Below are 230,686 nucleotides of genomic sequence, written 5' to 3'. Positions count from 1 at the left end.
TCATACAAAACTTTATCATTTGTAGTAATCATGCCTCCTTCACCACAAGCAATATGTTTGACAGGGTGAAATGAAAATATAGCAAGGTCGGCATACAGTCCATTCCCACAGTACTGTTGTTGTTCCTTACTATCTACAAAATATCCCCCTGGAGCATGGCAGGCATCTTCTATAATCCAAAGTTCATACTCATCAGCAAGTTGACGGAACTTCTCTAGATTGATTGGATACCCAGCAAAATCTACAGGAATGATTCCTTGATAAGTTCCCTTTGGACTTTTTTCTAATAACACCTTTACTTTTTCAATGTCTAACAGGGCAGTTTTTGGGTCAACATCTGCAAAAACAACCTCTCCACCACAATAACCTACACAATTGGCAGAAGCTGAAAAAGTAATAGGAGTAGTAATTACCTTAGAGCCAGCCTCTACCCCCACTGCCAGTGCACAAAGATGTAAAGCTGCCGTACCATTGGCAACAGCCACTGCATATTTTGCCCCTACATATTGCGCAAAAGCTTGTTCAAACGCTAGAATACGAGGTCCTTGTGTCAAAAAATCTGACTTCAAAGCAGCAACTACTGCTTGCACATCATCCTCAGTAATGTGTTGTCTTCCGTAGGGTATTTTAAAGCTCATAAAGAAGGGTTATATAGTAAAACCTGGTGCGATGTAGTTTTTAATCAAAGTGCGTAGCTCCTCTACATTAAGCCATTCACTATTTTTGCCCGAATTATAACTAAAGCCTCTATCTACCTCTTGAGCATGATAGTGTGTGATATATTTGTTCATTGTTTCTTCATGAGTTTTAAAGGGTGGACTAGGTACAATCACATAATATTTTTGTGTTTCGATAGTATTCAATGAGTCAGTAGTAGTAAGCATTTCTTCATGTAGCTTTTCGCCTGGACGTATGCCTACTATTTTTTGTTCACAATTAGGGGCAATAGCTTTGGCAAGCTCTGTGATCTTATAAGAGGGAATCTTGGGTATAAATACTTCTCCCCCAATAGCATTTTCTAATGCATAAAATACCAAGTCCACCCCATCTTCCAACAAAATGTTAAAGCGAGTCATTTCAGGGTCAGTAATTGGCAACACTCCTTCTTTCCTCTTTTGCAAAAAAAACGGAATAACTGAGCCTCGTGATCCCATTACATTGCCATAGCGTACCACCGAAAAGGTAAGGCTACGATCTCCTCTCATGTTATTTGCTGCTACAAATAGTTTGTCAGAACAAAGCTTGGTAGCTCCATATAAGTTTATAGGAGCAGCAGCCTTGTCGGTAGATAAAGCGATTACTTTTTGCACTCCGCAATCGAGGGCAGCATTGATGATGTTTTCAGCACCAAAAATATTGGTTTTGATACATTCCATCGGGTTATATTCTGCCACAGGTACATGCTTAAGTGCTGCCGCATGAATAATGAAGTCAATGCCTTCACAAGCTCTTTTTAGCCTTTCGCCATCTCTTACATCACCTATAAAGTACCTCAATGCCTTATGTTTGCCATAAGGGGTATGGTGGTTCATTTCAAACTGCTTAAGTTCATCACGGGAGTAGATGACAATTTTTTTAATGGATGGAAATTTTTGTAGTAATGTTTCAGTGCATTTCTTTCCAAACGAACCCGTTCCTCCTGTAATAAGGATTGACTTACTGTTTAAATCTAGCATAATATATATACAATATTCTTTTCAAAATAATCCTTCATATATCAAGCTTGGTTACCCTGCTTTTTCAGCGAAATCACTTCAAATTTGATCAACATATTGACCAAGTAACCATTGAATATAAGGTAGCTATTTAAAATTTGACTGAGCGTTTTTTTAAATGCTTTATCTAATACTTCTATCCTGTATTTTTGTCGAGATTCTTTAATCCACTCCTACAACCTCCCTTCTGTGGCTTTTGGATACTACGCTCAATATAAGCATATCATCAGTATTTAGTGGAGCATTATCTGCGACTTCTAAACAATTCTTTACAAAAATTAAAGAAATACAAATACACAACAATTGCCTTTTAATACTGTGGGGACCTTGTTCTACAAGCTCAAAAACCACCTAATGCCCTATGCAGGCAGGTTGAGCCTGGCTAATCCTTTCTGCTTTTTTGATAAACATTTTTTTTTATAAAATAAGACATCCACTTGGGGAGTTTTTTTTCTAAAATAAGATAACTGGCAGCTACATTTCCTAGGTAGCTTGCTAGTTGTATTTGTGAAAAGAAGCTATTGCGTCTCAATATAGTATTAAAAGTATGGCGAATTATTTTTTTTATAAACGGAAATCTTCCTAAAATAACTACTTGCTGTTTTTCTTCAGGCATTAGCTCAACCAAAGCTTTTTTTGAGCTAAGGGCAACTTCATACATTAATTTCCTTAGATATGCGATTTTAGTTCTATGAGCTGGTATTATGTGAACCAACTGTAAATCTGGCGATACTCCAACAGCCCACCCATCTAATACAGCTTGTAACACAACTTGGGTATCTCCAGCAGAAGCTAAACTATCTCCTTTGCGATCAGATAAACTGTATTGACTATTTGAAATGGCTTCTAAGTACTTTCTAATAGAAAGTCTACGAATGCTTAGCCCAGTACCAAAAGGGTGAGCAGGTGTCCAGGTGGTAGTGAGTGCATATTGTATTTTAGATAAGTGTTTTTCTTGAAAAACACCACGCATCCATGCTTCCCGTGCTTTTGGCACTGGCTCTAAAAAATCTACGCTTATATCTCCTGGTCCCCATATACCAACAAATGGGTATTTGGTAAACAAGTTTTGTAATTCTTCTAGATAAGTAGGTAAAGGCTCATTGTCATCATCGAAAAACACAATAATTGGCGCACTAGTATTTTGAACTCCTGCGATTCGTGCCGCCGTGAGCCCTTGTTTTTCTTCAATAATAATCTTCGACTGAAACTTACACCGCTTCAATAACTTGGTGACATAACCTGTTTCTGACAAAGGTTTTTGACTATTATTATCAACAATTACACACTCGATACGTGAAGGAGTGTCATGATGCAATTGATTGATGGCTTTTAATAATCTGGTAAATATTTTTTCATCAGGATTATAAGTACACACAACTATTGCTATGTCAAAAGCACTTACCTGTGGCTCAATATTTTGACTCATAAACTAAGCGTAGGGGGTCTGATAGTGATCTAATAAATACTACTTAGTGAGAAGATAGTTGCTCTAAAAAATCTTTTAATTGCTTCATTTTCAACTGAAAATCAACCTTTGATTCGGCAAAACCTCTCATTTCTGTGGGGTGGTTTTCTAACTGCAGTACCCTCTCCGCAAAACTAACTACATCTTCTATATTTACAGGGCTATCATCTCCAGGTATTTTAAGGTAATAAGGTGCAATACTTTCATTATTTTCTGTATCTACATCTATGTTTGAAATAAAAAATGGAATGCCACGGGACAAATACTCTCGAGTTTTTAAGGTAGATGCTTCTTGTAAACCATTTCTATGCATTGCCATAGAACTGGCTGCAATGTGACACTCATCGAAAATTACTGCTGCTGCTTCACTGTCCAAATTACCCAAAAACTCCACCTTATCTTCTAAATGATATTTCTTAATTAAGGGATGAATTTCATTCAGTACATTTCCGATTATTTTTAACTTCACCTGTACCTCCCCTTTATAAATATGTAGCCCTTCTATAAGCCTGTCTACCCCATGCCATTTACCGGCAAAACCCGCAGATAATAAAATTGTCAATTCCTGTTTATTATATGCAGGAGGAGTTCTAACCCTTACAGACGCTACGTCAAATCCATTAGCTATAGTTCGTGACTCTACTTTATGATTCACCCGATGTGCTTCATAATCAGTTATTTCTCCACAAACACCTACAATACCTTTAGCATGTTTTAGGGCTTTAGGTGCAATTTTGTTCTCATTAAATAACAAGTATTTTTGGCGAAATCCTTCACGATTATACGCCTGCATTTCTACGATTTCTATGGTATTATGTTCAAATACAATTTTTTTATGATATTTCTTCATAAACCTTAAAAAATTGAAATCGGCATACCAAATAGGGTAACGAAACAATATCAAGTCAAAATCTTCTTCTTGCAAGGCTACATCTATAGTTTCATAAAAGATCTTGTTTTCATAATACACATGAAATCTCCAAAAAAAAGGCGCACTGTAGATTTTAGGCACATTGGTAATTTGATACGGGATAACCTTTATATTCAAATCAGGGTAATTTACTTCTTTGTTGGCACTTGAAATAAATAATCCTTTTGTTTCTAAGCCTAGCTGGTTAAGCGCTTTTATTTTATTCACTACTTTTTTTTGAACACCACTTGCTTGCATCCCACCTGAGTATAAGTAGATTAATTTCATTAGAAAAGCTAATATAGTTTGTGAATTGTATTTGTGATGAATGTAACCTGTTCCTCTGCTAACTCAGCATACATAGGCAAAGATAGTATTTCGTTTTGGTATTGAGCAGCCACAGGGAAATGATCTACTGTGTTGTTCTGTGATTGATAACAAGGCAAAAAAGGAAGTGCTGTAGGGTAATGTATACCTGTAGCTATTCCTTTACTTTTTAGATAATCGTTTAGTTGATCACGTTGGGTACTTCTGATTACATACAGATGAAATACATGCTGGGCATTGGTCCTTATCTTAGGAACAATGACTGATGAGTTGTCTAAAAGTTCACTGTAGCGATGGGCGTTATGAATGCGCGCTGCTGTCCATTTGTTCAAGTATTTTAACTTTGTAGAAAGAATGGTGGCCTGTAGTGTATCTAAACGACTATTACGCCCTTCTATTTGGTGGTCATGCTTCAATAACTGCCCATGATTGGCTATTCTGCGGGCTTTTTCGGCTAACGCTGGGGCATTGGTAACCATTGCTCCAGCATCACCATAAGCTCCCAAGTTTTTGCCAGGGTAAAAACTAAAACTTGCACAATCGCCCCAAATGCCCACATTCTTACCTTCAATGCTTGCTCCATGGGCTTGAGCACAATCTTCTAGTACCTTAAGGTCATGTTTTTGGGCTATTTCCATGATGGCAGGCATATTGGCGGGTTGTCCATACAAATGCACAGGTATAATCGCTTTGGTTTTTGAGGTGAGCTTCGCTTCTATTTTTATGGGGTCAATGGTATAAAACTCTGGCTCAATGTCTACAAAAACAGGAGTAGCTCCTACAGTACTTACTGCCTCCGAGGTAGAAATCCACGAAACAGCAGGTACTACAATCTCATCGCCTGCGCCAATGCCCATTGCCTGTAGCAAAATCTCTATCGAGTCGGTACCATTGGCACAGGCAATGCAGTGTTTTGTGCCAATGTAACTCGCAAATGCTTCTTCGAACTGTTTAACTAGTGTACCACCCACAAAAGAGGTATCTTCTAAAACTTGTGCAATGGCCTCATCTATTTCAGTTTTTATGCTTAGGTATTGTGCTTTGAGGTCTACAAAAGGTATATGCATATATCTTAATCTTCTAATAATTTTAGCCCAACTTTTTTTCCACCAATAATAGTATAAGGAGGATCAAAACCAGGCATAGCGGTGGCTCTGAAATATCGCTCAATTGTTTCTTTGTCCCACTCCCAATCAATTTTTTTTATATCGTTAATTTCTTTACGATAATGAGTTTCAGTTTTACGAGTTTCTAACAATGTATATTGAGGTGTTAGCGTATAACTACCTTGAATAATGCTTTGTATATGCTCTTTAAACAGTTCCAATGAATGTTGGTAGGTTAAATCATATAATGTTTTCACATAACAGTTTTCAGGAATAGGAAATCTTTTCTCGAACAATATAGCACCATTATCTATTCCTTCTTCTATTTGGTGGATAGTGGTTCCAAACATATTATCTTGATTGATAATCGCAAATGAAAACTGATTGCACCCCCTGTATTCAGGTAAAGGAGCCATATGGAGGTTTATGGCTATTTGCTTAGCCTTAGCAATATGTTGTTTTTTTAAGATTTGATGGTACTGAATAGAAATGATTATATCTACATTAGGCAAGTTCAATAGTTCATCAAGTGAAGGTAATACTTGAATGTTATGTTGTTGGGCAAGCGCTGGAATATCATAAGCTTCACCAAACCTTTTATTGTTATTCGTTAAAACTCCTATGATTTCGAAATTGTGATTAGTTTGGTTTTCTATAAGACACTTAAGACAAAAAAAACCAATAGGTTTAGAGCCCAAAAAAACAACTTTTTTCATAACACCTACAATTTTATTTTGAAAAACACAAATTACTTAATTGACGCTGTAGACTTTTTATAAATCATTTCTATTGCCTTAATGCTTCTGATGCCTTCTGTGCCCTCTACTACATCACCAGAGTTTTGATTAAAGTTTTGGATGATATGCTCAATCACAAAAGGATGATTTGAGCTAGTTCCTTGGTATTTACCATATAGATTAGGCTTATCAGTATATTCTATAGTTGTATCTAAAGGCCAGGCTTGCACATCCCAATACTCTATTTTATTCAAATACTTACCTCCTATTTTGATGGTGCCATTTTCGCCTACAATGGTAATACTACCTTCATAGTTTTTGCTATATACAGAGGTTGTCCAAGTAATAGCGCCCATTGTTCCACTGTCAAAAACAATCGATGCATTGCCGCAATCTTCAATCTCTATTTCATGGCTTTTGGTACTCAAGTGTGCCTTTGCGTCTATTACATCGCCAAACCACCACACCAATAAATCTATAAAATGACTCACCTGAGTAAAAAGGGCACCTCCCTCAAGCGCTTTCTTACCGCGCCAAGGTGATTCGTCATAATAGCCTTGGTAACGATTCCACAAGACATCACATTTTACCATATATACTTGCCCCAACTTACCTGAGTCAAGCAACTGCTTAAGGAGCCTTACAGGGGTATTGAATCGGTTTTGTTTGACGACATATAGTTTTACACCTGCTTTTTGAGCGGCTTGGTTCATTTCTTCGCAGTCTTTTACCGACAATGCCATGGGTTTTTCGACCAACACATTTTTGCCTTGGCTAATAACTGCCAATGCCATCTCTTTGTGGAGTGCATGAGGAGTGCATATATTGACGAAATCGCAATCAACCTCTTTTAGCAAATCGTGGTAATTTGTATAATAAGGTACATTTTGATATAGCGTTGATTGCTCTATACATACACTTTCATCTATATCGCAAATGGCTGTTAATTGTGCTCCTTCTTCAGCGTCTACTACTGCTATGTGTCTTTTGCCAATATTACCACAACCTATAATCGCAAATTTGACTTTATCCATTGATTTTAAATACCTTAGTGTTTTTTAATTTATATTGTTTTTTACTTTCAGGGCAGCTACCCCGTTGTTATTCAATTCAAGGCGATGCCCATACTCACTCACCCAAATTGTTTGGCAGAGTTGCCCCCATCAATACATACACAGGAACATTTCTTGTTACTACTGATCCTCCTATTCCACCTTTTTTAATTCAAAATTTATGATACATAAGTCTTCAAACCTGGTCAAGTGTTGATAATTAAAATCAATGGTAATGTGGTGAATATCTCCAAATAACCAAAATATAATGGCCATAAAATAGCTAAATTGAAGAAACAATGCTGCTCCACCCAAAGCGATTTTTTCTTTCTACCCACCTTCTTTATCTCTATTCCAGTAACAGGTAATTTGCACCAGACAAGTTGTTTTAAGTTGATTGGTTTCCATCAACTCTTTGAGCCATACCAAAGAAGAACCATAATAGTTTTGCAAAACACAAAACAACGATTTTCGTTTTTGTGGTGACTTGAATGTACTTCTGCCACCAGCTTATATCTATTTTATTTTTTGTCCACGATTGGCAACTTGGTGTATTGTATAGGCAGGTGCATCATCGTTGGTAAATATTGCTTCTCCATCGCCTAAAAAACGAAGTAATACCAATGCCCTATCATGCCTATTTTCTTATGTTTGCCAGTACTCAAAGCATAAGCAGCACCTAGAGCTTGAGTATTATCTTCTTATTACATACAAATTATACTTGAATACCTGAGTAAAACCTTTGACTGCCGCAAGTTGATAAAAACAGGAGAATTGATTACATCAATAGCTGCTTGATTAAGGGCAAATTGTAGTTTTTGGTGTCGGGTAATTGATGGCTACAACTTGTTTTTTTGCATTTATATGACTTTATCTTTAAAATATAAGACCATCTCTCTCGCCTGATGGCACATATTTTTTATACCAATCACAGTCTTTTACGTATTCTGTCCATTGATTGTACATTTTTGAATCTTCATTTGATTCAGGGATAAATTTTTCTCTAAAAAAAGTAGGTGTATAAATGTGCGGTGCACGACCGTCTGTAATGCCTAATGCATCTAAAGTTGATTTGCATATAGATTTAGGACTATGATACTTTTCTACATAAGCACGTCCTATTTTGGCTAAACTTTGTCTTTTTGGATAATCTTGAATGATTGATTTTAACTTGGTATATAATGTATTAGGGGTAATGTCAATAATTGGACAATCATCGGGGGTGTAATCGATATAATCTTTACGGAGGCTTGTCATTGAAACTGCTCCTGCAGCTAATGCTTCACGATCTAACTTGCCACCACTTGGCAAAAAAAGTTCGCCAATTATTATATCTGATGATGAATATGTTTTAAGTGCCTGATGATAAGGCATGTTTTCTATAAGACGTTGTTCAAACTTAACCCCTTCATCTTTAAGTTGATTTAGGGTATCCAAGATAATAGATGTGCCCTTTACTCCACGATTAGAAGGTGCATGAGCAATGATTGGAATTTCTCGTTGTTGAGAGTTTTCAACTATCTCTTGTGTATTCACTGGAACAAAAAAATGCTGATATGCTCTTAAACCTAATTGGCTTTGATTAGGAAGACTTAATATTACATCCGCATATTTTTCAAATACTCGAGTATATTTTAATTTATTTTCATAGTTGGCTCTTTGGATTTCCGAATTGGTCAAAAAGCTGAAATAAGACTGTATATTATATAATTTTGCTTCTTGTTCATAAGCATCTTTCTTCCTTACATCACTGCCTACAAAAAACACTATAATTTTCTTTCCTCGTCTTTTAAGTTCTTTTAAGTCTGATAAATCAGGCATAAATGTAGACCACATAAACACAAATATATCACACTCTCTAACCGCTTTTCTGAAAACCCTATCCCTTGGTTCTAACCATTTCTTTTGTAATTTCTTTTGCAATAGATGAGGTCTAACACCCCCAAACCAATATTTTTTCATTTGAGAAAAATCATAATCAGCATCCGCTTTTACAATATTGGCATGTTTTCCATGAATTGCAGTCAAGGTTTCATAACCATTTGCTTCAAAACCTTTTGCCAAATCTGTTATTTGAGACGCAATATCAGTAAGTCCAATAAATACTTTCTTTTTCATAAATTAACTGGGCATTAGTTAAGTTAAAAACGGACTAGCACTAACTAATCGAGTATTCTATCAAGTCTATGGGCTGCTCAGAGAGCCTATGGTTGGTTAGTAAACGCTAAAATACTGGCTAGAGATTATAAAAGATCCACCTTGGGTGCCAAGATATTTCATCAAGACCTCGATGATTAAGTTCACGCATAAATCTCTGTATCAACAGAAAGAGTTTTTTTTATTGAGATAAAGCAGGTAAAATAAACTTATTGCCTGCCCGGATATCTAAACCAACAAGAGCAAGGTGCAACTTGTAACGGTAAAAGCAGGTTTTACCTAATGTCTTTCGGCAAACAAACGTTCGAATTCTTTTACTTTATATCATTGTGTAACCTATCCACCAAAACACTTGCTTTCAAAGCTTCTCATTCTTCTTGACCTATAGAGCATAAGACTCTAATTAGAAACACTCCATCGAGATTTTGCTGCTACAAAACCATGGTAAAACCTTTGTTTAAAGTGAGCATCTTCTCCTTCTAGAAAGTTAAGAACACTAAATTCACAAACATGCTCTACATAGTCTATTGTATTACCATTCACATAATGTATACCTAAGGTAGTATTATAGTTACCAGGTTGTAGGTTGTTCTCCATTTTGCAAGACACTTTTTTTAACCCCTTGTCAAAACTTAATAACTCTTTCTGTTCATAAGTTGTGCTTGCATCTAAAATTATCATTCCATCTTTAGTGCTGATCTTTATATCCAAAACAACATCTTCAATTGGTTGTAATACATCAAGATCAAGGTTAAAATGTAATGGAGATTTATAATAAAATGCGTTTGTCGTTACCCCTTCAACATTTGTTAAGGAAACTCTTCTAAACTTTGCTTCACCAGTATGATAGGTGCTTGCATTTTCAGGAATTAGCCCATTCTTTATATCTATCCTATCTTGCGATAAATATTCTTCAATGACATTATTGGGCTCTCCTTCATAAACTACCTGTCCCTGTTTCAGCATGATAGCTTGCGTACACAAAGCTTTAACACTTGCCATATTATGGCTTACAAACAGCACCGTCCTACCCTCTCCCTTGCTTACATCCTTCATTTTACCTATAGCCTTCTTCTGAAAGTCCGCATCTCCCACGGCAAGTACTTCATCTACAATCAAAATCTCAGGGTCGAGGTGGGCAGCTACTGCAAAAGCAAGACGTACATACATACCCGAAGAGTAGCGTTTTACGGGTGTATCCACATATTTACTTACTCCCGCAAAATCTGTGATTTCGTCTAGTTTACTACGAATTTCTCGCTTATTCATGCCCAAAATAGCTCCGTTGAGAAAAATATTTTCCCGTCCAGTAAGCTCAGGGTGAAACCCTGTACCTACCTCAAGCAAAGAAGCTACTCTCCCCTTTACTTTGATGTTACCTTTGGTAGGGCCAGTTACTTTTGACAATATTTTTAACAGGGTTGATTTTCCTGCTCCATTTTTACCAATAATGCCTAACACTTCTCCTTGTTTTACATCAAAGTTAATATCTTGAAGTGCCCACACATAGTCACCATCGATAGTATCCAGCTGATTGCTCTCACCTATTTTTAGTAATGGATCTTCTTTACCCCTCACTCTTGCCCACCATCGGGCCAGGTCATCCTTTAAGGTTCCAGAACCTACCAAACCCAAGCGGTATTGTTTATACAAATTTTCTACACTTAATACAATCTCTGACATACCCTGATATTTTTAAACTGTATCCATAAATGTTTTTTCAATCCGGTGAAATAATGCTACTCCTATAAAAAAAACGAATCCTGCTATTAGAAGACTATAGCCAACCGAGTTGATACTTACTATGCCCTGTCCAAAGAAGGCGTATTTAAAACCCTCTAAAATAGATGCCACAGGATTAAACTGCATGTAGTATTGCAACTTTGGGCTCAGTGACGACATTGGGTAAATGACAGGGCTGGCATACATAAAGAGTTGTACCCCAAAACCTATTAACATAGTGAGGTCGCGGTATTTGGTGGTAAGCGACGAAATGATAATACCTAAACCCAAACTAAGTATTGCCATGATTAGTATAAAAAGTGGTATTGCCAATAACCATAAATTAGGCTGGAGTTGAGCACCTCTTAAATAGTAAATCAGATAAAATATTAAAAAAAGGACAAACTGTATAGTAAAGGAGAATAAACCACTGATAACGTTTGAAACAGGGACAGTTAGACGAGGAAAATAGACTTTGCCAAAAACTGCCTGATTTTCTACAAAGGTATTGGAAGTTTTATTTAAATTACTAGCGAAATAGTTCCAGATGGTAACCCCACACATGTAAAACAAAAAAGCAGGTTGCCCATCAGTAGATAGTCCAGCTATTTTGCCAAAAACCAGTACAAATACTAAGGTAGTAAACAGGGGTTGTATGATGTGCCACAGAGGTCCCAGAATGGTTTGTTTATATACTGCCACAAAATCACGCCTTACAAACAAAACAATCAGGTCACGGTATTGCCATAGCTCGTTGAGCCTTAAATCAAACCACGATTTTTTAGGCGTAATTATTTCTGACCATTGATCCTCAGTAGTTTTTTGAGACATGGGTTATATCTTCGTTTTTATATAAAAATTTTGTGTGCCAGCACCATTAATTACCAAAGCCTTTGTGCAAGTTTTTCAGATTATTAAGTTTGCCTAAGCAAGCAAATAACAGAAATTTATTTACTTCACACAAAGTTTAGTAAAAATTATTTCAAAGCCGTTTACCAAAAACCCCAAAGCGGGTAAGTAACACACTTTGAGGTTTTATACTAAAAAAATTACTGAGGCAAACCGTTCTGAAAGGCTTGATAATCACTTACATTGGTGTCTACAGTGGTTTTACAACCCATAGACTGCGCCTTGGCTTTGATGTCTTGTACCCGGTTTTCGGGGCTTGGGTGGGTGCTTAGCCATACTGGAGTGTTTGAACCTCCCTGGGCTTCTATCAACTCAAAAAACCCGGCTGCTCCACTACATTGATAACTGGTTTTAGACAAGTACTCTACCGAAAACGCATCAGCTTCTGACTCGGTGGAACGGCTAAAACTCAAGCCACTCAAACCGCCAGCAACATCTTTGGCAATACCGCTAATCCCAGTAGAGTTTTTGCCAAACACCACATCTAGCATCAAACTTACCCCATACTTTTTGGTAAGGTTGGTAGTAGAGTGGCGTTTGTCGGCATGGGCGATCTCGTGCCCCATTACTCCGGCAAGTTGATCTTCGTTTTGCAGATACTTGATTAGCCCAGTGTATACGTAAATATACCCCCCAGGAGTCACAAAAGCATTGAGGGTTTGATCATCCCGCACAATGAATACTTGCCACTCAAAGGTTGTCCGGTTATCTACTCCACCACCGTTCAATATATTATCTCTTATTTTTTCCAAAAAAGCATAAGAGCTTGCATACTGAGTACGATCCAGTATAGGATATTCGGTAGGTTGACTGGCTATTTCGTCGCGTACCTGCTGTCCAAGTTTTATGTCGTCTTGCAGGCTAAATATATTTACTTTGCCATCCTTGGTACAAGTACAAAAGACTAAAGGAATGAGCATCAAAAACAAAGATTTAAATATGTATTTCTGTATCATTATTTTATAAAAATGGTTGGTTTTTGAATGAAACGATTTAGTTTAATTGATGTTTTAAGGAACGTGTTCAAAATAGGTGTCCAGATTTTGGTTAAAGGCTCAAAGCTGACTGCGGCATTTTTTGAGGGCGTAGCAGCGCTACGGCTGAAAAAAATAACAAAAGGCAGTAATGAGAACCGCAGAACGAAGTTCAAGCTCTGCGAAGCTAATTTATTCTAAACCGGACAGTTATTGCGAACATGTTCCTAAGTGTCTGAAGTACTGGCTGTTTTACAAAAAAACAAAATCACCCTTATAGAAACATTACTTTTGCAGAAATTATTGCATAATTCGCTGTGGATTTCCTACCACTACTGTGTTATCAGACACATCTTTTATCACTACTGCCCCTGCGCCTATGATCACGTTTTTGCCAATACAAATGCCTTGTTTTACTACTGCATTGGCTCCAATAAAGCTCATATCACCTACTTGCACATTGCCACATAGGGTGGCGCCTGGAGCTATATGGCAAAAGTCCCCTATATGGCACTCATGCTCAAGGGTACTTGATGTATTACAAATGCTCCCTACACCTACATAACAACAAGCGTTAATCACTACATTGGGCGCAACCATTACTCCTGTCTGACTTGCAATGTATGCGGCATGGCTCACAATGCTTTGGGGGTGAATGGCGTTCACAGGCTGAGCAGTAGAACCAACAAGTAATTCGTACACTTTTTTGCGGGCATAGTTGTCGCCAATGCTTATAAAATAAGCGAGTTTCTTCAATTGTTTACCAATGCTTGGGGCAGTTTCTTTGCCTTGGTACTTTAAGAGGTAAGGGTTACGGGCTTTTTCTTCCCTATCATAATACCCAGTAACAGTATACCCCATACTAGTGAGTATATCAATGACCACATAAGCGTGTCCGGAATACCCAATCACCACTGCTTGATTCATTGTTTTTAATAAATTAATTAAAAAAGCTACAAACGATGTTTACTATACGTTTGTAGCTTGTCTTTTGTAGCACTTTGCCTATTTGAAACTTATTAGTTGGGACCAACAAAGTATGTATCTTCACATCACCGTTTTAAATTTCGGAAATAAAAAAGTTAAAAAGCCATTTCAGGTATTTCTTCTTCTACAATTAATTTACCTGCGGTAGAGTTTTTTATTTCTTCCAGGCTTACCCCTGGAGCACGCTCCAGTACCTTAAACCCACCTTCTGGCACTACTTCAAACACCCCAAGCTCGGTCACAATTTTCTTTACACAGTTTACCCCCGTTAGCGGTAGGCTGCATTCAGGTAATAGTTTAGACTTACCGTATTTGTCTACATGACGCATTGCCACAATGATGTTTTTTGCCGAAGCTACCAAATCCATCGCGCCTCCCATGCCTTTCACCATTTTACCAGGAATCTTCCAGTTGGCAATGTCTCCATTTTCTGATACTTCCATTGCTCCCAAAATAGTCAGGTCGATGTGCCCCCCTCTAATCATACCAAAACTATCAGCAGAGCTAAACAATACAGAGCCATCTACCATCGAAATAGTTTGCTTACCCGCATTGATCAAGTCAGCATCTACGTTTTCTTCGGTAGGAAAAGGGCCAATACCTAACAGTCCGTTCTCAGACTGTAGCACTACGTCCATGCCTTCAGGAATATAGTTTGCCACCAAAGTGGGAATACCTATGCCCAAGTTTACATAATAACCATCTTTTAACTCTTTGGCAATACGCTGAGCTATGCCGTTTTTATCTAAAGCCATAATTATTTTTTTTTGATTGTCAATGAGAAAAACCGTAGCAATTAAGCCGACACTGTTCTTTGCTCAATGCGCTTTTCGTAGCCAGTGCCCTGGAAAATACGCTGAACAAATACTCCTGGTGTGTGAATAGCATTAGGATCAAGCTCTCCGGCAGGAACTAACTCTTCTACTTCGGCAATGGTTATTTTACCCGCTGCTGCCATCATTGGGTTAAAGTTGCGGGCGGTACCTTTAAAAACAAGGTTACCGGCAGTGTCTCCCTTCCAGGCTTTTACCAAAGCAAAGTCGGCAATTAACCAGTTTTCCATCAAGTACATTTTTCCGTCAAACTCACGGGTTTCTTTGCCTTCTGCTACCTCGGTACCATAGCCTGCTGGAGTAAAAAATGCAGGGATACCAGCTCCACCAGCACGAATACGCTCGGCAAGGGTGCCCTGTGGAGTAAGCTCTACCTCAAGTTCACCCGACAATAGCTGTCGCTCAAACTCTTTGTTTTCGCCTACATAAGAAGAGATCATTTTTTTCACCTGGCGTTGCTGGAGCATCAAGCCAATACCAAAGTCATCTACTCCGGCATTGTTAGAAATACAGGTAAGCCCTTCGGTCTTTTTTGCCACCAGTGCACTAATGCAGTTTTCGGGAATACCACACAGCCCAAAGCCCCCCAACATAAGGGTAGCATTGTTAGGAATGTCGGCTACTGCCACCTCAGCGTTATCTATTACTTTGTTTATCATTTTGTAAAAGTTTGTGTTGGTTACTTCTATTTTTTTATTTAGAAATTGTGTCACATACAGCTTGGTTGTTACTATTTAATCAATAATTACCAAACTCTCAAAACAGGCAAGGCTTTCTACCTTTCTAATTGGATGTATAGTAGTTATTTTTGAACTATTGCTACAGCAACCTGTACATTTTTAACAAACTATCCAAGGTAATGAACTGTTCATGAAACCATTACTTCTGGTTTTTGTTGAAGATTGTTGTACTTTTACCCAATACTTATCAAACAATAATCAAAATTAGAACAATCGCCTGAAAAATGAAACCAAAGCCTAGCCAATAAAAACAAGTGCCTAAAGAAACGGTCTGGGAGGCTTTTATAACGGTAAAAAAATATTTTCATCTGATGCTATGGTCGAACAAATTCGGATTGATATATTTAAGGTTTTAAAACCTTTTATTCTAACAGATATATGCTGCCAATCAAAGCTAAAAATTTTGTGGTTGAACTAAACAATCTCAGTGCAGGAAAAACCGTGGAAACCAGTTACTCTGAAAACTTACAACCTCACCAGGTATTACTTAAAATAGACCAGTTTGCGTTTACCTCCAATAATATTACCTATGCAATAGTGGGAGATAAGATGGGGTACTGGAAGTTTTTCCCTACTCAAGAAAGGCATGGAATTATTCCGGTATGGGGCTTTGCCGATGTAGCCGTGTCTAACCACCCTGACATACTCCCCGGACAACGCTTTTATGGATATTATCCTATGTCGTCGCACTTGTTGGTAACTGCAGGCAAGGTGGCACCGCATAGTTTTATAGATGTGTCGACGCATCGCCAAGGGTTGGCTCCAGTATACAACAGTTACGTCAATATAACCCAGGATTTGTTGTACCACCCACAAAAAGAAGCCCTGCACAGCTTGTATGCTCCTTTGTTTCAAACCTCTTTTTTGATAGAAGATTTGGTGGCTGATCAGGCATTTTTTGGGGCAACCCATATTGTGTTAACCAGTGCATCGAGCAAGACTGCCCAGGCATTGGCATTTTTGCTTGCTTTGCGCAAAAAACAAGAAAATCTCTCCATACACATTGTAGGGCTCACGTCGGCTAAAAACACTGACTTTGTACAACAACTAGGTTGGTATGATCAGGTGCTCACTTATGGTCAAATAACTACACTTAATCCACAGCAAAAGCATGTAGTAGTGGACTTTACGGGCAACCACCAGACACAATACCAGTTGCAGACTCATTTGCAACAACAACTTGCCTACAATTGTTTGGTAGGACTTACCGATTGGCAACACTTGCAAGGAGCACAAACCCTTCCTCAACCTGGCGAGTTCTTTTTTGCGCCCACGCAAATGCAAAAACGGGTGAAAGACTGGGGACTCGACGAGCTAAAAAAACGAGTAGCTAAAGTATGGCATCAGTTTACCACTGAGGTACAGCCTGCTATAGTTGTAGATAAACACCAGGGGAGCCAGGCACTGGAACAATTATATCAACACATGTTGAGTGGTCAGGTTGACCCACAAAAAGGGCATACGGTAAGTTTGGGGGGCTAAAACTATATCCCAGGATTTTAGTAAAACTACCAAATTTGGCACCTCTTATTTTTTCCAGATCACTTATCCAATAGTCCATAGTATTTAGTCGATAGTCAATAGCTGATTCGAGTAAATGTTTACCTTGTTAAATGCTGCAAACCAGTATTTTATATTAAGATTGCTTACTCAATTTATTTTTAAAAGTGTGTCGGTTTTACGCCCAAACACCCAATTAAATAGTTTTTAAATTCGTAAATAACTGAGAACCAGCAAACAACTTTGACTAAAATCACTGCGGAGTATTGTTATCAAAAACAATAAGGGAGCAATTAAAAAATAGGATACCCGTTCTTTGATAGCTATTTTATTCTGAGACGCGGCACTTTTTAAAGTCATAGCAGAGCTATGGCTGCAAAAAAGTAACAAAGTATCGGGGCAAAAGAGCAGCTGCAAAATGGGTAGATTATTTCTTGTTTGCTCCCTAATTTATAGCCGCACAGTTTTTTATCCAGGCAAAGTACAGTGAGTTTGTCAATGAATTGCTGTACTTTGCACTGTACATATCACCAGACAACAGGATGAGCTTGAAAGGAAACAGTAGAAAAAACAACCTAGATCAATTGTTTTCGGTAAAAAATATTTTGTCAGCACGGGGCTTTGACATCAGAAAAGAAGACAAAGAGAATAATCTGTTAATTAAAAATATACGACAGCGAAAATACCCCAACGGAGAGCATTTATTTAGAATATTTAATGACTTCAGAAAACGTAAAGAGTTGCTACATGCCATCACTCATTCAAAAAAAACTTCTTCGGATAAAGAGGTACGCAAGCTGATCAACCACGCCGAGTTTGCCCCTGACCGCAATAAGTTTTCTTATACTTTTGAATGGTACATGGGCGAGCTGGTAGTACGCAGGTTTAGTGCTTTTGCTTACTCTTATGGAGTAGAGGTAGAAGATGTTCAACGCAACGAAACCAACACCTACGCCGGAGACTACGATGTGTTGGTGGTGCTGCGTAACCTCAATCTGATTTATATCGAGTGCAAAACGGGTAAGTTTAACCGTGAGAGTATTCTTAAAAGTGTAGGCAGGTCGCTTGCTTTGCACTGCGATTTTGTCATTATTATGATTGACAACCCGATTCATGCCAATCAACTGCACCATAAACTCAAGGGTGCCGACCACCCCTTGTTGCCTCTTCACCGCCTCAACCAAATTCAGACCAAGGGCAATGACGCCAGCCTTATTTATGACTGGATGAATTGTTATTTACTGACAAGTTCGGGTAATATCGAAGAACAAATAAAAACTGTACTTAGAATAAACCAGGCAAAAAAGATTTTGCCCCAGTATATGTTTGGCTACGAAAACCACGAGTTCGAACAACTAGGGTATACCATAAAAACACTTGTGTAACACTTTACACCAGACTTATATCATTAACTCAAGTTACGCAGTTTTCTGAAGGTCACATGTTTCTATTGTTGAATGGCTGTATTGTTGCGCAATGTGTAGCCCAACCATTGAGCAATAAAGCCATATAACCATCAAAATAAGTAGGTCTGCGTAACTTCAGTCATTAATATACACGCTCACCTATTCATACCTGTGCCGCACAACCTCCAGGTAAGAACTTATTTGGTGCGCCTCGTTCAAACGTTTTTGCTCTAGGTAAATCTGCTGCAGGTGGTAGGCAGTTTGCGCAAGCCCCTCCCAATCGTCGTCTATCTCAAAACGCAAGAAGTAGTGGGCGGCTTCTTGCAAAATTCCGTGAAACTTATATGCGGTTTTGTCACAACTGAGCCACCCTTTTTGCGTAAGCGTTTCCAGTCCATCCAAAAAATTATAGTGCGCTCTGTTCACCGACAAAAACCGGGTAATACGGGTAGGCAAATTTAACGCTCTTTTGAGGTCTTGCCAATCTATTTCAAATGGAGGAAAAACAATAAACTGCTTCATTACCCACTTTTCGTTGTCCGAAAACCCCGCAATATTCAACAAAGTAAGTACATGGGTAAACAGTACTTGTTCGTCTTGGGCGCGGTCTTCGAGCAAACGAGTAGCAATGAGCCAATTGGTGTTTGCCAATGAACTTTGGTGCAGTGCTTTGTGTAGTTCTTTTACGTTCCATTCCTTGTATTGGCGCAGTACCCTTGCCAGCAAGCGCGACATCAGGGGTTGGTAGTCAACCAAACCCAACAACTTGGGCAGAGAGTCATCTTCTTTTGCCGAAAGGTGTTCTTTAAAAAATAATTCCGACGATTGTTCTTCATCAAAGTACGCTATATCTATAGCCTGAAAATCATCGCCACGATAAGGTTGCGTAGTACTAATCAAAATGTCAAAATTGGCTTGCTTGCATAACTCTTTGAACATGTCAAGGTCTTGCGGCTGATAACGGTCTAAACCGTCGGCTATGAGCAGTTTTTTGCCGGGCAACTGTTGCAAAAAAGCAATGATGCGCTGTAGCTTGATGTCTTGTTTGTATTGTTGGGTATAGAGTTGCTGATTCTTTTCGTCAAAAAAGTAAGCCACCAAAGCATCGGTCAGACTGGCTCCTGTACCAATCCAGGCTACATAAGTATACTCTTCTATATAGGTATAAATGTATAGCTTACAAAGGGTCGTTTTGCCCATGCCACTCATTCCCTGCAAAAATACAATGGGCAAACCTTTCTTTTGCAACGCCCTGATGTGCAATAAATCCCGGCGACGGTCTACGGCTTGGTCAGCGTCTAAAGGAGGAATAGGGGTAAGGTAAGGGCTGGTGTGCTCATATTGTGCCAATTGGTCTACAAAGTCCAATATCTGCCAGGCTATTTCGTACGACCCTTTTTCAAGCTCATAGTCGTTGATACGCCCTAGGGTGTGTTCGTAACAATGTGCCTGATACTGAGAACGATAGGCACGAACTACCCCTACATGCATTTCAAAATAATCGTGGCACAACTGCTCTATAGCATTAATGCCTTGCCCTATCTTTGTCTTAGAAAATAAGGCTTTGATTTTGCTTACTCTACGGGGTAGTTCTTTGTTCACTGCTTTGTGGGTTTGGTGCTCTTTAGTCCATAGCACCAACAGGAGCAAGCTTTAAGCAACAAGCTTCAAGTTGCCTCCTGTTCCAGAGACAACTAACAAAATCATAGTATACTTATTTTCAGTGGTTTATGAATTTGTTAGTTAAAAGTCAACAGTCGATGGTGGCTACGCTAAATGCGATGGCGATTACTAAAAACATTGTCGCTAAGCCTTGACAACGACACCAAGCTTGCAACAATGACCGACCAAGATAATTATTTCTTCAATTGTTTCCAATGGCTTAAGTCTTGTTTGAAGTTAGTAGTACCTTTGAACATGTCTTTCATCGCTCTGACCTTCCTTATATTCCATCTGCTTATGGGTTGATTGAAGGAGGTAGCATACTCAAACATAGAGCTCATATTGGTCACTTTGCCCACATTCCACTTATTAAGGGGTTGGTTAAAAGAGGTGGCACCTCTAAACATTGCTTTCATACTGGTTACTTTGCATACATTCCAATTACCTATAGGTTGGTCGAAAGCCTTTGCCCCAGCAAACATCCATCCCATACGTTTTACTTTGCGCACATTCCAATTGCCAAGGGGTTGGTTAAAAGAGGTGGCGCCTCTAAACATTGCTTTCATGCTGGTTACTTTGTGCACATTCCAATTGCCAAGGGGTTGGTTAAAAGAGGTGGCACCTCTAAACATTGCTTTCATGTTGGTTACTTTGCGCACATTCCAACTGCCTATAGGTTGGTTAAAGGAGGTTGCACCTCTAAACATTGCTTTCATATTGGTTACCTTGCTCACATCCCAGTTGCCTATAGGTTGGTTGAAGCGGGTTGCCCCTTTAAACATCTCCTCCATATCATTTACATTGCTCATATCCCAGTTGCCTATAGGCTGATTGAAAGCCTCTGCCCCAGCAAACATCCCTATCATACGCTTTACTTTGCGCACATTCCAACTACCTATAGGTTGATTAAATAATTTTGCCCCAGCAAACATCTTATGCATATTGGTTATTTGGCTTACATTCCACTTGCCTATAGGCTGGTTAAATGACTTTGCCATAAAAAACACCCCACCCATATTGGTTACTTGGCTCACATCCCAATTGCCTATAGGTTGGTTAAATGACCTTGCCCCCGAAAACATAGAAGCCATATTCTCTACCTTGCCCATATCCCAATTGCCTATAGACTGGTTAAACGCCCTTGCCAACGAAAACATAGACACCATACTCTTGACATTGCTCACGTCCCAATTGCCTATAGACTGATTGAAGGCAGTTGCCCCTGCAAACATTTTATACATATTGGTAACTTTACCCACATCCCATTGATCAAGTGATTGATCGAAGGCTTCTGCATCTGCAAACATATACCTCATATTGGTAACATTGCTCACGTTCCACTTATTAAGCGGTTGGTTAAAGACTTTAGCTCTATAAAACATATAAGCCATACTCTTGACATTGCCCACGTTCCAACTGTCTATAGGTTGGTTAAATGACCTTGCCCCCGAAAACATAGAAGCCATATTCTCTACCTTGCCCATATCCCAATTGCCTATAGACTGGTTAAACGCCCTTGCCAACGAAAACATAGACACCATACTCTTGACATTGCTCACGTCCCAATTGCCTATAGACTGATTGAAGGCGGTTGCCCCTGCAAACATTTTATACATATTGGTAACTTTGCCCACATCCCATTGATCAAGTGATTGGTCGAAGGTTTCTGCCCCCGAAAACATATACCTCACATTGGTAACATTGCTCACGTTCCAATTGCCTATAGGTTGGTTAAATGCCTCTGCAGCGGCAAACATTCTGTTCATATCGGTTACCTTGCCAACGTTCCAGTTGCCTATAGGTTGGTTGAATGCCTTAGCTCTGGCAAACATCCCTTTCATGTTGGTTACTTGAGTTACATTCCAGTCACCTATAAATTCATTAAAAGCCTCTGCACTCGCAAACATTTCAATCATACTTTTCACTTTACTGACATTCCACTTGCCTATAGGTTGGTTGAAAGAACGTGCCTCATAAAACACTCCATTCATACTTATAACATTGCTCACGTCCCAACCACCTATAGGTTGGTTAAACCGTTCTGCACCAGCAAACATTCCATCTATCTTTACTACCTTGCCCACATCCCAGCCGCTAATCGGTTGATTGAAAGACCTTGCTTCAAAAAACATCCCGCTCATATCAGTTACCTTACTCACATCCCAACGCCCTATTTTTCCATTAAATTTTGTACAACCCAAAAACATTGCCTTTAACAACTTTACTCGGCTCAAGTTAAGGGCATCACTCGCCACGCAATTCATATTAGCACATCCTGCAAAAGCACCTTCCATGGACGTCCAAGCAATGTCGCCCCACTGCTCAATACTGATGAGCTTGAGCTTATCGCCCTTGCCATCAAAGTGAATGTATTGCAAGCCTCCCGTAATGCTCACTTGGTATTTACCCGCCTTTGGCAAGGTAAGCGTAGTCACATCTTTGCCCGTTGTTTTGCCTTGGTTTTTGGGGTTGCCCACTTCTTGCCACACTATTTGGTAGTTGCCCTTGGCGGGGATGGTAATTTGATTGTCTTTAGAACTCCCTTCGTTACTGGTTTGCCAAATCGTGATAAATTGGGCAAAGCTGGTAGCACTGGCAAACAATAGAAGTAATACTAAAGTGATGATTTTTGCGAAGTTTGCATGGGTATCAATTATGATGCATTGTAAGTGTAAAAAACAATTGACAAAATAAAAAAAGTTAGTCAATTGTGCCTATTCTTAGCTAGAGTTCAGCGAAGTACGATAGAAGTAGAAACCTCAAAACACACCTTGAATTACAAATAAAAGCTCATTGAAGACTATTTTGGCAAATAAGCAAAAACTTTCAAAAACTTCTTATGTACAATCCTTTTTAAAAAACCATTTAATCCTATAACTTTACCCCGATTTTTAGACGCTTTAACTTTAGCCTGATTTTTTACTAAAGTTATACAGTAAAGAGTATGTAAGTTTCAGACAGATATTATTCAAAGTAAGCAGTAAGTTACAATAGTCCGCAGCATTCAGTCAATAGTCGACAGCCATTGCGTGAGCATACAATACCTACTAATTTGGCTAACATTAGACTACGTGATTTAAAAGCCTTGGAATATTGACGTTAGATAACCAATAAACATCTTCTGATTTCTTTAACCTACGGGATGGCTACACTATAATATATTAATTGACGCTGATCCCAGGAGCTCTTTTTTTATGGAGAGTTCTCAACTAAAACACCAAAAAAAATTAACAAAAGCATTTATGATAGAAGCAAACAACCCTGATCTTAAATCTTGGGTAGAGGTACCCGCCAACAGCGATTTTCCAATACAAAACCTGCCTTTTGGTATATTTTCTATTAATAATGCGTCTCCTCGAGCAGGAGTAGCGATTGGTAATTTTGTGCTAGATTTAAGCGTATTGTCAGAGTTAGGTTTTTTTAATCAACTAGAGCTGGCTGATAATACGGTCTTTCATAAACACCAACTGAACGATTTTATGGCGTTGGGCAAGCCAGTATGGACAGCGGTACGTAACCGTATATCGGAGCTATTGCGCGACGACAACCCTGAATTGCGCGACAACAGCGATGCCAAACGTCAGGTATTGTATCCTTTGCAAATGGTACAAATGCACTTGCCAGTGCGGGTGGGTGATTATACCGATTTTTACTCAAGCATAGAGCACGCTACCAACGTAGGCACTATGTTTAGAGGCAAAGAAAACGCCTTGCCTGCCAACTGGTTGCACCTGCCTATTGGCTACCATGGCAGAGCTTCTTCTATTGTGGTGTCGGGCACTCCTATACACCGCCCCAAGGGACAAACCAAGGCTGACGATGCCGACATGCCTACTTACCAACCAAGCCGTTTGCTGGACTTTGAGCTGGAAATGGCCTTTATTGTAGGACAGTCTACTCAACTGGGCGAAAGTATTTCTACCAAAAAAGCAGAAGAGCACATCTTCGGGATGGTTTTATTTAACGACTGGTCGGCCAGGGATATTCAAAAGTGGGAATATGTGCCGTTAGGTCCTTTTTTGGGCAAAAGTTTTGCCTCTACTATCTCGCCTTGGATCGTAACTATGGATGCTTTGGAGCCTTTCAGAGTAGACTCTCCTGTCCAAGACCCTGAGGTATTGCCTTACTTGCAATATGAAGGTAAGAAAAACTTCGACATTCACCTGGATGTAATCATACAGCCCGAAAACGGCCAGGAAAAAGTAGTATGCCAGAGTAACTTCAAATATATGTACTGGAACATGGCGCAACAATTGGCTCACCACACTGTAAACGGTTGTAATATCAATGTGGGTGATATGTGTGCTTCGGGTACCATTAGCGGCAAAGATGAAAACTCTTACGGATCGATGCTAGAGCTCACCTGGCGCGGTAGCAAGCCTATAGCGATGCCTGATGGTTCAGAGCGAAAGTTTATCAACGACAACGACACGGTAGTAGTGAAGGGTTATTGCAAAAAAGAAGGTTTTGCCCGCATAGGGTTTGGCAGTGCCAGTGGAAAAGTTTTTCCGGCAGTGTAACCTTCACCTCACTAAATACTCGAAACAATGCCTTTGAATGAGCCTGTCTGACTACTGTGTCAGACAGGCTTTTGTATTTATTTGATAATACATCATAGGGTCTTCAATAGCCCTTGTTATGGAGAGTTTTTACAAGTTGGCAAGATATTAAATATATAGATTACGCTGTCTATCAGTATTATTCACTTATCTTGCAACCCTATTGATATTAACCCCTAACCAATGCTATTATTAGATATCATAAAAGAAGAATGTAAGAACTATGATTATCAGGTGATATTTGTTTCAGAACAAGTAAATATATTATACCTCCCCTCTAAAGATGTCATAGTGTGCCAGTTAAACGCTGACATTAACATTACTTTATTCAAAGAAGCTATTCTGAAAATGGGCGAGTTTATCAAGCAACACCAGGTAAAAAATCTGGTAATGGATAAACGCAACATGGTCACATTACACCTCCCTTCTATGCAGTGGTTTTACCTCAGCTGGATGGAGCAGATGTATAAAGATGGGCTCACCACGTTTCATAAGATTTTACCCAACAACGAGCTGTTTAAATTTAGCCTGCAAATGGGCAAAGACAAGATAGTGGCAGATAACCCCCAGGTAGACCCCGCAAAAGTAGAGACACACTATTATAAAAACCTACATGAAGTACTACAAAATTTGTAAGATTTTCCGCTTTTGAAAATAAGCTTTAACCGTAGGAGGTTTGCCTCCAGGCTCTACGAGGCTAAACAAACCTGTAGGAATGCACAAAAAAGGCATAAAAACACCTTGCCTGAAAATAGTGTCAGACAAGGTGTATGGTAAGCTCAATTAAGCATACTTATGGTGTATGGCTCACTACTCCTTGATGCCCAATAAATCGAACATAAATGCATATTCAAGCGCCAGCTCCTTGAATCGCTGAAAACGTCCCGTTTTACCGCTGTGTCCGGCACTCATATCAATCTTGAACAACAACTGGTTTTGGTCTGTTTTTAATTCCCGCAATTTTGCCACCCACTTAGCAGGTTCCCAATATTGCACCTGAGAGTCATGAAAACCCGTAGTAACCAACAAGTTAGGATATTCTTTGGCTTCTACCTGGTCGTAGGGCGAATATGACAGCATGTAGTGGTAATACTCTTCTTCGTTGGGGTTGCCCCACTCGTCGTACTCTCCTGTAGTAAGCGGAATACTATCGTCTAACATGGTAGTGACTACATCTACAAAAGGCACGGCGGCAATCAACCCTTTAAATAAGTCAGGGCGCATATTCATCACTCCCCCCATGAGCATGCCCCCGGCGCTGCCCCCCATGGCAAACAAACGCTCTGGAGCAGTATACTGCTGCTGCACCAAATACTCTCCACAGTCGATGAAATCAGTAAAAGTATTCATTTTCTTAAGCAACTTTCCATCTTCGTACCAAGGGCGCCCCATGGTTTCGCTCCCCCTTATGTGGGCAATGGCGTACACAAAACCACGGTCGAGCAAACTTAACCTTGCCGAACTGAAGTCTGGCGTAACATTGATGCCATAAGAACCATACCCATACAGTAAAGCGGGATGGCTACCATCTCTTTTCATTCCTTTTTTATACACCAGCGACATCGGCACTTGTGCTCCGTCGCGTGCCGTAATGTGTACCCGCTCTGAGGTATATTGCATAGGGTCATACCCTCCCAACACCTCTTGTTGTTTGAGCAAGGTCTTCTCCTTGGTTTCCATGTTATAGTCAAAGGTAGAGCGCGGAGTAATCAACGAATTGAATCCATAACGCAATACTTTGGTGTCAAACTCAGGGTTGTAGGCAGTCCAGGCAGAATAAGCAAACTCCCCAAAGTCGAGGTAGTGCTCCTGGCTACCATCCCACGAGCGTACATGCAAACGCTCTAACCCGTCTTTACGTTCTTGCACCACCAAAAAATCTTTGAACAGCTCTATTTGCTCAAGCATTACGTCTTCTCGGTGAGCAATTACCTCTGTCCAGTTTTCTTTGCTGGGTGCAGTGTCTGGCGTTACCATTAAGCGAAAGTTTTTAGCTTGCCAGTTGGTTACTATATAGAATTTGTCATTGTAATGGCTGGCGCTGTACTCGTGTTTATCTTCGCGGGCTTGCAGCATCTTAAACTCTCCCATAGGATCGTTGGCTGCCAGGTAACGCTGCTCAGTAGAAAGGGTGCTGTAAGAAGTAATCACCAAAAATTTGCGTGACTTGGTACGAAATACGTGGGTTCCAAAGGTTTCATCTTCTTCTACAAAAACCTTTACATCTTCGGCTTGTGGGCGGTTCAGTTTATGCCTCCAGATGGTGTCATCACGCAAAGTTTGTTCGTCTTTGGTTACATAAAACAAAGTTTCATTGTCGGCAGCCCAGGCAATGCTTCCATTGGTATTGGTAATGGTGTCTTTGATGATCTCACCCGTGCCCATTTTTTTGAAATGAATGGTATACCTGCGTCGCCCCACGGTGTCTACACTAAACGCCAGCATGTCCAGATCTTCGCTCAGCGATAAGCCCTGTACGGCATAATAGTCGTGCCCCTTGGCACGCTCGTTTACGTTGAGCATGACCTCTTCTTCGGCCTCCAGATTGCCTTTTTTACGGCAATAAATTGGGTACTCTTTGCCCTCTTCGTAACGTACATAAAAATAATAGCCCCGATTAAAGTAAGGTACACTCTGGTCTACTTCTTTGATGCGCCCTTTGATCTCTTCAAACAACTTGTCTTGAAAAACATTGGTGTGCGCCATCACTTTTTTGGTGTACTCGTTTTCGGCGTTTAAGTAGTCGATCACTTCCTGATCTTCACGTTGGTTGAGCCAAAAGTAATCATCCACACGGGTGTGTCCGTGTTTGGTTAGTTCTTTGGGCTTTTTTGCTGCTACTGGTACCGCAGTCTGGGTGGTCTGATTTGTCATATATTTGTTTATATTGTAGTGCTTCTCTGTATGCTTTCATCACATACTCTAAAAAGCAAGTTTGCACCTATGCTTTGATTATGCAAGCAATTTACAGAACAATTAGAGAAAACTTTAACCAAAATATATGGAAGATCTACCCGAAACACTGCAAAAAACAGCTCAACTGATAGATAAGCAATTGGGCAGCCAACTCACCCTCACTTCACCTCCATCGTTACACGACTATGAGGCATTGGTAGCACAACTCACTCCGTTTATACAAGCGTTGCTCAACGACGAGTTTGAACGCTTACTACAAATCATGTACAGAATAGACGTGTCTGAAACTCTTTTTCGTGCGGCACTGGGGCACCCCAACCCTGACGAAATTGCGCCTGCCATTGCCCGCTTGGTAGTGGAACGCCAATTGCAAAAAGTAAAAATAAGAGCGCAATACCAGAAGTAAAGAGAAACCCTCACGCTTTATTTATGTAACATCTGGAGTACTTGGCTAAATAAGACAGGTATTGATTGGGGTAAGTAATGGGCACAAAACAATAATTCTATAAGAATATGTATGAAAAAACAGTAAAGTATGTCCCTTTCAACAAACGGTTTTGGGACAAGGCAATGCTTATAGTGGTGCTGATGGGTATACAAGCCATTATTTTAGGAATAGTGGCTACGGTCACACAAATCTGGTTTTTGCTGGCACCCATTGTCGTAGTTCTCATTGGGGGGGGCGTCAATGCCTACATTTTTTGGAAACGCATGCGTTACTTTTTACAGCACATTAAAATAAGTGATGAGCAAATAGTGTATGTAGATTTGTATTACAAAGATGAACCCCGGCAATTGACCATTCCTTTACACACTTTTACTGTCAAATTTAGGTATTCGGGAGGTAAAGATCGCAAGACAGTTTTATCGTTGTTTGACGGTAACCGCCTGCTGGCTAAACAATATGATTATGGAGAATGGGGGACATCGTCTATGGGGGAAGTATTTAGGACAATCAAACAACTCAAAAACGAAGAGTTGTCGCTCAAAGAAGAACGCATGCTTGAGGGCAAGGGGCTGTTTTTTTAAAAAATGCGTGGGAACTACCCCATATACTTCTCCCCTCTCCTTATTTGTTGCTATTTGCCAATAATGTTTGATAACCTTAAATTATGTTAAGTAAATATTTAATTATCCAAATGATAATCCTGCATACAGTCCAAAAAATTATTTTGAAGAAGGTCAGAATGGGGACTGTGGGTTGGCGCTACTTCTCTGAATCAAAGTTGGGAGGGGCTGTTTGAAGAGTCATTATTTTGATAGGAAAGGCAGTTACCTGCCTTGAGTGTTATCTTGAAGTTTAAGCTAAGGAACATGTTCAAAATAAGTGTCGAGATTGAGGTCATAAACTCAAGGCTGACTGAGGCACTTTTTGCGGGCAAGGCAACATCCGGGGGATGTTGAGCCAGACCGTGGGACGGTACTACGGACAATAAAAGCTCACAGTCCCGGCGGAACTGCCGGGGTAACGAAAGTCAGGAAAGAGGATATGTTCTAAACCGGACAGCTTCAAAGTCCCGATTTCTTATCGGGGTTATTGTTGAGGGCTACGCCCGAAATCCCGTTTACGGGGCGATCACATTCCTAAAAGTACTTACCCAACAAAAAAGCCCCGACAAGTTTCTATCACCTGCCGGGGCTTTTTTGTTGTAATACTTTATCCCATTATCCAGGCGTACGCTTCTTCTACATCGTCAAAAAATTCACGACGTTGCCCTTCATAATCTATATCTTCTACTTTTTTGACAAATCGCTGTACGCCATATTTAGAAAACACGTCGTGATCGGGCTTAATCACCATTGCCCGCTTGTCCATTTGCCAATGTTTTTGTCTAAACTCCAGAGAGAGTTCCGCAGCATAATCTTGCGACTTAGGGGTAATGCCTTTGTGCTCTCTTACATCATGCAGCGTTCTTTTTACTTTATTTGCCACCATCAACTTGTTAATCAAATCAATAAGGTTGCAGTAAGTATCATCATTTGTATAACCACTCCAGGTCATCAATAGGGTGCTGCTTTCCTTTGCATACTTAATGGTTAAGTTATTATCTTTATATAACTGCATTGCGATCATCGGTATTTATAATTTTTAATATCAATTTTTCAAGACATTGCTCAAATGCCGCACAAAGGTACATATTTATTACATAAAAAGTACTACCTATGCAAAAGTGACCCCCAGGAAATATGCCATTCAAACTTTTTATTCCAAAAATATCATGAGTAAAACAGGCATTTTCGCCAAATAATGCGGTATTTCACTACTTTTGAAGCACTTCCTCCTAAACAAAATATTCAAACCACCTCACACATGACAGAAATTGAGCAATTGAAACAATCTATTGCCCAGTAAACAAGGGCAAGGTTGCAGCAAAACAGGAAGATCTTATTGTTCAATGATTTTTATGATACTATCATAAGATCATCATTTTTTACGGTACAAAGGGTACATTGCCCACAACCCAAACAAGGGACCGATAAGTAAAGTAACAAAGATGTACTGGGGAGCCATGAGCTGTGCCAGATAGTTGACAAACTGTATGCTTATAATGGTAATGGCAAACCCTAAGCTGTTGACAATGGTCAGGGCAGAACCTACGTAAGCCTGAGGAGCAGTTTGGGCGGTGAGTGCCGAAAACTGGGGTGAGTCGCCTACTACAGTAATGCCCCAAACTACTAATAAAGCTAAAAACAGTGCTGGAGACAACTGAAACAGTAGTGGCGACAACAAACACATGAGCCCTGATATACCCAATTGAATAACCGCTATTTTGGCGCTGCCTACCTTCCCCGAAGCTATTCCTCCCACAATACAGCCTATACTTCCTACAGCAATGACCACAAAAGCCCACCAAGACAAGTTTGCCTGCCAATGGTTTGCCTGGGCATATTGTTGTAAAACAATGGGTACAAACGCCCAAAAGGTGTAAAGCTCCCACATGTGCCCAAAGTAGCCAAAAGCAGCACAGCGAAAGTCTTTGGTACGAAACATTTGTAACAACACTTTGGGGTTAAACCCTGCTCCTTTGCTAATGTAGGGACCATCGGGCACCAACAAGTACATGGCGGTTCCGCCCACTGCAGCAATAAGGGAGACTGCCTGAAGCACCGTTTTCCACGAAAGTGCTCCTCCTATGCTTTTGAGTAAATGAGGAAACGCGGTACCCAATACCAACGCACCTACCAAAAAACCAATGGCTTTGCCCAATGATTTTTGGTACCAACCAGCAGCTATTTTCATCCCTATAGGATAAATGCCTGCCAGAAAAAAACCTGTCATAAAACGTAGTAGTAACAGGCTAAACAAATTGGTGGCCAACCACAAAATGGTCATATTGGCAACAGCCCCCAACAAGGCACAAACTAAAAAGATGCGACGGGGCGAAAACTTATCGGAAATGGCAAAAAAAGCAAATACCAGGGTGCCCAAAATAAACCCTAACTGTACTGCAGAGGTAATGCTGCCCAATACCTGACTACCGCTCAACTGTAGATACGCCTGGAGGTCTGGCAACACGGCATTGCCCGCAAACCAGAGTGAGGTGCCGGCAAACTGAGAAAATACAATTACAGGAATGATCCAAATGGGTGGTTTTTGTTTTTTTGTCATCGGGTGTTGGCTTTTTTACAAAGAAAACATTTTTGACTACTCCTTATCAAGTTTTGGGTTTTAAGCTTCACCCAATGTACCAAGAAATTGGAGCAAATATACTTTTTAGTCTCGTTGGGCAACGTGAAAGTGAGCATTTCTACTTTTTAATGGTTAAATTGGGGATATTTACAAAAATTTACGGTTTATGGAAGATACAATTGTCTTATATGAAGATACCCATCTCAAAAGCACTTTTTTCACTACTAAAAAGTATATTCTCAACTACTGGACAGGAAGCGGTTTCTTGACTGATGAGCTTTTTAAAGAAGGTATGACGGGAGTAGCCAAGGCTGCCCTTGAACACGATGCCAAGGGTATTTTGGTAAATACTCTTAAGTTTGATTTGCCTATTTCGCCAGAACTACAACAATGGTATAATGAAAATATAGTACCTATGCACCTGGCAGCGGGCATTACTCGAATGGCATTTTTATTAACTGACGATTTTTATGCACAACTATCTATTGAGCAAACCATGGCCGAACAACAAGCTAAAGCCCAGGTTACCCAATATTTTAATGATTATGCCAAGGCTGAACAATGGCTCATGGCACCTGATAGTGGCTTGCTTTAACAAATAAATAAACACTCTTTCCGTGTTGGTCTTAGAGCTTGTAAGGCCAACACTTGCCTCATGAATCATTGGCAAACTTCAGGTAATCATTGTTTTTAAGCACAGGCTGTGTACACATTCTAATTGGTAAATGAATATGTATTCATTGCACCCATTTTCCTATGATTCAATAGGTTTATTATTTTTTGTTGTACCACATTATTTTTTTTCTGTCAAGGCAACCCTTTGTTACTACTACTGGTCTACCCTCCTAATAAATGAAACTTTTACAAACAACGTTTTATACTCAACTAATTGACCATGAGAAAGATTTTAAGTACCAGCATTGCCTTATTAGCTCTACTTACGCTAAATGCTTGCTACCGCAATGATTTTAACTGTATAAAAGGTAATGGGACTACAGTAGAAGTAAAAAAAGTATTTGATGAAGAAATACACACGATATCGAGCAGTCTGCCTGCCAATGTGTACATTACCCAGGGAGATACTCAAGAGGTAATACTAAAGGCGCAAAAGAATATTCTCGACATTGTCGCCTTTTATGTAGATAGAGGCGAATTAGTCATGAAAATTGCGGGGGGCAAATGTATTCGTAAAACTGACATTGAAGTATTTATCACCATACCCACCATCAAAAAAGTAAGTCTGAAGGGCGCCGGACAAATCATAGGTCAAAACCTGTGGGATTCGCCAAACCTGGAAGTGATATTGAGCGGGGCAGGCAAAATAAAAGCCGAAATTAAGAGCAATAGTGTATACACCAAAACATCGGGCGCCGGACAAATAAAGCTTAGGGGGAACACCCAAACCCAGCAAGTAACACTGTCGGGTGTAGGCAACTATGAAGCTTTTGACCTGGTAAGCAATAAGACTACTATAGAGCTAAGAGGAGCGGGCAATTGTGAAGTACACGTGACCCAAGAGCTGGACGCTACCATTAGCGGAAGCGGTAATATCAACTATAAAGGTAACCCTTCGATACGCAAAGACATTAGTGGTGTTGGAAGTGTGACCAAGGCTGGCTAAATTTTCAGGCTTATTGCCCGATGCATTTGGTATGTATCGGGCTTTTTTAGTAGCAAAATAAGTCATTCTTCCCCCTCTTATATCCTCCCAATGATCATGGCATTTTGGCTTATCTCACCTCTTTATTCCAGACTTTTTAATGTTTACCCAAGCAGTTAGACAAGTCTATTTCTTTCAGGTAGTTTTACGCCTGCACACACTCGTAAAAATAATTTCTGATAATCTCACAAAACACAAAATAATTGTTTATTATCGAGAAACTTTACAATCGCTCTGAATACATTGATAAAACCTAAACAAATTTGTATTCAGCCTATCTACAGGGCACCCAAAAACAGCCCGAACAATCAAAAAAACAATAAGTAAACCTAAAACCTATTTTTATGCCTAAAAAAGTAATTGTACTGGGAGGAGGAGTAGCTGGTATGAGTGCTGCTCACGAATTGATTACCCGCGGATTTGAGGTAGAAGTGTATGAGGTAAAAAAAATACCCGGAGGAAAAGCCAGAAGTATTCATGTACCCAACAGCGCCAAAGATGGGCGTAAGCCTTTGCCAGGCGAACATGGGTTTAGATTTTTCCCTCGCTTTTATAAGCACGTTACCGATACAATGAAGCACATACCATACGGCAACAACCCCAATGGGGTGTTGGACAACCTGGTGCAAGCCGACCGAGCAGAAATGGCGCGCTATACTAAAAAGCCAATCAAGTTGCTTACCCGATTTCCAAGGGATTTGGCCGATTTAGAAACTTTATTCAAAGAAGTTTTTGACAGTGATACGGGGTTAGAACCTCACGAAATAGAGTTTTTTGCGGGCAGACTTTGGCAATTGATGACAAGTTGTTATGAAAGGCGCTTGGCTGAATATGAAAAAATATCGTGGTGGGATTTTATAGAAGCCGACGGAAAGTCAGAGGCTTACCAAAACCTTTTGGCTATTGGGCTTACCAGAACCCTAGTAGCAGCCAAAGCCAAACAAGCCAGTGCCCGAACAGGTGGCGATGTACTTTTGCAATTGATGTTTGACATTGCCGAACCAGGTGAAAGCAGTGACCGACTGCTCAATGGTCCTACCAACGATGTATGGGTAGACCCCTGGCTTAGTTTTTTGCAAGAGAAGGGGGTAAACTACCAACTTGAAGCTACTATAAAATCTATCAATTGTAGTGGAGAAAACATAACCAGTGCTACTATCGAAAAAGCAGGAGAAACCTTTGAGGTGCAAGGAGATTATTACATAGCTGCAGTGCCAGTAGAGGTAATGGCGAGGCTGCTCAACGATGATTTGCTTAAAGCAGACGCAGGATTGGCCACCATCAAAGACTTAGCACAGTCTGTATCGTGGATGAACGGCATACAGTTTTACTTGAACACAGATGTAAAGATTGTGCACGGACACACCATATACATCAATAGCGAATGGGCTTTGACTTCTATCTCTCAAGCCCAGTTTTGGGAACATATTAACCTGGCCAACTACGGTGATGGTACAGTCAAAGGGATTTTGTCGGTAGACATATCAGACTGGTACACACCCGGAGAACTACACAAAAAACCAGCGTCGCAGTGTACCAGAGAAGAGATAAAAGAGGAAGTATGGCATCAACTCAAGAAAAGTTTGGATGCTTTGGGAGCTGAAGTACTCAAAGATGAATATTTACACGATTGGTTTCTTGACCCTGACATTGTGTTTCCGGTAGAAAAAAACCAGGGCACTCAAAAAGATACCAACATAGAGCCTTTGCTGGTAAATAAAAAAGATACCTGGAGGTTGCGCCCTGAATCATATACTGCTATTCCCAACTTTTTTCTGGCTTCAGATTATGTGCGCACTTACACCGACCTGGCCACCATGGAAGGAGCCAATGAAGCGGCCCGAAGAGCTGTCAACCATATTATTGATACTGCCAAGTTGGATTTGCCCAAGTGCGAATTATGGAAATTACACGAGCCTGATATACTGGAATTGTGGCGCGCCAAAGATAAAGAACGTTTTGACAAGGGTTTGCCTTGGGATGGAGAGTTTGTAGGTGAAGGGTGCCTCAACGCAATTATGAAGCCTTTCCGCAAAATATTTTCTTAAACCAACTAAACCCTACAACAATGTTATTAACGCTTTTTGGGTCTGACCCCTGGATTAACCTCAAAGACTACACCCCTTTTGTGCTCATTACTTTTGGCATAGGCTGTTTGTTATGGGCAGTAGTATATGTCATTGTCATTAGAGATATTATAAAAACCAAAAAAATAGATATTCCCAATGCCGCTATTTGCTGTAACTTTGCCTGGGAAATTTACTGGGGATTATTTTATCACACCAATATGGGAAGGCTGTTTGAGTGGGCTTACTTTATTTGGTTTTTTCTGGACATGTTCATCGTTTACTCCATGTTTAAGTACGGCGCCAGTCAAGCTATTACGCCTGGTACCAAAAAACTACACGTACCCGCGATGGCCATTATATTGACTATGTGGCTGGTTATTTTTTATTTCGAAATCCCTCAATACGACGACCCCGTTGGGGCACTATCGGGATGGATCGTCAATGTATATATGAGTGTGCTTTTTTGCTATCTAAAAATAAGAACGCCTGAGTTTGGCCTTAACCGTTGGGTGGCAGTGGGTAAATTTTTAGGTACAGGATTTTGTACGTCAGTAGTATTTGTAAACCTCTATGCCAATAAAACACTGGTGGCATTATGCTTTATTTTTGCTGCATTTGACCTCATTTATATTTATCTTGTATTTACAGGGCCCAAGGCTTCGGATGTGCATGCCAGCAATTAACCTTTTGATCACTATACAATGACCAATTTACTTGGTGTGAGGCATTGCTTTATACACCAGTGTTCACACCAAGTAATTGATAATCAACAAACTGCATTTAAACATTGTATACACGTGAATAGTTGCTATAAAAAAACAGTTTGGCACTTTACTTGGGCATTACATTGTCAAGTACTTCAGGCAAATTCGGATAGTTAAAGTTAAATATAAGTTCAGCTAAATTAGCCTTTAAGTTATATGCTTTCAACCCAAGGAACACTCTTACAAGGAACACTTTTATATGAAAGTCCTTCTACTAAAGTATATTGTCAGAAAACTGACAATGGCGAAAACCAAGTAGTAGTAAAAGTACTCAGTGAAGAGTTTCCCTCTTCTGAAAAACTGGTACAGTTTAACAATGAATACCATATAGTAAAAAACCTGAATATACCAGGTATACGAAAGGTGTTCAAAAAAGAAAAAGTAGGGGATTATCATGCCTTGTTTTTAGAGTACATCCAAGGGCAAAAACTAGGAGAACTATGTAACAGCCAACCTGTATCGCTTTCGTCTTTCTTACATATTGCGATCCAACTTGCCCATACTCTAGGCGAACTGCACCAACAGCATGTCATACACAAAGACATTAACCCTAACAATGTAATCGTTGACAAAGACAAACAGGCATACATTATTGACTTTGGTATTGCCGCAAAGATTAACCTTAAGACTACCCATTTGGGTAATCCCAAGAACCTAGAGGGTACGCTCCCTTATATATCGCCTGAGCAAACCGGTAGAATGAACCGAATCATTGACTACCGTACCGATTTGTACTCATTGGGCGCTACTTTTTATGAGCTGCTCACTGGCAAAACTCCTTTTGAAAGTACCGACTCGCTAGAACTTATCCATGCACACATAGCCAAGCCTCCCCTACCACCTAAACACATTTTAAATGACATACCCAAGGTGGTTTCTGACATTGTATTAAAATTACTCGCAAAAAACGCCGAGGACCGCTACCAATCGGCTTATGGACTAAAGCATGACCTACAACGGTGCATTGACTTACTCAATACCAAGGCAAAGGTTCCTTACTTCGCACCTGCCCAAAACGATTACTCAGGCAAGTTTCAAATACCACAAAAGTTGTATGGACGTAGCCACGAACTTGACATACTCATGCAATCTTTTCGGTTGGTGAGTGAGGGCAAAACTCAAATGGTATTGGTGGCGGGTTATTCGGGGGTTGGTAAGTCAGCCCTGATCAACGAAATACACAAGCCTATTACTGAAAAAAGCGGGAATTTTATCAAAGGTAAATATGACCAGTACCAACGCGATGTGCCTTATTTTGCGATTATTCAAGCCATCAAAGAGTTTGTAAACTCGCTACTGACCAATGATCCTGAATATTTAAATGCCTGGAAAAAAAACATTTTGGCTGCCATAGGTACAAATGGCAAAGTACTTACTGAGGTAATTCCAGCGCTTGAGCTCATCATAGGAGTACAACCCGAAGTACCAACATTGGGCTTATCTGAAAGCCAAAGCAGGTTTAATTATACCTTTCGCCGCTTTATAAAGGCTATAGCCCACCAAGACCACCCTTTGGTCATTTTTATAGATGATTTGCAATGGGCTGATGCGGCTTCTTTGATGCTGCTAAGAGATGTGGCAATCGACGAAGAGGTACGATACCTTATGTTAATAGGAGCCTACCGCAACAATGAGGTAGACGAGATACACCCCCTGGCTCAGTTACTTAAAGCTACCCGGCAAGAATTGGCTTCTACTTTTAAGGCACAATACCTACAAGAAATCACCATTGAACCATTGTTGTTAGAAGACATTGCTACACTATTGGTTGATACCTTGAATGCACCTCTAGCTCAGGTGCAGGATTTTGCTCAGTTAATACACAAAAAAACGGCTGGCAATGCCTTTTTTATCAATCAATTCTTACTCTCGCTTTATGAACAAAAATTTCTTCAATATAGCTTTGAGAGTAAAACCTGGCAATGGAACCTTGACAACATTCGTGGGCTCAACATCACCGATAATGTGGTAGAGTTAATGACCCAAAAGATTCAAAAACTCTCCAAAACTACTCAGGAAACCCTTCAGTTTGCGGCCTGTATAGGCAATCTTTTTAATATACACGACCTTGCCATAGTATGTAAAAGCGCTCAAAGCAAAATAGCTACCCACCTGCAACAAGCTATGTTGGAAGGCTTGATCTTTCCGGCCGATAACCAATATAAGCTGGCAGAACTGGTAGAAGAACTACCTACTCAAAATGACTTGAAAATTATTTACCGTTTTGCGCATGACCGCATCCAGCAAGCAGTGTACTCATTAATTCCTGAACAAAAAAAACAAGTCATTCATAAAGATATTGGCGAATTGCTGTTGCAAAGTATACCTGAGTCTACCTGGAGCAAACATATATTTGATATAGTAAACCACTTAAACTATGGCTCCTTGCTCATTGATCAACAAGAGGAAAAGATTAATCTGGCATCGCTCAACCTGAAAGCCGCACAAAAAGCCAAAGCATCAGCCGCTTTTACCCCAGCCCTCCACTACGCCCAAAAAGGCATTGAATTATTGCCTCCCGATGGTTGGCAGTCGCACAATGAAATGATGCAGCAATTGCATGCCGAAGCCGCAGAAGCCAGTTTTCTTGCGAGCCAGTTTGAGCAAACGATCTCTTTTGCTCAGGACGCATTACAGCATTCAGAAGATGTACTTGATAAGATCAGAATTTATGAAGTGCTCATTTATACTTATGACACCCAAAAATTGTTGGAAAAAGCCTTGGAAACGGCACTAAAAGCCTTGAAAGAATTGGGTATCAGCCTGCCGGCAAAACCAGGTGTTCCACAGGTACTTGGGGCAATTGTTAAAACAAAGCGGGCTTTGCCAGGGAAAAAAGTCCTTGCTCAGGCACAAAAGCCCGCTATGATGGATGCTCAGCGATTGGCGGCAATGAAAATACTATCCAGTATGTCGTCTACTGCTTATCGTTCAAACCCTGAGCTTTATGTGCTCATTACACTATTGAATGTACGCCTTAGTGTCAAATATGGCAATGCCCCACAATCACCTTTTGGTTTTGCTACCTATGGAGCCATCCTAAATGGTGCTTTGGGTGACGTAAAAACTGCCACTGCTGCTGGAAAACTCTCCCTTGAGCTATTAACAAAATTTAGTACTGCCGAGCACTTGCCCAAGGTATACATGGCACATTACACTGCCATTGCTCCCTGGATTACCTCTATGCATGATGTGATGGAAAAGTTTGACGATGCCGCCAGAGTGGGACTGGAAGTGGGTGATTTAAATTTTACTCCAGTGGCACTCACCGTTAAGCTGGCTTATCATTACATGATAGGCACTCAGTGTTCTACCGTAGAGTCAGAAGCTAACAAAGCCAAAAGGATTTTACAACGCATCAATTCTGAAGGATATATTTTATGGTATAATATGTACCTTCAGGTAATAGGCAACTTGCAGGAAAACACTGAAAAACCTTATGAACTATCAGGTAAAATTTACCAGGAAAAAGACATTAAATTTCATATAGAAGCAGGCGACAAAACAGTGCTCCACGCATTTTATACTTTCAAACTTTCGCTTGCCTATTTGTTTGAAGCATACGACGAGGGCCTGACATACATCAAAGACATAAAACCTTATATGGAAGGGGGGCTTTCGCAAGCAATGATGGCCATGTATTGTTTTTATGCTTCTCTTAATTACTTATCACTGTGCGACACAGCCACCAACGCCCAAACAAAAAAATACCTGAGAAAATCTAAAAAACTGCAAGGTAAGCTCAGAAAATGGGCAAAAAATGCGGCGATGAACTACGAGCACAGGTATTTGTTGATTGAAGCAGAAAGAATGCGTGTTTTAAGAAATGATGGCAAAGCGGGAGAGTTATACAATAAGGCTATAGCCTTGTCAAGGAGCAACGGGTTTATGAACCATCACGCACTTGCCAATGAACTGGCAGGAAAGTTTTATCATCACAAGGGAGCCCAGTTTAAACACCTGACCACGCTTTATATCAATCAGGCTTACAAAAGCTATAAATATTGGGGGGCGACTGCCAAGGTAAACCTCATTGAGCAAAAATACAAACAATACCTCGTTTCGAGTGCTGTACCAACCGTGATGACAACTTCTGCCTCACTCGGAACCATTTCGGCTACGGGCAACTTGTCTAAAGCACTTGACTTAAACAGCGTGATGAAAGCATCTCAGGCTTTGTCGAGCGAAATTGTACTGGGTCAGTTGCTGGAAAAAGTAATGAAAGTAGTGATTGAAAACGCGGGCGCCCAAAGGGGTGTGCTACTGTTGTCAAAAAACGATCAATTATTGATAGAAGCCGAAAGCAATGTAGACAACACTCAGGTAGAAGTGCTTCAGTCTATTCCTATTGAACAAGTAGATGGTTTGACAGAAAACCCCAAACTATCGAGCAAAATAGTAAACTACGTAGTAAGAACTCAAAAAAGTTTGGTGCTCAATAATGCGTCTAAAGAAGGAGCATTCACTCAATTGCAGTATGTAAAAAAATGTAAACCTAAATCTATTTTATGCCTACCGTTGCTCAATCAAGGGCGACTCATTGGGGTTCTTTACCTCGAAAACCCATTATCGATTGGTGCATTTACCCCTGACCATCTCGAAGTATTAAATCTCTTATCGTCTCAAATGGCCATCTCTATAGAAAATGCCCTGTTTTATGAAAGCCTGGAAGATAAAGTAAAAGAAAGAACCCTAAAGCTAAGCCTTGCTTATGATGAAATAGAAGATAAAAATAAAAATATCACCGCAAGTATCAATTATGCCAGGCGTATTCAACATGCCATGCTGCCTCGCATAGACACGATCAAAGCCTGCCTGCCCGACTCATTTGTTTTGTTTAAACCACGCGATATTGTCTCTGGCGACTTTTACTTTTTTGCCGATGTACAGATTGCTCCTAATCATACCAAAAGCATACTAGCCGCTATAGACTGTACCGGGCACGGGGTGCCAGGTGCATTTATGAGTATGATTGGCAACGAAATACTCAAAGAAATCATTGAATTCAAAAAAATTACCCAAGCCGACCAGATATTGAATAAGCTACATAATGGCATCAATGCTGCTTTGCGCCAAGAAGAAACCTCTAACCGGGATGGAATGGATATGGCGCTATGTGTCATTGACCAAAAGCAGCGAACGGTAGAGTTTTCGGGAGCTAAAAACCCTTTGCTGTATGTACGAGGCAATGTTTTACACGAGATCAAAGGCAGCAAACTTCCCGTGGGGGGATTTCAAAAAGAATGGGACAGAGATTTTGAGGCAAGTGTGGTAACTTTGACTGACGAACCCACCTCTTTTTATATGTTTTCTGATGGGTACGCCGATCAGTTTGGAGGAGAGTTAGGCAAAAAGTTTATGAAAAAGTATTTTAAAAAGTTGTTGGTAGAAGTACACCAAAGACCAATGGAAGAACAACACCATGCACTAGACCATAACCTAAAGGATTGGATGAATAACAAACACGCACAAATTGATGATATACTGGTAGTAGGGTTTAAACTCTGATGCATGGTATTTTGCTTTGTAAGTACTTGCCTCATTTGGGCGCTACAAATAACCACAAACCGTTTTGAGGATACAAAGTAGATTCAAATGCTGGCAAAACTTCTACACTTTCATCTATTTGCCAGGTAAAATTTTGTAAAAGCATAATTAATATCAATTGAATCTCCATCATACCAAAGCGCTCACCTATACAACGACGAGGGCCAAAACCAAATGGTATATAAGACTTAAGCTTGGTAATGTCTACATCGGCAAAGCGTTCGGGTTTAAACTCCTCCGGGTTGTCCCAATACTTAGGGTTGCGGTGCAACATATAAGTAGATATAAAAATATTTCCGTTTTTCTTGATCAAGCACCCTTCTACCTCTTCTTCTTCTACATTGGAGCGGCTAAACAGCCAGGCAGGAGGATACAAACGTAAAGCTTCATAAATTACCTGCATCATATAGGGTAACTTACCCAATGCCGCAATGTCAGGCTTTTGGTTTCCAAGTTGTTGCTCTAGCTCTTCCCTGAGTTTTGCTTCTACTTTAGGGTTTTCACACAATAAATAAAGCAACCAGGTCACGGCATTGGCGCTGGTGTCTGTGCCTGCCACAAAAAACAGCTTTACTTCATCTATTACCTGCTGCAAATTCAGCGATTTACCTGTTTCGTTATCTTTAGAATGGAGCAAGAGATCAATCATAGAATAGGACTCATCCTTGGCTTGTGCACGCTTACTGATCACCTCTCCCACTATTTGGTCATACTCTATAATGGCTTTTTTTAATTTCTTATTGCTAGGCAATGGAATCCAGAAAGGAGGCGAAAAACCATTGCTTACCCTGCGCTTATTTTCGCTCAACATCAGCTCCATATTAGCCAACAAGGTTTGAATAGCCTGCTCGTTTAAACTTCCACCAAAAAGAGTGTCAGTAGCAATTGATACAGTCAAAGTATTGATGTCTTGGTGGGCATTAATGCTTTCTTTTGTCGCCTTTTGACTTTTTTTTCGCCAACGCTCTATCATACACATGGTATGATGCATCATATTGTCAAAATAAGACTCCACAGCTTGTTTACGAAAAACTGGGTTCATTATACGACGTTGGCTTACCCACAATTCGTCGTTGACAAAAACCAACCCATTACCAAAAATGCCACGGGCAATGTCAAAAAATATTCCTCCTTTGAGGTAATTCTTATAATTGGTTTTGAGAATATGAAAGATAGCCTCTTCACTGTTTGGGTAATAACAGTTTAAATGAGCCAGCCGAAACCGGGCAATGGGGCTGTTTAAACTTTCGAGGCGTTTAAAAAATGCGGGAGGGGATTTTCTAAATTCGGTGGCACTGCCTAATAAAAAATGGCCTTTAACAAAAGGAGGTTGGTTGGATTGGGTAATGCTGGACATTTGCTTGGTTAGTTTAGGTGATGCATACAAGTGATGTACTTCAATAATAGTAAGAAAATATATTAAAAGCAATCCCTCAGCTCGACTTTAGACCCTCATTTGTATACATTGCCTGCCGCTACAAATCTTTTGAAAACCAACAGGTTGCATCCAGCTGTTTTGTCAAGGCAGGCGTGTTTGGTTTTTGCTGAAAGTAACCTCACCTCAACAACCCAGTGCGGTACCGTGTATCCAGCACCTCCTGTATTTTTTCTATGGTTTTAAAAATATTCCGAATAGTTTGCCGCTCTAGTTTATTAAACTTATTAGGGTTCAGGTAACGCCCCGAATTGCCGTTTTTAAGCCCTTGTATTGCCCGGTGGCGCATCAATATTTCATACCCCATAGCAGCGGCTTCGCACAAAGGAGCCAACCCCTGGTTGATACTTGCTACTTGAGCAAAGCGCTCAAAAGTACTATTAAACCCAGGCAATTGATATTCGTAAGCCAATACCCTGGCAGCATCAATCAAAGGTACCATTGCCCTTGCTTTGATGTCGAACTCATTTTTATGTTGTCCGGATTTTTCTACAATAAAACTGCGAAAAAAGCTCAGTGGTGGAGGGTTGGTCAATGCCTTTTTGGCAAGGTAAGGTAAAAATAAGTTGGTCTTTTTGATTTCATTAAAAATGAAGCTTCTCAGGTTTTTCGCCAAAGACTCATCGCCTGCCACCGGGCGAAAATCAAAGAAAATGCTTACGTGCATCAACGAGTTATGATCGGGTTCGCTGATCCATTTATGAAAGTATTTTTCCCATTTGGCCACGGGTTGGTTCCATTTAGGGTTGTTTGCCATCATATGGCCAGGGCAGGCGTCAAACCCGCACTTCAGTAATATACGTGTGACTTCTTTGCCCAACTCAAGAAAATACTCCTTGGCTTTTTGCTCTTCTCCTTTGGGTGGGTTTTCATAAACAATGGCGTGGTCTTGATCAGTACGCAACAATTGCTCTTTGCGCCCTTCGCTGCCCATCGATAAAAACGCATATTGCAAATCGGGCACTACCCAACCTTTTTCCTGCAATTTTTGCGTAGCCAAAGAGGTAGCCTTGCGAATGAGCGAATCGTTGATCTCAGTAATAATATTGGAGATAAAAGGCACTGCCACTTCATTTTGCAAATAGCTCCAAATCAGTTTTTCGGCCTTGCCTCTGATAGCTACCAAACGCTCTACACTATTGGTTACGGAGATTTGCTTGGCAAGTACCGCAGGGTTATTGCCTTGTGCAATGAGCAAATCGCGCTGCGAAATAATACCTAAAGCAGGCGAAGCATCTGTACCGTCTTTCGTTACACAAAAGTGAGTGACTTTGTTATTGACCATCAAGAGCATAATTTCAGACACTGACAAATTAGGCTTGATGGTTTTTACCGGCGAACTCATGATCTCAGTGACAGGATTAGTTTTAATGGTTTCTTGTCGTGCCACCACCTTGCGCCTAAAGTCTGAGTCGGTAATAATACCCACCGGGTAGTTTTCATTATTCACTACCAATATAGACCCTACATTGAATATACTCATGATTTTGGCAGCCTCCCACACAGTGTGCGTTGGGCTACAGCTCACCATTTGTTTTGCCGGATTTATTTTTAATGTATCTGTATCATTTAAACTAATGGCTTCGGGTAACTCATCTTTGAGGGCGAGCATACGCTTCACCTTGGTCATGTCCTTCAGGTTATCGGTAATACCCCCTGAAGCAAAACCAGCCGCAAAATACATGGCTACTTTAGAGTTGCTTTCCATTACTTTGGCAAAAGCAGCAATGGGAATGGCATATAACAGGGTTTTTTCGGCAACAATTGCCGTAGATAAATAACGGTCGTTGGCCATCAAAGGGCGTATGCCAAATACTGAACCTTCATCGCACTCGTCTATCAATACTTCTTGCTCTCCTTGTTTGCGACTCAGTTTTATGTTGCCCTGTTTTACTACAAACACTGTAGGCAAGGGAGCATCTCCTTCTCTAAACAATACATCGCCCACCTCAAAATAGTTGAGATTTACCTGGGTAGCCAATTCGTTGAGCTCATCAGGGTTTATTTGATCAAAAGGGGGGTAGGTTTTTAAGAAATCGAGTACACTTTGTACAATTGTTTCTGAAGGCATTAGGGGTAATAATTAGGTGTTTTAAATACAGTTTTTTACTAAAGAATGGACAAAAGTAACCGTTTTAGTTACTCATTGTTCAAGCATTCCTAATAAGCTTTTTTAAAGGTTATCCAAACAGCTGAAAAAACTATTTTGGTTACAAGCCAAGGCTTGTTTCTGTGCCTTGCCAGGCTTAACTCTCCAAGATAAAAACCTTAAGCAAACGCCATCCATAAGTATAACAAAGTGCTTTTGCACAATATTTACTCCAATTTGGCTGTAAAGAAAAGAAATAAAGCTTGATATATGCAGTGCCACATCTTAAAATATTGAAAATTACTCCTATTTCCAGCTTTATTTAAAACGAATGTTAATAAAAGCCTACCTGTTGTAAGTTTTGACAACGTTTGCAGAAAAACAGACAAAACAGTAATTTACAAAGAAAATGGACTTTGTCAAGAAGGGATTGAAACACCAGTTCAAAAACTGGTGTTTCTTTATTTTGGTAGTGAATTAAACTTAAACAAAAATGGTTTTGAGGATGGATTTTGACTAATTGCCTTAATACCAACATTAATCAATCCTGTAAATCCTAAAATCACTTTCATCTTAGTATAAATTATTTGTATTAACCGACGAGTACGGCTTCGCGTTTGGAACTTCTTTTGTTTGTTGGGGATATTCCCAGGCTTTTTTCCAGCGATCTCCTCTCATCAGAGCTAAGTTTAAGGCATTCTTTAGTTTCGTGTTTTTGTGCTAAAAACTCCACAAAATCTGCTACTTGTAATTGGGCGTCTGTTGGTAGTTGATCAAGCTGAGCGATCATTTTTGTCAATATACTCATAGTAATTTTTAAAGGTTAATTGTTAGGAATAGTTTTTAATATCCTTATTAACAAATATAATCATTTAAGCTGAAAAACAAACATAGTTTCTTGATTTTGTCCAATTACCTTATAAAAAGTCAAACTTTATATCCTACAATCTTTTTTCTAAAACAATTCTATGCTCTTCTCTGGTAGGCTGGTGTTCTATCCGAATAATGTCAAACCCATTTTTTAACGCAAAAATAAGCATGCCTTTCAGACGATTCCGGGTTTTGAACCTAATGTGTGTATAGCCTTGCTGTTTTGCCCAGCTTTCCTGTTGGTGAGCCAGCTGTGTTGCCACCTCCTTGTGTCGGTATGCAGGCAGTACAGCCCCCATCCAGCTATAAAAAGTTCCGTCTGATGCTCGTTGATAACCTACCTTAAAACCTACTGGCAAGGTAGCATCACAGGCGACCAAAATAAGGTGAGGAACATTGCTTAAACGTTGCTGATATTCTAAAGCCTGGTGGGGGTTTACAAACTCAGGAATTTGTTTAGAAAGTTGTACAACTTCATCTACAGTTCCTTCACGAATAGTTAAAACATTTTTCATACAATCTTATACCAATATATTTTTGGTAAAACTGCAAAATACTATACTAAAATTCAATCCTTAATCAATGGTCAGGTTAGCTTGTTTAAAATAAGCCGTGGGAGGCATGTCATATTCTTTTTTAAACGCCCGGTTAAAAGTACTTTTAGAGTTAAACCCCGCTTCTAGTGCAATGCCCAACAAAGTTTTATGACGGTATTCGTCCAGGCGAACCATTTCTATAAAGTACTGCAACCGATAAGTATTTGTAAAATCAAAAAAGTTTTTGTTGTAACACTCATTAATTACTCTTGATAAGCTTGCCGGCTTTAAATCAAGCATTTTTGCCAAAGCCCCCAGCGTAAGGTCACTTTGCAAATAAGGTTGTTGGGCAATCATAAATGCTTCTAACCTGGCTTTAGTTTGTTCTACTTCAGAATCGCCCAATGAAGAATTCTGATATTTGGCTTTGGGTAAAACAGGTTCCTGAAAAAGGGAAGGTTTAACTGCCATCAGATAGCCGAGGTAATAAGTAATGGCAGAAGGGATGATCCAGGCAATATTTGACCCGATAAAAGACCAGGTAGTATACAAGCCGAAAAAGTGTAAAACATACCCCTGTAGCCAGCCAACCAGACATATTGTCATGAGCAGGAGCAGGTTTTTTATGTAAGGGCGATACAACTGCAGGAGCAGTGGAGCGACGGGTTGTTTTTTGAACAGTTGATAACTAAAATATAAATAACCAAAATTGATTGCCAATGCCAGCCCTTCACAACTGAACCAAACCGCGTATAACCAGGGAGTTTTGTCCACCATCATCATTTGTATATAAGTATCTTGATCAATGATGATTTGAGGAATCATAGTGACCAGGTGAACCATTGCAGGAATAAAGTGTAATAATTGGCGTCGAAGTGCTATAGGCGGGAGCCCCAGTATAGAACGAATATAGAAATAAAAAATGGGCCCAAACATAAATATGATAATGTCGGCAACAATGACCAGGTGCGGAAATAGACCAAACAATGATGGATCAAATGCCAGCCTCCCTACCAAAGCAGTAATGACCAAACCAATAAGTACAGACAGGTAAGTATTGGCTGGTTTATTTTTGTTGGGCATTTTATTGAGAACAGCAATGAGTATAAGGCCGTGTCCGGCTGCTAATAACAAAAAATATGAGAACCATTTTAGTTTTTCCATCATAGTCGGATTAAAAAGGCTTAGGAATGGTTAAAAGATGAGTGTCATTATATGAAGTGAAGCGCATCATTTTACCAGGTATACTACTTTTGACGCAATAAAAGTAATACATCATTATGTATTTATAGTAAAATGTTGATATAATTATTATGCTGAAAATTATTAGAAATGTTATTTTGTGTGGTGTGGTATTATGCCCTGTAGTCATACAGGCACAAAGTTCTCAAGGGTTTGAAAAAGTCACCGGTTTGAAGGTTTACCGTAAGTATATAACCGCTCGAAAAGATTCTTTTATTATGAAAGTAGCCCATAAAAAAACAGGAAGTTGGCAATGGACTGTACAACCTCAGGGCAAACAGGTCATATTTAATGATGTGTCTATACTGGATGGCAAAGTGAGAGAAGACGCTGAAGTAATACTCCAGGCTGCCTCGCTTGAAATGACGCAAATGAACATGGTGCTTAAGTCTGCCAAAAGTACCCTTAAGGCAAAAGTAAAAGCTAAGGGTATCCACCTTTGGGCAAAGTATGCCCTTACTCAAGGAGATAAAGAACGACAGCAAACTATAGATACCACTCTACACCATCACTGGCTAGCAAGACCAACGCTGTTTGGCTTACTGCCTTTTGCCGATTTTAAACCATCCTATAGTCGTCGCTTTTTTGTATTTGGGCTTACTTCTGGCAAGTTTACTTTAATGAAGCTAGAGGTACTGGGCACCACCAAAGTGACTGTACCTGCGGGAACCTTTGACACTTACAAGGTAGCCCTCAAAGTAGTAAAGGGATCAGGAGTATCTAATATTTTATACTTGAGAAAAAAACTGCCGCACTTTATCATCAAGGTAGACGTAGAAGGCAGCGGAATGACCATTGAAAAGGTAGAGTAAGTTTTTATGGCTGGAAGTTGGTCAAGGCAGGCTAATTTTATTTTTTTGCCAAAGATTATTCCTTAGATTTGGCTCCTTATGCATGAACATTTAAAAAAAGATCCCTTGCTCAAGAAAGTAATAGAGCAAGCTTCCCAAACATTGAGCCTTGCTCTGCCCAAAAAGGACATTTATCTAGCCCTGGTACGTTCTATTGTGGGACAACAACTATCAGTAAAAGCAGCTGCCACAATTTACCAAAGGTTTCGCGAACTTTTCCCCGAAAACTACCCTACACCCAAATTAGTGGTTGCCGCTGAACTGGACACCCTCAAAGCTGCGGGTTTGTCTAAACAAAAAGCTACCTATATTAAAAACGTGGCTGCTTTTGCTATAGAGGGAGGGCTGGATTTTGAAGTATTAAACAACCAAACAGACGAAGAGATTATACAAGTACTCATTACAATCAAAGGGGTAGGCCGTTGGACGGTAGAGATGCTCTTGATGTTTGCTTTTCAACGACCAGATGTGTTTTCAGTAGATGACTTGGGTATTCAACAAGCCGTCAAAAAATTGTACCAACTGGATGAAGAGGGCAAGGCACTCAAAGCAAAAATGAAAACCATTGCTAACGCCTGGAAACCTTACCGCACCCTTGCTTGTCTGTATTTGTGGCAATGGAAAGATAACACCCCGATAGACAATAAAAACGCTAAAAAATAACGAGCAATGTATTGGGCAAACTATCACAGCCACTGCCGTTATTGTGACGGCAGTCACTCACCAACCGCCTATATAGCAGCAGCTATAGAACAAAATGTGAAAGCTTACGGGTTTTCGAGCCATGCTCCCCTACCATTTGCCAGCCAGTGGGCTATGTCGTTTGAAGATGTACTGACGTACTTTAAAGAAATACATCTGCTGAAGGCAAAGCATGCAACTCAACTTCAGGTATATACAAGTTTTGAACTTGACTACATCTCCAGTAACTTTGTCTCCCCCAAACAATGGGCTCAGGCTTTTAAGGTGGACTACCTCATAGGTTCTGTACATTTTATTGATACTTTTGCCAATGGGCAATATTGGGAGATAGACAGCACCACCCAGGTATTTAAACATGGATTAGAGCTTATTTTCAAAGGCAATGTTCGCGAAGCCATTCAAAGGTATTATGCACTTACCAGGGCAATGGTTCAACAACAGGTGCCCGATGTGGTAGGACATTTAGACAAGGTAAAGATACATAACCGAAATGAGTTCTTTTTTGACGAAGGTGAAACCTGGTACCAGCAAGAAGTGCAAAAAACACTGGAAACTATCGCCAAATGTGGGCAAATTATGGAAGTCAACACCAGAGGATTGTATAAAAAACAGGCCAAAGAAACTTACCCAAGTACTTGGGTGCTGGAACGTGCCCACGAGCTTGGCTTGCCTATTATGCTCAACTCTGATGCCCACCACCCCTCAGATATTACTAAAGAATTTGGCAGCACTGCAAAACTTTTGCAAGACATTGGCTTCAAACAATTACAAGTTTTTTGGGATGGTCAATGGCAGGGCCGCAGTTTTGACCACACAGGTATAGATATAGGATAAACATGTATAAAGTTATTCAAGGAATATTTTTTATAACACTAGGAGTTGTTTTTAGTGTAGTAGGTTTTCGCACTTATCAAAAATATGCATACATCAATCAACATTATATAAAAGCACAGGGCAAAGTAGTGAAACTTACCCCTGTACCTGATCGTAAAGAAGCTTTCTCGCCTGAAATCGCTTTTCAAGACAAACAGGGTCAAACGTACACCTTGCCAGCCAAACTGGTATATAAACAAAATCAAATTGCTGTAGGCGATGTTTTACCCTTGTTGTATGCCCCTGCTCAGCCCCAGAAGGCTTTTCTTTATAACTCATTTAACCTCAAGAGACTTCCCTGGCTCCTGATGATCACTGGCTTGGTGTTTTGTGTAGGGGGTACCATAGTACTCACCTACCGCAAAAAAAAGCTCCGCTGACTCTTTTCCCACCTCTTTTAACGGAAATTTTCCATATCATTAAATTGGGCTTAGCCCGAAATTTGACCTATACAATTGTTCGAACAGAATGCATAATAAGTGACATCTACCACATACACTTAGGCATAGCTAAACCGCTCGCAGAATGAATCCGTTATTTATATTTCAACTAGTGCTGATCCTTATAGTAGATTATATGCACAACTAAAATTAATTGATAAGTTAAAGACTTTAAGATGTTCAGGGTTTACATCATTTTTTTATTTTGCTTTTTTGGGGGACATTGTTTGTACCAACGTGTACATGCCCAGTCTATAGCCTATACAGATAGCCTCAAGGCGATATTGCAACAAAACTTGCCTGATACTACCAAAATACTAATAATGAATGAGTTGGGTAAAGTGTATGCCCGCAAAAGACCTGATGCGGCACTTATATACATTAGAAAAGCTTTAAGTCTTGCCAAAAAAAAGAACTATAGCAAAGGGTTAGCGCAAGCATACGCAAATCAAGGAAGGGTATTTACCGCCAAAGGAGATTTAGCCACTGCCTTAAGCTGGTACCAAAAAGCACTGCAAATCTCCCAAACCACACAAAATAAAGAAGGCATTGCACTTGTTATCAACAATATAGGCATTGTGTATAGTATGATGGGAAACTACAAGAAAGCCAATGATTACTTTCACATTGCTTTGAGTAGTTACGAAAAAGCAGGAGGACAAACCGGAGTAGCGCAAACGCTCAACAACATAGGGATTGTGCTAAAGCAACAAAAACAGTATAAACAATCTCTGGAGTACTTCGAGCGGTCTTTAAGCATTAACCAACAACTACAAAACAAAGGTGAAATAGCCAGGTGTTATAACAATATAGGCTTGATATACAAACAACTAAAGCAATATACAACAGCACTTGAATACTATCAAAAGTCATTGAAAATAAGCCAACAACTCAACGACAAACGAGGCATTGCCTATAGGTGGCACAACATGGGAAGTATATACGAAAAACAAGGAAAGTATGCCACTGCCTCTGAATACTTCAATAAGTCACTAAAACTGGGACAAGAACTTCAGAATAGACAAATCATATCTGTAAACTTATTGAGCTTAGGGCAGGCGTCCATGCATACAAAAAAACAAAAAAATGCCCTCGAATTTGCCCATGATGCTTTAGACCTTGCCAACAAATCGGGGGACAAGAAAACCCAAAAACACGCTACAGGGTTATTGGCAAAAATCTATGCATCAATGAAAGACTACCAAAAAGCCTATCGGTTTCATGTCATGTTCAAAGAAAAGAGTGACAGTTTGCTCAATGTGGAAAATATTCGAGCAATAGCCCTTAAAGAATCGCAAGCCAAATTTGCCAAAGAAAAAGAACAACAAGCCAACGAAATGGCACGCCAACGACAACGTCAGTATATATACATAGTTGTTATTTTGGGCATGCTGTTTTTATTAGTCATTATCTTTCGCAGCCTATATACCAATAGAAAAGCCAACGAAAAATTACGACAAAAAAATGAAATGATTAACCTGAAAAGCCACGAAATAAGTGTTCAACGTGATGAAATACTCAAAAAAAATGAGCTTTTAAATAAGCAGCGTAATGCACTGACCACACAAAAAACGATGATGTTGGATAGTATCCATTACGCCGAAGAGATTCAACAAAGTGTGTTGCCTTCGTATGAAATATTATTGAGTGTTTTTGAAGAGTGTTTTGTATTATACAAACCCCGTGACATAGTAAGTGGTGATTTTTACTGGATCAAAAGGCTTAAAGACCGCACTTTTTTTGCCATTGCCGACTGTACTGGTCATGGTATTCCTGGGGCATTGATGAGCATGCTTGCTATATCGTGTTTAAACGAAATAGTAAACCCTGAAACCAACTCTGATACTGCGTATGTGTTAAACGAGCTTAGGAACAAAATAAAGTATGTATTGCATCAGGTCAATAGTGAAGTAGAACATAAAGATGGGTTGGACATTGCATTTTGTATCGTTGAACACCAAACCAACGTATTGCATTTTTCGGGGGCCTACAGCCCCTTATATGTATTGAGAACAAAAGCAAACGCTGCTTTTGAAATAAATAAAGAGGTGGCCATCGAATCGAAAAAATACAGGTACACCTATGGCCAAGATGCCACTTTGCTAGAGATTAAAGGTGATAGGCAGCCTGTGGGGGTTTTTATCAGAGAAAAACCTTTTGTGTCTTATGAGGTAGCTTTACAGCCCGGGGATATGTTTTATAGTTTCACAGATGGCTATATTGACCAATTAGGAGGCGATGAAGGCAAAAAATTTATTGCAAAAAAACTTAAACACCTCATTATTAAACATTGGCAAGAGCCCATGGCTACCCAACAAAATATATTTGATCAGGCACTGATTAACTGGCAGGGGGACAACGCTCAGGTAGACGATATTTTGATGATGGGCATCAAACCTCACCTTAAGCTGCTTTAGCGGTCAATCTTTATTCTTTTGAAAGGTTAAATTATCCATACGCTTACCTTGAGAAATATCACAATGTTTTACTCATAAAGTGTCTGGAGTACTAGATTAACCAAAGATGAAAGGGTAGCGCTTAATATAGATCAAGGATGATGAAATATTCTATTGTATACTGACTTTAAGTAATATAATCAGTTTAATTTATAGTAAAATATTCTCATATATTTGATTTTTACCAAATAATATTACTACATTGAGGCAAATAGTTTTAGTCTATAGATTGTATAATACGTGTGACTTTTAAAATAAATAGTTTAATACTACACTTAGCAAGAGTGGTGGGTGGTAGTATAGTTGTAAGGCATAAAATTAACTTTGAACTGCAGTCAAAAACAAAGTCTTATCCTTTGATTGACAGATAAACAACAGGTATGTTTCCTTTATTCACATATCGGCAAAATCGCGCTCAAGACATAGAGCCCAAAAGTAGTATGCTTTGGGAACAATGCCTGGAACAACAACCTGAAGGTGAATGCACCATTAATCGGGATGTTTTTGAGAATGAACGTTTTTGGAAAGATTACACCAAACTGGTAAAACAAGCACAGCAAAACCAAACAGTAAGGCAAGTAGTGTTTGCCACTTATACTTCTGCCCAAAATGCCCCTCCCCTTTATAGCTTTTCCGAGTTTGGGCGCTTGTATGCCATAGGCAACGGCACCCTTTTTAGCTTTGGATTCTTGTTTATCTTTTCGGCTGTTTTAAGTAAAAACCTATTGCTGGAAAGCTTCCTTTACCTGCTGTTACTTCCCTTAAGTATCACCATAGGTATATTTCTTGCTCGCTCGTTCAAAACCTGCCTGATTACCTCTAATGCATTGATTGTCAGAAACCCCTGGATGTTTGTAAATAAGCGTTTCGACTTGCATCAAATCAAAGACGTTACCATAGATGATAACCCTCATGGGTACTGGTATTTGCAAGTCCGAACCCCAAAACGTGTGTATAAATACAATGTAAACATTAACTATTGTAAGCTAAGAAAACTACTGGACTTACTAAACGATCACCACATCACTACTTACGATAATATCAGCCTTTCGGCATAAAACCTATGCCTTCGCCCTTGCGCCTCTTCTTCAACAACCAAAACACCTGCACACCCGTTGGGGCAAATACGCTCAACCATATAACAATGAAAAAAACGACCTTAGAAAATAAAACAGATCGGCTTTGGGGCAAATACAACGACAACGAAGCAGAAGACTTTTGGTCAAAGTATAACAAACTGGTTTACAAAGCCAAGAAAAAGAAAGCAGCGGTGCACGTTACCGCACAAAAGCAGCAGCCCTCAGTTTTGAAGGAAAATACTGTTAAGAAAAATTTCTATGCCCGGTTTTATTTGCACGGAAAAAAACATCAGGCAGCTATTTTGGCTGAAATTTCAGGTTATGCTTTATACTGGTGGTTGGCCCAACCCGCTTTCCTAGTGCTTATCTTCTTTGCTGTGAACCTGGGCAAATACATACACCAAAAAAAATTTCTCAACTTCAAAATCACCCCACAAGGGTTGCTTATTCATAACAAAGTATCACGCACAAAAACCGGCATCCGCTGGGATGATATGGCATCTGCCGAACTCATTCGTGAAGGAAGAAAATACTACCTCAAAGTGACTTCTTACCAATCTAAAGAGTACAAATACCTTTACGCTTTGGATAAAAAAAATCACGCCCTGTTTTTTTCTCAACTTGCCGAAAAAACCATCGTCACCAAAAAAACAGACTATAACCCCCTCTTAAGTTTACTTTAAAGAATATTGTTTTGTACTTACCACATAACACGATATTTTACCTAAACAAAATAAAACCGACCTCGTTATATCTAATACATAATGTTGTTAATTACAACTTATGATAAAATAAGTAACACGATCAAACCACAAATTTATGAAAGCATTTACCACACCTTGCCCACACCTCCCCTATTTACCCATTTCTGGCAAAAAACGCCTGCTGAAAGCAATGCACCTACAAAATAAAACATGAAGCCATTTGATTTGCCTCCAACCATACTATGTATTTATCTCGCCTTTTTGAACATTTGCAAAAATTATTGCTTTTGTTGAATAACAAGAAGGTTTTGAAGTGAATGGATAAACCATTAATTACAAGCAGAGATGAGCTCTATAGTTATTTTCCTGTACGGAAATATATCTTTGGTAAAAAAACAGTGATCAACTTAACCTTCAAAAAAATGAAACTCAAGAACTATTATACCTTATTACAAGTAGTACCTCAAGCTTCTATTGATGAAATAAAAAAAGCTTACAGAAAACTCGCTAAAATTTGGCACCCTGACAAAAATCATAGCCCAAGCGCCTCAAAGGTATTTCAGGGTATACATGAAGCTTATAAAACACTGACCCACCCAAAAAAACGTAATGCTTACAACCTTAAGTACTGGCAGATTTTTGGCAAACCTACTACACAAAACACCCCAGCCAACAAGCACCATGACGGGTTTGACCCAAACTTCAGTGCTGAGAATGTTTTGCGTAAGAACTGTGATAGAATGATGCGTGGAAATCACCAAAAAAGCAGTCGGATTTATCAAGAGTGGCTCAATCAATTTTGGGCAAACTGGGGTCAAAAAACAAACCCTACAACAAGCAGTTGAGTGTGTATAACGGCTTCATTACGAGCACTTATTTAAGTCCAACCCTGAAGTTTATCTCTACAAAAACTACATAAGCTCGCTTTTTTGACTAAATTGACTCGCAAACAGGAGAAAAACCTAAAAGTGTATTGAGTGAATAAGTTATTTGAAAATGAGGCGTGTACCACGGCTATATTTGAGTCTGATCACGACTATTTATTGTTAAAACTATCAGGCAAGATCAGTTTTGAAGATTATAAGGAAGTAATGTTGCTGTTGATTGAGAAACTGCAGCAGACCAATATCCGGCAAATTATTTTGAATAGTTATGATTTGGAGTACGATACTCCCAAATCACGGATATGGTTTTTAACTACATTTCTTTACAAGGTGCAGTGCACCCTGGGAGAAAACTTATGGGTGGCAATTATACGCCCACGCAATGCCTTTCAAAAGGTGGCCATCAGCACACTGGTGAACCTGGTAAAAAGTCAGAAGTTTTTATTTGAAATACAATTTTGTTCCAGCCAGTCAGACGCGTTGGAATGGTTTAATAAATTTGCCATCAAGGAGAAGTAAACAAAGGGAAGCTCAACACTTCCCTATTTTTTTTGATAACGTTTCAGAGTTTGTGTAAACTCGATTTTTGAGTACTGATTACCAGAAGTTTAGATGAAAAACACACACAAAATGAGACGTTATCTTTTTTTCCTTCTGAACGTTAACGCTAAGCTTCATCTTCTTGCTCTACCAACCAAATGCTATCTTGAGCTGCTCCCTGCTCTTTCCACTCTACTTTTATTCTTTGCGACTGTAAAGTGTTTACCTGTCGCCCCACATAGTTTGCCTCTACGGGCAAATGGCGGGTATACTTACGGTCAATCAAAGTAAGTAACTCTACCTTCTCAGGGCGACCAAAAGCAGTCATCGCATCCATTGCGGCACGTACTGTGCGCCCGGTATACAACACGTCGTCTACTAAAATCACCTCTCGACCTTCTACTACAAAGTCTATCTTGGTAGCATTTGCTTTGATGTCTGAACGACGAAAATCATCCCGGTAAAATGTTACATCTAAATAACCTAAAGCTATTTTTTGACGGGTAATGTCTTGTAATCGCTGGCGCAAACGTTCTGCCAGAAAGATACCCCTAGGTTGTAAGCCTAAGATGGCAGAGTTATCAAAACTTTGATGATTTTCAATCAGTTCGTGACACAAGCGACTAATGGTGATATTTATTAGTTGATTATCAAAAATAAGTCTTTTTTCCATTCCGTAAGTGAGAGGAGGTTTCAAAAATACTCTTGAGGCATTCTCTGAAACTTATAATAAATGCTATACAAAATATAAGAGCGATTGGGCTAAATAGTATACCCAATCGCTCATCACAATTATAATTCTTTTCAGGGAATTATTCAAAAAGCGGTAAAAATTTTTGTTACAACTTTTTCAAGTTTAAATTTGTTTAGAAAGGAAATAACTTTTCTAATATAGCGACACCAAATCACTTCAAAAATGTTTAAACTAAATCAGCAATTTAGCCTGTTTTTATTGTTAGATATTTTAGTAACTCTATTACCAGCGTCTTATTTTTTGTCTTTTATGGTATCTAAACAATATTTTTTATTGCCAGACCCATACCATGCCGTCAACTATGTATTTTCTTATGTAGGATTTCTCATGTTTTTATTCAACATTGTGCTCATCTCTACAGGTGTATTCTTTACCCTCAAACATCATCCTCCTCATAAAGATCAAGTATTCAAACGGGCATTTATAGAAGGTTCTAAAGCATACTTGATTGTTGTATGGATAGTATGCCTGGTATTACTTAACCTATTTTTCACTTTAAAAGCTCAAGTATTTTAATACGGTTGAACAGCTTACAAAATAATATACCTGGCAGTTTTTTTGAAATCTGCCAGGTAGGGTGGGTATTTAAAACAAGTGTTAAAACTGCTTAGGAACGTGATCGCCCCGTAAACGGGATTTCGGGCGTAGCCCTCAACAATAACTGTCCAATTTAGAACAAATCCTCTTTATTGACACTTCTTTTGAACAGGTTCCTTGGTAAAAAAACGCTCCTCAATGGAGCACTTTATTTTTTCCGTTTTTGTTTATTATTGTTGAGTAACAGACACCACTCTAAAATCGGTACGACGGTTTACAATGCGGGCATAATTGGTTTCATTAGGAATAATAGGCACTTTGGCTCCATACCCCTTTTTTACCAAACGCTCTTTTTCAATGCCTTTCGACACCAGCCAGTTGTACACCACATTGGCACGTTGCTGCGACAAAGCCACATTGTTTGAGTTGCTTCCTACATCGTCGGTATGCCCACTTACCTCGATGCTTACTCCTGGGTTGTTTTTCAGAAAAGTAAGCAACGCTTTGGCAGCTGGCAATGATTTTTTATGCATTTCAGCTTTTTTATACATAAAAAATACCCGGTAACTCAATAAAGCTCCTTCCGTAATTTTCTGTCTGGAACCAGGGTTCATAATTACCCGATACAAGTCTTTTCCTCCTACGCCACCTGGACGGTCTGAAGAAAAATACGCCACAGCGTGCCCTTTATCGTTAGACACGAAGTACATATCATTTGACTGACTATTGATGGGGCTTCCCATATTTTCGGCTTGTGAAAAATCTTTGCCATTATTTACTGCCGATTTGAAAATATCAAAACCACCCATAGAGTTGTGTCCTGTGGAGCTAAAATATAAGGTTTTACCATCGGCATGCATAAAAGGGGCTTCCTCATCGTGAGGGGTGTTTACCTTGGAGCCCAGATTCACTGGTTTTCCCCAACGTCCTTTCTTATCTTTTACAGACATATAAATATCTAAGCCTCCCAAACCCCCAGGGCGATCACTGGTAAAAAACAAGGTATTGCCATCAGGACTTAGGCAACCAGAGGTTTCACGGTACTTTGAATTGATATGTTTGCCCAGGCTTTTGGGTTTAGACCACCCATCCTTACTTTTGGCAGAGGCAGACACTGAACCTTTTACATCCTTTAAATTTTTGCTTCTTCTCTTTTTTCGCTTTCTTCTTTTTTTACCTTTGCCCACTCCAGTAATGGTTGAGTTGCCACCAGAAAACTCCGAAGCCGTAGATTTTGTACTATAGTTTAAACTAGACTCGTACAGGTTTCCGTTGCCCCGGTCTTGATACACCAAAATACGGCTACCATCCAACGATAAAAATACGGCTGACTCGTGGCGTTTAGAGTTAAAGTGATGCCAAGGCTCTTTGGCGTTCCAGGTACGATTCTTAGTGTGTGAAATGAGTACGTCCTCGTGTTCGTTTTTGTCGTGGCTCCCAGTAAAAATCAATATAGAGTTGTCTTGAGATATAATGGGGGCATATTCATTGGCTTTTGTGTTAATCTTTGGTCCCAGGTTATGAATACGCGCCATCAAAGGAGTACCCATCAGCTCTTTAGCGTTTTTGGCTTCTTTGATCCGCTTGTTCGACACCTTTACAAAATCTTCTTTCAAAACCCTGTCGTGCAACAATTCAAGGTATTTTTTGCCATCGTCTTTTTTAGTCTTGTCTATAGCGCTCTGATAAGACTGTACTGCTTCCATGTATTTACGGTTGTATACGTAAGCATCGCCCAGGTGAAAATCGAGAATGGGGCTAAAATCAGGGTTGATGAGGTGAGCTTGCTTAAGCGGCTGCAAAGCAAGTGATTGTTCGTCGCCATACAAATAACACAGGCCAAGTCTAAGGTGAGCGCCTAACTCGTCTTTTCTATCAGCAAACACTACTTGCCCACTTGCTACAGTTCCCAGCAGGTCTTTGTACATTTCTATAGCACGACCATACTTTTCGTTATCAAACAGTTTATTGGCTCTTTTCAAAGCTTCTTCTGCTTGTTTTGTTTCGTTTACTTTTTTGTTTTGAGCTTGAGCAACAGCTCCCCCTAAAAGCAATACAATCAATAGGTAAAAAAATCTTTTCATAGCGTATAAACTTGTTTTGTGTTGATTCAACTCTAAATTCAATGTCTATATTTAGAAATGTATATAAGTTAAGTAGGTATTATTACTATTAAAACTAGTATTTTTACTCATCAAACTTACATCTGCTTAATTCTTACTTTTATTACGATTTGCTTTGGGGTTGGGTTATATATATATTAAACGGAAATGCTTAGAGTTTTTTTCCCTTTCAACCTTTTCTGCGCTTGCTAAAGCTTATTTACAATAGCTAAACTGCATATAACCGCCTTGAATGTACTAAAACCCTTATATAAATCATTCCAGTATTTATTGGGAATATTCAATAACAGGCATAAGATATATCACTAACATTCAACTTATCAGCCTATTATCTCCTTTTAGAGGGTAGCTTCGCTTGGCAAAAAACACACTTTTTCAACACTTTTCTTACACTAACTATAAAATACTTATTATATTTGATGTAGACACAATAAATAAGGCATTGACATCTTTGGCAGCAGCAAAACAATGGGTACAGTATACCTACTTAGGTTTACCTAGTAAAATGTACCAATGCAATGCTGAGGCGCTATCTAATAAAAAAGCCGGTACTGGGAACCTCAGCACTGGCTTTTTTATAAAACTTATAACACCTGCCCACTCATCTTTGACTGATGCTTCCTGAACCGTTCACTGACTTACGCACGGTTGGGTTGCCTTTATAGGTAATAGAACCACTGCCATTGACGGTGGCGTTAAGCTCATCATTTACATTTAACTGACAAACCCCTGAACCATTGACCTCTACCTGACAAACATCTGTGTCTAGGCTTTGGCAAAGCACTTGCCCCGAACCCATCAGATTAATCGTATGTAAGTCAGTATTTCCTCGTAGCTTTACATTGCCCGATCCTTTCACCTCAGTCATTACTTTTTTGGCATCTAAACGAATGTTAAAGTTACCCGAACCAGAAACTGCCAGTGAAAGGTCACTTACCTCCCACCTGTTTTTAGACTTTAGGTTGCCCGAAGCACTCAAACGAATCGCTTTGATGCTGGGGGTGGTAATAAATACATACACTTTATTGTCGCCTTGCCGAAAGCCATGAGTACGGTAGCCTATGTATAACAGTCCTCCTTCTTTTACTTCTGTTACAATCTCTCTGAGTACATCAGGCACCGCATGTACTTCTACCGATTGCTTATCGCCTTGTTTCCAGATTACATCGCCGGCAATGCTATGCAAAAGGCTGTTAAACTCAGGCAGATTTCTTACCTTACCATAGTCATTGTTTTTTGACAAAGGTGGAGCTTCTTCGACAAAGGTATCTTCTCCGGTATACACCTTACCATCGTCATCATATCCAGGGTCTTTGCCTCTGGTGGTGGTATTACAGGCGCTGATCACCACCAGTAAACAAAGACTTGTCAATATTGTGCTCAATCTCATAGTTATACAGTTTATTTGATTCATCGAAATTACAAAATACCCGCTGAAAAACCTTGATTGTATGGATATATTGAAAGCTTATAACCAACCCCAGCACAAGCTGGCAAAACTGGCACTGCAAGGCACTTGGTTGGGTGATGCTTTTGGACAACGTTTTTTTGACACCCGCCCTCACATTGAGCAATGGCTACACACCTACACCTTACCACCTGCCCCTTGGTATTTTACTGATGATACCATTATGACGGTTGGGCTTACTCAAAGCTTATTTAAAAATCAAGTCGTTCATCAAAACGAACTTGCTCAAATATGGGCAATCAATTACCAAAAAAACATATCGAGAGGCTACGGTGGCACTGCCCACAAAATACTGCGCGAAATAGGCGAAGGCAAACCTTGGGTAAACGCTTCTAAAGAAGTATTCAGTGGCATGGGCTCTATGGGCAACGGGGCCGCTATGCGGGTGGCTCCTATTGGGGCATTTTATACGCAGGATTTGGCTCAAATAATTGACCAAGCCAAGTTATCGGCACAAATCACCCATAGCCACCCCGAAGCTCAAGCAGGAGCCATTGCGGTAGCCGTAGCTGCTCATCTGGCGGGGCACACGGTGCTTGCGGGCAACGATTTTTTGGCTAAAGTGAGTCATCATACCCCTGACAGCCAAACCAAAGACCGAATCAATAAAGCGTTGAGTCTTCCGGCAAGTTATAGGATAGATACTGTAGTGCATGCCTTAGGCAATGGACATCAAATGCTGGCTCAAGACACGGTACCTTTGGCGCTATGGTGTGCGGCTCATCATGTAGACAATTTCGAGGATGCACTCTGGCTGACAGTATCGGCATTGGGCGACCGTGATACTACCTGCGCTATAGTAGGTGGCATAGTGGCATTGCGGGTGGGCACATCAGGCTTGCCTGCTCGCTGGATAGAGGCGGCTGAACCTATATTGGAGGGGTGGTTGGTTAAATGAAACTCCGGAGGGAGGGCTAGCTTGCTTTAAACTGCTCCCACAATACCCAACAAATTTGCCGAATACTAGAGTATGTATTGGGTAAAAACCACCCCGAAATAGTGCATCACTTGATGGAGGTACTGGAAAACAATGGCTACCAACTGGCGTAGTAAATAGTCCACAGTCTTTAGTCCAGTACTGGCGTAGCTCCGCTGAGCTCACTACGTTCGGTTCCTTAACAAAGCCTTTAGCCTGTCGCAGATGGCTCACGCGTATGTTTTTTTAATGCTCAATCCTTAGTCAACAGCCGTTGTGAGCACCCAAGCCTCTAGCCCATTACACAGCAATTAGCAGAAACATTTGGCTTAAGTTAAGTAAACCCAAAATCATTTTATTTTTTTCTAATCCTGTTGTATGTTTGTCAGAATTACTCACCTGACATAAGTACAAAAATAATGATCGATATAAAAAAATGGCTTTTAGAAAAAATAGCCGAAGAAACGGGATTAAATACTGATGAAATTTCTTGTGACGAAGATTTCAATAACTTTGACATGGACTCGCTGTCTATTGTATCTATAGCAGCCGACCTGGAAAGCGTTACCAATGAAGACATTGACCCTACCGCGTTTGTAGAATACAATACTATCAATAAGTTTGCAACATGGAGAGCTCAACAAAAATAATCTGGAACCCCTACAGCAAAGGTTATTTTCAAGACCCTTATCCTCACCTCAAAGCCTGCCGCGAAAATAACCCCATACACCAAGGGGTGCATAAGGAATGGATATTTTTCAAACACCGTGATGTAAGTCACTTGCTCCGCCACCCCCAACTTGATGTATCAGACCTTAGCCAGTACCTGAAAGAAAAAGAAGATTATATTTTCAAAAATACAGAGGCTTGCCCTTATTTAGCCCAAAGCACCCAATGGTGGCCAATGTACTTGAACGGTAAACTACACAAAAAAATAAGGGTCGTACTGGGCAAGGTGTTTAATTCGCTAGAGTGGGAAAATGTGATCCTGAAGGCAGTACAAAAAGTAAATGCCCGTTACCAAAGGCTTGGTACGTTCAACTTGGTAGACTACTGCGCTGATTATATTTTTATGATCACTTCAGAAATATTTGGCATTGACAAATATGGTACCGCAGACAAGATAAAGGAATACTCTAACCTACTTGCCCGTAGCCAGGATTTGTTTGTACCCAAACAACTCTACCAAAAAATCAACACCTCTTTATTATGGGGCAAACAACTATTTGACCACTCTCCCTACCGCGAAAAAATTGAAACAGCACTCAAGGAGCAACAACTTGACTATACCAGCGACAAGGTGTATTCGCTGATGGCAATTTCGCTCATGGCAGCCTTTGAAACCTCCAAAGACAATCTTAGTATAGCACTATATGAAATATTAAACCACTCAAACTTGTTCGATTTTGCATTAGAAAACAACTCTCAACAATTAAATGCTTTCATTGAAGAATTGTTTAGATTTACGGCTCCCTTGCAATATACTGTAAGGGTAACTCAAGATCAGTTTACCTATGCAGGAGTAGACTTGCCAGCCCAGTCGAAGTTATACCTGTGCCTTGCCAGCGCCAACCGTGATCCCGAAGTTTTTGATCGCCCCGATGAAATTATACCCGACCGTCAGCCAAACCCACATTTATCTTTTGGTGGAGGCATGCACTTCTGCCTGGGGGCTAATGTTGCCCGTTTGGAAGTGAGGCATTGCCTGCAGCCCATGATGCACTTACTAAAAAACTATACTTTTGATGATCATGAGGAAAACAGGGTGCAATGGGCAAAACAAATATTTATGCGCAACGCCCAATCTATTTTGCTAAAAAACAAAACTCTATGATTCACCCATTGGTTGTTGCAGCCTTTGTGTTAACCTCAGTATGTTTGGTGGCTGCTTTTCCAGCCAATCGACGCTGGCAAGCCTTGCTTATCAGTAGCTTGGTATTTTATTATACAATCGTGGGGGCTAAGTTATTGGTGATGCTGGCGTTGGCATTCATTATCTACAGTGTAAGTTTCAAGGTCAAAGATCGTATCCATAAACTTTGGTGGGTGGTATTGCTGCTGTTGGTGCCCCTCTTGATTGCTAAAAGTACTGAAAAAGGGCATCACTTTATACAATACACTCACTACTTGATTATGCCTCAAAAAAACTGGCATTGGTCCTGGTGGTTTCAAGTGATTGGCTTGTCTTACTTTAGCTTCAATGGCATTAGTTACCTCATAGACATCAAGCGCAAATATATAGTTCCAGAGAAGAATTTTTTCTTGCTGCTGTTATATTTGCTTTATTTCCCTACGGTATTCTCTGGCCCTTTGCACCGGGCAAAATACCTCTTTGCTCAATTCAAGCAAGTTAAAATTACCAATGAGTCTATTAGTCATGGGCTTAGATTAATGCTTTGGGGGCTTTTCAAACAAATAGTCATTGCCCAAAGGTTATATGTCTTCTTGCAAAACCTTTTGGCAAGCCCCATCAGTGGAGGCTATTACCTACTATTAGGGTTGGTGTTTTTTCTATACCTCTACTGTAACTTTAGTGCGTTTGTAGATTTTTTTCAAGGAGTCTCCCAACTATTCAATGTCAGGCTCAAAGACAACTTTAATCACCGAATTTACCTTGCCTCATCGCGGCAAACGTTTTGGCAAGGCTGGCACAAAACCCTGAATGAATGGTTTAGAGACTATTTCTTTTTTGTAGTGGTCAAATATGATAAAAAACGACGCTATACCAACGCCATTCTATTGCTCACCTTTTTGCTCATTGCAGTATGGCATGGGTTCAACTATAGCCTACTTTTGTGGGGTACTATGAACGGACTATGGATTATTTTAGAAAAAAAAGTACCTTTTGGCAAATGGGCGTATCCTAAACTAAGAAAGGTAATGGGAGTTGTTTATCATTTGATGTTGTCAAGCATACTTGCCCTTGTATTTATTTCGCCAGATATTCAAGCGCTTATTCAGCAAGCTTTAAACACTGATGCCTACTTTCCCTGGCAAGTCATGGCAGGTCAAAAAGCAAACCTGGTGATAATTATGCTGGCATTTGGTATGATGGATTATCACAATGGACAGGCAAAAAAACAAAGGTTTGACGATTACCTTCAAGGTAAAAGCCTCTGGCAGAGATGGTTTATATATTTTAAACTCACCTTGTGCATATTAGCCTTAGGCAAAGGTTTGATCATAGACAATTATTACATACAATTTTAACCTGCAAAATGAAACTAATCAATACCTGGATAAAGTTGGGCGTATTTGTAAGTGTTTGGGTAGTGGTCATATTGCTGCTTCAGAACACTTGGAAAAAACCCCACCATCTGTTGAAAGAAGCCAAACTAAGCAGTCAATCACTTCAAGATACTTCTTACTTCTTTTTGGGTTCCAGTCGAGTTCAGTGTGGGGTAAACCCTGATATTATCAAAAAAAAACTTGGACAGGACAAGGTATATAACCTGGCCGTGGGAGGAGCTACTTTTCTCAACTCTTGTATTATAGCACAACACCTTATCCAAACCAAAGGTCATAAAACTATTTTTATAGAATTAGCCAGTATCCACAAAAAACTACCTGAACACATATTCTTGATTTGTCAAGAATTTGGAATAAACCTCCCCAAGGCATTGCATCGGCTGGTCAAAGGTTTTGATTTAAAAAGGCAACTCGAAATTCAAACCCACTACCTGGAACAAGCTGCTTTTTTAACAGCCTCGGTTAAAAACACTGTCCAGGTACTTTTAAATTACAAAAACCCACTCCCCCCCATTGGCTTTCAGGCCCATACCCAAAACAACTGCTTAAGCATCCAATCGTTTATTAATGACAACGAAGTATTAAACCCACTAGCCTACCCACCTTATATAAAGGAGCACAAGTTATTGATCGACTATTTAACCCTATTAGCTCAACACCACCACGCACGAATCATTTTTTTACTTCCCATCAACTTTGTTGACTCCACAAGAAAAAAGCAAGCATTGGAAGTATACCATCATGTACCCCCACACCAAAAAGTGGTCTACACGGCTGATTTTATCCAACAAATGCAACAAGCCCGCTTTCTCAAAGATGCCCAACACCTCAATCAATGGGGAGCCCAAAAATACACGGAGTTGCTTTGCCCTCTCATCAAACCTCATTTTTAATCTACACACCATATTTTGATTGGCTATAGTTGCCCTTTCGAGAATATTATTGCAACTTTCTATCACATAAAGAAAAATCTTCAAACACGTATAGATATGAATATGCAAAATGCTCCTTTTAACCTGGCGCAATGTATAGAGCACGCCGGAAAATACTATAGCCACCAAAAAGTGATTACCCGCAAGGTAGAAGACGATAGCATTCACGAAATTACTTACCACGAAATATTGCGAAGGGTGCGCCAGCTTGCCAATGCCCTCAAAAAACTAGGGGTACAACAAGGCGATCGCATAGGCACCATTGCCCTCAATACTTACCGCCACCTCGAAGCCTGGTATGCTATATCGGGGCAAGGGGCAGTGTGTCACACCATCAACCCACGTTTATCGGCGGGGCAAATGGATTACATCATCAACCACGCCGAAGACCGTTTTATTTGTATTGATCCTATCTTTTGGCCACTGATTGAGGCAATGCACCCCAAGTTTGGCAAGGTAGAAGGCTACATCGTATTGACGGATGCCGCCCACATGCCCACCACCAAACACGATGTAGCACTCTATTGCTATGAAGAACTTATCAAAGGTGAGTCTGACCAGTTTGAATGGCCAGTGTTCGACGAAAACGCGGGTTCATCGCTGTGTTATACATCGGGCACTACCGGAAACCCCAAGGGGGTCATGTATACGCACAAGTCTAACTTGTTGCACTCGTATGCTGCCGGGCTCCCCGATGGCTTTGGCATCCGTAGCCTAGATACTCTCCTGGTAGTAGTGCCCTTGTTTCACGCCAACTCCTGGGGCATTTCTTACCTGGGACCTATGGTGGGTGCCAACCTTATTTTTCCGGGCAAACTTATGGACGGTGAAGCCATTTTTGAACTGGTAGATAAATACCAGGCAACTACTGCCGCGGGTGTGCCTACAGTATGGACCAACTTGCTCGACTTTGCCAAACAAAAAGGGCGAAAGCTTGACTCGTTGCGTGATGTAGTAGTAGGCGGGTCGGCAGCACCTCCGTGGATGTTTGATGCCTTTGAACAAAAACACGACGCCCAACTCTTGCACGCCTGGGGAATGACTGAAACCAGCCCACTAGGTACAATCAATCGTGCCATTCCACAACTCAAAGACTTGCCACAAGAAGAACAAGCCAAAATACGTTTGAAACAAGGACGCCCGGTATTTGGCATTGACCTAAAAATTGTAGACGAAGAAGGCAACGAGCTACCTCACAATGGTGAGGCAGTAGGACATTTGTTGGTGCGAGGCAATTGGGTAGTACATACTTACTATGGCAGCGATGCCCCTGCTGTAAACAAAGACGGTTGGTTCGACACGGGTGACATGGCATCTATTGACCGTTTTGGTTATATGGAAATTGTAGACCGTTCGAAGGACTTGATCAAGTCGGGGGGCGAATGGATAAGCTCGGTAGAAATGGAAAATACAGCCATGGGGCATCCTGATGTACTCATGGCAGCCGCCATTGCGCTCAAGCATAAAAAATGGGGTGAAAGGCCTTTGCTGGTGGTAGTGCCCAAAGAAGGTAAAAACCCAGACAAAGAAAGTATTAAGACACACCTGGGAACCGAGTTTGCCAAATGGCAGATTCCTGACGAGGTGGTTTTTGTAGAGGAGATTCCAATGACTGCCACGGGCAAGTTTAGCAAACTAACTTTGCGCAAACAGTTTGAAGGTTTTTACGAAGAAGAAGCCTAATTTGTAACTTGGCTAAAGTAAAAAACGACGACACCAATAATACTGATGTCGTCGTTTTTGTATTTTTTTATGCTGTACACAAAGTTTATAGCTTTGTTTTAGATGCTTTTAGGTAATAACCCAGGCTATCTGCCTGTCCCCCTTGTTGGGTAGCTTTTTGTAAGTCAGCTACTGCTTTTTTATACTCTTTCATTTTGTAATAACACTTGCCCCGCAGATAAAACATAGCCGCATTGGGTTGGTTGGCATAATCAATGGCCTTGGTCATACAATAGGCGGCTTGCGGATAATTTTGGTGTTGCTCTATTTCTATTTGTCCCCAAATAAAATAAGCATCTGGGTTCTTTTTCTTGTAATAAATCGCTCTCCCCACTCCCAACATTGCCTGATAATAACTTTGCTTGGCAAGCTGCGTTTTGGCATACTTTATCTCTTTTCTAGAGGCTTTATTGTAGTAATAGTTATAGACTACGGCAAATGTAACTCCTATCATCGCCAATAGACCTACAGTCCAGACAAAGGCTTTTGTTTTCTTATTCATAAATCACTTATATTTTAATTAGTATACACGACTTTGTAGAATGCATTATTCTACCAAACAGGCAGAAGCAGCTATCCAAAAGTTGAGCTTATCTTTACGTAAAATTGTATTATTAAGATTTTCAGATTCAAGTAAATCCATCAAAAAAAGCCTTACACCCATATTTTCATTGTATTTAGGACGTTCATTTTTGTACTTTACAAATAGCACCAATGTTTCTACAGTATGACTGGTGATAGTTACAGGAGCAGGCAGATCAAGTCTGAAATAAGTAGTTTCATCATCAAACACCAAGCGTGTGCCTATAGTCAATGGTTGGGGAAAGAACTCCTCCACTTCAGGGCTTTGCCGACTGCTCAACTGTATTTTTTTACCTATGAGGTAATTGTAGTTAGGCTTCTTAAAAAAACTGGTTTTATACAAGGGTTGCCAATGGCCACGCACCAAGTCGAAGTTTGCCAGACTGGTAGACAAAAATCCCATAAAAAACAACGCAAAAACTAAAGTGTCGTTGAGCTCGGTATTGGCTACCTCTGCGCCTTTGAGTAGAGCCGTAGATACGTAGTCAAACAACAATATAATAGTGAGTGACACTACCAAAAATCGCTTAAGATGGTCAGAATTAAATACTTTTTGATCATCGAAAACAGGAGATATATTCAAGGCATTGTTCATAAAGCTCATCCACAATGCCATAGACAACACCATAAAACCAAAAGTAAACAAGAAGAAAAAACGGGCAATTGGATTGATCAACCAAAAGTCGAAAAAGCCATGGGCACAGGCAGCAAGCCCCCAATACAGCAAGCCCTGCAACCACATAGGACGTTTGGATAACCGATAACGGGCAAGCACTAGCCCATAGGCAATAACAGAGCTGTCGAACAAATGAGACACTACCGAAAAAAATGCCCGATGGTGAATAATATTTGCGGTATCTTTTGCCAAATAAAGCAGGTTTTCGGTGGCAGCAAACCCTAAAGCTGCCACCGATGCCAGCAAAATATAGTCGATGGGCTCCTTGATGGACTTAGGGAAAAGCCAAAGAATAATGATGACAGGCAAAAACTTGACACTTTCTTCTATCAATCCAATGGCAGCTATGCAATACAAAAAGTCATTGAACACACCACCCGTAGGATAAAACCCTAACTTGAGGTGGTAATAGTCGTACAAGGGGAAAGCCAAAAACGTAGACAAAACCGCTCCCACAAAACACCCCAGCCACAAGGTGTAGGCAGGCTTGGCAAAGCACTTGATACGCATCAGGTAAACAAGCCAAACCATTGTAATCAACCAACTGGCAATAATGGCTATAGTATTGGTTTTGAGCCTTAAACGTACTTGTACATAACTCAACACTTTGCCTTGACTAAAGTACATATAGGCAAGTATATCGGGGTCGGTTTGCGCCAAATACGCTTTGTTTTTGGGCAGATGAAGCAATTGATCCAACTCTTTCCATTTTTGTTGCCTGGAAAGCGCCTTAATCAGGTTTTGATGGGCTTTGTCTACGGCTCCTCTCAGTTTGATTTCTTGTTTAAACAATTTTTCGGCAACCCACACTGCACCTACCTCAAGGTAGTACTCGCCACGAGCGTTACTGATATACCTTCTTGACTTATTTTTTATTTTGTCAAATGCCTCTCCCGATTCCTGCCATTGCTTCTTGTGAAAATAAATAATGCCCAAACCCAAGTGACCAATGTCGCGCAGGTCATCATTTTTATAGTTGGCATACCTCCTGTAATACAGCTCGATGGCTTTGTCGTTGCGGTAAATATTGGCTGTAGGAGTAGCTTGGTAGGCAGGTTTGCCAAAATGATAAGTAAGCAACTGGTAGTGGTACTCTAAGGAGGTAGTATCGTTGGTAGTTTGGCTGGCAATTTTCTTTTCAAACTGAGGGTTAATAATTTTTTTGGGTTTTTGTTGCGCAAAAAAAGGCACAGTCAGCCATTGGTTTACTCCAACAATAAGGGCAATGACTACAACAATATAAATCAGGGCGAATTTCATAAAATGGTGTGGGTTCAATAAGTTTGGTTGCGTCAACTAATGCTTTGGCAGGCAATGACCTTTTCCCTTTTTAATCTTTCCCGCCAAATCTCCCCATACCTTTTTTATATTGCTGAGCGTGGTAATCACATTTACTCCCATTAGGAGGCTTGTTAATGATAAAAAATATAGGTTACATAAATGGCTGTGATCACCCCAATAAGATCTGCCAGCAAACCACAAGTAGCCGCATAGCGGGTTTTTTTGATATTGACTGCCCCAAAGTAAATGGCTAAAATGTAGAGTGTAGTGTCGGTCGTTCCTTGAAAAATGGAGACCAAACGCCCCTGAAACGAATCTACCCCATAGTGGTTCATTGTTTCGAGCATCATACCAGTAGCCCCACTGCCACTGAGTGGCTTCATAAATGCCGTAGGCATGGCGGGGATAAAATCAGGGTTCACCCCAAAGTAAATCACTATTTTTTTGAGAGTAGAGGTAATAATTTCCAACGCACCCGATTCTTTAAAAACCCCAATGGCTATCATAATGCCCACCAGGTAAGGTATAATCTTGATGGCTACATCAAACCCTTCTTTGGCACCTTCGATAAAGGACTCGTAGATATTGACTCGCCTATAGAGGGCAAGTAGTATAAAAAATACAATGATGCTAAACAGGATTAGATTACTGACCACCTTAGATATGTCACTGATTTTTTCTTTGGGCAACCCTGACAAGTAATAAATAGCTATTCCCAATGAACCCAGGATCACGGCAAGGTAGCCCAGCAATACTGGGTCAAACAAGTTGATACGCTGATAGAGCGATACTAGTATCATTCCGGCAATGCCAGTAACTGCCGCCGAAATAAGTATAGGAATAAAAATGTCTGAAGGGTTGGCCGCTTGTAAACGGGCTCGGTAAATCATTACCGTCAGGGGAATAAAGGTAAGCCCGGTGGTATTGAGCACCGCAAACATAATTTGGGCATTAGATGCTTCTTCTTTTTTGGGGTTGAGTTTTTGCATTTCCTGCATTGCCTTGATACCCAAAGGAGTTCCAGCATTGTCGAGTCCCAGTAGGTTGGCCGACAGTTTCATAAAAATAGGGGTGATTGCTGGGTGATTGGTAGGAATTTCGGGGAATAAACGACGAAAGAAAGGGCCAAAAACAAAGGTCAGCATTTTTACAATGCCTGCCTTTTCGCCTATTTTCATGATGCCCAACCACATAGCCATGGCTCCGGTAAGGTGCAGGGCAAGCTCAAAGGCAAGGGATGATTGATCAAAAGTAGACTTGATAAGGCGATCAAATATTTCTATATCCCCTTCAAATATCAGCTTATAAAGCGCAATGATAAACGCAATCAGGAAAAAGGCTACCCAAATGTAATTTAATACCATTGCAAGTATTGATTTTGTTTGGCTTTTTTGTTTTTACCACAAAAAAGGCGATAAATGAATAAATGTCTACTTACTGTTCGTTCAATGTTGTTTGATTGAATGAATATGTCTCATTCATTTTCCTGTGTGCCAGGGTTCAAAGCATAAATATATTAATTATATCTTCTTATCAAAAATACCCACCCGATTTAAGTACTTATTTTTCAGAGAGTAGTACTTTCCCTTAATACCAAATATTATGCTGATGCTATTGATCAACAATGAAATTTTATAACTATTTACCTCTTCAATTCATTTGATTGTTATAAATTTAAAAATATAAACTATTTAATTAAAAATTATACAAATATGCACAAACAATACAAAAACTTTGGACTGGCTTGCCTCTTGGTAATGCTTACCGGCTGGTGGGCACAAGCCCAAATACGCGTACCTGTACCTAGCCCTACAGTTACCCTGTTGCAAGAAATAGGGCTTACCAAAATTGAGTTGCGTTATTCACGCCCTGGAATGAAGGGAAGGAAAATATTTGGTCACCTGGTGCCTTATGGCAAAGTATGGCGCACGGGTGCCAACCAAAACACCCGACTTACATTTTATGAGCCAGTGACTATAGGTGGTAAAAAAATTCCTAAGGGACAATACGCTTTACATACCATTCCGGGTAAAATCGAATGGACAATTATTATTAACAAAAAACAAGGGTACGGCAATAGGTATGATCCCACCCAGGATGTGCATCGGTTTAAGGTAAAACCACAACGCACCAAGTTGGTGTACGAAACTTGTACTATAGATTTTAGCAATTTTGATAAGAACAGCGCCGATTTGCGTATTTTTTGGGAAAACACAATGGTGGCATTCAGAATTGAGACGGAGGTGGACCCAAAGGTAATGAAGCAGATAAAAAAGGTAATGGACAACCCAGCGCGTACACTTGCTCAAGCTTACTATACTTCAGCGCGTTACTACTTCGAAACAGGCAGAGATTTAAACAAAGCACTTGAGTGGGCTACCCAAGCGGCCAAATTGCGCCCCGACGCTTATTGGATGCTGCACTATCAAGCAAAAATTGAAGGAAGGCTTAAAAAATATACACAGGCTATAGCCACGGCAAAGTTGAGCATTGCTGCTGCCAAAGTGCGTAAGAACCCCGATTTTGTTCGTATGAACGAAGCGTTAATCACGAAGTGGAAAAAGCTTAAGTAGGGTGCTGTCATACCCTACTTGAATGTTATTGATTGAACTGTGCCAAATAATTGAATAAACCCAAAGTATAAGTAGCTATTGACGTAAAATGATTGCCACCTTCTATAGGTATCAGTTCTACTTGAGTAGCTCCATTGGCACGCATAGCATCATACGCATTTTGTGAATTAAAAAAAGGCACAAAATCATCGGCGGTACCGTGAAACATTCTAATAGGTGCTTTGGGCGTCCAATTGTATATGTCGTTGTCTTTAGTAGCGTTCAAAAATGCAGCATCAGTCTCATCACGTACCCCATCCAAAAAACTTTGCTTGAATAATAACTGAGGGTTTTGTTCTACCTCTATTTGTATGCCAATGGCAGGGGTGGCATTTGCCAACTGACTGGCGTAAGGTTCATTGATGTATGCATCAAACGAACGGTTGAGCTTATACACATCGTTGTAAGTATCGAGCACCCAAAGGTAAGCATTGATAAAGGATAATTTTTCGTTTTTAGAGACTACATATTTAGCAAAAGCTGTTTTGTTGTAAGCGCCTGCCCCTGGTATGCTTGCCGTCACAGTAAACTCATCGTGGTGGCTTGTTTCCAGTAGCTTATGCAACGCCATAGAAGCATAGCCTCCCTCTGAGTAACCCGCTAAAAAGAGTTGATTGTTCAAAGCAACATTATTGCGGGCGCAAAACTCCCGGCTTGCCCGCAACATATCGCGCGAAGCCGATGCCAGCGAAGCAGCGTGTTCGTAAGGGTGGGCAAGGTTTTTAGAAGCTCCATAGCCAATATAATCGGGCATAGATACTACATAACCCGCTGCCGAAAATAACGTACCTGATGTATAAGACTCGCTATTGGGCTGATAGTTTGACGGGGCTTCTTCATCGGCAGTAATGGTGCCATGCTGATAACTTACCAAAGCATAAGGCTTGCTTTCTACAGGGACAATCAATGCACCAGAGGCAATAATGGCGTTGCCCGAAACATCTACCGTGTTGTAAGTAATGTTGTATACCTTGACTGTGTTGAGCGGCAATAAACCCAAAAATGGCGCAACTTCTGTATTGTTAGCATAACGCGCCTTGATTTGGGCACCTGTAAACTCACCCACCAATTCGCTTTGCACCAAATATTGGGCTTCAGGCAATACATTTTCGTCCTGCTTTTTGTTACAACTTGCCAGCACCAGGCTGAAAAATAGGCTTATATAGAATAGTTTTTTCATGTCCTTACTTATTTTTTTGGTAAACACCACAACGATTAATGATAACTTTCCTTTATTTCCATCCACATTTCTGGGTTTTCGATGGGTACAAAATCGGCGTATTGAGCATACAAAGCGTGGGCATCGTGAGTCGCCAACATCCAACGGCGTAAGCCTTGCAAATCGGGGTGCTGGCGTATGCTTTGCACCAACCACTTGGCAAGCCCATGCCCCCGGTATGCCTCCAGCACAAACACATCGGCCAGGTAAGCAAACGTGGCATAATCGCTCATAATGCGCGCAAACCCCACCTGCTGGTTTTCTTTGTATATCCCAAAACACAATGAATGTTTGATAGATTTTTCTACAGTTGCTTTGGGAATATTGGTTGCCCAATAAGAAGACGCCAGAAAACTGTGGATGCCCCCTACTTGCAACTTTGCTTTATCTGTAGAAAGCAGAAAACCGTTTTTTGTAATGTTCATTTTCTTAATAGTCTGTAGCACCTACAGGGGCAAGCTTTAAGCGACAAGTCGCAAGTCCTTAGATACCAATGAATATCGGTGCTACACCCTGTTTAACTCCGTTGAGCTCATCACAGCAAGCTGCTCCGATAAATCGTATTGGCGTCAACCTAAGGTTGCTTAGGAAACCTTAGAAATACTGCTTACACTGATTTGTTAGGTAACTTTTGAATATTTAAAATACTTTGTTTAAAGCACCTCAAGGGCTTGAACGGCTGGCGCACGCGTCCCCGCCTGTGTTCCTAAAAGATCAAGTACTTCTAAAAGGAAAGGCATTGCTTATCAAGTATTTAAAGCCCTCAACTGAAAAATTAAGTTGACGCCAATGCGATAAATCGGGATTTAGAAATAGATTCGGTTCATAGGCAACTAACAAATTTATAGTATGCTTATTTTCAGCAGGTTATGAATTTGTTAGTTAACAGTCCTGACCAAGCTTGGTGGTTGGTCTTTAGTTGTACTCTGCTCTATAAACTATTACCCATCCGCTTTTTGACAGAACTTTTACTTGTTTAAACAATCAAAAGGGCAGCAATGTTCTGGCAACGAAAAAACAGTGGTTAAAAAGTACCATTTATCTGTTGGGCATATTGGTTAGAACGTGTTACCCACGGGCTTTTCTTTTGGTCAAAAGCATCTACTGCCGACTGCACATCCAAAAAGAATTTATCTTTGCCCATGAGAGCAGTCAAACCACTTTGAGCAAAGTAGTCCCTGACTGGTCCTTTGATGTTACTAAAGTTGAACCCTATCCCTTGGGCTTCCAACTCAGCAAACAATTCCTGAAGCATTTGGGCAGCACTAGAGTCTACGCTGTCTATACTTTCGGCGTTGACTATGACTAACTCAAGCACTCCCAGATTTGGGGTTACCTGTTGGCGCATAGTATCACGGAAGTGGTTGGTATTGGCAAAATAAAGGCTGGCATCATAGCGTAAAATCAATACATCTTTGCGTACTACCAAGTCATCGTAGCGCGCCACATTTCGATATTCGTGTGTTCCCTTAAAAGCTCCCAAAATGGCTACATGTGGGCGGGTAGTACGGTAAACCATTGCCAACAACGACAACACTACACCAGCAAATATCCCTTCACGAATGCCTACAGTAAGCGTAGTAATAAAAGTAACAGTAAACATCAAAAACTCATCTTTTTTGGTGTGCCATAATACCCTAGGGTAACCAAAGTCAATAAGACCAAATACTGCTACCATAATCATAGAGGCAAGTACTGCTTGAGGCAAATAATAAAACAAAGGTGTAAGAAAAAGCAAGGTAAGCGCCACCAACGCTGCACTTACCAAGGCGGCTACTCCAGTTTTAGCTCCTCCCTGGTCGTTTACTGCAGTACGAGAAAAGCCCCCTGTACCAGGATAAGATTTAAAAAAGGCACCTATCAAATTTGCTGCTCCCAAAGCAATCAACTCTTGATTGGGGTCTATTTCATAGTCTTTATGTTTGGCTTGAACTGCCTTGGCTACCGAAATGGCTTCCATAAAAGCAATAAGCGCCAAGGTGAGTGCCATTGGAAAAAGTTGGCTTATAACGTCTAAATCAAACAAGGGCAAGGCAGGCACTGGCAAACCTCCTGGTACATCTTGTATAATTTTTACCCCTACCAGGTCAAGCCTGAATATATACACTACCAAAATACTCAAAACGACGACTACCAAAGCCGCAGGAACGTTTTTTTTATATTTTTTTACCCACCTGATTACCACAATGCCCCCTAAACCAATGGCAAAAGTAGTCCAGTGAATATCTGAGACCTTCAGTACTGCCTGAGACAAAATTTCATGTACTTGATTGCTCCGGGGCAGGGTTACTCCCATCAAGTGCTTAAGCTGGTTGAGCCCAATGATAAAAGCCGCCGCTGAGGTAAACCCACTGATGACTGGGCGCGATAAAAAATTTACCAAAAAACCCAATCGCAACACGCCAAACAATAGCTGTAAGGCTCCCATCATAAAAGCCAACAAAACAGCCAGTGCTATGTATTGGTCAGAACCAGTTGCGGCAATGAGCGAAACGCCCGAAGCCACCAGCAACGAATCCATAGCCACCGGACCTACAGAAAGTTGACGAGAAGTACCCAAAAAGGCGTAAATAATTTGAGGCACCAAAGCTGCATACAAACCATACACAGGGGGCAAACCTGCAATATAGGCATACGCCATTCCTTGCGGAATAAGCATAATGCCTACAGTAAGCCCAGCAGACACATCACCCTTAATATAGGTCTTTTTGTATTGAGGCAACCAATCTAATATAGGTACTAACTGTTTGATATTCATTACTTTATTTTTTTAATTACATCTTTACTTTCGCCTCCCTTATCGGGCTTTTTATCAGCGTACAACTGACTTTTTAAATTTAAATAATTAAAGATAATACAATATATTGATATATATTCATATTTACAAATATTAATATGTTGGAACAAAAAAAGAGCCGAGTCAGATAGTGGTATATCATACTATGCTTTTGAAGACGCAGCAAGGTGGAATACCAAAAAAAACGCCTCTATGTATAAACATAAGAGGCGTTGTATTGATATATGATCTAAGACAAGCTTAGTTTCTTCTTCTTCCTTTAAATGGTCGGTTGCCACCACCGCGTCTGCGATTACCGCCACCACCACCAGATGAACCTCCCTTAGAACGTTCAATTACTACTGATGAACCATCATACTCTACTTCAGAAAAAGCACTCAATAGCTGATCTTCGTAACGCTTGTCAATTTCAAAGAAAGAAAATGACTTTTGAATGTCTATTTTTCCTACTTCTACATTTTTCAACGATGGCTGACTGTCAATGAATGACAATAGGTTTTTAGGGTTCAATTCATCTTTGCTACCCAAGTTGATAAAGAAGCGACTAAAATCAATGCGATTGCCTCCACGTTTTTTATCTTTTCGGTCGCCATTGCGTTCCTTACGGTCACCTCTATCGCGGTCGCGACGAGTCGCAGCGTTCAAATCAGGTGCGTTTTTGTAATACTCAAGGAAACGATTGAATTCATAAGACACAAAGTGTTTGATGAGTTCTTCGCGGCTTAAACTCTCCAGCTTGTCGTATACGTGTGGCAAGTAAGGCGCAATTTCTTCTTCGTTTACATTTACCTCTTTTACTTTGTCCATCAGACTAAGTAAACGGTTTTCACAAATCTCCTGACTTGTAGGAATTTGTTTGCGGTCAAACTTTTTACCGATTTTACGCTCAATGGTCTTGATTTTACCCGCTTCGCGTCCACCAATAATCAACAACGATACCCCGGTTTTGCCGGCACGTCCAGTACGCCCACTTCGGTGAATGTACACCTCAAGGTCATCAGGAAGGTTAAAGTTGATTACGTGTGTAATTTCGTCTACATCTAACCCACGGGCTGCCACATCAGTAGCCACCAATATTTGTAAATGGCGAGAGCGGAAACGTCCCATTACGTGGTCACGCTGTGCCTGCGACAAGTCGCCATGTAAAGCATCTGCGTTGTACCCATCCTGGATAAGCTTGTTGGCTATGTCCTTTGTTTCGCGGCGAGTACGACAAAACACGATCCCATAAATATGAGGGTTAATATCAGCAATACGTTTCAGGGCTTGATAACGATCGCGGGGTTGTACCACATAAAATTCGTGGCTTACGTTTTTGGCTCCGGAATTACGCTGTCCTACACTTATCTTCTTAGGTTGGTGCATGTACTGCTCTGCAATACGAATAAGCTCCTGAGGCATAGTTGCCGAAAACAACAAAGTTTGTTTTTCTTTAGGAGTAGTGGCCAATATAGCATCCAATTCTTGCTTGAATCCCATATTGAGCATTTCGTCTGCTTCGTCTAATACCAACCACTGAATTTGCTCCAGTTTAAGTTTTTTCCTTTTTATCAAATCAAGTGAACGCCCTGGAGTACCTACTACAATGTGGACTCCACGTTTCAATGCATCAATTTGTTTGTCAATGCTGGCTCCGCCATATACCGCAGTTGTGCGGATTTTCATAAACTTGGCAAAACTCTGAATGTCACGGGCAATCTGTAAACAAAGCTCACGGGTAGGGCATAGTATCAACGCCTGAATCTGTTTTGAGTCAGGGTCAATGCTCTCTAACAATGGCAATGAAAACGCAGCGGTTTTACCTGTACCTGTTTGAGCAAATGCCAATAAGTCTGTTTCTTCGGTTAATAAATAAGGAATAGCTTGTTCCTGAATAGGGGTTGGTTTTTCGAAACCTAGTTCCTGGACGGCTTGTAAAATTTCCGAGCGCAATCCAATTTCTTCAAATGTTTGCATATATTACATTAATTCACCTTTCCTCAATTTCTTTTTGAATCAAAAATGGGTTGGGTAAATGTGTTAGTAAAAATTGTCTCAATATGCTCATTCGTTGAAATGAATGCCGTAAATGATTTTGGTGATTGAATAGTCTGATAATATCCAATTTTAAAATCCCAAAAGAGTCTTTTGAGACAATCTTTGAATTATTTTAAAGTGCAAATCTACAAGGAGTTTTGTACAAATACCTAAGAAAGTAAGTCTTTTTATCAAAATTGAGAGAATAAAACGCATTATCTTTATATAGTGCTATAATTTATTTGATTATTATCAGATAAACTTGTTTGTATCCAATGTGCTTTCAGTTGTAAGACTTAATGCTAAATTTGCGGCTGTATGTTTAGGCTTATTTTGCAACTTAAAAAAATACCATGCGAACTCAATTTCATATTTTCCTGACAGCAGTGATGTACTATACCCGTATTCCGGTATACCATTGGGTAGATTATTCTGAGAAATACCTCAACCGTGCTACAGTTTATTTTCCTGTGATAGGATGGTTGGTAGGTGGTTATACTGCATTGATTTATTTTTTGTGTCAATTGGTATTCCCCGCCGAACTCTCACTTTTGCTTAGCATGGTAGCAGGTATTCTTATGACGGGGGCTTTTCACGAAGATGGCTTTGCCGATGTTTGCGATGGCTTTGGGGGCGGCTGGAACCAAGCCAAGATTCTAACGATTATGAAAGACTCCAGGGTAGGTGCTTTTGGTTCCATTGGTATGATAATGATGTTTTTGGTAAAGTTTTTTAGCCTGAAAGCACTGGTGCCTGAAATGCACGTTGTACCTGTGCTCATTATTGGCCATACTTTGAGTCGTTATACAGCCCTTACCTTTTTGTTTACCCACCGCTACGTGCGAGAAAACGAAGACAGTAAAGCCAAGCCTATTGCCAAGAACAAACCCAACCTAAAACAATTAATAGTAGCCACCTTATTTGGGCACCTGCCTATGCTTTTGTTTTACCCACTGTGGTCTGCTTTTTTGGTGTTAATCCCCCTGTTTTTACTAAAACAATACTTGGGCTGGTACTTCAAAAAATGGATTGGAGGTTACACAGGTGACTGCCTTGGGGCCACCCAACAACTGGCAGAGGTGGCGATATATATGTTTTTTATTGCCTGGCTTTAATTCAGTGATTATCCAATGTTGTTTTCTTTGCGAAGCTTTTCGCCTTTAGCTCTAAGTTTCACCTCTTGACAATGGCTTGCCTGAATATTTTTTTAAGGTCGGAGAAAACAACACTGGTTGCCTTACTCCCATATACATGGGCATTCCAGAACATCATATATTCCTCATGAAAATACTAACCACTCAACCCCACTGCTTTTACCATTCTATCTTTACCAAATAAATCTTTGCGTACTTCTACCTCCTGAAAACCTTGTTGTTCTATCATTTTTTTGGTGATGGCTCCAAACTGTTCGTTGATTTCAAAATAAAGTGCCCCTTGGGGTTTAAGCTTTTGTCGGGCAACCTGGGTAATGGCTTCATAAAACAGCAAAGGCTCGTTTTGGGGCACAAACAAAGCAAGGGCAGGTTCGTGTTTTAGTACATTTTCGTGCATTTGGGCTTGCTCAGCAGGGGTGACATAAGGTGGATTACTTACAATAACGTCTAGCGATTGGTCGGCAAAATGAGTAAATGAAGGGGCTAAAATATTGTGTGCTATCCATTGAATATTTACTTTATTTAAGGCTGCATTTTGCTGGGCAATGGTCAGTGCCTCATTTGATACATCGAGTGCATTTACTTGAGCCTGGGGCATGTTTTTAGCAAGTGTTACTGCAATGCAACCGCTTCCAGTACCAATATCCAGCAAAGTAAGGGGCTGGCTTTGGAAGTCTTGTATGATCCAGGCAACCAGTTCTTCGGTTTCAGGACGCGGAATAAGTACTCCAGGCTTTACCCGAAAGGGTAATCCATAAAACTCGGCTTGTTTTGTTATGTATTGAATAGGTTCATATTGCTGGAGACGCCTTAGGGCATTGTCGAGCACCTGTAGCACTTGTGGGATTGTTTGAATGGGCTGATTTATCAAAACCTGCATTTTATCCAACTGAAACAGGTGCTCTAGTAGTAAGAAAGCCATAGATTGGGCTTCGGTAGCAGGGTAATAAGGCAATAGTGCTTGGCGACACTGATCAAATAATTGTTTAGCTTCTCTGTCCATGTAATTTATTGAGGCTTATTTTTGGCAGGCAAAAATAGAAAACCTTTACACAAAATAGGGTAAGTTTGAATAATAGTAAATGACAGAACAGCGTCGGTACTCACGATCAACTCGTTGATTTTTTTATTTGATGAGTGCATTTTTGCGTTGGCTCAAGCAAAAAAAAGCGTAAAGATGATTAAATCTCTACGCTTTTTGTTTTTTCGAAGGTTCAATAATTTTATTGCATTGTCTGGTATCAGAGATACAACCGATTAAAGGATGTGGTTGTAAAGGATAGTGCATATTAAAACTTAAAAGGATGTACTGGTTAAGGGTTTGGGCGATAACTGAGTTATCAGGATTCACTTGTAACAATGCCGATAGCAGTAAAAAATGACAAGCGCCTATATTTTTTTTCAAAAAAAAATAAAATTATTTCTCACAGAGGTAAATAAACTTATCAAAACCTGGGTTACCAATCAAAGTTATATCAATTAAGAGACATAAAATCAATAAGTTATGTTAATGTTAGCATAACTTGCTATTTTTCTAAGCTACAGTTTTTGGTGCCTGATATTTATTTATAACTTTATTAAAAATTATTGATTTAACAATAAAAACTCATCTCGGCTTTTAATAATGAGCTGCAAATCATTCAAAAAATAGAGACGAGCTCCAGGTTTTATGACGCATACTCTGACTATTTTTTTAAAAACACCCGCATCTACTTAAAGGTTATGTCCTTATACAACAGACCAGAACCTCATAAAATTGGTGGTGGGGACGCGAATCAGGGCAAAAAATAGTATAGGTAAGAATAGTTTGATTGTACCATGTAATTAAAAATTTAATTTGTAACTCACTTTATACATGTTTTTACTACACAGAGCCACTCTTAATTTATTGTTTATAGTGCTTGTCGCAATCGTAATAGGGTGGGTGTTTTCTGACATTGTTATTTACCTGCTCATATCACTGATTATATCTTCTATTCTGCGCCCCATTACCGACTATGTAACAAGTGTAGAGGTTTTTCGTCTGAAAATACCCCGAAGCATTGCCATTGTGTTTTCTTTTGCTCTACTTATTACACTATCCAGTTTGTTCTTACTACTTTTTGCGCCTATCATTTCTGATCAGATTAACCTGCTGAGCAACCTTGATTACCAGAGTTTGCTCGACCAGATACAAAAACCCATTGCGTCGGTTGAGTCGTTTTTAATCAAGAACTTTCAGGTAAATAAAAAACCAGGCTTTTTGCTGCAAGACATTACCCAAAACCTGCTCAATTTTGTTGAGGGCATCAATGTAGGAGCCATTCTAAACTATATATTGGGGTTTGCTGGCACTTTGTTTCTTTATATATTAGCAGTAAGTTTTATTACTTTCTTTTTTCTTTATGAAAAAGGTTTGATCCGCCACACCTTATTGGCGGCCATTCCTAACCATTATTTCGAGGTGGTAGTGACTACTATATATAAAATAGAGCGACGACTTACCAGCTATTTGGTGGGGTTGCTTATCCAAATTATTGTCATTTTTACCATTATATCGGTAGGTCTTACTATTGCAGGGGTAGCAGGACGCTATGCTTTATTAATTGCGGCAGCAGCAGCTTTGTTTAACCTCATTCCTTACTTTGGTCCTACCCTAGGCTTTATTTTTGCCTTGTTTGTCATTATTTCTACCACCACGCTTAACTCAGTATTCGAGGTAACTTCTAATGAATACGCCTGGATTACCTTAAAAACATTTACGGTGTTTGCCAGTGCTCAACTCACTGACAACATTTTTCTGCAGCCTTTTATATTTTCTAAGAGTGTAAAAGCACACCCGTTGGAAATATTCATTGCTATTTTTGCTGGAGCAGCATTGTCAGGCGGTTTAGGCATGATCGCTGCTATTCCAGTATATACCATTCTTCGGGTATCGTTTATTGAGTTAAGGTTGGGGTACACCCAATACTATATTTTCAAGGCAGATGCAGCTGGGTACCAGTTAAAACTAGAGCGCAAAAGTGAGCGAATCAAACATCAGTTTGAGCAAAAGGATAACAAGTAAATAAACGATGGTAAAATAACAACTCATAAGGACAAGGCAATATGCAAAAACAATCTCCTATCCATCAATTAATTGACCTTTTTCAGGAAGCTTTCGTGCGCCTGCACCTAGACATTCCTCCTAAAATTTGTGAAAAGTATGCCGTATTTATCTATAGCTGTATGGACAATGGCAAACGTAAATTTCATACCACTGAACATGTACTGAATGTATGCCACGATATGGCACCCTTACAAATACTGGCGGGATTGTTTCACGATGTGGTGTATTATCAGGTAGATAAGTGTTTTTTACCCCAGTTCGAGGATTTGGTGCTACAGGTAGTTACCGTAAACGAGCAAGGAGTGCACCTTAAGAATGACTTATCCGAAGATTACTTAATCGATTTATGCCTGGATTTGTTCAATTTTGCTCCAGGACAGTTGTTAAAGCCAGATGCAGGGTTGAATGAATTTTTGAGCGCTTGGGTAGCGGTTAGTTACCTAAAAGATTTCCTAAAAGCTAAAGACCTCATGACTATAGTGGCTTGTATAGAAGCCACCATTCCCTTCAGGCCTAAAGATGACCAGGGAATGAATTGTTTTGACCACCTGGAATTACGCATTCAGCACTGTTTCCCCAAGTATCAACTTTCACTGGCCTTGTCTGATATAGAACAAATGGTTCGCCTGGCAGCCGGGCTTGCCAATCGTGATGTAGAAAACTTTGCCGATAAAGATATAGGCAGGTTTTTAGACAACACCTGGGCTTTGCTGCCCGAAACCAACGACATGCTATGGAGACCAGGAGTGTACTACAACCAAGACTATAGAGTGGCCTTAAGTAAAATGGAGGGTTTTTTGTCTTGTCTTGACCCTCAAAACATATTTCATCATTACAAAGGGGCTCCTGATGAGCAATATTTAGTACTTTTAAAACAACAGGCACACCATAACTTACAAACTTCGGAAGAGTACCTTCAGGTAAAAATTTTGGCTATTACCATTGTAGAAGCCTTGGCAAAAGTAACTGGAGGCGATGCTCCTGTTTCATTATTTTTGGGCGATGGGATCATCGATGGGGTAGAAAAAGCCGAAGATTACCTCCCCCCTATTGAGTTATCTGACCACCTAGCGTACAACGATACCATCTATCGCTTGTTAGAGTATGGCAGAACCAGCGATACCAGCTTCGACATCAAAAACTCTCCCATTGGGGCTTTTACTTATAAACTACTGGGTGATAAAGAAACTAAAAAGTCAATGGACATTGCCCGGCAAATGTTCTTGGGTAGCATTGCCCCCGAAACCTTTCTGAGGTTGGTAAACCGCGACTTGGTCAGTCACATCGCCCAGGCTTGCGCCATATTAGTTACTACCCGCAAAAAAGAATTGGTGCGTTGGTTATAAGTAGCAGCAAGTAATTAGCTATAAATCCTTAGATACCCATGTATATCGGTGCTACAAGTAAGGGTAACTCGCTCATAGTATAGCTGTTGCACCTACTCATTAGATATATTTAATTCTGCCTCGGTACTTAGCTCAATTTAGTTTAACACTATTTTTAAAACAATTTGCTTAAATTCAATTCATTGTGTAATTTTTTGGTTAAAAACAATATAAGTCTTATTTTTATAGCAAAACACGATAAAACATACATCTATAAAGCTAGTATATACCATACCAAATAGTTATTTTCCCAACAATTGTTCATCTCAACAGAAAAACAAAACAAAAACTATAATGCTGTAAACCAGATCAATAGTTGCAAAAGCCATTGTTTAACACAAAATGTTCAATAGGTTTTAAAACAATTCAATAAGCTTGTAAGTTGTACATGGCAATTAACAACAAGTCATTGAAGTTTTTGGAACAAAATTTGACCATTTATCAACATATTTTTCACCCCATTTTTATGTACCTGTTAGTTATTCACAACAATTTACTAATCCACAAGCATAATGCAGGCAAATAATGAAACCCCTGACAATAACACAAACAGTAAAGTGACTGTCACTAAAGACATTCAGGAACGCCTTTGGCTAGACTCAAATTTAACTAAATTTGATGATGTTTTGAGAGAAAACTACGACAAGTCGATAGAAGACTTCTCTGAAGCCATCATTGGTTACTTGTGTACCCTGACAGAAGCCATGAGAGGCGCATTTTTCGTCAGAAACACCAAAAAAAACTGCTTAGAGTTTAGAGGTGGGTATGCCTGTACCGAAAAATCAATGGGTAAAACTTCGTTTGATATAGGTGAAAGTGTAGTCGGACAAGTAGCAAAGTCATACCGTAGCTCCTTTTTAAAAGATATTCCACTTCAAAATGTGTACGTAAACTCTTCGTCGGGTCAGTTAAGTGCACGTAGTATGGCTGTGATACCCCTGATTTTTAATGAAGAGGTGTACGGAGTATTAGAGTTCGTATATTTGCATAATCTCGACGAAAAATACTTAGATCTGCTCAACCGACTTGGCAGAAGCGCAGCAGCAATGCTCCAAAGCATTCAAAACAATATCAAAACAAAAAAACTACTTCACGAGTCCCTTCTTCAGGCAGAGCGCTTGAGGGCTGCCGAAGAAGAAATGCGCCAAAATAACGAAGAGTTGGTGGCTACTCAAGAAGAAATGCAGCGTAAAAGCAAAGAACTCGAATACTTGCTTCAGGAATCAAAGGCAAAAGGGCAAGAGATGCGTGAAGTAAAAGAGAAGTTAGAAAAAGAACAGAAAAAACTGAGACAGGAACAGGCAAATTTCAACCGAATGACTTCTGCTGTGCCTGGTATGATATTTCAGTATCAAGTTTTTCCTAACGGCACCCACCAACTTCCTTATACCAGTAGTGGTATTGCCGATATTTTTGGCGAAAACCTCCATGATTTTGAAGATATTGAGGTATTCAAAAACCTTATCCACCCTGATGATTTGCCGTCTTTTGAAGAAAGTATGGCTGAAGCAGTAGAAACATTCAGCTTATGGCAATGGGAAGGCAGGATTAACCTGCAAGGTGGGGCAGTAAAATGGGTAGCAGGGTCAGCACGTCCCGAAATGTTAGATGACAAATCGGTTTTGTTCAGTGGTATTTTTACCGACATTACTACTATGAAAGAGAAGGAAACGTTTATACAAACAATTAATGAACGCTTCGAACTAATCAATAAAGGGTCTGCTCAAGGAATATGGGATATGGACATTCCTGAAAACGAAATATTGAATCAAGAAACACCTGTGTGGTGGTCAGGTCAATGCTCTACCTTGTTAGGCTACCAGGAATCAGCCCTTGCCGAAAGACTGGGTAGTTTGTATGATCGGGTACACCCTACTTCGAGAGGATTATTCTTTGAGCATTTTCACCACCATTTGCGTAATTACAAGTCGGTCAAACCCTTTGAGAAAGCATTTCGTTTTCGTACCAATAACAATCGTTATCGTTGGTTTTTGTTAAGAGGAACTATTCAACGCAATTCCACCGGCAAGCCACTACGCATGGCGGGTGCTTTGGTAGATATTACACGTTATAAAACTCTGGAGAAAAAACTAGACAAGTATAAAATAAGAGAAAAGAAAATGCTTGCCAAAATAGGCGAACAAGAAGGACGCAATAAAACAGTAAAGACTCTGGAAACAGTCAATGCAGAGCTGGTACAACAGGGACCTTTCAATGGTGGGCATAACGGAAAAAAATAAAAAGACCTGCCTTAAAGAAATGGAGGTCTTTTTCACCATTTCTATACTTAATTTATATACTAACCCATTAGTTGATCACCCAAAACTATTACCTACCTTGCTTGAAAATAAAGAATTTTATGATTTAGCCGTTGCCAAATTTGTAGATGTAATGCAATGGCACCAAGACATCGCGTTGGATTCATGGGCAGAAAACCTACTCGAAAACCTCATTCCACTCGTTGAGGGCGTAAGAGCTAGTTTGTATGTTGCCAGTCCTGAAGAGAAAGAGCTCACCTTTTTAACTGGCTTTGCATTAGATAGTTCCGACGAGGTAAAAGAAACCTTGTGCTATGGCGAAGACCTGATAGGGCAGGCAGCCAAAAAACGAGAATCCATTACTGTAGCTCCCCAAGTAGACGAAGGAGTAATACTAGATACTACTACCTCACAAATACCCATCCGGCAAATATTGGTTCAACCCATTGTTTCTAACAACCAATTGAGCGGGGTGATGGAGGTGCTGTTTTTTAAAGATCCTGAACCTGAATATCTGGAGTTTTTAAAACAACTCAACCCTCATATTGGCTCTAACCTTAACTTGCATATCCAGGAAGAAAAGCTTAAAAGTCGTAATAATGAGCTAGACGAAAAAAATAAACAAATTACCAGTAGTATTAAGTATGCCAAAAACATTCAGGATGCTATTTTGCCGGTCGTTGGCTATTTTGAAAAAGCTTTTAGGGATCATTTCATTTTATTTTTACCCAAAGATATTGTAAGTGGCGACTTTTACTGGGTGTCGCAGGTAGAAAACAACACTTTTTTGGCAGTAGTTGACTGTACTGGACACGGTGTAGCCGGGGCATTTATGAGTATGATTGGCAACACTTTGCTCAATCAAATTATCAACGAAAAGCATATATTAGAACCTGAGCAAATATTGGATGTCTTGAACCATAACATAAGGCTGGCACTTAAACAAGATACAAGCAACAACAAAGATGGAATGGACTTGGGTATTTGCCGCATTGCATCACCCGACGAAAACGGGAAGATAGCAGTAGTTTATGCTGGTGCCAAGCGCCCTCTTTATACAGTCCATCAGGGTGAGTTAGTAGAACTGCCAGGCGATCGCTACTCTATTGGTGGATGGTTTGGGGTAGATCTTCCTGAGTTTACAAACAAAACTATTACCCTTGAGGTAGGAGATGTTATCTATATTACTACTGACGGATACAGTGATGCTGCCAATGAAAGACGCAAAAAATTTGGTAGAAGAAAACTCAAAAAACTTCTTTTTGCCCACAATGAAAAGTCGATGCAACATCAGAAACGCTTTTTGCACCAGGCGCTGAACGATCATCAACTAAATACTGAACAACGAGACGATATCACCGTAGTGGGCGTCAGACTTTAAAAACTCAACAGGGGCTAGGGCTATATGTTTTGTAGGCTATTATAAAGTACCAAGGCAGCATTCAACACAATGAATAGGTGTAACTACCATAAGCAAGTGCTCCTCTTACTTGTAGCATCGATACACATCGGTATCTAAGGACTTATAGCTAATTATTTGCTGCTAATTACTACTAAAAACTTTAGCCCCATTTTATGTAAAACTATCAAATACTTGTTGAATGTCTTCTTCTACCAACGGTTTGCTTACATAATCGTCCATTCCAGCCCTCACGCGCTTTTCTTTTTCTCCTTTTACCGTTCCTGCCACATAGTAAGCGATAACCTCTCATTGGTTTTCTTGAGGTGTTCTTAGTTTGCTGTCTATGATGTCTTGAAAAGCCCCTAAAAAGCCCATTTGCCCATTTTTTTGAGTAATCACCCTGCCCGATACTTGGGTTCGCCCCTACATATTACATCAAAATCTTCTTGCTTGTCAAACGCTTGTTGGTCGGCCAAAGAGTAACTGTTGGGGTTGGTAAAATGCTTAGGGTACCTCTAGTTATGATATAATTCGTTTTGCCATTCCCACCGATCGTTGCCAGCAGCAGGATGCCAAAGCCCCAGGCTGGCAACTTGCAATGAATTTTGAAGCGTTATTAAATCATCACTGGAGTAATGTTAAATTCCCACGAATTCAAAGAGAAATAAAGCATTCAACGCGGCGATTAGCTATGAGATAATTTATTACTGTCAAAATAACTCCTAACTTGTCTATTTGTTTACACCAACCCATTTCTGGTAAATGTTAAACCCTTCGGAAGCTGATTTACAAAAATTAGAAGCTTTACTGCTAAGTAATGACTTAAGTAATGTAGCACTTGCCTTTACCATAGGGCAAAACTATGACTCTTTTCAACAAACTCTACAGGGGCTTGCCACCATTTGGAAAGCAGTAGATTGGGAGCAAGACCAAGGCATTACGCCTCAGCAAGTGCTGTATATGACCCGCTGGAACCGACTCAACCTTCGTTCTTATAAGTTGTTGCAGCTTCCTCCTGTGATAGGTTTACTACAAAACCTTACCCGGCTCGACTTGTCTGACAATCAACTTGCATTTTTGCCCACTCAAATCAAAAACCTGCAACAACTGCATACGCTCAACCTTAGCAAGAATAAGTTCAGCGATTTGCCTCAAGCGGTAGCCCACCTTGAGGCTATAGAAAATCTTGACTTGAGCCACAACAACTTTGAGCATTTTCCAGTGCTTGTGTCACAACTTGACAATCTTAAGCAAATATACTTTGCGCATAACCAACTCCAAGACGCTCCTGCTCAACTAGAGCAGTTGCACCAATTAAAGGTACTGGATTTATCCAATAACCAATTGACAAGTTTTCCTGGTTTTATTGAGTACTTGCCTTCACTTTGGGAGCTAGACTTATCATTTAATCAACTCAAGCACATTCCGCTCGACTTACCCAGCCTCCAAAAACTCAATATATTACGCATTAAAGGCAATGCCTTACCCCATCGCCACAAACAAGCCATCAAGCAGGCGTTTGCTGATAGCCGTACGAAGGTGGTATTTTAGTTGGGAACTACTACAGCTAGGAATTACGAATTTGAGAATTACGAACCGACCAAAGGGAGCTCTGCAAAGCTAATTACGAATTGGGCGAAGCCGTTAGGAATTACGAGTTTGAGAATTACGAACCGACCAAAGGGAGCTCTGCAAAGCTAATTACGAATTGGGTGAAGCCATTCGTAATTAAAAAGCTTTGCGCCAATTCATAATTAAAAAAATCACTAAATTCGTCCCAATTTTAATTTAAAGTATGTAAGGGCGGCATTGGGTAGGTTTACGACTTGCCTCTCACCACTGAAACTATAACTATCAGATTATGGCAAAAGAAAAATATACCAATTGGTTTAAGGGTTTACAGGATAATATTTGTGCAGCCCTTGAAAAAGCAGATGGCAAGGCAAAGTTTGAGGAAGATTTGTGGGAACGCCCTGGCGGTGGTGGTGGGCGCACCCGCATCATGCGCAACGGTCAGGTGATAGAGAAAGGCGGGGTAAATTTTTCATCGGTATTTGGTCGCACTCCTCAGGCACTGCAAGATAAAATGGGCTTTCCCCCTTCCGATTTCTACGCTACGGGGGTATCTATAGTGTTGCACCCTGCCAACCCTATGGTTCCTATTATACACATGAATGTTCGCTATTTTGAACTATCTACTGGCACTGCTTGGTTTGGTGGAGGCATAGACCTTACCCCGATTTATATAGTACCCCAACAGGCACAGTTTTTTCACGAACAACTCAAGCAGGTATGCGACCAACACCACGCCGATTACTACACTGAGTTTAAACAATGGGCAGACAATTATTTTTATATTCCGCACCGCAATGAGACCAGGGGTATTGGAGGTATTTTCTTTGACCGCCTCCAGGCTACTGACGACATTTCGCTGGAAGATCGCTTTGCTTTTGTTCAGTCGGTAGGCAATGCATTTGCTCCTATTTATACGCACCTTATTGGTGAAAACCGCAATAAATCATTTGATGAAAAACACAAAGAATGGCAACGCGTACGCCGCGGTCGCTACGTAGAGTTTAACCTGGTGTATGACAAAGGTACCAAGTTTGGGCTGGAGACATCGGGGCGTATTGAGTCTATTCTGATGAGTTTGCCTGCCCATGCCTCTTGGGTATACAACTACCAGTCACAACCGGGGAGCGAGGAAGAAAAAACGATGAATTTGCTCAAAAAAGACATTGATTGGGTATAATAACAGTTTGACAATGAGTGATGAAGACAAAATATTACAGTTGCTTGAGAGCGAAGATGTTAAGAATGTAGCAGTGGCTTTCCAGTTATGCGTTGGTCTCAAGGGTGCTTATGGCCCAAGGGTAATAACTATTCTGCAAAACTATTGGTTTATGTGCCTACGCTATGGTATACATGACCAAGAGTTTTTGCAAAAAAAAAGGTTGTATTTAGACGATGATGATGATCTGAGTGAATTACCTCCCGAGATTGGCTTGATGCAATCACTTACAGATTTAGGGATAACTTACACTCGGTTTACCACCTTGCCTGCAGAAATCGGGCAATTGTCAAAATTGCAAAACCTATATTTAGAATACAACCAACTTACAGCTTTGCCTGCCGAAATTGGACAACTCAAGCAATTACAGTGGTTGGGTATGGAAGAAAATCAACTGGTAAGTTTACCCGACGAACTTTGCCAACTGCGACAACTCACCAGACTAGTAGCACACGCCAACGAATTGCGGGCATTGCCCGAATGCATAGGCAACTTACAAAACCTGGAACTGCTGATGCTGGAGGTGAACCGATTAAGGGCACTACCTGCCAGCATTGGGCAACTGTCGGCACTTAAAGGGCTCCATTTGGCAGACAATGAACTGACTGATGTACCCAATGAAATTAGGCAGTTGCAAAACCTGGAAACGCTCGACCTTATCAATAACCCGATACCTGAGGCTAAAATAGCCGAAGTACAAAGCTGGTTGCCCAATTGTGAAGTGGTGTTTTAAATCAGCGGCAAAGTCCCTATTATACATAAACCCACTATAAACCCTACCATGAGCGCCGTAGTAAGGTGATTTATCACAGCCACTCTACCAAATTCGTGGTGGCTGATGGGGCGCTCTTGCTGCCCTATGTAGGGTTTGGGTACCCAAACTCCGTGATACTTGTTAGGCCCGCCAAACCTACAGTTAAGAATGCCTGCCAACGCAGCTTCAGGATAACCTGCATTGGGGCTTTTGTGTTGGCGGCCATACTTGTACACAAAACACAGGGCACGCCCGTTAAAACTGACCAATGCCATTAACAAAGCAGTAAGTCGGGCAGGTACAAAGTTGAGTAAGTCGTCGAGTCGGGCAGCAAATTTACCAAACTGCTCGTAACGGTCGTTGCGGTAACCAATCATCGAGTCAAGCGTATTGACCATTTTATACGCCATGATACCTGGCACCCCAAACAAGGCATAAAAAAACAAAGGGGCAACGACCCCATCGCTCAGATTTTCGGACATAGTTTCGAATACAGCAACTCGCACTTGTTGGGGGCTAAGTTGCCCCGTGTCTCTGCCTACAATCCACGCAAGCCGCTTTCTACCTGCCTCTAGTCCTTGTTGATCTAAGGTATCAAATACGGCTTTGCCTTCTTGAATAAGGCTTTTGTTTGCCAAACCATAAAATACGCCTAGGGTGCCCAATAAAATGCCCGCCAACGGGTGTAGTTGATTCATCCATTTTTCGGCGAAAGCCAAACTTATAAATACCAGCGCAACCAACCCAGTGGTAAGCAATGCCCCTTTGAGAAACCTGGCTCGCCCACGATTGAGCAGCTTTTCGCCCAGAGATATACTGTTGCCAAACCAGCGAATGGGATGAGGTAGCCTGCGAGGATCTCCCAATAAAAGATCGAGCAAATAACCTAACAATAAGGGCAGGCAAGGGAGTATTGACTCCCCGATATAGCTATGCATAAAATAACAAGATTGAGTATAAACCAACGACAAGCAATGGTACCGCTCCAATACTTAGCGTGTATTTACTTCAGGAATAGTGAAAAACGTTAACGGGTAGCGTTCCAGGCTTTCAAAGCTTGAGTGAGCAAATTGTTTTTTTCGGCAGTAAGGGTGGCCACCCTAAAGTATTGATGGTCGAGTCCTCTAAAATTGGTAGCGTTTCGGATCAATAGATGATGCTCGTGACTCAGATAATCTTTGAGTTCTTGAGCTGTACCATTGAGTACCTTACCCAGCCAAAAATGGGTATCACTTTCTATCCACTCAAAATGAGGTATTTGATGAAGCTCAGCAAGCCAACGTTTTTTTTCTGCCAACAGGCTATGTATAGCGGGACTGATTTCGGCATAATGATCAAAAATATACTTGCCAGCAGCTATAGCCAAGGCATTGACCGACCAGGCTACCTTGATACTTTGTATTGCCCTTATCAAAGGTTCAGCGGCTAACAAATACCCCAAACGTAAGCCTGGAATAGCAAAGTTTTTGGTGAGCGATTTTAACACAATAAGGTTAGGGTAGTCGCGGATAAGTGGCACGTGAGAGTCAATAATTTCGGTAAAATCTATAAATGCCTCGTCAATACAAAAAATAGTGGTAGGGTATTGTTCCAACAAGTAGGCAATGTGTTCGACAGGTACTGTAGTGCCTGTGGGATTGTTGGGGTTACAAATAAAAGTAAGTGTAGCCCCTTGTGGTTTCCAGTGAAGCAAGTGTTTGCCTGGCACAAAAGTAATAGAGTGGTGGTGGTGTATCTTACAAGCGTCTTCGTACTCGGCAAAGGTAGGTGTAAATATAGTAGTGGACTTGCCCGCATATAACTGGGCTACCAAGTGAATACCTTCTTCGGCACCATTGAGCACTAACACCTGTTTTTCTGACACTTGATGGTGGTTGGCTATTTTTTGGCGTAGGCTTTCGGCAAGCACTTCGGGGTAAGATGCCACCGTATGCCATTGCTCAAACACATATTGCTTGAGCCCCAAAAGTCCTGGTGTTTCATATACATTGGTACTAAAGTTTGCCTCTATAGTATGAGGCTGCAAATATACGTCGTCCCCGTGTCCGTATAACATGTTATTCTTGTTTAGTTTTTATGTCTTGCTTTGGCTTTTAGTTTTTCCAAAACTTTTGTGCTTCTTCAAGGCGATTCACATCAAGCCCATTCGTAATCAAGCCTTGGCGAGCGCGGCTTTAGCTAATTAAAAAGCGTTTGTTTCCATTGGTAATAGACCTGCATCAACTGCTGGCGGGTCAACTGTGTCATTTGCTGCCCTTCGTTGTTTAACACCCTTATGGTAATGGTTTTCTCGTTATGAATCGACGCTTGCTCCAGTGCATCTAATAAATGTGAATTGTGAGAAAAACTGACCGTTTTGCGGGTGGGTGGTGGTTCGTCAAAACGCGCTTTTGCCAAAATTTCGCCCAAAGTTACCGCCTTTAGTTCTAATTGAAAGCGTTGACTGTCGAAAAACCGACGAACAAACTCAATCGAGCAACAATACAGGAGGGTCAGCCGCCAGTGCACGGGCAATGCCTACCCTTTGCTTTTGTCCCCCACTGAGTTCGGTGGGTAGCCTTTCGGCAAACGATGCCGCAGGTATTTTTAAACGGTCTAGCAACTTCTTGACCTTTTGGTCTATTTTGTCTTTGTGCCACCCCAACAACTGTGGTACTACTGCCACATTTTGAGCCACCGTATAATGCAGAAACAACCCTACATTTTGGATCGCGTAGCCTATGCTCCGCCGTAGCTGTTCGGGAACTTGTTGCAAAACATCCTCACCATTGATGCGTATCACTCCTGATGATGGTTCTACCAAAACATTGAGCATCTTAAGAGTAGTAGTTTTGCCCGACCCACTTGTACCCAACAATACCAGGGTTTCTTGGGGGGCTACCGAAAACGAAACTGCTTGTACTACTCTGGTATCGCCGTATTTTTTGGTAAGTTGTTTTACTTCAATCATCTGAACCAATAAAAAATGTTGTACCTTTGCAGGCTATTTCAATAAAACCGCTAACAATAATTATTACGCAGGTGATTGAAAATTACAGGAACAAGAATGGAAATACAAACTTTTATACAATCAATTCTCAAAAGTATTCACAGCTCTTCTCTTAACATCACCCGACGCAGAGTCAGTACGTTGCTTAAGAAGGTAAACCTTGCAGAAAGCTTTCAAGAGTTTCTTGAAATGTTTTATCAACAACTGGAAGAACATCACCTGGAGGTAAGCCCAGCACTTACGGGCGAGCTTCCGGCAGATACCTGGCTGCATTTTAGTCTTATAAGCGACGAAAAAGATCGCCTTCCGGCAAATGTGCCTCAAACATTGCCCGTAGTCGAAGATTTTTTTAAATATTTATTTGATTTTGGTTCTCCCGAAGAATATGAACGGTTTCAAGCCGCACTGGACTCTTTTTCTCCGGTAAGCTTATTTATCGTTCCACAAGAAGAAAACTTTTATTCAGACGTGATAGAAAAAGTGCTATCGTTTGAACTGCTACGCAAAAGGCAATACCGCAACGATTTTAAAGTAGGCGATATAGGGCAAATGGAGCTTGGCCAACTGGCTACCGACCCATCAGGCAACGACCTGCCTGTAGCTAATATCTGGAGCTTTTACGACCTCTACAATTTCGACCAAAAAAATATGGAACAGGTCATTTTGGGCGAAAACGGAGCATCGTTGTTACAATCTGAAAAATTTACCCAAAAATTTAATCAATTGGCATTGTATGCCAACAAGTATTATTCAGACCAGTTTTTTATTGTGTTTAACTGCCCCTCGCAAAAACAGGTGGCCGCCAAACAACGGCAAGAGGTAATGGATAGTCTGATTGCTCAGGTAAATCAAAAGTTTCCTTATGTGTTTACATTGCGCTGCAAGTTTGCCCGCCAAAGCGAGATACCAGCCGAGGTATTGCACAAAATATACCAACACTTTAGGTTTTTGCTAGAGTTACCCCACTACCCTATCGATGAATCTTTGCCATTGGCAAGTGGGTTTTCGTTGTTGCAAAAAGCCCAAAAAATGGCAGAGACACAGTTGTTGCTCCACATGAAGCCCGAAGTGTTTAACCTCATGCAATGGAACTACGAAAACGATGAGTTTTTACATTTGCAATACTTTGCGCTCAATACCTTGCACAAACGTTATGGTTATGCATTGCCTGATATTAACACCAACGCCAATAGCAGCCGATACCATGTAACCGAGGATTACGAGTTTGCCGCAAACCCCGATGTAATGGTCAAAAATGAGATCATTGTAGAGATAAAAACACTGGGGCAAAAAATTAGAGACAAAAACATTCATATCGACTTGGTATCAAGCATTAAAAGCGAGAGCCGGGGTTGGAAAAAAAACCTGAAAGAGTTTTGGCTGGTAGTACCAGGTTTTGAGATTGCCCGCAACTATTATCAGCTTAAGAAAATTCAGCAAATACTACAAAGTACACTTAAGAAATCGTTTAACAGCCAATTTAAAATTGTGCTGATGGCACCCGACTATGCCAACCACGAGTTGGTACCAGTGCACTTCGACGAGATCGCATTGCCCACCCACCAGGCGGTCATGCAAGCCCCCTCACTACCCAGTACTACGGCACTGCCTACCACCAGGGCTTTGTCGTTTGACCATGTAAAGGGCTTGCACGAAGAGAAAGCCATGCTTAAAGACCTGATTCAGCTTCAGGACGAACACCATAGCCTAGGGCTTGGAGGAATTATTTTTTATGGGCTATCGGGTTGTGGTAAAACCTACTTGTCCAATGCCTTTGCCAGCGAGCTAGGCAGGTATTTCTTTAGCTTTTCGCCCGCCGATATTCAAAGCATGTGGATAGGACAAACCCAAAAGAATATCAAAGACATTTTTTCGCAGGCGCAATCCAAAAGCCCCTCATTATTGTTCATGGATGAGCTCGAAAGTATTGGCTTTAGCCGAAGCAACCAACAAGCACATACCGACCAGAAAGCGACAATTAACCAGTTGTTGATAGAAATGAATAACATAGACGAAAGTAATGTGCTGGTGGTAGGGGCTACTAACAAAATCAGCCAATTAGATTCGGCACTTAAGCGTTCGGGCAGGTTTGACCTCAAAATTCCTATTTTTCCACCCAACGAACAGGAACGTGCCGAGATTTTTCACTACTACCTCGAACTACTCAATAAAGAGCTTGCCCAGAAACAACGTGGCATTATAGAAGTAGAACAGGTATATTTTAATTATTTGGGCGAAGAAAGTGTAGGAATGACTTCATCGGATATAAAAACATTGATGAACCGCCTAAGGATAGATAACTTACTAAAAAAACCCCAGGCTACCAGTGCCGATTTGCTGGTCACCAGGGTCAAAAAGTTTATTCAGGAAGGACAACGTACCCTTAGCAAAGATGATGTGCGCGGTTTTATTGACGAGTGTCAGCGCAACGACCAATACAGTCCTAAGATTGAATTTTTGCTGGACGAATGGAATCTTTAGTAATTAGGGAAGTAACCAACAAATAGTATACGTATTTGACAAAGGATGTTTCGCCCTGATGCGTCTTGACCACAACAACATTTGGGGAATGTTGGGCGAGGTTGTGGGATGCTACTGCGCTCGCAACCATCGCACAGGCTGGCTCAACATTCACTGGATGTTGCCATCTCGCCTCAAACCAAAACCTCTCACTGAAAACACTTACTTTATTTAACGGTTGCTCCCTTAATAGTGTAGGCGTTGTGGGGTTGGCACCCCACAGTATAGTATAAACAACATCCACATGCAGGCCTTTTGTAAATGGATGTTGTTTGAGTTATACAATAATATACGCACCTTTTTACAGGATTAACCCTCTTTTTGTTTCATCAATTCCCAATCTTACCCATAATTACCCAATCTTACCCATCCATATCACATACTTTTGCCCTACAACTATTTCAGGAAATAAGTCAAAACACACTTCGTATTTTTACATTATTTTCTGGTACCTGATTATATTATGCGCCTGTAATTGAGCCACAATTTGCTTGTCGCATGAGTACTTAGGTTCTACTTTTATTAAACCTTAATTAACTTTTTATTTACATGAAAAAATTTACTACTCTGTTTACCCTGATGTTGTTATTCATGGTAGCATTTGCCAACAATGTATCGGCACAATGCAGCGTTAGCGGGTCAAGCTCTATGTTAGCTGGCGAAACACGTGTTTATACTGCTACCAATCAGTCTGGTGCACGTTACTTTTGGTCTACTACTGGTGGTTTAAGCATCGTAGGAAGCAACACTGGTCGTACCGTATCAGTAAGAGGTACTAGCAACGGAACTTTATATTATGCTCGCTATAAGAGTGGTGCTGCTCCTTGTACTGCGGCTCGTTCTGTAAGTGTAAGTGTGCCAGGTTGCCCTACAAGAGTTGCTATTAGCCAACAATCGGCTGAGTGTATTGGAAGAAGAGCCATTATTGACATGAGAGCCATTCTTACCGGTTCTGGTTCTAGTCCGGTAACTTACCAGTGGACAGTGATTAGTGGTGCTGCCAACATATTCAATAACAACAGTGCGTTTGCCACTGCGTTTGCTAACTCAAGAGCTTCCTTTACAGTAAGAGTAACGGTTACTTGTAATGGTCAGTCTATTACTTCTACCAGAACTATCCGTGCACCTTACTGCAACGGTTCTATCGATCCTTTACGTATCTCTCCAAACCCATCTAACGCTGACTTGACTGTAGAGCTTAAGTCTGCCAACAAGATCAAAGTTACTGATGCTAAGTATCAGGTAGAGGTGGTAAACAAAAATGGAAAAGTGGTATTGTCTGAAAAGCTTAAAAGTGCCAAGCAGCAGTTCAACACTAGCAAATTGCCTAAAGGTATGTACTACATCAGAACTAAGCTAAACGGTGAAGAACTAGGTACTGCTCGCTGGATCAAGAGATAAGTAACCTTGAATAAATTTGGTCGATTCATCGCCAAATTCATAAAAACCCTCATCAACTTTTGGTTGGTGAGGGTTTTGTTTTATAAAACTTTGAGCTATGTTTTTAACTTTCTGAATAACTTAACCAACAGGTCTATCAATCAACTCTTCCCCCCTCTGTTACATAAACTTTTCTTTTTTTAGGTTGAGCCACTCAAGGGTAGCATTACAGTAAATGTTTTCTTTGTCTTTGTCCGACAGGTCAGTTTCTTCGATGAAAGCCCCTATTTCCAGGTCACCCAACGGAAAAGGATAGTCAGAACCTAAAGTGACCCGGTTTGACCCCATCATGTCTACAGCATACTTGAGCATAGTAGTGTCATGGGTGATACAATCAATCCAAAACTTACCCAAATACTCTCTTGGGTTTATTGGATTGTCAATTGCCACAAGGTCGGGGCGACAATTAAACCCGTGCTCTATTCTGCCCAGCGTGGCTAAGAAGGAACCTCCAGCATGGGCAAATGCTACACGTAATTTAGGATAACTGGCAAAAACCCCACTAAAGATCATAGACGTAATGGCGCGGGTGGTTTCGGCGGGCATACCCACCAGCCAGGGCAACCAGTAACGGCGCATGTTTTCCATGCCCATCATCTCCCAGGGGTGAATTAAAACCGCCATTTCCAACTCTTCACACGCTTGAAAGAAAGGCCGAAACTCAGGTTCACTCAAGTTTTTTTGGTTAATGTTAGAGCCTATTTGCACCCCGGCAAAACCCAGTTCTTCTTTACAACGATGTAGTTCTTCTACGGCAAGGTCTATGTCTTGCATGGGCAAGGTACCCAAGCCAATGTAGTTTTTAGGGTGTGCCTGCACCAGTTTGGCAAGGTCATCATTCAAAAACCTGGCAACATCTAGTCCATCTTGAGGTTGTGCCCAGTAGCTAAACATGACCGGTATGGTGCACACTACCTGCACCTGGGTATTATATGCTTTGTATTCTTCGATGCGGAGTACCGGATCCCAGCAGTTAGATTTTATTTCGCGGAAAAACTTGCCGTCCATTAACATACGGGCTTTTCCTTTTTTGTGGTGATCAAGGTATATAAAGCCCCCATAACCAAATTTTTCGGCAAAACGGGGGAGCTTTTCCGGTATAATGTGGGTGTGCATGTCTATCTTCATCCTGCGAAAATAAACAGATGCCACTAATTTATAAATAGGAAAGGAAAAATTTTAAATATGATAATGTATAGGTGGAAGTTAGAAGTGCTGATAGGGGCAAGCTTTAAGCGACAAGTCGCAAGTCCTTAGATACTAATGCTAGACCCTGTTTAACTATGTTGAGCTCATCACAGCAGGTTAATGTAGGTTCAGTTCACAAGCACCTACACTTTTTCTATCACACTTATTTTTAGTGATTTATAAGACTTTTAGATAAGATACGGAAGTTGGGAGCTGCCAATGGCGTGGTAAGAAAACAGTATTGCCACCATGTACCGTACACTAATCGTCGTCACTTTTGGGGTTTTGAGAAGGGCTTTTCTTGTCTACTTTGGGGGGTACAGGGTCATAACCACTGCCTCCCATGGGGTGACAGCGCGATATGCGTTTCATTCCCAACCACATGCCTTTAAGGGCTCCGTGAGTTTGGATGGCTTCTACGGTATAATGCGAACAAGTAGGTTGATAGCGACAGGTAGCGGGCAAGTAAGGAGAGATACCTTTTTGGTAAACCCGAATAAAAAATATAAAAATGGCTTTGAGCATTGACTTCTTATTTGGTACTTGTAGGTAAAAATACAAATTTATTCTCAAAAGTTCAGATTGATGGCAGATTCACAAGTAAAAACCCACTATGACACTCATTTACAGAATTTTTATTCCTGGATGATGGGTAGTTTTGATGAGTGCATGACACAACAACAAGCGTTTTTCGAGACATACAATATTTTGCCACAAGGCAACAAAGTAGCCATAGATTTGGGCGCTGGACACGGCATCCAGTCGATAGCATTAGCCAAGCAAGGTTTTGAAGTTACCGCTATAGATTTTAATAAAAAACTATTGGCAGAGCTTCAGCAAAATGCAGGTGATTTAATTATTCATACGCAGGAAGATAATATACGACACATAAAAAAGTACGCCCATCTACAGCCTGAACTTATTGGTTGTTGGGGCGATACCCTTGCCCACCTGGTGTCTGACCGTGCGCTCGAAACTTTTATCCAAGATGTAGCTGCATGCCTCAAAAAGGGTAGCAAGTTTTTATGCTCTTTTCGAAATTATTCAACCCAACCATCGGGTACTCAAGAGTTTATACCTGTAAAAAGTGACAATGAGCGCCTATTGACTTGTGTATTGAACTATGAAGCGCAAAAAGTAAGGGTTACAGATTTGCTTTGGGAAAAAAAAGACGAAGGGTGGCAGCAAAAAGTAAGCAGTTATTATAAAATAAAAATTTCTCCTGGGCTCATAGAGCGCTTACTTCACAACAATGGGTTTAGCGTACAGATAAATGCCCTGGAAAATGGTCTTCATCACATCATTGCTCAAAAAATAAAGTAATTGCAAAGCATAGGCGGTGCCTATGAGTAACAAGGGTGGTGAGACATTGCTTACTTTTTGGGCGCAGACAATCACCCTTGATAAAGGCAGTACAACCCACGTTTGTTTTTATTTTAAGAATAACAACACGAACAGACAGTCTACAAAAAACTATATTTTTGCATGAAGCCTATTCAAAAATATTGACAAATTAGCCTCATATTATTGCCTAAGTACAACTTATTCAGAAGATACTGTATCCATATTTACCAATCCATCGTATTAAATTTTGTAAGCTTTTGTTACTTCAGCAGAAATTACCACTATTTTCACAATTGCATACACTCCTTTTTCTTTCTAAATTGTTTAGATAAATTCACTCTTAAGCAAAAACCCAACACAACAATTAATTAACACAGGGATCATTAATTGTTATATTTTTACAATTTTAAATAACCATTTATCTTAAAATATTTGATGATGATATTGACAGCAAAAATGGTTGATTTTTATATGGCAAAGTCTCTTGTATACAGTAATATTTTTCGGGTAAAGGCTCCACTTATCATGTATAAGGGAGGGATTAATTATAAATTAATTGCCAAAGCAAGGCATTTTATCCGTACTACCTTCACCAAAACCAACCTTCAATACAAAATACAATCTATTTTTATAGAACTGGCTCAAAATATCTTATTGTATTCAGAAGAACATAACCTGTTGAAAGACACAGAGTCGGTAGGAACGATTGTGTTGGATGAACAAGAAGAAGCTTACCTATTGATTACGGGCAATGTAATGAAAAGTGAAACAGTAGAAACACTCAAAAATCATTGTAACCACATCAACTCACTAGACCGTACAGGTTTGTTTCATTTCAAAGCAGAGCTTGCTCAAAAAACTGCCAGCCCCACCAGTAAAGGAGGAGGGTTAGGACTACTTCAGGTAGCTTTGCTATCAGGCAACAAAATACAGGTTGTTACAGAAAAAATCAACGATGAGTATACCTACCTGGGGTTTTGTGCCAAGGTGTACAAAGATCATAATTAAAAGTGCTCTAAGGGCTTCATCACCAAGAAAATTGTTTTCAATATTGAATACTTAAAAAACATCCTTTGTTTCTAGGTATTTAAGGTGTTTTTATAACACTTAATCTATGCTTATACAGTATTCAGCCTCTGAATATTGCATTTCACAATTCATTTTGTCTTATTTAATCGTATATATTACGTTCAATGATTTATTATAAATTGCCGTTATGAAAGATTTGCATATAGAAGAAACCACTGGAACCTTTTTAACTCCTGCTGTAAAATTAAATGCCACCACTGGCAAATGTTCTATGGAAGGGGAATCATTCATAGAAAATCCACAAGCGTTTTATGCGCCCATTCAGGAGTGGATAAACACCTACATCAAAGAAGTAAAAGGCCACATGGAGTGGGACTTTCGTTTTTTATACCTGAACTCCAGCTCATCCAAGATTATGTCGACTGTATTTAGAACGCTCAAAGATTATGAAAACGAAGGTGGCAAGCTAGTCATTAACTGGCATTACCCCGAAGACAATACAGGTTTATTGGAGGAGGGTGAATGTTTTAAACTTGTCAGCAAACTATCTATCAACCTCATTCCCTATGAACTAGCCGACTAATCGGAGCTTCTGTTGACAAGATAAAAAGAGTTTAAAATAGTAATATTCGGTTAATCTACTTACTTATTTTAACCCTAGTTTACTATAATGTGAAGAAATTCCCCACTCGTATTATTGTGCATAAAATGTTATAATTTGCCCTCAAGTTACTATCATTAATAATGAACTTGTTTAAACTTTATCGTTAAAAAGGCTTAGTTAGTCCTTGTTAAACCTTCATTGCTAAATCTTGCCTGTAAAACAATATTGCCTGTTTTACTCTTAAAGAATAAAAGTTCAAACAAGTTCGGCTTAAAAACTAAACCCATGCGCAAAGAAACAGTTGAAGAGTCTTTAGTACTGACCATTATAGAACTGGCCGCTCAAATGACTAAAAAAGGGGATGTATTGACCCAAGAGTTAGGTATTACGACCCAACAATGGTTGATTTTGCTATACATTTATGGCGACCCTAATATTCCTTTTTTAAATTCTCAACGAATGAAAGAGGGGGTATTTGCCAAAGATATAGCCGAGGCACTGGATGTTTCTAAGCCTAACATTGCCAATCTGGTAAATATTCTGAGTCAAAAAGACTTAATTACTCAAATAGAAGACCCCATAGATAGAAGGCGTAAAAGACTAAAAATCACTGAAAAAGGCATTGGAGTGATTAGCCAGATGGAGCAAAAGCGGGTAGACGCCAATCAAGTAATGTTTGGATCGCTTGACCAAAATGAACGTTTGGAAATGTTGCAGCTTCTGCACGCTTGTCTACGCAAACTCAAGCGAAAAGAGTAACCAAATACATTGTACCCCCTATCACAACAAACAACCAGCTTTGAGTACTTAAAGATTAAAAACTTTTGTAATTTTGGGCTTCAAGCAATGCCTTTTATATGACTATTACAGAAGAAGATTTTTTGACAAAAGCCTGCCAACAACCCAATCAATGGGAGTACCACCAAGGGCAGTTGGTTGCCTGTGCACCTGCCAGTGAAGCTCATCACCAAATCGGCCAAAATCTTGCTGATTTATTTTCCAAGAGTGCCCCAACAACTTCCTCACTAGTATTTATACCCTTGGCAGATGCTTATGTATACCCTGACTTTGTGCTATTACCCAGCGCTCCCATTCTTTACGAAGCCCCCCAACAAGCAAGTGCTGTGCTCAACCCTGTATTAGTGGTAGAAATTATGTCGCCTCAGACCAAACAAACAGATACGCAACTAAAATGGGGATTTTACCAGCAAGTCTCCCACCTTGAGCAATACCTGCTCATAGATGAACAACGTCCCTTGCTACAGTTGTTTACTCGTAACGAACAAGGTTGGAAGCTGGAAATAATCAAGCATAGCGACAATACCAAACCGTTTTTATTACACAACCAAGAGGTATTGTTAAAAGATATTTATCAGCAGGTAGTATAAAGCCAAAAATCCCTGGCGTTACACACACCAGGGATTTTGAGAAAAAAAGTATTGCCTAGGTCAAACTATTTCTTCAATAGCTTTCCGGTAAAATATTTATTACCTACCTGAAGGCGATACAGGTAGCTGCCTTTGGGCAAATCTGCCACGTTTACCTCTAGCCGATGCTTGCCTGCTTTTAGATTTGACTGGACATAGTTTTTTCTTTCTTTGCCCAACAAGTCATACAGTTTAAAAGTCACTTTTTCGTTATTGGCTACTTTGACTGATAGCTGCAAAGTATGCTCAAACGGGTTGGGGTATACTACAGAGTTACTCTCTGACTGATCGTTGCCTACTACAGTATGAGTACGGGCTACTGTACCATTGCAAGTGCCATTGGTACACACCATCAAAGATTCTATGATGCCATCATCAGTAAACGAACCACTTAATGCCTGGTAACGTAAGTACAAGCTTTTGGTAAATGAGTTATAGTAATACCCTGATCCGTTCATACTTTTCAAATTGGCCAAAGACAAACGATTAGGTACAAGTTGTAAACCATCATTTGCATAATAACTATATTTACCTCTAGGGGTTACCCTACGTACAATAAATCCGCTGGGTACGTTTGCAACCTCTAAAATCACGTACTCTCCCTGATTCATGCTATGAAAATCGAATCTTGATATGGTAGGAATGACAGGTTTTGAATAAGTATATTTATAGTGGTGTACCCCATCTACCATAATGGGCAATGCTACCCCGTCGAGCGCCGAGTGTTGATGTAACTCAGTAAAACTCACACCATCGCCTCTAGTCAAGGTACTGGTTTGGCGACGCTTACTAGCTGGACCATAATCTTCGTCCGATGAACGTAACTCTACATAGGCAAACCGACGAGTCACTTCACTTGCATTACCTGAGCCAATGGGTAAACTTGTACCATCTACCATGATGGGAGTATTGCGGGTAATGGCATTCATGGGTTGGTTGGTCATCGCCCCATCTATGTCATAAATCATTCCGGCAAACCAAAAAGACTGCAAGTCAGTCCCATTGTGGTCTTGTACTTCTCTGAAGTGTACCTGATAGCTACTTGGCTTATCTACAATGGTATTTTCCATAGTATGTCCCATATACCTAATGGTGGCTCCCCACTGGTCAAACAAACTAAATTTGGAAAGTTTACCCCCTACATACTTCGCATCAAAATCTGCAAAATAAGAATCTTTGATATGCACTGGTCCATCATAGATAATATGACCTACCACATATTTATCTCCCCTTTCTGAAGGAGCTAACCTATCTGGAATATTGGACACATGCTCGTGATTGTCTGATGCTCCTACCCACAACACTCTGTTGTAGTTGGTTTTCCAGGTACTGGTTTCTCCTTCCCAGTTATCTGCCACAATCATATTATTGTATGTGTTGGTAATCGTTTTGTTGGTAGTACGGTTCCTTCCTTTGATCCGTGAATAGTTGCCCAGCTGATTTTTATACACCGTCAGATTGTTAATGGTCACTTCGGTGCTTGGTTCATAGGTAAGGGTTAGCTGTACAGAATCATCTCTATCGGGTCCCATGCCCACCAACCAGCCATGGTAACTAGAATGCGCTGTATTATTGTCAAAAGCGCCATTGGCAAAGTTTAATCCGTTGCCTTCGGCATGAAAAGCAAACCAAAAACCTGATCCATCGGAACCTGCCGCACGGTTGTTTTGTACTGTATTATGAGGGTGGGTAATCCAGAAAGTAGAGGGCCCGCTGGCATTTCTATGTTTCAAAACATCGCTGTGCAATAAAGCAAAGTCCTTGTGAGGACGGCGAGTAACCAACCCCAGGTTACCAATGATTTGATTGCCAGTTTCATTTCCATCTTCTAGAAAGACTGCATGCCCCAAGTTGTCATAGCAAACATTTTGATCTACTACAGTATTATTGGTACCATGCACCGTAATGGCACGGTTATAGGTATGGTGCACACTTGAATTACTAAAGTATTGTCCGCTGGCATCACCCATTAGATGCCAATGAAAAGGATAGCGCCCCAAAATATTACGCTGTCCCATACGATACAACTCTACATTAGAAATACGCGCGGTAGATCCTCGCATCATCATTATATGCCCACCAAACTTAGTGCTGGCACTACTAATATCTCCTTGAATGACTAAATTGCGTGATAACATGCCTACTTCGGCTCGCTCATCCAGTATCCACCTATGGGTTTGTCTATTAATTACTCGTTGATAAGTTTGCTTTTGCCCAAAGTGTTTATGATTAAGGCGAGTCGATAAATACACTCTAGAACCATTTATCTGAGTAATCGTTCGTTCTTCAGCATTGTCCATATCAAAGTCAGTAGATGCTATCACTATACGGTCACCCACTTTCCAACCAGTGGTAGCTTCTACCTCAATATAATTACGCCCGGCATACGCAGTAGTCCTTAGTTGAGTCCAGGATTTTTTGGGTTGCCCGTGTAACTCCACCGTACCACCACTCATAGCACCTATCACTTTATACCCCATGCCACTCCCTGGGTTCGCACCTCCTGCTCCGGTAAGGGTAATGCTACCTTGGGCAATATAAGGAGCTTCTTTCGAGCCTACCAATAACGCTCCTCCATTCATTACATGAATGCCCTGGGTTGCCAACCTAAAGTTGCCATTTAGCGCCGCAGTAAGTGTACCCTTTACATGAATCAATGCAGCGGCATTGCCTACATTATTGTCTAGCACCATTGTACAATTTTGTGGAATCAATACCATGTCGCCAACGTTAGGCTTTGTACCATCTTGCCAACTACTGTTTTGTGACCAGGTAGGTAGTTTTTCTAATTTTACATCATCTACAAACGCAGTTTGATCGCCTACACTGGCAGTGCCTGCTAACCTAAGGGTATGGCTACCCGCAGACAACCACCATATAGCTGTGTTGTAATTGCGATAAGATGTATTGGTAGGGGCAATATCCTGAACAGTAGCGCCATCTAACAATACACGCACGGTTTGTCCTTGCCCAGAGTTAAACCAAGCCCTTTGTGCAGCCTGCAAACGCACCCTATAGGCGCCCTCAGTAGGCACATTGATAGTGACCTGGGCGTATCCTTGGTTTTGCAAAAACAACACTTGGCTACCTATAGGGGCATTCTGTGGGTTGCCGCCGGTAAATCCAGACCTATTGTCAGAAATACCCGCCCCGTTACTAAAAGTCCAACTTGCTCCCGAAGGGCGGTACTGAAAGTTGCCATAAGCAATATTGGGAGACTCAAAGCTACTGTTACTCACCCCTATAATAGAAGAGTTGCAATTAGGTATCTTTTGTGCCCAGGCACTTGCTCCGTAGCAGGCTACCCACAGTATGCCTATCAAAAAGCGTAAAAAAGGTAATTTAATCATTGTAAAGGTTTTTAATGGTTATAAAAATTATTCTCCTCCAGGCGTGGCTTTCGCCAAAGTGGTAAACCAACCCTGGTAAAAACATGAGAATGCTAGATATATAATCCCTTGATACACCCCCAGACGCTTACCCGTTATTACTCATTATTACCCATTCACCCTCTCTCTATATTTACAAAACCCAAAAGAATAATTATAATATGCAGAAAATCAGCATTTTAGCAAAAAATAGCAGAAAATGACAAACGAATTAATAACTTTTTTCAGGGGCAATAATTACTAGTTTTTTTGGATAATATTCGCTTATTTTTTCAAGCAAAAGCAGGAGTTTAATGACAAAAAATCGCCCTAAATGTACCTTTTTACGAGTATTCGCTGATAAACTATGCCCTGAAAATTTGCGTGAATAAAAGCATAAAAATAAAGCATTCTAAAGAAACAAAATGCTTGAGGGATGGCAGGTTAATGCTCTGCTGTAGATAAATTTTCCGGCAGGAAGAACTTTGGTAGGTTTGCTTAGCTATAAGAAAATAAAACTAATTTTAGTTGAATATTTATTCGATTACATATATATTTGTTTCCATAAGATAATGTACTTAAACAAACATAAAGAGTGAAACCCAAAGACGAGGCAAAAGACAAGGCGATCAAACAAGCTACCCTTGACCTGGTGTTTGAAAAGGGGATGGCTGGTGTAAAAATGAGTGAAGTAGCCAAAAAAGCATCAATTGGCACGGGATCTTTGTATACTTATTATAAAGACAAAGAGGCATTGATTGAGACGCTTTATCAAGACATAGAAAAACAGGGCACTGAGATCTTATTTAAAAGTATTTCACCTGATTTGCCATACCCCATCAAGGTCAAAAAAGTATGCTTTAACTATATGACCTACCTCATTAAACACCAAAAAGAGGTAGTATTCAAGGAACAATACCAACGTTCTCCGTTTTGCTACCATACCGAAGAGGCTTTGAGCATGGATGAAAAGGCGGCACGCCTGATTGCTTTGATTAATGAAGGTAAAAATCAACATTACCTCAAACAAATACCTGACCTGGAAATGATGCTGGCGCTTGATGGTATTATCAAAAGTATTATTCATCATTACCAAATGGCAAGACAACCTGTTACTCAAAGTATTAAAGAAAGGATTTTTTCTATTTGCTGGGACAGCCTCAAAGCTTAACTATTGATTAACAATCACTTATGCTACTCCTCTAAATGTTTGCAATGATGGCAGAGGGGGTAGTTGATAGTCTATAGCTTCTACAGCCTAAAGCTATTAGTCTTTAGCTTTAGGCTGGTTTGCAAGCATGCTACCTGCTTCATAATACATTGATTTTTAAGGGTTTATAAAATCGGTAGATGGAAGTTACAATAAAAGACAGGCACATAGAAGTTTTTTTTATTTAAAAACCGAATAAATATTCAATTAAAAAAATAAACATTCACAAAATATGGATAAGTCTAACACAAAAGTTTTAGTTACCGGGATTACCGGATTTATAGGGTCGCATATTGCCATCCAATTACTCAACGAAGGCTACCAGGTAAGAGGTAGCTTAAGAAACGCCCAACGAATTGCATCTATCAAAGAAGTGATTGCTCAATATACTTCTCATATTGATAACCTTAGTTTTGTCGAGGCAGAACTTACTCAAGCACAGTCGTGGGAGGCTGCTACTCAAGGCGTAGACTATGTACAGCATGTAGCTTCTCCCCTATCGGCAAGCTTGCCCAAGCACGAAGACGAGCTGATTGTACCTGCCAAAGAAGGCGCAGAAAATGTACTACGAGCTGCCATAAAAAACGGGGTAAAAAGGGTAGTGATGACTTCTTCGGTAGCAGCCATAGGCTATGGCAATATGAAGGGCAACACTACCAAGGCTTACACTGAAGCACACTGGACTGATATACAAGATCGTAAAGACACTACTCCTTATATAAGAAGCAAAACCATCGCCGAAAAAGCTGCCTGGCAGGTAATGGAAGTAAATGATACCCGCATGGAACTAGTCACTATTCAGCCAGTGGCAGTAATGGGGCCAGTGCTTGAAAAAGACTATGGAACTTCGGCTGAGTTGGTAAAAAAACTATTGGATGGTGATTTTCCGGGGGCTCCCAAGTTTGGTTTTTCGGTGGTGGATGTACGCGATGTGGCAGACTTGCAGATAAAAGCAATGGAACAGCCAGAGGCGGCCGGGCAAAGGCTTATTTGTAACGCAGGGTTTCATTGGGTATCAGAAATTGCCGAGATTATCAGAGAAAAATACCCCCAATACAAAAAACGTATGCCCAAATTTAGTTTGCCCAACTTTGCCGTAAAACTCTTTGGTATTTTTGATCCTGCCACACGTTCTGTAATGAATGAACTGGGCAAAAAACGTGTGTTTGACAACTCTAAGGCCGTAAATACGCTCGATTGGCAACCTCGCAATACGCAAGAAGCACTGCTTGCTACTGCAGATAGTTTGATTAAACAAGGCTTGATTAAATAAGAAAAAACAGGAGGGTACTCTACCTCAATAGGTAAAGTAATCACAAAGAAAAAGCCTCTTGAAAAAGAGGCTTTCATTCATATGTTATAGCTGTTGCTTTCAAACTGCGACGAGTTCTTCTTTACAAGAATGAACATCTGCCAAGGGTACATTGCTTTGTACCAAGCGAAATGTTTTACCTACAATTTTGTCCTTGATATTGGTTTGAAGTAATTTCCACTCAAACTGTAGTTGATCAGGCATGCTATAGTAGTCTACCTCTAGCGATCCGCCAAAAGTTCTTCGTAGGAATTGCTTGGGTGAACCAACCAATGCCAATAATATTTTACTGCTGGTTTTTGCTTTTACCACAAACTGTAATTCTTTGTGAAAAGGCAGGTCATGGGTGTGCGTGGGTTCGTCCAGGTGCAGGTTGCCCAACTCCCAGGCTGGTACATCACTAAGAATGATCTGTTCTTGGTCTGAACTATGTTCCAGGTTCAGTGTAAGTAATACTGGTGGTGTTTTCATGATGTTCTTTATTTGCAGTGTTCATTGTGTTAAAAAAAATACTTGGTTAAAAGTAAAGATGCTGGGCAAGCAAAAGTTGTTTTGGTGTAGAAGGACTATTTTTGCTTGTCTTGGTAGTGTTGGTATGAATGAGTGCTTATGAGATGTTGCTGATCACAAAAAGAACGCCCATCATCCAGCTTACAAGAAACAAAGCCAAACGAATTTGATTTGCCTGTTGCTCTATTTTTTTGGTATGCTCATTTTGTGTTGATACTTGTTTTTTTTGTGTTACTGTTATTGTCTGTTCGTGTTGTGTTGTTTGCATGATGTCTAAATGTTTTAAAAATTAGGGCAACCTGCCCGCCTTATGGTAAAATAATTATTTAATATCTAGTGTTAAAATCAATCCTCAATTTACTATAAAATCTTTGGTTTTTCTGCTCACTTATGCATTGTTCTCCTAAACCTTTAACCCGAAAATATTATCATCAAAAATCATTATCTCCCAAATAAATAATCAAAAAACCTTCTTTTGATAAAATTTTATGTTACAAATGTAACAATCAATTATTTGGCTACCTAAAAAAACCTCTGTGAAAAACACTATAAAAATTACTTGGGTAAGTATAAAAGCTTAATTATTGACTAACTCACCGAATATTATACAAATCAATATTGAAGCCAACATTATAAAAACTTTGAAATTTCCTTTTTTGTTTCAATAATGTTTGGTGAAAACACTTAAAATAAGTATTCCCTATATTAGAGTACGAGAGGTATAGGGCATTTCGTGTCACTACATCTATATATTTTTTCTCTTAACTATTTTAACTAATGAAATTTCTCGTATATTTGCATCGCATAGCTGGTTGAAGGATCTTGGGGGATAGTTGATAACCTTTATCTACTTCCCTCAAGTTTTTTTTGCTTTAGCACACCAATTAGCCATATTTTCCCCACTTTCAGAATTACCTGTTCATTCCATCCCATTTTTTTCTTTTTATGTTTTGCTTAATTGTCAATTTACGCCTTTTTTAAAAAACATATTGTACATTTTTATACATTTTGTCTCTGAATATTGTTTTTACTCTTGGCTTTTTTTCTCTAAAAACCACTTAATTTAAGTTCATAAAAGAGTTTTTCCTTACAAGTACATCCGTTTTCTTTGTAACCTTTAAAAGAATACCACGTAACACAAAATGGCTTTTTCTCTATTGTTATCTTTATCTCTCACTATTTGCTTCCCCTTTACAAGGTTTCAATCCTTGTCCAATAAGCCTTTTTCTGTGTATTATACCATTCTTTTTATAAAGCCTGCATTCTCTATACTATTTGACAAGGCTTATTTTTTACCCCAAACAATTTAGCTTTTATGCATACTATACACCTCCAGGCACTTACTCACTTGCGAGCAACTATTCACCAAAAGGTAATACTATCTGATGAGGTATGGGAAGACTTTGCCCAAGGCTGGACATTGGTAACTCCAGCTAAAAACGAATACCTGACTAAAGTAGGGGAAACAGAACGTTATTTGTATTTTGTAGAAGATGGAGTACAACGTGGTTTTCACTTGGTAAATGGAGAAGAGGTTTGCGTGGCTTTTTCGTTTGACCATAGTTACTCAGGAATCGTAGATTCTTTTCTTACCCAAACTCCAGCTAAATATTACCTTCAAGCCATCAGCAACAGCGTACTGCTACGCCTAAGCTACCACGACTTACAAGGATTGTATGACCGCCACAAAAGTGTAGAGCGCTGGGGTAGGCTCATCTGTGAAGACATTTTGATTGGCAAGGCAAACCGCGAAGTAGCTATTTTATCTTATACTGCCGAAGAGCGCTATCGTCGTCTTATGACACAGAGTCCCCGCTGTATTCAACTCATCCCACAAAAATACCTGGCTTCGTACCTACGCATGACCCCCGAAACATTTAGTCGATTAAGAAAAAAGGTAAAGGATATTTAATTACCAGACAACTTTGCAATGGGGTAAGGCTTGCTTAACAATTGCTTTGGTTTCTGTTGATATAGGGTTGCCCAATAACACCAACTCCTTAAGGTGAGACAGGTTTTGCAGATCAAAAGCGAAGGCAGTTAGTTGATTGCCTGACAAGTTAAGCTTACGCAAACTCTTAAGGTTGCCCATAGTAGCTGGCAGGTAAGACAAAGCATTGTCGCTCAGGTCAAGGTCTTGCAGATTCTCCATTTCACCTATAGTAGAGGGCAAATAACTTAATTGGTTAGAGCTAAGGTTGAGCATCATTAAATCGGTCCACTGTCCTATAGTAAGGGGCAAATAAGATAAGGCATTATAGCTAAGGTTCAACGACAAACATTGTAAACCACCTATACTTAGCGGCAGTGTGGTGAGACGATTACTGCTAAGGTCGAGTTGGCGACAATAAAGGTTGCCGATTTCAGTGGGCAAGTCAGTTATTAGATTATGTTCCAGCCTTATTTCTGCTACATGGCTTAGCTGCCCAATGCTTGGCGGTAAACGAGTTATCTCGTTATTCTCCAACTTCAGCTCTATCAATTTAGTAAGCATACCTATTTGTTCGGGCAATGCAGTCAATCGGTTATCCGCAATATTGAGTCGTTGTAGGTTTTGAAGTTGCCCTATAGTTGTGGGCAGGGCTGTCAGTAGGTTATTCCACAAATTAAGATTTTGTAATTGCTTGAGTTGCCCTATAGTAGTAGGTAGCTGGGCAAGTTGGTTGTACATCAGGTTGAGCTGCTGCAGGTTTTCCAGGCCTTTGAGTTCGGCAGGCAATTGGCTCAACTGGTTGCTGCTTAAATCAAGCTGTTCTAATTGTTGCAATTGCCCTATGCTGGTGGGCAAGCACGCTAACTGGTTACGGCTAATTTCAAGTACTTGTAATTTCTTGAGTTTGCCTATGGCATCAGGCAAGGCTTTCAATTCATTGTTGCCCAGCTCCAATTTTTCTAATTGAGTTAAATTGCCTACTGTTTTGGGCAAAACAGCCAGACGGTTGTGCTCCAGGTTGAGCTGTTGCAAATTGAGTAGTTTGCCAATGCCTTCGGGAAAAACTTCTAAGTGATTATCTACTAAATCCAGCAACTGCAAACTTTTCAAATTGCCCAACTCTGGGGGCAAATCGCGTAAACGGTTGCTCCATAAGTTTAGTTCCTGTAAATGTTTGAGCTGCCCTATGGCGGGCGACAATGAAGTAATTTGATTGTGTACCAGGCTAAGCGCCTGAAGGTATTTTAATTGATTGAGTTCGGGGGGTATGGTGGTAAGCTTGTTATAACCCAGGTTCAATTGCCGCAAATTAGACAATTGGAGCACCTCTGGTGGCAGTGCAGTCAGGTCATCTTTCCAGAGACTCAAATAACGTAAGTTTTGCACAAAGTTGAACTCTACCTGGTGCCTTACACACAAAAATACATGCTTTTGTAACTCTTCGGCCACTTCTTCGCTGTAGGCTCCTTCAAGTCCTGCACACAGGTGGAAAGCAAGTTCAATATTGCCTTCGTCGTAATGCTGTAACAGCTGTAATATCTTGCGGTCATTGTCTTCGTGTTCAGCCATGGATAAGTTTTTTGGGTTTCATTCACTGTCGCTGAGTACACTTTAAATTGAATATTTCCGGGGCAATTCAAAACTCCCGAAACATCCTGGCAGTCAACCATATTAACTCTTCAAAATGGCAATCTGAGAAGCAAAGTGAGCGGCTTTTTCTGGATGACGCTCTTTTAATTGCTCAAATACTTTAATTGCTTCCTCCAGTTTACCTTGGTTAAACAGCATCAGGGCGGTACTTTCATTGACAAAGTCAACATCGTTGCCAGGCATTGTTTCATCCTGTGATGTATGGGTTGTCTCTGCTACCATCTGCTCTTCTTTAACAAAAGGTTCATTTTGCAAAATACTGATTTGTGCAACAAAGTAATCTTTACGATTGGGCTGTCTTTTCATCAACTCCTGGTAAATAGCAATGGCTTCTTCGTTTCTACCTTGATTAAAAAGAAAAATAGCGGTGCTTTCACTCACGTCATCATCAACAGCCTCAGTTGTATCCTCTCCTGTATGAGAGTGGTTTGGCTGTTTTTCATTTTGACTGACAATTTCGTCAGAGGCAACTTTTGAAATTTCGGTAGTGGTTTCTTGATCAATAATATCTATTTGGTCAAAAAAAGAAGGCACATCAGCTTCAGTATTTTTGTCTTCTGTTACTTCTTCTTTTTGGGTTTTGACCGTTTCATCAGTTTTGGGCACTTCTTTCACAGGCTCTTCAAAAGGCTTGGTGTCAGCCAATGAACCAGTAGCATCTATGTCATCGGGCAAAGGGGTTTCGGTACTAAAATCATCACTAACATCTTCAGAAATAATTTCTAACTGTCCCCGATAATAATCAGCCTTCTCTGGATGCTTTTCAATGAGTTGTTGATACATTTCCACTGCTTGTTTGGTATGTCCCTCATTGAACAGGTCCATAGCCAAACCTTCGTTCAGATGTTCATCCTCTTCTATGGGCATTACTGGCGGCTCTTCTTCCTCCTCTACATCCAACAGCGTTGTTTCATCTTCTACAATCGGTTCTTGTGTTTGGGCGGTTGCCAATGCTTCAGTCTCCCAACCACGCACCGCTTCAAAAGCATCAAAACCATCCGCTACTTGCTCATCGTGCACTACCTTGCCCTCAATTTGTTCAATCTCCCAACCACGCACCGCTTCAAAAGCATCAAAACCGTCTTCCACTTGCTCATCGTGCACTACTTTACCCTCGATCTGTTCGGTCTCCCAACCGCGCACCGCTTCAAAAGCATCAAAACCATCTTCTACTTGAGTATCATGCACTACCTTGCCCTCAATTTGTTCAATCTCCCAACCACGCACCGCTTCAAAAGCATCAAAACCATCCGCTACTTGCTCGTCGTGCACTACTTTACCTTCGATCTGTTCGGTCTCCCAACCGCGCACGGATTCAAAAGCGTCAAAACCATCTTCTACTTGAGTATCATGCACTACCTTGCCTTCGATCTGTTCGGTCTCCCAACCACGTACCGATTCAAAAGCATCAAAACCGTCTTCTACTTGCGCATCGTGCACTACCTTGCCCTCGATCTGTTCGGTCTCCCAACCACGTACCGATTCAAAGGCATCAAAACCGTCTTCTACTTGCGTATCGTGCACTACCTTGCCCTCGATCTGTTCGGTCTCCCAACCACGCACCGATTCAAAAGCATCAAAACCGTCTTCTACTTGCGCATCGTGCACTACCTTGCCCTCGATCTGTTCGGTCTCCCAACCACGTACCGATTCAAAGGCATCAAAACCGTCTTCTACTTGCGCATCGTGCACTACCTTGCCCTCGATCTGTTCGGTCTCCCAACCACGTACCGATTCAAAGGCATCAAAACCGTCTTCTACTTGCGCATCGTGCACTACCTTGCCCTCGATCTGTTCGGTCTCCCAACCACGTACCGATTCAAAGGCATCAAAACCGTCTTCCACTTGCGCGTCATGCACTACTTTGCCTTCGAGCTGTTTGGTCTCCCAACCGCGTACCGCTTCAAAAGCGTCAAAACCGTCTGCTACTTGCGCATCGTGCACTACTTTGCCCTCGAGCTGTTCAGTCTCCCAACCGCGTACCGCTTCAAAAGCGTCAAAACCGTCTGCTACTTGCGCATCGTGCACTACTTTGCCCTCGAGCTGTTCAGTCTCCCAACCGCGTACCGCTTCAAAAGCGTCAAAACCGTCTGCTACTTGCGCATCATGCACTACTTTGCCAGCAAGTTGCTCCGCCTCCCAATGTCTTACTAATTCAAATAAATCCAGGTCATAGTCGTCACCTTCAGTATGTGGAGCACCAGCCAAGGCCGCAGATTCCCAATCACGTAAATCATCAAATAAATCAACACCTTCTTCTACAGTAATGTCGTTTTCAGTAGGAATACCTGATACTGCATCCTCTTCATGCAAGGCTTGCTCCTCTTCTTCGTCTTCATCATCTGCTTCTAAAGGAGCAACCAAAGGCAAAGGTTCTTGCACATCCTGGTGTTTTATCTGAGGGGTTATATCAAACTCTAAAGAGTCTCTTACTATGTCAAAAGCATCTATAGTCAGATTTTCGTTCCTCACCCATTCAAAAGGGTCTGATAAAAGCAGGGGGTTGAACAAAATATAGTCATCGGGTAAATTCACTTCTATAGTGTGCTCCGACAATCTACTTATTTCTTTACCGTTGTGGATAGGTTTCGATGCCTCCACCTCCTTGTTTTCTTCGTTTTTTTGGTCATTATGACTACTTTCGTCAGTGGCTATTTCGTCGCTCTCTACTCCTATTCCAAATAATTCGGGGCGTTCGGTCAATAGCTCAAACTGGGTTTGAAAATACTCTTTCCGGGTAGGGTATTTTTGCATCAGTTTTTGATAAACTTCTGCGGCAAGGTCGCGTTCGCCATTGGCAAAATATTCAATGGCTAAATCTTCAGTCAATTCGTCCTCAGACACCTTAAGTTGTGCTTTAACCGCAGGCTCCACATCTCGCAGTAAATCGAAGGTATCCACATATTCGGGGTGCCCTAAGTCGGCCGCATTTGGTACAGGTACATCTTCTGGCAGTATAGCCTTCTCCTGGGTAAACTCATCTGCGGATTCACCCTGACTATCTTCAGTGGTTTCGGCAGGCTTTAAATAAACTTTATCTGCCAGGCTTTCGTCAAACTGGTAGTTACCATCCATCAATATGTTTGCCTGTGCAGTATAATATTCTTGTTTATCAGGATAAATAATAATTAGTTTATCAAAATATACTTTTGCCTCGTCTACCTTACCATTGTTGTACAACTCAAAAGCCACGCTTTCGTCCCACTCTTCTGCCAAATCTATTACTACTCTATCACTCAGGTCTATCTCATTGTTCAACTCCTCTGTTCGCTCTGCCTTCACTGGAGCTTCTTCTTCCACTTTGTCAAACTCTTCAGTAGTTGTTAGTTCATTTTCAGTATTGTCATCTACTTTTTGATCAAGTAAGGCTTCATCAAACTGGTAGTCGCCATCCATCAATATATTTGCTTGGTTTTGGTAATACTCTCTTTTGTCTGGATAACGAACAATGAGTTTATGAAAGTAGTTTTTGGCTTCATCTACCTTTCCTTCTCTGTACAGATCAAAAGCGTTATCTTCGTCAAGTTCTTCCGAAGGATCTATCACCAAGGCATTGTCAGACAGGCGGCTTGTCTGGTGGGTAGGTTCATCCTCATTATTAATAGTATCAAAAAAAGAAGTTGTGTCACTTTCAGAAGTGTCTGTGTCAGGCGTGATTTCGGGTGTGTTGCCATAGTCATGGTTCAATAACTCTCGCAACAGACTACGATTGTAGGCATAGATAGCAGCCCGGCGTATTTTACCGGGGGCAAGCACGGCATCTTTTTCGTGTGCACCTTTTGCCAGCAATACATGTACTGCCTGAAAATAAGGAAAACGTTCTGCTATGTCCTCTAACTCATTGAGGGTGTTTTTGCTTATTTTAGCAGGATTTTCTATTATATCTAATAATGCCGTTTTGTTCATAAATCCGCCTTCTTTTGATGTTATTTTTTTGATTGGGTATACCCTACCGCCGGGTTGGTTCTCAATCTACAAAATTTTATGAGAAAAAAACAAAACCCTGACACTTTATACCTGTCAATAACCTGTAACTGAGTAAGCTATGCTTACCAATTGGCTGCTGTACGGTTGAATATGTCAAGAAGTAATTTTTCAAAAATTTCATTTATTTTCTCAGTTTCTACCTGTGACAAGGTTTGGTTCTGAGGAAAATCGGCAAACTGTGAGAAACTTTGAGTAAAATTCTTGGTTTCATCTTTTTTGCTTTCAAACACTACGTTTATCGCAATGGTTAAACGGTTGCTGGCTGCCGCCGATTGTGCAGTAAGGGCAATAGGTGCTACTGAGTAATTAGTTACGCTGCCCGAAATGCTCCAGTCTCCGTTTCTATCTACAATATCAAGCGAGGAGTTTTGTTGGTAATATTCTTTCAACCTATCGGTAAAATCTTGCCCCAGGTTGGCTGGCCCCAGTGCATCGTTCTGAAAGTTGGCTATAAAAAGAGTTTTCACTTCAGGCGGAATACTAGCTCCGCTAAAACTATACTTAAACGAACAACCACTGAGTAAGCTAGTACTGACCATAATTGCCAAAATGCAAATGCTGAAACAATGCCGGAGGCTTTTCAAAGTCAAAGGGCGTTTACTTCTGTTTCTCAATTTCATACTGTTTAATTTTTCGGTAGAGCGTTCTTTCTGAAATGCCCAGGTCACGGGCAGCATACTTACGCTTGTTCTTGTTTTTTTTCAGGGCTTTGATAATCAACTCCTTCTCTTGCTCCTCAAGCGATAGAGAATCGTTTTCTTCTTCATGTTGAATATCTTGCGTGTCTTCCAGGTCATCAAGATGATCTGCTATCTCTATCACGCTATTATCCTGAAAACTGCTACTGTCTACCACAGAAGTATCTGAGGGTAACAACCGATCTTGCCCAAATATAGCCTCAGCGGGGTTTTCGTCGTTAATCCCGTTAAACAAGTCTTTATGGTCACTAATGACACTTCCGTAATTGCCTGAGTTCAAAAGTTCAAACACTAGCTTTTTCAACTCGGTGACATCTTTACGCATGTCAAATAATATTTTGTAGAGTAAATCTCTTTCTGAGAAATCATCTTGTCCTCCTCTATTGCCCAACAACGCCGGAGGGCCACTGGTACTTTCAGCAGGGATATATTTGGCAAGGGTTTCTACATTAATCTCTTGTTCCATTTCCAGCAACGACATTTGCTGAGTGAGGTTTTTGAGTTGACGTATATTGCCCGGAAAACGGTATTTACCCAAGGCTTGGCTGGCATCTTCCGATAACTTGATAGGTTTTACCCGGTACTCTTCGGCAAAATCGCTGGCAAACTTTCGAAACAACAACAATATGTCGCTGTCTCTTTCGCGCAAAGCGGGTACACTAATGGGTACTGTACTCAAACGAAAATAGAGATCTTCTCTGAATTTTTTTTGTTCCACAGCTTTTAGTAAGTCTACATTGGTGGCGGCTACCACACGTACACTTGTTTTTTGTACTTTGTTGGAGCCTACCCTTATAAACTCTCCGTTTTCGAGCACCCTTAATAAACGCGACTGAGTACCCAGGGGCATTTCACCTATTTCGTCTAAAAAAATGGTTCCGCCATCAGTTACTTCAAAAAAACCTTTGCGAGCTTCTCTGGCATCGGTAAAAGCACCTTTTTCGTGTCCAAACAACTCAGAATCAATAGTTCCTTCTGGAATGGCGCCACAGTTAATGGCGATAAACTGCCCATGTTTGCGGGGGCTAAGGCTATGAATAATTTTTGAAAATGATTCTTTACCTGTACCACTTTCACCCATAATCAGCACATTCATTTCCGTGGGGGCTACTTGTGCTGCCACATGAATAGCATAATTGAGTTTAGCAGAGTTACCAATGATTCCAAACCGTTGCTTTATACTTTGAATTTCGTCTTGTCTCAATCTTTTGTTTTTTTAAGGTGCAATATTAGGTGTTAGCTACCAGGTTTACCAGGTTGTTTAAAAACTCACTGAATCCTTCACACACCTAGTTACTAAGCATTATGGTTGTTTTCTTTAATGTGTGATGACTGCCTTTCTGATAACAAGCAGGTGAAAAGTTAAATAAAAAAATAAATCGGTTGATCAAGGTTCTAACCCTTATGGGTGTTTGAGTAAACATTAGAAATGCTAAAACTAATGCCTGTAGGTTGTATAGACTTAAAAATCAATGACTTATTCATCATACATGGTGGAAGACCAACCAGTATTACCAATCAAAACCAACAACAAGCAACCTGCTATGTTATTGATTGCTTGTTGCTTTTTTATATGCTCGCTATACCGGGTCACCAATAAGGGTTGCCGCTGAGCATTCCTTCACCATTACATTTACATAATCGCCTTTTTTGTAATGTTTCTTAGGAAAGATCACCATCTTATTAGCAGTGTTTCGCCCTTTGAGGTAGTCATCTGAACGCTTAGAAAAACCCTCTACCAATACTTTGTGTACCTTGCCTATGTCTTGTTGATTGCGCTTAAGCGAAAGCTCTTGCTGCAAGGCAATAATTTCTTGCAAACGTTTTTTCTTGACCTCCAATGGCACATCGTCTTCCATTTTTTTGGCTGCGGTTGTGTTAGGGCGCTCTGAGTAGTAGAACATATAAGAGAAATCGTATTTTACCTCTTTCATTAAAGTAAGCGTATCTTGATGTTCTTCATCAGTTTCGGTACAGAAACCTGCAATCATATCGCTTGAGATACCACATTCTTCGCCCAAAATACGACGGATAGAGGCTACAATTTCCAGGTAACGCTCACGAGTATAGCCTCGGTTCATGGCATCAAGTACCCGACTATTCCCACTTTGTACAGGCAGGTGAATGTACTTGCATATATTTTCATACTTAGCCATTGTATGCAGCACATCTTCGGTAATATCTTTGGGATGAGAAGTAGAGAAACGGATACGTAGGTCGGGGCTTACCAATGCTACCTTTTCTAACAGCCCGGCAAAATCTACAATGTCTACTCCAGTAAGGTCTGCCCCTTTTTTTACCGCCTTTTTTTCGCCCAACAATGAAATCACGTCAGGGTTTGAGCTCCACAAATAAGAGTCTACATTTTGCCCCAGCAAAGTTACCTCCCGGTAGCCCTTATCAAACAAATCTTGAGCTTCTTTGACTACAGAATAGGGGTCACGACTGCGCTCACGTCCACGGGTAAACGGTACCACACAAAACGAACACATATTGTCACAACCACGCATAATAGATATGAAGGCAGTTACACCGTTTGAGTTGAGACGTACTGGAGCAATATCGGCATAGGTTTCGTCTCTTGACAAAAACACATTGACTGCCTCTTGCCCCTCGTCTGCCTGCAACACCAACTGGGGCAGGTCACGGTATGAATCGGGGCCAGCCACAATGTCTACCATCTGTTCTTCTTCGAGCAAACGTTTCTTTAGGCGCTCTGCCATACAGCCCAAAACGCCTACTACCATTCCTGGCTTTTTATTTTTTATATGATTTAGGTTTCGCAACCTGTTACGTACTCTCTGTTCGGCGTTGTCTCTGATCGCACACGTATTGAGCAACACCACGTCAGCATTGTCTACTTCCGAAGTGGTATCAAACCCATGTTCAGACATAATAGAGGCTACAATCTCGCTGTCTGAGAAGTTCATCTGACAACCATAACTCTCAATATACAACTTGCGGGTTTTGCCTGTGTTGTTTTCTTCACTAATTTTAACCTGCTCGTTGGCTTCCTTATCATCTGGTTTGAGTATTGCTATGTCTTTTATTATCTTTCGCATTTATTTTCTGTATTTTAGCATACAAAAGTAAAAACTTTGGGGATAAAATGACAAAATGTCAGTAAAAAAAATCAGCGAGGCACTCGCTTTATTTTTAAAAGGACGTTGGGGCGTATGCCTAAACATGCAATTAAATAGTTTTTAAATTTATAATAGACTGATAGCCGAGCCTCTGGCGAGCTCAACAAAGTTAATCAGCCATCAACTTTGACTAAAATCACTGCGGAGTATTTCTCATATAAATAGAGTTTAAATGTTTAACTGGCTGATACTTTCACTTGAAATCACTGCAGAGTATTGTTGGTTATACAACAAAAATAACCTACGTTACCAAACCCCGTTTTAACTAATCAATGGTTTTGGGCTATTGGCAAGCTTTATTTATTACAGGTTGTTTACTTTTTTTGATAATTCCCTAGCGCCATCAATGAATTTTTTTAATCACTTATCTTTACGCCGTAAAGTAGTATCTATTAGCCTGATTGTAACCTTATTTGCCCTGGGGGTGGGTTTTGGGCTATTTCTTTGGCAATCTATCAGTTTGTTTGAGGGCAACCTCAAAGACAAGGTAATTGCCAATGCCTCATTAACGGCCTCTTTTTGTACTACCCCACTTGCTATTGACGACCGCAAAGGTTTGCGTCATATTCTGGCCAAGTTTAAAGATTTTCCAGAAGTCACTCAAGCCTGTATTTACAATCGTAGAGGGAAAATTTACGCTACTTATCGCCAAAAATCTACCGATCCCCACTCTTTTTCAGCTTTTCACAAACAACTCATTCCCAGTGCTCAATTCAAAGATGGCTTTTTGCACGTACACCAGCCTGTATTGTACAACAACCGTGATTATCTGGGGCTGGTATACCTCAAAGTGAGCACCCGGTATTTGCAACGCAAGGTAAACCAAGAGATGTTTATTCTTGGTGGAGTATTAGTATTGCTTTTGGTGGTATGCTACCTATTGGCGAGGTCGCTGCAGGGGGTGGTATCTAATCCGGTAGAAGAACTCATTAATATCATTGATCAAATTTCAGAAAAAGGAGATTATACCTTGCGCGCCCAAAGACAAAAAAGAGGAAACGACGAGATCACTAAATTATATGATCAGTTTAATCACATGCTAGAGCAAATAGAGTGGCGGCAACAGCAAGAACAAAAAAGCCGCAAAAAATACCAGGGATTGTTCCAAAACTCAGTCATTGGCATTGTAAGAGCTGACTTTAACTCAGGTGAAATGCTTGAGGCTAATCCGCGTTTTTGGGAAATAATGCAACTAAGTCCCCGCACAAAGCTAGACAATGAGGTAGTTAATTATGCACAGGAAGATTTATCCCGGATAAAGGAGCTGTTACTACAACAAGGCTTTATTAGGCAAGAAGAGGTACAGGTAACCCTCCAAAACCAACACAGTTTATGGCTTTCTATATCAGGTAGGCTCACTCCACAGCAACAGTTTGAAGGGGTGATTCAGGACATTACCTCACAAAAAGCACGGAGTATGGAACTCAAGCAAGCAAATCACGAGTTAGATAATTTTGTATACCATGCCTCACACGAGTTCAGGGCACCTTTGCGTTCTATTTTAGGTCTTGCCCATTTGATCAAGCAAGAGCAAGACCGGGGGCATATTATGCACTGTGTAGACTTGATTGTGCAAAGTACCCAAAGCCTGGATGAAGTAGTACAAAATGCTTTGGCGCTTACCAAAAACAAACGGGTAGACAGTACTTTTACGGCGATTCACTGGAAGGCTAAGCTACAAACATTTTTGGACAACCTGACTGATTTTAAAAATACAGATCGGATTAAGGTAGACTTAAAAGTTCAACAAAAATCGGCATTCTACGCCGACTTGAGCCGCATCAACATTATTTTGGGAGAATTATTGACAAATTCCCTTCGGTTTACCCGCCACTTAGAACAACCGCTCATTTCGGTAGATGTAACTGTAGATGATTTTAAAGCAGTTCTTGTGATTCAAGACAATGGGGAGGGAATTCCAGCACAAGAATTACCCAAAATATTTGATATGTTTTATCGGGGGTCAGAAAGCTCACAAGGTTCGGGATTGGGGCTATATATTGTAAAAAATGCCGTACAAAAACTCAACGGACACATTTCGGTAGAGTCTACTGTTCAACAAGGCACTATATTTAGGGTAGAAATACCCAACCAGGGCAAGCCCAATACAATCACTGGCACTAAAAAGATCAATGCTCCTCCGAATTAAACCAACACATACAAGTAAAACTTTAATTGCTGCTATCTTACGGGTAATTATCTATTTAATTAGCCAAACTTAGTAAAAGAGCAATTAGGCAGCATTTTTTTAACCCGCTCTAACTCCTGTTCAGAGATTAATCCATGCTGCAAATATAAATATTGAAGTTTTTTTAGCTTGGTTATTTCAACAGGTATTGTAGTCAAATAATTACCCATCAAGTTTAACTCCTGCAAATTACTCAGGGCAAACACCTCAGACGGCAACACTTCAAGCTCATTATACCTCAAGTCTAAATTTTGCAACTTCTGTAGCTTAGCCAACCCAGCAGGCAATGAGGTAAGATTATTTCCGCCCAAATTCAACTCTTCAAGTTTTACCAACTGGTTTATTTCATCAGGCAAGTCAGTCAATCCATTTTCAGCTACATTCAACTTTTGTAAGCCCTCAAGTTGAGTTATTTGCAAAGGAAAAGTACTTAATTTATTGAAGCTGATATCCAAGGTATGCAAATTCTTCAAACTGTCTATTTCGAGAGGCAATGCCACCAAGTCATTTTTCCAGATACGCAACTCTTCTAAACACTTCAACTGCCCAATGGTATTGGGCAAGGTAGTAAGTAGGTTTTCTTCTAAACAAAGAATTCGCAAATCACCAACAAGACCAATCTCAGTAGGCAATTCACTCAACTGATTGCTTTGCAAATGCAATAACTGTAAACTTTGTAGTGTCCCTATTTCAGCAGGCAAAGCTATAAGTTGGTTTTCTTCTATATACAACTCCTGTAGAGTTGTTAGATTACCTATTTCAGAGGGTAAAGTTGCCAACTGATTATCTGAGACATACAAAAACTTTAAATTACTTAATGTACCTATTTCTGTCGGCAAAGTAGTAAATTGATTGTTATCTATGTACAGCTCTTCTAAAGAAGTAAGGCCACTTATTTCGGCAGGCAAGGTAGTCAGTTGGTTAGATCCTACCTCTAGTTTTTTCAATTGGGTTAGCTTGCCTATTTCAGCAGGCAAAGCCACCAATCGGTTCACAGCTAATTCTAGCTTTTGCAATTGGGTTAGATTGCCTATTTCGGCAGACAAAGCTGACAACCTATTATCTGTAATATATAACTCCTGTAACTTGGTCAAGTTGCCTATTTCGGCAGGCAAAATGGTTAATTCATTTCGGTTGAGTCTCAATTTATACAAATTGGTCAGGGCTCCTACCTCGGGGGGTAATATAGTAAGACCAATCGCCATACAATCTAACTTCTGCAAATGTGTCAACCCAGCTATTTCGGCAGGTAGCACACTTATATGTTTATAGGAAAGGTTCAACTTTGCCTGGTTAAACACCATAATATGCTCAACCTCCAAGCTTTCTAAATCTTTGACATCAGTATTTGGCGCCTCAAGTGTTCTCGCCCACGTGTTCCATAAGGTAACATAAGCTTTTAAATATTGCCGCAGGTTTAGCTCAGCGTTGGCTTTTTCTATTTCTAAAGCTACCAGGATATTTTTCTTATCGGGCGAGCGTAAAAGTTGCAAAAACTTTTGTTCAAGGTTCATTTCATTCATATTATAATTCATCAGCATGATGATAAAAATATGCTCTGCGCCACCAACACTCTTGTTTTACTTCCCATCTTACTCGCTGGCGAAAATAGCTCACCAAAATATCATACATTCTATTATCAAGTTCATATTTTGTAACTAAACCTAAATAGTAGTTTGCCCAACTCTCAACAATTTCTTCTACTCTATTCGTCAACTTCTCCTTATCTTTGGTAGTCATATTTCCCTTTTCGGGAAAAGTAACTTCATATGTAGCCAGTGCCTGCTCAAGCTCAATTTTAAAAAAATTAGTATAACAATATTTCACCCCATCTTCTATGACAAAACTCACTACCTGATCTTCGAGCAAACTCCACGTTTTATGCACTTTTATATTTTCCTCAAAAACATTTGCAATTTTGACAAACTGAAAGTCATTGTTGTCAAATTTAAAAAACGAAAGGTTTCTAATTGGCAAAACATTTCCTTTGATCCCTGGAAATATTTGAGCCATTTTATCGCCCAGTCTTACAAATTGTCCTGTGGTAAGCAAAAAGTCATTAAGCAGCTTGATTTTGTCCATTAATTTTAATGTTTAAAATTCCTTAGCATATACCTTATAAATCATCCAAAATATTGGCCGCAATTCCACCCATCATCCCCCAATGCACCTCTTTTACCTCCCACCTTCCCCGCTGTCGCAAATGTTTCACCATAATGTCCGCCAATCTGTTATTGCCCTCCTCTATAGTAGTCAAACCCAAAGCATAATTATCCAACACCTCTTCTATATCTTCTTGTATTGCTTTTAATAGTGGTTGTTTTTCTGTAGTCATACTCCCCTTTTCAGGAAAATTAACTTCGCCTGCCGCCAGCGCCTGCTCAAGCTCAATTTTAAAAAAATTAGTATAGCAATATTTCACCCCACCTTCTATGGTAAAACTCACCACTTGATCTTCAAGCAAGCCCCAGGTTTTATGTGCCTTAAATACATTATCAAAGCCTATAAACATTTCGACAAACTGAAAATCATTGCCATCAAAAGCACAAAATTGATAATTTTTTACAGGCAACACATTGCCCTTGAGCCCTGGAAACACCTGAGCCATTTTATCACCCAGCTTTGCTATTTGCCCTTTGATAAGCAAAGTACCATCTAACAAGTTTATTTCATTCATCCAATCCAGTATTTAAAGCCAACTATTCAACCACTAATTTATCGTTGTGATCGAATTTACAAAAGCTCAAATCAAGCCCCAACAAAAAACCCTTTGATAACTTACTTATTATCAAAGGGTTGATATGGTATTTAAAAAAATAAAGTTTATACCAAAAAAACATTTTCTAAAGCAGGTAACTGGGCATAAGGTGAAAAATTGTGAGGAACTGAGGTGCTTTCAAGTTTTGTTACTTTGTTTTTCAAGCGTTCGTTTTCTTGCTTTAGTATTGCCAGTTCGCCTTCCAGATTTACCATATTTTGCACCATAAACTGACTGAGTTTGTTAAACTCTTTTTTCAGTTCATTCATTTCTTGCTTCAATATATTAGACCGACTTGTTTTTTTTGGTTTAGGCTCTACCTTCCACACCATTTCACGGGGCATATCATTCATGTATATATGTGTTAAAGTTGTTTGTTAAGAATATGTTGAATTGTTTATTGTATGAGCAAATATACAGCTTAACGCCAATATAATAAACAAAAACACACCTTTTTTAAGTCAAATTCAGGCTATTATTCAATACAATAGCAATAATGCTCAAAAACACATCAATTTTAACCCTGCTTATTTACATGATCATGATCATTTGCTTACAATATTGCCTTTTTTAGACAAGTCACGATTCCCCTGTTCATACAAACCTTGCACGGCTATAGCATTGCCTTTTGCATCTTTTTTAAACGTTATTCTGAAGTAATCAATTCCCTCTACCGCAAACAGGGTTTGGGTAAGTGGGGTAAGCTTACGCATTTTCTTTGAAATGGAAGGGCGTTGGTAGTACAAGTTTCCTGCTTTAAAAATAATGCGGCGGTTGGTATAATCGCCTGCATACGCCTTTAGGGTTGCTTTGTCTAGTTTTACCGGATGGGCTTTAGCTTCTAAGCCTTGAATAGCCCAGTCTAAACTGGCGGTTTTAGGTTTTTTGGCTTTCACAGCTTTGATGAGCTCAAGGTGGGCTTTGTCTAAAGCCCGGCTTGCTGGAGTCTTGATATGCGGCACTACGCCTACTCCCTCCCAATTGGTTTTGGTAATAGGGTTAATGGCACGCCCAGTAGGTACAAACATTACAAACGTGTTTTCTACCGAAAAACCTCCTCCTGGATTGGCTCCTCCTCCGGTGGTTTCGCCTACTAAGGTAGCTCGTTGAAGGTTTTGCATATTATAGCTAAACTCTTCAGCTGCCGAAAAGGTGTTGCCACTAGTCAATATATACAAAGGCTTGTCAGGCATGCGTTGCCCTTTGATCTCTTTCAATGTCCAAAACTCTTGAGTACGGTTTACTTTTCGCCAGTAAAGACTATTGAGGTGTACTGGTTTTTCGCCAAAAAAATAGCTACAAATCAACTGAACCATTGCTGGGCTTCCTCCTCCATTTTGGCGCAAATCAATGATTATTCCCTCAGTATTTGCCAAAAAACCCATCGCACTTGCCACGGTAGCTTCAGCTTTATCTTTGCGAAAAAAACCAGTTAAATTAATATAGCCTACATTACCCGGCAATATTTCTACCTTCTTGAAACCATAGTTTTGACTTCGGTCTTTGGCTTCGGCTACTTTGATTGCCTCAGGGCTAGGCTTATGCTTCCCTTTGTTGCTACTCATTTGTTTGGCGCGTTTTGGATTAAACCTCACCCTTATGTGTTTGTCTTTGCTTATTTTCAGCAAATCGCGGGTAAGCAAACGCCCAAAATCACGTGGATCATTGGCTTTGTCATACGCCTTATTTTTTTGTTGTTTTTCCAGATAAGCCGCCATCTGGTCTGCCACTTTCGGAAAAACGTAATAATCCTTCATCAACTGACCAATGCTGGCTACTACTTTTTGTTTTTGCGATTTGCTTAATTTTTGGGTTTGCGCCTGACAAGCAAAGGAGGTAAACACCGCTAGTGCTACCAATGAAAGGTTTAAAATATATTTCTTCATCATTTAAAAGGTTATATGTGCCAATAGCCCAGAGCAACAACAAGGGCAAGCCCTTAGAAGCCAGAGTACTAGCCCCTGACGTTGCTTTGGAACTATTGATGTACTGTTATAATGCTCAAATATACCTTTTGTCTTGCTACCCAAGTTTTACAAAAATTGCTAATTGCCCACACAAAAAACCTTTGGCACAAAGCATAAGGGGCTTGAGTAAGCAGTCGTTTGGAGGCAAGCAGAAGTTTATGCCGACAACGGAGTAGCTTTTTGCTTTCGAAATTTACGTGGTGAAACGCCAAACTGGGTAGTAAACAAGCGGCTAAAAGAACTAAGGTTATCATAACCTACCTTCAGGCTTATTTGGCTTACAGGATAGTTGGTATGTACCAATAAACTTTGGGCATGTTGCAAGCGCACCTTGGTGAGCATTTGGTGGGGGGTAATGTTAAATATTTGCTTGAAGGTTCTTAAAAAATGAAAAGGTGCCAAACACGCCACCGAAGCAAGTTTGTCTATGCTTAGGGGTTCGTCGTAGCAAGACAACAAATAGTCTTTGGCACGGCTTACTCTACGGAAAGTTTCAAGCCGGGTAGAATAACGCACTGCCGACAATTGTTCGATGGTACTTTTTATCATGCGATGTTCTTTGAGCAACTCGTGCAACAACATATACAAGTACTCTTCCAATGCCATGCTGTTGGCATTGCCTTCCTTTAGGCAGTGTCTAATATGTTGAATCAATTGATAAATATGGGGGGTGATGTGATAGAGCTTTTCAAAAAAATTGATAAATAAAGGCGTATCTTTCTGATAACCGTCGTTGAGCAAGGCATCATCTGACCTAAGCCTCGACTTAAGGGTATTGGTGACAAATTCGGGAGAAAAAAAAATCGTGAATGTCTCTACGTTTTCATCCGAATTGATATAACTGGCATATTCCTGCCCTTCGTTAAGCAAAAGGTAGTGTTGAGGGCTTACTGCTACTCTATGGTTGTCAAACTCAAAATGTTCACGCCCTTGAAAAGTACTCTTAAACGAAAAATGACCTGGGTGTGGGGCAAATTCATCCTGGGTAGAATTTACCAAAAACAATACGTTTTCTTTGCCAATGGCATTTGCAAAACGCTGATTGCTTTGGGGTTTATTGAGGTTAACAAAATAATCAAAAACTTCCATCTTCTGGTTCTCCATGCAGTGTTGCACTTTTATCAAATACAGGCTATACGCAACACTTTTTGAAATAAAACGACTACACAAACACAACTTAACTAACTGAAAGTAAACGACAAATAAGGCACATTATGTTTGCGTTTGCTGTAAAACTGTTGAATAATTATAAGGGCTTGTTTAATGTTTTAGTTTTAATAGCAAAATCAAGGATTTCTCACATAAACGAGGCCTAGAAAACAGAATTTGGTCACGTTAAATGAGCATTTTCACAACGAAGTATATGCGCAAAAGAGCTATTTTGAATTATTTGAACAACTTTAAACAAGCTCTCACTCCTAATATACTAAAAAACGTGTTTCGAAGGTAAAATTTTACCCATCAAAAACACGCTTTTTAAGAAGTTTTAAGTTTTTTCAATTCCCTCCACCTTTTTTTACTGGTCCACTGGGGGTAGCATCTTTGGCTTCGAGCACAATGCCCGACATATCTATTACCGCCCTTAACTTGAGTTTATCATGGGTAATTTCTTCTATCTTAAAGATACGTTCTTTGCCACTGGGTGACACCATAATTACTTGCTTGCCCTCTTCGGCAAGTTTCCAGCGACCTTCTTCGCTGATGGTTTCTTTTTTGAGCTGTACATTCATACTCTGGCTACCATCCGCTTTGAATACAATAGATGATTTTTCCATGCGGGCTTTTTGCTGGTCATCCATTGCATTGATTTGTTTGCCTGGCGCAAGCACTGCTTTTACCTTCCATTCGTTTACAATCATTTTGGCTACTTGTGCCATACCAACCACCTCCACCAACGAATTGGCCACTGTTTCTTTTTGGGTGGTATCAGGAGTTTTGACAGGCAATGTATCTTTTTTGACGCTGTCTTTGACAACATTTTGCTGTTCGTTTTTTACAGACTTACCTCCACAGGCAAACATGGACAATACGATTGACAGAGAGACAAAAAACGTGTAATAACTATTCATCAGTTTATTTTATAATTTAGAACTTATTACACTGTAAAATAAATATCTTATGCTTTTTTCGGCTTCTTTTGCCCTCTGACTTCTCTTTACAAAAATCGCGTAGCTTTGGCTATGCTCTATTTGTAAAGATCGCCAGCAAACAAAATAAACTCGAACTAAATAACAACTTACTTAATTTACAGTGTACTTATTAGGGAAACCCCTTGCAAGCAAAGGGAATGTTTAGATATTTTTTGTGGGCTGGTCAAGTTTTCTTTATACGCTAAGGCAGCTGGTGGTAACAATCTATTTTGCAACTTATGCGTTGTATAACTGTTTTTACAAGAAACTATATTTGCTCTTTCGTTCAAATAACAATAAAATATGGCACAAAAAATCTACTACTGTTTATCATTTTTCATTTTCATACACATTACGGCAAATGCGCAAGAATTATATTATGAGGGAGTTTCATCCAAAAAAATGAATTATACTGCCTCTGTCCAAAACAATACTCAATGGTGTTGGGCTGCTTCTATACAGATGGTACTCAAGTATTATGGGGTATATGTCACACAAGAACAAATCGTCCAACGCTCGTTTGGAGTAAAGCGCAATGGTCAATTGCCTAACCTGACTGCCAGCCCAGAACTTATTACTGCTAACCTCAACAAATGGGGGGTAGATAATCGTGGGCAACGCTATAGGGTACAAGCTACCTGGGGACGCAACGCCCCTCACCCCGATATGTTGCTCAAAGAAATGCGGGCAAAGTATCCGGTAATTATTGGCTACGAAGGTGAAAACGGAGGGCACGCCGTAGTAATTACGGCAGTGGGTATATTAGATACTCAACAAGGGCCTGCTATTGAAGAAATTGTGGTGAGAGATCCTTGGCCGTCGCGACGCAACCGCCGACGTAAAGGCAGGGTAGTGTATCCGGGGGAAGACCTCGCCAACCGAATAGGTGACTACTGGTTTATTAGAGTACAGAAGTATTAACACAATAGTCCCGACAAGGTTCTAGGGACTAGGTGTAAGGTTCTAGGTGCACCCTGCTCCATAGGCAACTAACAAATTCATAGTACACTTATTTTCAGTGGCTTATGAATTTGTTAGTTAAAAGCTAGAGTACTAATGCACTGGCTTAAATAAATCGATAATGCATCACATAAGTAAATGCAACAAAAATTCTTTTGCAACATATTTGCATTTACATAAATATTGCGTATAATTGCAATGTGTAATATATACTTAAAGAATACTTCATAATTTTTTAAGATTTTAACAAAGAGGCTTCGGGTATTCCAAAGCCTTTTTTTTATTGGTGGCTTCAAGCCAATGGTTGCTACACTTTTCAGACGATGGCAAAATGACTGATTTTCTCTTTTGCCAACAATTCACTGCTCCCAACACTCCTGTCCTGATTGTCTTTCAAACCAAGTAACACAAAGCGTTCAAGGCAAAGCTCACCCAAAAAACTTTTCTACCACCACCGTCAAAGTTGACTTCTTTATTTTAAGTTGATAAGATTTTTGGGGTATATTTCAGTCGTTATGGTAGGGGATATTGCCATTTTGACGCATTTATTCTTTACTTTCCTTATTTCACGATTTTTGTGTATCTTGCTATAGTAAGCTACCTTGAAAAACAACAACCTGGTGGTTGTCATACCGTTAAAGAGCATACAATGATACTATCTTACAATGTCTATGTGAGTAAGTGACAGCTTTTGTTCGCTAAAGAATCCTTTTTGGCGACATAGGGCGAGTTCAACCATTATATTAACCAAACAAACTTAAGAGAAGAATATGATCACACAAATTTTGCTCGAATTATTTAAAGCCATTGCTGACAAAACTGATATTGCTTTGCAAAAAATGCTGGGAACTTTTGATGTTGATAAAAAACCCAACATTGATTTGGATGAGTTTATGGATGAACTTGAACTAGACGAAGAACAAAGAGTTAAATTCAGGTCGGTTTACCAGGACTATTACGCCAATCCTGACAAAGAGGAGTACGAGCCTTATAAATATAAATATGAACCTAAGTCAAACGATCCTTTCGATAAGTTTGAGGCATATTCTCGAAAATATGACGATTGGTTTAGCAAAGCTGAAAAAAAATACGACAAAGCTTACTCTGAATATCAAAAATACCGACAACAAGGGCAAAATTTTTATAATCAGCAAAAAAACGGGGGTGGCGGAAGTAGTGGAGGAGCCCGTGCCTCGGCATTTAGTGGCATAGATGAATCTAAGTATTACCAAACCCTCGAGCTTAAGCCAGGAGCCTCTTTTGAGGAGATCAAAAAGGCTTATAAAAAGGCGATGAAAAAATACCATCCTGATCGTTTTCAAGATGATAGTAAACGTAAATACGCCGAAGACCTCTCTCGTAAAATTAATGAGGCGTATGCTTATTTTAAGAAAAAACACGGGAAGAGCTAACCTTACTGATAGTGTTAAAATCGCCATAAGGCTAACTTCGCTTGCTGAAGTTGCGTATATTTAACCATTAAACCATAAGAGATAAAACTAAAGATTTCTCAACTTAACTTTAAAAACCTATGTTAGCATCATTGCATCCCATATTTTATATAGCCTTTTTGCTGTCTATAGTATGGTGGTTTTACAGCGTTTATAGAAAAAAAAGCCGCGCTGTACCCAACCTTACTTTCTGGAGTTCATCTATCATGTATGCGGTTAGCATGTACTTCAGCGACTTCTCTCTCTACCAAAAGCTATTAGGAATGATTGCACCCGAAGCTGGTGCAGCTATTTTAGTATTTCTGATTGCCAACAACCTTAAACACACCCGTGCCTTCTTTCTTACGGCAATGGGGATAGGCTTAGGAGGCTACCTCATTTATTCGGGCTTGGTACAAGAAGGAGTACTCTATGTAAAAAATAAATTTACAACAAGCGCCCCTGCTAACAAAAACAAGCACAATACTAAATTAGACAGTAACGCTGAGTTATTGTTTGATATAAAAAATGATGCTTTATTAGACAAAATAAAAAAGGCCTTAAAAGCCTATAACCTTAAGATTGAGAAAGCTTTCCCGAACCTAAAAAATGGCAAAGGTACCGAACTAGACGATTTTTACTCAGTAGATGTGCCCAATGATCAATTGGCAAACCTTGAGACAATTGTCAATAAATTAAATGCTACAGATGCAGTAGATGCCATAGAATATAACGAAGTATACAGCCTAAGTCCTCTGGAACTAAAACAAACAAGCACTGCCTCAAGCAAAGGAGACTACCTGGTAAATGATCCTGACATAGATAAACTGTGGGGTTTTGATAAGATGCAAGTGGCAGACTTATACAAATACATGCAAGAAAACAAAATTAAGCCTAAGAAAAAGGTAAAGATTTTTATTCTGGATACTGGAGTGGATGCTGAACACGAAGACCTTAAAGGCAAATACAAGTCGGTAAGTTCTAAGTATGACTATGACAAACAAAGCCACGGTACACACTGTGCAGGTATTGCTGCTTCGGTGTCTAACAACAAAATAGGCATTGCTTCTTTGACCCCTAACAATGACTTTGTAACTGTAACCAGTGTAAAGGTGTTGACTGACCAAGGTTGGGGAACTGATAAAATGATTGTAAACGGAATTATAGAGGCTGCCGACAATGGCGCTGATGTAATTTCAATGTCTTTGGGTGGTCCCTCGCGTGACAACAAACAAAGGGCTTACAAGCAGGCAGTACAATATGCCAATCGTGCGGGTGCCATTGTAGTAGTGGCAGCTGGTAATGAATCGCAGAATGCTACTAAAGTAACACCAGCAAATGTAGAAGGTGTAATTACTGTATCGGCGATTGCTCAAAATATGGATATGGCAAGCTTCTCTAACTGGGTAAGTGACCTTAAAATGGGAATTGCAGCTCCTGGTGTGGATATTTTATCTACTGTACCCGGTAATAAATACGCTTCTTATAGTGGCACTTCAATGGCTACACCTTATGTGGCTGGTTTACTAGGTTTGATGAGGTCTATTAATCCTAAAATAAAAACCAAGGAGGCATATCAAATCCTAAGAAGCACAGGAATAGATACTAAACAAACTGAAAAAACCGGTAAGTTTATTCAACCCCTGGCAGTGCTCAAAGCCATACAAAAATAGAAAAACTCTAAACCCTTATATAAATAGATAATAAAAGCCATCCTGAACACTCAGGATGGCTTTTTTAGTGATTGCCCAATATTAATTTATATATCGTGGGCATTGGGCGGCTTGTATTTCCACCATTTTTTATTGGCAAAATAAGCCCGTTCTACATTGGTGGCACAATGAATCCCCCCTCCCCGCTTAAAATACAAGTCGGTATCGTCTACAAAGTATACCTGATGTCCAATGGCTTCAAATTCTGTTTTTAACTGATCTTCGAACAAGTAATGAATGTTATTAGGATCAAGGTCAAGGGTAAGCCCACCTGCCGAAGTTTTAACTGGCCCATAAGACTTAGGAACAATGCTAAATGAAGCATTAGCCTCAGTGATTACAAGCTGGTTGACCATATTAGGCAATAAAGGCAACGCTCTACGATCACTCTTTCTTTCTTTAAACAGTACAGGTACGTCAATGATATCGTCTTCGGTTAGCCCTAATTCTTTTTTTAACAACTGTCGATTCCAATCTAAAAAAAGCTGAATGCGATGGTTTATTTCCCAATAGTCGTGCAGCCACTTCTTGAGTATGTCTCGCGAGTTTTGTTTTTCCTGCTCAAAGGGCAAGTAAAACACTCGGTGAGTATCTGAAAAATACACATAAGAAAGTACATCAATGGCTTTTTTAGAAGAGGCAATCAACATTTTAAAGTTTTTGTCTGAAGACGGGTTGTGTGCAGGAACAAAATTGATAATTTCGTCTACGTGTCCTACTGCCAGCCAATCGCTGAAAATCTCAATCGGACTTTGTACCTTTTGGGCATGCAAAAACCCCTTAAGCTGGTGGGCTATTTGTCGGGGCGAGTGTTTGAACCCTTGCTTGGGGCTGGCTCCCATAATAATTCTACCAAAAGGGTACCCCTCAACAGGAGGGCTTACTTCCAGGTTGCCAAACGAATCGAGGGTACTTTTTTTATTCCCCGCAATAGATACTTGCCCAAAGTCAGCTTTTAACAAATGTAGCTGAGGGTATTTGTTCAATCCTCGGTCACGCGGACCATCACACACTACAGGCATCACTTGTTTTACCCCCTGGCAATACCCTATCACAAATTCATCCTGAATCCAGCGGTCACCATCAAAGTTACTGGCATCAGACACCACCAATTTATCGCCCAATATACCTCTCAGTTTTTTTATAAACTGATCGCTATTGGCGGTTTCGCCTGCGGTTTCAGAGTCAATACGTATAATATGTACTTTTTTGACTTCCTGGGTGTTGGGCATCATCAGCCAGGGAGCTACTCGAACAATGAGGTGATCTTCGGCAATCACTTCTATAGGTACTTCTTTTACTTTGCTTCCTTTGAGCTTTAACTTAATGGTAATGATGCCATCAAAAAAACTATTGGGCAAATGATTGGCTCGCAAGTAAAAACATTGTGATTCCAAACCTATCTTTGCCGAAGTTTTATACACTTTATTTTGACTTTGGGCAGCCAACAAGTTAGGGGGTTTTTCTTTGTCTGACCCCAATATCAATTGATAGTCTTTGTTGTGTGGGGCATACAAACCAAAATAATGAGCATCTGAAAAGCTGGTTTCAAGGTAAAGTTGTAAGTCAATACCCGGAGGCAAGGTTGCAAAGGGTAAAACTACCTGCAACTGTACCAGTTCGGTGGTGCCTCCTTGTGGGTTTTCCGAAAAGTCGAAATCATCTTTGTCCTGGTCAAGGTCAGCCAAAATAATGCCTCCCCACTGCTGGTTACTTTGTGTCATTTCAGCGTCTTCACCGTTCGTTTTGCCCCAAATCCAGTGATACTTCCCTATAGAATGGTCTTTGGTATAAGGAGAGTCAAAGCATTGATTGTCGAGTTTTAGCTCAAGCCGGAATTGGTATACTTGAAAAACTATTTGGTATGTAGTGGGGTCATTGTGTAGGTGGTACTCAAACAAAATGGTGGCGTACTTTTTATCCGATTTGGGTACTATCCATAACTCAGGCTCAAGAGAAAACGCTTCTACCTTAAGCACCTCTTGAGCCTTTAAGGGTATCCATTCATCTTGTAACTTACACTCTATTTCAAAATATTTGAGAGAAGTCTTCAGGACGCATTGTTTAATTTTTTTTTGGGGGGGTACCAGTTTTATTCTTTTTCGCTGTTTTTTTTCAATTAACACTACTTGGGTGTGTTTTTTCACAAGTGTTTTATTCATTGAAGGTCATCGTTTACACGAAAGATTCTTTTGCCTGATGAATCTTTCTCAGGTGGATTGAAAATAAAAAGCCGGATGAAAGACCAAATAAATTGATGCCTTGCCTATAGGATGTCCTGTCTGGTTGGGATGTTTGATGTGCGAGGTGTACTCAGAAAAGTTTATGAATGTCGTTGCTCACGACAAATCAAAATTGCCGAAAAAGCCTCTATGCCTTCTTTATCGTCTTCAGAAAAACGCCAATTGGTTTCCAGTAAAGTTTCATTTGAACGAGCCTCTGCCGCAGTTTTTTCGGGCTGAATCGTCAATGTTCTATTTTTAACATCACAGCTTTCTACCAAAATCTCATCTTCGTTTACATCAAAATGTTTATGCAACAGGCACAAACCAAAACGATCGAGTTTTTGGTGTTTTTTTAGTACTTCACGCAGCTCCTCAAAACAAGCTACATCGTTGGGTTCTTGCCCCAAGGGTTTTACTTCATCTATATTTTGTAATGAATTAATTAAACTGTTTGACATAATTTTTATATGATTTTAAAGGTTAAAAAATAACTTTGCACTGTTTTTCAGTAATTTACCAAATAAACCCTTATCTTAAGTGAGTTTGCAAGCTTGCAAAAACATGAGATTAAGAACTTGTTTAAAATTAGCCGAAAAGGCAGAGCTTACCTTCGGCTCGGTTCACCTAATGGGCACTTTATGCGATTTTCACCCTTTTATGTCAAACCGAACTTTAGCTAGACTATTCATTCAAAATTAGTTTAGGTGCTAATTTTCAAAGGTGAAACAGAACTCGCTAAAGCTCGGTTTAACGCATCTGAGCAAAAAACTTATCGAAAATTACTCTAAATGCGAAAATTTAAACAAGCGCTAAATAATTTTAAAAAAGTTTCTACCCCAAAAATCATCAGCAATCGCTTTATAAAATACAGTATCATTTACTTTTTCTCCTGGGTGCTCCTGAGTTGTGTACAGGATAGCTCCCAAGAGCAGCCAATGGAACTTATCACACACCATACCCGGGCAAACGAACTTTATCAATCAAAGCAGTACACCCAAAGTCTGACAGCCTATCAACAAGCCATAAAAATTTATCAGACACAAAACCAATGGCAAAAAGTATGGCAGTGCAATAACCGTATCGTGCAATGTTATACACAAAATGCTGCTTTTACCCAAGCATTGGCATTGGCAAAAAAAAACCTGGAGTTGTGTTGTCAAAAACGCTACAGTTTACCTGACTTCGTCATCTGTAAAGCTGCTACTCAAAGACTGATTGCTCAAATTTTCAGCAAAACTTTTCACTATGACAAAGCCACCAAAGCGTTTGAGCAAGTACTAAAAACTTACCTACAACATACCGACCAATACTTTTCTGAAGCTGCTCAAGTATACAATGCCTTGGGCAACCTGCACTTAAAAAAACTGGCCTATAGTACTGCCTTTGAGTACCACCAAAAAGCATTGACCTTGCTTCAGCAACACTTGAATACGGCTAATAAAGCGACCCTGCAACCTATGATTGCCCAAACCTATAATAGTATAGGCATGACTTATGGCGAACAAGGAGATTTTGATACAGCCATTGGTTATTATCAAAAGTCGCTAAAGTTGAAAATAAGAACCTTTGGTAATAGTGAACATGCAGATTTGGCTGCTCCTTACAATAACATTGGCATCAACTACTACTTAAAGGGAGAGTATGAGACAGCTCAAAAGTATTTGCTCAAGGCAATTGAAATAAGGGAAAGAGTTATGGGAAAGGGGTTTCATACTGTAGCAGGGTTTTATAATAACCTGGCACACATATACTTAGACAAAAAAGAGTATCAGTTGAGTCTAAAATATTTTAATGCAGCACTTCATATCAGGCAAAAAAAACAAGGGCTCAAAAACCCTTTGGTGGCACAATCTTATATTTTTTTGGGCAATGTATACACTGCACTTAAGCAACCTGAACAAGCACTAAAATACTACCATAAATCTCTTTATATCAACAGTAAACAACGCCTAGTGCCTCTTGATCAACTCAAACTCGCACACTTTACCCACCATCGCTTTTTGTTTGAGGCACTAGGCAAATTGTCTACTCTTATGCATGGGCAGGCCTTGACTCAAGCAAAGCAGGTAGAGCTTATCAATACATTGGCTTTTATTAAAAACAATGTGGCATTGCTTGATGCTTATATTCGAACACTGTATAACAAAAAAGATAAAATTATTTTTAACAAGCAGCTGACCCTATTTTGCACACAGGCAATAGATATTTTGTATCAAATGGCAAAACTTGCCCCTGCACGCAGACAATTATACCAAAACGAAGCTTTTTACTTTGCCGAAAGAAACAAAGCCAGTGTGTTATCGGCATCGCTGGCCGAGGTTGACGCCCGTAGGTTTGCCAATATTCCAACCGACTTATTAAGTCAGGAACAAGTACTTAGGCAAAAGGTGCATTTTTATAATCGTAAGCTTTTGAAAAGTACAGGCAAACAACAACAAGCCTATTTAAACACTTCTTTTGAGACCAAGCGTAAGTATGAGCAGTTTGTCCAGCGCCTTGAAAAAGATTATCCCCAGTATTACCATTTAAAGTATAAACGAAGAGTGGCGAGTATCAAAGATGTACAACAAGTCATACAACCCCACGAGGCTTTGCTGCAATACATCACAGGACCTACCCGGTCTTATGTATTTGTAATTACCCAACAAGACGCTCACCTGATAGCAATCGCTCCCACAAAAAAGCTTTTACCTACTATTAAGGCGTACTATAGAAAACTACAGGGTGGTTACCCTATCGGAGAATTCTCTCAGGCAAGCAACCAGGCTTATCAAGTATTGATGGCTCCTTTGCAGCCTTACCTCAGCCAAAAGACCAGGCTGACTGTGATTCCAGACTGGCGCCTTGCTAAGTTGCCCTTGAGCGCCCTGATCACTCAACTGCCGAGGCAAACTGGTTTATTAACTTATTCGCAATTGCAGTACTTGATCAAAGACTATGAAATAAACTGCCACTATTCAGCGTCTATATGGGTCAAGCGACCTAAAACGTGTGCTGTAAAGTCATTGGATTTTGTTGCCTTTGCTCCTTTTAGCGAAGGGACAGGTAAGGTGCTCACCACACGTTTTATGAGCAATGCTTTACCCGCCAGCAAAATTGAAGTAAATACAGTACTAAATATGTTTAAGCAAGAGAAAATGTTTGCCCAAGCATACCTTTCGGAAGAAGCCAGCAAAAACTCTTTTCTGGCAAAGAGCTCTAAGGCACGCATAGTACACATTGCCAGCCACAGTATATACGACAGAACCAATGAAAAGCTTGCCCGCATTTACTTTTCCAAAAACAGGAAAAACGGTAAAGAAGAAGATAATTATTTGTTAACAGGAGACATTTATAACTTACGTCTTTGTGCCGATTTGGTAGTGCTCAGTAGTTGCGAATCGGGCTTGGGTAAGTCATACAAAGGCGAAGGAATGATGTCACTTACTCGAAGTTTTTTATATGCAGGCGCGCGCAATATTGTATTTTCGCTGTGGCGGGTCAATGATCGACACACCAAAAATCTGATGATTAGGTTTTACAAAGCAATTGTTCAACAAAAAATGGGGTTTGCCCAAGCTTTGCAACAAGCCAAGCAGGAAATTATAGCCCAACAAAAGCACTTACACCCCAAAGATTGGAGTGGTTTTGCTATTGTAGGTCACTAACTTCCCCCCTATTTTTAAAGTCTATGAATAATCAAAAGAAGCCAGTTTTTTAGTTTTGATACTGTTGTCAATAATGCAAGGAAAATTAATATACACTTCGGTGCCTATACCTACGCTACTCGATATGGCCACTTGTCCACCCAATTTCTCTACTGCGGTTTTCACTATATACAAACCCAGCCCATTCCCGGTAGACTGTTCATTTCCTCGATAAAACATTTGGAAAACCTTGGGTAAAACAGACATTGGTATACCCACGCCATTATCTTTAAGTACCAGCTCTATATGCGTTGCATTTTTGTCGTAACTCAACTCAATCACCAAGGTACGGGCAGGAGACCTATAATGTATGGCATTGGTTAAGATATGCTCAACCACTGTTTTTAACAAAAACTTATCTGTATAAATGGCCTCCTCTTGCTCAAGGTTCAAGCTCCACTCTAGCTCACCTACCCGATAATCTTTCCAAAGTTTTTTCTTGCACTGCTCAAATATTTCTGCAAGCGACACCGTTTCTGGCTGAGGCACAATCTCTCTGATGGCAAATATTTGCAAAAGCTGAGTAAGCGTGGCATCCATTTTTCTAACATTTCGTGCCAAATGGTCCAAGTAATCAAACTGTTGCAGGTTTGTTTGATCTGAATAAGCTATTTGAACCAAGCCTAACAAAGACGCAATGGGTCCTCTGAGGTCGTGATAACAACGGTAGATAAAAGTCATAAAATCGCTTTCCAGGTTTTTATGCTGTTGCCTGTTTCTAGCTTCTTTTGCTTCTCGCTGTACTACCGGAATAAGCTTTGCCAGATTATCCTTCATCAGGTAATCGGCAGCTCCTTCTTTCATTGCCAAAATAGCCTCTTCTACTTTGATAGTGCCTGATACAATAATAAAAGGTATATCGGCATTTATTTGTTTGGTTATTTTTAAAGCATCTAAAGCATTCAGTTGAGGTAGTGAATTGTCACTGATCACAATATCCCAGGTTTTTGTGTACAGTTCATGTTTTAACTCTTCAATGTTTTCGACACAAATACCATACTTCCACAAACCATGCTTTTTTAGGTTTCTTTGCAACAATACGTAATCATCTTCTACGTCTTCTATCACTAGTATATTTAAAGGATTATGTTTCATTTTTATACGCTTATAAGGTGGTTTATATATCAGGAGCTCCTCCTTCTACAACAGGATATGGTTTGTTTAATGCCAACCAGTAAATGGCCAAATACCTGATCAACTCCATAAACTGAGTTAAATCCATTGGTTTTTGAACATAACTGTGCGCGCCTAACCGATAGCACGAAGCAATGTCTTCTTCATTGTCAGACGTAGTAAGCACTATGATAGGGCAATTTATTGGTTGCTCATACCGCTGCAATGCTTCCAGTACATCGAGCCCCCCCATGATTGGCAAGTTTAAATCAAGCAAAGTAAGCATAGGCGAAAGCTTTTGCTTTCCGTTTTTGCCCAACAGGTAATCTAAGCCTTCTTTTCCGTTGCATGCTACTACCACCTTGCTTTTGATATGGTGCTTTCTTAATGCCCTTTTGGTTAATAAGACATCGTCTTCGTTATCTTCGATAAGTAATATCTCTCCTGTTGCCATGGTTGATAAGTTTATGCTTGTGCTTGTGTATCCAATGTAAAATAAAATGTTGCTCCACTGTTGGGGCTGCTTTCTGCCCATATCTTTCCTCTATGTTTCATGATGATTCTTTTCACGGTGGCCAAACCTATCCCCATTCCTTCAAACTCTTGGGTAGAGTGCAGCCTCTGAAAAGCCCCAAACAACTTATTTACATAGCTCATGTCAAAGCCTACACCTTGGTCTGCCACATAATAAACCTTGTTGTGTGCTATTTCGCCAAACTCTATCACCGGACGGTGTGCCTTCGAGCTATATTTCATAGCATTGTCGAGTAAGTTTTCCAAAACAATTTTAACCAGTCCCAAATCTGCCTTTGCCTTTACACTAGGGGCTATCTTATAACAATAACTTTGTTGGGGGAAGGCTTCCTGAAGATTCAGCGTAATACTCTCCACCAACTCTGACATATTCACTTCTTCACGAACAACCCCTCGCCTACCTATTCGGGATAAGTACAACAAGCTATCAATCAACTCACTCATGCGCTTGCTTGCCTTCATAATACGGCGCAGAAAATCTTTGCCTACATCATCTAGTTCCTCTTCATAGTCTTCTTCCAAAGCTTGGGCAAAGCCTAAAATACTCCGCAAAGGTGTGCGCAAATCGTGCGATACCGAATAGTTAAAAGCTTCCAACTCTTCGTTTACCGAAAGTAACTCTTGAGTACGCTGCACAACTTTTTCGTCTAAAAACTTATTGAGTTCCAGCAGCTCTTGTTCTTTGTGCTTTCTTTGGGTAATATCCTGTACCTGTGCAATAAAAAACGGTTTTAAATCATCCTTTACTAAAGATACTACCACATGTACCCAAATAGTACTACCGTCTTTATGGCAATAACGCTTGTCAAACTCATATTTGCGTCGCCTGCCATGCTTCATTTCCTGAAACTGCTTTAACTCTTTAGCTACATCATCTGAATGAGTAATGGCAGTCAAATCAAGGCTTAACAACTCTTTTCTCGAGTAACCCAGCATTTGGCAAAAACAACGATTTACCCTAAGAAATTTACCCTGCATATTCACCAATGCCATTCCAATAGCTGCTTGATTAAAAGCTGCCCTAAACTTTGCTTCACTTTGCCCAAGTTGAATTTCTATTTGTTTTCTAAAGGTAATATCCTCAGTAAACATGACCACCCCTCCCACTTGCCCACTCTTTGTATACCAGGGGTGTATCTCATAACACAACCACTGGGTTTGACCGCTTTTCCTTAAAAACGAATCTTCATTCACTTTTATCACTTCACCATTCAGGCAACGCTGATGAATTGCCAACCATTCGGGCATTTGCAAAATTTCGGGAAATATTTCATAGTGGCTCTTCCCGATGATTGAGTCATCTGGCAATTGATAATCTTTATACCAACGATCACTTGCCTGAAGATAGCGTAGCTTTTTATCAAACATGGCAGTTGCTACAGGAGCATGCTTGACAAATATTTCTAATTGTGTTTTGACATTGTGTTTTTCTTGTTCAAGCGCCAATTGCCCAGTAATGTCTACGCAAGTACCCATCATATTGACTGGGTTGTCTTCTGTATCATATATAGCAGCGCCTTTGGCTACGATGGTTTTTATATTTCCCTGCTGATCTGCCACTCTATAGCTCATATCATATTTAGTTTTATTTTCTAAAGCTATCTGAAGCACATCTACCACCTTCTCTTGGTCATCGGGGTGTAAACGGTCAGTAAAACCACTCAAACTATTTTGAAAACAATCTTCTGGCCAGTCAAAAATTTGATGCATACGCTGATTCCATTGCAACTCGTTATCACCAAGGCTCCAGTCCCAAATTCCCACTTCGCCAGCATCCAGGGCAAGCTTAAGTTTTCCTTGTGTATACCTGAGTTCTTCTTCAGTGGTTCGTTGTTTGTCAATGTCTTGAAAAAGCCCTTGCAAAGCCGTCACCCTTCCATTTTCTATGACAGGTATTCCAATCGCCCTTACCCATTTTACTACACCTTTGGCAGTAATTAATTGAAGCTCAAGGTCGTAAGGCTCTTTTTCATGAATAGCCAGCTCTACTGATTTTTCAATAATTGGGCGTGATTTAGGATGGTAAAAATTGATGCTATCGTCAAGCAAGATAGGAGTATTCAGAGGTACCTGATGAATACGGTACGTTTCTTCTGACCAAAAAACCTCCCAGGTATTGAGGTTTACCTCCCACACACCAATTTTGGCGATTGTCTGAAGCTTGTCAAACAAGTGTTCCAAACGACGTTGGGTCGATAGGTCGCTAATATTGAAAGATAAAGACTCCATAAGTTTGTGAATATAAATGAGCTAAAAATTAAGTTTGGGGCTGCAAAAATACACAAAATGTACTACCAACCTCTGGGGCTGTTTCTACTTCTATTTTCCCTCCTCTTAGCTCCAGAAACTCTTTGACAAGGTACAGTCCCAACCCGTGGCCTTCCTGACTTGTATCCAGCTGGGTACATTTATCAAGCATAGAGGGGCTATCACTTTTCAAATGCATTCCTTGTCCATTATCTTTTACCTTTAGGCATACATATTTACCTTCAAAACTGCTGGACACATTGATTTGCGGGGGGCGATTTGGGTGGCGGTATTTGATGGCATTATGGATCAGGTTATATAGTATGCTCTGAAGTTCGAGGGGTTGATAAAATATGGAAGGAGCTTTTGCAAAATCAGCTTGTATACTCACCTTATAATAGGAGATAATGCCCTTTAACAACGTCAAGATATCTGCCATGACCTTTTCTAGCTCAATAGCAGTAGTCAGGCTATTGCCTCCACTGCTTTTGTTAACGGCAAGATTATGCCTCACCAGTACTTCCATTTGACTAATGGATCTTTTGAGGTGCTGAACTACCTCATCTGTATTGTCAAGATTGCACATAGAGAGCAATACTTGCTGATTGCGTAAAGGACCTTTTAAATCATGCGCCAACTGGTAATGCTGATTTTGTAAAAAATTATTTTGATCCTTTAGTTTGGTATTTTCTTCCCTAAGTTCTGCATTGAGTAGTTTTACTTTTTCGTACGCTGATACAATGCTTAAAGAGTCGCTTGTTGAAGTAGGTATCATAACTTTACTGATTAAAACTTGAAAAATATTTTAATATCAAATTATTTAAAGTAGCATCAGTTTTTCATCAAAAAAGGCAAATATTTAGTACTTGATTATCGTCAAATACTTGAAAGGCATGAATAGATTTCGATTGAAGTGTTAGAAATACAATGTTTCTATATGTGAGGTAGCAGGCCAGGCAAAGCAGGGTCACTTAACTGTTTAATCCAAAAGAATGTACTCCTCTTGGGTATTCGAATAACACGAATGGTAATTGAATAAACTGATCTTGATAAAACTCTCCACTCTCTTCAAGTTCGTCATCGTCATAATACCATATTACTTGTTTCAGTAATCCTTTATTGGCATGAAGTCGCTCTAAGGTTTGAAGTATTTCAAGGAATGCAAAACGAGTGCGGGTGTTAAAGTAAGTCATACGAAAAATGAATGTAACATCATTTTGTACTTCTTCAACATACTGTTGTAGCCAATCAAGTACTCTTCTGTAAAATTCTTCGTGATGCTCGTGGTATGATTCACCAGATATTTCGAGTGTATGATTTGTTGCATTGAAAGATACAAAAGGAGTATCTTTTTGAGGGTAAATAATCAGATTTTGCATAATTTAAGTAGAGTGTATAAATACACTCAGTCTGGTTGTTCGGAAAAACTTTATTTTTTGTAGATATGTAACATAATCGCGATAACTGTAATATTTAACCGTTTTTCGCACACAATGTTTTTATATTACTTAGTTTAAATACCTTTTTCATATTGCAAAAGTTTCTTTTTATGCTAAGTTTCTTTTGTTTTTCCTCATATTTATTAGACAATCAAGAACTATTACATATGTTATAATTAATTATTTTTTCAACAAAAAAGCTCCTACTCACACACTGCTACTTACCGAAAATGCCTCATTGAGTCACCATTATTTTTTTAGCTTTCTACTGGTTTTTGCCAATGAAAATTTGTAATTTATAAATCAACAACTATTCTCTACACATCTGATCAACACCCATGGTTTCCTCAACAACCTGTGTGTATAATATTAGCTAAATTCAACTTTACATGATGAACGATTTAGACCAACAAACACTTGAACTATGGCAAACATATACAGACAGCACAGAAAGGCAGTTTTGGCAACACTATGACCTGCTCAAACAACAGGCAAGTGTTACCCGACAACACGCCGTTATACAACAAGCCAGGATAATCAAACGTAGCCGTTCTTTTGCCTCTACCCTGGTGATTGCACCTCATCTGAAGCCCCAACTTGACCAAATAATTAAACATAAAGCGCCTAGTATTACCCCTTTGGTTTTAGGTATAAGTGGCATGTTGCTCACCTTGCCTTTTATGTTAGATAAGTCTGCCATACTTTTACTGGTATGCTTATCCTCTGTCGTTTTTATGGGCTCATTGGGGATACTAATACACGGAGCAAAAAACTACCAAAAACACACAAAGTTGCAAAAACTGATGCACACCGTGCTGGAGGTAGATGAAGAGTATATTTCGGGAGTATATGACCAAGGAACAATAGAAGCCGTCAGGTTTTCTGAGATCACTACTATAGGTACCGAGGATTTTGGACTGGTGCTCAAAACCAAAGGCAAAGACAAGCAAGAACGTAATGCATTGATTGTACCTTTTGCCATTGAGCAGTTTGACAAACTCAAAGAACACCTATTTAAACAGGTAAGAAGAAACAATAAATTTGTACCTGAGCACCAAAGCCTCAATGTACTCAGGGCATAAAGGGTTTTCTTATACCATGGTATCTCTCACAACGTAAAGCTGCGTTGTGAGGCAAAAGGTTAAGCGTATAGAAAAATCCTGCTCAATACATCGCTCATTCCTCACTAAAGCAACTGTTCAATTGCCTGGGTAACCTCAGCGTTTACCTGGGCTTGCTCTTCGGAGGTTATCTGAAAATACCTGTCACTGTATTGTTCCCAAAATGCTTCCCATACATCTGCCTCCATATCTGCCCTTACTTGCTCTTTTTGCGCAGCATCTGCCAGGTTCACTATTCCTATTTTAGAACAAACATTTTGTAGGCGGTTTTTATTTACCAATTGGTGTACAGCTTGCATTAGCTCGCCTAATACAGTACTTTCGCCCGCTTTTCCTGCCCATTTTTTGGCTTGTTGGTAGCGAATATCTTCGCCAAATTTTTCTATTTTCTTTTTAATCACTGGGCGTACCCAGCCTTTGGCAGTATCCATCAACAACGAAGTAGCGGGTTTTATTACCACACCTTCAGCAAGGTTGGGCGTAGGCAAAGCAGGCAAACCCAACAGCCCCGCAATGGTGCTCTCAAACTCTATAGCATAATTTTGAACTTCGCTAAAAGTACCCACCAACAGCGCAGGCACATAAGGTAACCCCACTGTATCACAGGTTTCTCTCATGTTATCAAAGTCTACAAAATAAGAAGAAGTATCGGTAATGCGCACCAGGTCGAACACCCAAAAACGTACCTCAGGGCAATAATATATACCTGTTTGAATGGCCTGTACACCTGTTACCGCCGTAACATCTGGATGAGGGTAAGCTCCGCCAAACAGCTCCCCATATACTGCTACCGCTACAGTATCGGCGTGTTGCCTCTTGAGTTCTGCAAAAACTTGTGCCACCTGCGCTGTCAAATGGTTACGGAGAGAGTGGTAACCAAAAAAATTCTCCTCTTCATCGAGCACTGCTTTGCGTTTGGCAAATTGGGTTTCTTCGCCATTGCTCAATACACAAAAGTTGGCGCCGTGTATTTTTTCAGTCACTACCCAGTCTGTTTTTTTAAACAACCGATAGTCGGCTTCGCTCAACTGAAATGCATCAAAACTTTCAGGGATTTTTGGATAACTTTGAAATAGATGTTTCATGATAAGTACCAGTTTAGAATGAAATACAGTAAAAGTAAGGGTATTTCATCAAGGATGTAGCATACCCTTTACTTGATCGTTTAAGCATTACTTTTTGCCTATTTGCAACATATTAGACATGGCTCTGGCAATGAGTTTACCTTCGGCATTATGCAACTCTCCAGTTACATTGATTACCTGCCGCCCTTGCCTTACTACGTCCGATCGGGCAATAATTTTATCTCCCAACTTGGCTTTGCCTATAAAGTCTACTGCCAGGTTGATAGATACTGCCGGACTGGGTTTGTCAAGTGCTGCTACGGTCATTCCAATAATTTCGTCAAGAATGGCCGCTTGTACACCTCCATGTAACAACCCCAAAGGATTGGTCATTTCTTTGCGCACGGTTATTTCCATTTCAAAACTACCTGGTTTTACCGAAAGTAAGGCAGGCTTTAGCCATTGAGTAAACGGTGGAGCGTTTTGGTCAAGTACATTCCCTACCTGGCTCTCAAACATTTTGTATAAAGGATTTTCCATTAAAATATTTTTGGTGAATTGGGGCAAATATATGGTTTATTGTTTGACGATTAAAATGGCTCAAAAAATCTTGGGTTGCCAATATATACTGGCATATCAAACAACCCAACCTCTACCCTCGCTAAACAAGTGTTTAGTGATCTTTCATAAATAATTTGAGCCATTAAAGTGTATCTATTGCCCTCATTCTTCTCAAAAAAAAAGCCCCATAGCTTCGGCTATGTACCGTTTTTTTTGAATCGTCTGAGAACAATGTATTTTCTTGAATTGGCACAGCTTATTTTTTCCAGATCACTTAGCGTCAATACCTAGTCACACCATACATATCAGTTTCTAAAAAATTGCCCATGTTAAAAAGTTGTTATCGGAAAAACCAAGACAAACCTTTTCGTAAATTTGACACCTGTGTGTGCTGCTAACACCACACATTATGTTTGTATAAAATAATTATTTTAATGAAGGAAAATTATAAAAACACCTTAAGGAATGCATTGATGCTTTGCCTGGGGCTGATTTTAATAGTGGCGAATGACGCTACTGCACAACGCAAAAAGAAAAATCGTAAAAATAAAAAAGGACAAACTACTCCTCAAAAGAAAAAACCTCGCGGTGGCATCAAACCTTACGATAAGGTAATCACTAAAGCCGCCAAAACAGATTCAGGCTTGTTTATTTACCACAAGGTAAAAACCAAACACTACTTTGAAATACCCAAACAACTACTTAATAAAGAAATGTTGATTGTAAGCCGTATTTCAGGCATTACTCAAGGCATTTCGTTTGGTGGTGCAGGTATGAAGTCACGCCCGCAACAAGTAGTACGCTGGCAAAAAGTAGACAACACGATCTTGCTACGCTCGGTGTCTTACAATAGTGTAGCCAATGAGAATGACCCGATATATAAGTCGGTAAAAAGTAACAACTTTGAGCCTATCATTATGTCGTTTAGACTGGCTACTATCAGCAAAGACAAACAAAATTATGTGATAGAGATATCTAAGCTTTTTACGGGCGATGTAGCAATGATTGGCCCCTTGAGCTCCGCCCAAAAACGCCGCTTTGGGGTAAGACGCTTAGACAAGAGTCGCTCGATGATTTCAGGCATAAAGAGTTACCCAAAAAATATAGAAGTACGCCATATATTGACCTACACTGCTACCAAACTACCGAGCAACGCCATTACAGGATCTTTGTCTTTGGAAATGAACCAATCGATGATTTTGCTCCCCGAAAAACCAATGAAGCCTCGCTATTTTGACCAACGAGTGGGGTACTTTTCGGTAAGGCAGACTTTGTACAATAAGGATATACACGAAGCAAAGCGCCGTCAGTTTATTACACGCTGGAGGCTTGAACCCAAAGACCCTGAGGCATTTAAAAGAGGAGAATTGGTAGAGCCGATAAAGCCCATTGTTTATTATATAGGCGCAGGTACTCCAGTAAAGTGGCGTAAGTACCTAAAACAAGGAGTAGAAGATTGGCAAAAAGCTTTTGAAAAGGCTGGATTTAAAAATGCCATTATTGGCAAATATGCCCCTACTAAAAAAGAAGACCCAGAGTATAGCCCCGAAGATGTACGTTACTCGGTAATTCGTTACGTAACCAACCCTATTCAAAATGCAATGGGCCCTCATGTGCACGACCCACGCACCGGGGAGATTTTAGAAAGTGATATTATCTGGTACCACAATGTAATGAAACTGCTACGCAACTGGTTTTTTGTGCAAACTGCCGCCATCAACCCTGATGCTCGCAACCCTCAGTTTAGCGATGAGTTGATGGGACAATTGATTCGCTTTGTAGCTGCCCACGAAGTAGGACACACCTTGGGGCTACCCCACAATATGGGCTCAAGCTCGGCTTACCCAGTAGACTCTTTGCGCTCAGCAAGTTTTACAAAAAAAATGGGAACTGCTCCTTCCATCATGGACTATGCCCGATTTAATTATATAGCTCAACCCGGCGATAAAGGGGTTTCGTTGATGCCCAACATTGGTATTTACGATATATATGCTATTCGCTGGGGGTACCGCCCTATCTTGGACAAAACTGCCGAAGAAGAACGCGCAGTACTGAACCAATGGATCAAAGCAAAAGCTGGTGATAAAAACTATCGTTTTGGGCGTCAAATGTTTGGACCACGCGATCCATCAGCCCAAACCGAAGACTTAGGCGACGATGCAGTAAAAGCCAGTGGTTATGGCATTGCCAACCTTAAGCGCATTATGAACAATCTAGTAAAGTGGACTTATAAAGAAGGAGAAAATTACGAAACGCTGCAAGAGCTTTATGGACAAATATTGGGGCAATGGAGCCGTTATATGGGACACGTTGCTACCAATGTAGGGGGAGTATATGAGTATTATAAAACAGCCGACCAGAAAGGTGATGTGTATACCCATGTGCCTAAAGCCCACCAGAAAAAAGCCATGAAATTTTTGATTGATCAGGCTTTTAAAACGCCCAAATGGATGATTCGTAAAGACATATTGGCTAAAGTAGAAGCCGACGGAATTATCAACCGTATTCGTGCGGCACAAGTAAGGGTGCTGAAGCAATTACTTGATTTTAGCCGCTTGGCGCGCCTCATCGAAAACGAAACGTTGAATGGCAACCAGGCTTATAAGATGATAGATATGTGCAAAGATTTACGCGATGGCATTTGGAGTGAAGCCAAAAATGGGGGCAAAACAGGAACTTACCGTCGTAACTTGCAACGTGCCCATATAGAGCAACTAGAGCGCTTACTGACTAAGGAACAAGCTCCAGTAAAGAACCGTGCTTTGTTGAGTTTTATGGGCTACTCAAAGGTAGATGTAAGCCAGTCAGACATTCGTCCTATTGCCCGTGGTGAATTGAATCAAATTAAGAACCTGGCGCGTCGTGCTGCTAATACCAGCAGCGATTCGATGACTAGATACCATTACCAGGATGTAGTAGCACGCATTGAAGCTATTCTGAACCCAAAAAGTAAATAAAGTTTAGGTGGTTAGTCTTTTATAAGGATTTAGCTACACAAAAAGCCCACCGTTGACCATTGTCTGTCAGCGGTGGGCTTTCTTTATAAAATCTAATGGTCAAAGTAGGGCTACTTTCCTTCGTCAAAAGACACATAACGTTGACTACCCGAACGGCTAATGCCTGTGACTAAAATACGATTGCCATTTCTGAGCACAAAACGCTTGCCCGAACGCTGCCCTCCTATGCGCAGGCTGCCCGAACTAGCCCTTAAGTCAAAGTCTAATTTTTTAAGGTCATTTTTGAGCTTCATTCTAATCCCTCCCGATCGACTTTCAAAATCTGAGTTGCCAGTAAGCAATATTTCATCTCCTTTGATACTGCCCGATGACGCACGTACATTCAAAGCACCTTGTACATTTTTAAGGAGTACTCCCCCCGAACTTGCCTTGGCCTTCAGGTTGCCTGCCAGGTTGCTTACCTTGATAGACCCCGAAGAGGTTCTAAGGCTGGTATTTCCTTTGACACCAGTCACTCTTATGCCTCCCGAATTTGCCTGAGTGGTAAACTCCGCAGTGATGTTTGCCCAACGTTGCCCACCCGAACTACTCTGGGCAATGAGCGTTTGTCCACTCACATTCTCAGCCCTGATACTACCTGAAGACGACTTAAATTCTATGTTTTTGCCGCTTATGTTTTCTGTCTTTATGCTACCAGAGCTGGTTTTGATGTATACTTTAGGCGAGTTGATATTGGCGGCTTTTATACTGCCCGAATTGGCGGCAAGGTGGGTAATGGCTCCGTTGAGTCCTACTCCATACACACTGCCCGACGTATTTTGCACCACTACATTGGTACCCTTGGGTATTTTAAACATTAATTTGCTCTTGGAAATGATAGAAAAACCTATTTTAAAAGATTTACCATCCAGCCATACCTTGAGGGTATTGCCTACTTTTTGGTGCATAAACTTGTATGCCCCTTTGCTGTAGTTGCCAGTAATCTCGCCAAAAAAAGACACCTTGTCGGTATTGTCTACCGCGCCTATTTCTACCCGGCAAAAGCGGGCTTTGATCTCTACGTTTTTTATACCCGCATAACTTGTGTCAATCTGAGCTACAACACTGCCTTGTGCCTGGCTTGAAAAACTGTAAAAAGTAAGGACACAAAACACCAGGGTAATGACCCAAAGTAAATATTTAATATTTTTCATGAATTTTAAGGTTATATGATGTAATGGTTTTGGTAAAGTTACAAAATACATAGATAACTACGGTTAGTTTTTACATGGTTTAGACTGTAAACGAACGATTTAAACGAGCGCTTAGTAGTCAGACACTTGCCCCTGGGCTAAAGGTTGCACGAGAAGAAAAAAAAATCAGTTGTTATGCAGCAGCGAGAGCTACGAACCCAGAAGTTGAAGGAAAGTTTAATCTAACTTAGCGAGCAAATTATTAGCAAACACGTTGAGTCTCCCAAAGAACTCTACATCATGATTATCTTTCGCCTCGGTTTGTGTCTTCACAACCGAGTTTACGAGTCCTTAGATACCGATGAATGTCGGTGCTCAGCAAAGCTAAATCGCCTCGTCGTAGCGTCTAGTATTTTTCAGAGTTCCGATCAGCTCGTGGAGACACGAGCTGAGGCGATGACGGTACTTTTGAAAAACCGAAGCTACATTTTGTGCTGAGCTCAACGAAGTTAAAAGCTGGGTAGAGTAACTGCAAGCGAACGATTTAAACGAACGCTTAGTAGTCAGAAACTTGCCACCGGGCTAAAGGTTGCATTGAAAGAAAAAAATCATTTTTTATGAGCTCATCACTCTCAGGGAATGCAAGCACCTCGTAAAAACTTGTTTTATTGAGGTTGGGACAAGGGTCAAGGACTATTTTTATCCACGCAACAAACCGCGCGCAAACACCTTGAGGCGCCCAAAGTATTCTCCACTGACTCCTTGAAGTATATATTGCTGCCTGATTTGATTATATGTTGCAAGAAACCTGGCGGGTACTATAGGGTCTAAAGCGTCAAAATAACCAACTACATCAGCAAAATCAACACACTTTAAGGCTTTTGCCACGCCAAGCTGTAGTTCAGAGGGTTGATGTATGTCTATCACTGGCTTAGCTGGTTCCACTACTAGTGCTTCTGCGAGTTGCTCCTTTACCTCATCGTTGTTAATTGGCAATGAGGAATGGGGCATTGTTTTGATAACCAAAGCTTCGCTACCATCTTTCAACAATGGCCAGCACAGTATCAATAGGTCGTTGATCGAGAGGTATGGTTTTGAAAAACTTAAATTATTTTTTGACAAAAGGTCACTCAGATCACTGGTTTTAAAACACAGGTTGTCATACGCATTGTACTTGTGTGTGCTTCTAGCAGGGCTTTTATGAGGACCAAGGTATCCACAACACAAAGGGTTGAGGTCTATGCCAGACTTGTTGTTAATTGCTTGTTGAATAAGTACCCGGTTGTTCTCTAAATTTCGCTTATCGTCCTCCTTTATGAGGGCTTGCTTCACACTAGAGTAATCGATTTCATTTATCTGGCGTATGTTTTCCTCGTTTAAAAAAGCTTTAAATTGATCGCCCACCACCTTCAAATTCACCTGATAGTTGGCAACTGCTAAGAAATACGCTGTTATATGGCTTTGTCTTTTTGCCTGGAGGTACTCCCCAATTAGTTGAATCAGTTGATTCCTTAGATGGTTTTTTTCTAATGAGATGCCTTTCTTTGATTGCTTGGTTTCTTTTTCTTGAGGGCTCACTTCTACTATAAAGGCATCATCTTTTAACAATGACCAGCACAAAGTTACTAAATCATTGATAGATAAAAATGGCTTGATAGAGGTCAAATTGTTTTGGGCAAGCAAATCTTTCAAATCACTGGTTTTTACAAACAATGCAGCATATGCATTGTACCTATGGGTGCTTCTGGTAGGATTGTTATAAGGACCAAGGTATCCACAACATAGAGGGTTGAGGTCTATATCTGCACTATTTTCAATTGCTTCTTGAATAAGGTTCTGATTATACTCCATGTTGCGCTTATCATCGTCCTTTACAAGGGCTTGCTTCACACTAGAGTAATCGATTTCATTTATCTGGCGTATATTTTCCTCATTTAAAAAAGCTTTGAGTTGACCACCCATTACTTTCAGTTTGACTTTATAGCTGACGTTCGCCAAAAAATAAACTTCTAAATAGTCCTGTCCTTTTGACTGTAGGTAAGAATCAATTTTTTGAATGAGCTTGTTTCTTTTTATTTTTTGGGATTGAGGTGTATTGGACATCTGTATTCTAACAAAAGTTTGATTTAAGCCAGCATATTACGCATTTTATTGTTTTTTTCCATATCCATCTACTGTAATTTACCCTTACAAATAACTCTTTACACCATAAATAGTCAAAAATCAGCTTTCTTCCAGAACATATTTAAAGGTAAAAACTGCTTGATAAAACAGTGCTTTCTGGAAACAAAAAAAGGCTAGACTCGAATAACATAAGAAGAGTTTGCTCCACCAATGCCTCACCAAGTTTAAAGTCTGGTTTTTGGGTAGCAAATCAAATCCATTACCCCAAATAAACCTCTTTATATGACAAAATCATTGTACAATACTTTGTATTTGCCGATCTTATTGGTAGGCTTGTTGGCTTGCGCCAAAAAAGACGATATAGTAGACCCAGTGGCTGGTGGAGGAAATACAACAACGCTTACCGGCAATACCGAAGCAACGGATGCCCAAAGCAACCAATACACAGTGGGCTTTGACCAGGCAAGCAGTAACAACCAAAACCCTTATGTAATAAAAAAAGATGGGCAAGGCAATCAACTGTGGAAGGTAACCTACGAAAATACCGGAGTAGATGGCAGGGCTGTACTGGTTACGGTAGATGCCAATAATGTACCCTGGGTGGTGTTTACGGTAGATGGGGGCAGCAATGATGCGGGCTACATCACCAAAAAACAAATAAATGCCGACGCTTTTAGTGGGGTGTATATGAATAGTTATGGCAGTGGCGGAGGACCCAAGGCTTCGGTCATTGCTCAGTTAGACCCCGCCACAGGCAACATTGTCAAAGGGTCTTTTATGACAGCAAGGCTCACCAGTGGCAAAACCAACACGCTCAATATTACCAAAATAGGGTTTAATAATGGTAACTTTGCCTTTGAGATTTCATCGGCAGCCTGGCCTCCGGGCAAGGGCAGTTCTTACGTTCGTTTTCCTGACATTACCGATGACAACCGGATAGATGGGGCGTTTAAAATATACTATGAAATAAAAACCGACCTGTCTGAGATTGTAGTGGCTACTTTGCTTACCCAATAGGTGCAAAAAAAACGGCGGGTAACCCAAAGCTACCCGCCGTTTTTTCACTTAAGTGTCTTATAATTAAGCAGTTTCTGTTTCTAAAGCTTCGCCTTCTACGGTGTCACTCTCTACCCTTAAGTTGTCCACAATAAACTTTTGTCGATCTGCTGTGTTTTTACCCATATAATACGCAAGCACATCGTCTATAGAAGTTTCAGAGCGCAAACTTACTGGTTCGGCGCGCATATTTGACCCGATAAATTGGCCAAACTCATCGGGAGAAATCTCACCCAAACCTTTAAATCGAGTAATTTCGGGCTTGCTTCCCAAAGATTTTATCGCACGTTGTTTTTCTTTTTCGCTGTAGCAATACACTGTTTTTTTCTTATTGCGCACCCTAAACAAAGGTGTCTCCAATACATACAAATGCCCCTGCTTGACCACATCAGGAAAAAACTGTAAAAAGAAAGTCATCAACAACAAACGAATGTGCATACCGTCTACATCGGCATCAGTAGCAATCACAATTTTATTATAGCGAAGGTTTTCTATGCCATCCTCAATATCAAGGGCGTGCTGTAGCAAATTAAACTCTTCGTTTTCGTATACTACCTTTTTGGTTAATTTATAACAGTTGAGTGGCTTACCCCGCAAACTAAATACTGCCTGGGTTTGCACGTCGCGGGCTTTGGTCAAAGAACCACTCGCCGAATCTCCCTCGGTAATAAACAAGGTGGTTTCATAACGGTTGTCTTTTTTCTGATCAATAAAATGTACCCGGCAGTCACGCAGCTTTTTGTTGTGTAAGTTTGCCTTGCGTGCTTTTTGGTTGGCAAGTTTTTTAATCACCGAAATCTCTTTGCGCTCTTTCTCCGACTGCAAAATACGCGCTTCTATTGCTTTGGCTACTTCAGGGTTACGGTGTAAGTAGTTGTCGAGCTCAGTTTTGATAAAATCATTGACAAATGCCCGAATACTTAAGCCTCCTGGAGCCACTTGTTGAGACCCTAGCTTGGTTTTGGTTTGTGACTCAAACACGGGTTCTTGCACCCTTATGCTCACGGTGGCCACTATAGATGCCCGCACATCGGCAGAGTCGAAATCTTTGCCATAAAAATCGCGCGCTACCTTTACCACGCTTTCTCTAAAAGCCGACAGGTGGGTTCCTCCCTGGGTAGTATTTTGTCCGTTTACAAACGAATAATACTCTTCACCATATTGGTTTGAGTGGGTCAGTGCTACTTCAATGTCATTGCCCTTGAGGTGAATAATAGGGTAACGAATATTGGTTTTATTGGTTTTGAAGCGCAATAAATCAAGCAACCCATTTTCAGAAAAATACTCTTTGCCATTGAACTTAATCTTAAGCCCGGCATTCAAGAAAGCATAGTTCCAGATGAGGTCTTCTAAGAAGTCAGGGTTGTATTTATAATTGACAAAAACATCATTATCGGGCTCAAAAATAGTCAATGTGCCATTGCGTTCCGATGTTTTGGCAATCGGTTCATCGTTGGTAATGACCCCTTGGTTAAACTCTGCCACTTTGGTTTCACCATCACGAAAAGATTGTACCTTGAAATAAGCCGACAAAGCATTTACTGCTTTGGTACCTACTCCGTTCAAACCTACCGATTTTTGGAAAGCATCAGAGTCATATTTTCCTCCAGTATTGATCTTAGACACACAGTCTATTACTTTACCTAAAGGAATCCCCCTTCCATAATCGCGCACTACTACTCTTTTCTCTTCGAGCTTGATTTCTATTTTTTTACCAAACCCCATCATGTGTTCATCTATAGAGTTGTCCAAAATCTCTTTGACCAACACATAAATCCCATCATCCTGCGCCGATCCATTGCCCAACTTCCCGATATACATACCAGGACGTTTACGAATATGCTCACGCCAATCAAGGGTTTTTATATTATCTTCTGTATACTTACTCATTTTTTATTTTCTTTTTGCGTCTTGTCTTTTTAGAGCCTGTTTTTTACCTCTCCTTTACTATTTTTCGTATGGTATTCAGAACTAAATGGATTCACAAAATACTTGAAACCCTGTAAACAGCAGTATTCATCGAAGAAAAACCAACCCGCCAAAAAACTACAGAGATAAGAGATACCTGAAGTTGCCACTAACGGGTGAGACGACGAAAATACGTTTGAAAAAAGCTAGGTAGAGTATGTGTTTTTCATAGTGTATCCAAAAACTTTTGCTGATAAAGCTGTACAAATATACAAACTTTGCCAAAAATATAAACAACAAGCATTAACAATGTTATTTTAATTAGCATACTTACAGTTTTTAGCCTTACACTATCCATCGATTACATCGAATGTTTTGCCTCAAAAGTTTTACAGATGGGGTAAAATTAAATAGAAAATCAACAATTAATAATTCTGCCTTCAATTTTAGGCCAAGGAGTCAACGGGTCAAAAGTAGTTTTCACTGCTAAAACTAAGTGTTTTATAAAAAAATCGCATAAAAAGTACAGGCAACATTTTTTGTCAATATTTGCAAAAATACAGCTTTCATGCCAAAAATATGTCTTCCAATGCTTTGTCTCGCACAATCACCTAACTTTGTAGTTTAAATGATCATACGCTCATGTAGTAAGGTTATTTTGAGGCAAACACAAAGCTTTTAGGGCAGTAAAACAACAATTATCCTGCTGTTTGACAAACAATTTTGTTTACATATTTCGCTAAAAACGGAGCAATTGAGTAATTGAAAGCCCTTTAATATTTATAATAAAATCCTTCTTTATACACATCAAAGTTAGATTTTGCCCGATAAATTATCTATCGGCAAAAGCCTATGCATAACTTTTGCTTTAACTGCCTAAAAATAGCGCCCCTGCTACACCATGAATTTTGTATATTATGGCACATAAACCCCACTGGTGGTTAATTACTACATTTATTATCAGTCAGTCAATTATACTTACCAGTACCGCACAAACCGACTCCAGCCACAAATCAGTATTTTTTACCTCGTCGGCAAACGAGGTGATGAAGCTCTCAAAAAATAATAATAATAGTGTAACTACTACCTCTAAAAAAGCCGAAAGCATTACCGAAGCGGCGGGCATCATCTCAGTAGTCACTCAAAAAGAAATAGAGGCTTTTGGAGCTTTGTCTCTGGTAGATGTACTAGACAGATTGAGCAGTATATACGTCTTGAGCACTTATGCCTACCCCAATAATATGGTATCTATCAGGGGCGACAACACCGCACAGTACAACAACCGGGTGTTGATATTACTGGATGGACGCCCTATGCGGGAAAGTTTGTTTTTAGGTGAAAACCGCGCAATTTATAGCATGATTCCGTTAAAAACCATTGACCGAATAGAACTGCTCAAGGGGCCAGGGTCTACTTTGTATGGCACTTCGGCATTTACGGGAGCCATCAACATTATCACAAAAAAAGGAAAAGAAGCACGTAAATTTGACCAAAGTATCTCTTATGGTGCTTTCCAACGCTTTCAAACCAATTTTTCGGGAGGTATTTCGGCAAAAGATGCTACCTTGAGCTGGGGCTTAAACTATGTAGATGACAAAGGCTGGGACTTTACAGCAACCGACGAAAATGGCACTACACGCACCATTCAAATGCTGCAAAAAGGCCTGGGGGGACAAATGAAGATTGACTATGGTAATTTTACCCTACAGGGGTATTATGGCATAAGCGAACAAGCTGCTATAGGAAACTCGCCCCAATTTGGCTCAAGTATTAACCGCCCTTACGACGACTATCGCTCTTATTCTTCCCGCCTGTTTTTAGATGCAGGTTATGACTTTCGCCTTTCGTCAAAGATCAGTAATCAAACCAATATTACCTACAATCACTATGATTTTCGTTTTTTTTATATCGAGGCCAACGACGTTTCGCGTCAGGCAGGGTCTAATGATGTGCTCGTAGAGAATACAACATTTTTGAATTTGGGTAAAAAAACAGAGGTGATATTGGGAGGAGTGGCCAACTACCGCCAAGGCTATGGCACCCAACCAGTGCTCAACGCTGATGGGTCTGGCTATGACATTTTCAACAACCCTGTACCCAACCCCAACCCTTTTGTGTTTGTGCCCAATAGCCAGGAAGTATTCTGGGGGGTATACGCCCAAGCCAGTTATCGCCCGTTTAGCTACCTAAAAATAGTAGCGGGTGGGCAACTCAACAAAGCACCTGGTACACCTATAGACATTGTGCCGAGGCTGGCCCTCATTAGTAATTTTAGCAAAAACTTTGGCGCCAAACTTATGTTTGGACAAGCCTTTAGGTCGCCTTCTATCAGCGAACGGTTCAGAAAATCGAGATCGGCTTATGGCGATCCTACCCTTGCCCCGGAGACTGTCACCACTATAGAAGCCCAAATATACCGGGAGATTCCAGGCAAATTGCTTGGCACGCTGACTTATTTTAACAGTACTGGTAACAGACTTATCAGGCGGAGCCGCCCCAGCGATAGCCTTTTGGTGATTGACGGGGTGTCGGTAGCCAAGTATATCAACGAGGGCAGTATCAATACCCAAGGCATAGAGCTGGAAGGAAAGCGGCAATTGCCTTACCACTTGTCGCTCAATGTAAATGCATCGTTTTTTTGGGAAGGTGACAACACCACGGCTACTGTAACCGGTATGCCCAACCTGATGGCAAAAGCTGGCATCAGCTACCGTTTGCCAAGGTATGGTTCGCTGGGTATATACCATAGTTTCTTTGGCAAAGGAACCGATATAAACGCCCAACAAACGGTCAACCCGACGCCAGAGGCTTTTCATTTTTTAAGTGCCCACCTACGCCTCAACCTTGCCTCGCTGTTTAAATTCAACGGCTTATATTCGGTTTTTCTGGAGGTGTATGCCCGCAACCTGCTCAATGCTCAGGTACACTACCCTGAGTACATCAGGCGCAACATCAACTCTATCCCCGGAAGGGCAGGCAGGGCTTTTTATGGCACTTTAAGACTTTCGTTCTAATGAGAAACTTTTTTTTACATATCATATTTTCCAGCCCATTGGTTTGGCTCATGTTGCTCAGTGGTACCATACAGGCACAAACAAAGGGTGCTTTACGCCAACAAATTAAAACCACTACTGATCGAACAAAAAAATGCCAGTTGTTGCTGCAGCTTGCCACGCTTGAGCTCAAACAAAACCAAGCAGATAATGCCTTGTTACACGCCCAACGAGGGCTCACCCTGGTGACCAAACAAAACCTGGCTGTTCAGGCAAAAGCCTTGCTATTGGTGGGGCGGGCTTATATGCAAAAACAACAGTACCCCAATGCACTGGAACACCACCTGCAAGCACAAATTATTGCTAAAAATACCCAAAACTCTCATTTGATCAACGAGACGAATCAGGCACTGGGAGATCTTTATTACCATTGGCAAATACACGACAAAGCCCTGAGCTATTACCTCTTGGTAAAATCTAATGGTGCTCCCACACAAACCGCTACTAATGCGCAGCGGGTGAGTTTGATCTATAGCCAAAATAATAAAAAAACGGAGGCGATCCGCTGGGCAACCAAGGCTTTACAAATTTACAAAAGTCTGGACAACACACCTGAAATAATAACTACCCTCAGGAGGTTGTCTGCATTGAGCCAGCGCAATGGTCAAAACGAACAGGCAATTGCTTATAATGAAGCCATCGTTGGTTACAAAGATAAAATAGAACCGATGGCCTTGGTAGAGCCTTACAATAACATTGGTTTTTTGTACAAACAACAAAAAGCGTATAGAAAGGCGCTGGACTATTACAACAAGGCTTTGAAAATAAGTAAACAAACTTTGGGAAGTGATGCAGAGGGAAACAAACGCCATATCAAACTACTGACTAATATCGCGGTGATTTTGATACACCTCGACCAACCCAAGGAAGCCAAAATTAACTATTACAAAGCCATCGATTTGGCAAAAGAACAAAGAGATGCATTGCTTACTGCCGACTTGTACAATCACCTGGCTGCTTACCAGTATATTTACAACAAAAATTTTTCGGCCATTGACTACGCCCAAGAAGCAATAAATATTGCCACGCCACTTGCAAACGATGCCAAACAGGCTACCAACGCTCGCAAGTTATTGGCTACCAGCTATCAGTTATTGGCAAATGCTTATCAGAAGGAGGAGAACTACCCACAAGCCAAGAAGTACCTTCAGCTATATAACCAGGCTGTGACTACCCAGCAACAAGCACAGCAACAAAAAAAACAGCAATTGTTGCAAAACAGAATGAATATAGCACAGAAAGAAAACGAATTGAAGCTGTTGCTCAAAGATAAAGAAAGGCAGGCGCTTGCCTTGAAACAGGCAAAAATAGAAGCCCAAAAGAAAGCCAGTGATCTTAAACTACGCACCAAAGAGCTGGAATTGCTCAAAAAAAACCAACAGCTACAGGAAGAGCGTTTTAAGAGTCAACAAACTGAAAAAGCCCGGATGGAACAATTGCTGCAGTTTACCAAACAACAGGCGCTGGCAGAAAAGCAAAGACAAAAAATCACCCTATTGCAAAAAAATAAGGCTTTACAGGAGTTGGTTCTGAAAAAACAAGCCATAGAAAAGAAAGAAAAGCAAAAAGAGATTGCTTTGCTAGAGAAAGATCGCAAGCTAAAGGAGGTACGCTTAGAAGAAGCACAAACAGTGCGTAAGTATGGTCTTTGGATTATCTCGTTGGGCACCCTTGCTTTTTTGGCAGTAGTAATAGGGCTCGTGATGGCCTACAGAAGCCGAAAAAAGGTATTGTCACAAAATCACCTGATCAATGCCAAACAAGAAGAAATTTTGACACAAAATGAGGAGCTTCATCAACAACAAGAAGAACTTGCCACCCAACGTGATTTTGCCGACCAAAAAAGCAAAGAACTCGACCACCAAAACCAGCAAATGAGAAAAAGTATGGTATATGCCAGCAATATCCAGCAAGCGTTGTTGCCTTCTACCAGCCAACTCAGTCATCACTTTAAAGAGCATTTTATTATTTTTTATCCCAAAGACATCGTTTCGGGCGATTTTTATTGGTTTGCCGAACACAAAGCGCAAAAACTAGTGGCAGTGGTTGACTGTACCGGACACGGGGTACCAGGCGCGTTTATGAGTATGATTGGTAACTCGGTGCTCAACGAAACAGTCAATGAAAAAGGCATATACGACCCTGCCCTGATACTGGAACGCCTGCACCAGGAGGTAAGAAAAGGACTCAAACAAGAAGATGAGTCAAACACCGACGGGATGGATGTATGCTTATGTAGTTTTGTAGCGGGGGCAAATGGTACTACTGAGGTGGTTTTTGCTGGTGCCAAAAGAGACTTACTGTATTTTAAAAACGGGCAACTCCTGAAAATCAAGGGCGATAGGGTGTCTATAGGTGGGTTTCAGCATGAAGCCAAGCGTACTTTTACCAACCAACCCATTACCTTGCACTCCAACGACGTGCTGTACCTGATGAGCGATGGCTTTGTAGATACTGCCAATGTGAAACGAAAGTCGTTTGGTAACAAACGTTTGCAACAGGTGATGATGCGTATTGCCAATGAGCCGCTCGACCAGCAAAAGGAGGCATTAAAACAAGCCATGTTCGACTTTAAGGGAGACGCTGACCAAAGGGATGATATTTTGGTGATTGGTCTCAAAGTATAAGCAAATTTTGCAGCCTGTTTGTACAAAACTTACGTAGTATTATCATATATTGATTATATTGAAACCCTCATTCCTTGCCCTGGCATTATCTGTCGATTAGTTACTTTATACCAGCTATTACTCGAACTATATCTTTACAAAGTCAAGCATTTTTTTTACTAAGGAATGGTGAGAAATTAAATTGCTATTCTTGAGGTAGAGGTTTTGTTTTGAGACGAGGCTATTTTTTTTGCCCATAGCAGCGCTACGGGCAAAAAAAATAACGAAGTATCAAGGCGAAAAATCATCTCTCAGAGTGTAAGTTTATTTTTTTTTTCCGTTCCTAAACACTCCATTACACACTTACGATCTATGATATTGAAAAAAGTATTTTGTTTTTTTGGTTTTTTACTCTATGCCCTGCCATTACAAGCACAAACCGACTCTATTTATTTGTCATCGGTCAATGAAATACTGGGTTTACCACTACGCAACAAGGCAGGGGTGGATATTGTCAGTGCCTCTAAAAAAAGCGAGCGTTTGTTTGAGGCGCCATTGGCTGCTTCGGTGATTACCCGCGAAGAAATTATTGCCTCAGGAGCTACCTCAGTGATAGAGGCGTTACGCCTGGTACCGGGGGTAATGGTGCGCGAAACCAATAACGGAAATTATTCGGTGCACATAAGAGGGCTTGACTATGTGCCTGCTTATGCCGCCCTGATAGACGCCAACGTAACCCAAACCACTAGTTTGGTAATGATTGATTACCGCCCGGTATACAATCACTTGAATGGAGGGATTTTCTGGGATTTACTGCCCATAGATATACAAGACCTTGAACGCATAGAAGTAGTGCGTGGCCCAGCCTCTACCCTGTATGGAGCCAATGCGGTAAGTGGGGTGATTCACTTTATTACCCGCAAAAAAAGCAGTTATAAAGACCTTGATGTAAGTCTAAGTTCACAAACCGGTACAATGAACACCCTGTTGCTCAATACGATGATCGGGTATCGGCTCAACCCTAAACTCAACTTTCAGTTATCGTCAAATTACCAAAACCGTGAACGGGAAAATTTATACTTTGACGACCTCTCCAACGATTATGTGCCGTTGGACTCGATACTGCCCGATGCCCAACTTAGAGAAACCACCAGCCCTAATCCTGGCATTTCACTACAGAAGTATGGGCTCAATGCTTACCTCAACTACCAGCCTTCCAGCGAAGTATCTTTTGATCTAAGTGCTGGCTTTTCCAATAATGTAGCCCATCGGGTGGAGGGCGTATACCTATGGAATATAATCAAAGTAGAAATGCTTATGTTACCTTGAATAGCACAGTTCACCGACTCAAAACTTATGCGTCGTATTGGTGGGGCAGAGACGGTACTTTTTCGTTACTGGCTCCTTACAACTACCGGGTGTTAGATGCTACCACTGAGTATGACTTTCAGCCCATCAAAAACCTGACGCTTACCCCTTCGGTTGCGGTGAGGTTTGTAGACTACAAGGAAGACCTTAGTACCGGAAAAGATCAATTGCTGGAAGACAATGCTACATCGTTTACTTATGCTGGTGGAGTAAAATTAGACTATCAACTGGCTAAAAAATGGCGGATCATAGGAGGCATCAGGGCAGAAAAATTTAAGTTTCCTAACCAGATTTATCTCAATTACCAGGCAATATTGGCTTATAAACCTGGCGAAAAACATTTTTTTAGACTGCTGTATGGACGTGCCAATACGGGTTCTTTTTTATACAATAACAAAGTAAACATTAGTGTAACCCCTCCCATTGCTCCTCCTCCAGGCTTTGATGGTTTTAAAGTTACCAATCAGGGAGTGCCCGATGTAGAGCCTATCACCCAAGACATGATAGAGCTGGGCTATAGGGGTAAACTTAACAATCGTATTTTATGGAATGTAGAAGTTTTTGCTTCGTCTACGACCAACTTTACTACTTCGGTGAGCAATGGCCCTCAGCCCAACCCTCCTTTTATAGAAGAAATACTTAGGCGCACCAATATACCGCTCAGGGTAGAGCAAGTTGGTACCACCTTGAGCATGAACCTGAGCTTTAGCAGACTCAAGATTACCCCATTTATTACGTTGCAACAAACCAATCTTAAAAACTTTTCGCCTTCGAACCGCAGCCCAAGTTATGACAGTACCCAAAGCTATTTAGATACGTATGATTTACCTCATGAGGGTACTCCAGCTTTTTATGGGGGGCTTAATGTGTTTTATTTACCCATATCGGGTTTGCAAATATACCTGAATGCTTTTGTGTTTGGCAGTCACAATTTTTACGGAAGTGTAATGGCTCCTCCGGGTGCACCTCTCAATCTTGCTGATGCTTCCAAAGCAGTGATTCCACAACAGGCACTGATCAATATCAAGGTAAACTATGCACTCAAAGACCAGATACACTTGTTTGTCAATGCCCGTAACCTACTGAGCAACAAACAACCGCAGCACTTTCATACCGATAGAATACGCCCAATGGTGCTGTTTGGGTTTGGGGTAGACTTATAATTTTTGTGTTTGATGATGCTATAGCTCAACTAAATAATGAGCCATGTGATGGACTTGGTAAAACTACAAGAAGAACGAACTATGAGAAATTTTGCCGTATGTTTTTTGATATTATTGCTGGGGTGTATACCTGCCATTACCAGCGCTCAAAATACTAAGATCACCGAGTTGATTACCCAGCTCAACCAAACTAAAGACGAGCTAAATAAAATTGCATTGCTTAAGCAAATAGGGCTCGAATACAAAAAAAATGACGTGTACAAAAAGGCCATTGTTTACTACGAACAGGCTTATCGATTGGAAAAAAAACACGCCACTCAAGCACAACAACTACAGACAATGGAGTACCTGGCGCTTTTTCATACCCAAACGCGTAACTATGCACAGGCAATTGCCTTGTACCAACAACTGTATAAAGCACACAAGGTGGGCAATAACTACCCCAAGGCAATGGAAGCCCTGATTCAGAGCGGCGATTTGCACAAACAAAAAGGAAACTTTGAGAAAGCTATAGATACAAAGCTGGAGGTGATTGCTTTTGCCCAACAAATAAAGGATACACCTGCCGAGATAAATGCCTCTATCAATGTAGGTTTTTTGTATAAACAAACGGGCAACAATGCCAAGTCGATGGAATACTACCAAAAGGCGTTGGCTTTGAGCCAACGCACAAACGTGCAGGATAAAGCCCGTTACCAAACTAAAATACTGATTAACCAAGGGGTGGCTTACTCGCAGGTGGGCAATTTTGAACAAGCAAGTGTGCAGTTCGACAAGGCGTTGGATTTGTCTCTGAAGCAAAAAAACCAGGTACAAACAGCCAATGTGTACAACTATATGGCGGCCAATCATTACATCAATGGTAAAAATAAAAAAGCCTTGGGTGAGGTAAAAAAAGCTGTTCAGCTTGCCCAAACCAGTGGTAATAAACGAACGCTTGCCACTAGCTATGAGATTATGGCGAAGGTGTACGAACAAGAAGAAAAATTTAAAGAGTCGCAAAAGTATTACCAACTACAGCAACAGCTCAAAAATCAGTTTAAAGACAAAGCCAGGGCACAGCAAGAAAATATTTTGCAAAAAGAAATTAACGCCGAAAAGATGGAGAATAACCTGAGACAATTGCTTGCCGACAAAGATAGGCAAGCGGCGGCGCTAAAGCAGGCAAAGTTAGAGAAAGAAAAGAGAGACAAAGAATTGGCTTTGTTGCGAAAAAACCGGGCACTGGAGCAAGCCGAGCTTAAGAATCAACAGTTGGAAAAACAACGGGTAGAACAGTTATTGGCGCTTGCCGAACAAAAAGCCATTGCCGAAAGGCGCAAACAAGAAACCGAAAAACAAAAGTTGCTGACCATTACCGAAAGGGTAAAAAAGGAAAAGGCGGAGGCAGATCGTAAAAAAGCAGAAGCTGATAAAGAAAAAGAGCAAAAAGCCAGACAAGTGGTAGAAGCCCAGAAAGCATTGCAAGACCAGGAGCTAAAGCAAGAGAAACAATTGCGGTACTATGGGCTAGGCATTATAGGGTTGGGTATTGTGGTACTTGTGCTCACTATGATTGGTTTTGTGAACATTAGACGAACTGCCCGACAGTTGCGCAAAAAAAACATACAGATTGAAGAGCAAAAAACCGAAATTGTGACCCAAAACGAGGAGCTACACCAACAACAGGAAGAGTTGGCCGCCCAACGTGATTTTGCCGCACAAAAAAGTATCGAGCTGGACAAACAAAACCAACAAGTAAAGAAGAGTATTGTGTATGCCAGTAATATTCAAAATGCCCTGTTGCCTACCTCGGTTACACTTGCCCAACATTTTCCTGAGCACTTTATTATCTTTCACCCCAAAGACATTGTATCAGGCGATTTTTACTGGTTTTCGGAGATCGACCAACAAAAAGTACTGGCAGTGGTAGATTGTACCGGACACGGGGTACCGGGGGCATTTATGAGTATGATTGGCAATACGGTATTCAATGAAATTGTAAACGAAAAAAGGATCACCGATCCTGCCGAAATGCTGCAAAGGCTTCACTTAAAAGTACGCGAAGGACTCAAGCAACACGACTCGAAAAACACCGATGGGATGGATGTATGCTTGTGTCGTTTTGCCGATGGCAAACAACCAGGGCAAACCATAGTGACCTACACGGGCGCCAAGCGTAACTTGTATTATGTACACCAGGGAGAGCTTGGGATGCTCAAAGGAGACAGGGTATCTATAGGGGGGCACCAACACGAAAAAAAACGGGTTTTTACCAACAAACAAATCACGCTTGACTCTGGAGATACGCTTTACCTAAGCAGTGATGGGTTTGTAGATACCCCTAGCCCCCAACGCAAATCTTTTGGTACGGGCAGGTTTGAAAAAACGCTTTTGGCTTGCGCCCAAAAAAGTATGCAAGACCAACGAGCCTATATGGAAGAAACCAGGAAAGAGTTTCAGAAAAACGCCGAACAAAGAGACGATATTTTGGTGATTGGGGTGAGGGTGTAGTCCAATTAAACAGCAATAAAAACGCTAAAAAAATTACCAAAGTTAAGTCCCACTATACAAAACTCTTAGATTTTACTTATTTTTGAAGCCAATTGGATAGTAAAGTTAAATGAAGAGCAATAGATATGTACACGATCATTGATGTAGAAACTACCGGACTACGCCCTACTGACGACAAAATTACTGAAATTGCCATTTATAAACACGACGGCGAAAGTGTGGTAGATAGTTTCCATTCGCTGGTTAATCCTGAATGCTATATTTCTGACCGCATTACCCAAATCACGGGTATTACCAATGACATGGTAGCCAATGCCCCCAAGTTTTACGAAATAGCCAAAGACATTCTTGCCATTACCGAAGGAACCGTATTTGTAGCACACAATGCCCACTTCGACTATGGTTTTGTACGCGAAGAGTTCAAAGCCCTGGGTTATAAATTTACCCGCAAAACCTTGTGTACAGTAAGGGTAAGCCGCAAGGTGTTTCCAGGGCTACCGTCCTACAGCCTTGCCAAGCTTTGCAAACATTTTAAAATACAATTGACCAACCACCACCGTGCCTCAGCCGATGCTTTGGCCACGGTAGAAGTTTTTGAGAAATTGCTGGAAAAAAACAGCAGCAAACTCACCAAGAATGTGGTGGAGACAGAAATTAAGGCAAAAAATCTTCCACCTAAAATAAACCTCGACGAATACCAGGCACTACCCGAAGCTACCGGGGTGTATTATTTTCATAATGAAGAGGGTGATATTATTTATATAGGCAAAAGCATCAACATCAAAAAACGGGTAGGCAGTCATTTTACCCAAAACCTCAACAACCGTAAATCAATTGATTTTAAAAGTCAGGTAGCGGGCATTAGCTATGAACTCACAGGCAGCGAACTACTGGCTTTGTTGCTGGAATCGGACGAGATAAAACGCCACCACCCCAAATTTAACCGTGCCCAACGCCGTACCCGCTATTTTTGGGGCATTTACACCCGCCATCACCGCAACGGCTATTTGGGCTTGTATGCGGCAAGGCTGGAAACCGAACCTAACAAAACTCCGCTCACCATGTGTGGTTCGGGGCATACCGCACGGGAGATTTTGTACAGCAAAGTACGCGAATACCAGCTCTGTATGAAGCTTTGTGGCTTGTATCAAACCAAAACATCTTGCTTTGACTACCAGATTAAACAATGCAAAGGGGCTTGTATAGGCGAAGAAACTCCTGAAGACTATAATGAAAGAGTAGAAGAAGCCATTGCTACTTTTAACCGTTACTCTTTGCGTACATTTCTGGTATTGGGCAAAGGACGCAACAAAAACGAGCAATCGATAGTGGTGATAGAAAAGGGCTCATACCTTGGCTTTGGTTATGTCGACAAAGACCTGACCATTGCGAGTTTTGAAGAAGCCAAACAATACATCAAACCTTACAAAGACAACCTGGATGTGCAAAAAATTATTTATGGGTATTTGAAGCAACACAAATGGAGTGGGGTGATGGAAGAAAAGCAAGAAGAGTAAAACAAAAAGAATAAAGCAAGCTTCCTCTTCACATCATATACTGTTAAATAATTATGAAATTAAAGAGGAAAGCTTCTGACAATTAAATAAGGTGTTGAGGTAAAAGCTCAATTAACCTACCACACAGGCGTTGGTTACCAAATCGATGATTTGCTTTGGTTCAGTCACAATTTTACTTGCTCCCGCCTCTTGCAACTCTTCTACCGAGCGGAACCCCCACGCTACTCCTACTCCGTACATACCTGCATTGCGTGCCGTATGCATGTCTGCGGGGGTGTCTCCCACCAAGGCAATACTGTCTGGGGCTATTCCTATACTTTGGGCTATATGCAAAGCAGCATTGGGCGCGGGTTTTTGTGGAAACAACCCCTGATAGCCCATGAGATGAAAAAACTTCCAACGATCTAAATAAGCCTGGGCTACTTTAAGCGTCATTTCATGTGGTTTATTGGTCAACAGGCTTAAAGGTACATTGGCAGAGCTCAACTCGTCAAGCAGGTCTACAATGCCTGTATACAAGGTCGTATAATTACAACAGTTAGCTGTATATGTACGCCTGAATTGTTCAAGGCATTTCTCAAATACCCGGCTACCTGGCTCATAGCAAGCAGGCAATATGCTTTGCACAAAGTCTACCAGACCGTTGCCTAAAAAACGCTGATAGTCTTGTAAAGTGTGGGTAGGAAAGTCATAGCTGTTTAAAACATCGTTAGCAGTGTCGGCATAGTCTCGTACAGAGTTTACGAGCGTGCCATCCAGGTCGAAAATAATGGCTTTGATATTCATTTACTTAAATGTTTAGTGGTTGAATGAATACACGCTGTCAGCTTTGCCTTATTCCCTCTTATTTGTAAGAATAACATACGCCTTACAATACAGGCAAAGCCACAGGATGCTTCATTGGGGTTAGAAAAATACATACAAAAAACAGTTTTTCTGGTACTCAGGGAATCACTGGTAAAACCTTGCAATTGTTGATTTGCAGCTTCTCAAAGAAGCCACAAAAAAAAAGCCTAATAGTACAATATTCACTGTATTTTTATCAAGCCTTTATATTAACAGGTTTTATGATTGAAAGACTCATAATAGTAATTTGTACTCTTCTAACGTCAAAGTTATATTGGATAACAAGTAAATATAGCTATAAATTTAGAAAAACTACGCCTACCTAAAGTCTAAAAGTAAAATTATAAAGAAAGAAGCAGGATGTACCAAAAACCAAAGCTCTACAAAATAAAATGTAGAGCTTTGGTTGATAAGTTATAACACACCAACGTTTGAATCGAAAAAATAAGGGAGAGGATACAGACCAGGAACAATGACGTAAGGTAAGGTAAGCTAAGTAACGTGTTCAAAATAAGTTTCTGTTTTTTAGGGCAAATACGTACAACTGACTGAGGCATTTAGCCTTTGGCAGAGCTCGGCAAAGCGAAGCTTTAGCCATCGGTTTTTGCGCTTGTAGCAGCGCTACGGGCAATAAAAATAACGAAAGGCAGTAAAGCGAACCGCAGAACGAAGTTCAAGCTCTGCGAAGCTAATTTATTCTAAATCGGACAGTTATTGTTGAGGGCTACGCCCGAAATCCCGTTTACGGGGCGAACACGTTACTAAGTACTAATCCATTGCATCTACTCTTTCGGCAATTTGTATGCTTACTTTTACAATTTTTTCTATGCGGTCGGCTTTGTCTTCGCCAAAGGTGTTGGTAGGCTCCTTATAGGTGAGCATGCCGTGGTTTAATTCAAATATTCCTTGCACCAATTCTTGTGCATCAACGAGTGTGTCGCACACGTCATCATTCAAAAAATGAGCAAAAAAACCATACTCTTCTGATTCAAGTGCATATTTTTCCATCACAAAATCTTCCTGTTCATACGCATCACTGTGGTCATACGCAGGTCTCAAAATTTCGGTAAACATATCTCGTTTATAAATCTTGAAAGCGTGGTGTAATAAGTTATGACAGGGCACCTCTACATAAATTTGATGCTTTTCTTCTTTGGTAATACTGGTGTCTTCTACGTATACGTGTACTGCACGCTGGTTTATTTCGCCCGATACATCGGGATAACCTATTTTTTGATCTTTTTTGGCAAGAGGTTTTTTGTGAAATTCAAGTGATAAGTTACTTGCCAAATAAAGCATAAACTGCTCTACTTTTCTCAGGGTATCTTTTGCGTGTAAAACAGGGGCAATGAAAATTAACCCAAAAAGGAAAATAAACATCAAAACAATTGCTAAACTTCCCATACATCTACAATTTTAAGTGTCACACTATTTTGCTATTTGTTATTGTGTTCGGTCAAAAATACTGATTTTAGCCCTCAAAAAAGAAAACTTGTCCGGTAAGTTCTTCCAAAACACGCGGATATTATCCAAAAAAACATATTAAAGTACTGCAAATAAATGCTTTAGGAATGGTGTAAAAATAAAGTTCTATAGTAACGCCAAAATATTTTGTTGGCAGGATAGGCAGGGCAATATCCAGTGGATGTTGAGCCAGCCCTGCGGGACGGCGGCATAGCAACGCTACGGCAAGTTTTTTTAACGAATTCTGTCAGCGAAAGATGACGTTAAAAATGTAAATTTATTTTGGTACTATTCCTTATGAAGCAAAAGGAGGAGGCAAAGTAAAAATATACAAGGAGGGTTGTTGACACCACTTCATGTGGTAAGTAAAGGTTACCTGGTGATTGTTTTTCATAACTATTAATGTTTGATCTTGTAACTTGAACGCGTCACCAATTGTTTTTGTTGGGTACAACTTAAGTGAGTACCCACCTTGGTGTATAGTTAGCTTCGAGGAAGTGATCTCCCCAAAAACCACCTCTGGCAAAACCACCAAAACGCCCATTGCCTGACCTTAGCCCGCCAATGAGTTAAAACCTGACCTTGGTATTGGGCAACCATTTTCTGATCTTGGCCTTTTCTTTTTCGGCGTCGTACCCAGTAGCAGACTGCGACTCGGTGGGAGTGGTAAAGTTGCCCCGCAAATCGAGTTCCTTTAGGTTTTTCATTTGTGCAATTTCTTCGGGCAACACTGTCAATTGATTGTTACGCAGTATCAGTTTTTTTAACTTGGCAAGCTGTAATACCGATTTAGGCAACACTGTCAATTGATTGTTGCGCAAGTCAAGCTCTTCAAGGTTTTCTATTTCGCCCAGGCTATCGGGCAGCGCCTGTAATTGATTATTGTGAAGGATGAGCGTTTTTAGGTTCTTGAGCTGTACAATGTCTTGAGGCAAACGAACCAATTTATTTTTGCTCAAATCAAGGGTCTTTAGGCTTTGTAGTTTTCCCAAAAAACGACTTTTGGCAAAGCTGCTGTCCAGGCGGTTATTGCTCACATACAAATGCTCCAGTTTTACCATATTTTTCAATTCGTCGGGCAGTGAATCTATCAGATTATTTCTTAGGTACAAGTACTTGAGGCTACGCAAACCACCTATGGCGTAAGGTATTTGTTTTATTTGGTTGCTGTCGAGGTCAAGCACTTCTAACTGGCTCAGGTTGCCCAACTGACTCGGAATGGTTGAAATGCCGTTTTTTTCTAAGTCGAGCACCCGCAACGATTTCAACGCCCCTATTTCGGATGGTATGCGGGTAAGTTTATTGCCTTCTAGGTCTATTACCTGTAGTTGAGTCAGCTTTTTGATGCTTTTGGGTAGTTTTACCAACTTATTATAGTCCATATAGAGAAACTTCAAATGCACCAAATTGCCTATAGTGTCGGGCAAATAGGCTATTTTATCGCCCCATAAGTCCAATATTTGCAAAAACTTCAAACTACCAATACAAGGAGGCAAGGTATCTATTTGGTTCAAGCCCAAATCGAGCATCTGGAGCTTTTTGAGTTTCCCAATTTCTTTGGGAACTTTTTTCAACCCTTTGTTTTTCAGGCTAAGCAAATACGCGTTGGCAGCATCGTGTACTGCATCGTCTATTACTTTGTACAACTCCTTTTGCTCAAGTTCCTGCAAACTTAGCAAGGTATCCTGCGCTTTTACTGGTTGCCAGCACAGAAGTAGGGTAATTAAAATAAATACTAACCAGTTTTTATATTGCATGAAAATGTGTTTGGTTTTGATATGGCTACCCTGCTGACATAAGTTATACAACCAGCTTGATAGGAGGTTCAAATTATTAATTTTACACTAAATATATAACATAAAGCTATATTAAATTATCGTAAACTCAGGCAACTTTTTATTTTGCGGTACCACCATACACAGAAAAAGCTGGATGAAAAGCCACCCAGCTCTTACCTAAACTCTTCAAAGTAAGGGAGGTTTAGCGTGTTACCAACACCTTACGCTCAAGCAGCACTACGTTTTCTACATGGTGGGTATGCGGAAACATGTCTACTGGCTGTACTGCTGTAATATCGTATTCATCGGCAAGCATAGCCAAATCGCGCGCCTGAGTAGCTGGGTTACAGCTCACATACACAATCTTGTCGGGGCTTGCTTTTTTAAGCATCTCTACCACATCGGCATGCATACCCGAACGCGGCGGGTCAGTAATAATTACGTTGGGATGCCCATGTAGTTCCACAAACTCTTCGTCGAGCAAATGCTGAATATCGCCCGCAAAAAATGATGTATTATCTATGCTGTTGATCTCTGAGTTTACCTTGGCGTTTTCTATAGCCATAGGCACATACTCAAGCCCTATTACTTTTTTTGCTTTATGCGCAATAAAATTAGCAATGGTACCCGTGCCAGTATACAGGTCATACACTACCTCATCGCCTTTAAGGTCAGCCATTTCGCCCGCTACTTTATACAATTCATACGCTTGCGAAGCATTGGTTTGATAAAACGACTTGGCACCTACCCTAAACTTAAGCGTGGGCTTTCCCTCATCAAGCGAAGGCATTGTTTCGGTAATGTGGGGCTCTCCGGCAAACAGTTTTACTGGCAAGTCCTGATAAGCATCGTTTTGCTTAGGGTTAATGATGTACTGCAGCGAGGTAATTTCTGGTACTTCAGAATGTAAATGCTCCAATAGGGGAACAATCAGGTTTTGATCATCATAGAAAAAGATCATGATGACCATCAAATCGCCGGAGTTGGCATTGCGGATGACCACATTGCGCAAAAAACCTTCGTTATTTTTTTGATCAAAAAACGTAAGTTCATTGTCAACTGCATATTTTTTCAGAGTCAACCGTATTTTATTAGAAGGGTCAGGCTGAAGATAGCAATGGTCTATGTCCAAAATTTTATCAAAGCGTTTGGGAATATGAAAACCCAAGGCATTGGGATCTTGAATTTTTTCTTCAGTAGCAATTTCTTCCTTAGTCATCCAACGACGGTTAGAAAAGGTAAACTCCAGTTTGTTGCGGTAATACTGGGTATGGGCTGAGCCCAAAATTGGCTTTACTTCTGGTAAATCCAACTTGCCTATTCTTTCCAGGTTGTCAACGATTTGTTGTTGCTTAAACTGCAGTTGTTGCTCATACGGCAAGTGTTGCCACTTGCAACCTCCACACGTACCAAAATGGCTACAGAAGGGTTCTATCCGCAAAGGAGAATATTCATGAAACTGGACAGGTATTGCCTCAATGTAGTTTTTTCGCTTTCTGGTAACTTTTAAATCAACCACATCTTGTGGAGCTACTAATTTGCCGTCTACAAATATGACCTTATCTTCGTATCGTGTTATACACTTTCCTTCGGCCGCCACCCCTTCTATAGTAAGGTTTGGTATAATAACTTGTTTTTTTCTTCTCATGTTAAGAACAAAGTTCAACAGTTTTTAACTTATTACAAAAAAAAGGATACTTTAGAGCTCGTTTAAAATTCACCTAATAGGCACTTTACGCGAATTTTGCCCTCATATATTGTTAAATTTATCTGCAATAGCGCGGCTATTACTTCAAAATTTAACGCATCTGAAAACAAAATTCATCGAAAATCACGCTAAACGCGAAAGTTTAAACAAGCTCTTAGGTAAAATATATAATCCACATACAATGAAAAAATTTTATTTAACGCTTGCTTTCCTGCTACTAGGGTGTTTTACATTGCGCGCCACCCACATAGTAGGGGGCGAGTTTCAGCTTAAATACCTCGACGGCTTCAATTATACACTTATACTCAATCTTTATTTCGACGATGTTAACGGCAACCCTCAAGCAGAAGACAACGACATAACCGCTTCTATTTATTCTAAAGGCAGTAATACCTTAATTTGTAATTATTTCATTGTTTATAACTATTTGATTTACAAATGTTTGCTATTAATTTTTCTTGCAAAAGGTCTAAAATATCCGGGTCTGAATTAAGGGTTCGCTGTATGGTAATGAACCCTTTTTTGTTAAAACCCTTCATTTGTTTTCTGATCCATTTCACCAGTTTTTGTGCGTGCAAGGCTACATAAGAAAATCGGTATAACTTGAATTCAAAACCTTTTTTGTCTTTTGTTCTGGCTTCCCCAATTTGGAGCACATGTTTGAGTAATTTGAAAAACTGTTCAATATAAGTTCTCTGAAACCAGTGTCTTCGCAAGGTTTTGGCGAAAATATGTTTACTTGTGCTATAAATAACACTTACTTTCTTTGATCCATTGAGCCGAAAAAACAGCAAAGTTACAGCTTGTTTCTTGCTACAATAATAGGCACTTATTCTCCTTTTAAAAGTGGTTTTATCTTCCTCAGGAAGCATTTTTTGACTCGCTTGATGAGCTTGCTCTGCTGGGATAAATTCTTTCTCAATCCAATCAGAGAGCTTTACCTTTTGACCCTCTATTACCACATAATGAGATTTTTTGGTTACACTGATGTAACAAAGTCCATTTTGGGCACAACTTTCTGCCAAAGCCTCATTACTATATCCATTGTCACAACTCAGGTGAAGTGTAGGAAAATCATACCCAGTTCTAGTCAGCTTTTTGCGATATTCTCCCCAGCGCCTCACAAGCTTTTGAGCTACTTTTGCTGGTTTCTGATAAGCGTTGGAGGTTTTCTTCTTGATAAAATCAAAGAAAAGTGGGTAAAATACCCCATCAATGCTCACCCCAAGGGTCAACACCCGAAAACCATACACACTTGTACCAAACTGACCACTAAAAAATTTCCCGTAGCACTCCTCAAAATCTTTCAAATGATTCTGAGAAGATAGCCAACACCGAAACACGCTATCATCCAACACAACAGTGACCGTTGTTTTTGACCAACAACTTGAATCTTTTTCACTCATTTCTTGGAGTACCTGACCCAACTGAGCCGAAAAAACCTCTTCAAATAGCTTCCGAATGGTGCTAATAGATAAATTAGAAGCCAACTTTTGATAGCTGATTTGAGCAGAATTGCTCACAACCCCATGCTTCACTAAGATACTGTTCAAAGTAGGTAAACCTACCAATTGACCCAAATAAAAAACCTGCAGAAGCTTTTCTAGTTTAGTGCATTCCTCTAAACTCAAACACGATTTATCAAATGTTTCCGAAATGGTAGTAAATATGTTGACCTCCTCACAAAAATGACCACGAAAATATTTTTTTACTAAAGAGGATAGTTCTTTACGAAAGTTTTTTTAAAATGTATATTCATTGTAAAAGCTATTATGATGTTTTAGGAGATATAATAATAACCTTTTGCAATGAATTATGGGTATAATTAATTGGAATTCAATTTTTTATACCCTTTTTAATTTCTACAACTTAATGGGGAGGGTACTGCTAGAAAAACTAGAAGATCAAAACGTACCTTATACCAACCCTGAGTGTTCTATTGGGCAATTGGTTACCCGCAAAATAATTTATGGTGCCAACTTAGAGCTCTCTGCCAATGTATTTGACGATGCCAGGGGCTACTATGTAGTATGGGAGCGTTGCTGCCGCAATAATATCATTACCAATATCAACAACCCCGGTGGCACAGGCAATGTGTTTTATATGGAGTTTCCGGCGGTAGTCAGAAACGCCACCCAGTTTATCAACTCTTCGCCTGAGTTTTTTACGCTCAAAGGAGACTATGCCTGCATTAACCAACCTTTTACTTTTGAGTTTGGCGCTGCTGACCCTGATGGCGACCAATTGCGTTATTCCTTTGTGACCCCTTTGGCAGGCAATACCGATGTAAACCAACCTGTATTAGAAAATAGTTCGTTTCCGGCACCCTACAGCAATGTAAGTTGGCAACTTGGCGTAAATGCTACCAATGCCATTGCCCCAGGTATGGCTATAGACGCCAACGGGCGCATTACGGTTACTCCAGACAAGCTCGGTTTATTTGTTTTCTCAGTATTATGCGAAGAAATCCGCAATGGAGTAGTCATAGGGAGGGTTCGCCGGGATTTTCAGATTTTGGTAATCGACTGCCCTACCAACCAATCGCCTGCAGTGTTTGTCAGAGAAAAGGGGGAAGTAAACTATTATTCAAGCAGTGATACCATTTACATTGATTTGGAAAAAGAAAGGTGTTTGGATGTATTTGTACGCGACCCTGACTTTGGGCAACAAATCTCTGTGTCAGTCAACCCCATCAATTTTCAACTCAGAGACGCCATATTTAACAATGCATTGCAAACCAACAGCAACCCCAACGACTCGCTCAGCTTTGACCTCTGTTGGCCTGAATGCCTCGCTACCGATGCTACCAATACGCCGTTTATATTTGACGTAATTGCCTCTGACGATGGCTGTGTGCTCCCCAAACGTGATACCATCAGGCTTACGCTCATAGCCCGGCGTCCCGCCAATAACCCACCCAACCTCAGCAGCAACCTGACAGGCAACAGCACCACGGTAACAGTAGAAGATGTGATTGGTTTTAGCTTGTTGGGGGTAGACATAGACAACGACAGCCTGTGTATAGAAGCAGTAGGGCGAGGATTTGACCTTGCTGCTCTTGGCATCAATTTTAATCCCATATTGGGCAAAGGCAATATTTCGGGCGATTTTTCGTGGACTACCAGTTGCGTTGCTGTTCCTGACTCGGTCAACGAGTATATGATTGATTTTATCATTACCGAAAAGCTTAAATGTAACAGCAACCAAGATACTCTCACGGTAAAACTTATCATAAAAGACAAGGTAGTAGTGCTCGATCAGTTTTTGCCTGCCAATGTATTTACCCCTAACAACGATGGCAAAAATGATGTGTTTAAAATGCCCAACTTGCCCAATGAAAATTGTAAGTATCAGTTTCGGCAAATAGACATTTTCAATCGTTGGGGCAGGCGGGTATTTCGCAGCAAAGACCGCAATTTTGAATGGAGCGGTGGCAACGCCATCCCCGGCATATATTACTACCATATCGATTTTAAATCGGTCAAATACAAGGGTACAGTTACTTTAAGAAAGTAGTAGTAAGACAAGGTTCTTTGCATTGCTCTTTGGCAGTGCAAAGGGCATTTAACCATTCTAGAGCACTTCCTAAAAAGGGCATATGGACAAATAAGTCATCACTATTCTATGAAAAAAGCTACCAATGAGCTTGCGTCTCTTTACCGCCTACTCGTATTTAGTTCAATATACGTCTTGGCATTTGCAGCTCTTTTTCTCGACAGGCAACGTCCCTTGTTTTTCACAATTACTGGAACATTGTTAGGCTTGGGGGTTTTGGTTGGGTGGTTGTATATACGCCGCAAAAAAGGGCTCAGCAGAGGGTTTGCCGCCATGGGGCTTATATTGGTCTATATGATTGCCTGGAGCGTGTTCATTATCCTACTGCTAGGCTTTGAGCTTCAGGTAGTTTTTAAAACCCTGCGTGAATGGCGCTTGTATTTTTTTGACCAAACCTGGACTGTAAAACTCTTGTTTTTTTTCAAGCTCACTCCTCTGCTTTTATTGATTATCAATCTGGCACAACTCAGCATCGCCTTTGGCAAAGGTAAGCGCTAAACCTTTTAGACATTATATTTAGCTTTAGAGTAAGCAGCTTTCAATTTTGTGTATTATTGAAGAAAAATAAAACCTGATCACTGATGACAACTACCAACCTTAGTTATCCCATTGGGCAATGCATTGTACCCGACCCCATGTCTCAAGCGCACTTCGCCCAGTGTATTGCCGAAATAGCTGATTTGCCTAAGCAAATGCGGGCTGCTACCCAAGACCTGCAAGCAACTCAGCTAGACACTCCTTACCGCCCCGAAGGTTGGACAGTACGCCAGTTGGTACACCATGTAGCCGATAGCCACATGAATAGTTATGTACGTTTTCACTGGACACTGACCGAACCCACCCCTACTATCAAGGCTTATGACGAAAAAGCCTGGGCAGCCCTCGACTACCACCAAACAATGCCCATTGAGGTGTCGCTACAGTTGCTCGATGCCTTGCACCAGCGTTGGGTAGTATTGCTTCGTGCCCTCACCCCCAACGACCTCCACAAAGCCTTTGTGCACCCTGCCACCCAACAACAGGTAAGCCTACACGAGGCGGTGGCTACTTATGCCTGGCACGGCAAACACCACGTGGCGCACATTACTTCGTTGCGGGCACGCATGGGGTGGTAAACTCACCGTTTGCCCCACTGCTAGAACAGCTCCAGGTCTAACTGGTTGTCGTTGTTTGGGTTCAGGTACTTAAAACCATATTCAGGGGGTTTGAGTCCTCCATATTCAATAATTTTGGTTTTAAAACCGGCAAATATTTCGTCGAGCTTTTGGTCTACCTGATTGGGCGTAAGGTAATACATAGACCAGCCCAGGTTTTCGAGGGTGTTTTTGGCTTGGCGGTATTGTGCTATCTCTTCGTTGGTAAACTGGGTGGCATTGGCAGGCATGACACACTCTACCCCTATGTTTTTTCGCTTGCAAAATATAGCAAAATCGAGGTGGTACGATTGGCTACCCTGGGGGTTGATATCTACCCTAAATTGGCGCTCTACATAGATTTGCCGCTTCAAGAATGCCTTCCAGACCTTTTCTTCCAACAAACTATTGTCAAATATATCGTTGAACTCCAGGGCGTTGAAGAGCTTGTAAGAGGTAGTAGGCACAAACAACAAACGTCGGGGGCGGGCGCTTACTATAGGTCTATAGAGTACATTGGGGGCCGAAAACGATATTTTGTAGTATTGTTTTTTGGTTTTGCTGTTGGGCGTTTCGTCCGGAAAAAGTTCGGTGCGTTTTGCCAGACCAATGTCGTTTACTTCGGCAAACCACTTGATGGTGTATTTGTCGTTGCCAAAGGCTTTGGTAAAATAAAAGGCAATGAACTTGAGCTGCCCTTCTTTGACAATGGAGGGGGTGTGGCGTACTGGAATGCGGTACCAGCCCTGGGTTTTGGCTATGTCAAAATCTGCCTGGTTGTTCATCAACACCACGAGGGTATCTTTATAGTTGTCCATAACGAATGTTCAGTATTTTGTATTTGGATGAAGTATTTTTATCAATTCAATATACCAAAGATTGATACATGCCACGGAAGTTTTTCGGATTTTTTTATTCGCTCACGCAAGCCTCCCCCCTCCCTCTGGCAAGTTCAGTTACCAGGCTCAAAGCATTGGTTTAAACTGAAACACCGCCTTACTATCATATTTGCAAATATGTACTTCAGGCAACAGTCCACTATAGCTACGCTGGTGCTGGGCTAATTACTTGCGACTTGTAACGTTGGCACCTAAGGCTGTAAATCTCCCAACCTTCCCTCATAAAAAAAGCCTTGAAAAACCCTGAAATGTCTAAAAAAACTGCTAACTTAAAGCCAGTATCAAACCCAATCCAATCTTACGCTCTATGAGACCATCTACTACCAAAGAGCCTACTCCCAAAAAAACGAGTACCAGCTCAAACCTTACGCCTTTTGACAAATCGAAAGCTCGCTCGATAAAGCCACCTAAGTATGGCATTCAAGCGGCAGACAACCCTCAACCCTTGCAAGCCAAGTTTGGGAATAATTTTGCTAGGGCGGGTAGTTTGCGGAGGAAGGGAAAAAGCTATAGGGGAGTATTTAAGGATAGAGGAGGAGAAACATATACTGTAGATGGAAAAGAATACAACAATTATGGAAATTATAATCCTTACGATGGCCAACATACGATAGTAGCAGGCAATACTTATACTGGCTTGAGTAAACGATACTATGGAAATAGCTCTATGGCATCAAGCTTTATGAAACTACATCAAAAGTTAGAAAAAAAGTTTGTTCCTGGCGAAACTATAGTAGTGAACTTTGAACGAGAAGGAAGACATGTGAAACTTGCTAGATTAAATGTTCAAGCTATAGACTTTTATAAAACTATTGAACAAGAGGGCTTAGGGGGAATAGCGAGTCGTTATAATATTACGACTGATTTACTCATTAATATGAATGCTAACTTGCAACTCCAGCTTTTTAAGGCTGGTGATGAAATTAGAATACCACAGCCGTTTGGAACAATCACCTTAAAACTTACTAAGGATACTACTGCAGAGGCTCTAGCACAAAAATATAAAATAAGCCTAGCTACAATCGTTGACCTAAATTTAAAAGCAGGAGCTGTACTTGCTGTTCCTGGTAGTACATATTCACAAAAAACAAGAGAGAAAATAAAGCCTGGAAACAAAACAACTCAAGTAGTTAAACATACACGAAGCAAGTTTGGAACACATACATTGAGTCCCGAAAACGTAGACATTCTCTTAAATAAATATTCTAAATATACAGCTTATGTAGCAAATAAAGGAGATAATCTTTGGAAAATCATGCACAAATATTGGGGGAATTGTGCTTCAATGTATACTGAGCAAAGTTATTATAATTTGGTACATGGGTTAGTTCTTGCAATGTTAGAAGTAAATAACTTAAAACTCAATTCCCAAGGAAAAATTGATGGATTTTTACCAAATTCTCCTATTTATATCATTGTGCCTGACTTTCATTCTAATGATCACAACTCAAATAAAAAGCGTAAAACTAATAAAAAGAAAAATGATCCATCTAAAATATTAACTGACGAACAAAGTGCCAAAATTGGTAAAGTGTTAAATTACACAGGTGGAGCCCTCGCTTTAATAGATATTACCCGAAAAAAAATGGGTGAGAATAACAAGGTAAATGATTTTTTAAAATCAAAATTGGGTCAAGGAAACTACAGTAAATTAATTAAAATTTTAGATAAAGGGCTTAAAGCATTTAATAAAGCTGCTACTATTGCCGCATTCACTAAACTCTTTGTAGATATAAAAGACGGGCGGTATGTAGGCAAACCTGAAAACCTTTTCTTTGATGTAGTATCAACCGTTGCTGGACTACACCCTTATGGTGCTATCATGAATGCCTTTTTAACCTATATAGGAGTTGACGGAGATACCTTTAGAGCTTTTTGTAAGCAAGAAGGAAACATAGAAATTCCTTTAATCTCATCAGTTAGAACTATTGGTACAGGGGAAAGCAAAGTAACCGTACACACCTTTACACCATTTACTAGTGTCCTCAGTAATCCCCAGAATGTTCCTCCACCGCATCCAGACATGATTGCTAAAAAGGCACTAAACAAAGTGCTAGATAAAAAAGCTCTTTTAAATGCAATAAAAAACAAAAAGGTAATGAATTCAAAGCCAAGGCCTTGCAAAATGAATAAATAATTACCCCACCACCACCTGGCGCAAGCGTCCCTCGCTTGTGCCTTTTTTTAGAGAAAGCATCTTGCCCCGAAGAAAAATCGGGATTTTGAAACTTCCATGTTTTTGCAAAAAACAAAATCATTGAGCTTGAATTGGCTACGTGGGACACAAGTCTGGAGACTTGCGCCAGCTAATGTAATGAAAATACCCCCCCCCCCTCGCTTGTGCCTTTTTTCGAGGAAGCATCTTGCCCCGAAGAAAAATCGGGATTTTGAAACTGGTGCCCTGGCTTATGCGCGTGGCAACCAAATAGAGCTTGGTCCAGGGCAAGAACGCCACCTGCCCCACGAAGCCTGGCATGTGGTGCAGCAAAAACAAGGACGGGTAGCCCCTACTGACACTTTAAGCAAAGGCTTGCCTGTGAATAATGATGCGGCGCTAGAGAAAGAGGCGGATGTGATGGGGGCGAGGGCTTTGGTAGACTCACCTTATAAACAACCTCCAACTATTTATATTTGGACTGACAAAACAAAAGAATACCCGATCGCTTCATATCAAATGAGAATCATTGCAAAGTATATGCAAGAAATCTTTGATAAAAATGATAAAAAATATGAAGCAGTAGCAAAACTAGGCATTAAGGTGAAGGTAATAAGCGCAAGTAATAGAAAAAAAAGAAAGTTTCGTAAAATTGATGCAATAGTAGAAATTAAAATAACTGATGCAACAATAGATAATGAAGCTAAATTCCTGAAATGGAGAGACCCCAATAGTAAGGAAAAAGTAGAAGGATATAATAATTCAATAAAATTCGTCTCATCAAACGCCAATAGATCTAAAGGAGGTTTAGAATATAATGATAAGCGAAATTATTTATATGATTTGGCTTGGCTTGCTTCGCATGAAGCAGGACACCAATTCTTAACTTATGCTACATTTATATTAGCTGGTTATAAAGGTTATGCAGCTTATACAAACGGGAAATTTGATTTTGAAGGATTCGCAATAAGTAATATGCCTGGAGGACATTATGATGTACACAAAGATTATAAAGCATTAGATGACAATTACCTTATGAGTTCTCATGGTGCCTATGAAAGGTATCCTAAAAGAGAACTACCATCACCTAAATTACAAAAACACGAACGCTTGACTATAGGGCAGGTTGTGTTATTATACCGTTACTTTAGAGAACATGGCAAGTAAGCAGTTTTTTTCACGTATTACAAGTTGTGTTTCTATCTTGTCTATCATTTTTAGTTGCAATACAAGGCAAAATCAACCTAGAAACACCCTGGTAGAGCTGAAATGGCAAAAGAACGTTTTACTTCTTCGTGAGTTTATCAAAAAGATCGGCATTTCAACAGAAAATCAAGAAAAGATTAATTTGGCAGGATACAATCGTTATGGAAAGTTAAGCATCATTAATAATTCTAATTGTAGAGTTTTGATTCGCCCCTTCAAACATAATTACTTGAATCTGTTACAAACCTATTATTTTTCTGATGGGACAGGCATTACTAATTTGGAAGAGCCCACAAGTTTCTTTTTTGCTCCAAATAGCCTACAAGTAATTCACCCAAGCGACAGTTTACAATCTTTTATAATGTTTAAAACCCATGCCAGGAAAAATGAATCAGCAAACACCTTAACATTGGTTGATTCTGTCAGTAATACTTTTAGATATTTCATAAAATATACTGATATAGGTTCCAGAAAAGACTCTATGTTTATAGTAAAATTGATGCTAAAAAGACGAGGCACAGCGTATCAAATGTCTAGCAAAATATATTCTAGAACGGTTTACCCCCGCTAAGCCTTTGGATGGAAGAATGTTTGTTACTTTCATTGAGGAGCAACACCATCTGACGCAATGGAAGCGACACGCTTCCTCAATAGTAAAAGGACACCAGTCATTGATTCGGAGCTACGCTAAAAAACGGGGAGACGGCTACTTACGCCGTGGCTTGTGTCTTCACCATAGCCGTCAGGCTAAGAGGAGCATAGTAAAAAAATCACTTAAAAATACCATCACCGCCTCAGCGAGTGTCCCCACACGCTGATCGAATCGCCAAAATTAGGATACTGAAAGATGTTTCAGGGGGTAAAAAAATAGTAGCCTGACGGCTATGGTGTCTTCACAAGCAACCAAAAGACAGTGCGTCATTAATAATCGAAGAACAACCTTCTACGCTCGTTTTTCGGAATACTGAAAAATACCCTCAGGTGCTGGAATCGGGGTCGGTTGTTAAAAACCTTCCGTAGAAGGCTTGGATGAATGGAAGCCTCCAAACTTACTTGACAAAATACTATGGGGCGCCAAGCAATGAAATTTACTACGCTAGGGCAACCATAAAGGATTGCCCACACCTGGCGCAAGCGTCCCTCGCTTGTGCCTTTTTTTAGAGGAAGCATCTTGCCCCGAAGAAAAATCGGGATTTTGAAACTTCCATGTTTTTACAAAAAACAAAATCATTGGGCTTGAATTGGCTACGTGGGACACAAGTCTGGAGACTTGCGCCAGCTAATGTAATGAAAATAACCCACCTGGCGAAAGCGTCCCTCGCTTGTGCCTTTTTTTAGAGGAAGCATCTTGCCCCGAAGAAAAATCGGGATTTTGAAACTTCCATGTTTTTACAAAAAACAAAATCATTGGGCTTGAATTGGCTACATGGGACACAAGTCTGGAGACTTGCGCCAGCTAATGGAGGCAAACAAGTTTAGTCTTGGGAATAGGTCTTCTAAAAAAACCCAAGAAAAATCGGGATTTTGAAACCCACTCTGGCTTAAGTTTTTTCAACTTAAGCTTTTGGATAGAAGAAAGTTTGTAACTTTCGTTAAGAAGCAAGCATTACCATTTGCCTCGCCGCGCTCCTATTCTCATTTTTGCAAAAACGATATTTCCCTCCTCAAGTGTGTGCTTTTCTCTAGTGACAGTATCCATTTTACACTAAAAAATATTCAGATATTCAAAAAAAAAATACTGCCTTCAAACCAGCTTCAAACTTACATCAATCTTACGCTCTATGAGATCTTTATCTACCAAAAAGTCTACTCCAAAAAAAACGAGTACCAACTCAAACCTTGCGCCTTTTGACAAATCGAGAGCTCGCTCGATAAAGCCCCCCAAGTATGGCATTCCAGAAATAAACATTTGCATATTGAAAGCATATCAACCTAAACTTGAAATCTTATAAATATGGGACGAACTTTGACCAAAGAATCAACGCCACAAATCACAAATACCAGCAAAGTTGCTTCTGGCAACCCTTCTAAAATACCTTCACACCTTGCCACAGATTTGGGAACTAATGACACAGTAAAGAAAATGATGGCTTATGGTAACACAGAACAAGCCTCTTTTCCAGCAAAAGTTGCAGCTCCTCAGATTCCTCAAGGTTCTCCTCAAACCCTGCATAAAAAGATAAAACAGCCAAAAGCTGTAATTCCTGTCCCACCCAAGACACCGCCCAAAACCAAACCCTATACCGTAGACAAACAGGGGCGGGTTATTTTTGATGAAGGCATTACCCCCTTCTGGCGCAAGGTGTGCCGAGAAACGGCGTAACGCAAAGTTACAAAGTATGCTGTAACTAAGATGGTGGTTCTTCTGTTCTTTTAAGTCTTCCGAAGGAGACTTGAAAGCCTAAATACAGGGAAGTCTCCAGACTTCCTTGCGTAGCAAAACTCACCAAGCACTTACACCAAGCAAGGGCTGCATTCGCAGAGAAGTCGGGAGACTTCTTTCATTCATCGTGTCAAGTCGCCCTGTGAGAAGACTTGACACAGCAGGGATAATGAAAATAAAGATTATCCAAAAGGCATTAGATTAGACTTAGAAAATAATGCTGGTGCTAACTTTATAAACTAGATTTATGGAGATTGAAGAGCTTATCAATATGTTGTCAGGAACAGACTTTGCTTCCAAAATAGACGCTTTAACTTATATTATAGAGCACAAAAACAATTTTAACCAAACCTCTTTTCTGCCTTTACTTCCACATATTCATCCATTGCTTAACGATCAAAATATAGGCATAAGAAGTATTGCAGCTTTTGCCTTAAGTAAAGTGGGGAATCATACTTCAATTCCCTTTTTGAATAAATCATGGTTCAATGCGCATATAAAAGAAGATGAAAAAAAAGAAAAAGAAAAAAGAGACCATCTCTTGAATAGACAAATATTAATTGCAATTGCCGATATTGACAAAATTGAACTTGCCCTACCTATTTTGAGAAACTTTAAGGAATGGAGTCATCAAGATAAGGCTTTAGCAGCAGAATGTTTTGGTATTAATTTAATTGATCTCTTGAATTATGAAAAAGATTTAGAAACTAGAGAATCAGTAATAAAGTACTTGATGAAAGCAGGATATGAGCCTGGCACAAGGATTAAATAAAAGTAAGATATTTCAAAATCGAACTCTTTAGCCTAGTCTCTGCTCAAAAACTCCTCAACTGGCGCAAACACTTTTGCTTGTGTCCCCCAGCTGGCTTAAGTTTTTTCAATTGAAGCCTTTGGATAAAAGAAAGTTTGTAACTTTCTTTGAGAAGCAAGCATTCCCCATTTGCCGCAACTGCACTCCCATTCTCATTTTTGCAAAAAAGAGACTCGCCGTCCAAGGCGATTTATCAACCATCGGCTATGGCTACAAACTCTTCCCTTCCTTCCAATACTCCCGCTGGATACCTTCCATTAATATTTGTTGAGTAATACAGCTTTTGCCCGCAATGGCGGCAAGCGAAGCGTGGCGCGCTACATTGGTGATAGAGCCACCCGATAGCTTGTATTTTTCGGCAATTTGGTTCAGATCAATGTCTTGAGCTATTTTTTTCTTATCGCCTACCGGCAACACCTTTTGCCAAAGCCTGAGGCGCTGGCTGGGTTCGGGCAAAGGAAAATAAATGATAGACTCAAAACGGCGGGTAAAGGCTTCGTCGATGTTTTCGCGCAGGTTGGTGGCAAGCAAAGTAATGCCCTCAAAGGTTTCGAAACGCTGGAGCAAATAAGCCACCTCCTGGTTGGCGTAGCGGTCGTGCGAGCTTTGGGTTTGGGTACGTTTGCCAAAGAGGGCGTCCGCTTCGTCAAAAAACAAAATCCAGTCTTTGTGGGTGGCAGCATTGAACACCCGCGCCAGATTTTTTTCGGTTTCGCCTATGTATTTCGACACCATCATCGAGAGGTCAACCCGGTATACTATCTTGCCCGTTTCTTTGCCCAACATACTTGCGGTGAGGGTTTTGCCCGTACCCGGAGGGCCATAAAACAAGGCACGAAAGCCGGGACGCAGGTTTTTACCCACCGTCCAATCCTGCAACAAACGGTCTTTGTTTTCTATCCATATTTTTATCTCGTCCAGTTGCCTTTTGGTGCTTCGGGGCAACACCAGGTCTTCTTTCCAGTCGAGGCGGGGTGCACTCATGCGGCTTGCCGGAAACTGCACGCTAAACTCAGGCTGGTAACTCTGCCCATACAACCAACGCGCCTCGTATTCGGGCGTGAGGCGCAACACCCCACTTTGGCGGGTAGCAAAGGGCTGGTCAGAACGAGGCACTAGTTCTATCATGCCTTGGCTAAACAATATTTGTTGCTGATGCAACAATGCCATTGCCTCTAGCCTTTTAGACAAATCGTTGCCCGCCATCAAAAAGACAAAAGTTTCGCCCGTAGGCAAAAAACCACTTTGTTCATGGGGCACCACTCCTCCAAACTCAGTGAAACTGCGTTGAAAAGTTTGGTTTCGGATAAAGAACACATCAAATAATTGAGGTTGTAGGCGAGCCGCTATACACAAAGCAAGCGCCAGGCGTTCGCCAAACTCCAAGTCAAAGTGCTGTACTACTTCAGCATAATCCGAAGCTTCAAGAGGTGGTGGGAGCAACTCATCAACCGATTCATATCCACCCTTTTCTCCTGTCTCAAAATATAGAGAAAAACGCAAATCAATTACTTTCTGTAGCCAATTCAACTCATTGTCAAGTACACTTGCATTTACCATTCTACAAAAATTGCCTGAGGCATCCAGGGCAGCTTTACCACTTGGTAGCTCCACTCTAGCCGGGTTAATAAAATATCAAAAGTTTCTTTTTCTACCTGTAGTAGGTAACTATTGTTTGGCTGGGTAAGTACCCCTTCGCGCTGCAAAAAAGATTGCTGGAGCCCTTCTACCGAAATACTGCCCAAGCCTTTGGCATACTCCAGCACTGCCTCCATCAACAAGTCCGCGTCTGCCTGCTCTTCCTGGGTCAGGGGCAATTGGGGTTCTATGGCTTGGTCTATAGGTATGCCACACAACAGTTTGTTCAGGGGCAATACATACTCGGGCGGTTCGGTAGCTCCATCTACCAGGTATTGCAGCACCCAGGCGGCGCGGTGCTGTAAAGCGGGGGTTTTAAATTTCTTGTCTTCTACCCAGTCTAAGTTTTTAAAAAAATTGCCCAAAAACACCCACAATATTACCAAGCCTGCATTGTCTACATAGACTTCGTCAGAAGCAGCAAACTGTTTTTGTAACAATGGTTCAGCAACCGCTTCTTTATCCACTGCTTGTACTTGTGTTTGTGCTTGTTCCTTCGTTTCAGTCAGTGACTCAATGTCTACCTCCGTTTCAGTCAATGGCTCAACGTCTGCCTCTGCCCACACCTTGCCCCAGTCAATGCTAGGTACACCAGAAACCATTGGGGGGGCTTTCGCCAAAAGAGTAACCACCTCATTTACCTTTTGGGGAGGAGTCGCACCCTGAGCAATGGTCAATAAAAAGTTTTGCAAAAATCGGGGGCGCTTGGGCGAATGGGCTGCCTGCCCCGACAAAGTAAGCAAGGCAAGCTCCCAAAACAAGTACCGCAAACGGGCAAAATTATAGTCCAACGCAGTTGCCATGGCAGGCAAGCTTGAGGGCAAGGCACGCACCAAGGGCAACAAGTCTTGAGGGTCGGCATAGTGAGCACTTAGCTTTAGCAACACTTCATCGTTAAAAGTAGCAATGATTCGTTGCCGCCCCTGGGCAGTTTGGTAATACTTATTGAGCTGATCAAGCAACCATTCGGGGTGTTGCTCTAGAGTCGCAAGCAAAGCATTTTCCAGCAAACTGGGGCTCGCTTGTGCCCACCAGGGCAGGCGCCCCGTGTCCAGAAAAAACACCAAAATCTCAGGGTCAGCCCCTCCCCTTTTGCTTGGTTTCTTAGTCAGGCTTTGCGGCGTTTGGTCTACCCAAGTATCCACATCGCCTAATAGTTCGTCTAAGCCTTGGGCGGTGCCTGTAGCGGGTAGGTTTGCCCATTTTGCCTTGAGCAAATTTACCAAAGCTGCTTTGAGCTTATCTACAACAGCCGCATACTCGTTGCCCAATCCCAAGTCGAGCGCCTTGAGGCGGGCAAGCAAGGTATCTAGCGAAGCATCGCCGGGTAGCCGATCGTTGAGCAACGCCCTAAAGCCTCGTTTGAGCAGGGGCATTATTTCTTGCGCCTGTAGTTGCTCTAGGTCTTCAGCGGGGTGGGTTGCCTCTGCTTGGGCAATGCCCTTTTGCAACACCTTTTCCAGCACCCGTTTCACCTGCTGGGCAATGTCTTCTTCCAGGTGGTTTGCCCGTATTTGCCCCAGGTCTATCTCTAGCTTGTCAATGCGGTGCAACACATTGGGCGGGCTGAGCCGGTTCAGCGTTTCGTTGATGAGGGGCAATATTCGTTTTTGAAAAATTGCCCCCAAGTTATTTTGCATTGCTTGTGCCTTTTCTTCTCCGGCTACCGCTACCTCAAACACTTGTTTTTTTATCACATGTCGGTGGTTGGTTGGGGTCATGAGCTTACCGTAAAGTCAATACTGGCAATAATGACCGACACACCCGTTTGGGGCTTTTCTGCCACCAGTCGCAGCGTTTTGTCGTCGGTAATCGGGTTGTTGGTTTCTACAAAGAAGGTGGTAGGCGTTGCCTCACCTGGGGCCATGTCAACCCCCACCTTCGAGAAGCCTACCCCGTCGCGGCGTGGACTGGCAGTTTGGGCATCATGGTATAACTTAGGCGCTTGTTTGGCACCATTGGTATACTCCAGGTAGTATAACATACCCGCTTGCATATTTGCTACCTCCAAACGTGCTTTGGTATTGTTTACCACAGGGTTGGGGTTTATCACGTGCGTAGCGGTGGTCATTGGTCGGGTAAACAACGCGCCAATGGTGGTGCGGTCGTTGCTGCTCAATATCGTAGGTTGGGTGTGCCCTGCTTTAGAAGCGACCACCATAAACATAGTATCCTGGGTAGTATTGAGCGCGCTCAAATCAAACACCAGGTCATCACCATCAGCTGCAGGGCTCAAGGTAGCCAGCAATTGATAGTCGATAGCACTTATGGGGGCAGCTTCATATCTTTCCGGAGCGTTGTTGGTAGTGGCAGGCACTGCCGGACGCAATATTTTTACAGTAGTGCCTTCGCCATTGTCTACCTCTAGTACATCGGTGGCGGGAGGTTGGCTGAGCTTGTGGTGCACAAACTCCGGGTCACTTATTTCGCGGTAATACAAGTGATAGTCTACGCTTGCCTGGGTAGCAAAGGTACCATCGCTTATTACTGCATTCACTCCTGTAGTTACCCCATGGTCTACCACCTGTTGGCTCAGGGCAATGCTGAGCCCAGGATAAGCCCTTACCCTCAACTGCACGCTGCCTACTTCGGCAGTCGCCCCGTCCCGTGTGCCTTTTACTATAATCAATACATCTTCTTTGAGCCCGTCAGTTACCTGAGTGGTAATGCTCAAGGTACCGTTTTCCTGGCCATTATAGGTACCACCATCGTCTATGCGGGTGTTGTCTATATACAAAGCATAGTCTACATTTGCCTGAATCCCACTTAGATCAATAGTAGCCTGGGTACCATAGTCTATCTCAGCGGCAGCGGCCTGGGCATTGACCAAGCCCACTCCTACCCTTGCCCTCACGGGTTGGGTCAAAAACACCGATTTAAGTGTCTTGCTCTTGGGCTCCCCTTCCGCGTTGGTCATGGTTAGTTTTTTCTCTGCCCTTATCCAGTAAATCTGGTCTTGGGTAATGGCAGGCGAAGACATGAGTACATAAGGCCTTTGTTCATAGTCTTCCTGGCGAATGGTGTCAGCCTCTATCGTAATGGGGGTAAGCCCTGCCACCGGGCGACGGTTGCGGTCGCAAATACGATAGGTCACGTTGGTTTGCGGATAATACAAGCGAATGGTAACTTTCCATCTATCTGTCTCACTGTTATACGTAGGGGCAAGGGTCTCCAGTGGCAAATCGCGCACGGGCACTGCTACCCCCCAATTGGTGGGGTTGGGGTACTGAGGATGGTACATATACAATACATCGAGGAGGTAATCGCGGTTCACCCGCAAGGCATGCGCTTGTACATTGCTTTGGGTTTTTAAAGCCGCCAATTCGGTCAGAAATTTTTGGTAAGCCGATTCAAACACCGCCATTTTGGACGTGGTCAACCAGTAGGTTTTGATACGGATATGGGCAGGGGTTTCCAGCCTGAGCAAACGCTCGGTAAACCTTCGGGTGTTTTTCTGGTCACTGGCAAAGCGCCCTACTTCGTGAAAAACATAGGTAACCTGCAATGAGTAGGGGTCTTCGTTTGGCAGAAAAGCCAACAAAGGCCCGTTTTGAAAGACATCGCCGCTGCGAGGGCGCAACAAAATGTGTTCTACGATATAAAAACCCTCCAGCCCCATGGCAAGGTTTTGCTGTTCGGGTGTGCTCAAGCCCAGCAGTTGGGCAATGCGTTTTTGGGTGCCCGACACGTTCCATTCGGTGCTGCTGTAGTCAAACGCAGTGCCCCGTGCCGCACTCAGTTGGGGGCTGTTTTTTACAAAGGCACGCTTGGCTTCTATGGCATTGCCAAAGGCACCACTATTGCCCGATTGCGTCAGAATATTGTCAGAAAAACTTTCAGAAAAGCGCGCCAAAAAATGGTCTAAAAAGCGACTGCTACGGCTTTTGTCGGTGGCGTTGCCCAATACTTCGATGGCGTTGCTTTGTGTGTTGGGCGCCTCGCCTTGGCTATAAATACCCTCCAAAGCTGGCACATTGTCGGCGTTGAGGGTTTGGGCAAAATAACTTTGAAAATCGCCTTGGTCGCGCGCTGCCGACAACAAGGTGGGTACACTGCCCAATTGGGCAAAATGATCGGCAAGTATTTGTTCAAAAAACAACAAATAAGCACTCAGTTGGCGGGCCTGGGCCCGGCGGGCGTTGGGGGCGTTTTCGGGCAATCCATAGGGCGTCACCCCGTATACTTCGGGCATGTGATGGCGCACCGAGGTATAATAGGCTACTTCCTGGTTGGTGCCCCTGGCGGGCAAATAGTCTAAATCTTTGGCTTCGGGGGGCGTGCTTTGCGCCTGTTGCCATAGCTCCTGGTATTTCTCTTCTACCTCATCACTGTCATACGTCACGGGCAAGTCGTCTCTAAAAAAGCTAATTTCATAGTCTTCTTTATCAAACACCACCGCTTTGTTGGCATCCAGGGGCACCAACCAGTCCAAACGATGGCTTGAAAACTCCTCCCCTTCTTTGGCAATGTCCAGGGTTAAAATGGTCTTGATCTCCGGGGCGAGATTCATCAATACCTGCACCAGGTCAGAGCGCCTTAACTCGGCGCGTTTCTCAAATTTGCGCAATTGCTCTTTAGATAAAAACCCGTTGGCCATTGCCGGCCCGTCAAACACCTCTTCAATCAAGCGTTCCTGGCGAAAGGCGTTCAGGGGTTGAAAACTAAAAGAAGGATTGACGTATTGGTACAGCAGGTGTAATACCCGTGCCGTGAGTGCTTCTACGTCTTGCGCCGTACCCAGCTCTAGTGCCACCCTTATTTTCACCTTTTCTTCGGGCAATACAGTCATATTTTCCAGGTCGGTGGCAAGCCCCCGGCTCGCCAATACTTGTTGGTAGGCAAGGGGTTCCACGTCGGTTTCATTTGCTTCGGGGGTTTTCTGAATGTTTACGTCTACCAAACCCTTGAGCTGTACCGGACGGTATACCTCATTGGGCAGCAGCTCGCTGCGGTAATCGGCAAGCACCAGCTCTTCGGAAAAAGGAGCATAGTACAACACCGGAGAAGAAGCAGTATTTGTGCTTACGTGGGCGTTTTGTATGCCCTCGACATCAATCAACATACGGCGGTAGTCTTCGGGCACCACGGGCTGGCTGCTCAGGGCTTTACGGGGCGAAAACAACAGCTCGTAGGCGGCGTCGCTGCCTCCAGCGAGTAGGTCTTCAATGCTAAAGTCTACCCTATAGCCCAGGTCGAGCAGGGCATAACAAATTTGGTCGAGCAGGGTGATCCCCGGGTCGGCGTTGTTGTGGTCGGTCCAGGTAGTGGGGGCAAGCTTTTGTATCAGTTCCAGCCCACTTTGGCGCAAGGTATCGAAGTCAGGTGTTTTTACGGTCATGTTGCTTTTATAATGGTTTGATGGTTGTGCAAGGCATTGCTTTTAGTGCAAACTACAAAACTAGTTTTTAGCCGCTGCCAACATATTTTCAAGTGCTACCATACGCACCACCAAACTGTCTATTTGGGCTTGTTGCGCTTCTATGTTTTGTTGCTGTTGTTTGTGGGCTTCGGTCAATACCGGGATGAGCCCAGTATAGTTGATAGACAAATAGCCGTCAGAGTCTGCACTCACCAATTCAGGAAAAACTTCTTGCATCTCTTGGGCAATAAAACCAAGCTGTGTGCCTTCAACAAAATTTCTTTCTGTAAACTCGTCGTTTCGCCATTGATAAGTATTACCTTGCAACTGATCCAACTTAGCAATTAAACCAGTAGTTATTGGAGTAATGTCTTTCTTAAAGCGGGCATCTGAGTATAATTGACTTCCATTGGCAGACACCATTCCTTTAAAGGTAGCGTTGCCCCCCCTTTGCAATGTCAAAATACTACCATCCCAGTTTACAGGAGTATCTTTGCCTGATGAATGACCTGAAATTAAAAAGTACATATTACCACCGTTAGCGTCAAAAACCACCGCACCTGCGCCTGACTGATAATCACCAACACTATTTGCATGGTTTAAATTATTACTATTAGATAAACTACCACCATTTGTATTCTTATAACAGTTAAACAACAATCCGTGACTTCCCCCCCAATAATCATAAGTTAGCTCTATATAGTTCAAACTATTATCTGGGTTAATTGCAATTCCGTCACTTGTACCATTAACGTTTCTAGGTTTAGCAATATCCAAAGAGTTCATAAATGCACTACCAGCAACATGCAACGTATTTGAGGGGCTGGTAGTACCAATACCTACGTTGCCATTATTAGCAATCCACATTTTTGTGGTATGGCTTCCCGTAGCACCAGTTTTAAACTGGATACCATCTGCCATACTATGGGTGCCTATGGTTAGGTAATCTTGGTAGTTGATATACCCTACTGTGACATTAACAGCAGACGGTCCATTTCTATAAAAACCTAGTGTTCCATCTATCGTCAGTGTACTATCTGGAGTGATAGTACCAATGCCTACGTTGCCACCTGAATGTACAAAAACCCGAGTTTGATTCCCCCCCGTTCGCAAGTGCATAGCGTTGTCTTTGTCGTATATAATGCCTCCATTTACATAATCGGCTCCTTTGCCAAACAATACACCTGTTTCGTAGGTAGTGGCAGGTATCATAAGCTGCAAATACCTGGTTTGATTGCTCTCAAAAACTGCCAAAGCGTTTTCAGGAATGGTACCCATTGCACCATCCTGCACATGTAGTTTGGTAACAGGGTTGGTAGTACCAATGCCTACGTTGCCATCATGTCGAATATGCATTTTAGTAGTAAGAAAACCAGGCCCATTTCTGGTTTGAAAATGCAAATCTCCTTGATATTCACTCACTCTATTGGCGCCAATGGCAGCCAATGCACTGCTATAGGAGTTGAACATCATCCGAGAAAAAGTATTGTCTACTTCTTGTACATTCAACAACTGCAGGTCATACAACCAGCTATTTTCAATGCCTTCTACCTGATCATTCCATACTTCAACACTTCCGCTCAACCTGGTGTCACCTTGCACAAACAATTTTTTCCCTGCAGGGTCATTCGTACCCACCCCCACGTTGCCATCATTGGTCACCATCCACTGGGTATTGCCCGCACTGTCTTTCAACTCAAAACCATTGGCAATGCCTAGTTGCCAGGCGGGGTCAGAGGTGGCCTCGGTGTATAACAGCAGGGCGGTTTTGTCGGTGTCGATGCCTGCCTGAATCGCCAGACCGCTGTTGACATCTTTATACACGGTGTCGTCTTGTAGAAACAAACCTTCGATCATGTCATAAAAATGTTGTTGGGTGGGAACCTCCCCCACACTAAAGGCGAGCTTCAAAGTGTCCCGTTTGGTGGTAGTATTATTAAGTAGTGTCTGAAAATTCATATTCATTTAGGGTTACAGTGAAACCAGTTTGAGTTAAGTACTAAAATTGCTTAATGGTTTAAATAGTTCGCAAAGCGCCACCTTCTTGTCATCCCGAATAATTGAAGGATCTGCTTGTCTTATGAGCTCATTGGTTCTTTTGCCTTTCGGCTAAAAGCTAACCGCCTGCACAAGCTCCCGATTATTCTCTTAAGCCTCCATATTTGCCTTCAACACCAATTTTTCCAGGTGCATGACCCGCGCCTCCAGTGCCTCGTTTTTATTATTTAAGTCTTTGGCAGCTTCTTCGCTTTTATTGTTTAAGTCTTTGAGTGCTTCGGTCAACACCGGGATGAGCCCAGTATAGTTGATAGACAAATCACCCTGATGATCTTCATTGACCAGCTCAGGGTATACTTCTTGCATCTCTTGGGCAATAAAACCAAGTTGCGTTCCTTCCGCAAAGTCTCTGTTTTTAAACTCTTCAGTGCGCCATTGATAAGTATTACCTTGCAGTTGACCTAGTTTGGCTATCACCTCATGGGTAATAGGCATAATATCTTTTTTGAATCGAATATCTGAGGTTAATTGGGTGCTGTTGGAGTATATAGCATTGCCTCTAATACTAGCATAATAACCAGCACCTCCAAACCAGTTATTGGTTGACTGCGTAAACTGAAACTCATTAAGCCCGGGTACCCACCATACAGCACCATACCTGGTTCCTGCCCCACCAAACGACACCTTTGTAGCGGGGGCATTACCACTTGCGTACAAGCCATCTAAGCGTAAAATTTCATTGGTATTAGAATCAATGTCTAGCCTATGCTGAGGACTGGTAGTACCAATGCCTACGTTACCATTTGCCATCATCACCATCTTTTTTGCATTATAACTTCCCCAAGCAAACAGAGGGCGGGTAGAGGACTCAGGCACAGTATAAGGAGCACCTTCAGTTCTTGCCTCAAAGTACATAATAGCATTGGTGCCATTATTGGAACTGGGGCTAATAGAGCCAATCACAAACAAGGCTTCTCGATTGTCTGTATCATGGTGCGCCATAATACTAGGCATAAACTGCCCAGCAGCAGCAGTAATATTACCAAACTTGAGGTAATCGCTAGGGGCATCAGTCACTTTCATTTTTAATATATCTTCATTCCCTCCCACTGCAGGCGCCAAAATATCCAGAGATGCCGCAGGGTTGGTAGTACCAATGCCTACATTGCCATCGCTTTTATTAATAAACAGGCGATATGATGAAACAGCAGGATCAAAAAAGCCAATGCCATTGTATGATTCAGTACTATTAGAAATGGAGTTATAGAGAACCCATTCATTTACAATGTCATTCTCATCTTTAGCTTTCAAAGATATACCTGTATAACCTGATACGCCAGCGTATGTAGTAGTCTCTACATTCAAGGCTATCCCTGGGGCTTCTTGTGTTATGTCCAGTCTTGTGGTTGGGCTGGTAGTACCAATGCCTACCTTACCCTCTTGATTTATCCTGAAAACTTCTGAGGCACCATTGTCATGGGTAATGGCAAAAACGCCACTGGTATCGTTGGTATTATTGTCAAAATCGATGACCAAGTCGCCCAATGCTTTAATGATAGCAGCCTCCGTAAAAGTCCCTATGTCTGCATAGGGAGCAAAATTGAGTTGATTTGCTCCAAGAGATAGTACATCACCAGGGCTGGTAGTACCGATGCCTACCTTACCATCATTCGTCACCATCCACTGGGTATTGCCCGCACTGTCTTTCAACTCAAAACCATTGGCAACACCTAGTTGCCAGGCGGGTTCAGAGGTGGCATCGGTGTATAGCAGCAGGGCGGTTTTGTCGGTATCAGTGCCTGCCTGAATCGCCAAACCACTGTTTTCGGCTTTGTACATGGTATTGCCGTGCAAAAATAAGCCTTCAATCAGGTCATAAAAATGTTGTTGGGTCGGTATTTCGCCCACATTAAAGGCGGGCTTAAGATTGTCCCGATTGGTGGTGGTATTATTAAATAATGTCTGAAAGTTCATGTTCATTTAGGGTTACAGTGAAACCAGTTTGAGGTAAGTACTAAAATTGCTTAATGGTTTAAATGGTTCGCAAAGCGCCACCTTCTTGTCATCTCGAATAATTGAGGGATCTGCTTGTCCTATGAGTTCATTGGTGCTTTTGCCTTTCGGCTAAAAACTAACCGCCTGTAGAAGCTACCGCCTATCCTAAGCCTCTATATTTGCGCTCAGCACCAATTTTTCCAGATGGAGCACCCGCGCCTCCAAAGCTTCATTTTTATTATTTAGGTCTTTGACTGCTTCGGTGAGTATGGGTATTAAGCCAGAATAGTTTATTGAGTAATACCCATCCCCTCCTTCATTAACCAACTCAGGATATACATTCAGCATTTCCTGCGCAATAAATCCTATTTTAGTACCTTCAGAAAAGTTTTTTTCTTTGAACTCTTCGGTACGCCATTGAAAGGTTTTCCCTTGCAGTTGTCCTAGTTTTGTAATCGCCTCTGAGGTAATAGGTGTAATGTCTTTTTTGAAACGGAGGTCAGAGGAATGTACTAATCCATCTGACGAAGCAATTTTGCCATGGGCATCTATCACATAGTATGCACTGGTATTTGATCTCAAATTAATAGTAAGCCTATCATAACCTGCCCAAGTATATTTAAAAGAGCCTTCATGTACATTAAACCATACATCTTTATCGCTTGACTTACCAAATCCTGTATTATAGTTATAATAAGAACCGTCTCGGTAAAACACCAAACAGTAGCCTGTAATACCACTGGGTGAACTTGGTGTATTATCAAACCTCATAAAACCATTGTCAAGTCTGATATTACCATTGTATACATTTAATTTTTCGCCAGGACTAGCCGTACCAATGCCTATATTGCCGTTTTTCCTAATCACCATTGCCTGAATGTGCCCTTTCTCATAGTTAGGGTGGCTTCCTCCAGTAATGCCTTGAGTCCAGAATTGAAAACCTGCTCCACCGGCTCCTGCCCCATCTTGGTAAGCATTAGGTCTTAAAATAACCGCCCGCTCGTGCTGATCGGGATAACTATTGCTATATAAGGTTTCATTTACGTCAGCGTTTTGGTAATAAATGTCTACGTTCTCGGTATTGGTCGCTTGATCAGACACCCTCAGTTTTCCTTTGATGTCTAGCTTTTGTCCAGGGCCATCGGTACCAATGCCTACATTGCCAACACCACCATCTTGTATCACCACCTTTCCTTCAGGAGCTGCCGAGCGAATGTACCAATCACCGGTTGCGCCCCAATGAATATGGCTAGAAGATTCTCCAATATTTGGTGCATAAAACTGGGCAGTATTGTCTTGCAATGAAGCAGCATCAGACACCACATGCAGGCAAGCTGAAGGTGTAATGTTTCCAATGCCCACCTTACCATCGCTCAATACCGAAAATCGCGCGTTGCCGTCTTTGTCTTTGATGTGCAACCCGTCTTTGATCTCCAGCGACCAGGTCAGGTCTTGCGACTCGTGGTCAAAAAACAGCAATGCCTGGTCGTCCGCCCCCGTTCTGACCGCCAAGCCGTTGTTGGCGTCTTTGTATACACTGTCGTCCTGTAGCAAAAACAAACCATCAATCAAATCATGGAAGTTTTGCTGCGTAGGTGTTTCGCCCGTGTTAAATGAGGGCTTCAAACCGCTCCGGGCGGTGGTAGTGTTGATTAAAAAATCCTGAAAATTCATGGTGATTTGTTTATGTCAATTGAGATAAATTAGTCGATAGTTGGGAGTCGGGAGTTTTTCTCATAATTGAGAAATCGCTTCGCGCTACTACTCTATCATTTTACCATTTTTTTAAAAAACCTTAAGCCACCGTAAAGTCATTGGAAACCATCATATACCCCACACCAGTACCCTTAGCGCCCACGTTGCCAATGGCCGACAAGCGGTGTTCGCGCGCCGACACCCACACCACGTCTGCTTGTTGGGCTATCAGTCCGGTTTGCATTTCTTCGGGGGTTACCGGCAATATATGTTCGCCGTCGTTATAGGTCATGCTAAAATTGTTGATGTAGTCGACATACTCCAGCCGTTCTACAAAATCTACGATCAAGTTGGGGTATAGCTTGCCTCCCAGGGCAATGTCGGCACCCGTGTCGAACGCCCAGGGCGCCAAGTATTCTTGCAACACCTGGTGCAGTATCTCCAGGTAATACTTATTATCTGCCTGATACTCTTCATAGAATACCACCTGCATAAATATTTTTAGCTCGTGGTATACTGGGTTGCGTACCGTCACGTTTGCCGGGGCGGACATTCTTTGTTTGAGGTAGCCTTCAATCGCCTGCAACACATCGCCCGATAGCTTGGGCTTGAAGGGGTCGTAAGGGCGAATGCCTCCAATATTGGGTACTACAATGAGCCTTACTTCTCCTGGTGTGCCATCGTTGAGCAACTCACCGGGCAAGCATTTCGCTTTATATACCTCCGAAAAAGCTTCTAATACGAGCCTTTCATAGTCCCAGATATTCACTGCCCGGTTTTTGTGGCGCAAGCGCTCGCTTATGCGGGTGTTCAAACGCCCCAGAGACTCTATGGTTTGCCCACCAAACGAGCCATAAGGCTGACTTACGCCCTTAATTTCAGCTTGGGGCAGGTAGGTACGCTGGATACTGTGGGCAGGCAAGGGGGTTTGGAGGTGTTGCGGGTCGTTTTGGCGGTTCTCAAACACTGCCTCTACTGCCTGGGCATGAATGCCAATGGCATCGCTGAGCCCTTTGCTATGGTTGCGCACGCTTGCCCGGAGCCAGTAGTAGCCCGTGGGCATTAGCTGGTGTACATCGTTGGCTTCTGCCGGAATCCTGAGTTTGATAATCCCGCTATTGAGCAAGCCATTGCTGTCATCGGTAATAATGCGCCCTTGTTGGGTCAGTATTTTCCACTCATCATTTACCAGGTAGCGCCAGTCTATGTTAGGCGGGGCAAGGTCAGGGTTGGCGCTGCCTTCTGCCATTCTAAACAACAAGCTGAGGTCATAGGGAGGGTCCAGGTCTTTGATGCCCAGGTAAAGGTAGCCTTCTTGGGTATAGGAGGGTAAAAATGTAATTTCTTTAACCTGCTCCTGCCCTACAGTTGCGTGTCCAAAAGGATGCAAATGCAACATGGTCGCTGGGTTAGTTGAGGCAGCCGCTTCCTCTTCGCCTATGCTTACGCTGGCGGTATAATGAATGCTAAAGTTTTGTAGTTCGGGAGTATAAGGGGCATTTACCTGGTAATCTGTTGCCACGACAGTGCCAGAGCCTTGCAGGTCTATAGCCAGCTGGGTCGATTTGGAAGCCGCAAGCACCGGGTATTCGCTGTGTCCAAAGTCTACGTTGCCCAGTTGCAGCACAAAGTAACGTGGGTGGGCAAACAAATCGTTGGTTGCTGGAGTGGCAGCCAATGGTGTATACCCAAAAGGCCTGGTACTCTCAATGGAAGCATCCAGCGATAAATCAACGCCAGTACTATTCAAGAGTTCAAAGTCTTCGGTGGCATCATTGATCGAAAAACGCCGTTTCACTCCCTGGTCGTACAAGTCTAAGGTGGCTTTTATATTAGCTGCGTCCCGGTTACTATAATGGTTATAGTAAGCGTTCCAGTTCCCGGGCATCCCCAACCAATTCAACTGCAACGCTACGGTGTCCAACTGCTTGAACATCAACTCGGGGTGGGTAAAATAGAAGTTAGATTTTGCCACAGGAGTGGTACCAAAGGGGGCAAAGGCTTCTTTTGCCTGCAAGGTGGCTACATCGTTGCGTATGTGCGAGGGTACCAGGTTTTGTACCATTACTTTGAGGTCTATTTTTTTGAGCAATACCCGACTAAACAAGTCGTGGGCGGTGAGTTCGCCCAGTTCCAGCCCTGGTTGCCCTACCAATAAGCGTAAAGCAGGTTCGGGGGCGAGGTAGCCTTCAGCATCGGGGCTCAGTGCTTGTACCGGGTCAAAGTCGCTGGTAAGGGTACACACGATTTTGAGTATTTTGGTATAAATCGGGTTGCCCGTGTCAGGATCTGCTGCCGAGGAAGTAGTAAAAGTAATAGAGGCAAAACCAGTGACGGTCTGCCAACCCTTCCCGGTGGTTAGTTCTGCCCCAAAAGGGTTATCCTCCAAGTCAATCGCTTGTATTGCCTGCTCTTGAGCCGGGGTCAGGTTGGGGTTGAGCTCCAGACTAAGCTCAATGGAGCGTTCCCCTCCCGAAAGTGCCAACACGGGCGAATGGATGGCGATGCCCAATTGGGTAAGTTTGTCAGCTTCTACTCTGCCAAAAGTACGCCACCGATCAAATGTTTCGTCCTGGTCTCCTGTAGTAGCTACGGTGGCATCTTCAAAGGCATACAAGCCGTTTAGTTGAGTAATCACCGGGCCAGTGGCAAGGACTCCTCCCCTGATTTTGGCTTCGGCTTCTGCCAATAAACGATGAGCTTTGTTCCATTGCCAGGCAGGTGCCACAAAGCCCCCACTGTGTTGTGTACAAAGGGCAATGATAAATTTAAAATCTTTGGTAGTCAGCTTAAGTACATTGGTTACATACCTTTGGGCGGTTTCGTCGGGTGGGTCAGCCTCCAGCAGTGGCAATAAATCTTCGAGCGTGCTGCTACCGGCAGGCAACATGGGATAATCGTCGCCAGGGTTGGGTTGCCCAAATGCTGCTTTAAACAGCGTGTCAGAGGTTTTATCAAGTGCTGCCAGTTCTTTTTGTCTAATGACCGTTCTTTTTTGTTGGTGTGCCTTGTAGAGTAAATCTGTCACCGTTTGTTGGTCTCGTTTTACCAGGGCACTCTCCAGCAACTGCTGAATTTCTTCCATAAATAAGGCAAAATACTGCTCAAGGCTGGTCAACGTATCAAAGTAGTTGTCCAGGGTAGTAATACTGGCATCTACCATAGCAAAGTTAGGCATACTGCCATACTTGCTTTCCAACAATTGGTCAAAATTGGGTAACTCGATGTCCTCAAAATCGGCTTCATTGCTTAGGTCAGCAATGTTATTGAGCCTTTCTTGTATCTCAAGCCATTCGTCGTATACTTCAATCCGCACCTGCATCATCTGATGAAAATTATTGAAGTTTTGGTTGGCTACATTATCATCACTGCTCCCGCTATAAAAATTATCATTGATAAAGGTGCGCAGGTTTCTCACCCGGTTAATGTCGGCATACCCCTGGTTTTCCAAGGGTTCTTGCAAAGTTTTAAACAAGTCATATTGCCCGGTAGTGGCCAGGTTGAGTTCCTGGTAAAGGTCATACACACTGTTTACACTTTGTACTACCTGGTACACCGTATCGTCTAAGGGCGAATGCCCGGTAGCAGCGGTAAAGTTTGCCACGAAGTCTTTGGAGGTGTAGGCACCTCCATTTTTCATATTTGCGAGCTCCTGATTGATTTGTGCCCATTGGTGGCTGTCATTGTCACGGTTTTGCTTGAGGTGCATCAACAAACGCAGGTCAGCAAACGACAGGTGCAGTTCATCATTGGCAAAAGCCAGGGCGGTTTTTACTTTGGCAAAAAAGGCTGCAGCGGTCTGGTCGGTAGGCGCACTGGCAAACCCCAATATTCCGGGCACGGGCAAGTCGGCTCCAGGTTTCAGCGTTACATCGTTGCCAGTGGTTACCTGCCCCAGGGCAAGCTTTAGCATTTGATAAAAGCCTCCTGGTAGTTGGTAACTATCGGGCTGTTTTACCTCCCGATTGATAAATGTGCTCTTTATTTGCGCCACCTTGGCACGGTTGATCATCAGCCTTTGCCCAGTCTTATAAATCAAGTCTTTGCCAGTGCTATCCTTACCCGCCAGTAGTTCAGTGTTTTCTGCCAACAAAAAGCGGTCATTGGCATAGTTCTTTGCCAGTTCAAACATCAGGTATACCCGGTCGGGTTGGGCGGGTTTTTGAACAAACTGTAGTACCTCGTGGTAGTAGTAGTCCAGGTGGCGCGGCAGTATGTGATTGAGGGCGGGCTTAAGGTGTTGGTCTAACAGTTGCAAAAAGGTAAGCAACAACACAAAATGCGGGCGCGACATCCACTCTTGCTTACTGGGTTGGTCGGCAAGGCTCGCAGGGTCTTTCAGGTAAGCCATCATTTCTTCTTTGCTGACATTGCCGCTCAAAAAACCACTCCAGTTGCCCTGTATTTCATTGTTGGCAGCATAGAAATTAAGCCCTTCGGCGTACTTCTCAGCAAATTTGAGCCAGTCTTCTATAGTCCGTTCTTCTATGCGCACATAGTCTTTGTCCAACGCTGCCTGCGTTCGTTGCAACTGACTGGTACCGTCACGATAATATAATTCTTGGTTCTCAGACATTTAGGTTCCTGTAAATTTTGTGTTAGTCGTTTTAAACTCTCCCATCCCTCCTGTATACATCACATTGGGATCTGGCACCCCATTTGGGTCTTTAGCCGGGCTGCTTACTTCAAGTTTCGCTTTGAACTTTTTTCCCTTCAAAATCACTTTTTTTCCTCCGCTGTTGGTATGCCCTGCTACTTGGTCACTCTCTAGTTTTTCAATCTTGACAGTGCCCTGTCCTCCCACAAAAGGGGGGGAATTATAAGGGACATTTTCCACCTTTAGCTCTTTTTCGTCCCCTAGTACACATAGCGTGTTGCTATCAAAAGTAGCTTCACCTGAGCCTTTCATATTGCCTATCGGCACCATGGTAGTCAGGGCGTTGCCAAAGGTTATTTCAAAAACAGCTTGGTCACCATCTATAATAATGGCTCTGGAATCAGACATTTTGTTGCTACGTCAAAGGTTCGGTTACATAAAAAGGATACACCAGGTTAAACCTTGAGTTGGAGCTTCTGATGGTATACTGAAGCTGCACCAGCAAGCGTCCTTCCAGTTGGGTATCTTGTTCTACCTCTACATTGTCGAGGCGCACCCTGGGCTCGTTTATTTCTATAGTACTCGCCACGTGGTCTTTGATGTCTTCCAATAAGCGCGTACTTACTTGCTCAAACTGGAAATTGACAAGGCTTCCGCCAAAATCTTCCAGCATTACCCTTTCGCCTACATTCGTTTGCAAAAGAATAAGCACGCTCTTATGTACATTTTCTACGCTTTGGGTGGTAGTCAAGTATTTACCACCTGCGACAAACTGGGGCGGAAACCCCCAGCCTGTTCCCAAAAAAGGTGATTTGCTGTTACTCATGAACTGCCATGTGGTTTTGTGGTTTCACCTCTTCTTTGCCGTTGACCTGGGGAGTTTGTGGGTTGATCTGTGAAGAGGCTTGTTGTTGAATTTTACCCACCAACCCAAATACTTTTTTGAAAGGCATTTCACCCAACGCTTCTAATAAAACATTGGCTTCTTCTATACTCACATTCAATTGAATTTCTTGATTACTCACGTTGTTATTCATTTTTTTAAGGTTTTGTTTTAGTTGACAAGTTCAAATAAAGTCGTTTTATACGCTCATGTTTGCTCTTCGCGTGGGCAACCACAAGGGATTGCCCCTACATTTAGCACCTTGATTTAGATGTAAATCCTTGTATATCAAAGATTTTTAAAACTTCGTACAGCCGTAATTAGGAGTGTATAAAGTCTTGTAATTTACTGATAATAAATATTTTACAGAATCAAAACGAATTCAAGTAAGGTCGTTTATTCCTTTAAAAGACGTTTTATGTAATCATGTTTGCTCTTCGCGTGGGCAACCACAAGGGATTGCCCCTACATTTAGCACCTTGATTTAGATATAAATCCTTATTATCAAAGATTTTTAAAACTCCGTACAGCCCTAATTAAAAAGTCTCGCTTCGCACCCATTCGTAATTCGTAATTGATCCATTCGTAATTAGCTAAAGCAGAGCTCCCTCTGGTCGGTTCGTAATTGATCCATTCGTAATTTTCAAATCCGTAATTAACCACCTCTACTTCACATCCACTTTCGCTCCTTCTATAGTTACATCGCCACTGGCACTGATGGTTATATCACCGTCACTTTTCAACACAATGCCCTTGTCATTCATGGTGATAGAGTTACCGTGGGTATCTTTCATCTCCATGACTGTCCCGTCTTCTATTTTCAGGTATTGATCTTCGGAGGTTAACAGTTCTAAGGTTTTGTTTTCATCGTCCATTTTTAATTGCAAACCCGCCTTGCTAAAAATGCCCTTGATGGCGTTGGTTTCGTCGGGGTCATGTGGGGGGGGCAACTTCGCCCCAAACACGCTCCCCAAAATAATGGCTTGACGAGGATCGTTGTTCATAAAGCCTACGACCACTTCGTCGCCTTCGTCTGGTCTGAAAAACATGCCTCGGTTGTCTTTGCCTGCATCGGGGCTGGTCAGGCGTGCCCACACAATATCGCCCAAGGCAGGTATTTTTACTCTTACCCTAAACTGCCCTTGTTTGTCTTCTTCGAAGGCATCGACAACGCCCACTTGCAAGCCTTGGATGCCAGGCAACAAACCTGCGGCATTTTGAGCTTCTATGGCATTTTGTTTCGTGTAATTATCTGGACTGATCCCAAACTGAATATCAGTATACCAGCCATCATTGCCCAGCCTGTGGCGCACCCCCGAAATGATGGTGTTGCCATCAAACTGGGCGTTAAAACCAGTTACCGATACCAGGTCCAGTGGTTGTATCTCTGCGTTTCCATCCAGGGTAAAGCTTCCTCTCAGCATTGCCAGGCGGCTTTTTAGCATTTTGCCATCTGCCCAACCTTTTTGTTCTTCTACACTTAGGGGCACAATGCTTTGCAGGGTTTCTTCTTCGTTCCCTATAGCCTCCGCCAGGGCAGTTGGGTCGGCGGGTTCACCCTCTACGTCACTTTGAGCGTTGGCTGCAGGCTTTTGAGCTACAAAATCTTCGGCTTGAGTCTTTTCAGTCAAGTCATTATTTTCTGCATCCCAGGCAAGGGTGTTGATGGTAGCTGCCTGGTGTTCAGCGTTTATTTCCAGGTGTAAATTGAAAATACCTGCATCACCGTACACCACTTCATATTTTGCTTCATTGGCATCTATTACATCTTTAGGGTTCACCACCGATACTTTTCCATCGGTTGCCACCACCCAGTAGCCATAAAGATCGGCTCTTGTCAAAAGAAAGTCCCAGTCGGAGCTGTAATACTGTACAAGCTCTTCGTGACTGCTCCAGGTTTGGGCACTCAGGTCTGCCTCCAGCCCGTTTGCCTCTATTACCTGAGCCAATACATCTTCTTCTTTTTGGGTTTCCTGGTTGCCTTGGGTATGTACCACGCTTTTGCGGGTGTTAGTCATTTTTACACAATCGCCTTTTAGCTCCAGCGAAAGTAGCGAGGCATAACCACTTGCCTCTAGAGCATGCTTTACAATGATTCCTTTAAAAATGGTTGTTTGGTCACTCTCGCCAGTACCTATTTTTATTTCAAGCGTTTTACCAGGCGCAAAATCAGACTGGCTACTCAGTATAAATCCTGGCTTACCCGGATCACCATCTGGAAAAGACAAACAAGCATAAGGCACTTTGTTGACCTCATGCTGGATGTCTACATCAGGGTGCTCAGGATAATACACCTCCTGACCTTCGCTCCATATAGTAATCGTAGGTATGTTCATTTAACTATGTTTTCTAATTGGTATGTTTTTAGTTTTTAGCCTTTGTTTGGCTGTTTGTGGCTCCCGGCTTACCCTATATAAAAAAGTTCTTTAATTCGTCTAATGTGGGTAGGTCTAGCGTAGTGCCAGGCTTTACTTCCCGCAAGTGTTTTACACCATTGTAGCGCGCCAGGGGCAACAAAAACGCCAAGCTTCCATAAGCAGCCACTGCGATCATAGGCAACGAATCGCCTTTTTTTACCGAGTGTTGTTTATTTACTTGAGCTTTGCCTGCTCTTTCAGAGGGTTCCCCCTCCACATTTTCCACCAAAAAAGTAGCCGTGATCTTCGCCCGCAAAGGGGTGCCACTCCGGTCGAAAAGGCTGTATGTGATGGCAGACGTTTGAAGCACACAATCAAAGGTGCTTTCTCCCCAGGTAATCTTAAGGTAATAAGGAGTCACTTTGTCGCTTTTATAGCATGTCTCCAAAAACTCATTTACTTGGGCTACCACACTCACACTTTGTTTGTAGCCCATGTCAGAACGAAACACCACCGTATTATCCAATACAATGTCAAACTTTAAGTGAGGCTTTTCCGAGCCAACTACTTGATTCTTGGCTGCGCTTAAAGTCTTTTTGTCACCCTTTGTAGTTGATGTATCAGGTGTTTTTTTCTTATTCAGCCCCAGGCCTTTTTTCTGACGATACCTCGTGCCATAAAACTGTGAGAAATCTTTGACACTTACGGGACGGTCAAAAACATTTTGATTAGCCAGTTTTTTTGTTCGGGCGGCATCTTCGTAAGACTCAATTTTGAGGTGGTCTAACTTGAGTATATTTGGTTTATCAGCCATTGTTTAACGGGATGATTTGCGTTCCAATACTTTTAATACTTCTCTTACACACGCCTGCACCAATTGGGCGTTGGCTTCTGCCATTTGATCTTCGGCAGGAGCTGCAGCACCGCCCACTTGCCCGGGCTCTTCTACCGCTACTGCTCTTATAATCAATTCTTTGATTTCTACTGCCATAATACTACAAAGAAATAGGTTGGAAACGAGTATAAGATAGTTCTATGGTTTCGATAAAAACCCCGCTCTGGCTGGCATTGAGTTCACCCATTGCCCAACGGGTAGGCACTGCATTGTAAAATAACCAAGACACCATCGGAGAACCTTTAGTATCAAACAGGACAACCAATACATTGCGCGGCTGAAACTCTAAGTCGGCAAATTTTGCTTCTATTTCGAGTCGCAATGGGCTGCCCACCACATAGCCTCGCTCCAGGGTGAGGTTTTCGTGGGTAGGAAACTCAGGCAAACGTACTTGCCTGCCACCAATGCGTTCGCTATTCATAGTGCCGTTGAGCCCAATGCCTGACACCCGCTGAAAACGAATGTCTAGTGGATTGGGCGCCGTGATGGAACCCACCCCTAGAAAAGACACCAAAAAATTGAAGGCTTGCAACGGGGCACCATTCATAGTAAGCTTTGGAGTACCAGTTTTGTCGTTGATCATAAGGTTTAAAATAAATCTGAAAAAATATTTCCTTTGGCTCCACCGGTTTGCCCCGATTGGTGGTAAGTGACCCGCATGTTGTCAGACACCAACGATAAGGTTTCTATTGCCACCTCTTGGGTATTTACATCAAAGTCGCCTGCTTCATAAGCCGTAGGCAGGGCGTTTTGCACCCACCAGCTCACTTGGGGCTTACCATCCTCGTCGCATAAGTTCACCGTAATGTCTTGTTGTATAGGCGTACTTATCCAGGCGAGCAACAAACTGCCTTGCCTCACTACGCCCCGCTGCAAACTTAGGTTTACAGGTTGCAAAATGCCCAGCAAGTGATGGGTGCCTTCGGCAAAGCTAAAGCCATGTCGGTAACTTACCGTGTCATACTTTAGGCTCAAGCCCGATACTTTGGCAAAACCATAACTTTCTGCACCAATTTGCACCCTGTAATTATAAGCAGGTAATGGGTAGTTGGCTGCTATGTCTTTTTTACTAATTGCCATGCTTTACAGCTCTTCCATAGTTACCCGGTCAGCCAGGAGTGTAAGGCTTTCGATAGAGGCATCGTTAGAGTTAGCATCAAAAGTGGGTGCATCTAAGCCTGTAGGAAAAGCATTGATCACTTTCCAGACAAATACTGCGGCACCGTTTTCGTCGCACAACTCAATGTTCACGTCTTTTTTGTCTACCAAATTGGTTTGAATAGAATTGATCCAGTTGTACAACGCAATACTTTTACCTCTTACAATGCCTTTTTGCAAAGTAATCGTGATTTCTGAGCTTTGGGCGGGCATCCGCATTACCACTGGTCCGGGCGCGTCGCCTCCCACTGCACTCTCTTTGTAGGTGGTGGTTTCATACGCTACCTTCAGGCCCGATACCTGAGAAAAGGCAACGGTGGTACCATCAATTGATACCCGGTAATTGTATGAGGGCAAAGGATAGTTATTTTTAATTTGTTCTTTTGTTAATGCCATGTCTTTTGAGCTAAAAAATATTTAAGGAATGATTTTGTACAATATTAGCAGCAAGCTGTTAGCTTCAAGCCACAAGCCATCACCAATGAATTGAGTTAACTTTACTTGTAGCTTGTCGCTAATGACTTGTTACTTTGGTTACGACTCCTGCAGTTTATGCATAAAGCGTAAAACCACAAACTCAGCAGGACGGCTTGCCGCAGCGCCTACTTCTACAATGAGCTTGCCTTCTAAAATATCCTGACTATTCATTGTTTTGCCCAAACCTACATTGACAAAATAAGCCGATTCAGGCGTAGAACCTGCCAGCGCCCCTTGTTGCCAAAGCCCATACAAGAAGCTTTCTACCAAACCTTTTACCTTGAGCCAGGTAGTAGCGGTGTTGGGTTCAAACACTACAAAAGAGGTAGACTTTTGAATAGACTCTTGCATGTAAGTAAACAAACGCCTTACATTTACATATCTCCACTCGTTGTCGTTGCCCGCCAAGGTGCGCGCGCCCCATACCAATGAACCACGTCCCGAAAAACTACGAATTACGTTGATAGACTTACCCGAGGTAGCATCTACATTGAGACGTCCTTGTTGAGTGTTGGTAATGGTGCGGGTGGGTTCAATCAAAGACGCAATGCTTACGTTGGCGGGCGCCTTCCATACCCCACGGTCGCGGTCAACCGATGCATAAATACCCGCTACGGCAGTACTTGGGGGCAGTACTACTCTCTGCTCTCTCAGGCTGTTTTTTACCTGGTTGTACAAAGCAGTATAGGAGTCTTTGATCTCTGCCAAAGAGCGGGTGGGATTGGTCATATTAGCCGAAGCTTTAGAAGCAACGTTTTTAGTTCCGTCTCCTACCAATGCAATGCTATAGCCTCCAGTGCTCCCACTAAACGCTGCCCAATCACTTACTACATTACTGGCTTGGGCATCCGAAGCAGCTGCAATGGTTAAACTAATGGTAGCGCCATCTTCAACTACCGTAAAATCAGTAGTAGCACCCGCATCTGCAGTATTGGTTACGGCAATTTTAGGAGTAATTCCTCCCGCGTTTGATGCTATGTATGATACCACAAAACCATTGGCACCACTGTTATATTCAAAAAAAGCTTTTCCTACATCTACATCAGCATCGTCGTACTGATAACTCAATGATGTTTGGAGGTAAGGGGTATAAGCAGCTCCATACTTGAGGTGGTTGCTGCCAATGTTTTGTCTGAACCCGCTGGCGTCAGTATCAGCGCTCAATACATCAAAAATACCAAAACGGTCTTTCAAGTCATTGCACTGGTTAAGTACTTTTACACAACTGGCATAATAATCTGCCTCGGCAAGGTTTACCGCATCGGGCAATACCACCAAAGTAGGCTCGTCAAACTCTTCGAGTTTGTCAATACCGCTTTGTATATCATCTGCCGAAATAGCATCAGCTGTAGTAGCAGCCGCAGCATACCTGCCTACCGATGCAATGTAGCAACTGCCGCCACCATTGTCGAAAAACATGCGCAACGCATAATACATCAGGTGTGAATGCAATTCACCTGCATCACTGCTACCAGTAGCTGCCTTTCTTTTGAGTACCCCGTCTTCCAGAGCAAACCTGGCGTGCTTTGGTTGGCTGCCAAAAAACTGCTCATATTCCAACAAAGTATCTATTCTTTTTACTACCACTTCATCGGCTGGAAGTGCTACCCCGTTTTTATCCAGGGCTTTTTCGGTGTAGCCTACAAAGGCTGGTATAGCGGTGGCAACCCCTGCTACTGAAGGAGGTAAGGTAGAAACTTCTTCTACATACACACCAGGTACGTTGTAATCCATAACGATTTATGCTTTTATGAGTAAATATTGAGTATTCCTACTCCTTCGTTTTGGGGAGCAGGGTTGGGTAAATTATTGACAATGGTTTCGCTGTCTTGCTGGAGCTTGATCCCCTTCTTTGCTTTACTCTGATAAGGCAGTGCAGCGGTGGAAGCAATATTGAAAATTTTTGCTTCCGGATACAGTCCCTTCAAACGATCGTATAACTCTCCGGTAAGTATTTCGGTGGTGCTGCCAAAAGCCCAACTACTTTCTGAGTCGGCATCGGCAGTAATTGTCAGGTTTGCAGGCAACAACGTATTGGGTGCTACAATGTAGTAGTTCCATTGTTGCTCTTTGCGACTAAAGGTAATGGTGTAAGCCTTGTCGAAGGTAAGGCTGCTGCCATCAAGCGTAATAGACGCCAAGCCAAACACATTGGGTGGCCACTGAGGTGCTATGGGGTAACTTAATTGAAACGCTTGCCCGGTTTCATAAGTAACTGGGCTGGTATCAAAAGTAATTTTATTGAGGTCGGCATCATACGCTGGTGTGGGTACCGGGTCAAGCCCAATGACACCAAAGGTTGGTGATGCGGTGGGTTTATTTTGTAAAAAGAATGAAGTATCTGAACCTCTTTGCTCAGGAATATTGAATAAGTCAACCGCAGTGGCTTCATCATTTTCCAGAGACAGTTCGGGGTTAGCCCCATCAACCACAAAACGAGGGGCAGTACCCTGTAAACTTTGCGTGTCGGTAAAATAAAAGAAGGCAGGGTGTTGCACTTTTATATAAAAGTCAAAAGTCACATTTGCCGGGGGCAAAAATGTTTTTTGTGCTTCGTCTCGCACTGGACTGCTCAGGTAAAGTTTGCCTGGTGCACTGTGTAGCTTAAGCCGATACTGTTTGATCAACTGGGCACACTCAGGCGTGGGGCTCAGTGTCAGGTATTGATTAATGGCTGGCACTGCCTCTGATGAACCTGAAAAGTAATTGTGCAAAACAGCTATTGAGAATAAATGCTGGTAATTCATCGCAACAAGGTATTTTGATTGCTGGTTTGAGTAACTAAAGTATCCGAACTTGTGCTATCTTCTTGATAAACAAGCATTCTCAGCTTATATACTACAGAGGGCAGGTAAGCTACCTTCAAAGAACTCCATATTTCGTTCTTTTGGGCATTGTTCAACGACTGAAACTCTACAGTGAGTTTGTCTATGCCATCCGGCATTCCAGGAAAGTCTTCGGGGGTAAACAGGTGGTTTGACTGAAAGAACTGCATAGTATATGACAAATGCTTGAGGGCTGCCTGATAATCGGTAAATTTGGCAGAAAACAGCAAAGTCAATATCACACTCAAGGGAGGGCTTACAGAGCCGTGGGTTCCATCAGAACTCACCTGGGCATAAGGGTCGGCAGGTCTGAGCACTCTCTCCTCTTCCAGGTTAATCAACATTAGGTTGACCGTTCTTAAATTAAACACTGGCGGATCAGTGTCAATTTTAGGGTAGTCAACCCTGGGGGCAGTCACTGTACTATCTGGAATTTTTTGTAACAGATAGTTGTTTAGTGCGGTTTTTAAAAATTCGATCGCTTCGTGTACCATTTGATTATTGGTAGTTTAGTCACTAGTAGTTTGAACAAGTTTGAGTAATCTCTTGATGTATGTTACACAAGGTATGAATCCGGTTATAAACATCCAAAAAAACAACTTAAAAAAAGCCTATTTTTTTTACGAAAAACACCAAAACACAACCTAAGAACCTGAAAATAAGAAAATTACCTATCACAAACACCTGACAAATCCAGCCATAAAAACCTGTTACCGATGTAATATTTACCAAAAAAAGACATATTTTCAAGCTAAATAACTCATTTACAGCCCCTTTGTTATGTAAGTTTTAAAACAAAAAAGCAACACGTTTATATTTTCTGATTTATGCCACTTATAACCTAATCAATTTGTTTTTGAAGAGAAAAGTAAGGCCAATCATCACAGGGAAAATACACCAACGAGCGCCTTCAGTTTGCCTGTGTTGATGGTACTTATTAGTGCGTGCTCAAAACAAAGAAGTTTGCGTCTGGGTGGGTGCAGGTTGTTCACAAATTTTACGAAAACGACACCCCCGGCAGTTTTCTTCTGAACGATTGACCGGAAAGTTTGCTATCTCTAGTTGCTGGTACTTAAGATATGCCTGAGCAGCGGTCATTTCGGCAATACTTTGGGCAATGTTTTGTTCTATTTCGTGCACATCTTCGAGGCTGATGTCGTAGGTGCGCACCTCATTGGTAAACAACTGATATTCAGTGAGCTGAATATCTGTAATGGGCAGGTTATCCAACACTTCGGGGAAGTCGCGCGGGCGTGCTCCTTTTTTTATGATCCAGGCATACAGTCTAAGCTGTTCTTCGTAGGTACGTTGTGCTTTCGAGTGCACCTTCCAGTCGATGATGTGTACCCGAAAGGGGTGTTCTTCAAACACCAGCAAGTCAGGAATTGCCTTGAGGGTAAAGTGTTCGTTGTACTTTACCTGCAGGTCTTGTCGCTGGGTAATCAGGCGGCTTGCCGAACGCAAATATTCCAGAAAACGCTGGTTATGAAACAAGTTTTTTAAGGCTTGTACCGCTTCCAGATAGGCTTGATTGAGGGCTTCGCGGGTAATTTTTTCGGGGGCATATTCCAGGTCATACAAGGCCAGAAAGCTTTCGCCTGCTTTGGTTTTGGTCAAACCCTCTTCGCGGTATTTTTGCGCTTTGGCAAAGGCGTATTGCTCTTGAAACAGTGCCTTCATTGCCGTAATAACGTCTTGGTACTGTGGCCATATCCCTTGCTGTAAACAGGGGATGACTTCTTTGCCTATGATGTAGTCAACCATAGAGCCTCGCCAGGCATTGAGCGACTGTAGGTTGCGCAAAATTGCTGCTTCCTTACGTTCAGGATCTTTGGTAGCGTTGGCGTTTGCCATTTTATTTTGATAAAACCACTGACGCCTACAGCCCTTAAACTGGCGATATGATGAAAATGACCAACGCATAGATATATTCTTGTAAATTTTATAAAAAAAATTTCAACTTGTTAACCTTTTATACCTGATTTATACTAACTTATAAGCAAATCTATTTAATAAATTTTATATACCATAACTTTCAAAAATTATGTTGAAGAACACATTAATGGCTTGTTTCGCACTGGCATTGGTTGTAGGGATGACGTCTTGTGGGGGAAAAAAAGTATCGGCTAAAACCAAAAAGCTGATGAACAAACGCTGGGTATACGATGCAGAAGCCACCCGTGCCGAAGCTGGCAAAGCCATCAATAAATCTACTGGTATTAAAAATGCCTCAGATGTGACCAACCTTAAAGGAGATGTAAAAAAGATTGGTAATTTTTTGATGAACCATACACTACAAATTTACAAATCTAAAAAAGGCAAACTTGCCTGGCAACGCACCAAGGGCAAAGGAGTATTGAGCTCTAAAGTACGCGGTTTTTTTAAGTGGAAAGACAAAGAAGAAAATGAAATGGTGTTGTTGGGGTATAACGGCAAAGGCAAAGATGCGACTTTTAAAATAGAAACGCTTACCGATGGAAAACTCGTGCTTCTCAATGAAATAGGCGCAAAGAAAATATACAATAGAAAATAATTAATTCAAGCTGAATAAGAGTATGTTTAAAAATCATAATCTGGGTTAAAAAAGTGATTTTTACGCGCTGACTTTGTTGATTTTTGCGTCAATAGCTATGGCTATTAGCTTAAAAATACGCCTCGCCAGCACAAAAAACTCATCATTTTTAACTCCGAAGACAAAATTTAAACATACTCTAAATTATTTTATGATTCATAAAACAGGGGGCTTAACGGCTTGCCTGTTTTTTTATGCCTCAATATTTTCAAGCATTCATTTGACCATAAACTTGACAAATGTGTTATATTGCTATTTTGTAGCAATCATTCTAAAAATCTATAAACTTATGCCAAATAACACACTTTATACCATCGGATCAATCGTTTTTATTGTGGGCATTGTGCTGGCAAATGGCTGGGTAAAACTGGGCACATTCAACCTATACTCTGTATGGATTATGACCATTGGTTTTGCGCTTTGTTTTATTGCCCGTACAGGCTCATTAAGACTGGTAGCCGGGCTTGTATTTGCCTTTGGGTTGGCACTAAGCCAGGGTTGGCTCAATGAGTTTCAACAGGTACACTCTATGATAAAGTACGCTGGCTGGATTATGGCAGGGGGCTTTATGGTATTATCGTTTAGTCGCTAACAACTTTGAGCCAAAAGGTTGAACCATCACACCAGCCTTTTGGCTTATCAATTCATTTTAGAGCTTGTTTCGCGTTTCCATACCCAAAACGCTTCCACTACTCTTCCTCGTTTTTTACTGCTTCGTGGCTAGGCAACGAAATGGTAATGGTGGTGCCCTTGTCCAGCTCAGAGTGAAGCATCACGTCTCCCCTTAGCTTTTCCACGGTTTCTTTTACTATATACAAGCCCAACCCCGACCCGTTGGAGTCTTCGCTGGCGCGGTAAAACATATCAAAGATTCGGTCTATGTTTTCGGCAGGTATGCCTTTGCCATTGTCTTCAATTTCTATGTCTACTCCTTCTTCGTTGATAAGTGCCCGTACTTTTACAAAGGGCCTTTCGGCAAAGGGGTTGTGGTATTTGATCGCATTTGAGATCGTGTTATTAAATATAATTGTAAGGCGGGTAGGGTCAGAATAAAATCCTGCAACAGCATCGTTTGTTTTAAGCACTTCCACTGTTTTATCAATACTCTCAGAGCCTTTCATGAATTGCAGGTTATCGAACGACTGCTGTACCAGTTGTTGAATATCAATGGCTTTAGTCGCTATTTTCAAACGGCTGTTTTTAGAGTAGTTGATAATGTCTTGTACAAATATATCCAGCTTATGAATGCTTTGTTTGATCATTTCCAGGTAAGTGGCAAGGTTGGGTGGGGGATTTTCGGTATTGGCAATATGCACCAACCCCAAAATGGAGGTAAGTGGGGCGCGTAGATCGTGCGAAGCACTGTACACAAAGCGATCGAGCTCACTGTTTATTTTTTGTAATGCCACGTTTTTCGACATGAGCAATTCCTCCGACTCTTTTTTGGTAGAGATGTCAATGATGGTTCCATCATAAAAAGTTTTCCCGGTTTTACTTCGGGTAACATGGCTATTGAGCAACCCCCAAAACGTACTGCCATCTTTGCGCTTAAACAACACTTCCTGGTTTTTAAAATACCCCTCTTTTTCTAAGATAGAGAGTAGTTTTTCCCGTTGTCGCTCGTCGTAATACAAATCATTGGGGTGTACTGTGTATGCTTCGGTAATGCGGGTAAAACCAAACAAAAGGGCAAAGGCTGGATTAATGTATATCAGCCCTTCATCGAGGGTGCTGCGATAAATACCCTCGCTGAGGTTTTCGTTGATAGAGTTGAGCAAGGCTTCGTGCTCTATGTTTTTCTCTTCGGCAAGTTTACGTGCTGTAATGTCTTCAATCATTCCTACGCCAAACAGCAAGCGCCCGTGTTTGTCGCGAATGGTAGAGTTGGTCAAGCGCCCCCAAAGTATGTCTCCGTTTTTTTTGCGGTATTGTTTTTCGAGGCTTCTTACTTTAAAAAAGTCTTGAATGTTTTCAACCGGTACCTGAATATCGTCGGGATAGGCAATGTCCATAATGTGCAAGTCCACCATTTCTTCGCGAGTATAGCCCAACATATCCGCCAATGCCTGATTGCATTCAACAAAATTGCCTCTGGCATCTGTCAAGGCAATGCCCATGTGGGTTTCTTCAAAAATACTTTTAAAACGCGCCTCCCCTTCCAATATTCTTATTTCAGAGTCAAGCTCGTTGCTAATATCACGGGCAATGGCGGTCAAGTATTTATGTCCTCTAAAGCTGCGATAGTTTACCGATACCTGGGCTGGATAGTGACTTTTATCTTTACGCTGTAAAATTACCTGGAAATGAATTGCTTTGCGCGGGTTGCGTATCAACGCGTCAAAACGCTGCCTGAGCGCTACCCGGTCTTCTTTGATTACATCATTTACTGATAATTGTTTAAGCTCAGCCTGTGAATACCCCAAACTACGGCAAGCAGTATGATTAAAGTCAATGATAGCCCCACTTTGAGCATCGGCTATTATGATAGATTCGCCTGCTTGGTTGAGAATACTACGAAACCTTTCACGTTCAAATTCGGCTTCTTTGCGTGCCTGAGTGTTAATGGCTTGTACATAAAAACACTCTGTTTGTAAGGCATCATCGTATAAAAGAGAGGTGTGGGCTGAAGTAAAAACCTCTACACCTGTTTTATGCAAAAACCGTTTTTCAAGCTCAAAATGCCCCAGCTGCTTGTTCGCCACTTTTGTTTGATACAATACGAAAGAGGGCAAGTCGTCAGGATTGATAATATCAGGCAAACTTTTTTGGCAAACCTCCTCTGGGTGGTAGCCAAGCATTAAACAAAACGCACGATTGGCTTTTAATACTTTATTGTCCAGGCTGAGCAAAAACTTGGGGATGGGTGAATTCTCAAAAACCTGTTGTCTTACCTTCGTTTGTCGGGCAAGTTGTGCTTCCAGTTGCTTTTCTCGATCAATGTCCAAAAAAGTGAGCATTACCTGGGCATTGGGCGACACAGAAGTAATGTTACAGTCAAGGCGCAGGTGTTTGGGTGAGCCATCCGCCATCTGCCACACTGTTTCGTGGTAGTATTTACTTTCTGATTGGGTGGTGGCTTCAGTGACATACCTGTCCAGGGTTTGTTGAGTGTCCCACTGTGAGAGTGCTATGAGTTTTTTACCCACAACAGCCGAGCGATTGACTGATAACAATCGGCTAAAACCGTCGTTGACTGCCAAAATTTGCCGACTGGTTACATCCAGTAAAAGGGCAGGCAATGGTATAAACTCTAAAGTATCAGCCTTTATCACAGGGCAATGGTGTGTATATATTGAAAAAATGTTTTTAGAATATGCTTATACTTAAACAAAAATGGTTTTGAGGATGGATTTTGACTAATTGCCTGAATACCAACATTAATCAACCGAAGCTACAGCTTTGCTGTGCTGAGCTCAGCTTCAGCTAATCCTGTAAATCCTAAAATCACTTTCATCTTAGTATAAAAGTCATCATTCTTAACATACTCTTAAAGAGCATTGGCATGGGTGGTCTACATAATGTTACACTTTACGAACATTCGCTCCTACTCCAGGTACCAAGTAAATCTAATTAATTTATCTGAAGATACCAAAACTAAAAAAGGCTTGCTCTACTTATAGAAATGCTCACATTGTAATACATTTTTTTCGTTTTAAGTATGTCTATTATGAACAAGTGAATGCTATTTTGGGTTTGTTTTACGTGGCTTTGTTTTCTTTGTCCAATAGTTCCCTTAACTCTTTTACCGATACCTGGCGACTGTTATAGTATAGCTTTTCCAGCTGTTGTTCAGAAAACTGACCAAGTAACTCCACCTCAAATGCATCTTCTGGTTCAATGTTTAACCAAAGATTATGGAGCAATGTCTGGTGCTTTTGCCGGCTGGAGTGGGTGATAAAAGAAAGTAATGTTTGTGGCGTGCTTGCCCCTACGATTACATTAAACTTGTCTGTTTCGGCTACTTGATCCGTTTGCACATACAGTTCAGGCGTAATGAATAACTCCCCAGGAATTACCTCTGGCAAACCAGCCGTAAAATTGGCTACTTGGGTGACGTTGGCATAATGGGCTTTTTTGAGGTGATGAGGAGCAGTGAGATTGGCAAAGGTTACATTTTGCAAACCTTCCAACAAAGGGTGACGATCGTAGACACTGTCTACCACCCAAAACTCCGCGATGGGTTCAGCCTTGCCCAACTCCTCTACCCTAACACACTCCCACACTGAGTCATAACCTCCCCCCTCGCTAAACAACGTCAGATAGCCGTCTTCATCTGCTGGATACAAACTCGATAAGCTCCTGATATTGTATTCGTAACATCCCCGGTTTTTATACACAGGGTGGTTGCCCAATTGGAGGTAAAAATCAACTAAAACTTCAGGAAACTTTACTTGCAAAGCTTCCTCTGCCTTTCTGATTTCCTCGGCGGGCAAGCCACTGTTGGCTACTTCGTGCCCAAATGCTTGTATTACTTTGATTATTTCTTGGACGTGGGGGTTGTTCATGGGTTACGGTTTTTAGTATGAAATTTATAATGTATTTAAGCCCTCTGCAAGGTTGTTTTTATAAATATCCTTGCATACTTCCTTGGTAATCTACCTTTACAAATGGTTAGACAAACAGTGTAGAACCACCATAATAGACAATCAAATAAGGTCATTATTTACTACAAATTAACCCAACATGAGATTATTTAAAAACCCTTTTGGTAAAAAAAGTACAGAAGAAGAAGGAAGAAGTAAAACATACGAAGGCAAATTAACATTCGGCAAACATACACTGTCATACGAAGGACATGTATTGCTCTTCTTGGACGTGGGGTTAGTCATGGGTTGTTGGGTTTGATAAATTATTTACTGGAGTTACGCAAATCTAGCGTGCTTTAGTCTCATTTCACTAAGACCAAAGCAGGGAAATTTTCATAATTCGTAATTAAATAACCGCTTCCAGCGAAGGTCTTACCGCAGGGTGACCTGAGCAATGCTCAACCGAAACTTCATAAACGACTTGGATACGATGTTTCGAGTGTTGGTGTACTTTGGTTTTAAGCTACGCCTTGCGTCCATTCCCACCTGGGTTAAGTTTACAAACTTAATTCGTTAAATAATGGAAAGTTTGCAACTTTCCTTGCGCAGCAAAATATTGGCTACCTCCTGCTCAACCAAAACTTAGCGTACTTTGGTTTTAAGCATCACTTCGCGCCCATTCGTAATTAGCTTCGCAGAGCTCCCTGCGGTCGGTTCGTAATTTAGTCCAGAGTCGGTAGACCGTAGTTTTAAGCATCGCTTCGCGCCCATTCGTAATTAGCTTCGCAGAGCTCCTTCCAGTCGGTTCGTAATTGATCCATTCGTAATTAAAAAACCCCAGCCCACCTCTCGGCAAACTGGGGTTTTGTTTTTAATTCATTTTTTAAAAGAAACGCTATTTTTTCCTACTCGCCAAAAACGCCTCCAGATCACTGATGTCGTCATCGGTCAAACCTTTCTCGATGATAAACTGAGCCAGTTTGTCCGAAATGGCTTTTTTGGCGGCAGCATCTTCATCTTTGGCAGCCGCCTGGGCTCCATTGCCAGCTGACACTGACACTACAGAACCGCTCTGCGCTTTAGCTTCCAGAAAGCTTACATATTCGCCGGAAGGCAAAAACTCTTTCACCAATTCATCTACCGATTGCGCACCCTTTTTGCTGATAAACAAACGGTGTTGGTCATCAATCACTGAGCCTTCTTCGCGCTCTTCGGTGTACAAAGCTTCGTCCTGGAAAAACAAACTATAGGGCAAAGTATTGGCATAGAAAAACACCCGATGATCTACCTCAGTAGTTTCACGCCATTTTTTATAATAATCAGCCTCCCATTCGTTGGCACGTTGCATCAATTGGTCTACGTCTAATTTAGGACTTGACAAATGAATGCGTTCGGCGCTCTTCTTACCCCATTTTTTAGGATACACCTCCATCGGCATCAACGGCTTGCCTTGTGCCTTGAGCACCTTAAACACTTGTTGTAGCGTAATGTCTTGCCCTTCTAAATGATTGAGGGTGTTTTCGTTGAAATAAAAATCGTTTTCAGCCTTAGGCTGTAGTATATATTCGGTGTATTCATTCTTAAAATTGTATACATACACCATCGGCACTTTGCCCAAGTAAGTGTCATAGTCTAGCTGATGGTATATATCGTGCAACACCTGCAAACGGGCTTCATCGGCAAACACGGTGGCTTGTTTTTGCATAAAATCAAGGGCTCCCGCCAACAAAGTTTCGTTGAGGTCATTGACAGGTTTTTCTTCCAAATCCCATGCTCCACCTTGCGTCAAGAAATTGCGCAGTTGTACCGCTATCGAGTCTCCCGTATTTACTCCCAAGTCTTTCAAAAACAGTTCTTTATTTTCCCGGATGTCCTCTTCAGCCTCCAGCCATTGTTGCAAATACGCAGGTATATCTTCGGTGCCCGACACTACCCCCTCTTGCAACACCAATTGGGCAGGTACAAAGCCCAACACCTGAGCCACGGGCAAATCGTTGATTGTAGTCCACTCGGTTTCGGCAATGGCGGTGCGCGCTTCTTCGTTTTTGTGCCACTGGTCAAACAAAAAAGCGACAAAATCGCGGCGCTCATCTTGCCCTAACTCCTCCTTAAGCGAAGGGCAAACCAACTCGCCGTCTTCAAAGTAGGGCGAACAACCAATCACAAAAGTAGGATTGACCCTATAGGCAGGGCGGGCCGCATCTATAGCCAGGTATTGGGTCACAGGTTGGTAGTGCGCCTTTAGGGTAGCATCGGCTCGCACAAAACTCAGCGGGTGGGTATAATAAAAATACTCTGCCGCATACACTTGCTCGTCCATTGCCACAATAGTAAAATCGTGGAAAACAAAATCGCCCCCCTCTTGTTTGTACAAAATCAAAAAGGCAAGCTGTGCGCCACTCTTAATTCGGGCATCCTCCTGCGCCTTGATTGCTTCAAATACCTCCACTTTGTTGGCGGCTTCCGGGCGGAAAATAACCTCATTAATAAAATCAATTGCCGGAAACTCCATCAACTGGGTCGTAAGCTGGGCAGCAATTTCTTGCATTTTTGCCCTTTCGGGTAATATTGCTGCCAGAGGCAAACCCTCGTATACCTCTTCGTGTACCGCTACCTCTTGCAGGCGGTACTGCCCATCAATGCGTACTTTATCGCGGAAAGCCTCTATATCAAATTCGGCATTATAAAGCTCGTGCGCCATGAGCAAACAACGAAACTCCAGCGAGTCTTCACTATATTGCTCGCCTGGTTGTTGTGCCAATTCCAAGGTTTCCATTTGTTCAAGAAACACTGTTTTTATCTCTAGATCGCCTTCAAACACGTAAGGCATTAAGGCCACATCGAAACCACTCAGGCGCAATATTTCCTTGTACATCTGCAAGCCATCTTGCATGAGTCCACAGTCTGCCAGTTCGGGGCGATAAAATGGCGCAGGTAGTTTTTTGAACGATGCCTTGAAAGCAATCAAATCGTCGATCACCTCATCTTCGGTATAAAACTGATACAAAGCATTGTCGTGGGGAGTAATGGTAAAGCTATCAAAACGGGGCTCCAGGTAGGCTTGTTCGAAGAAAGGATACCCGGCAAGCACCATGAGTTCCAACCAGCTTTTGAGCTCTTCTTCGGTATAAGTATCGTTGCTTTCGACCAAGTATTCGGCAAAGTCGTTTGCCTCTGCCACCTCAAACGCACTCACTGGCTGCAAGGCTTCCATTACCTCTGCTTCAGGCACATGCAAACCTGTCATTTTGCCCAATAGCACGCGAAGGTTTTCAAAGTCTTGCACCTTGCCCAGTGTAGGATGAAAAAACACCTCATCACGGGTTTTAAAACCATCGGCAGTATATATGTAAGGTAATTGTTGCGCCTCAAGGGTGGCTATAGCATTGCCCAGCTTTTCTTTTGCTGCGGCAAAATACCCCTGCAATTGTTCACAAAAACGTTGCACCGGAAACTCGTCTGACAACACATGCGCGGTGATACTGTCCCAATGTGGTACAATCAGGCTTTGGTAGATTTCAGATGTATCCTGCAATAAATATTCATCTAAGACCTCGTCATAGTCTTCGCGCTGAATCTTGAACGGCTGCAGCCAAGTGGCTACCTCTATAGAAGGCGCCAGCAAACTGCTCAAGGGCTGAATGTGGCCGTGTTGGTTGCTAAACAGCTCCAAGTGATCGAGCGCTATAGTTTCCAGACTTTTCACCAGGTCAAACAACTTGTGTTTTTGGCTGGCTTTTAGGTCATCGGTTTCCAGCTTTGCCTGAATAAACCGATCAAACAGCATTTGTTCGTTTTCGAGGTAAGGCAAATAGCTCTGGAGGCTTTCCTGCAAATGAGCATATTCGCTCAGGTTGATTTCAGATAGTATAAAATCAAAGTCGCGCAATGCCTGGCGGTGCTTTTGCAGCTTGTCAAACACAAACAAGGCATTTTCGGTTTCGATGACTTCATCCAACGAATACATTTCGTCGTTGCTGAATACAAATAACTTTTGCTCAACAAATTTTGAAAAATCTTCCTGGCTTTCGTTGAGGTATTTCAACAGGTTTTGTGCCTCGTCGCGCTCAAGGTAAGTCGTTTGAATCTGCCCTGGCAATGCCTGGTTGGGCACATCAAACGGCGCATTGCCCAAATAAGGCAATACCTGATAGTCGGGCATTAATAGATTAGTCAGTTTGCTTACTGCCATTTGCAGGCTTGAGTATTCCATCTCACCAATTTCGCGCAAAGCGGTATTAAAAAACACATAGTCGGCCGATTGGAAACCTTGCATGGTATACAAGCACTTTTTAGCCGCCAGGGTGTCGGCTTCGGTACTGTCTGCCTCGTAGTAACGTTGTACACTGGCATAAAAACCCGCCCCATCCTGGATCACCTCAGGGTGTTGTACAATGTCTTCCCAATCGGGGTAAATACGGGTAGCATATACTTCAGACACCGACGTAAGAAACTCCTCCAGATCGGGGGTATATTCTTCCCCATTTATTTTGTGGGTAACCAGCCATTCTTCCTTGATTTCTTTGCTTGCTGACAACAACTCGCCCAAAGGCACAATGCGCCCTTCGGTATTACAAAACAACTGAAACTGTTTCCACTGGTCTACTTCTATGCCCTCGATATTGAGCAAAGTAGCAAACAAACGTTGCTTCTCTTTGGGTGCCAATTGGTTGTTTTGGGTTTTGGCATTGACCATGTCAAAAAACAAGGTTGGATCGGCAAGGTAAGAAATACGTTCCTGAATGGTGTCTTCTACCACCGAACTTTCGGGAGCAAAGGTGTGTTCAGACACCATAAAGCCCAGTTTGATCAATATTCCGCGGATGGGTTCCAACAATTGAGGCAACAAAATAAAGTTGCCGCTATTGGCTACCGCATTTATCGAGTAATAGCGATCGTTTGAGAATTTATAGTATTGAATATTCAAAAATTTATTCAATAAAAACTCCCCATTTGCTGTCCAGGTGTCTTCATCTATCGCCTTTATTTCATCGTGAATCAAGGCGTACTCTTCGAGTTGAGTGTTTCCAATCAATTGGTTGAGGGCAGGCAAGCTTCCCTGTTGAAACAAGTCAACAAAGTTCCAGGCGGTCAAGCCTAATTTTTCAATTGCCACTTCTACTACCTGTGGGTCTTCGACTTCGTCCCAAAAAAACCACTCTTTGTCTACCCCAAACTGGCGCGGGTGAAAGGGCAACTCAGTGTTTTTGAGCAATACTTTATGGCGGTTTACGGCGTGTTGTTCTTTGGTAGGAATGTGCTCTTTGATGTATTGAAAAAGCGGTTGGTACAAAATAGCATTCAACCAGGCAGTTCGCTCGGTGGTAGGCTCATCGCTGAGCAATATATTGGGAAAAATATCTTTGTAAGTGGCAAAATCGGTGGGAATGAGCGTGTCGAAATGCTGGGTAAGTCGTTCGCTGAAAGTTTCAAACAAACGAATGTTGGCATCGTTGTAATTCTCCATTCGCTGGCGGTCGGTGGCCGTGTCGAAGTAATTGGAATGCAGAATAAAGTTAAAGTTGTTTACTTCCGTTTTCATCGGAAAGTATTTGTAAAAACTGGGGGCTTTTTTCAGAATGTCTTCTGATTGGCGGTAAGGCAAATAACCAAAAAACACCTTCAGATCACACCAATCGTATTCGTCGGCTTCGGCAAGTTTTTGCTTGTCCAGGTCAAATATTTTGTGGTAAGCCTTGTCGGTTTTAGGAATGGTGATTTCTACATTGGATGTAGACAGGTCTACTGGTTGGGTAATTTCTATGTGATCGCCAATTTTTACTTCGCGTAGTTTTTTCAAAAAGTTGAGCGATATTTCTACTCCTTTTTTAAACCCAGCCTCGTTTTGCAACAATTTATCGTATTTGCCATTGCCTAGTTTGATAAAAAACAAGGAGCCTTGCCCCAACTCTTTCAAATTGAGTTTGTGCTCATATTTTTTCAAAAATGTTACATACTCCAGCAGTTCTTCTTTTGGGAAAAGTACCTGTTGTTTGTTTTGCAAGTCTACCGTGCCTGCATCTTCGGGGTGTACCGGAAAACAAGTCAATAAAATCTTAAACAACCAGGGAGCATCTTCGGCGTTCCAGTCTCCTTTGTCAAAGCCTTGCTTGAGCTGGTCGGCATCTAGTTTCAACAACGACTCTATGTGTTCGGTTTTCGACCAGCTAAACACCACAGGGCCTTTGTTGTCGCGCATCATTTCTTCGGCGCCGGTGGTTTTGCCCAATAAACGGTAGGCAAGCTTAAAACCGATGCCAAAACGACCGATTTTTTCGCAGCTCTTTTTGGTAGAAGCCGCTATATTCAATAACGAGGTCAGGTCATCGCGGGAAAAGGGTTTTCCGTTGTTGATGGCCACAAAATAAGATTCATCGTAAAATATATTGAACAAAGACGACTGGGCATCGGCCGCATTCTGGATAAATTCATAGATTGCCTGATCGTCTTGAGCAATTTTGAGCGGAGTACTCAAAAAATTGGCAATGTCGGGCACTGCCCCATGTACCAAATCTATAAAGCCCAAGGTGTTATCGTGGCGATAGCCAATAAAATCGGGGTTGATTGCCTGATCATTTTTTCGTAGTTTATATTCGTTCTTATACCAATCTCTAAAGAGGTTAACATCTTTAATCTTCATGTATACAGTTAGTTTTACGTGGATTCAATCTCTAAATAGCTGCCATTGACAATAAATAAGCCGAAATTAGGTGGTTTGTTTGGCAACAGGCAAGCCTATATATTGGGATGTAATATCAGTATGCAAATGTAATACTTTTAGCCAATGTTTGCTCAAAAAAAACAAGTAAATCGCTAATAAATTAAACAAGAATTGTTAATATAATGAGCACGCAAAATAATGATGGCTAAAACAAGACATAGTACTGATAGGTAGGCTGTTCAAAATTTAAAAAAGTGCCCCAAAGTTTTAAGCCATCCTTAATTATTATGGCGAATTTATTTACTCAATATGGGGCTATTTTATTCAGAGCCCAACCAATTTTCAAAAAACGTCATTCTCCTTAGTCGAGTGACACACCGACCAACACGAATCTACGCTTAAACGCTGTTTTTCGGGGTATCGATCGGTTGGTGAAAACACACAACCGAGGTGGAGAGGGTGTTTTTCGGGTGAATTTACTTTGGTATTTAGATACACATTTTCCCTGTTTTCTCCTTAAAATATAGTGTAAGTGACCTTAAAAACAACTTTTTTCAACTAAAATACGGACAAATACCTGTCAAGAACTGTGTTAAAAATCAAATTTTTCTCCAAATAAAATTTGTTATTACCCTTTGTTGAGTTGATAATCATCTTGATAAAGGGTTTCATTTTTTATCACGGCAAAAAACTGTCTTACTAACTTATGCATTATTGCAACCATAGCGATTTTGTGTGGTTTCCCCTTGGCTCTTAGTTTTTCGTATAAAGCTTTGCAAGCACTATTATATCTTTTGGCAGACTTCGCACAATTATAAAGCAGGCTTCGCAGTTGGGGATGTCCTTTTTTACAAATACGTCCTCTTTTCTGATGCCTTCCTGATTGGTAAATATTAGGGGCAATCCCAATAAATTTAGCCAACGCCTTGGGAGAAGAAAAGTCCTTGAGTAAAAAGTAATAAAAAAGTGGCAGTTTTTTTACCAATACCTTTGACACTTACTCCATACACGAGTTGCTTTTGATAATTTTGAGGCAATTCCTGTGTTACTTTTTCCTCCAGTTGTTTTTGCTGACGTTGCAACAATTCAAGTTGGTCTTCTATCATCATTACACTTAAATCATCAGGCTGGGGATGGAAGCTTAGTTCACTGATACGGTTTTTTAACTTCTGTATATCATTTTGTAAATGCTGTAGGTTCAGTAAACGATGACGGTGGGTTTGCCAATCCTTGTCAGGAAGCATCATACCCTTTAACTGGCGCTCTTCACCAAGTCTTTGAAGCATCACTGCATCAGAGGCATCAGTCTTACTAATAGAAAGTAATGATTGAGAATACCCTTTCCGCTGGATTAACTACTGTTAAAATAAAGCCTTGCGCCTGTAAAGCATAAGCCAAAGGGAAATGATACAAACCAGTAGCTTCCATTACTCCATGACTGTCGGAAGGAAGTTGTGCTATAAACGCTTCTATTTTATCTAATTGGTTCTTCAACTCCCCTTGAACAAGTTCTCCATTCTTATAATAAGCATAGTGAATTGTCAATTTCCCAATACCAAAACCTATGTAATGTGCCATAATTTGTTAATTTTACATCTTGCTATTTAATGAAATTCCGTATGGATATTATCTTCATTACACAGGCTTGATGCCTAAAGAACTGTCCAACATATACGGAAATATAGGAAGTAGCCATATCTTGACAGACAGGGTGAAGCCCTAAGGTTTTATCAGTGTGCTACTTCCTTTTTATAAAAAAACAAATTTTATTTGCCTTCACAAAACATTGTCAAATGTATGAGGTTTTTAAGACGACGCCAAGAAAACCTGACAGGTATGGAATCAGCTGAATGTAGTGGTTTTTATAGATTTTGAATACTTTTTTGGGGAAGAAATTCACTAATTTTGAACAGCCTAACTGATAGGTATCGGCATCTAAAGGGCTTTACACCTGACACTGCTTTGTACTATACAGTGTATGCTTTACCTCGCCTAAAAACATCAGAGGTTTGGCGTTTGTAAACCCCTTAGGAATGATGAGAAATTAAATTGCTATTCTTGAGGTAGAGGTTTTGTTTTGAGACGAGGCTATTTTTTGCGCCCATAGCAGCGCTACGGGCAATAACTGATGGCTACAGCTACGCTGTGCCGAGCTCTGCCAACGGCTAAAAATAACGAAGTATCAAGGCGAAAAATCACCTCTCAGAGTGTAAATTTATTTTTGAACAATTCCTTAGTAAAACTACAATATGTATCTGAAAATTTATCAACCTTCGCCCCCACTCAACACTTTTGTAAAATCACTGATTTATTACAAGGGTTATACTGCCCCTGGTGCCCTCGAAAAACTTTTACCCGATGGCAACTCACAACTAGTGATAGCACTGGACGACACCCCAGAATACTACAAACCATACGACATCACAACATCACTTACAAAG

Annotated in this window: 175 protein-coding genes (1 of these 175 cut by a window edge); 74 read left to right on the top strand and 101 right to left on the bottom strand. The window is 41.2% G+C overall.

What is annotated here, in order from left to right:
* From pseC to M23134_RS00820, 12 genes are all read right to left on the bottom strand, one after another.
* On the bottom strand, positions 1-638 hold the 5' portion of the coding sequence (pseC, locus tag M23134_RS00870) for a UDP-4-amino-4,6-dideoxy-N-acetyl-beta-L-altrosamine transaminase (RefSeq protein WP_002692875.1). It extends 520 nt beyond the left edge of the window; 638 of the gene's 1,158 nt are visible here — the first part of the coding sequence; the start codon lies at positions 636-638; its stop codon lies off the left edge, out of view.
* A gap of 9 nt (positions 639-647) precedes the next feature.
* Positions 648-1,676 (bottom strand): UDP-N-acetylglucosamine 4,6-dehydratase (inverting), encoded by a 1,029-nt coding sequence (pseB, locus tag M23134_RS00865; RefSeq protein WP_002692874.1) that lies wholly within the window; start codon positions 1,674-1,676, stop codon positions 648-650.
* 421 nt (positions 1,677-2,097) lie between these two features.
* Positions 2,098-3,144, bottom strand: coding sequence for a glycosyltransferase (locus tag M23134_RS00860; protein WP_002692872.1), 1,047 nt, complete (start codon positions 3,142-3,144; stop codon positions 2,098-2,100).
* A gap of 43 nt (positions 3,145-3,187) precedes the next feature.
* Positions 3,188-4,381: a glycosyltransferase gene (locus M23134_RS00855; RefSeq protein ID WP_045112749.1), complete on the bottom strand. Its 1,194-nt coding sequence runs from the start codon at positions 4,379-4,381 to the stop codon at positions 3,188-3,190.
* A gap of 8 nt (positions 4,382-4,389) precedes the next feature.
* Entirely contained in the window at positions 4,390-5,487 is a 1,098-nt protein-coding gene (locus M23134_RS00850) for a DegT/DnrJ/EryC1/StrS family aminotransferase (protein ID WP_002692867.1), read from the bottom strand.
* Between the two features lie 5 nt (positions 5,488-5,492).
* Complete coding sequence (locus tag M23134_RS00845) at positions 5,493-6,242, bottom strand: formyltransferase family protein (RefSeq protein ID WP_002692866.1); 750 nt, start codon at positions 6,240-6,242, stop codon at positions 5,493-5,495.
* 32 nt (positions 6,243-6,274) lie between these two features.
* A complete protein-coding gene (locus tag M23134_RS00840; protein WP_002692864.1) occupies positions 6,275-7,297 on the bottom strand; it encodes a Gfo/Idh/MocA family protein in 1,023 nt (340 codons plus the stop codon).
* A 348-nt stretch (positions 7,298-7,645) separates the two neighbouring features.
* Positions 7,646-7,768 carry a hypothetical protein gene (locus M23134_RS42405; RefSeq protein ID WP_262492886.1) on the bottom strand — a complete coding sequence of 41 codons (123 nt, stop codon included), beginning with the start codon at positions 7,766-7,768 and terminating at the stop codon, positions 7,646-7,648.
* Positions 7,769-8,191: 423 nt separating this feature from the next.
* A complete protein-coding gene (locus tag M23134_RS00835) occupies positions 8,192-9,433 on the bottom strand; it encodes a glycosyltransferase (protein WP_002692860.1) in 1,242 nt (413 codons plus the stop codon).
* Positions 9,434-9,871: 438 nt separating this feature from the next.
* On the bottom strand, positions 9,872-11,155 hold the full coding sequence (locus tag M23134_RS00830; RefSeq protein WP_002692859.1) for an ABC transporter ATP-binding protein: 1,284 nt from the start codon (positions 11,153-11,155) through the stop codon (positions 9,872-9,874).
* Positions 11,156-11,167: 12 nt separating this feature from the next.
* Entirely contained in the window at positions 11,168-12,025 is an 858-nt protein-coding gene (locus M23134_RS00825; RefSeq protein WP_002692858.1) for an ABC transporter permease, read from the bottom strand.
* Positions 12,026-12,243: 218 nt separating this feature from the next.
* Positions 12,244-13,059: a M48 family metalloprotease gene (locus tag M23134_RS00820; protein ID WP_002692857.1), complete on the bottom strand. Its 816-nt coding sequence runs from the start codon at positions 13,057-13,059 to the stop codon at positions 12,244-12,246.
* A 27-nt stretch (positions 13,060-13,086) separates the two neighbouring features.
* On the opposite strand from M23134_RS00820, the gene M23134_RS00815 reads away from it, so the two are divergent.
* Positions 13,087-13,278 (top strand): hypothetical protein, encoded by a 192-nt coding sequence (locus M23134_RS00815; RefSeq protein WP_045112748.1) that lies wholly within the window; start codon positions 13,087-13,089, stop codon positions 13,276-13,278.
* Positions 13,279-13,377: 99 nt separating this feature from the next.
* On the opposite strand, the gene M23134_RS00810 is transcribed toward M23134_RS00815, so the two are convergent.
* The 3 genes from M23134_RS00810 to M23134_RS00800 form a co-directional block, all read right to left on the bottom strand.
* Positions 13,378-14,004, bottom strand: a complete 627-nt coding sequence (locus M23134_RS00810; RefSeq protein ID WP_002692856.1) for an acetyltransferase — start codon at positions 14,002-14,004, stop codon at positions 13,378-13,380.
* 155 nt (positions 14,005-14,159) lie between these two features.
* Positions 14,160-14,819 carry a 3-oxoacid CoA-transferase subunit B gene (locus M23134_RS00805; protein ID WP_002692854.1) on the bottom strand — a complete coding sequence of 220 codons (660 nt, stop codon included), beginning with the start codon at positions 14,817-14,819 and terminating at the stop codon, positions 14,160-14,162.
* A gap of 41 nt (positions 14,820-14,860) precedes the next feature.
* Complete coding sequence (locus M23134_RS00800) at positions 14,861-15,556, bottom strand: CoA transferase subunit A (RefSeq protein ID WP_045112747.1); 696 nt, start codon at positions 15,554-15,556, stop codon at positions 14,861-14,863.
* A 459-nt stretch (positions 15,557-16,015) separates the two neighbouring features.
* Here M23134_RS00800 and M23134_RS00795 point away from each other — a divergent pair, with 459 nt between their 5' ends.
* A complete protein-coding gene (locus M23134_RS00795; protein ID WP_002692850.1) occupies positions 16,016-17,119 on the top strand; it encodes a DUF2855 family protein in 1,104 nt (367 codons plus the stop codon).
* A 560-nt stretch (positions 17,120-17,679) separates the two neighbouring features.
* On the top strand, positions 17,680-18,522 hold the full coding sequence (locus M23134_RS00790; RefSeq protein ID WP_002692847.1) for a hypothetical protein: 843 nt from the start codon (positions 17,680-17,682) through the stop codon (positions 18,520-18,522).
* 180 nt (positions 18,523-18,702) lie between these two features.
* Here the strand turns inward: M23134_RS00790 and M23134_RS00785 are convergent, their stop codons facing one another.
* Together M23134_RS00785 and M23134_RS37290 are read right to left on the bottom strand one after the other, a co-directional pair.
* Complete coding sequence (locus tag M23134_RS00785; protein WP_157558279.1) at positions 18,703-20,145, bottom strand: AAA family ATPase; 1,443 nt, start codon at positions 20,143-20,145, stop codon at positions 18,703-18,705.
* A gap of 254 nt (positions 20,146-20,399) precedes the next feature.
* Positions 20,400-22,808, bottom strand: coding sequence for a BspA family leucine-rich repeat surface protein (locus tag M23134_RS37290; protein WP_002692844.1), 2,409 nt, complete (start codon positions 22,806-22,808; stop codon positions 20,400-20,402).
* A gap of 639 nt (positions 22,809-23,447) precedes the next feature.
* Here M23134_RS37290 and fahA point away from each other — a divergent pair.
* Positions 23,448-24,725, top strand: a complete 1,278-nt coding sequence (gene fahA / locus M23134_RS00775; RefSeq protein WP_045112746.1) for a fumarylacetoacetase — start codon at positions 23,448-23,450, stop codon at positions 24,723-24,725.
* Between the two features lie 222 nt (positions 24,726-24,947).
* Positions 24,948-25,400 carry a hypothetical protein gene (locus tag M23134_RS00770; protein ID WP_002692841.1) on the top strand — a complete coding sequence of 151 codons (453 nt, stop codon included), beginning with the start codon at positions 24,948-24,950 and terminating at the stop codon, positions 25,398-25,400.
* Between the two features lie 174 nt (positions 25,401-25,574).
* Here M23134_RS00770 and M23134_RS00765 read toward each other — a convergent pair whose 3' ends face one another.
* A complete protein-coding gene (locus M23134_RS00765; RefSeq protein ID WP_002692839.1) occupies positions 25,575-27,638 on the bottom strand; it encodes a S9 family peptidase in 2,064 nt (687 codons plus the stop codon).
* A gap of 127 nt (positions 27,639-27,765) precedes the next feature.
* Between M23134_RS00765 and M23134_RS00760 the strand changes: the two genes are divergently transcribed.
* Positions 27,766-28,086 (top strand): hypothetical protein, encoded by a 321-nt coding sequence (locus M23134_RS00760; protein ID WP_002692838.1) that lies wholly within the window; start codon positions 27,766-27,768, stop codon positions 28,084-28,086.
* A 107-nt stretch (positions 28,087-28,193) separates the two neighbouring features.
* Complete coding sequence (locus tag M23134_RS00755; RefSeq protein ID WP_002692837.1) at positions 28,194-28,709, top strand: hypothetical protein; 516 nt, start codon at positions 28,194-28,196, stop codon at positions 28,707-28,709.
* 628 nt (positions 28,710-29,337) lie between these two features.
* Here M23134_RS00755 and M23134_RS00750 read toward each other — a convergent pair.
* Complete coding sequence (locus M23134_RS00750) at positions 29,338-29,745, bottom strand: hypothetical protein (protein WP_002692835.1); 408 nt, start codon at positions 29,743-29,745, stop codon at positions 29,338-29,340.
* Between the two features lie 360 nt (positions 29,746-30,105).
* Positions 30,106-31,290 (bottom strand): MFS transporter, encoded by a 1,185-nt coding sequence (locus M23134_RS00745; protein WP_002692831.1) that lies wholly within the window; start codon positions 31,288-31,290, stop codon positions 30,106-30,108.
* Positions 31,291-31,477: 187 nt separating this feature from the next.
* Here M23134_RS00745 and M23134_RS00740 point away from each other — a divergent pair, with 187 nt between their 5' ends.
* From M23134_RS00740 to M23134_RS00720, 5 genes are all read left to right on the top strand, one after another.
* On the top strand, positions 31,478-31,906 hold the full coding sequence (locus M23134_RS00740) for a hypothetical protein (RefSeq protein WP_002692829.1): 429 nt from the start codon (positions 31,478-31,480) through the stop codon (positions 31,904-31,906).
* A gap of 300 nt (positions 31,907-32,206) precedes the next feature.
* Complete coding sequence (locus M23134_RS00735) at positions 32,207-32,932, top strand: head GIN domain-containing protein (protein ID WP_002692826.1); 726 nt, start codon at positions 32,207-32,209, stop codon at positions 32,930-32,932.
* 383 nt (positions 32,933-33,315) lie between these two features.
* Entirely contained in the window at positions 33,316-35,019 is a 1,704-nt protein-coding gene (locus M23134_RS00730) for a hydroxysqualene dehydroxylase (protein WP_002692825.1), read from the top strand.
* Between the two features lie 20 nt (positions 35,020-35,039).
* The gene (locus M23134_RS00725) at positions 35,040-35,723 is read left to right on the top strand and encodes a transmembrane-type terpene cyclase (RefSeq protein WP_002692822.1); all 684 of its coding nucleotides are present in this window, start codon (positions 35,040-35,042) and stop codon (positions 35,721-35,723) included.
* Positions 35,724-35,960: 237 nt separating this feature from the next.
* The gene (locus tag M23134_RS00720; protein WP_002692820.1) at positions 35,961-41,312 is read left to right on the top strand and encodes an AAA family ATPase; all 5,352 of its coding nucleotides are present in this window, start codon (positions 35,961-35,963) and stop codon (positions 41,310-41,312) included.
* A gap of 31 nt (positions 41,313-41,343) precedes the next feature.
* Here M23134_RS00720 and M23134_RS00715 read toward each other — a convergent pair whose 3' ends face one another.
* The 5 genes from M23134_RS00715 to M23134_RS00695 form a co-directional block, all read right to left on the bottom strand.
* Positions 41,344-42,708, bottom strand: coding sequence for a cytochrome P450 (locus M23134_RS00715; RefSeq protein ID WP_045112745.1), 1,365 nt, complete (start codon positions 42,706-42,708; stop codon positions 41,344-41,346).
* 199 nt (positions 42,709-42,907) lie between these two features.
* Positions 42,908-44,857 (bottom strand): DUF294 nucleotidyltransferase-like domain-containing protein, encoded by a 1,950-nt coding sequence (locus tag M23134_RS00710; protein WP_002692817.1) that lies wholly within the window; start codon positions 44,855-44,857, stop codon positions 42,908-42,910.
* Positions 44,858-45,467: 610 nt separating this feature from the next.
* Positions 45,468-45,683, bottom strand: coding sequence for a hypothetical protein (locus M23134_RS00705; protein ID WP_045112744.1), 216 nt, complete (start codon positions 45,681-45,683; stop codon positions 45,468-45,470).
* Between the two features lie 133 nt (positions 45,684-45,816).
* The gene (locus M23134_RS00700; protein WP_002692813.1) at positions 45,817-46,260 is read right to left on the bottom strand and encodes a GNAT family N-acetyltransferase; all 444 of its coding nucleotides are present in this window, start codon (positions 46,258-46,260) and stop codon (positions 45,817-45,819) included.
* Positions 46,261-46,320: 60 nt separating this feature from the next.
* Entirely contained in the window at positions 46,321-47,448 is a 1,128-nt protein-coding gene (locus M23134_RS00695) for a helix-turn-helix domain-containing protein (RefSeq protein ID WP_002692811.1), read from the bottom strand.
* A gap of 146 nt (positions 47,449-47,594) precedes the next feature.
* On the opposite strand from M23134_RS00695, the gene M23134_RS00690 reads away from it, so the two are divergent.
* From M23134_RS00690 to M23134_RS00650, 10 genes are all read left to right on the top strand, one after another.
* Positions 47,595-48,335: a DUF3108 domain-containing protein gene (locus M23134_RS00690; RefSeq protein WP_002692809.1), complete on the top strand. Its 741-nt coding sequence runs from the start codon at positions 47,595-47,597 to the stop codon at positions 48,333-48,335.
* 78 nt (positions 48,336-48,413) lie between these two features.
* Positions 48,414-49,037 carry a DNA-3-methyladenine glycosylase family protein gene (locus tag M23134_RS00685; RefSeq protein WP_002692807.1) on the top strand — a complete coding sequence of 208 codons (624 nt, stop codon included), beginning with the start codon at positions 48,414-48,416 and terminating at the stop codon, positions 49,035-49,037.
* 6 nt (positions 49,038-49,043) lie between these two features.
* Positions 49,044-49,910, top strand: a complete 867-nt coding sequence (locus M23134_RS00680) for a histidinol-phosphatase HisJ (protein ID WP_002692804.1) — start codon at positions 49,044-49,046, stop codon at positions 49,908-49,910.
* A gap of 2 nt (positions 49,911-49,912) precedes the next feature.
* Entirely contained in the window at positions 49,913-50,329 is a 417-nt protein-coding gene (locus tag M23134_RS00675; protein WP_002692803.1) for a DUF3592 domain-containing protein, read from the top strand.
* A gap of 236 nt (positions 50,330-50,565) precedes the next feature.
* The gene (locus M23134_RS00670; RefSeq protein WP_002692801.1) at positions 50,566-52,806 is read left to right on the top strand and encodes a tetratricopeptide repeat protein; all 2,241 of its coding nucleotides are present in this window, start codon (positions 50,566-50,568) and stop codon (positions 52,804-52,806) included.
* Positions 52,807-53,225: 419 nt separating this feature from the next.
* The gene (locus M23134_RS00665; RefSeq protein WP_002692799.1) at positions 53,226-53,903 is read left to right on the top strand and encodes a hypothetical protein; all 678 of its coding nucleotides are present in this window, start codon (positions 53,226-53,228) and stop codon (positions 53,901-53,903) included.
* An 86-nt stretch (positions 53,904-53,989) separates the two neighbouring features.
* Positions 53,990-54,607 carry a hypothetical protein gene (locus tag M23134_RS00660; RefSeq protein ID WP_157558278.1) on the top strand — a complete coding sequence of 206 codons (618 nt, stop codon included), beginning with the start codon at positions 53,990-53,992 and terminating at the stop codon, positions 54,605-54,607.
* An 81-nt stretch (positions 54,608-54,688) separates the two neighbouring features.
* Complete coding sequence (locus M23134_RS40830; RefSeq protein ID WP_002692796.1) at positions 54,689-54,835, top strand: hypothetical protein; 147 nt, start codon at positions 54,689-54,691, stop codon at positions 54,833-54,835.
* Positions 54,836-55,050: 215 nt separating this feature from the next.
* Complete coding sequence (locus M23134_RS37285) at positions 55,051-55,473, top strand: J domain-containing protein (protein WP_157558277.1); 423 nt, start codon at positions 55,051-55,053, stop codon at positions 55,471-55,473.
* 132 nt (positions 55,474-55,605) lie between these two features.
* Entirely contained in the window at positions 55,606-56,031 is a 426-nt protein-coding gene (locus M23134_RS00650) for a hypothetical protein (protein ID WP_002692792.1), read from the top strand.
* A gap of 148 nt (positions 56,032-56,179) precedes the next feature.
* Here M23134_RS00650 and pyrR read toward each other — a convergent pair whose 3' ends face one another.
* On the bottom strand, positions 56,180-56,725 hold the full coding sequence (gene pyrR / locus M23134_RS00645) for a bifunctional pyr operon transcriptional regulator/uracil phosphoribosyltransferase PyrR (protein WP_002692790.1): 546 nt from the start codon (positions 56,723-56,725) through the stop codon (positions 56,180-56,182).
* A 243-nt stretch (positions 56,726-56,968) separates the two neighbouring features.
* Here pyrR and M23134_RS00640 point away from each other — a divergent pair, with 243 nt between their 5' ends.
* Positions 56,969-57,322, top strand: coding sequence for a hypothetical protein (locus tag M23134_RS00640; protein WP_002692788.1), 354 nt, complete (start codon positions 56,969-56,971; stop codon positions 57,320-57,322).
* Positions 57,323-57,573: 251 nt separating this feature from the next.
* Here the strand turns inward: M23134_RS00640 and M23134_RS00635 are convergent, their stop codons facing one another.
* Together M23134_RS00635 and M23134_RS00625 are read right to left on the bottom strand one after the other, a co-directional pair.
* The gene (locus M23134_RS00635; RefSeq protein WP_002692787.1) at positions 57,574-59,427 is read right to left on the bottom strand and encodes an OmpA family protein; all 1,854 of its coding nucleotides are present in this window, start codon (positions 59,425-59,427) and stop codon (positions 57,574-57,576) included.
* A 640-nt stretch (positions 59,428-60,067) separates the two neighbouring features.
* Positions 60,068-60,856, bottom strand: coding sequence for a head GIN domain-containing protein (locus M23134_RS00625; RefSeq protein WP_045112742.1), 789 nt, complete (start codon positions 60,854-60,856; stop codon positions 60,068-60,070).
* A gap of 61 nt (positions 60,857-60,917) precedes the next feature.
* Here M23134_RS00625 and M23134_RS00620 point away from each other — a divergent pair, with 61 nt between their 5' ends.
* The 6 genes from M23134_RS00620 (at position 60,918) to M23134_RS00595 (ending at position 67,714) form a co-directional block, all read left to right on the top strand.
* Positions 60,918-61,832: an ADP-ribosylglycohydrolase family protein gene (locus tag M23134_RS00620; RefSeq protein ID WP_002692780.1), complete on the top strand. Its 915-nt coding sequence runs from the start codon at positions 60,918-60,920 to the stop codon at positions 61,830-61,832.
* A 437-nt stretch (positions 61,833-62,269) separates the two neighbouring features.
* Entirely contained in the window at positions 62,270-62,500 is a 231-nt protein-coding gene (locus M23134_RS00615; RefSeq protein ID WP_002692776.1) for an acyl carrier protein, read from the top strand.
* On the top strand, positions 62,479-63,684 hold the full coding sequence (locus M23134_RS00610; protein WP_002692775.1) for a cytochrome P450: 1,206 nt from the start codon (positions 62,479-62,481) through the stop codon (positions 63,682-63,684). Before M23134_RS00615 ends, M23134_RS00610 begins: the two co-directional genes overlap by 22 nt.
* On the top strand, positions 63,621-65,060 hold the full coding sequence (locus M23134_RS00605; protein WP_045112741.1) for an MBOAT family O-acyltransferase: 1,440 nt from the start codon (positions 63,621-63,623) through the stop codon (positions 65,058-65,060). The genes M23134_RS00610 and M23134_RS00605 overlap by 64 nt, the downstream gene beginning before the upstream one ends.
* Before the next feature lie 8 nt (positions 65,061-65,068).
* Complete coding sequence (locus M23134_RS00600) at positions 65,069-65,992, top strand: hypothetical protein (RefSeq protein WP_002692771.1); 924 nt, start codon at positions 65,069-65,071, stop codon at positions 65,990-65,992.
* Between the two features lie 96 nt (positions 65,993-66,088).
* Entirely contained in the window at positions 66,089-67,714 is a 1,626-nt protein-coding gene (locus tag M23134_RS00595) for a long-chain fatty acid--CoA ligase (protein WP_232296758.1), read from the top strand.
* An 85-nt stretch (positions 67,715-67,799) separates the two neighbouring features.
* Here the strand turns inward: M23134_RS00595 and M23134_RS00590 are convergent, their stop codons facing one another.
* From M23134_RS00590 to M23134_RS00580, 3 genes are all read right to left on the bottom strand, one after another.
* Positions 67,800-68,255, bottom strand: a complete 456-nt coding sequence (locus M23134_RS00590; protein WP_002692767.1) for a tetratricopeptide repeat protein — start codon at positions 68,253-68,255, stop codon at positions 67,800-67,802.
* 45 nt (positions 68,256-68,300) lie between these two features.
* Positions 68,301-70,271 (bottom strand): PrsW family glutamic-type intramembrane protease, encoded by a 1,971-nt coding sequence (locus M23134_RS00585; RefSeq protein WP_002692765.1) that lies wholly within the window; start codon positions 70,269-70,271, stop codon positions 68,301-68,303.
* Between the two features lie 152 nt (positions 70,272-70,423).
* The gene (locus M23134_RS00580; protein ID WP_002692763.1) at positions 70,424-71,656 is read right to left on the bottom strand and encodes a nucleoside recognition domain-containing protein; all 1,233 of its coding nucleotides are present in this window, start codon (positions 71,654-71,656) and stop codon (positions 70,424-70,426) included.
* 348 nt (positions 71,657-72,004) lie between these two features.
* Between M23134_RS00580 and M23134_RS00575 the strand changes: the two genes are divergently transcribed.
* A complete protein-coding gene (locus M23134_RS00575) occupies positions 72,005-72,865 on the top strand; it encodes a DUF2911 domain-containing protein (RefSeq protein WP_002692761.1) in 861 nt (286 codons plus the stop codon).
* A gap of 25 nt (positions 72,866-72,890) precedes the next feature.
* Here the strand turns inward: M23134_RS00575 and M23134_RS00570 are convergent, their stop codons facing one another.
* From M23134_RS00570 to M23134_RS00555, 4 genes are all read right to left on the bottom strand, one after another.
* A complete protein-coding gene (locus tag M23134_RS00570) occupies positions 72,891-74,084 on the bottom strand; it encodes an alpha/beta hydrolase family protein (protein ID WP_045112738.1) in 1,194 nt (397 codons plus the stop codon).
* A 35-nt stretch (positions 74,085-74,119) separates the two neighbouring features.
* On the bottom strand, positions 74,120-74,548 hold the full coding sequence (locus M23134_RS00565) for a GNAT family N-acetyltransferase (protein WP_002692758.1): 429 nt from the start codon (positions 74,546-74,548) through the stop codon (positions 74,120-74,122).
* Between the two features lie 599 nt (positions 74,549-75,147).
* Positions 75,148-76,881, bottom strand: coding sequence for a SulP family inorganic anion transporter (locus M23134_RS00560; protein WP_002692756.1), 1,734 nt, complete (start codon positions 76,879-76,881; stop codon positions 75,148-75,150).
* A 279-nt stretch (positions 76,882-77,160) separates the two neighbouring features.
* Positions 77,161-78,876 carry a DEAD/DEAH box helicase gene (locus M23134_RS00555; RefSeq protein WP_002692754.1) on the bottom strand — a complete coding sequence of 572 codons (1,716 nt, stop codon included), beginning with the start codon at positions 78,874-78,876 and terminating at the stop codon, positions 77,161-77,163.
* 413 nt (positions 78,877-79,289) lie between these two features.
* On the opposite strand from M23134_RS00555, the gene M23134_RS00550 reads away from it, so the two are divergent.
* Complete coding sequence (locus tag M23134_RS00550; RefSeq protein ID WP_002692752.1) at positions 79,290-80,051, top strand: adenosylcobinamide-GDP ribazoletransferase; 762 nt, start codon at positions 79,290-79,292, stop codon at positions 80,049-80,051.
* Between the two features lie 175 nt (positions 80,052-80,226).
* On the opposite strand, the gene prmC is transcribed toward M23134_RS00550, so the two are convergent.
* Positions 80,227-81,093 (bottom strand): peptide chain release factor N(5)-glutamine methyltransferase, encoded by an 867-nt coding sequence (gene prmC / locus M23134_RS00545; protein WP_002692750.1) that lies wholly within the window; start codon positions 81,091-81,093, stop codon positions 80,227-80,229.
* Positions 81,094-81,945: 852 nt separating this feature from the next.
* Here prmC and M23134_RS00540 point away from each other — a divergent pair.
* The 7 genes from M23134_RS00540 (at position 81,946) to M23134_RS00510 (ending at position 91,747) form a co-directional block, all read left to right on the top strand.
* Entirely contained in the window at positions 81,946-83,136 is a 1,191-nt protein-coding gene (locus M23134_RS00540; protein WP_002692745.1) for an AI-2E family transporter, read from the top strand.
* 41 nt (positions 83,137-83,177) lie between these two features.
* The gene (locus tag M23134_RS00535) at positions 83,178-84,524 is read left to right on the top strand and encodes a hypothetical protein (protein ID WP_002692743.1); all 1,347 of its coding nucleotides are present in this window, start codon (positions 83,178-83,180) and stop codon (positions 84,522-84,524) included.
* Between the two features lie 551 nt (positions 84,525-85,075).
* Positions 85,076-86,803: a PAS domain-containing protein gene (locus M23134_RS00530; RefSeq protein ID WP_002692738.1), complete on the top strand. Its 1,728-nt coding sequence runs from the start codon at positions 85,076-85,078 to the stop codon at positions 86,801-86,803.
* Positions 86,804-86,822: 19 nt separating this feature from the next.
* A complete protein-coding gene (locus M23134_RS00525; RefSeq protein WP_002692736.1) occupies positions 86,823-88,202 on the top strand; it encodes a GAF domain-containing SpoIIE family protein phosphatase in 1,380 nt (459 codons plus the stop codon).
* A gap of 783 nt (positions 88,203-88,985) precedes the next feature.
* Positions 88,986-89,774, top strand: coding sequence for a leucine-rich repeat domain-containing protein (locus M23134_RS00520; RefSeq protein WP_002692730.1), 789 nt, complete (start codon positions 88,986-88,988; stop codon positions 89,772-89,774).
* A 310-nt stretch (positions 89,775-90,084) separates the two neighbouring features.
* Positions 90,085-90,975: an oxygen-dependent coproporphyrinogen oxidase gene (gene hemF / locus M23134_RS00515; protein ID WP_002692728.1), complete on the top strand. Its 891-nt coding sequence runs from the start codon at positions 90,085-90,087 to the stop codon at positions 90,973-90,975.
* 13 nt (positions 90,976-90,988) lie between these two features.
* Positions 90,989-91,747, top strand: a complete 759-nt coding sequence (locus M23134_RS00510) for a leucine-rich repeat domain-containing protein (protein ID WP_002692726.1) — start codon at positions 90,989-90,991, stop codon at positions 91,745-91,747.
* On the opposite strand, the gene cbiB is transcribed toward M23134_RS00510, so the two are convergent.
* The 4 genes from cbiB to M23134_RS00490 form a co-directional block, all read right to left on the bottom strand.
* Positions 91,744-92,706: an adenosylcobinamide-phosphate synthase CbiB gene (cbiB, locus tag M23134_RS00505; protein WP_002692724.1), complete on the bottom strand. Its 963-nt coding sequence runs from the start codon at positions 92,704-92,706 to the stop codon at positions 91,744-91,746. The two genes, M23134_RS00510 and cbiB, sit on opposite strands and share 4 nt — an antisense overlap.
* 89 nt (positions 92,707-92,795) lie before the next feature.
* Positions 92,796-93,824 carry a pyridoxal phosphate-dependent aminotransferase gene (locus M23134_RS00500; protein ID WP_002692722.1) on the bottom strand — a complete coding sequence of 343 codons (1,029 nt, stop codon included), beginning with the start codon at positions 93,822-93,824 and terminating at the stop codon, positions 92,796-92,798.
* Between the two features lie 122 nt (positions 93,825-93,946).
* A complete protein-coding gene (locus M23134_RS00495; protein WP_002692720.1) occupies positions 93,947-94,177 on the bottom strand; it encodes a hypothetical protein in 231 nt (76 codons plus the stop codon).
* A gap of 58 nt (positions 94,178-94,235) precedes the next feature.
* Complete coding sequence (locus tag M23134_RS00490) at positions 94,236-94,718, bottom strand: ATP-binding cassette domain-containing protein (RefSeq protein WP_002692718.1); 483 nt, start codon at positions 94,716-94,718, stop codon at positions 94,236-94,238.
* 96 nt (positions 94,719-94,814) lie between these two features.
* On the opposite strand from M23134_RS00490, the gene M23134_RS00485 reads away from it, so the two are divergent.
* Both M23134_RS00485 and M23134_RS00475 read left to right on the top strand, forming a co-directional pair.
* Positions 94,815-97,238 carry an ATP-binding protein gene (locus M23134_RS00485; RefSeq protein ID WP_045112736.1) on the top strand — a complete coding sequence of 808 codons (2,424 nt, stop codon included), beginning with the start codon at positions 94,815-94,817 and terminating at the stop codon, positions 97,236-97,238.
* A 588-nt stretch (positions 97,239-97,826) separates the two neighbouring features.
* Positions 97,827-98,678 (top strand): T9SS type A sorting domain-containing protein, encoded by an 852-nt coding sequence (locus tag M23134_RS00475; protein WP_002692710.1) that lies wholly within the window; start codon positions 97,827-97,829, stop codon positions 98,676-98,678.
* A gap of 159 nt (positions 98,679-98,837) precedes the next feature.
* Here M23134_RS00475 and M23134_RS00470 read toward each other — a convergent pair whose 3' ends face one another.
* The gene (locus tag M23134_RS00470) at positions 98,838-99,869 is read right to left on the bottom strand and encodes an amidohydrolase family protein (RefSeq protein ID WP_232296757.1); all 1,032 of its coding nucleotides are present in this window, start codon (positions 99,867-99,869) and stop codon (positions 98,838-98,840) included.
* A 297-nt stretch (positions 99,870-100,166) separates the two neighbouring features.
* Positions 100,167-100,430 (bottom strand): membrane protein insertion efficiency factor YidD, encoded by a 264-nt coding sequence (gene yidD / locus M23134_RS00465; protein ID WP_002692705.1) that lies wholly within the window; start codon positions 100,428-100,430, stop codon positions 100,167-100,169.
* 60 nt (positions 100,431-100,490) lie between these two features.
* On the opposite strand from yidD, the gene M23134_RS00460 reads away from it, so the two are divergent.
* From M23134_RS00460 to M23134_RS00440, 5 genes are all read left to right on the top strand, one after another.
* Complete coding sequence (locus M23134_RS00460; RefSeq protein WP_002692704.1) at positions 100,491-101,228, top strand: class I SAM-dependent methyltransferase; 738 nt, start codon at positions 100,491-100,493, stop codon at positions 101,226-101,228.
* 492 nt (positions 101,229-101,720) lie between these two features.
* Positions 101,721-102,257 carry a SiaB family protein kinase gene (locus M23134_RS00455; RefSeq protein WP_232296756.1) on the top strand — a complete coding sequence of 179 codons (537 nt, stop codon included), beginning with the start codon at positions 101,721-101,723 and terminating at the stop codon, positions 102,255-102,257.
* A gap of 208 nt (positions 102,258-102,465) precedes the next feature.
* Positions 102,466-102,861 carry a DUF1987 domain-containing protein gene (locus M23134_RS00450; RefSeq protein ID WP_002692699.1) on the top strand — a complete coding sequence of 132 codons (396 nt, stop codon included), beginning with the start codon at positions 102,466-102,468 and terminating at the stop codon, positions 102,859-102,861.
* A 306-nt stretch (positions 102,862-103,167) separates the two neighbouring features.
* Complete coding sequence (locus M23134_RS00445) at positions 103,168-103,641, top strand: MarR family winged helix-turn-helix transcriptional regulator (RefSeq protein ID WP_002692697.1); 474 nt, start codon at positions 103,168-103,170, stop codon at positions 103,639-103,641.
* 98 nt (positions 103,642-103,739) lie between these two features.
* Positions 103,740-104,270: a Uma2 family endonuclease gene (locus tag M23134_RS00440; protein WP_002692695.1), complete on the top strand. Its 531-nt coding sequence runs from the start codon at positions 103,740-103,742 to the stop codon at positions 104,268-104,270.
* A gap of 65 nt (positions 104,271-104,335) precedes the next feature.
* Here M23134_RS00440 and M23134_RS00435 read toward each other — a convergent pair whose 3' ends face one another.
* Complete coding sequence (locus M23134_RS00435) at positions 104,336-107,659, bottom strand: G8 domain-containing protein (RefSeq protein WP_002692690.1); 3,324 nt, start codon at positions 107,657-107,659, stop codon at positions 104,336-104,338.
* 613 nt (positions 107,660-108,272) lie between these two features.
* On the opposite strand from M23134_RS00435, the gene M23134_RS00430 reads away from it, so the two are divergent.
* Positions 108,273-108,848, top strand: a complete 576-nt coding sequence (locus tag M23134_RS00430; RefSeq protein ID WP_002692689.1) for a TetR/AcrR family transcriptional regulator — start codon at positions 108,273-108,275, stop codon at positions 108,846-108,848.
* A 271-nt stretch (positions 108,849-109,119) separates the two neighbouring features.
* Positions 109,120-110,160, top strand: a complete 1,041-nt coding sequence (locus M23134_RS00425) for an SDR family oxidoreductase (protein ID WP_002692687.1) — start codon at positions 109,120-109,122, stop codon at positions 110,158-110,160.
* 99 nt (positions 110,161-110,259) lie between these two features.
* Here M23134_RS00425 and M23134_RS00420 read toward each other — a convergent pair whose 3' ends face one another.
* Together M23134_RS00420 and M23134_RS40825 are read right to left on the bottom strand one after the other, a co-directional pair.
* A complete protein-coding gene (locus M23134_RS00420) occupies positions 110,260-110,670 on the bottom strand; it encodes a hypothetical protein (protein WP_002692685.1) in 411 nt (136 codons plus the stop codon).
* Between the two features lie 136 nt (positions 110,671-110,806).
* Complete coding sequence (locus tag M23134_RS40825) at positions 110,807-110,977, bottom strand: hypothetical protein (protein ID WP_002692682.1); 171 nt, start codon at positions 110,975-110,977, stop codon at positions 110,807-110,809.
* A gap of 1,047 nt (positions 110,978-112,024) precedes the next feature.
* On the opposite strand from M23134_RS40825, the gene M23134_RS00415 reads away from it, so the two are divergent.
* Positions 112,025-112,621, top strand: coding sequence for a Crp/Fnr family transcriptional regulator (locus tag M23134_RS00415; RefSeq protein ID WP_002692680.1), 597 nt, complete (start codon positions 112,025-112,027; stop codon positions 112,619-112,621).
* On the opposite strand, the gene M23134_RS00410 is transcribed toward M23134_RS00415, so the two are convergent.
* From M23134_RS00410 to miaB, 5 genes are all read right to left on the bottom strand, one after another.
* Complete coding sequence (locus tag M23134_RS00410) at positions 112,622-114,211, bottom strand: leucine-rich repeat domain-containing protein (RefSeq protein WP_002692673.1); 1,590 nt, start codon at positions 114,209-114,211, stop codon at positions 112,622-112,624. It abuts the gene before it with no gap.
* 102 nt (positions 114,212-114,313) lie between these two features.
* Positions 114,314-118,198 (bottom strand): tetratricopeptide repeat protein, encoded by a 3,885-nt coding sequence (locus tag M23134_RS00405; RefSeq protein ID WP_002692671.1) that lies wholly within the window; start codon positions 118,196-118,198, stop codon positions 114,314-114,316.
* 143 nt (positions 118,199-118,341) lie between these two features.
* Positions 118,342-118,899 carry an LPS assembly lipoprotein LptE gene (lptE, locus tag M23134_RS00400; RefSeq protein ID WP_045112734.1) on the bottom strand — a complete coding sequence of 186 codons (558 nt, stop codon included), beginning with the start codon at positions 118,897-118,899 and terminating at the stop codon, positions 118,342-118,344.
* Complete coding sequence (locus tag M23134_RS00395) at positions 118,877-120,181, bottom strand: sigma-54 interaction domain-containing protein (RefSeq protein WP_002692667.1); 1,305 nt, start codon at positions 120,179-120,181, stop codon at positions 118,877-118,879. Before M23134_RS00395 ends, lptE begins: the two co-directional genes overlap by 23 nt.
* Before the next feature lie 376 nt (positions 120,182-120,557).
* Complete coding sequence (gene miaB / locus M23134_RS00390) at positions 120,558-122,039, bottom strand: tRNA (N6-isopentenyl adenosine(37)-C2)-methylthiotransferase MiaB (RefSeq protein ID WP_002692663.1); 1,482 nt, start codon at positions 122,037-122,039, stop codon at positions 120,558-120,560.
* Between the two features lie 427 nt (positions 122,040-122,466).
* On the opposite strand from miaB, the gene M23134_RS00385 reads away from it, so the two are divergent.
* Positions 122,467-124,269 (top strand): ATP-binding protein, encoded by a 1,803-nt coding sequence (locus tag M23134_RS00385; protein WP_002692659.1) that lies wholly within the window; start codon positions 122,467-122,469, stop codon positions 124,267-124,269.
* Positions 124,270-124,328: 59 nt separating this feature from the next.
* Here M23134_RS00385 and M23134_RS00380 read toward each other — a convergent pair whose 3' ends face one another.
* The 7 genes from M23134_RS00380 to M23134_RS00345 all read right to left on the bottom strand — a co-directional run bounded on the left by M23134_RS00380 (position 124,329) and on the right by M23134_RS00345 (position 131,102).
* Positions 124,329-125,843 carry a leucine-rich repeat domain-containing protein gene (locus tag M23134_RS00380; RefSeq protein WP_045112778.1) on the bottom strand — a complete coding sequence of 505 codons (1,515 nt, stop codon included), beginning with the start codon at positions 125,841-125,843 and terminating at the stop codon, positions 124,329-124,331.
* On the bottom strand, positions 125,833-126,321 hold the full coding sequence (locus tag M23134_RS00375; protein ID WP_232296755.1) for a hypothetical protein: 489 nt from the start codon (positions 126,319-126,321) through the stop codon (positions 125,833-125,835). Before M23134_RS00375 ends, M23134_RS00380 begins: the two co-directional genes overlap by 11 nt.
* A gap of 103 nt (positions 126,322-126,424) precedes the next feature.
* Positions 126,425-126,985, bottom strand: coding sequence for a hypothetical protein (locus M23134_RS00370; protein WP_002692654.1), 561 nt, complete (start codon positions 126,983-126,985; stop codon positions 126,425-126,427).
* A 146-nt stretch (positions 126,986-127,131) separates the two neighbouring features.
* Positions 127,132-127,419: a hypothetical protein gene (locus M23134_RS00365; RefSeq protein WP_045112732.1), complete on the bottom strand. Its 288-nt coding sequence runs from the start codon at positions 127,417-127,419 to the stop codon at positions 127,132-127,134.
* Positions 127,420-127,611: 192 nt separating this feature from the next.
* Complete coding sequence (locus M23134_RS00360; RefSeq protein ID WP_082226491.1) at positions 127,612-128,955, bottom strand: S41 family peptidase; 1,344 nt, start codon at positions 128,953-128,955, stop codon at positions 127,612-127,614.
* A 234-nt stretch (positions 128,956-129,189) separates the two neighbouring features.
* On the bottom strand, positions 129,190-130,137 hold the full coding sequence (locus M23134_RS00350; RefSeq protein WP_082226490.1) for a helix-turn-helix domain-containing protein: 948 nt from the start codon (positions 130,135-130,137) through the stop codon (positions 129,190-129,192).
* 392 nt (positions 130,138-130,529) lie between these two features.
* On the bottom strand, positions 130,530-131,102 hold the full coding sequence (locus tag M23134_RS00345; RefSeq protein WP_157558276.1) for a hypothetical protein: 573 nt from the start codon (positions 131,100-131,102) through the stop codon (positions 130,530-130,532).
* Between the two features lie 462 nt (positions 131,103-131,564).
* On the opposite strand from M23134_RS00345, the gene M23134_RS00340 reads away from it, so the two are divergent.
* From M23134_RS00340 to M23134_RS42400, 3 genes are all read left to right on the top strand, one after another.
* Complete coding sequence (locus M23134_RS00340) at positions 131,565-132,083, top strand: papain-like cysteine protease family protein (protein ID WP_045112731.1); 519 nt, start codon at positions 131,565-131,567, stop codon at positions 132,081-132,083.
* Between the two features lie 809 nt (positions 132,084-132,892).
* A complete protein-coding gene (locus M23134_RS37280) occupies positions 132,893-133,534 on the top strand; it encodes a DnaJ domain-containing protein (protein WP_002692635.1) in 642 nt (213 codons plus the stop codon).
* A gap of 119 nt (positions 133,535-133,653) precedes the next feature.
* Positions 133,654-135,225, top strand: coding sequence for a S8 family peptidase (locus M23134_RS42400; RefSeq protein ID WP_002692633.1), 1,572 nt, complete (start codon positions 133,654-133,656; stop codon positions 135,223-135,225).
* 86 nt (positions 135,226-135,311) lie between these two features.
* On the opposite strand, the gene M23134_RS00325 is transcribed toward M23134_RS42400, so the two are convergent.
* Positions 135,312-137,426, bottom strand: a complete 2,115-nt coding sequence (locus M23134_RS00325; RefSeq protein WP_002692630.1) for a protein-arginine deiminase type IV — start codon at positions 137,424-137,426, stop codon at positions 135,312-135,314.
* Positions 137,427-137,587: 161 nt separating this feature from the next.
* Positions 137,588-137,947 (bottom strand): hypothetical protein, encoded by a 360-nt coding sequence (locus M23134_RS00320; protein WP_002692628.1) that lies wholly within the window; start codon positions 137,945-137,947, stop codon positions 137,588-137,590.
* Between the two features lie 477 nt (positions 137,948-138,424).
* Between M23134_RS00320 and M23134_RS00315 the strand changes: the two genes are divergently transcribed.
* Positions 138,425-141,136, top strand: a complete 2,712-nt coding sequence (locus tag M23134_RS00315) for a CHAT domain-containing protein (RefSeq protein ID WP_002692621.1) — start codon at positions 138,425-138,427, stop codon at positions 141,134-141,136.
* A 21-nt stretch (positions 141,137-141,157) separates the two neighbouring features.
* Here M23134_RS00315 and M23134_RS00310 read toward each other — a convergent pair whose 3' ends face one another.
* From M23134_RS00310 to M23134_RS00290, 5 genes are all read right to left on the bottom strand, one after another.
* On the bottom strand, positions 141,158-142,270 hold the full coding sequence (locus M23134_RS00310; protein ID WP_002692618.1) for a hybrid sensor histidine kinase/response regulator: 1,113 nt from the start codon (positions 142,268-142,270) through the stop codon (positions 141,158-141,160).
* A gap of 22 nt (positions 142,271-142,292) precedes the next feature.
* On the bottom strand, positions 142,293-142,742 hold the full coding sequence (locus tag M23134_RS00305; protein WP_002692616.1) for a response regulator: 450 nt from the start codon (positions 142,740-142,742) through the stop codon (positions 142,293-142,295).
* A gap of 11 nt (positions 142,743-142,753) precedes the next feature.
* Positions 142,754-145,051, bottom strand: coding sequence for a PAS domain S-box protein (locus tag M23134_RS37275; protein ID WP_053337213.1), 2,298 nt, complete (start codon positions 145,049-145,051; stop codon positions 142,754-142,756).
* 28 nt (positions 145,052-145,079) lie between these two features.
* Positions 145,080-145,844 carry a sensor histidine kinase gene (locus M23134_RS00295; protein WP_002692612.1) on the bottom strand — a complete coding sequence of 255 codons (765 nt, stop codon included), beginning with the start codon at positions 145,842-145,844 and terminating at the stop codon, positions 145,080-145,082.
* Positions 145,845-146,040: 196 nt separating this feature from the next.
* Positions 146,041-146,448: a DUF1987 domain-containing protein gene (locus M23134_RS00290; protein ID WP_002692610.1), complete on the bottom strand. Its 408-nt coding sequence runs from the start codon at positions 146,446-146,448 to the stop codon at positions 146,041-146,043.
* A 449-nt stretch (positions 146,449-146,897) separates the two neighbouring features.
* Here M23134_RS00290 and M23134_RS00285 point away from each other — a divergent pair, with 449 nt between their 5' ends.
* Positions 146,898-147,590: a hypothetical protein gene (locus tag M23134_RS00285; protein WP_002692608.1), complete on the top strand. Its 693-nt coding sequence runs from the start codon at positions 146,898-146,900 to the stop codon at positions 147,588-147,590.
* A 104-nt stretch (positions 147,591-147,694) separates the two neighbouring features.
* Here M23134_RS00285 and M23134_RS00280 read toward each other — a convergent pair whose 3' ends face one another.
* Both M23134_RS00280 and M23134_RS00275 read right to left on the bottom strand, forming a co-directional pair.
* Positions 147,695-148,714: an RNA ligase family protein gene (locus M23134_RS00280; RefSeq protein WP_002692607.1), complete on the bottom strand. Its 1,020-nt coding sequence runs from the start codon at positions 148,712-148,714 to the stop codon at positions 147,695-147,697.
* A gap of 87 nt (positions 148,715-148,801) precedes the next feature.
* Positions 148,802-149,233: a PaaI family thioesterase gene (locus M23134_RS00275; RefSeq protein WP_002692605.1), complete on the bottom strand. Its 432-nt coding sequence runs from the start codon at positions 149,231-149,233 to the stop codon at positions 148,802-148,804.
* 455 nt (positions 149,234-149,688) lie between these two features.
* On the opposite strand from M23134_RS00275, the gene M23134_RS00270 reads away from it, so the two are divergent.
* Complete coding sequence (locus tag M23134_RS00270; RefSeq protein ID WP_002692601.1) at positions 149,689-152,211, top strand: zinc-dependent metalloprotease; 2,523 nt, start codon at positions 149,689-149,691, stop codon at positions 152,209-152,211.
* A gap of 110 nt (positions 152,212-152,321) precedes the next feature.
* Here M23134_RS00270 and M23134_RS00265 read toward each other — a convergent pair whose 3' ends face one another.
* Both M23134_RS00265 and M23134_RS00260 read right to left on the bottom strand, forming a co-directional pair.
* On the bottom strand, positions 152,322-153,404 hold the full coding sequence (locus M23134_RS00265; RefSeq protein WP_002692600.1) for a DUF4097 family beta strand repeat-containing protein: 1,083 nt from the start codon (positions 153,402-153,404) through the stop codon (positions 152,322-152,324).
* A 678-nt stretch (positions 153,405-154,082) separates the two neighbouring features.
* Positions 154,083-155,486 (bottom strand): hypothetical protein, encoded by a 1,404-nt coding sequence (locus M23134_RS00260; protein ID WP_002692599.1) that lies wholly within the window; start codon positions 155,484-155,486, stop codon positions 154,083-154,085.
* A 303-nt stretch (positions 155,487-155,789) separates the two neighbouring features.
* Between M23134_RS00260 and M23134_RS00255 the strand changes: the two genes are divergently transcribed.
* A complete protein-coding gene (locus M23134_RS00255; protein WP_002692597.1) occupies positions 155,790-156,524 on the top strand; it encodes a hypothetical protein in 735 nt (244 codons plus the stop codon).
* 63 nt (positions 156,525-156,587) lie between these two features.
* On the opposite strand, the gene M23134_RS00250 is transcribed toward M23134_RS00255, so the two are convergent.
* Positions 156,588-158,453 carry a DNA topoisomerase IV subunit B gene (locus M23134_RS00250; RefSeq protein ID WP_002692595.1) on the bottom strand — a complete coding sequence of 622 codons (1,866 nt, stop codon included), beginning with the start codon at positions 158,451-158,453 and terminating at the stop codon, positions 156,588-156,590.
* A gap of 935 nt (positions 158,454-159,388) precedes the next feature.
* Between M23134_RS00250 and M23134_RS00245 the strand changes: the two genes are divergently transcribed.
* The 6 genes from M23134_RS00245 to M23134_RS00220 all read left to right on the top strand — a co-directional run bounded on the left by M23134_RS00245 (position 159,389) and on the right by M23134_RS00220 (position 170,671).
* Positions 159,389-161,485 (top strand): TonB-dependent receptor plug domain-containing protein, encoded by a 2,097-nt coding sequence (locus M23134_RS00245; protein ID WP_002692591.1) that lies wholly within the window; start codon positions 159,389-159,391, stop codon positions 161,483-161,485.
* A complete protein-coding gene (locus M23134_RS00240) occupies positions 161,485-164,151 on the top strand; it encodes a SpoIIE family protein phosphatase (protein ID WP_002692589.1) in 2,667 nt (888 codons plus the stop codon). The genes M23134_RS00245 and M23134_RS00240 overlap by 1 nt, the downstream gene beginning before the upstream one ends.
* A gap of 351 nt (positions 164,152-164,502) precedes the next feature.
* Positions 164,503-165,459: a TonB-dependent receptor plug domain-containing protein gene (locus tag M23134_RS00235; RefSeq protein ID WP_002692587.1), complete on the top strand. Its 957-nt coding sequence runs from the start codon at positions 164,503-164,505 to the stop codon at positions 165,457-165,459.
* Positions 165,420-166,661 carry a TonB-dependent receptor domain-containing protein gene (locus M23134_RS00230; RefSeq protein WP_002692586.1) on the top strand — a complete coding sequence of 414 codons (1,242 nt, stop codon included), beginning with the start codon at positions 165,420-165,422 and terminating at the stop codon, positions 166,659-166,661. The genes M23134_RS00235 and M23134_RS00230 overlap by 40 nt, the downstream gene beginning before the upstream one ends.
* Positions 166,662-166,697: 36 nt before the next feature.
* A complete protein-coding gene (locus tag M23134_RS00225; RefSeq protein WP_002692585.1) occupies positions 166,698-169,154 on the top strand; it encodes a tetratricopeptide repeat protein in 2,457 nt (818 codons plus the stop codon).
* Between the two features lie 125 nt (positions 169,155-169,279).
* Positions 169,280-170,671 carry an exonuclease domain-containing protein gene (locus tag M23134_RS00220; protein ID WP_002692584.1) on the top strand — a complete coding sequence of 464 codons (1,392 nt, stop codon included), beginning with the start codon at positions 169,280-169,282 and terminating at the stop codon, positions 170,669-170,671.
* Positions 170,672-170,782: 111 nt separating this feature from the next.
* On the opposite strand, the gene M23134_RS00215 is transcribed toward M23134_RS00220, so the two are convergent.
* The 5 genes from M23134_RS00215 to M23134_RS00195 form a co-directional block, all read right to left on the bottom strand.
* Complete coding sequence (locus M23134_RS00215) at positions 170,783-171,457, bottom strand: HAD family hydrolase (RefSeq protein WP_002692582.1); 675 nt, start codon at positions 171,455-171,457, stop codon at positions 170,783-170,785.
* An 828-nt stretch (positions 171,458-172,285) separates the two neighbouring features.
* Complete coding sequence (locus M23134_RS00210) at positions 172,286-172,921, bottom strand: hypothetical protein (RefSeq protein WP_002692578.1); 636 nt, start codon at positions 172,919-172,921, stop codon at positions 172,286-172,288.
* Between the two features lie 629 nt (positions 172,922-173,550).
* Entirely contained in the window at positions 173,551-174,738 is a 1,188-nt protein-coding gene (locus M23134_RS00205; protein WP_002692572.1) for a leucine-rich repeat domain-containing protein, read from the bottom strand.
* 223 nt (positions 174,739-174,961) lie between these two features.
* Complete coding sequence (rlmD, locus tag M23134_RS00200; RefSeq protein WP_002692569.1) at positions 174,962-176,407, bottom strand: 23S rRNA (uracil(1939)-C(5))-methyltransferase RlmD; 1,446 nt, start codon at positions 176,405-176,407, stop codon at positions 174,962-174,964.
* Positions 176,408-176,877: 470 nt separating this feature from the next.
* Positions 176,878-178,020 (bottom strand): hypothetical protein, encoded by a 1,143-nt coding sequence (locus M23134_RS00195; RefSeq protein ID WP_157558275.1) that lies wholly within the window; start codon positions 178,018-178,020, stop codon positions 176,878-176,880.
* Between the two features lie 319 nt (positions 178,021-178,339).
* Between M23134_RS00195 and M23134_RS00190 the strand changes: the two genes are divergently transcribed.
* The 3 genes from M23134_RS00190 to M23134_RS00180 all read left to right on the top strand — a co-directional run bounded on the left by M23134_RS00190 (position 178,340) and on the right by M23134_RS00180 (position 181,137).
* Positions 178,340-179,983 (top strand): T9SS C-terminal target domain-containing protein, encoded by a 1,644-nt coding sequence (locus tag M23134_RS00190; protein ID WP_002692561.1) that lies wholly within the window; start codon positions 178,340-178,342, stop codon positions 179,981-179,983.
* A gap of 108 nt (positions 179,984-180,091) precedes the next feature.
* On the top strand, positions 180,092-180,520 hold the full coding sequence (locus M23134_RS00185; RefSeq protein WP_045112726.1) for a hypothetical protein: 429 nt from the start codon (positions 180,092-180,094) through the stop codon (positions 180,518-180,520).
* A gap of 83 nt (positions 180,521-180,603) precedes the next feature.
* Positions 180,604-181,137 (top strand): YfiT family bacillithiol transferase, encoded by a 534-nt coding sequence (locus M23134_RS00180; RefSeq protein ID WP_002692557.1) that lies wholly within the window; start codon positions 180,604-180,606, stop codon positions 181,135-181,137.
* Positions 181,138-181,157: 20 nt separating this feature from the next.
* Here M23134_RS00180 and M23134_RS00175 read toward each other — a convergent pair whose 3' ends face one another.
* On the bottom strand, positions 181,158-181,973 hold the full coding sequence (locus M23134_RS00175) for a hypothetical protein (RefSeq protein ID WP_002692556.1): 816 nt from the start codon (positions 181,971-181,973) through the stop codon (positions 181,158-181,160).
* 388 nt (positions 181,974-182,361) lie between these two features.
* Here M23134_RS00175 and M23134_RS40820 point away from each other — a divergent pair, with 388 nt between their 5' ends.
* The 6 genes from M23134_RS40820 to M23134_RS00150 all read left to right on the top strand — a co-directional run bounded on the left by M23134_RS40820 (position 182,362) and on the right by M23134_RS00150 (position 188,570).
* Complete coding sequence (locus M23134_RS40820; RefSeq protein ID WP_045112725.1) at positions 182,362-184,191, top strand: LysM peptidoglycan-binding domain-containing protein; 1,830 nt, start codon at positions 182,362-182,364, stop codon at positions 184,189-184,191.
* Positions 184,192-184,293: 102 nt separating this feature from the next.
* A complete protein-coding gene (locus M23134_RS41690) occupies positions 184,294-185,376 on the top strand; it encodes a hypothetical protein (RefSeq protein WP_198144954.1) in 1,083 nt (360 codons plus the stop codon).
* Entirely contained in the window at positions 185,366-185,986 is a 621-nt protein-coding gene (locus M23134_RS00160) for a hypothetical protein (protein ID WP_002692551.1), read from the top strand. Before M23134_RS41690 ends, M23134_RS00160 begins: the two co-directional genes overlap by 11 nt.
* Before the next feature lie 16 nt (positions 185,987-186,002).
* Complete coding sequence (locus M23134_RS41685; RefSeq protein ID WP_198144953.1) at positions 186,003-186,233, top strand: hypothetical protein; 231 nt, start codon at positions 186,003-186,005, stop codon at positions 186,231-186,233.
* Between the two features lie 1,136 nt (positions 186,234-187,369).
* Positions 187,370-187,738, top strand: a complete 369-nt coding sequence (locus M23134_RS00155; RefSeq protein ID WP_002692543.1) for a hypothetical protein — start codon at positions 187,370-187,372, stop codon at positions 187,736-187,738.
* A gap of 307 nt (positions 187,739-188,045) precedes the next feature.
* Positions 188,046-188,570 carry a hypothetical protein gene (locus M23134_RS00150; protein ID WP_002692542.1) on the top strand — a complete coding sequence of 175 codons (525 nt, stop codon included), beginning with the start codon at positions 188,046-188,048 and terminating at the stop codon, positions 188,568-188,570.
* Between the two features lie 249 nt (positions 188,571-188,819).
* Here the strand turns inward: M23134_RS00150 and M23134_RS00140 are convergent, their stop codons facing one another.
* From M23134_RS00140 to M23134_RS00050, 20 genes are all read right to left on the bottom strand, one after another.
* Complete coding sequence (locus tag M23134_RS00140; protein WP_198144952.1) at positions 188,820-190,223, bottom strand: ATP-binding protein; 1,404 nt, start codon at positions 190,221-190,223, stop codon at positions 188,820-188,822.
* Entirely contained in the window at positions 190,163-191,968 is a 1,806-nt protein-coding gene (locus tag M23134_RS00135; protein WP_002692524.1) for a contractile injection system tape measure protein, read from the bottom strand. Before M23134_RS00135 ends, M23134_RS00140 begins: the two co-directional genes overlap by 61 nt.
* Positions 191,965-195,585, bottom strand: coding sequence for a hypothetical protein (locus tag M23134_RS00130; protein WP_002692522.1), 3,621 nt, complete (start codon positions 195,583-195,585; stop codon positions 191,965-191,967). The genes M23134_RS00135 and M23134_RS00130 overlap by 4 nt, the downstream gene beginning before the upstream one ends.
* Before the next feature lie 60 nt (positions 195,586-195,645).
* A complete protein-coding gene (locus M23134_RS00125) occupies positions 195,646-197,565 on the bottom strand; it encodes a tail fiber domain-containing protein (protein WP_045112723.1) in 1,920 nt (639 codons plus the stop codon).
* A 189-nt stretch (positions 197,566-197,754) separates the two neighbouring features.
* Positions 197,755-199,578: a tail fiber domain-containing protein gene (locus M23134_RS00120; protein WP_157558274.1), complete on the bottom strand. Its 1,824-nt coding sequence runs from the start codon at positions 199,576-199,578 to the stop codon at positions 197,755-197,757.
* A gap of 186 nt (positions 199,579-199,764) precedes the next feature.
* On the bottom strand, positions 199,765-201,273 hold the full coding sequence (locus M23134_RS37265; RefSeq protein ID WP_002692516.1) for a tail fiber domain-containing protein: 1,509 nt from the start codon (positions 201,271-201,273) through the stop codon (positions 199,765-199,767).
* A gap of 121 nt (positions 201,274-201,394) precedes the next feature.
* Positions 201,395-205,870: a baseplate J/gp47 family protein gene (locus M23134_RS00110; protein ID WP_002692514.1), complete on the bottom strand. Its 4,476-nt coding sequence runs from the start codon at positions 205,868-205,870 to the stop codon at positions 201,395-201,397.
* On the bottom strand, positions 205,871-206,299 hold the full coding sequence (locus tag M23134_RS00105) for a hypothetical protein (RefSeq protein ID WP_002692512.1): 429 nt from the start codon (positions 206,297-206,299) through the stop codon (positions 205,871-205,873).
* A 7-nt stretch (positions 206,300-206,306) separates the two neighbouring features.
* The gene (locus M23134_RS00100) at positions 206,307-206,717 is read right to left on the bottom strand and encodes a GPW/gp25 family protein (RefSeq protein ID WP_002692510.1); all 411 of its coding nucleotides are present in this window, start codon (positions 206,715-206,717) and stop codon (positions 206,307-206,309) included.
* Complete coding sequence (locus tag M23134_RS00095; RefSeq protein ID WP_002692508.1) at positions 206,710-206,928, bottom strand: hypothetical protein; 219 nt, start codon at positions 206,926-206,928, stop codon at positions 206,710-206,712. Before M23134_RS00095 ends, M23134_RS00100 begins: the two co-directional genes overlap by 8 nt.
* Before the next feature lie 511 nt (positions 206,929-207,439).
* A complete protein-coding gene (vgrG, locus tag M23134_RS00090) occupies positions 207,440-209,110 on the bottom strand; it encodes a type VI secretion system tip protein VgrG (protein ID WP_002692506.1) in 1,671 nt (556 codons plus the stop codon).
* Between the two features lie 73 nt (positions 209,111-209,183).
* Positions 209,184-209,945, bottom strand: a complete 762-nt coding sequence (locus M23134_RS00085; RefSeq protein ID WP_002692502.1) for a CIS tube protein — start codon at positions 209,943-209,945, stop codon at positions 209,184-209,186.
* A gap of 3 nt (positions 209,946-209,948) precedes the next feature.
* Positions 209,949-210,122 carry a DUF5908 family protein gene (locus M23134_RS40815; protein WP_002692501.1) on the bottom strand — a complete coding sequence of 58 codons (174 nt, stop codon included), beginning with the start codon at positions 210,120-210,122 and terminating at the stop codon, positions 209,949-209,951.
* Between the two features lie 4 nt (positions 210,123-210,126).
* Positions 210,127-210,609: a phage tail protein gene (locus tag M23134_RS00080; protein WP_002692499.1), complete on the bottom strand. Its 483-nt coding sequence runs from the start codon at positions 210,607-210,609 to the stop codon at positions 210,127-210,129.
* A 5-nt stretch (positions 210,610-210,614) separates the two neighbouring features.
* Entirely contained in the window at positions 210,615-211,106 is a 492-nt protein-coding gene (locus tag M23134_RS00075; protein WP_002692497.1) for a phage tail protein, read from the bottom strand.
* A 3-nt stretch (positions 211,107-211,109) separates the two neighbouring features.
* Positions 211,110-211,580, bottom strand: coding sequence for a phage tail protein (locus M23134_RS00070; RefSeq protein ID WP_002692495.1), 471 nt, complete (start codon positions 211,578-211,580; stop codon positions 211,110-211,112).
* Between the two features lie 138 nt (positions 211,581-211,718).
* Positions 211,719-213,395 carry a phage tail sheath family protein gene (locus tag M23134_RS00065; RefSeq protein ID WP_002692493.1) on the bottom strand — a complete coding sequence of 559 codons (1,677 nt, stop codon included), beginning with the start codon at positions 213,393-213,395 and terminating at the stop codon, positions 211,719-211,721.
* A 14-nt stretch (positions 213,396-213,409) separates the two neighbouring features.
* Complete coding sequence (locus tag M23134_RS00060; protein ID WP_002692492.1) at positions 213,410-214,408, bottom strand: hypothetical protein; 999 nt, start codon at positions 214,406-214,408, stop codon at positions 213,410-213,412.
* Positions 214,405-214,980 (bottom strand): DUF4255 domain-containing protein, encoded by a 576-nt coding sequence (locus M23134_RS00055; protein ID WP_002692490.1) that lies wholly within the window; start codon positions 214,978-214,980, stop codon positions 214,405-214,407. The genes M23134_RS00060 and M23134_RS00055 overlap by 4 nt, the downstream gene beginning before the upstream one ends.
* A gap of 454 nt (positions 214,981-215,434) precedes the next feature.
* Positions 215,435-216,409 carry a PD-(D/E)XK nuclease family protein gene (locus M23134_RS00050; protein WP_002692486.1) on the bottom strand — a complete coding sequence of 325 codons (975 nt, stop codon included), beginning with the start codon at positions 216,407-216,409 and terminating at the stop codon, positions 215,435-215,437.
* 121 nt (positions 216,410-216,530) lie between these two features.
* Between M23134_RS00050 and M23134_RS00045 the strand changes: the two genes are divergently transcribed.
* Together M23134_RS00045 and M23134_RS00040 are read left to right on the top strand one after the other, a co-directional pair.
* Positions 216,531-217,019, top strand: a complete 489-nt coding sequence (locus tag M23134_RS00045) for a hypothetical protein (protein WP_157558273.1) — start codon at positions 216,531-216,533, stop codon at positions 217,017-217,019.
* Between the two features lie 328 nt (positions 217,020-217,347).
* Positions 217,348-217,650, top strand: coding sequence for a hypothetical protein (locus M23134_RS00040; protein ID WP_002692482.1), 303 nt, complete (start codon positions 217,348-217,350; stop codon positions 217,648-217,650).
* 97 nt (positions 217,651-217,747) lie between these two features.
* On the opposite strand, the gene M23134_RS37260 is transcribed toward M23134_RS00040, so the two are convergent.
* The 6 genes from M23134_RS37260 to M23134_RS00010 all read right to left on the bottom strand — a co-directional run bounded on the left by M23134_RS37260 (position 217,748) and on the right by M23134_RS00010 (position 229,823).
* Positions 217,748-220,330 (bottom strand): PAS domain-containing sensor histidine kinase, encoded by a 2,583-nt coding sequence (locus M23134_RS37260; RefSeq protein ID WP_002692480.1) that lies wholly within the window; start codon positions 220,328-220,330, stop codon positions 217,748-217,750.
* A 426-nt stretch (positions 220,331-220,756) separates the two neighbouring features.
* Positions 220,757-221,563 (bottom strand): SMI1/KNR4 family protein, encoded by an 807-nt coding sequence (locus M23134_RS00030; protein WP_002692476.1) that lies wholly within the window; start codon positions 221,561-221,563, stop codon positions 220,757-220,759.
* Between the two features lie 916 nt (positions 221,564-222,479).
* Positions 222,480-228,224: a sacsin N-terminal ATP-binding-like domain-containing protein gene (locus M23134_RS00025; protein WP_002692471.1), complete on the bottom strand. Its 5,745-nt coding sequence runs from the start codon at positions 228,222-228,224 to the stop codon at positions 222,480-222,482.
* A gap of 649 nt (positions 228,225-228,873) precedes the next feature.
* Positions 228,874-229,167, bottom strand: coding sequence for an IS110 family transposase (locus tag M23134_RS00020; protein ID WP_002692468.1), 294 nt, complete (start codon positions 229,165-229,167; stop codon positions 228,874-228,876).
* The gene (locus M23134_RS40810; protein WP_002692466.1) at positions 229,160-229,531 is read right to left on the bottom strand and encodes a hypothetical protein; all 372 of its coding nucleotides are present in this window, start codon (positions 229,529-229,531) and stop codon (positions 229,160-229,162) included. Before M23134_RS40810 ends, M23134_RS00020 begins: the two co-directional genes overlap by 8 nt.
* 25 nt (positions 229,532-229,556) lie before the next feature.
* The gene (locus M23134_RS00010) at positions 229,557-229,823 is read right to left on the bottom strand and encodes a hypothetical protein (protein WP_002692465.1); all 267 of its coding nucleotides are present in this window, start codon (positions 229,821-229,823) and stop codon (positions 229,557-229,559) included.
* Between the two features lie 671 nt (positions 229,824-230,494).
* On the opposite strand from M23134_RS00010, the gene M23134_RS00005 reads away from it, so the two are divergent.
* The coding region (locus M23134_RS00005) for a hypothetical protein (RefSeq protein ID WP_045112720.1) at positions 230,495-230,686 on the top strand (192 nt) is incomplete at its 3' end.

Source organism: Microscilla marina ATCC 23134 (assembly GCF_000169175.1).
Lineage (GTDB): Bacteria > Bacteroidota > Bacteroidia > Cytophagales > Microscillaceae > Microscilla > Microscilla marina.
This window is presented reverse-complemented; position numbering and strand designations above follow the sequence as displayed.

Bases quoted from the DNA above. Each gene is read 5' to 3' on its own strand.
- M23134_RS00835 (WP_002692860.1), bottom strand. From the start codon at position 9,433: ATGAAAAAGAAAGTATTTATTGGACTTACTGATATTGCGTCTCAAATA.
- M23134_RS00665 (WP_002692799.1), top strand. From the start codon at position 53,226: ATGTTTCCTTTATTCACATATCGGCAAAATCGCGCTCAAGACATAGAG.
- yidD (WP_002692705.1), bottom strand. From the start codon at position 100,430: ATGCTCAAAGCCATTTTTATATTTTTTATTCGGGTTTACCAAAAAGGT.
- M23134_RS00050 (WP_002692486.1), bottom strand. From the start codon at position 216,409: ATGCGTTGGTCATTTTCATCATATCGCCAGTTTAAGGGCTGTAGGCGT.
- M23134_RS00385 (WP_002692659.1), top strand. From the start codon at position 122,467: ATGAATTTTTTTAATCACTTATCTTTACGCCGTAAAGTAGTATCTATT.
- M23134_RS00570 (WP_045112738.1), bottom strand. From the start codon at position 74,084: ATGAAAAAACTATTCTATATAAGCCTATTTTTCAGCCTGGTGCTGGCA.
- M23134_RS00670 (WP_002692801.1), top strand. From the start codon at position 50,566: ATGTTCAGGGTTTACATCATTTTTTTATTTTGCTTTTTTGGGGGACAT.
- M23134_RS00590 (WP_002692767.1), bottom strand. From the start codon at position 68,255: ATGAATAAGAAAACAAAAGCCTTTGTCTGGACTGTAGGTCTATTGGCG.
- M23134_RS00325 (WP_002692630.1), bottom strand. From the start codon at position 137,426: ATGAATAAAACACTTGTGAAAAAACACACCCAAGTAGTGTTAATTGAA.
- M23134_RS00735 (WP_002692826.1), top strand. From the start codon at position 32,207: ATGAGAAAGATTTTAAGTACCAGCATTGCCTTATTAGCTCTACTTACG.
- M23134_RS00060 (WP_002692492.1), bottom strand. From the start codon at position 214,408: ATGAATTACCAGCATTTATTCTCAATAGCTGTTTTGCACAATTACTTT.
- M23134_RS00175 (WP_002692556.1), bottom strand. From the start codon at position 181,973: ATGGACAACTATAAAGATACCCTCGTGGTGTTGATGAACAACCAGGCA.
- M23134_RS00025 (WP_002692471.1), bottom strand. From the start codon at position 228,224: ATGAAGATTAAAGATGTTAACCTCTTTAGAGATTGGTATAAGAACGAA.
- M23134_RS40830 (WP_002692796.1), top strand. From the start codon at position 54,689: ATGTTGTTAATTACAACTTATGATAAAATAAGTAACACGATCAAACCA.
- M23134_RS00755 (WP_002692837.1), top strand. From the start codon at position 28,194: ATGTATGAAAAAACAGTAAAGTATGTCCCTTTCAACAAACGGTTTTGG.
- M23134_RS00830 (WP_002692859.1), bottom strand. From the start codon at position 11,155: ATGTCAGAGATTGTATTAAGTGTAGAAAATTTGTATAAACAATACCGC.
- M23134_RS00805 (WP_002692854.1), bottom strand. From the start codon at position 14,819: ATGGCTTTAGATAAAAACGGCATAGCTCAGCGTATTGCCAAAGAGTTA.
- M23134_RS00840 (WP_002692864.1), bottom strand. From the start codon at position 7,297: ATGGATAAAGTCAAATTTGCGATTATAGGTTGTGGTAATATTGGCAAA.
- M23134_RS00150 (WP_002692542.1), top strand. From the start codon at position 188,046: ATGGAGATTGAAGAGCTTATCAATATGTTGTCAGGAACAGACTTTGCT.
- M23134_RS00850 (WP_002692867.1), bottom strand. From the start codon at position 5,487: ATGCATATACCTTTTGTAGACCTCAAAGCACAATACCTAAGCATAAAA.
- M23134_RS00080 (WP_002692499.1), bottom strand. From the start codon at position 210,609: ATGATCAACGACAAAACTGGTACTCCAAAGCTTACTATGAATGGTGCC.
- M23134_RS00485 (WP_045112736.1), top strand. From the start codon at position 94,815: ATGGAAATACAAACTTTTATACAATCAATTCTCAAAAGTATTCACAGC.
- M23134_RS00205 (WP_002692572.1), bottom strand. From the start codon at position 174,738: ATGCAATATAAAAACTGGTTAGTATTTATTTTAATTACCCTACTTCTG.
- M23134_RS00635 (WP_002692787.1), bottom strand. From the start codon at position 59,427: ATGAAAAGATTTTTTTACCTATTGATTGTATTGCTTTTAGGGGGAGCT.
- miaB (WP_002692663.1), bottom strand. From the start codon at position 122,039: ATGCGAAAGATAATAAAAGACATAGCAATACTCAAACCAGATGATAAG.
- M23134_RS00010 (WP_002692465.1), bottom strand. From the start codon at position 229,823: ATGGCACATTACATAGGTTTTGGTATTGGGAAATTGACAATTCACTAT.
- M23134_RS00210 (WP_002692578.1), bottom strand. From the start codon at position 172,921: ATGGGAAGTTTAGCAATTGTTTTGATGTTTATTTTCCTTTTTGGGTTA.
- M23134_RS00680 (WP_002692804.1), top strand. From the start codon at position 49,044: ATGTATTGGGCAAACTATCACAGCCACTGCCGTTATTGTGACGGCAGT.
- M23134_RS00580 (WP_002692763.1), bottom strand. From the start codon at position 71,656: ATGGTATTAAATTACATTTGGGTAGCCTTTTTCCTGATTGCGTTTATC.
- M23134_RS00270 (WP_002692601.1), top strand. From the start codon at position 149,689: ATGAAGGAAAATTATAAAAACACCTTAAGGAATGCATTGATGCTTTGC.
- M23134_RS00285 (WP_002692608.1), top strand. From the start codon at position 146,898: ATGATGAACGATTTAGACCAACAAACACTTGAACTATGGCAAACATAT.
- M23134_RS00100 (WP_002692510.1), bottom strand. From the start codon at position 206,717: ATGAGTAACAGCAAATCACCTTTTTTGGGAACAGGCTGGGGGTTTCCG.
- M23134_RS00575 (WP_002692761.1), top strand. From the start codon at position 72,005: ATGCACAAACAATACAAAAACTTTGGACTGGCTTGCCTCTTGGTAATG.
- M23134_RS00440 (WP_002692695.1), top strand. From the start codon at position 103,740: ATGACTATTACAGAAGAAGATTTTTTGACAAAAGCCTGCCAACAACCC.
- M23134_RS00765 (WP_002692839.1), bottom strand. From the start codon at position 27,638: ATGACAAATCAGACCACCCAGACTGCGGTACCAGTAGCAGCAAAAAAG.
- M23134_RS00380 (WP_045112778.1), bottom strand. From the start codon at position 125,843: ATGAATTATAATATGAATGAAATGAACCTTGAACAAAAGTTTTTGCAA.
- M23134_RS00370 (WP_002692654.1), bottom strand. From the start codon at position 126,985: ATGAATGAAATAAACTTGTTAGATGGTACTTTGCTTATCAAAGGGCAA.
- M23134_RS00095 (WP_002692508.1), bottom strand. From the start codon at position 206,928: ATGAATAACAACGTGAGTAATCAAGAAATTCAATTGAATGTGAGTATA.
- M23134_RS00420 (WP_002692685.1), bottom strand. From the start codon at position 110,670: ATGAAAACACCACCAGTATTACTTACACTGAACCTGGAACATAGTTCA.
- M23134_RS00110 (WP_002692514.1), bottom strand. From the start codon at position 205,870: ATGTCTGAGAACCAAGAATTATATTATCGTGACGGTACCAGTCAGTTG.
- lptE (WP_045112734.1), bottom strand. From the start codon at position 118,899: ATGAAATTGAGAAACAGAAGTAAACGCCCTTTGACTTTGAAAAGCCTC.
- M23134_RS00530 (WP_002692738.1), top strand. From the start codon at position 85,076: ATGCAGGCAAATAATGAAACCCCTGACAATAACACAAACAGTAAAGTG.
- M23134_RS00265 (WP_002692600.1), bottom strand. From the start codon at position 153,404: ATGAAAAATATTAAATATTTACTTTGGGTCATTACCCTGGTGTTTTGT.
- M23134_RS37285 (WP_157558277.1), top strand. From the start codon at position 55,051: ATGAAACTCAAGAACTATTATACCTTATTACAAGTAGTACCTCAAGCT.
- M23134_RS00615 (WP_002692776.1), top strand. From the start codon at position 62,270: ATGATCGATATAAAAAAATGGCTTTTAGAAAAAATAGCCGAAGAAACG.
- M23134_RS00510 (WP_002692726.1), top strand. From the start codon at position 90,989: ATGAGTGATGAAGACAAAATATTACAGTTGCTTGAGAGCGAAGATGTT.
- M23134_RS00125 (WP_045112723.1), bottom strand. From the start codon at position 197,565: ATGAATTTTCAGACACTACTTAATAATACTACCACCAAACGGGACACT.
- M23134_RS00365 (WP_045112732.1), bottom strand. From the start codon at position 127,419: ATGAATGATATGCCCCGTGAAATGGTGTGGAAGGTAGAGCCTAAACCA.
- rlmD (WP_002692569.1), bottom strand. From the start codon at position 176,407: ATGAGAAGAAAAAAACAAGTTATTATACCAAACCTTACTATAGAAGGG.
- M23134_RS00260 (WP_002692599.1), bottom strand. From the start codon at position 155,486: ATGTCCAATACACCTCAATCCCAAAAAATAAAAAGAAACAAGCTCATT.
- cbiB (WP_002692724.1), bottom strand. From the start codon at position 92,706: ATGCATAGCTATATCGGGGAGTCAATACTCCCTTGCCTGCCCTTATTG.
- M23134_RS40815 (WP_002692501.1), bottom strand. From the start codon at position 210,122: ATGGCAGTAGAAATCAAAGAATTGATTATAAGAGCAGTAGCGGTAGAA.
- M23134_RS00605 (WP_045112741.1), top strand. From the start codon at position 63,621: ATGGGCAAAACAAATATTTATGCGCAACGCCCAATCTATTTTGCTAAA.
- M23134_RS00595 (WP_232296758.1), top strand. From the start codon at position 66,089: ATGAATATGCAAAATGCTCCTTTTAACCTGGCGCAATGTATAGAGCAC.
- M23134_RS00135 (WP_002692524.1), bottom strand. From the start codon at position 191,968: ATGACCCCAACCAACCACCGACATGTGATAAAAAAACAAGTGTTTGAG.
- M23134_RS00705 (WP_045112744.1), bottom strand. From the start codon at position 45,683: ATGAGTATATTGACAAAAATGATCGCTCAGCTTGATCAACTACCAACA.
- M23134_RS00030 (WP_002692476.1), bottom strand. From the start codon at position 221,563: ATGAACAACCCCCACGTCCAAGAAATAATCAAAGTAATACAAGCATTT.
- M23134_RS00245 (WP_002692591.1), top strand. From the start codon at position 159,389: ATGGCACATAAACCCCACTGGTGGTTAATTACTACATTTATTATCAGT.
- M23134_RS00810 (WP_002692856.1), bottom strand. From the start codon at position 14,004: ATGAATCAAGCAGTGGTGATTGGGTATTCCGGACACGCTTATGTGGTC.
- M23134_RS00725 (WP_002692822.1), top strand. From the start codon at position 35,040: ATGTTATTAACGCTTTTTGGGTCTGACCCCTGGATTAACCTCAAAGAC.
- M23134_RS00720 (WP_002692820.1), top strand. From the start codon at position 35,961: ATGCTTTCAACCCAAGGAACACTCTTACAAGGAACACTTTTATATGAA.
- M23134_RS37280 (WP_002692635.1), top strand. From the start codon at position 132,893: ATGATCACACAAATTTTGCTCGAATTATTTAAAGCCATTGCTGACAAA.
- M23134_RS00220 (WP_002692584.1), top strand. From the start codon at position 169,280: ATGTACACGATCATTGATGTAGAAACTACCGGACTACGCCCTACTGAC.
- M23134_RS00695 (WP_002692811.1), bottom strand. From the start codon at position 47,448: ATGATGGAAAAACTAAAATGGTTCTCATATTTTTTGTTATTAGCAGCC.
- M23134_RS00345 (WP_157558276.1), bottom strand. From the start codon at position 131,102: ATGAATAGTTATTACACGTTTTTTGTCTCTCTGTCAATCGTATTGTCC.
- M23134_RS00585 (WP_002692765.1), bottom strand. From the start codon at position 70,271: ATGAAATTCGCCCTGATTTATATTGTTGTAGTCATTGCCCTTATTGTT.
- M23134_RS00675 (WP_002692803.1), top strand. From the start codon at position 49,913: ATGTATAAAGTTATTCAAGGAATATTTTTTATAACACTAGGAGTTGTT.
- M23134_RS00275 (WP_002692605.1), bottom strand. From the start codon at position 149,233: ATGGAAAATCCTTTATACAAAATGTTTGAGAGCCAGGTAGGGAATGTA.
- M23134_RS00760 (WP_002692838.1), top strand. From the start codon at position 27,766: ATGGAAGATCTACCCGAAACACTGCAAAAAACAGCTCAACTGATAGAT.
- M23134_RS00075 (WP_002692497.1), bottom strand. From the start codon at position 211,106: ATGGCAATTAGTAAAAAAGACATAGCAGCCAACTACCCATTACCTGCT.
- M23134_RS00690 (WP_002692809.1), top strand. From the start codon at position 47,595: ATGCTGAAAATTATTAGAAATGTTATTTTGTGTGGTGTGGTATTATGC.
- M23134_RS00455 (WP_232296756.1), top strand. From the start codon at position 101,721: ATGGCAAAGTCTCTTGTATACAGTAATATTTTTCGGGTAAAGGCTCCA.
- M23134_RS00620 (WP_002692780.1), top strand. From the start codon at position 60,918: ATGGATATATTGAAAGCTTATAACCAACCCCAGCACAAGCTGGCAAAA.
- M23134_RS00085 (WP_002692502.1), bottom strand. From the start codon at position 209,945: ATGGCTGATAAACCAAATATACTCAAGTTAGACCACCTCAAAATTGAG.
- M23134_RS00560 (WP_002692756.1), bottom strand. From the start codon at position 76,881: ATGAATATCAAACAGTTAGTACCTATATTAGATTGGTTGCCTCAATAC.
- M23134_RS00305 (WP_002692616.1), bottom strand. From the start codon at position 142,742: ATGGCAACAGGAGAGATATTACTTATCGAAGATAACGAAGACGATGTC.
- M23134_RS00185 (WP_045112726.1), top strand. From the start codon at position 180,092: ATGAAAAAAGCTACCAATGAGCTTGCGTCTCTTTACCGCCTACTCGTA.
- M23134_RS00045 (WP_157558273.1), top strand. From the start codon at position 216,531: ATGTTGAAGAACACATTAATGGCTTGTTTCGCACTGGCATTGGTTGTA.
- M23134_RS00825 (WP_002692858.1), bottom strand. From the start codon at position 12,025: ATGTCTCAAAAAACTACTGAGGATCAATGGTCAGAAATAATTACGCCT.
- M23134_RS00375 (WP_232296755.1), bottom strand. From the start codon at position 126,321: ATGGCTCAAATATTTCCAGGGATCAAAGGAAATGTTTTGCCAATTAGA.
- M23134_RS00845 (WP_002692866.1), bottom strand. From the start codon at position 6,242: ATGAAAAAAGTTGTTTTTTTGGGCTCTAAACCTATTGGTTTTTTTTGT.
- M23134_RS00550 (WP_002692752.1), top strand. From the start codon at position 79,290: ATGCGAACTCAATTTCATATTTTCCTGACAGCAGTGATGTACTATACC.
- M23134_RS00795 (WP_002692850.1), top strand. From the start codon at position 16,016: ATGCTGCCAATCAAAGCTAAAAATTTTGTGGTTGAACTAAACAATCTC.
- M23134_RS00130 (WP_002692522.1), bottom strand. From the start codon at position 195,585: ATGACCGTAAAAACACCTGACTTCGATACCTTGCGCCAAAGTGGGCTG.
- M23134_RS40820 (WP_045112725.1), top strand. From the start codon at position 182,362: ATGAGACCATCTACTACCAAAGAGCCTACTCCCAAAAAAACGAGTACC.
- M23134_RS00230 (WP_002692586.1), top strand. From the start codon at position 165,420: ATGGAATATAATCAAAGTAGAAATGCTTATGTTACCTTGAATAGCACA.
- M23134_RS00460 (WP_002692704.1), top strand. From the start codon at position 100,491: ATGGCAGATTCACAAGTAAAAACCCACTATGACACTCATTTACAGAAT.
- M23134_RS00710 (WP_002692817.1), bottom strand. From the start codon at position 44,857: ATGCCTTCAGAAACAATTGTACAAAGTGTACTCGATTTCTTAAAAACC.
- M23134_RS00520 (WP_002692730.1), top strand. From the start codon at position 88,986: ATGTTAAACCCTTCGGAAGCTGATTTACAAAAATTAGAAGCTTTACTG.
- M23134_RS00815 (WP_045112748.1), top strand. From the start codon at position 13,087: ATGAAACGATTTAGTTTAATTGATGTTTTAAGGAACGTGTTCAAAATA.
- M23134_RS00405 (WP_002692671.1), bottom strand. From the start codon at position 118,198: ATGAACAAAACGGCATTATTAGATATAATAGAAAATCCTGCTAAAATA.
- M23134_RS00540 (WP_002692745.1), top strand. From the start codon at position 81,946: ATGTTTTTACTACACAGAGCCACTCTTAATTTATTGTTTATAGTGCTT.
- M23134_RS00770 (WP_002692841.1), top strand. From the start codon at position 24,948: ATGCTATTATTAGATATCATAAAAGAAGAATGTAAGAACTATGATTAT.
- M23134_RS00280 (WP_002692607.1), bottom strand. From the start codon at position 148,714: ATGAAACATCTATTTCAAAGTTATCCAAAAATCCCTGAAAGTTTTGAT.
- M23134_RS00360 (WP_082226491.1), bottom strand. From the start codon at position 128,955: ATGATGAAGAAATATATTTTAAACCTTTCATTGGTAGCACTAGCGGTG.
- M23134_RS00860 (WP_002692872.1), bottom strand. From the start codon at position 3,144: ATGAGTCAAAATATTGAGCCACAGGTAAGTGCTTTTGACATAGCAATA.
- M23134_RS00160 (WP_002692551.1), top strand. From the start codon at position 185,366: ATGGCAAGTAAGCAGTTTTTTTCACGTATTACAAGTTGTGTTTCTATC.
- M23134_RS00435 (WP_002692690.1), bottom strand. From the start codon at position 107,659: ATGATTAAATTACCTTTTTTACGCTTTTTGATAGGCATACTGTGGGTA.
- M23134_RS00415 (WP_002692680.1), top strand. From the start codon at position 112,025: ATGCATACTATACACCTCCAGGCACTTACTCACTTGCGAGCAACTATT.
- M23134_RS00250 (WP_002692595.1), bottom strand. From the start codon at position 158,453: ATGAGTAAGTATACAGAAGATAATATAAAAACCCTTGATTGGCGTGAG.
- M23134_RS00740 (WP_002692829.1), top strand. From the start codon at position 31,478: ATGGAAGATACAATTGTCTTATATGAAGATACCCATCTCAAAAGCACT.
- M23134_RS40810 (WP_002692466.1), bottom strand. From the start codon at position 229,531: ATGCTTCAAAGACTTGGTGAAGAGCGCCAGTTAAAGGGTATGATGCTT.
- M23134_RS00225 (WP_002692585.1), top strand. From the start codon at position 166,698: ATGAGCCATGTGATGGACTTGGTAAAACTACAAGAAGAACGAACTATG.
- M23134_RS00790 (WP_002692847.1), top strand. From the start codon at position 17,680: ATGAGCTTGAAAGGAAACAGTAGAAAAAACAACCTAGATCAATTGTTT.
- M23134_RS00500 (WP_002692722.1), bottom strand. From the start codon at position 93,824: ATGTTATACGGACACGGGGACGACGTATATTTGCAGCCTCATACTATA.
- M23134_RS00610 (WP_002692775.1), top strand. From the start codon at position 62,479: ATGGAGAGCTCAACAAAAATAATCTGGAACCCCTACAGCAAAGGTTAT.
- M23134_RS00040 (WP_002692482.1), top strand. From the start codon at position 217,348: ATGCCAAATAACACACTTTATACCATCGGATCAATCGTTTTTATTGTG.
- M23134_RS00425 (WP_002692687.1), top strand. From the start codon at position 109,120: ATGGATAAGTCTAACACAAAAGTTTTAGTTACCGGGATTACCGGATTT.
- M23134_RS00155 (WP_002692543.1), top strand. From the start codon at position 187,370: ATGGGACGAACTTTGACCAAAGAATCAACGCCACAAATCACAAATACC.
- M23134_RS00745 (WP_002692831.1), bottom strand. From the start codon at position 31,290: ATGACAAAAAAACAAAAACCACCCATTTGGATCATTCCTGTAATTGTA.
- fahA (WP_045112746.1), top strand. From the start codon at position 23,448: ATGATAGAAGCAAACAACCCTGATCTTAAATCTTGGGTAGAGGTACCC.
- M23134_RS37265 (WP_002692516.1), bottom strand. From the start codon at position 201,273: ATGAATTTTCAGGATTTTTTAATCAACACTACCACCGCCCGGAGCGGT.
- M23134_RS00180 (WP_002692557.1), top strand. From the start codon at position 180,604: ATGACAACTACCAACCTTAGTTATCCCATTGGGCAATGCATTGTACCC.
- M23134_RS00105 (WP_002692512.1), bottom strand. From the start codon at position 206,299: ATGTCTGATTCCAGAGCCATTATTATAGATGGTGACCAAGCTGTTTTT.
- M23134_RS00295 (WP_002692612.1), bottom strand. From the start codon at position 145,844: ATGATACCTACTTCAACAAGCGACTCTTTAAGCATTGTATCAGCGTAC.
- M23134_RS00525 (WP_002692736.1), top strand. From the start codon at position 86,823: ATGGAGGTCTTTTTCACCATTTCTATACTTAATTTATATACTAACCCA.
- M23134_RS00070 (WP_002692495.1), bottom strand. From the start codon at position 211,580: ATGGCATTAACAAAAGAACAAATTAAAAATAACTATCCTTTGCCCTCA.
- M23134_RS00190 (WP_002692561.1), top strand. From the start codon at position 178,340: ATGGGGAGGGTACTGCTAGAAAAACTAGAAGATCAAAACGTACCTTAT.
- M23134_RS00240 (WP_002692589.1), top strand. From the start codon at position 161,485: ATGAGAAACTTTTTTTTACATATCATATTTTCCAGCCCATTGGTTTGG.
- M23134_RS00340 (WP_045112731.1), top strand. From the start codon at position 131,565: ATGAATTATACTGCCTCTGTCCAAAACAATACTCAATGGTGTTGGGCT.
- M23134_RS00410 (WP_002692673.1), bottom strand. From the start codon at position 114,211: ATGGCTGAACACGAAGACAATGACCGCAAGATATTACAGCTGTTACAG.
- M23134_RS00700 (WP_002692813.1), bottom strand. From the start codon at position 46,260: ATGAAAAATGTTTTAACTATTCGTGAAGGAACTGTAGATGAAGTTGTA.
- M23134_RS00315 (WP_002692621.1), top strand. From the start codon at position 138,425: ATGGAACTTATCACACACCATACCCGGGCAAACGAACTTTATCAATCA.
- M23134_RS00535 (WP_002692743.1), top strand. From the start codon at position 83,178: ATGCAAAAACAATCTCCTATCCATCAATTAATTGACCTTTTTCAGGAA.
- vgrG (WP_002692506.1), bottom strand. From the start codon at position 209,110: ATGAACATACCTACGATTACTATATGGAGCGAAGGTCAGGAGGTGTAT.
- M23134_RS00120 (WP_157558274.1), bottom strand. From the start codon at position 199,578: ATGAACTTTCAGACATTATTTAATAATACCACCACCAATCGGGACAAT.
- M23134_RS00565 (WP_002692758.1), bottom strand. From the start codon at position 74,548: ATGAACATTACAAAAAACGGTTTTCTGCTTTCTACAGATAAAGCAAAG.
- M23134_RS00715 (WP_045112745.1), bottom strand. From the start codon at position 42,708: ATGTCCAGCATTACCCAATCCAACCAACCTCCTTTTGTTAAAGGCCAT.
- M23134_RS00215 (WP_002692582.1), bottom strand. From the start codon at position 171,457: ATGAATATCAAAGCCATTATTTTCGACCTGGATGGCACGCTCGTAAAC.
- M23134_RS00730 (WP_002692825.1), top strand. From the start codon at position 33,316: ATGCCTAAAAAAGTAATTGTACTGGGAGGAGGAGTAGCTGGTATGAGT.
- M23134_RS00310 (WP_002692618.1), bottom strand. From the start codon at position 142,270: ATGAAACATAATCCTTTAAATATACTAGTGATAGAAGACGTAGAAGAT.
- M23134_RS00660 (WP_157558278.1), top strand. From the start codon at position 53,990: ATGAAAAAAACGACCTTAGAAAATAAAACAGATCGGCTTTGGGGCAAA.
- M23134_RS00625 (WP_045112742.1), bottom strand. From the start codon at position 60,856: ATGAGATTGAGCACAATATTGACAAGTCTTTGTTTACTGGTGGTGATC.
- M23134_RS00350 (WP_082226490.1), bottom strand. From the start codon at position 130,137: ATGGAGAACCAGAAGATGGAAGTTTTTGATTATTTTGTTAACCTCAAT.
- M23134_RS00235 (WP_002692587.1), top strand. From the start codon at position 164,503: ATGATATTGAAAAAAGTATTTTGTTTTTTTGGTTTTTTACTCTATGCC.
- M23134_RS00750 (WP_002692835.1), bottom strand. From the start codon at position 29,745: ATGCAGTTATATAAAGATAATAACTTAACCATTAAGTATGCAAAGGAA.
- M23134_RS00800 (WP_045112747.1), bottom strand. From the start codon at position 15,556: ATGATAAACAAAGTAATAGATAACGCTGAGGTGGCAGTAGCCGACATT.
- M23134_RS41685 (WP_198144953.1), top strand. From the start codon at position 186,003: ATGTTTGTTACTTTCATTGAGGAGCAACACCATCTGACGCAATGGAAG.
- M23134_RS00255 (WP_002692597.1), top strand. From the start codon at position 155,790: ATGACAAAATCATTGTACAATACTTTGTATTTGCCGATCTTATTGGTA.
- M23134_RS00685 (WP_002692807.1), top strand. From the start codon at position 48,414: ATGCATGAACATTTAAAAAAAGATCCCTTGCTCAAGAAAGTAATAGAG.
- M23134_RS00600 (WP_002692771.1), top strand. From the start codon at position 65,069: ATGAAACTAATCAATACCTGGATAAAGTTGGGCGTATTTGTAAGTGTT.
- M23134_RS42400 (WP_002692633.1), top strand. From the start codon at position 133,654: ATGTTAGCATCATTGCATCCCATATTTTATATAGCCTTTTTGCTGTCT.
- prmC (WP_002692750.1), bottom strand. From the start codon at position 81,093: ATGGACAGAGAAGCTAAACAATTATTTGATCAGTGTCGCCAAGCACTA.
- pseB (WP_002692874.1), bottom strand. From the start codon at position 1,676: ATGCTAGATTTAAACAGTAAGTCAATCCTTATTACAGGAGGAACGGGT.
- pyrR (WP_002692790.1), bottom strand. From the start codon at position 56,725: ATGGAAAAAAGACTTATTTTTGATAATCAACTAATAAATATCACCATT.
- M23134_RS00475 (WP_002692710.1), top strand. From the start codon at position 97,827: ATGAAAAAATTTACTACTCTGTTTACCCTGATGTTGTTATTCATGGTA.
- M23134_RS00445 (WP_002692697.1), top strand. From the start codon at position 103,168: ATGCGCAAAGAAACAGTTGAAGAGTCTTTAGTACTGACCATTATAGAA.
- hemF (WP_002692728.1), top strand. From the start codon at position 90,085: ATGGCAAAAGAAAAATATACCAATTGGTTTAAGGGTTTACAGGATAAT.
- M23134_RS40825 (WP_002692682.1), bottom strand. From the start codon at position 110,977: ATGCAAACAACACAACACGAACAGACAATAACAGTAACACAAAAAAAA.
- M23134_RS00490 (WP_002692718.1), bottom strand. From the start codon at position 94,718: ATGATTGAAGTAAAACAACTTACCAAAAAATACGGCGATACCAGAGTA.
- M23134_RS00820 (WP_002692857.1), bottom strand. From the start codon at position 13,059: ATGATACAGAAATACATATTTAAATCTTTGTTTTTGATGCTCATTCCT.
- M23134_RS37275 (WP_053337213.1), bottom strand. From the start codon at position 145,051: ATGGAGTCTTTATCTTTCAATATTAGCGACCTATCGACCCAACGTCGT.
- M23134_RS00320 (WP_002692628.1), bottom strand. From the start codon at position 137,947: ATGTCAAACAGTTTAATTAATTCATTACAAAATATAGATGAAGTAAAA.
- M23134_RS00065 (WP_002692493.1), bottom strand. From the start codon at position 213,395: ATGGATTACAACGTACCTGGTGTGTATGTAGAAGAAGTTTCTACCTTA.
- M23134_RS00290 (WP_002692610.1), bottom strand. From the start codon at position 146,448: ATGCAAAATCTGATTATTTACCCTCAAAAAGATACTCCTTTTGTATCT.
- M23134_RS00450 (WP_002692699.1), top strand. From the start codon at position 102,466: ATGAAAGATTTGCATATAGAAGAAACCACTGGAACCTTTTTAACTCCT.
- M23134_RS00555 (WP_002692754.1), bottom strand. From the start codon at position 78,876: ATGCAAACATTTGAAGAAATTGGATTGCGCTCGGAAATTTTACAAGCC.
- M23134_RS00640 (WP_002692788.1), top strand. From the start codon at position 56,969: ATGTTTAAACTAAATCAGCAATTTAGCCTGTTTTTATTGTTAGATATT.
- M23134_RS00055 (WP_002692490.1), bottom strand. From the start codon at position 214,980: ATGGTACACGAAGCGATCGAATTTTTAAAAACCGCACTAAACAACTAT.
- M23134_RS00855 (WP_045112749.1), bottom strand. From the start codon at position 4,381: ATGAAATTAATCTACTTATACTCAGGTGGGATGCAAGCAAGTGGTGTT.